The 225,433-nt window shown below is 63.2% G+C and carries 210 protein-coding genes and 2 pseudogenes; 99 read left to right on the forward strand and 113 right to left on the reverse strand.

Annotation, left to right across the window (positions count from 1 at the left end; all coding sequences use genetic code 11):
• Nucleotides 1-322: 322 nt before the first annotated feature.
• Nucleotides 323-1,543 carry a CaiB/BaiF CoA-transferase family protein gene (locus DFS21_RS03930; protein WP_110696742.1) on the reverse strand — a complete coding sequence of 407 codons (1,221 nt, stop codon included), beginning with the start codon at nt 1,541-1,543 and terminating at the stop codon, nt 323-325.
• A gap of 15 nt (nt 1,544-1,558) precedes the next feature.
• Nucleotides 1,559-2,740 carry an acyl-CoA dehydrogenase gene (locus DFS21_RS03935; protein WP_023630017.1) on the reverse strand — a complete coding sequence of 394 codons (1,182 nt, stop codon included), beginning with the start codon at nt 2,738-2,740 and terminating at the stop codon, nt 1,559-1,561.
• Nucleotides 2,741-2,903: 163 nt separating this feature from the next.
• Between DFS21_RS03935 and DFS21_RS03940 the strand changes: the two genes are divergently transcribed.
• From DFS21_RS03940 to DFS21_RS03960, 5 genes are all read left to right on the forward strand, one after another.
• The gene (locus tag DFS21_RS03940; RefSeq protein ID WP_110696744.1) at nt 2,904-3,803 is read left to right on the forward strand and encodes a LysR family transcriptional regulator; all 900 of its coding nucleotides are present in this window, start codon (nt 2,904-2,906) and stop codon (nt 3,801-3,803) included.
• A 437-nt stretch (nt 3,804-4,240) separates the two neighbouring features.
• Nucleotides 4,241-5,362 carry a Re/Si-specific NAD(P)(+) transhydrogenase subunit alpha gene (locus tag DFS21_RS03945; protein ID WP_038707135.1) on the forward strand — a complete coding sequence of 374 codons (1,122 nt, stop codon included), beginning with the start codon at nt 4,241-4,243 and terminating at the stop codon, nt 5,360-5,362.
• 11 nt (nt 5,363-5,373) lie between these two features.
• Nucleotides 5,374-5,688, forward strand: coding sequence for an NAD(P) transhydrogenase subunit alpha (locus tag DFS21_RS03950; RefSeq protein ID WP_110696745.1), 315 nt, complete (start codon nt 5,374-5,376; stop codon nt 5,686-5,688).
• A 2-nt stretch (nt 5,689-5,690) separates the two neighbouring features.
• Nucleotides 5,691-7,127 carry an NAD(P)(+) transhydrogenase (Re/Si-specific) subunit beta gene (locus DFS21_RS03955; protein ID WP_023631271.1) on the forward strand — a complete coding sequence of 479 codons (1,437 nt, stop codon included), beginning with the start codon at nt 5,691-5,693 and terminating at the stop codon, nt 7,125-7,127.
• A gap of 191 nt (nt 7,128-7,318) precedes the next feature.
• Nucleotides 7,319-8,812: an acetyl-CoA hydrolase/transferase family protein gene (locus tag DFS21_RS03960; protein WP_110696747.1), complete on the forward strand. Its 1,494-nt coding sequence runs from the start codon at nt 7,319-7,321 to the stop codon at nt 8,810-8,812.
• Nucleotides 8,813-8,914: 102 nt separating this feature from the next.
• Here DFS21_RS03960 and DFS21_RS03965 read toward each other — a convergent pair whose 3' ends face one another.
• Nucleotides 8,915-10,582: a bifunctional diguanylate cyclase/phosphodiesterase gene (locus tag DFS21_RS03965; protein ID WP_111531888.1), complete on the reverse strand. Its 1,668-nt coding sequence runs from the start codon at nt 10,580-10,582 to the stop codon at nt 8,915-8,917.
• Nucleotides 10,583-10,838: 256 nt separating this feature from the next.
• On the opposite strand from DFS21_RS03965, the gene rep reads away from it, so the two are divergent.
• Together rep and xpt are read left to right on the forward strand one after the other, a co-directional pair.
• The gene (gene rep / locus DFS21_RS03970; protein WP_102684790.1) at nt 10,839-12,848 is read left to right on the forward strand and encodes a DNA helicase Rep; all 2,010 of its coding nucleotides are present in this window, start codon (nt 10,839-10,841) and stop codon (nt 12,846-12,848) included.
• Between the two features lie 64 nt (nt 12,849-12,912).
• Nucleotides 12,913-13,485, forward strand: coding sequence for a xanthine phosphoribosyltransferase (gene xpt / locus DFS21_RS03975; RefSeq protein WP_028689919.1), 573 nt, complete (start codon nt 12,913-12,915; stop codon nt 13,483-13,485).
• Between the two features lie 39 nt (nt 13,486-13,524).
• Here xpt and DFS21_RS03980 read toward each other — a convergent pair whose 3' ends face one another.
• The 5 genes from DFS21_RS03980 to dadA all read right to left on the reverse strand — a co-directional run bounded on the left by DFS21_RS03980 (nt 13,525) and on the right by dadA (nt 19,279).
• Nucleotides 13,525-15,387 (reverse strand): acetyl-CoA hydrolase/transferase C-terminal domain-containing protein, encoded by a 1,863-nt coding sequence (locus DFS21_RS03980; protein WP_111531889.1) that lies wholly within the window; start codon nt 15,385-15,387, stop codon nt 13,525-13,527.
• Between the two features lie 136 nt (nt 15,388-15,523).
• Nucleotides 15,524-15,928, reverse strand: a complete 405-nt coding sequence (locus tag DFS21_RS03985; protein WP_110697524.1) for a cytochrome c5 family protein — start codon at nt 15,926-15,928, stop codon at nt 15,524-15,526.
• Nucleotides 15,929-16,082: 154 nt separating this feature from the next.
• Nucleotides 16,083-16,631: a cupin domain-containing protein gene (locus tag DFS21_RS03990; RefSeq protein ID WP_023629132.1), complete on the reverse strand. Its 549-nt coding sequence runs from the start codon at nt 16,629-16,631 to the stop codon at nt 16,083-16,085.
• A gap of 108 nt (nt 16,632-16,739) precedes the next feature.
• Nucleotides 16,740-17,813, reverse strand: a complete 1,074-nt coding sequence (gene alr / locus DFS21_RS03995) for an alanine racemase (RefSeq protein ID WP_110696753.1) — start codon at nt 17,811-17,813, stop codon at nt 16,740-16,742.
• Between the two features lie 164 nt (nt 17,814-17,977).
• Nucleotides 17,978-19,279 carry a D-amino acid dehydrogenase gene (gene dadA / locus DFS21_RS04000; protein WP_111531890.1) on the reverse strand — a complete coding sequence of 434 codons (1,302 nt, stop codon included), beginning with the start codon at nt 19,277-19,279 and terminating at the stop codon, nt 17,978-17,980.
• A 156-nt stretch (nt 19,280-19,435) separates the two neighbouring features.
• On the opposite strand from dadA, the gene dadR reads away from it, so the two are divergent.
• Nucleotides 19,436-19,924, forward strand: a complete 489-nt coding sequence (dadR, locus tag DFS21_RS04005; RefSeq protein ID WP_003258963.1) for a transcriptional regulator DadR — start codon at nt 19,436-19,438, stop codon at nt 19,922-19,924.
• A gap of 4 nt (nt 19,925-19,928) precedes the next feature.
• Here dadR and DFS21_RS04010 read toward each other — a convergent pair whose 3' ends face one another.
• Nucleotides 19,929-20,282: a YkgJ family cysteine cluster protein gene (locus tag DFS21_RS04010; RefSeq protein ID WP_110696757.1), complete on the reverse strand. Its 354-nt coding sequence runs from the start codon at nt 20,280-20,282 to the stop codon at nt 19,929-19,931.
• A 144-nt stretch (nt 20,283-20,426) separates the two neighbouring features.
• Here DFS21_RS04010 and DFS21_RS04015 point away from each other — a divergent pair, with 144 nt between their 5' ends.
• The gene (locus tag DFS21_RS04015) at nt 20,427-21,719 is read left to right on the forward strand and encodes an FAD-binding oxidoreductase (protein WP_110696759.1); all 1,293 of its coding nucleotides are present in this window, start codon (nt 20,427-20,429) and stop codon (nt 21,717-21,719) included.
• On the opposite strand, the gene DFS21_RS04020 is transcribed toward DFS21_RS04015, so the two are convergent.
• Entirely contained in the window at nt 21,716-21,946 is a 231-nt protein-coding gene (locus tag DFS21_RS04020) for a DUF1127 domain-containing protein (protein WP_046857575.1), read from the reverse strand. The two genes, DFS21_RS04015 and DFS21_RS04020, sit on opposite strands and share 4 nt — an antisense overlap.
• A gap of 176 nt (nt 21,947-22,122) precedes the next feature.
• Here DFS21_RS04020 and DFS21_RS04025 point away from each other — a divergent pair, with 176 nt between their 5' ends.
• The gene (locus DFS21_RS04025) at nt 22,123-23,553 is read left to right on the forward strand and encodes a PLP-dependent aminotransferase family protein (RefSeq protein ID WP_178081997.1); all 1,431 of its coding nucleotides are present in this window, start codon (nt 22,123-22,125) and stop codon (nt 23,551-23,553) included.
• Between the two features lie 60 nt (nt 23,554-23,613).
• Complete coding sequence (locus DFS21_RS04030) at nt 23,614-25,164, forward strand: phospholipase D family protein (RefSeq protein WP_111531891.1); 1,551 nt, start codon at nt 23,614-23,616, stop codon at nt 25,162-25,164.
• A 34-nt stretch (nt 25,165-25,198) separates the two neighbouring features.
• Here the strand turns inward: DFS21_RS04030 and DFS21_RS04035 are convergent, their stop codons facing one another.
• Together DFS21_RS04035 and DFS21_RS04040 are read right to left on the reverse strand one after the other, a co-directional pair.
• Complete coding sequence (locus DFS21_RS04035) at nt 25,199-26,338, reverse strand: MFS transporter (RefSeq protein ID WP_102684797.1); 1,140 nt, start codon at nt 26,336-26,338, stop codon at nt 25,199-25,201.
• A gap of 133 nt (nt 26,339-26,471) precedes the next feature.
• Entirely contained in the window at nt 26,472-27,965 is a 1,494-nt protein-coding gene (locus tag DFS21_RS04040; RefSeq protein ID WP_110696765.1) for an aldehyde dehydrogenase, read from the reverse strand.
• Nucleotides 27,966-28,160: 195 nt separating this feature from the next.
• Here DFS21_RS04040 and DFS21_RS04045 point away from each other — a divergent pair, with 195 nt between their 5' ends.
• A complete protein-coding gene (locus DFS21_RS04045; RefSeq protein ID WP_046857580.1) occupies nt 28,161-28,520 on the forward strand; it encodes a cupin domain-containing protein in 360 nt (119 codons plus the stop codon).
• Nucleotides 28,521-28,625: 105 nt separating this feature from the next.
• Here the strand turns inward: DFS21_RS04045 and rpmG are convergent, their stop codons facing one another.
• Both rpmG and rpmB read right to left on the reverse strand, forming a co-directional pair.
• Nucleotides 28,626-28,781, reverse strand: a complete 156-nt coding sequence (rpmG, locus tag DFS21_RS04050) for a 50S ribosomal protein L33 (RefSeq protein WP_003253507.1) — start codon at nt 28,779-28,781, stop codon at nt 28,626-28,628.
• A gap of 11 nt (nt 28,782-28,792) precedes the next feature.
• Complete coding sequence (gene rpmB / locus DFS21_RS04055) at nt 28,793-29,029, reverse strand: 50S ribosomal protein L28 (protein ID WP_023629974.1); 237 nt, start codon at nt 29,027-29,029, stop codon at nt 28,793-28,795.
• A 372-nt stretch (nt 29,030-29,401) separates the two neighbouring features.
• Between rpmB and DFS21_RS04060 the strand changes: the two genes are divergently transcribed.
• Nucleotides 29,402-30,991, forward strand: a complete 1,590-nt coding sequence (locus tag DFS21_RS04060) for an ABC transporter substrate-binding protein (protein ID WP_111531892.1) — start codon at nt 29,402-29,404, stop codon at nt 30,989-30,991.
• 57 nt (nt 30,992-31,048) lie between these two features.
• On the opposite strand, the gene radC is transcribed toward DFS21_RS04060, so the two are convergent.
• Nucleotides 31,049-31,729, reverse strand: a complete 681-nt coding sequence (gene radC / locus DFS21_RS04065) for a DNA repair protein RadC (protein WP_102684800.1) — start codon at nt 31,727-31,729, stop codon at nt 31,049-31,051.
• Nucleotides 31,730-31,856: 127 nt separating this feature from the next.
• On the opposite strand from radC, the gene coaBC reads away from it, so the two are divergent.
• The 8 genes and pseudogenes from coaBC to DFS21_RS04105 all read left to right on the forward strand — a co-directional run bounded on the left by coaBC (nt 31,857) and on the right by DFS21_RS04105 (nt 38,260).
• The gene (gene coaBC, locus DFS21_RS04070; protein WP_110696767.1) at nt 31,857-33,068 is read left to right on the forward strand and encodes a bifunctional phosphopantothenoylcysteine decarboxylase/phosphopantothenate--cysteine ligase CoaBC; all 1,212 of its coding nucleotides are present in this window, start codon (nt 31,857-31,859) and stop codon (nt 33,066-33,068) included.
• 5 nt (nt 33,069-33,073) lie between these two features.
• The gene (gene dut / locus DFS21_RS04075; protein ID WP_102684802.1) at nt 33,074-33,529 is read left to right on the forward strand and encodes a dUTP diphosphatase; all 456 of its coding nucleotides are present in this window, start codon (nt 33,074-33,076) and stop codon (nt 33,527-33,529) included.
• Nucleotides 33,530-33,664: 135 nt separating this feature from the next.
• Nucleotides 33,665-35,038 (forward strand): annotated as a pseudogene (locus DFS21_RS04080) (phosphomannomutase/phosphoglucomutase); the annotation flags it as partial.
• A gap of 30 nt (nt 35,039-35,068) precedes the next feature.
• Nucleotides 35,069-35,974, forward strand: a complete 906-nt coding sequence (argB, locus tag DFS21_RS04085; protein ID WP_023629901.1) for an acetylglutamate kinase — start codon at nt 35,069-35,071, stop codon at nt 35,972-35,974.
• A gap of 206 nt (nt 35,975-36,180) precedes the next feature.
• Nucleotides 36,181-36,861, forward strand: a complete 681-nt coding sequence (locus DFS21_RS04090; protein ID WP_102684804.1) for a CsgG/HfaB family protein — start codon at nt 36,181-36,183, stop codon at nt 36,859-36,861.
• A gap of 30 nt (nt 36,862-36,891) precedes the next feature.
• Nucleotides 36,892-37,260, forward strand: coding sequence for a DUF4810 domain-containing protein (locus tag DFS21_RS04095; RefSeq protein WP_102684805.1), 369 nt, complete (start codon nt 36,892-36,894; stop codon nt 37,258-37,260).
• Complete coding sequence (locus DFS21_RS04100) at nt 37,257-37,916, forward strand: DUF799 domain-containing protein (RefSeq protein ID WP_028689941.1); 660 nt, start codon at nt 37,257-37,259, stop codon at nt 37,914-37,916. Before DFS21_RS04095 ends, DFS21_RS04100 begins: the two co-directional genes overlap by 4 nt.
• A 137-nt stretch (nt 37,917-38,053) precedes the next feature.
• The gene (locus DFS21_RS04105; RefSeq protein WP_110696773.1) at nt 38,054-38,260 is read left to right on the forward strand and encodes a hypothetical protein; all 207 of its coding nucleotides are present in this window, start codon (nt 38,054-38,056) and stop codon (nt 38,258-38,260) included.
• A gap of 56 nt (nt 38,261-38,316) precedes the next feature.
• On the opposite strand, the gene pyrE is transcribed toward DFS21_RS04105, so the two are convergent.
• Nucleotides 38,317-38,958 (reverse strand): orotate phosphoribosyltransferase, encoded by a 642-nt coding sequence (gene pyrE / locus DFS21_RS04110; RefSeq protein ID WP_110696775.1) that lies wholly within the window; start codon nt 38,956-38,958, stop codon nt 38,317-38,319.
• Nucleotides 38,959-39,038: 80 nt separating this feature from the next.
• On the opposite strand from pyrE, the gene DFS21_RS04115 reads away from it, so the two are divergent.
• Nucleotides 39,039-39,818 carry an exodeoxyribonuclease III gene (locus DFS21_RS04115; protein ID WP_023629898.1) on the forward strand — a complete coding sequence of 260 codons (780 nt, stop codon included), beginning with the start codon at nt 39,039-39,041 and terminating at the stop codon, nt 39,816-39,818.
• Nucleotides 39,819-39,865: 47 nt separating this feature from the next.
• Here the strand turns inward: DFS21_RS04115 and DFS21_RS04120 are convergent, their stop codons facing one another.
• Together DFS21_RS04120 and rph are read right to left on the reverse strand one after the other, a co-directional pair.
• The gene (locus tag DFS21_RS04120) at nt 39,866-40,234 is read right to left on the reverse strand and encodes a DUF4870 domain-containing protein (RefSeq protein WP_111531893.1); all 369 of its coding nucleotides are present in this window, start codon (nt 40,232-40,234) and stop codon (nt 39,866-39,868) included.
• Nucleotides 40,235-40,258: 24 nt separating this feature from the next.
• Nucleotides 40,259-40,981: a ribonuclease PH gene (gene rph / locus DFS21_RS04125; protein ID WP_046857587.1), complete on the reverse strand. Its 723-nt coding sequence runs from the start codon at nt 40,979-40,981 to the stop codon at nt 40,259-40,261.
• A 224-nt stretch (nt 40,982-41,205) separates the two neighbouring features.
• On the opposite strand from rph, the gene DFS21_RS04130 reads away from it, so the two are divergent.
• Nucleotides 41,206-42,069 carry a YicC/YloC family endoribonuclease gene (locus DFS21_RS04130; RefSeq protein ID WP_110696777.1) on the forward strand — a complete coding sequence of 288 codons (864 nt, stop codon included), beginning with the start codon at nt 41,206-41,208 and terminating at the stop codon, nt 42,067-42,069.
• 13 nt (nt 42,070-42,082) lie between these two features.
• Nucleotides 42,083-42,703 carry a guanylate kinase gene (gmk, locus tag DFS21_RS04135; RefSeq protein WP_102684578.1) on the forward strand — a complete coding sequence of 207 codons (621 nt, stop codon included), beginning with the start codon at nt 42,083-42,085 and terminating at the stop codon, nt 42,701-42,703.
• Between the two features lie 132 nt (nt 42,704-42,835).
• Here gmk and DFS21_RS04140 read toward each other — a convergent pair whose 3' ends face one another.
• From DFS21_RS04140 to DFS21_RS04150, 3 genes are all read right to left on the reverse strand, one after another.
• A complete protein-coding gene (locus DFS21_RS04140; RefSeq protein WP_046857590.1) occupies nt 42,836-44,377 on the reverse strand; it encodes an APC family permease in 1,542 nt (513 codons plus the stop codon).
• 112 nt (nt 44,378-44,489) lie between these two features.
• Nucleotides 44,490-45,263 carry a gamma-glutamyl-gamma-aminobutyrate hydrolase family protein gene (locus DFS21_RS04145; protein ID WP_110696779.1) on the reverse strand — a complete coding sequence of 258 codons (774 nt, stop codon included), beginning with the start codon at nt 45,261-45,263 and terminating at the stop codon, nt 44,490-44,492.
• 4 nt (nt 45,264-45,267) lie between these two features.
• Complete coding sequence (locus tag DFS21_RS04150; RefSeq protein WP_102684581.1) at nt 45,268-46,650, reverse strand: glutamine synthetase family protein; 1,383 nt, start codon at nt 46,648-46,650, stop codon at nt 45,268-45,270.
• A 207-nt stretch (nt 46,651-46,857) separates the two neighbouring features.
• Here DFS21_RS04150 and DFS21_RS04155 point away from each other — a divergent pair, with 207 nt between their 5' ends.
• The 5 genes from DFS21_RS04155 (at nt 46,858) to DFS21_RS04175 (ending at nt 51,585) form a co-directional block, all read left to right on the forward strand.
• The gene (locus DFS21_RS04155; RefSeq protein WP_102684582.1) at nt 46,858-47,733 is read left to right on the forward strand and encodes a LysR family transcriptional regulator; all 876 of its coding nucleotides are present in this window, start codon (nt 46,858-46,860) and stop codon (nt 47,731-47,733) included.
• 235 nt (nt 47,734-47,968) lie between these two features.
• Complete coding sequence (rpoZ, locus tag DFS21_RS04160; protein ID WP_008091595.1) at nt 47,969-48,232, forward strand: DNA-directed RNA polymerase subunit omega; 264 nt, start codon at nt 47,969-47,971, stop codon at nt 48,230-48,232.
• 59 nt (nt 48,233-48,291) lie between these two features.
• The gene (spoT, locus tag DFS21_RS04165; protein ID WP_111531894.1) at nt 48,292-50,400 is read left to right on the forward strand and encodes a bifunctional GTP diphosphokinase/guanosine-3',5'-bis pyrophosphate 3'-pyrophosphohydrolase; all 2,109 of its coding nucleotides are present in this window, start codon (nt 48,292-48,294) and stop codon (nt 50,398-50,400) included.
• Between the two features lie 23 nt (nt 50,401-50,423).
• A complete protein-coding gene (locus DFS21_RS04170) occupies nt 50,424-50,804 on the forward strand; it encodes a RidA family protein (RefSeq protein ID WP_028689951.1) in 381 nt (126 codons plus the stop codon).
• A 55-nt stretch (nt 50,805-50,859) separates the two neighbouring features.
• Entirely contained in the window at nt 50,860-51,585 is a 726-nt protein-coding gene (locus DFS21_RS04175; RefSeq protein WP_111531895.1) for a hypothetical protein, read from the forward strand.
• A 46-nt stretch (nt 51,586-51,631) separates the two neighbouring features.
• On the opposite strand, the gene DFS21_RS04180 is transcribed toward DFS21_RS04175, so the two are convergent.
• Nucleotides 51,632-52,489, reverse strand: coding sequence for an SDR family oxidoreductase (locus tag DFS21_RS04180; protein WP_110696785.1), 858 nt, complete (start codon nt 52,487-52,489; stop codon nt 51,632-51,634).
• Nucleotides 52,490-52,680: 191 nt separating this feature from the next.
• On the opposite strand from DFS21_RS04180, the gene exbB reads away from it, so the two are divergent.
• The 6 genes from exbB to DFS21_RS04210 all read left to right on the forward strand — a co-directional run bounded on the left by exbB (nt 52,681) and on the right by DFS21_RS04210 (nt 59,422).
• A complete protein-coding gene (gene exbB, locus DFS21_RS04185; protein WP_110696787.1) occupies nt 52,681-53,667 on the forward strand; it encodes a tonB-system energizer ExbB in 987 nt (328 codons plus the stop codon).
• A gap of 3 nt (nt 53,668-53,670) precedes the next feature.
• Nucleotides 53,671-54,099 carry a TonB system transport protein ExbD gene (gene exbD, locus DFS21_RS04190; protein ID WP_023632733.1) on the forward strand — a complete coding sequence of 143 codons (429 nt, stop codon included), beginning with the start codon at nt 53,671-53,673 and terminating at the stop codon, nt 54,097-54,099.
• Nucleotides 54,096-54,830, forward strand: a complete 735-nt coding sequence (locus DFS21_RS04195; protein ID WP_046857596.1) for an energy transducer TonB — start codon at nt 54,096-54,098, stop codon at nt 54,828-54,830. Before exbD ends, DFS21_RS04195 begins: the two co-directional genes overlap by 4 nt.
• A 94-nt stretch (nt 54,831-54,924) precedes the next feature.
• Nucleotides 54,925-55,851 carry a hydrogen peroxide-inducible genes activator gene (locus tag DFS21_RS04200; RefSeq protein ID WP_102684588.1) on the forward strand — a complete coding sequence of 309 codons (927 nt, stop codon included), beginning with the start codon at nt 54,925-54,927 and terminating at the stop codon, nt 55,849-55,851.
• Between the two features lie 4 nt (nt 55,852-55,855).
• Nucleotides 55,856-57,934 carry an ATP-dependent DNA helicase RecG gene (recG, locus tag DFS21_RS04205; protein WP_110696790.1) on the forward strand — a complete coding sequence of 693 codons (2,079 nt, stop codon included), beginning with the start codon at nt 55,856-55,858 and terminating at the stop codon, nt 57,932-57,934.
• Between the two features lie 78 nt (nt 57,935-58,012).
• On the forward strand, nt 58,013-59,422 hold the full coding sequence (locus DFS21_RS04210; RefSeq protein WP_111531896.1) for an aminoacyl-tRNA deacylase and HDOD domain-containing protein: 1,410 nt from the start codon (nt 58,013-58,015) through the stop codon (nt 59,420-59,422).
• A gap of 88 nt (nt 59,423-59,510) precedes the next feature.
• Here DFS21_RS04210 and DFS21_RS04215 read toward each other — a convergent pair whose 3' ends face one another.
• The 4 genes from DFS21_RS04215 to DFS21_RS04230 all read right to left on the reverse strand — a co-directional run bounded on the left by DFS21_RS04215 (nt 59,511) and on the right by DFS21_RS04230 (nt 61,853).
• Nucleotides 59,511-59,885, reverse strand: coding sequence for a helicase (locus tag DFS21_RS04215; protein ID WP_110696794.1), 375 nt, complete (start codon nt 59,883-59,885; stop codon nt 59,511-59,513).
• Nucleotides 59,886-60,018: 133 nt separating this feature from the next.
• A complete protein-coding gene (locus DFS21_RS04220; protein WP_110696796.1) occupies nt 60,019-60,315 on the reverse strand; it encodes an HU family DNA-binding protein in 297 nt (98 codons plus the stop codon).
• A gap of 188 nt (nt 60,316-60,503) precedes the next feature.
• Nucleotides 60,504-61,652 carry an NAD(P)/FAD-dependent oxidoreductase gene (locus DFS21_RS04225; protein WP_110696799.1) on the reverse strand — a complete coding sequence of 383 codons (1,149 nt, stop codon included), beginning with the start codon at nt 61,650-61,652 and terminating at the stop codon, nt 60,504-60,506.
• Between the two features lie 33 nt (nt 61,653-61,685).
• Nucleotides 61,686-61,853, reverse strand: coding sequence for a rubredoxin (locus DFS21_RS04230; RefSeq protein WP_023532601.1), 168 nt, complete (start codon nt 61,851-61,853; stop codon nt 61,686-61,688).
• Nucleotides 61,854-62,046: 193 nt separating this feature from the next.
• Here DFS21_RS04230 and DFS21_RS04235 point away from each other — a divergent pair, with 193 nt between their 5' ends.
• A complete protein-coding gene (locus DFS21_RS04235; RefSeq protein WP_111532032.1) occupies nt 62,047-62,604 on the forward strand; it encodes a chorismate lyase in 558 nt (185 codons plus the stop codon).
• On the forward strand, nt 62,604-63,494 hold the full coding sequence (gene ubiA / locus DFS21_RS04240) for a 4-hydroxybenzoate octaprenyltransferase (protein WP_111531897.1): 891 nt from the start codon (nt 62,604-62,606) through the stop codon (nt 63,492-63,494). The genes DFS21_RS04235 and ubiA overlap by 1 nt, the downstream gene beginning before the upstream one ends.
• Before the next feature lie 53 nt (nt 63,495-63,547).
• Here the strand turns inward: ubiA and DFS21_RS04245 are convergent, their stop codons facing one another.
• A complete protein-coding gene (locus tag DFS21_RS04245) occupies nt 63,548-63,919 on the reverse strand; it encodes a hypothetical protein (protein WP_111531898.1) in 372 nt (123 codons plus the stop codon).
• A gap of 175 nt (nt 63,920-64,094) precedes the next feature.
• Between DFS21_RS04245 and phoB the strand changes: the two genes are divergently transcribed.
• The 3 genes from phoB (at nt 64,095) to DFS21_RS04260 (ending at nt 67,652) form a co-directional block, all read left to right on the forward strand.
• Nucleotides 64,095-64,784 (forward strand): phosphate regulon transcriptional regulator PhoB, encoded by a 690-nt coding sequence (gene phoB / locus DFS21_RS04250; RefSeq protein ID WP_003253341.1) that lies wholly within the window; start codon nt 64,095-64,097, stop codon nt 64,782-64,784.
• A gap of 72 nt (nt 64,785-64,856) precedes the next feature.
• Entirely contained in the window at nt 64,857-66,128 is a 1,272-nt protein-coding gene (phoR, locus tag DFS21_RS04255) for a phosphate regulon sensor histidine kinase PhoR (RefSeq protein WP_256591256.1), read from the forward strand.
• Between the two features lie 183 nt (nt 66,129-66,311).
• Nucleotides 66,312-67,652 carry a hemolysin family protein gene (locus DFS21_RS04260; protein ID WP_110696806.1) on the forward strand — a complete coding sequence of 447 codons (1,341 nt, stop codon included), beginning with the start codon at nt 66,312-66,314 and terminating at the stop codon, nt 67,650-67,652.
• A gap of 50 nt (nt 67,653-67,702) precedes the next feature.
• Here the strand turns inward: DFS21_RS04260 and DFS21_RS04265 are convergent, their stop codons facing one another.
• The 8 genes from DFS21_RS04265 to DFS21_RS04300 all read right to left on the reverse strand — a co-directional run bounded on the left by DFS21_RS04265 (nt 67,703) and on the right by DFS21_RS04300 (nt 78,154).
• Complete coding sequence (locus DFS21_RS04265) at nt 67,703-68,602, reverse strand: peptidoglycan DD-metalloendopeptidase family protein (RefSeq protein ID WP_110696809.1); 900 nt, start codon at nt 68,600-68,602, stop codon at nt 67,703-67,705.
• A gap of 151 nt (nt 68,603-68,753) precedes the next feature.
• Nucleotides 68,754-69,665, reverse strand: coding sequence for a response regulator (locus DFS21_RS04270; RefSeq protein ID WP_111531900.1), 912 nt, complete (start codon nt 69,663-69,665; stop codon nt 68,754-68,756).
• A 162-nt stretch (nt 69,666-69,827) separates the two neighbouring features.
• Nucleotides 69,828-70,598, reverse strand: a complete 771-nt coding sequence (gene phoU / locus DFS21_RS04275; protein WP_023630537.1) for a phosphate signaling complex protein PhoU — start codon at nt 70,596-70,598, stop codon at nt 69,828-69,830.
• A 73-nt stretch (nt 70,599-70,671) separates the two neighbouring features.
• The gene (gene pstB, locus DFS21_RS04280) at nt 70,672-71,505 is read right to left on the reverse strand and encodes a phosphate ABC transporter ATP-binding protein PstB (protein ID WP_031315066.1); all 834 of its coding nucleotides are present in this window, start codon (nt 71,503-71,505) and stop codon (nt 70,672-70,674) included.
• Nucleotides 71,506-71,577: 72 nt separating this feature from the next.
• On the reverse strand, nt 71,578-73,248 hold the full coding sequence (gene pstA / locus DFS21_RS04285; protein WP_038707069.1) for a phosphate ABC transporter permease PstA: 1,671 nt from the start codon (nt 73,246-73,248) through the stop codon (nt 71,578-71,580).
• 17 nt (nt 73,249-73,265) lie between these two features.
• Nucleotides 73,266-75,554, reverse strand: a complete 2,289-nt coding sequence (locus DFS21_RS04290; RefSeq protein ID WP_111531901.1) for an ABC transporter permease subunit — start codon at nt 75,552-75,554, stop codon at nt 73,266-73,268.
• Between the two features lie 143 nt (nt 75,555-75,697).
• A complete protein-coding gene (locus DFS21_RS04295; RefSeq protein WP_102684600.1) occupies nt 75,698-76,696 on the reverse strand; it encodes a phosphate ABC transporter substrate-binding protein PstS in 999 nt (332 codons plus the stop codon).
• Nucleotides 76,697-76,864: 168 nt separating this feature from the next.
• Nucleotides 76,865-78,154, reverse strand: a complete 1,290-nt coding sequence (locus tag DFS21_RS04300; RefSeq protein ID WP_102684601.1) for an MFS transporter — start codon at nt 78,152-78,154, stop codon at nt 76,865-76,867.
• Between the two features lie 362 nt (nt 78,155-78,516).
• On the opposite strand from DFS21_RS04300, the gene DFS21_RS04305 reads away from it, so the two are divergent.
• Nucleotides 78,517-78,915: an acyl-CoA thioesterase gene (locus DFS21_RS04305; protein ID WP_003253317.1), complete on the forward strand. Its 399-nt coding sequence runs from the start codon at nt 78,517-78,519 to the stop codon at nt 78,913-78,915.
• A 73-nt stretch (nt 78,916-78,988) separates the two neighbouring features.
• The gene (locus DFS21_RS04310; protein WP_111531902.1) at nt 78,989-79,885 is read left to right on the forward strand and encodes a D-hexose-6-phosphate mutarotase; all 897 of its coding nucleotides are present in this window, start codon (nt 78,989-78,991) and stop codon (nt 79,883-79,885) included.
• Between the two features lie 118 nt (nt 79,886-80,003).
• Here DFS21_RS04310 and DFS21_RS04315 read toward each other — a convergent pair whose 3' ends face one another.
• From DFS21_RS04315 to DFS21_RS04335, 5 genes are all read right to left on the reverse strand, one after another.
• The gene (locus tag DFS21_RS04315; RefSeq protein ID WP_173862461.1) at nt 80,004-80,537 is read right to left on the reverse strand and encodes a DUF3299 domain-containing protein; all 534 of its coding nucleotides are present in this window, start codon (nt 80,535-80,537) and stop codon (nt 80,004-80,006) included.
• Between the two features lie 49 nt (nt 80,538-80,586).
• Nucleotides 80,587-80,832: a GlsB/YeaQ/YmgE family stress response membrane protein gene (locus tag DFS21_RS04320; protein ID WP_023629866.1), complete on the reverse strand. Its 246-nt coding sequence runs from the start codon at nt 80,830-80,832 to the stop codon at nt 80,587-80,589.
• Between the two features lie 96 nt (nt 80,833-80,928).
• Nucleotides 80,929-82,011, reverse strand: coding sequence for a 5-(carboxyamino)imidazole ribonucleotide synthase (locus DFS21_RS04325; RefSeq protein WP_046857612.1), 1,083 nt, complete (start codon nt 82,009-82,011; stop codon nt 80,929-80,931).
• A gap of 11 nt (nt 82,012-82,022) precedes the next feature.
• Nucleotides 82,023-82,514, reverse strand: coding sequence for a 5-(carboxyamino)imidazole ribonucleotide mutase (gene purE, locus DFS21_RS04330; RefSeq protein ID WP_031314848.1), 492 nt, complete (start codon nt 82,512-82,514; stop codon nt 82,023-82,025).
• Nucleotides 82,515-82,686: 172 nt separating this feature from the next.
• Nucleotides 82,687-83,616 carry a LysR substrate-binding domain-containing protein gene (locus DFS21_RS04335; RefSeq protein ID WP_023629864.1) on the reverse strand — a complete coding sequence of 310 codons (930 nt, stop codon included), beginning with the start codon at nt 83,614-83,616 and terminating at the stop codon, nt 82,687-82,689.
• Nucleotides 83,617-83,797: 181 nt separating this feature from the next.
• On the opposite strand from DFS21_RS04335, the gene aspA reads away from it, so the two are divergent.
• The 4 genes from aspA to DFS21_RS04355 all read left to right on the forward strand — a co-directional run bounded on the left by aspA (nt 83,798) and on the right by DFS21_RS04355 (nt 88,688).
• Nucleotides 83,798-85,222 (forward strand): aspartate ammonia-lyase, encoded by a 1,425-nt coding sequence (gene aspA / locus DFS21_RS04340; RefSeq protein ID WP_031314847.1) that lies wholly within the window; start codon nt 83,798-83,800, stop codon nt 85,220-85,222.
• Nucleotides 85,223-85,389: 167 nt separating this feature from the next.
• On the forward strand, nt 85,390-86,382 hold the full coding sequence (locus DFS21_RS04345) for an AraC family transcriptional regulator (protein ID WP_110696814.1): 993 nt from the start codon (nt 85,390-85,392) through the stop codon (nt 86,380-86,382).
• Nucleotides 86,383-86,541: 159 nt separating this feature from the next.
• A complete protein-coding gene (locus DFS21_RS04350) occupies nt 86,542-87,582 on the forward strand; it encodes a histone deacetylase family protein (RefSeq protein ID WP_111531903.1) in 1,041 nt (346 codons plus the stop codon).
• Between the two features lie 2 nt (nt 87,583-87,584).
• Nucleotides 87,585-88,688 carry an extracellular solute-binding protein gene (locus DFS21_RS04355; protein ID WP_102684605.1) on the forward strand — a complete coding sequence of 368 codons (1,104 nt, stop codon included), beginning with the start codon at nt 87,585-87,587 and terminating at the stop codon, nt 88,686-88,688.
• 110 nt (nt 88,689-88,798) lie between these two features.
• Here the strand turns inward: DFS21_RS04355 and DFS21_RS04360 are convergent, their stop codons facing one another.
• Nucleotides 88,799-90,328 (reverse strand): PLP-dependent aminotransferase family protein, encoded by a 1,530-nt coding sequence (locus tag DFS21_RS04360; protein WP_111531904.1) that lies wholly within the window; start codon nt 90,326-90,328, stop codon nt 88,799-88,801.
• 90 nt (nt 90,329-90,418) lie between these two features.
• Here DFS21_RS04360 and DFS21_RS04365 point away from each other — a divergent pair, with 90 nt between their 5' ends.
• From DFS21_RS04365 to DFS21_RS04375, 3 genes are read left to right on the forward strand one after another with little or no spacing between them, the layout of a single operon-like run.
• Nucleotides 90,419-91,048, forward strand: coding sequence for an FMN-binding negative transcriptional regulator (locus DFS21_RS04365; protein WP_111531905.1), 630 nt, complete (start codon nt 90,419-90,421; stop codon nt 91,046-91,048).
• Between the two features lie 12 nt (nt 91,049-91,060).
• Nucleotides 91,061-91,507 carry a GNAT family N-acetyltransferase gene (locus DFS21_RS04370; RefSeq protein ID WP_110696823.1) on the forward strand — a complete coding sequence of 149 codons (447 nt, stop codon included), beginning with the start codon at nt 91,061-91,063 and terminating at the stop codon, nt 91,505-91,507.
• A 7-nt stretch (nt 91,508-91,514) separates the two neighbouring features.
• Entirely contained in the window at nt 91,515-92,186 is a 672-nt protein-coding gene (locus DFS21_RS04375) for a GNAT family N-acetyltransferase (protein ID WP_111531906.1), read from the forward strand.
• A 68-nt stretch (nt 92,187-92,254) separates the two neighbouring features.
• On the opposite strand, the gene oadA is transcribed toward DFS21_RS04375, so the two are convergent.
• Together oadA and DFS21_RS04385 are read right to left on the reverse strand one after the other, a co-directional pair.
• Complete coding sequence (gene oadA / locus DFS21_RS04380; protein ID WP_102685427.1) at nt 92,255-94,063, reverse strand: sodium-extruding oxaloacetate decarboxylase subunit alpha; 1,809 nt, start codon at nt 94,061-94,063, stop codon at nt 92,255-92,257.
• Between the two features lie 11 nt (nt 94,064-94,074).
• On the reverse strand, nt 94,075-95,490 hold the full coding sequence (locus DFS21_RS04385) for an acetyl-CoA carboxylase biotin carboxylase subunit (protein WP_023630199.1): 1,416 nt from the start codon (nt 95,488-95,490) through the stop codon (nt 94,075-94,077).
• Between the two features lie 189 nt (nt 95,491-95,679).
• Between DFS21_RS04385 and DFS21_RS04390 the strand changes: the two genes are divergently transcribed.
• Entirely contained in the window at nt 95,680-96,642 is a 963-nt protein-coding gene (locus DFS21_RS04390) for a LysR family transcriptional regulator (protein ID WP_046857620.1), read from the forward strand.
• Here the strand turns inward: DFS21_RS04390 and DFS21_RS04395 are convergent.
• Both DFS21_RS04395 and hexR read right to left on the reverse strand, forming a co-directional pair.
• Complete coding sequence (locus DFS21_RS04395; RefSeq protein ID WP_110696827.1) at nt 96,584-96,802, reverse strand: PA3496 family putative envelope integrity protein; 219 nt, start codon at nt 96,800-96,802, stop codon at nt 96,584-96,586. The genes DFS21_RS04390 and DFS21_RS04395 overlap by 59 nt on opposite strands.
• Before the next feature lie 188 nt (nt 96,803-96,990).
• Nucleotides 96,991-97,857 carry a transcriptional regulator HexR gene (hexR, locus tag DFS21_RS04400; RefSeq protein WP_023630201.1) on the reverse strand — a complete coding sequence of 289 codons (867 nt, stop codon included), beginning with the start codon at nt 97,855-97,857 and terminating at the stop codon, nt 96,991-96,993.
• A gap of 103 nt (nt 97,858-97,960) precedes the next feature.
• Between hexR and zwf the strand changes: the two genes are divergently transcribed.
• Nucleotides 97,961-99,403, forward strand: a complete 1,443-nt coding sequence (gene zwf / locus DFS21_RS04405) for a glucose-6-phosphate dehydrogenase (protein WP_111531907.1) — start codon at nt 97,961-97,963, stop codon at nt 99,401-99,403.
• Here zwf and DFS21_RS04410 read toward each other — a convergent pair.
• The gene (locus tag DFS21_RS04410) at nt 99,400-102,258 is read right to left on the reverse strand and encodes an EAL domain-containing protein (RefSeq protein WP_110697528.1); all 2,859 of its coding nucleotides are present in this window, start codon (nt 102,256-102,258) and stop codon (nt 99,400-99,402) included. The two genes, zwf and DFS21_RS04410, sit on opposite strands and share 4 nt — an antisense overlap.
• A gap of 253 nt (nt 102,259-102,511) precedes the next feature.
• Between DFS21_RS04410 and uvrD the strand changes: the two genes are divergently transcribed.
• From uvrD to DFS21_RS04425, 3 genes are all read left to right on the forward strand, one after another.
• Nucleotides 102,512-104,695, forward strand: a complete 2,184-nt coding sequence (gene uvrD, locus DFS21_RS04415) for a DNA helicase II (RefSeq protein WP_102683415.1) — start codon at nt 102,512-102,514, stop codon at nt 104,693-104,695.
• Nucleotides 104,696-104,856: 161 nt separating this feature from the next.
• The gene (locus tag DFS21_RS04420) at nt 104,857-105,705 is read left to right on the forward strand and encodes a Tim44 domain-containing protein (protein ID WP_102683414.1); all 849 of its coding nucleotides are present in this window, start codon (nt 104,857-104,859) and stop codon (nt 105,703-105,705) included.
• A 113-nt stretch (nt 105,706-105,818) separates the two neighbouring features.
• Nucleotides 105,819-106,226, forward strand: coding sequence for an SMI1/KNR4 family protein (locus DFS21_RS04425; RefSeq protein WP_023629684.1), 408 nt, complete (start codon nt 105,819-105,821; stop codon nt 106,224-106,226).
• A gap of 143 nt (nt 106,227-106,369) precedes the next feature.
• Here the strand turns inward: DFS21_RS04425 and DFS21_RS04430 are convergent, their stop codons facing one another.
• Complete coding sequence (locus DFS21_RS04430; protein ID WP_102683413.1) at nt 106,370-108,130, reverse strand: cation:proton antiporter; 1,761 nt, start codon at nt 108,128-108,130, stop codon at nt 106,370-106,372.
• A 325-nt stretch (nt 108,131-108,455) separates the two neighbouring features.
• Here DFS21_RS04430 and DFS21_RS04435 point away from each other — a divergent pair, with 325 nt between their 5' ends.
• Nucleotides 108,456-108,941: an acyl-CoA thioesterase gene (locus DFS21_RS04435; protein ID WP_102683412.1), complete on the forward strand. Its 486-nt coding sequence runs from the start codon at nt 108,456-108,458 to the stop codon at nt 108,939-108,941.
• On the opposite strand, the gene pdxY is transcribed toward DFS21_RS04435, so the two are convergent.
• The gene (pdxY, locus tag DFS21_RS04440) at nt 108,938-109,810 is read right to left on the reverse strand and encodes a pyridoxal kinase PdxY (protein ID WP_102683411.1); all 873 of its coding nucleotides are present in this window, start codon (nt 109,808-109,810) and stop codon (nt 108,938-108,940) included. The two genes, DFS21_RS04435 and pdxY, sit on opposite strands and share 4 nt — an antisense overlap.
• Nucleotides 109,811-109,930: 120 nt before the next feature.
• Between pdxY and DFS21_RS04445 the strand changes: the two genes are divergently transcribed.
• Complete coding sequence (locus DFS21_RS04445; protein WP_102683410.1) at nt 109,931-110,323, forward strand: DUF3301 domain-containing protein; 393 nt, start codon at nt 109,931-109,933, stop codon at nt 110,321-110,323.
• Here the strand turns inward: DFS21_RS04445 and DFS21_RS04450 are convergent, their stop codons facing one another.
• From DFS21_RS04450 to zigA, 3 genes are read right to left on the reverse strand one after another with little or no spacing between them, the layout of a single operon-like run.
• Nucleotides 110,324-111,298: a GTP-binding protein gene (locus tag DFS21_RS04450; RefSeq protein WP_111531908.1), complete on the reverse strand. Its 975-nt coding sequence runs from the start codon at nt 111,296-111,298 to the stop codon at nt 110,324-110,326.
• A gap of 52 nt (nt 111,299-111,350) precedes the next feature.
• Entirely contained in the window at nt 111,351-111,968 is a 618-nt protein-coding gene (locus tag DFS21_RS04455) for a DUF1826 domain-containing protein (RefSeq protein WP_111531909.1), read from the reverse strand.
• Nucleotides 111,965-113,173, reverse strand: coding sequence for a zinc metallochaperone GTPase ZigA (gene zigA / locus DFS21_RS04460; RefSeq protein ID WP_110696833.1), 1,209 nt, complete (start codon nt 113,171-113,173; stop codon nt 111,965-111,967). The genes DFS21_RS04455 and zigA overlap by 4 nt, the downstream gene beginning before the upstream one ends.
• A gap of 109 nt (nt 113,174-113,282) precedes the next feature.
• Between zigA and DFS21_RS04465 the strand changes: the two genes are divergently transcribed.
• Both DFS21_RS04465 and folE2 read left to right on the forward strand, forming a co-directional pair.
• Nucleotides 113,283-113,660: a glutamine synthetase gene (locus DFS21_RS04465; protein ID WP_110696835.1), complete on the forward strand. Its 378-nt coding sequence runs from the start codon at nt 113,283-113,285 to the stop codon at nt 113,658-113,660.
• 25 nt (nt 113,661-113,685) lie between these two features.
• Nucleotides 113,686-114,567, forward strand: coding sequence for a GTP cyclohydrolase FolE2 (gene folE2, locus DFS21_RS04470; RefSeq protein ID WP_110696838.1), 882 nt, complete (start codon nt 113,686-113,688; stop codon nt 114,565-114,567).
• Nucleotides 114,568-114,575: 8 nt separating this feature from the next.
• Here folE2 and DFS21_RS04475 read toward each other — a convergent pair whose 3' ends face one another.
• The gene (locus tag DFS21_RS04475) at nt 114,576-115,103 is read right to left on the reverse strand and encodes a DUF3617 domain-containing protein (protein ID WP_110696840.1); all 528 of its coding nucleotides are present in this window, start codon (nt 115,101-115,103) and stop codon (nt 114,576-114,578) included.
• A 129-nt stretch (nt 115,104-115,232) separates the two neighbouring features.
• Between DFS21_RS04475 and cls the strand changes: the two genes are divergently transcribed.
• Nucleotides 115,233-116,672, forward strand: a complete 1,440-nt coding sequence (gene cls, locus DFS21_RS04480) for a cardiolipin synthase (protein WP_110696842.1) — start codon at nt 115,233-115,235, stop codon at nt 116,670-116,672.
• A 39-nt stretch (nt 116,673-116,711) separates the two neighbouring features.
• Here cls and cfaB read toward each other — a convergent pair whose 3' ends face one another.
• Nucleotides 116,712-117,896: a C17 cyclopropane fatty acid synthase CfaB gene (cfaB, locus tag DFS21_RS04485; RefSeq protein WP_110696843.1), complete on the reverse strand. Its 1,185-nt coding sequence runs from the start codon at nt 117,894-117,896 to the stop codon at nt 116,712-116,714.
• 215 nt (nt 117,897-118,111) lie between these two features.
• On the opposite strand from cfaB, the gene lpdA reads away from it, so the two are divergent.
• Nucleotides 118,112-119,512 carry a dihydrolipoyl dehydrogenase gene (lpdA, locus tag DFS21_RS04490; protein WP_110696845.1) on the forward strand — a complete coding sequence of 467 codons (1,401 nt, stop codon included), beginning with the start codon at nt 118,112-118,114 and terminating at the stop codon, nt 119,510-119,512.
• A gap of 85 nt (nt 119,513-119,597) precedes the next feature.
• Here lpdA and hcnC read toward each other — a convergent pair whose 3' ends face one another.
• The 32 genes from hcnC to rpmH all read right to left on the reverse strand — a co-directional run bounded on the left by hcnC (nt 119,598) and on the right by rpmH (nt 157,047).
• Nucleotides 119,598-120,848, reverse strand: a complete 1,251-nt coding sequence (gene hcnC / locus DFS21_RS04495; protein WP_102683401.1) for a cyanide-forming glycine dehydrogenase subunit HcnC — start codon at nt 120,846-120,848, stop codon at nt 119,598-119,600.
• A 2-nt stretch (nt 120,849-120,850) separates the two neighbouring features.
• On the reverse strand, nt 120,851-122,245 hold the full coding sequence (hcnB, locus tag DFS21_RS04500; RefSeq protein WP_111531910.1) for a cyanide-forming glycine dehydrogenase subunit HcnB: 1,395 nt from the start codon (nt 122,243-122,245) through the stop codon (nt 120,851-120,853).
• Entirely contained in the window at nt 122,242-122,550 is a 309-nt protein-coding gene (gene hcnA / locus DFS21_RS04505) for a cyanide-forming glycine dehydrogenase subunit HcnA (protein ID WP_111531911.1), read from the reverse strand. Before hcnA ends, hcnB begins: the two co-directional genes overlap by 4 nt.
• Nucleotides 122,551-122,722: 172 nt before the next feature.
• Nucleotides 122,723-123,709, reverse strand: a complete 987-nt coding sequence (gntB, locus tag DFS21_RS04510) for a guanitoxin biosynthesis L-arginine gamma (S) hydroxylase (RefSeq protein ID WP_110696854.1) — start codon at nt 123,707-123,709, stop codon at nt 122,723-122,725.
• Nucleotides 123,710-123,840: 131 nt separating this feature from the next.
• Complete coding sequence (locus DFS21_RS04515) at nt 123,841-124,962, reverse strand: aminotransferase class V-fold PLP-dependent enzyme (RefSeq protein ID WP_158539544.1); 1,122 nt, start codon at nt 124,960-124,962, stop codon at nt 123,841-123,843.
• Nucleotides 124,949-126,130, reverse strand: coding sequence for an MFS transporter (locus DFS21_RS04520; RefSeq protein WP_256591233.1), 1,182 nt, complete (start codon nt 126,128-126,130; stop codon nt 124,949-124,951). Before DFS21_RS04520 ends, DFS21_RS04515 begins: the two co-directional genes overlap by 14 nt.
• Before the next feature lie 38 nt (nt 126,131-126,168).
• Complete coding sequence (locus DFS21_RS04525) at nt 126,169-127,473, reverse strand: ATP-grasp domain-containing protein (protein ID WP_111531914.1); 1,305 nt, start codon at nt 127,471-127,473, stop codon at nt 126,169-126,171.
• Nucleotides 127,470-128,531 (reverse strand): low specificity L-threonine aldolase, encoded by a 1,062-nt coding sequence (locus tag DFS21_RS04530; RefSeq protein WP_111531915.1) that lies wholly within the window; start codon nt 128,529-128,531, stop codon nt 127,470-127,472. The genes DFS21_RS04525 and DFS21_RS04530 overlap by 4 nt, the downstream gene beginning before the upstream one ends.
• Nucleotides 128,532-128,706: 175 nt before the next feature.
• Nucleotides 128,707-129,669, reverse strand: a complete 963-nt coding sequence (locus DFS21_RS04535) for a proline dehydrogenase family protein (protein WP_111531916.1) — start codon at nt 129,667-129,669, stop codon at nt 128,707-128,709.
• A gap of 757 nt (nt 129,670-130,426) precedes the next feature.
• Nucleotides 130,427-133,408 (reverse strand): autotransporter domain-containing protein, encoded by a 2,982-nt coding sequence (locus DFS21_RS04540; protein WP_256591257.1) that lies wholly within the window; start codon nt 133,406-133,408, stop codon nt 130,427-130,429.
• A gap of 167 nt (nt 133,409-133,575) precedes the next feature.
• Nucleotides 133,576-136,575 carry an autotransporter serine protease gene (locus tag DFS21_RS04545; protein ID WP_111531918.1) on the reverse strand — a complete coding sequence of 1,000 codons (3,000 nt, stop codon included), beginning with the start codon at nt 136,573-136,575 and terminating at the stop codon, nt 133,576-133,578.
• A 262-nt stretch (nt 136,576-136,837) separates the two neighbouring features.
• Entirely contained in the window at nt 136,838-138,673 is a 1,836-nt protein-coding gene (gene glmS, locus DFS21_RS04550) for a glutamine--fructose-6-phosphate transaminase (isomerizing) (RefSeq protein ID WP_110696872.1), read from the reverse strand.
• Nucleotides 138,674-138,685: 12 nt separating this feature from the next.
• Nucleotides 138,686-139,453: a DeoR/GlpR family DNA-binding transcription regulator gene (locus DFS21_RS04555; RefSeq protein ID WP_111531919.1), complete on the reverse strand. Its 768-nt coding sequence runs from the start codon at nt 139,451-139,453 to the stop codon at nt 138,686-138,688.
• Nucleotides 139,454-139,593: 140 nt separating this feature from the next.
• Complete coding sequence (gene glmU / locus DFS21_RS04560) at nt 139,594-140,961, reverse strand: bifunctional UDP-N-acetylglucosamine diphosphorylase/glucosamine-1-phosphate N-acetyltransferase GlmU (protein ID WP_110696875.1); 1,368 nt, start codon at nt 140,959-140,961, stop codon at nt 139,594-139,596.
• 121 nt (nt 140,962-141,082) lie between these two features.
• Entirely contained in the window at nt 141,083-141,502 is a 420-nt protein-coding gene (locus DFS21_RS04565) for a F0F1 ATP synthase subunit epsilon (protein WP_011536500.1), read from the reverse strand.
• A gap of 44 nt (nt 141,503-141,546) precedes the next feature.
• On the reverse strand, nt 141,547-142,923 hold the full coding sequence (gene atpD / locus DFS21_RS04570; RefSeq protein WP_023628563.1) for a F0F1 ATP synthase subunit beta: 1,377 nt from the start codon (nt 142,921-142,923) through the stop codon (nt 141,547-141,549).
• Between the two features lie 27 nt (nt 142,924-142,950).
• Entirely contained in the window at nt 142,951-143,811 is an 861-nt protein-coding gene (atpG, locus tag DFS21_RS04575; protein ID WP_102683389.1) for a F0F1 ATP synthase subunit gamma, read from the reverse strand.
• A 48-nt stretch (nt 143,812-143,859) separates the two neighbouring features.
• On the reverse strand, nt 143,860-145,404 hold the full coding sequence (atpA, locus tag DFS21_RS04580; protein ID WP_038707082.1) for a F0F1 ATP synthase subunit alpha: 1,545 nt from the start codon (nt 145,402-145,404) through the stop codon (nt 143,860-143,862).
• A 21-nt stretch (nt 145,405-145,425) separates the two neighbouring features.
• Nucleotides 145,426-145,962: a F0F1 ATP synthase subunit delta gene (locus DFS21_RS04585; protein ID WP_023628561.1), complete on the reverse strand. Its 537-nt coding sequence runs from the start codon at nt 145,960-145,962 to the stop codon at nt 145,426-145,428.
• Between the two features lie 12 nt (nt 145,963-145,974).
• Nucleotides 145,975-146,445 (reverse strand): F0F1 ATP synthase subunit B, encoded by a 471-nt coding sequence (locus tag DFS21_RS04590; protein WP_102683388.1) that lies wholly within the window; start codon nt 146,443-146,445, stop codon nt 145,975-145,977.
• Nucleotides 146,446-146,503: 58 nt separating this feature from the next.
• On the reverse strand, nt 146,504-146,761 hold the full coding sequence (atpE, locus tag DFS21_RS04595) for a F0F1 ATP synthase subunit C (RefSeq protein WP_003097235.1): 258 nt from the start codon (nt 146,759-146,761) through the stop codon (nt 146,504-146,506).
• Nucleotides 146,762-146,905: 144 nt separating this feature from the next.
• Nucleotides 146,906-147,775, reverse strand: a complete 870-nt coding sequence (gene atpB, locus DFS21_RS04600; protein WP_023628560.1) for a F0F1 ATP synthase subunit A — start codon at nt 147,773-147,775, stop codon at nt 146,906-146,908.
• A gap of 16 nt (nt 147,776-147,791) precedes the next feature.
• Entirely contained in the window at nt 147,792-148,199 is a 408-nt protein-coding gene (locus tag DFS21_RS04605) for a F0F1 ATP synthase subunit I (protein WP_011536507.1), read from the reverse strand.
• Between the two features lie 149 nt (nt 148,200-148,348).
• On the reverse strand, nt 148,349-149,221 hold the full coding sequence (locus tag DFS21_RS04610; protein WP_110696877.1) for a ParB/RepB/Spo0J family partition protein: 873 nt from the start codon (nt 149,219-149,221) through the stop codon (nt 148,349-148,351).
• 9 nt (nt 149,222-149,230) lie between these two features.
• A complete protein-coding gene (locus DFS21_RS04615; RefSeq protein ID WP_023628558.1) occupies nt 149,231-150,022 on the reverse strand; it encodes a ParA family protein in 792 nt (263 codons plus the stop codon).
• A gap of 18 nt (nt 150,023-150,040) precedes the next feature.
• Nucleotides 150,041-150,691, reverse strand: coding sequence for a 16S rRNA (guanine(527)-N(7))-methyltransferase RsmG (rsmG, locus tag DFS21_RS04620; protein WP_110696878.1), 651 nt, complete (start codon nt 150,689-150,691; stop codon nt 150,041-150,043).
• Entirely contained in the window at nt 150,688-152,580 is a 1,893-nt protein-coding gene (mnmG, locus tag DFS21_RS04625) for a tRNA uridine-5-carboxymethylaminomethyl(34) synthesis enzyme MnmG (RefSeq protein WP_102683386.1), read from the reverse strand. The genes rsmG and mnmG overlap by 4 nt, the downstream gene beginning before the upstream one ends.
• Nucleotides 152,581-153,117: 537 nt before the next feature.
• Complete coding sequence (mnmE, locus tag DFS21_RS04630) at nt 153,118-154,491, reverse strand: tRNA uridine-5-carboxymethylaminomethyl(34) synthesis GTPase MnmE (RefSeq protein ID WP_111531920.1); 1,374 nt, start codon at nt 154,489-154,491, stop codon at nt 153,118-153,120.
• A gap of 83 nt (nt 154,492-154,574) precedes the next feature.
• The gene (gene yidC, locus DFS21_RS04635) at nt 154,575-156,257 is read right to left on the reverse strand and encodes a membrane protein insertase YidC (protein WP_038707083.1); all 1,683 of its coding nucleotides are present in this window, start codon (nt 156,255-156,257) and stop codon (nt 154,575-154,577) included.
• Between the two features lie 2 nt (nt 156,258-156,259).
• The gene (yidD, locus tag DFS21_RS04640) at nt 156,260-156,505 is read right to left on the reverse strand and encodes a membrane protein insertion efficiency factor YidD (RefSeq protein ID WP_011536514.1); all 246 of its coding nucleotides are present in this window, start codon (nt 156,503-156,505) and stop codon (nt 156,260-156,262) included.
• Entirely contained in the window at nt 156,498-156,899 is a 402-nt protein-coding gene (gene rnpA / locus DFS21_RS04645) for a ribonuclease P protein component (RefSeq protein ID WP_102683383.1), read from the reverse strand. The genes yidD and rnpA overlap by 8 nt, the downstream gene beginning before the upstream one ends.
• A gap of 13 nt (nt 156,900-156,912) precedes the next feature.
• A complete protein-coding gene (rpmH, locus tag DFS21_RS04650) occupies nt 156,913-157,047 on the reverse strand; it encodes a 50S ribosomal protein L34 (protein ID WP_003253163.1) in 135 nt (44 codons plus the stop codon).
• Nucleotides 157,048-157,641: 594 nt separating this feature from the next.
• Here rpmH and dnaA point away from each other — a divergent pair.
• Genes dnaA through gyrB form a run of 4 tightly spaced genes read left to right on the forward strand, consistent with a single transcriptional unit; the run spans nt 157,642 to nt 163,856 of the window.
• The gene (gene dnaA / locus DFS21_RS04655; RefSeq protein WP_111531921.1) at nt 157,642-159,168 is read left to right on the forward strand and encodes a chromosomal replication initiator protein DnaA; all 1,527 of its coding nucleotides are present in this window, start codon (nt 157,642-157,644) and stop codon (nt 159,166-159,168) included.
• A gap of 40 nt (nt 159,169-159,208) precedes the next feature.
• The gene (gene dnaN / locus DFS21_RS04660) at nt 159,209-160,312 is read left to right on the forward strand and encodes a DNA polymerase III subunit beta (RefSeq protein ID WP_102683381.1); all 1,104 of its coding nucleotides are present in this window, start codon (nt 159,209-159,211) and stop codon (nt 160,310-160,312) included.
• Nucleotides 160,313-160,327: 15 nt separating this feature from the next.
• Nucleotides 160,328-161,431, forward strand: a complete 1,104-nt coding sequence (gene recF, locus DFS21_RS04665) for a DNA replication/repair protein RecF (RefSeq protein ID WP_094010826.1) — start codon at nt 160,328-160,330, stop codon at nt 161,429-161,431.
• A gap of 4 nt (nt 161,432-161,435) precedes the next feature.
• A complete protein-coding gene (gyrB, locus tag DFS21_RS04670) occupies nt 161,436-163,856 on the forward strand; it encodes a DNA topoisomerase (ATP-hydrolyzing) subunit B (RefSeq protein ID WP_110696882.1) in 2,421 nt (806 codons plus the stop codon).
• Nucleotides 163,857-163,929: 73 nt separating this feature from the next.
• On the opposite strand, the gene DFS21_RS04675 is transcribed toward gyrB, so the two are convergent.
• Nucleotides 163,930-165,231 (reverse strand): sigma-54-dependent Fis family transcriptional regulator, encoded by a 1,302-nt coding sequence (locus DFS21_RS04675; RefSeq protein WP_111531922.1) that lies wholly within the window; start codon nt 165,229-165,231, stop codon nt 163,930-163,932.
• A 244-nt stretch (nt 165,232-165,475) separates the two neighbouring features.
• Here DFS21_RS04675 and DFS21_RS04680 point away from each other — a divergent pair, with 244 nt between their 5' ends.
• The 3 genes from DFS21_RS04680 to DFS21_RS04690 are packed head-to-tail and all read left to right on the forward strand — an operon-like array spanning nt 165,476 to nt 168,494.
• Nucleotides 165,476-166,360, forward strand: a complete 885-nt coding sequence (locus DFS21_RS04680) for an MBL fold metallo-hydrolase (RefSeq protein ID WP_110696887.1) — start codon at nt 165,476-165,478, stop codon at nt 166,358-166,360.
• Nucleotides 166,361-166,401: 41 nt separating this feature from the next.
• Nucleotides 166,402-167,679: an FAD/NAD(P)-binding oxidoreductase gene (locus tag DFS21_RS04685; RefSeq protein WP_111531923.1), complete on the forward strand. Its 1,278-nt coding sequence runs from the start codon at nt 166,402-166,404 to the stop codon at nt 167,677-167,679.
• Nucleotides 167,676-168,494, forward strand: a complete 819-nt coding sequence (locus tag DFS21_RS04690; RefSeq protein ID WP_110696891.1) for a sulfite exporter TauE/SafE family protein — start codon at nt 167,676-167,678, stop codon at nt 168,492-168,494. The genes DFS21_RS04685 and DFS21_RS04690 overlap by 4 nt, the downstream gene beginning before the upstream one ends.
• Here the strand turns inward: DFS21_RS04690 and DFS21_RS04695 are convergent.
• Nucleotides 168,483-169,370 carry a LysR family transcriptional regulator gene (locus DFS21_RS04695; protein WP_110696893.1) on the reverse strand — a complete coding sequence of 296 codons (888 nt, stop codon included), beginning with the start codon at nt 169,368-169,370 and terminating at the stop codon, nt 168,483-168,485. The two genes, DFS21_RS04690 and DFS21_RS04695, sit on opposite strands and share 12 nt — an antisense overlap.
• A gap of 173 nt (nt 169,371-169,543) precedes the next feature.
• On the opposite strand from DFS21_RS04695, the gene DFS21_RS04700 reads away from it, so the two are divergent.
• Nucleotides 169,544-171,193, forward strand: coding sequence for a GMC family oxidoreductase (locus DFS21_RS04700; protein WP_110696895.1), 1,650 nt, complete (start codon nt 169,544-169,546; stop codon nt 171,191-171,193).
• Between the two features lie 96 nt (nt 171,194-171,289).
• A complete protein-coding gene (locus tag DFS21_RS04705; protein ID WP_110696897.1) occupies nt 171,290-172,909 on the forward strand; it encodes an MFS transporter in 1,620 nt (539 codons plus the stop codon).
• 225 nt (nt 172,910-173,134) lie between these two features.
• Here the strand turns inward: DFS21_RS04705 and DFS21_RS04710 are convergent, their stop codons facing one another.
• The 4 genes from DFS21_RS04710 to glyQ all read right to left on the reverse strand — a co-directional run bounded on the left by DFS21_RS04710 (nt 173,135) and on the right by glyQ (nt 177,501).
• Nucleotides 173,135-173,905 (reverse strand): 1-acyl-sn-glycerol-3-phosphate acyltransferase, encoded by a 771-nt coding sequence (locus tag DFS21_RS04710; RefSeq protein WP_102683373.1) that lies wholly within the window; start codon nt 173,903-173,905, stop codon nt 173,135-173,137.
• Nucleotides 173,906-173,970: 65 nt separating this feature from the next.
• On the reverse strand, nt 173,971-174,498 hold the full coding sequence (gmhB, locus tag DFS21_RS04715; protein WP_110696899.1) for a D-glycero-beta-D-manno-heptose 1,7-bisphosphate 7-phosphatase: 528 nt from the start codon (nt 174,496-174,498) through the stop codon (nt 173,971-173,973).
• 4 nt (nt 174,499-174,502) lie between these two features.
• Nucleotides 174,503-176,557, reverse strand: a complete 2,055-nt coding sequence (gene glyS / locus DFS21_RS04720) for a glycine--tRNA ligase subunit beta (protein WP_110696901.1) — start codon at nt 176,555-176,557, stop codon at nt 174,503-174,505.
• Complete coding sequence (gene glyQ, locus DFS21_RS04725) at nt 176,554-177,501, reverse strand: glycine--tRNA ligase subunit alpha (protein ID WP_023629852.1); 948 nt, start codon at nt 177,499-177,501, stop codon at nt 176,554-176,556. The genes glyS and glyQ overlap by 4 nt, the downstream gene beginning before the upstream one ends.
• 83 nt (nt 177,502-177,584) lie before the next feature.
• Here glyQ and DFS21_RS04730 point away from each other — a divergent pair, with 83 nt between their 5' ends.
• Entirely contained in the window at nt 177,585-178,136 is a 552-nt protein-coding gene (locus DFS21_RS04730; protein WP_038707091.1) for a DNA-3-methyladenine glycosylase I, read from the forward strand.
• 41 nt (nt 178,137-178,177) lie between these two features.
• Nucleotides 178,178-179,065, forward strand: a complete 888-nt coding sequence (locus tag DFS21_RS04735) for a lysophospholipid acyltransferase (RefSeq protein WP_023629851.1) — start codon at nt 178,178-178,180, stop codon at nt 179,063-179,065.
• 97 nt (nt 179,066-179,162) lie between these two features.
• On the opposite strand, the gene DFS21_RS04740 is transcribed toward DFS21_RS04735, so the two are convergent.
• The 5 genes from DFS21_RS04740 to def form a co-directional block, all read right to left on the reverse strand.
• Nucleotides 179,163-179,477 (reverse strand): tetratricopeptide repeat protein, encoded by a 315-nt coding sequence (locus DFS21_RS04740; RefSeq protein ID WP_110696903.1) that lies wholly within the window; start codon nt 179,475-179,477, stop codon nt 179,163-179,165.
• An 11-nt stretch (nt 179,478-179,488) separates the two neighbouring features.
• Complete coding sequence (trkA, locus tag DFS21_RS04745) at nt 179,489-180,862, reverse strand: Trk system potassium transporter TrkA (protein WP_110696905.1); 1,374 nt, start codon at nt 180,860-180,862, stop codon at nt 179,489-179,491.
• 24 nt (nt 180,863-180,886) lie between these two features.
• Entirely contained in the window at nt 180,887-182,194 is a 1,308-nt protein-coding gene (gene rsmB / locus DFS21_RS04750) for a 16S rRNA (cytosine(967)-C(5))-methyltransferase RsmB (RefSeq protein WP_111531924.1), read from the reverse strand.
• On the reverse strand, nt 182,191-183,123 hold the full coding sequence (gene fmt / locus DFS21_RS04755; RefSeq protein ID WP_102683368.1) for a methionyl-tRNA formyltransferase: 933 nt from the start codon (nt 183,121-183,123) through the stop codon (nt 182,191-182,193). The genes rsmB and fmt overlap by 4 nt, the downstream gene beginning before the upstream one ends.
• A gap of 62 nt (nt 183,124-183,185) precedes the next feature.
• Nucleotides 183,186-183,692: a peptide deformylase gene (gene def / locus DFS21_RS04760; protein WP_038707094.1), complete on the reverse strand. Its 507-nt coding sequence runs from the start codon at nt 183,690-183,692 to the stop codon at nt 183,186-183,188.
• Between the two features lie 210 nt (nt 183,693-183,902).
• On the opposite strand from def, the gene dprA reads away from it, so the two are divergent.
• The 3 genes from dprA (at nt 183,903) to DFS21_RS04775 (ending at nt 186,343) form a co-directional block, all read left to right on the forward strand.
• Nucleotides 183,903-185,000 (forward strand): DNA-processing protein DprA, encoded by a 1,098-nt coding sequence (gene dprA, locus DFS21_RS04765; RefSeq protein ID WP_110696909.1) that lies wholly within the window; start codon nt 183,903-183,905, stop codon nt 184,998-185,000.
• Nucleotides 185,001-185,038: 38 nt separating this feature from the next.
• Entirely contained in the window at nt 185,039-185,596 is a 558-nt protein-coding gene (locus DFS21_RS04770; protein WP_038707096.1) for an L-threonylcarbamoyladenylate synthase, read from the forward strand.
• Nucleotides 185,597-186,031: 435 nt separating this feature from the next.
• Complete coding sequence (locus tag DFS21_RS04775; protein WP_111531925.1) at nt 186,032-186,343, forward strand: hypothetical protein; 312 nt, start codon at nt 186,032-186,034, stop codon at nt 186,341-186,343.
• Between the two features lie 116 nt (nt 186,344-186,459).
• On the opposite strand, the gene DFS21_RS04780 is transcribed toward DFS21_RS04775, so the two are convergent.
• Nucleotides 186,460-187,437, reverse strand: coding sequence for an NADPH:quinone reductase (locus DFS21_RS04780; RefSeq protein WP_111531926.1), 978 nt, complete (start codon nt 187,435-187,437; stop codon nt 186,460-186,462).
• A 133-nt stretch (nt 187,438-187,570) separates the two neighbouring features.
• Between DFS21_RS04780 and hemF the strand changes: the two genes are divergently transcribed.
• Nucleotides 187,571-188,482 carry an oxygen-dependent coproporphyrinogen oxidase gene (gene hemF / locus DFS21_RS04785; protein ID WP_102682978.1) on the forward strand — a complete coding sequence of 304 codons (912 nt, stop codon included), beginning with the start codon at nt 187,571-187,573 and terminating at the stop codon, nt 188,480-188,482.
• Between the two features lie 25 nt (nt 188,483-188,507).
• Entirely contained in the window at nt 188,508-189,332 is an 825-nt protein-coding gene (gene aroE, locus DFS21_RS04790; protein ID WP_102682979.1) for a shikimate dehydrogenase, read from the forward strand.
• A 78-nt stretch (nt 189,333-189,410) separates the two neighbouring features.
• Here the strand turns inward: aroE and DFS21_RS04795 are convergent, their stop codons facing one another.
• The 3 genes and pseudogenes from DFS21_RS04795 to betC all read right to left on the reverse strand — a co-directional run bounded on the left by DFS21_RS04795 (nt 189,411) and on the right by betC (nt 193,578).
• Nucleotides 189,411-190,976, reverse strand: coding sequence for a SulP family inorganic anion transporter (locus DFS21_RS04795; protein WP_110696918.1), 1,566 nt, complete (start codon nt 190,974-190,976; stop codon nt 189,411-189,413).
• 146 nt (nt 190,977-191,122) lie between these two features.
• Nucleotides 191,123-192,046 (reverse strand): annotated as a pseudogene (gene choX / locus DFS21_RS04800) (choline ABC transporter substrate-binding protein).
• Nucleotides 192,047-192,060: 14 nt separating this feature from the next.
• Complete coding sequence (betC, locus tag DFS21_RS04805) at nt 192,061-193,578, reverse strand: choline-sulfatase (RefSeq protein ID WP_110696921.1); 1,518 nt, start codon at nt 193,576-193,578, stop codon at nt 192,061-192,063.
• Between the two features lie 109 nt (nt 193,579-193,687).
• Between betC and DFS21_RS04810 the strand changes: the two genes are divergently transcribed.
• Both DFS21_RS04810 and DFS21_RS04815 read left to right on the forward strand, forming a co-directional pair.
• On the forward strand, nt 193,688-194,584 hold the full coding sequence (locus DFS21_RS04810; protein ID WP_111531927.1) for a LysR family transcriptional regulator: 897 nt from the start codon (nt 193,688-193,690) through the stop codon (nt 194,582-194,584).
• A 51-nt stretch (nt 194,585-194,635) separates the two neighbouring features.
• Nucleotides 194,636-194,968: a DOPA 4,5-dioxygenase family protein gene (locus tag DFS21_RS04815; protein WP_110696925.1), complete on the forward strand. Its 333-nt coding sequence runs from the start codon at nt 194,636-194,638 to the stop codon at nt 194,966-194,968.
• 74 nt (nt 194,969-195,042) lie between these two features.
• Here DFS21_RS04815 and trpA read toward each other — a convergent pair whose 3' ends face one another.
• Complete coding sequence (trpA, locus tag DFS21_RS04820; protein ID WP_110696927.1) at nt 195,043-195,852, reverse strand: tryptophan synthase subunit alpha; 810 nt, start codon at nt 195,850-195,852, stop codon at nt 195,043-195,045.
• Nucleotides 195,849-197,066 carry a tryptophan synthase subunit beta gene (trpB, locus tag DFS21_RS04825; RefSeq protein ID WP_023631191.1) on the reverse strand — a complete coding sequence of 406 codons (1,218 nt, stop codon included), beginning with the start codon at nt 197,064-197,066 and terminating at the stop codon, nt 195,849-195,851. Before trpB ends, trpA begins: the two co-directional genes overlap by 4 nt.
• A 111-nt stretch (nt 197,067-197,177) precedes the next feature.
• Here trpB and DFS21_RS04830 point away from each other — a divergent pair, with 111 nt between their 5' ends.
• Nucleotides 197,178-198,074, forward strand: coding sequence for a LysR family transcriptional regulator (locus DFS21_RS04830; RefSeq protein ID WP_102682986.1), 897 nt, complete (start codon nt 197,178-197,180; stop codon nt 198,072-198,074).
• Here the strand turns inward: DFS21_RS04830 and DFS21_RS04835 are convergent.
• A complete protein-coding gene (locus DFS21_RS04835; RefSeq protein WP_023632598.1) occupies nt 198,071-198,394 on the reverse strand; it encodes a YqjD family protein in 324 nt (107 codons plus the stop codon). The two genes, DFS21_RS04830 and DFS21_RS04835, sit on opposite strands and share 4 nt — an antisense overlap.
• 150 nt (nt 198,395-198,544) lie before the next feature.
• On the opposite strand from DFS21_RS04835, the gene DFS21_RS04840 reads away from it, so the two are divergent.
• Both DFS21_RS04840 and DFS21_RS04845 read left to right on the forward strand, forming a co-directional pair.
• Nucleotides 198,545-198,760 carry a dodecin gene (locus tag DFS21_RS04840; RefSeq protein WP_023632599.1) on the forward strand — a complete coding sequence of 72 codons (216 nt, stop codon included), beginning with the start codon at nt 198,545-198,547 and terminating at the stop codon, nt 198,758-198,760.
• A 102-nt stretch (nt 198,761-198,862) separates the two neighbouring features.
• The gene (locus DFS21_RS04845; protein WP_110696929.1) at nt 198,863-199,084 is read left to right on the forward strand and encodes a DUF1161 domain-containing protein; all 222 of its coding nucleotides are present in this window, start codon (nt 198,863-198,865) and stop codon (nt 199,082-199,084) included.
• A gap of 68 nt (nt 199,085-199,152) precedes the next feature.
• Here the strand turns inward: DFS21_RS04845 and DFS21_RS04850 are convergent, their stop codons facing one another.
• The gene (locus DFS21_RS04850; protein ID WP_111531928.1) at nt 199,153-200,157 is read right to left on the reverse strand and encodes an LLM class flavin-dependent oxidoreductase; all 1,005 of its coding nucleotides are present in this window, start codon (nt 200,155-200,157) and stop codon (nt 199,153-199,155) included.
• 153 nt (nt 200,158-200,310) lie between these two features.
• On the opposite strand from DFS21_RS04850, the gene DFS21_RS04855 reads away from it, so the two are divergent.
• Together DFS21_RS04855 and DFS21_RS04860 are read left to right on the forward strand one after the other, a co-directional pair.
• Nucleotides 200,311-200,736 (forward strand): OsmC family protein, encoded by a 426-nt coding sequence (locus DFS21_RS04855; protein ID WP_028688713.1) that lies wholly within the window; start codon nt 200,311-200,313, stop codon nt 200,734-200,736.
• 75 nt (nt 200,737-200,811) lie between these two features.
• Entirely contained in the window at nt 200,812-201,045 is a 234-nt protein-coding gene (locus DFS21_RS04860; protein WP_111531929.1) for a DUF1161 domain-containing protein, read from the forward strand.
• 32 nt (nt 201,046-201,077) lie between these two features.
• On the opposite strand, the gene DFS21_RS04865 is transcribed toward DFS21_RS04860, so the two are convergent.
• Complete coding sequence (locus DFS21_RS04865; protein WP_023628733.1) at nt 201,078-201,491, reverse strand: hypothetical protein; 414 nt, start codon at nt 201,489-201,491, stop codon at nt 201,078-201,080.
• 55 nt (nt 201,492-201,546) lie between these two features.
• Complete coding sequence (locus DFS21_RS04870; protein WP_102682992.1) at nt 201,547-201,960, reverse strand: hypothetical protein; 414 nt, start codon at nt 201,958-201,960, stop codon at nt 201,547-201,549.
• Between the two features lie 67 nt (nt 201,961-202,027).
• Here DFS21_RS04870 and DFS21_RS04875 point away from each other — a divergent pair, with 67 nt between their 5' ends.
• The gene (locus DFS21_RS04875; RefSeq protein ID WP_371926765.1) at nt 202,028-203,191 is read left to right on the forward strand and encodes an aminopeptidase; all 1,164 of its coding nucleotides are present in this window, start codon (nt 202,028-202,030) and stop codon (nt 203,189-203,191) included.
• On the opposite strand, the gene DFS21_RS04880 is transcribed toward DFS21_RS04875, so the two are convergent.
• Both DFS21_RS04880 and DFS21_RS04885 read right to left on the reverse strand, forming a co-directional pair.
• A complete protein-coding gene (locus DFS21_RS04880; RefSeq protein WP_111532034.1) occupies nt 203,181-203,828 on the reverse strand; it encodes an HAD family hydrolase in 648 nt (215 codons plus the stop codon). The two genes, DFS21_RS04875 and DFS21_RS04880, sit on opposite strands and share 11 nt — an antisense overlap.
• A gap of 20 nt (nt 203,829-203,848) precedes the next feature.
• Nucleotides 203,849-204,397, reverse strand: coding sequence for a gamma carbonic anhydrase family protein (locus DFS21_RS04885; protein ID WP_110696935.1), 549 nt, complete (start codon nt 204,395-204,397; stop codon nt 203,849-203,851).
• Between the two features lie 66 nt (nt 204,398-204,463).
• On the opposite strand from DFS21_RS04885, the gene prlC reads away from it, so the two are divergent.
• The 5 genes from prlC to DFS21_RS04910 all read left to right on the forward strand — a co-directional run bounded on the left by prlC (nt 204,464) and on the right by DFS21_RS04910 (nt 210,769).
• Nucleotides 204,464-206,551: an oligopeptidase A gene (gene prlC, locus DFS21_RS04890; protein ID WP_082120337.1), complete on the forward strand. Its 2,088-nt coding sequence runs from the start codon at nt 204,464-204,466 to the stop codon at nt 206,549-206,551.
• Nucleotides 206,548-206,829 (forward strand): YheV family putative zinc ribbon protein, encoded by a 282-nt coding sequence (locus DFS21_RS04895; protein ID WP_102682995.1) that lies wholly within the window; start codon nt 206,548-206,550, stop codon nt 206,827-206,829. Before prlC ends, DFS21_RS04895 begins: the two co-directional genes overlap by 4 nt.
• 132 nt (nt 206,830-206,961) lie before the next feature.
• Complete coding sequence (locus tag DFS21_RS04900; RefSeq protein WP_371926766.1) at nt 206,962-208,017, forward strand: PA0069 family radical SAM protein; 1,056 nt, start codon at nt 206,962-206,964, stop codon at nt 208,015-208,017.
• 308 nt (nt 208,018-208,325) lie between these two features.
• Nucleotides 208,326-209,045, forward strand: coding sequence for a carbonic anhydrase (locus DFS21_RS04905; RefSeq protein WP_102682997.1), 720 nt, complete (start codon nt 208,326-208,328; stop codon nt 209,043-209,045).
• Between the two features lie 188 nt (nt 209,046-209,233).
• Nucleotides 209,234-210,769: a SulP family inorganic anion transporter gene (locus DFS21_RS04910; protein ID WP_371926767.1), complete on the forward strand. Its 1,536-nt coding sequence runs from the start codon at nt 209,234-209,236 to the stop codon at nt 210,767-210,769.
• A gap of 94 nt (nt 210,770-210,863) precedes the next feature.
• Here the strand turns inward: DFS21_RS04910 and DFS21_RS04915 are convergent, their stop codons facing one another.
• A complete protein-coding gene (locus DFS21_RS04915; RefSeq protein WP_111531931.1) occupies nt 210,864-211,505 on the reverse strand; it encodes a hypothetical protein in 642 nt (213 codons plus the stop codon).
• A gap of 381 nt (nt 211,506-211,886) precedes the next feature.
• Here DFS21_RS04915 and coxB point away from each other — a divergent pair, with 381 nt between their 5' ends.
• From coxB to DFS21_RS04935, 4 genes are read left to right on the forward strand one after another with little or no spacing between them, the layout of a single operon-like run.
• Nucleotides 211,887-213,014, forward strand: coding sequence for a cytochrome c oxidase subunit II (gene coxB, locus DFS21_RS04920; protein ID WP_111531932.1), 1,128 nt, complete (start codon nt 211,887-211,889; stop codon nt 213,012-213,014).
• A gap of 43 nt (nt 213,015-213,057) precedes the next feature.
• Nucleotides 213,058-214,647, forward strand: a complete 1,590-nt coding sequence (gene ctaD / locus DFS21_RS04925) for a cytochrome c oxidase subunit I (RefSeq protein WP_023628965.1) — start codon at nt 213,058-213,060, stop codon at nt 214,645-214,647.
• A 10-nt stretch (nt 214,648-214,657) separates the two neighbouring features.
• Nucleotides 214,658-215,215, forward strand: a complete 558-nt coding sequence (locus DFS21_RS04930) for a cytochrome c oxidase assembly protein (protein ID WP_102683000.1) — start codon at nt 214,658-214,660, stop codon at nt 215,213-215,215.
• A gap of 16 nt (nt 215,216-215,231) precedes the next feature.
• The gene (locus tag DFS21_RS04935; RefSeq protein ID WP_110696955.1) at nt 215,232-216,119 is read left to right on the forward strand and encodes a cytochrome c oxidase subunit 3; all 888 of its coding nucleotides are present in this window, start codon (nt 215,232-215,234) and stop codon (nt 216,117-216,119) included.
• Between the two features lie 54 nt (nt 216,120-216,173).
• Here DFS21_RS04935 and DFS21_RS04940 read toward each other — a convergent pair whose 3' ends face one another.
• Nucleotides 216,174-216,377 carry a twin transmembrane helix small protein gene (locus DFS21_RS04940; protein ID WP_023628968.1) on the reverse strand — a complete coding sequence of 68 codons (204 nt, stop codon included), beginning with the start codon at nt 216,375-216,377 and terminating at the stop codon, nt 216,174-216,176.
• A gap of 62 nt (nt 216,378-216,439) precedes the next feature.
• Here DFS21_RS04940 and DFS21_RS04945 point away from each other — a divergent pair, with 62 nt between their 5' ends.
• The 5 genes from DFS21_RS04945 to DFS21_RS04965 are packed head-to-tail and all read left to right on the forward strand — an operon-like array spanning nt 216,440 to nt 220,323.
• Nucleotides 216,440-217,183, forward strand: a complete 744-nt coding sequence (locus DFS21_RS04945) for an SURF1 family protein (RefSeq protein ID WP_111531933.1) — start codon at nt 216,440-216,442, stop codon at nt 217,181-217,183.
• Nucleotides 217,149-217,727: a hypothetical protein gene (locus DFS21_RS04950; protein WP_111531934.1), complete on the forward strand. Its 579-nt coding sequence runs from the start codon at nt 217,149-217,151 to the stop codon at nt 217,725-217,727. The genes DFS21_RS04945 and DFS21_RS04950 overlap by 35 nt, the downstream gene beginning before the upstream one ends.
• Before the next feature lie 9 nt (nt 217,728-217,736).
• Complete coding sequence (locus DFS21_RS04955) at nt 217,737-218,810, forward strand: heme A synthase (protein ID WP_111531935.1); 1,074 nt, start codon at nt 217,737-217,739, stop codon at nt 218,808-218,810.
• Nucleotides 218,795-219,694 (forward strand): heme o synthase, encoded by a 900-nt coding sequence (gene cyoE, locus DFS21_RS04960; RefSeq protein ID WP_111531936.1) that lies wholly within the window; start codon nt 218,795-218,797, stop codon nt 219,692-219,694. Before DFS21_RS04955 ends, cyoE begins: the two co-directional genes overlap by 16 nt.
• The gene (locus tag DFS21_RS04965; RefSeq protein ID WP_028688687.1) at nt 219,691-220,323 is read left to right on the forward strand and encodes an SCO family protein; all 633 of its coding nucleotides are present in this window, start codon (nt 219,691-219,693) and stop codon (nt 220,321-220,323) included. Before cyoE ends, DFS21_RS04965 begins: the two co-directional genes overlap by 4 nt.
• 117 nt (nt 220,324-220,440) lie before the next feature.
• Here DFS21_RS04965 and DFS21_RS04970 read toward each other — a convergent pair whose 3' ends face one another.
• From DFS21_RS04970 to DFS21_RS04980, 3 genes are all read right to left on the reverse strand, one after another.
• On the reverse strand, nt 220,441-221,211 hold the full coding sequence (locus DFS21_RS04970; protein ID WP_102683007.1) for a MetQ/NlpA family ABC transporter substrate-binding protein: 771 nt from the start codon (nt 221,209-221,211) through the stop codon (nt 220,441-220,443).
• Between the two features lie 64 nt (nt 221,212-221,275).
• The gene (locus tag DFS21_RS04975) at nt 221,276-221,947 is read right to left on the reverse strand and encodes a methionine ABC transporter permease (protein WP_023632566.1); all 672 of its coding nucleotides are present in this window, start codon (nt 221,945-221,947) and stop codon (nt 221,276-221,278) included.
• The gene (locus DFS21_RS04980; RefSeq protein ID WP_110696963.1) at nt 221,947-222,954 is read right to left on the reverse strand and encodes a methionine ABC transporter ATP-binding protein; all 1,008 of its coding nucleotides are present in this window, start codon (nt 222,952-222,954) and stop codon (nt 221,947-221,949) included. Before DFS21_RS04980 ends, DFS21_RS04975 begins: the two co-directional genes overlap by 1 nt.
• Before the next feature lie 222 nt (nt 222,955-223,176).
• On the opposite strand from DFS21_RS04980, the gene katE reads away from it, so the two are divergent.
• A complete protein-coding gene (katE, locus tag DFS21_RS04985) occupies nt 223,177-225,321 on the forward strand; it encodes a catalase HPII (protein ID WP_111531937.1) in 2,145 nt (714 codons plus the stop codon).
• The last annotated feature ends 112 nt before the right edge of the window (nt 225,322-225,433 follow it).

Below are 225,433 nucleotides of genomic sequence, written 5' to 3' on the forward strand. Positions count from 1 at the left end.
TGCGAGAAACCCGTTCAACTTCAAACACTTGACTCGCTGCGATCTCTCGTAGCGGGAGGCGAATCATACAGCGTTACAACCTGCTGTCAACTGCCTTTTTCACCGCTGCCGATCAGATGACCGAAGCACTTCCGGAACCTTTCCAAACAATCAACTCTTTGATATTCAAGGAGTTTTTCGTTCCGATGTCGCTGGAAGTGGGGCGCATTATAAGGGGATCTGAAAGCGCGTCAACCGTTAATTTCATAAAACCTTCAGATTGTTGAAAAGCAAAGCGGGGCGGCCTGCCGGCCGCCCCGCTTCTTTCTATCTATAGCGCGTGTTACAGCACACCTGCGCCCCGAAGCCCCTGCACCGCTTCCCCACTCAGCCCCAGCACATCCATCAGCACCGCCTCGGTGTGCTCCCCCAGCAATGGAGGCGCATGGCGATACTCCACCGGCGTCTCCGACAACCGGATCGGGCTGGCCACCTGCGGCACGCTGCCCGCCAGCGGATGTGGAACATTCACCGCAAGCCCACGCGCCAATACCTGTGGGTCCTGGAACATCTGCGCCAGGTCATTGATCGGCCCGCATGGCACACCCGCCTTCTCCAGCTCTGTGACCCATTCAGCCGTGGTCTTGAACACCGTAGCCTGACGAATCAACGGAATCAGCTCCGCACGGTTGGCTACCCGCTGCTTATTAGTAGAGAACCGCGGGTCATCCGCCCACTGCGCCTGCCCCGCCACTTCAGCAAACTTGCGGAACTGCCCGTCATTACCCACGGTAAGAATGAAATTGCCATCCGCCGTCGGGAAGTCCTGGTAGGGCACGATATTGGGGTGCGCATTGCCCAACCGCCGTGGCGGGTTGCCAGTGGTGAGGTAGTTCATCGCCTGATTGGCCAGGCAGGCCACCTGCACATCCAGCAACGCCATATCGATATGCTGACCTATCCCAGCCTGATCACGATGCGCCAAGGCCGCAAGAATCGCCACGGTGGAATACAGCCCGGTCAGGATGTCAGTGAGAGCCACCCCCACCTTCATCGGCCCCGCGCCCTCCTCTCCCTCCGGGCGCCCGGTCAGGCTCATCAGCCCGCCCAGCCCCTGGATCATGAAGTCATAGCCAGCACGCTTGGCATATGGCCCGGTCTGGCCGAAGCCGGTGATCGAGCAATAGATAAGCTTCGGGTTGATGGCCTTCAGACTTTGGTAATCCAACCCGTAGGCTGCCAGCCCGCCCACCTTGAAGTTCTCGATGACGATATCCGACTTCGCCGCCAGCTCGCGCACCAGGCGCTGGCCTTCGGGCTGGGTGAAGTCGATGGTCACCGAGCGCTTGTTACGGTTGGCCGATAAGTAGTAGGCCGCCTCGCTGGTATTCTCGCCCTGGGCATCGCGCAGGAAAGGCGGCCCCCAGGAGCGGGTGTCGTCACCCGCGCCGGGGCGCTCCACCTTGATTACATCCGCCCCAAGGTCGGCAAGGATCTGGCCGGACCAGGGGCCGGCCAATACCCGGGAAAGATCCAGCACCCGCAGATGGGAAAGCGCGCCCATGGCCTGGCTCCTCTATTAATAGAACGCCTGGATGCCGGTCTGCGCGCGCCCAAGGATCAGCGCGTGCACGTCGTGAGTACCTTCATAGGTGTTGACCACCTCGAGGTTGACCAGGTGGCGGGCGACGCCGAACTCGTCGGAGATGCCGTTGCCACCCAGCATGTCCCGCGCCAGGCGGGCGATGTCCAGGGCCTTGCCGCAGGAGTTGCGCTTCATGATCGAGGTTATTTCCACCGCTGCGGTGCCTTCGTCCTTCATACGACCCAAGCGTAGGCAGCCTTGCAGGGCCAGGGTGATCTCGGTCTGCATGTCGGCCAATTTTTTCTGGATCAGCTGATTGGCGGCCAGTGGGCGGCCAAACTGCTGACGATCCAGGGTGTATTGGCGAGCGGTGTGCCAGCAGGCCTCGGCGGCACCCAGCGCACCCCAGGAGATGCCGTAGCGGGCCGAGTTCAGGCAGGTGAACGGGCCTTTGAGGCCGCGCACATCGGGGAAGATGTTCTCTTCCGGCACAAACACGTTGTCCATGACGATCTCGCCGGTGATCGAAGCACGCAGGCCGACTTTGCCATGGATGGCCGGAGCACTGAGGCCGTCCCAGCCTTTCTCCAGCACGAAGCCACGGATATCGCCGGCATCGTCCTTGGCCCAGACCACGAACACATCGGCGATCGGGCTGTTGGTGATCCACATCTTGCTGCCGCTCAGACGATAACCACCGTCGACCTTGCGGGCGCGGGTGATCATCGAGCCCGGGTCGGAACCATGGTTGGGCTCGGTCAGGCCGAAGCAGCCGATCCATTCGCCACTGGCCAGCTTCGGCAGGTACTTCTGCTTCTGTGCCTCGGTACCGAACTCGTTGATCGGCACCATGACCAGCGACGACTGCACGCTCATCATCGAGCGGTAGCCGGAGTCGATACGCTCCACCTCGCGGGCGATCAGGCCGTAGCAGACGTAGTTCAGGCCGCTGCCGCCGTACTGCTCGGGAATGGTGGCGCCGAGCAGGCCGACTTCACCCATCTCACGGAAGATCGCCGGATCCGTCTGTTCATGACGGAACGCCTCCAGCACACGGGGCGCCAGCTTGTCCTGGGCGAACTGATAGGCGCTGTCACGGACCATGCGCTCTTCTTCAGTGAGCTGCTGATCCAGCAGCAGCGGGTCGATCCAGTTGAAGCTTGCCTTGCCAGCCATGTGCGGATTCCTCGAAAGATGGGAACGAATTGTTGTGCTGGATTGATCCTAGGCCTGTTTGGCGTGAGGGACAAACGAGGATTGCGCACCGTTTAGTGATATTTTCTCACTTCGTAATCATCAAAATGCCCTGCTCAACGCCTGACATGTGAGGTTCACGTACATGCGCCGCAAGATTCCCAGCACCACTGCCCTGGTCTGCTTCGAGGCGGCCGCACGTCACGAGAGCTTCACCAAGGCCGCTCAGGAACTGGCCCTGACCCAGGGTGCCGTCTGTCGGCAGATCGGCAGCCTGGAGGCCTTCCTCAATGTCGAGCTGTTCCGCCGCTCGCGCCGGGGCGTGAAACTGACCGAAGCCGGGCTCTCCTACAGTCGCCAGGTAACCGCACAGCTGGATGCGGTGGAGCGCGACACGCTTTCGGTGATGCGCCAGCAAGGCGCCAATGTGATCGAACTGGCAGTGGTGCCGACCTTCGGCACCCAGTGGCTGCTGCCGCGCCTGAAGGACTTCCAGCAGCGTCACCCGGAGGTCACGGTCAACCTGACCAACCGCACCCGCCCCTTCCTGTTCGCCGACACGCCCTTCGATGCCGCCATCTACTTCGGCGACGCCGACTGGTCGGGCACCCAATCCCACCGACTGATGGGCGAGAACCCCGTGCCGGTGTGCAGCCCTTCCCTGCTGGAAGGGCAAGCCAGGCTCGACGCCCAGCGCATTGCCGACTTGCCACTGCTGCAGCAGACCACCCGCCCTTATGCCTGGCGACAATGGTTCGACGGCTTGGGGATGAGCGTCGAACGCGACATGACCGGCCCGCGCTACGAGCTGTTTTCGATGCTCGCCCAGGCCGCCATGCATGACATGGGCATTGCGCTGATTCCACCGTTCCTGATCCAGCGCGAGCTGCAGGAGGGCCGACTGGTGGTCGCTAACAGGCATGCCCTCTCCAGCGACAAGGCCTACCATCTGATGATCCCCGAGCGGAAGGTCGAGTCCGCCTCGCTACGGGCGTTCCGCGACTGGCTGGTGGCGCAGGCGCAACGATACACCGCCACGGAATAGGGTGAAGCGGGCAAAGCTGACCCCGTAGTCAATTATTTTTAACACCTACAAATATATGGATTTGTCGCAAATTCGTAATCTGTTCCGTTCACCCTGAAAAACATAGCAACCCTAGTTACTGCGCGGGTTTGCAGCTGATTTTGCGACATTCAGCAAACTGAGAACGAAAATAGCGGAATTTTTTTCAAATTTTCTCCTAAGCTCCGCATAGCGCGTGCTTGACGGGTTGAGGGCAAATCGTTGCGACATACGGTCACAGGGTGACTTGTAGTTTTGACTTCGTTTCGCTCCATAACCGGTTGAAGGCCCTCGGGTTCGTCTGCAAAATGCCTCCCCGCCCCGGATCCGGCGGGGTCGTGCTCTACGACCACCCAGCCGCACCACCCGAAGTGCGCTGGTTCCTATAAAGACAAAAGGTCACCGCAGGAGACAAAGTCGTGCACATTGGTGTTCCTCTCGAGACGCAGACGGGTGAGACAAGGGTCGCCGCGACCCCGGAAACCATCAAGAAACTGGTTGGCCAGGGCCATCAGGTCACCGTGCAACGGGGGGCAGGGCTAAAGGCCAGCATTCCGGACAGTGCCTATGAGGCCGTTGGCGCCAACTTGGGCGAAGCCGCCGACGCCTTCGGCGCGCAGCTGGTGCTCAAGGTGGTCGCGCCCAGTGACCAGGAGTTGGCGCTGATCAACAGTGGCAGCCTGCTGGCAGGCATGCTCAACCCGTTCAACAACGAACTGATCGCCAAGATGGCCGAGCGCGGCATCACCGCCTTCGCCCTGGAAGCCGCACCGCGCACCTCACGCGCGCAGAGCCTCGACGTCCTGTCGTCGCAAGCCAACATCGCCGGCTACAAGGCCGTGTTGCTGGCCGCCCACCACTACCCGCGCTTCATGCCCATGCTGATGACCGCCGCCGGCACCGTGAAAGCCGCCCGCGTGCTGATCCTCGGTGCCGGTGTGGCCGGCCTGCAGGCCATCGCCACGGCCAAGCGCCTGGGCGCGGTGATCGAGGCGTCCGACGTGCGCCCGGCAGTGAAGGAGCAGATCGAGTCGCTCGGCGCCAAGTTCATCGACGTGCCCTACGAGACCGACGAGGAACGTGAGTGCGCCGAAGGTGTGGGCGGCTACGCCCGGCCAATGCCGGCCAGCTGGATGCAGCGCCAGGCCCAGGCCGTGCACGAGCGTGCCAAGCAGGCGGACATCGTCATCACCACCGCACTGATCCCCGGACGCAAGGCACCGACCCTGCTCAGCGCCGAGACCGTGGCGCAGATGAAACCCGGTTCGGTGGTCATCGACCTGGCCGCGGCCCAAGGCGGCAACTGCCCGCTGACCGTGGCCGACCAGGTGGTGATGGCGCACGGCGTGACCCTCGTCGGCCCGACCAACCTGCCGGCCCAGGTCGGTGCCGACGCCTCGGCGCTGTACGCGCGCAACCTGCTGGACTTCATGAAGCTGCTGTTCGACAAGGACGGCAACCTGGTCATCAACCTCGAAGACGACATCGTCGCCGCGTGCCTGATGTGCCGCGACGGCCAGGTCGTGCGCAAGAACGGCTGAGGAGCACGACAATGGAAGACATGCTGATTTCCCACGGCATCTACAACCTGATCATCTTCGTGCTGGCCATCTACGTGGGCTACCACGTGGTGTGGAACGTCACCCCGGCCCTGCACACGCCGCTGATGGCGGTCACCAACGCCATTTCCGCGATCGTCATCGTCGGTGCCATGCTGGCCGCCGCGCTGACCGTCACCCCGGTCGGCAAGGTCATGGGCACCCTGGCCGTGGCGCTGGCCGCGGTCAACGTGTTCGGTGGCTTCCTGGTCACCCGCCGCATGCTTGAGATGTTCAAGAAGAAAACCAAGAACGAGGCGCAGAAGTAAGCATGAGCATGAATCTGGTAACGCTCCTCTACCTCGTCGCCTCGGTGTGCTTTATCCAGGCGCTCAAGGGCCTGTCGCACCCGACCACTTCGCGGCGCGGCAACCTGTTCGGCATGATCGGCATGGGGATCGCCATCCTCACCACCGTTGGCCTCATCTATAAGCTTGGGGCTGAGCTTGCGACAGCGGGTATCGGCTACGTGATCGTCGGCCTGCTGGTCGGTGGTACCGCGGGTTCGATCATGGCCAAGCGCGTGGAGATGACCAAGATGCCCGAACTGGTCGCGTTCATGCACAGCATGATCGGCCTGGCCGCGGTATTCATTGCCATCGCCGCCGTGCTCGAACCACAGTCGCTGGGCATCGTCGCCGCCATCAGCGACCCGATCCCCACCGGCAACCGCCTCGAGCTATTCCTTGGCGCGGCCATCGGCGCCGTCACCTTCTCAGGTTCCGTGATCGCCTTCGGCAAGCTGTCGGGCAAGTACAAGTTCCGCTTGTTCCAGGGCGCACCGGTACAGTTCGCCGGCCAGCACAAGTTGAACCTGATCCTGGGCCTGGCGACCATCGCCCTGGGGCTGCTGTTCACCTTCACCGGCCACTACAGCGCCTTCACCCTGATGCTGGCCCTGGCCTTCGTCATGGGCGTGCTGATCATCATCCCGATCGGCGGCGCCGACATGCCGGTGGTAGTGTCGATGCTCAACAGCTATTCGGGCTGGGCAGCAGCCGGTATCGGCTTCTCGCTGAACAACTCGATGCTGATCATCGCCGGCTCCCTGGTCGGTTCCAGCGGCGCGATCCTGTCGTACATCATGTGCAAGGCGATGAACCGTTCGTTCTTCAATGTGATCCTCGGTGGCTTCGGTGCCGACGTCGATGCCGGTGCCGCGACGGGTTCGAAAGAGCAACGCCCGGTGAAATCCGGTTCGGCCGACGACGCCACGTTCCTGCTGAGCAACGCCGACAGCGTGATCATCGTCCCGGGCTATGGCCTGGCGGTGGCCCGTGCCCAGCACGCGCTCAAGGAGCTGACCGAGAAGCTGACCCACAACGGCGTGACCGTGAAGTACGCGATCCACCCGGTGGCGGGGCGCATGCCCGGGCACATGAACGTGCTCCTGGCCGAGGCCGAGGTCCCGTACGACCAGGTGTTCGAGATGGAAGACATCAACGCCGAGTTCGGCCAGGCCGACGTGGTGCTGGTGCTGGGCGCCAACGATGTGGTCAACCCGGCGGCGAAGAATGATCCGAAGTCGCCGATCGCCGGCATGCCGATCCTCGAGGCCTTCAAGGCCAAGACCATCATCGTCAACAAGCGCTCCATGGCCAGCGGCTATGCCGGCCTGGACAACGAATTGTTCTACCTGGACAAGACCATGATGGTGTTCGGTGACGCGAAGAAGGTCATCGAGGACATGGTCAAGGCTGTGGAGTAGGTCCAACGAGCATCGCGACCGCTTGTACAAGACAAACTCCGGGAAGCCATTTCCGGGGTTTGTCGCATCTGCCTGATCCAGATCAACGGCTCTATTTCCGGGCCGCTCATACGACCATGGTCGCGGGACGGCACCGGGCGAAATCTCTAGACTGCGCTTCCAGTAGCTTCAGTAGCCTGAGATAACAATCCATGTACCGTGATCGTATCCGCTTGTCCTCCCTGCACAGCAAGGTAATGAGTGCGGCTGACGCCGCTGGCCTGATCGAGGACGGCATGACCGTCGGCATGAGCGGCTTCACCCGCGCCGGCGAAGCCAAGGCCGTGCCCCACGCACTGGCCGAGCGCGCCAAGCAGTCGCCGCTGAAGATCAGCCTGATGACCGGCGCCAGCCTGGGCAACGACCTGGACAAGCAACTGACCGAAGCCGGCGTACTCGCCCGGCGGATGCCGTTCCAGGTCGACAGCACCCTGCGCAAGGCCATCAACGACGGCAAGGTGATGTTCATCGATCAGCACCTGTCGGAAACCGTCGAGCAGTTGCGCAACAAGCAACTGACCCTGCCGGACATCGCGGTCATCGAAGCGGTGGCGATCACCGAGCAAGGCCATATCGTGCCGACCACCTCGGTGGGCAACTCGGCCAGCTTCGCGATCTTCGCCAAGCAGGTCATCGTCGAGATCAACCTGTCGCACAACGCCAACCTTGAAGGCCTGCACGACATCTACATCCCGACCTACCGTCCGACCCGCACGCCGATCCCGCTGGTGAAGGTAGACGACCGCATCGGCAGCACCGCGATCCCGATCGACCCGGCGAAGATCGTCGGCATCGTCATCAGTGACCAGCCGGACTCGCCGTCCACCGTGCTGCCGCCCGATCATGAGACCCAAGGCATCGCCGACCACCTGATCGCCTTCCTCAAGGGCGAGGTGGATGCCGGCCGCATGAGCAACAACCTCGGGCCGCTGCAGGCCGGTATCGGCAGCATCGCCAACGCGGTGATGTGCGGCCTGATCGAGTCGCCGTTCGAAAACCTGACCATGTACTCCGAAGTACTGCAGGACTCGACCTTCGACCTGATCGACGCAGGCAAGCTGAGCTTTGCCTCGGGCAGCTCGATCACCCTGTCGAGCCGCCGCAATGCCGATGTGTTCGGCAATCTGGAGCGCTACAAGGACAAGCTGGTGCTGCGTCCGCAGGAGATTTCCAACCACCCTGAAGTGGTGCGTCGCTTAGGGATCATCGGCATCAACACGGCGCTCGAGTTCGACATCTACGGCAACGTCAACTCGACCCACGTCTGCGGCACCAGGATGATGAACGGCATCGGCGGCTCGGGCGACTTCGCCCGCAACGCCCACCTGGCGATCTTCGTCACCAAGTCGATTGCCAAGGGTGGTGCGATTTCCAGCGTGGTGCCAATGGTCAGCCACGTCGATCACACCGAGCATGACGTGGACATCCTGGTGACCGAAGTAGGCCTGGCCGACCTGCGCGGCCTGGCGCCGCGCGAGCGCGCCCGGGTGATCATCGACAACTGCGTGCACCCGGACTACCGCGCGGCACTCAACGACTACTTCGAGCGCGCTTGCCAGCGTGGCGGGCATACCCCGCATATCCTGCGCGAGGCGCTGAGCTGGCACGAGAACCTGGAAGAAACCGGGCGTATGCTGGCGGGTTGATCCAAAGGCAACAGGGCGCCGCTGACGCGGCGCATCGCCGGCAAGCCGGCTCCCACAAGAACGGCGCAACACCTGTGGGAGCCGGCTTGCCGGCGATTGGGCCTAAAGGGTCTGCACCAAACCCGGGGTGGGCACCTGCAACAGGTACTCGATCAACGCCTCCACCGGCAACGGCCGACTGACCAGGAAGCCCTGCACCTGGTCGCAACCGAACGCCCGCAGCAGCGCCAGCTGCTCCTCGCTCTCCACCCCTTCTGCCACCACCTCCAGATTGAGGTTGTGCGCCAGGTTGATCATCGCGTGGACCAGCTTGGCGTTCTCTTCGCGTTGCTCCATGCCGCCGACGAAGCTGCGATCGACCTTCAGCAAGGTGATCGGCAAGCTGTTCAGGTGCACGAACGATGAAAAGCCGGTGCCGAAGTCATCCAGCGAGAAGCGCACCCCCAGCCGCCCGAGGGCATCCATGGTCTGGCGGACCAACTCGTTGCGGCGCATGACCGCCGTTTCGGTCAGCTCGAACTCCAGCCAGCGCGCATCGACCCCGTGCTCGACGATCAGCCGGCTCAGGGTTGCCAGCAACTGACTGTCCTGGAACTGGCGAAAGCTCAGGTTCACCGCCATGTGCAGCGGCGCCAGGCCGCGTTCGCGCAGGGCCTGCATATCACTCAGGGCCCGCGAGATCACCCAGTAACCCAGTGGCACGATCAACCCGCTCTGCTCGGCCAGCGGCACGAACTCACTGGGCGCCAGCAGGCCGCGCTCGGGATGGTTCCAGCGCACCAGCGCCTCGAGCCCGACGATACGCCCGTCGACAAGGTTCAGCCGCGGCTGGTAGTGCAGTTCCAGCTCGTCGCGGCGCAGAGCGCGGCGCAACTCGCTTTCCAGGTCGGCGAGGCTGCGTGCGTTGCGATTGATACGCTCATTGAATACGTGGAAGGTACAGCCCTGGCTGCCCTTGGCCTGGCGCATGGCGATGTGGGCGTGCCACATCAGCGGGTCGGCGCCGGCCTGGGCGCGGGCATGGGCGATCCCCAGGCTGCAGCCGAGCAGCAGGCTCTCGCCGTCGATCCAGTAGGGCTCGGTCAGCGCCTCGGTGATGCGCTCGGCCATCCACTCGGCGCGGTTGGGGTCACGCCGGGTGTCGATCAACAACGCGAACTCGTCGCTGCCCAGGCGCGCCAGTTGGTCGCTCGCCTCCAACTGGTGCTTCAGGCGGGCGACCACCTGCAGGATCAGGCGATCGCCCCCCTGGTGGCCGAGGGCGTCGTTGACGTGGCGGAAATTGTCCAAGTCGAGGTGGCCGAGGGCCAGGCCACGGCCTTCGTTCTCGGCCAAGCGCGCGGTCAGCAGGGCCTGGAAGCCCTGGCGGTTGGCGATGCCGGTCAGTGGGTCTTGTTCGGCCAGGCGCTGCAGGGTGGCCACCAGCACGCCGCGCTCACGCACATGGCGCAGCGAACGACGCAACGTGTCGGTGGACAGTTGCGCCAGCACCAGCCAGTCGCTTGCGCCCAGCGGCGCGCTGGCCGGTTCCTGCTCAAGCAGCAGGATCGTCGGCAGCTCGCAACGCCCCGGCGCGGGCTGCAGCTCGGGCGTGGCCAGCACCACGGCCTGACGGTCGTTGGCGAACAGGCTATCCACCGCCGCCCAGTTCGGCGCGGTCAGCAGCACGACGCTGCCACCCATAGGTTGCAAGCACTCGCGCAGATGCACGGCCCACTCCGGCTCATCAGCCAACAGCAGCAAACGCAGGGGTTCGACAGGCGTGGACAAGCGGGCTCCTTAGATGTGGGCGGTGGAACGGCGAGCGCGGGCAATCCTACCCGATTAATTGGAAATGATTTTCACTTTTAGTCATTGCCCGTCCCTGGCCACCATCCCGACGCAATCTGACGTGCATCCTGCGCGAAAGTAGCAGATGCGGCAAATCCGATTCGCGCCCTGCATCACAACGTCAGACGGTCGCGCATTAACCACCCCATGCCTGCTAGAATGCGCGGCTATTTTCTGGTCACCCCCGGTTTCTAGCATGTCCCGACTCAATCCCCGGCAACAGGAAGCCCGCGACTACGTCGGCGGCCCTCTTTTGGTGCTCGCCGGTGCAGGCTCCGGCAAGACCAGCGTGATCACGCGCAAGATTGCCCACCTCATCCAGAACTGCGGCATCCGTGCCCAGTACATCGTCGCCATGACCTTCACCAACAAGGCCGCGCGCGAGATGAAGGAGCGAGTCGCCACCCTGCTGCGTCCGGGGGAAGGCCGGGGCCTGACCGTGTGTACCTTCCACAACCTGGGCCTGAACATCATCCGCAAGGAGCATGACCGCCTGGGCTACAAGCCGGGGTTCTCGATCTTCGACGAGTCCGACATCAAGGCGCTGCTGTCGGACATCATGCAGAAGGAATACTCCGGCGACGACGGCATCGACGAGATCAAGAACATGATCGGTGCCTGGAAGAATGACCTGATCCTGCCGCCCGAGGCCCTGGAAAAGGCGCGCAACCCGCGCGAGCAGACCGCGGCCATCGTCTACACCCACTACCAGCGCACGCTCAAGGCGTTCAACGCGGTGGACTTCGACGACCTGATCCTGCAGCCGGTCAAGCTGTTCCAGGAACACCCCGACGTGCTCGAACGCTGGCAGAACCGCGTGCGCTACCTCCTGGTGGACGAGTACCAGGACACCAACGCCAGCCAGTACCTGCTGGTGAAGATGCTGATCGGCATGCGCAACCAGTTCACCGTGGTCGGCGACGACGACCAGTCGATCTACGCCTGGCGTGGCGCGCGCCCGGAAAACCTGATGCTGCTCAAGGAGGACTACCCCTCCCTGAAGATCGTCATGCTCGAGCAGAACTACCGCTCCACCAGCCGCATCCTGCGCTGTGCCAACGTGCTGATCGCCAACAACCCGCATGCCTTCGAAAAGCAGCTGTGGAGCGAGATGGGCGTGGGCGACGAGATCCGCGTGATCCGCTGCAAGAACGAGGAAGCCGAAGCCGAACGCGTGGCCATGGAGATCCTCACCCTGCACCTGCGCACCAACCGCCCGTACAGCGACTTTGCCATCCTCTACCGCGGCAACTACCAGGCCAAACTCATCGAATTGAAGCTGCAGCACCACCAGGTGCCGTACCGACTGTCCGGCGGCAACAGCTTCTTCGGTCGCCAGGAGGTCAAGGACCTGATGGCCTACCTGCGCCTGCTGGTGAACCCCGACGACGACAATGCCTACCTGCGTGTCATCAACGTGCCGCGCCGCGAGATCGGCTCGACCACGCTGGAAAAGCTCGGCAACTATTCCACCGAGCGCGGCATCTCGATGTACGCCGCCAGCGAGGAGATGGGCCTGGGCGAGCACCTCGACGCCCGCTACACCGAGCGCCTGCAGCGCTTCAAGCACTGGCTCGACGGGGTACGCCACAAGGTCGCCCTGGACGACCCGATCGCCGCGCTGCACGAGATGATCCGCGACATCGACTACGAGAACTGGATCCGCCAGCAGACCGCCAGCGACAAAGCCGCCGAGTTCCGCATCAGCAACGTCTGGTTCCTGGTCGAAGCGCTGAAGAACACCCTCGAGAAGGACGAAGAGGGTGACATGACCATCGAGGACGCCATCGGCAAGCTGGTGCTGCGCGACATGCTCGAGCGCCAGCAGGAAGAGGAAGAAAACGCCGAGGGCGTGCAGATGATGACCCTGCACGCCTCCAAGGGCCTGGAATTCCCTTACGTGTTCATCATGGGCATGGAGGAGGAGATCCTCCCTCACCGCTCGAGCATCGAGGCCGACACCATCGAGGAGGAACGCCGCCTGGCCTACGTGGGCATCACCCGCGCGCGCCAGACCCTGGCCTTCACCTTCGCCGCCAAGCGCAAGCAGTACGGCGAAATCATCGACTGCACACCGAGCCGGTTCCTGGATGAACTGCCGCCGGACGACCTGGCCTGGGAAGGCCTGGACGATGCGCCCGTGGAAGTGAAAGCCGCGCGCGGCAACAACGCCCTGGCCGATATCCGGGCAATGCTCAAACGCTGATCAACCATTACTCTTAAACTTTGCCGCTATTTGCGGCCACCTTTGCTACATCGAGGAAAAAAAAGTGGAAGCACTGCATCAGAAGATTCGCGAAGAAGGCATCGTGCTTTCCGACCAGGTACTCAAAGTCGACGCGTTTCTCAACCACCAGATCGACCCGGCGCTGATGCAGCTGATCGGTGACGAGTTCGCCCGCCTGTTTGCCGACTCCGGCGTGACCAAGATCGTCACCATCGAAGCGTCGGGCATTGCCCCAGCGGTGATGACCGGCCTGAAGCTCGGCGTGCCGGTGATCTTCGCCCGCAAGCACCAGTCGCTGACCCTGACCGAGAACCTGCTGACTGCCTCGGTGTACTCCTTCACGAAGCAGACCGAGAACACCGTGGCCATCTCGCCGCGCCACCTCAACAGCAGCGACCGCGTGCTGGTAATCGACGACTTCCTGGCCAACGGCAAGGCGTCCCAAGCGCTGATCTCGATCATCAAGCAAGCCGGCGCCACCGTGGCCGGCCTGGGCATCGTCATCGAGAAGTCGTTCCAGGGCGGCCGCGCCGAGCTGGACAGCCAGGGCTACCGCGTCGAGTCGCTGGCCCGGGTGAAGTCGCTGGAAGGTGGCGTGGTCACCTTCATCGAGTAATGGATCCGTGGGGGCGGGCTTGCCCGCTCCCACGCAGTCTCACGGTTTGGTAGCCTGAAGTCCTGCCAGCAGCAGCCGCTGGTACAACTCCTCCTTCAGCCCCTGTGGTTCCCCCAGCCCCATGCGCGCCAACTGCGCTGCATAGGCCTCGGGCGCCGGCGCATCCAGAGCCGCCTTGCCCAGCTCCAGCGCCTCGCTCAGCTTGAACTTGCTCTTGAGCCAATTCAGCGCCCGCAACAAGTCACGCTCCTCGGCCGTGAAATCGCTGCCCAACGGATATTCCGGGAACAATCGCGCATGCCGCGCGCGGGTTGCCTCCAGACGCTCGGGAGTGTTGTCGGTATAGCGCGCATCCAGCACGAAATACTTCGCCAGCTTGCCCGCCGCCTTGGCTCGCTCCATCAGCTCGCGCTGAAAACGTGAGTCGCTGATCGCCAGCAACCGCGCGATCACCTCGCTGTCGGTCTGCCCGCGCAGGTCGGCGATGCCGTATTCGGTGATCACGATGTCTCGCAAGTGCCGGGGTATGGTGCAATGGCCGTAGGTCCAGTAAAGATTGGAGGTCACCTCGCCACCGACCTCGCGCCAGCTGCGCAACAAAAGGATCGAGCGACCGCCCTCCAGCGCATGGCCTTGGGCGACAAAGTTGTACTGCCCACCCACACCGCTGAGTACCCGGCCATCCTCGAGCTGGTCGGCGACACCGGCACCCAGCAAGGTCATGCCGAATACCGTATTGATGAAGCGCGCATCCCGGCGCTGGCAGCGCTTGCGCTCCTCCTGGCCGTAAAGCTCGTTGATGTAGCTGATGGCGGTCATGGCGAAGCATGCGCGCTGCTCCAGCGGCATCTCGCGCAGGCGCTGGTAAAACGCCCGTGGGCCGAGGAAGAACCCACCATGCACCAGCACGCCGTGCTCGTCGGCCGGGCGGCGCACCACCCCGGCTTCAGCCAGCGCAAGCAACCCGTTGACGAACATTTCGCTACAGCCATACAGCCCCTGGGCAAAGGTATCCCGCCCCCCTTCCCGCTCGATCAGTGCCTGCCATGGGCCGACATCCAGCTCATCGAGCAGCGCACGATAGCCTTCGTTATCGCCCTGGCGCGCCAGCAGCGCCGCCGCCACCGCATCCCCCATGGCGCCGATACCGATCTGCAGGGTGCCTCCGTCACGCACCAGAGTGCTGGCATGCAGGCCGATGCAATGGTCTTGGGTGTTCACCGGCATGTTTGGCGTGGAGAACAACCGGCGACTTTCGGGCTGGTCGATCAGCAGGTCGAACTGTTCCAGGCGCAGCTCCGCGTCCCCTGGCATGTAGGGCAGTTCGTCATGGATCTGACCAAGCACCAGGATGGTCTCGCCCTCAGCGCGGCGCCGGGCGATCATCGGCAGCAGGTCGAGGGTGATATCGGGGTTGCAGGCCAGGCTCAGGTGATCGGGCCGCTCGGGCGTGGCCGCCACCAGCTGCGCAATCAGGTTCAGTCCCTTGGCGTTGATATCCCGTGCGGCGTGGCTGTAGTTGCTGCTGACGTAGGCCTGCTGGGCCGTGTCGCTGTGCAGCAGGCTGCCGGGCTGCATGAAGAACTGCTCGACGCGGATGTTCGGCGGGAGCCGGTCGGCACGCAGGTCGGCCAGATAGGTGAGCTCTTCGTAGTCGGCGAACACACGCTCGACGAAGGGCTCGAGGAAACGACGCTGCAGACCGTCGCCCAGCGCGGGCCGGCCCAGGGACAGGGCGGTGTAGATCGTCAGCCGGCGCTCGGGAAGATCACGAACCCGCGCGTACAGCGCGTTGACGAAGGCGTTGGGTTTGCCCAGGCCGAGCGGCAGGCCCATGTGAATATGGCTGGGCAGTCGGGCCAGGGCCTGTTCGACAGCCTGGTCGATGGAGCAGCGATACATCTGGGCCTCCTGAGTCATCCGTGGGTTCAGGGGTTGGACACAAAGTCACAGCGGGTTGGTTGCCTGTCCCGCCCCCGCCCGGCCCAAAAACAAAAGCCCGCCATCAGAGGCGGGCTTTATACAAGTCAGGTCCGGCTCACAGCCCGGACATCTTCTTGATCGCGCCCTTCAGGTCTTCATCCGAACAATCGGCACAAGTGCCCTTCGGCGGCATGGCGTTGATCCCGGTGATGGCCTTGGCCAGGATGCCATCAAGGCCGCCCTGGTGGTCGGCACGCTCTTTCCACGCGGCGGTGTCACCGATCTTCGGCGCGTTCAGCAGGCCGGTGCCATGGCAGGCATTACAGTGTTTGGCGATGATCTCATCCGGCGTCTTGGCACCGCCGCCACCGGCACTGGCGGCCACTTCCATGCCCTTGCATTCCTGGCCCTGGACGCACACCTGGCCGACCGGCTCGAGACGCTTGGCGATGTCGTCGTTGGTTGCAGCGGTTGCGCTCATTGCCCAAAGGGCGAATACGGCTGCTGGTACGGCCAGCATCTTCTTGATTTGGTTCACGCGAACACCCTCATGGTGGCTAATCACGCCCGCGGCCACGGAATTGCGAGCGTTGAAAAGTATAGCGGGAACCTGGAAGGCGTGAAACGACCACACTCAGGGAAAGGGTATTGACCCATCAATGCACTGCGCTGGATCAAAAGTTCGACGGGGTGGCCGCGCTGATCAGCCGGGCCGGCTCCTCGAACGGGTTGCGGAAGCGGTGCGGGCGGGTGCTTTCGAAGTAGTAGCTGTCGCCGGCCTCGAGGATGAAGATCTCGGTGCCGACCACCAGTTCCAGGCGGCCTTCGAGAAGAATGCCGGTCTCTTCGCCATCATGGGTGAGCATTTCCGCCCCCGTGTCGGCGCCCGGCGGGTAGACCTCGGTCAGAAACGCGATGGCGCGATTGGGGTGCGACTTGCCGACCAATTTCATGGTCACCGCGCCATCGGAGATGTCGATCAGCTCGTGCGCCTTGTAGACGATCTGGGTTGGGCTTTCGGGCGCGAGTTCCACCGAGAAGAACTCGACCATGGACATGGGGATACCGCTGAGCACTTTGCGCAGGGAGCTGATCGACGGGCTCACGCTGTTCTTCTCGATCATCGAGATGGTGCTGTTGGTCACCCCCGCGCGCTTGGCGAGTTCGCGCTGGGACAGGCCCTTGAGCTTGCGGATGGCTTGCAGTCGTTCACCGACGTCCAAAGCTTGCGCCTCCAGAAACGGTCGAGGTTGGGGGAGTGTGAACGATATGATGGCAATGCCGTTCAGTATTTACAACACACAGCCCCGCAGCCTGTCCGCTTCAGCGCCTTATTCGCCGATATAGTCCAGCGGCACGCGCTTGAGATTGCAGAAGATCTGGTACGGAATGGTCCCGGCCTGCATGGCCACGTCGCTGGCCAGCACTTGCTTGCCCCACAACTCGACCGGGCTGCCGATAGTGGCCTCGGGCACGTCTGTGAGGTCGACGCAGAGCATGTCCATCGACACGCGGCCAATCAGCTGGGTGCGCTTGCCGGCCACCACCACTGGCGTGCCAGTAGGTGCCTGGCGCGGGTAGCCGTCGGCATAACCCATGGCGACCACGCCGACCCGCGTCGGCCGAGGGCTGACGAACTTGGCGCCATAGCCCACAGGCTCGCCGGCGGGCAGCTCGCGCACGCTGATGATGCGTGATTGCAGGGTCATCACTGGCTGCAGACGAGCAGCCTCGGCCTGCTCCACTTCGAACGGCGTGGCGCCGTAGAGCATGATGCCCGGACGCACCCAGTCGCTCTTGATGCTCGGCCAGCCCAGCACGGCCGGCGAGTTGCGCAGGCTGCACTCGGCGGCCAGCCCCTGGCGGGCGGCCTCGAACACGGCGACCTGCTGTGCGGTAGCGGCGGCGTCGAGCTCGTCGGCGCGGGCGAAGTGGCTCATCAGTACGATGCGTGAGACCTTGCCGCTGGCCAGCAGGCGCTGGTAGGCGTCGGCGTAGTCCTTGGGGTGCACGCCGACACGGTGCATGCCGGTGTCCATCTTCAACCAGACGGTCAGCGGCTTGTGCACCGAGGTCTTCTCGATCGCTTCCAACTGCCATGGCGAATGCACCACGCACCACAGATCATGTTCGGCGATCAGCGCCAGCTCGCTGGCCTCGAAGAAACCTTCGAGCAATAGTACCGGTGCCTTGATGCCCGCCGCGCGCAGCTCCAGGGCCTCCTCGATGCAGGCCACGGCAAAACCGTCGGCCTCGGTTTCGAGCGCCAGTGCGCAACGCACCGCGCCATGGCCATAGGCATCGGCCTTGACCACGGCCAGGGCCTTGGCGCCGGTCAGCTCACGGGCCAGGCGGTAGTTGTGTCGAAGGGCTTGGAGGTCGATCAGGGCACGGGCGGGACGCATGGCGGCAGCCTTCTGGCAGTTCTGGTTATCGATAAAGCCCCGGCGCGGCAGATGGGGGTAGGTACCCACCGCGCCGGGGTGAGGGAACAGGTCAATTGGTTTAGGGCCTCATCGTGGGGCAAGTCGCATCGGCGCACCACGATAAGGCCAACAGCATCGAATGCTTACTGGTGCGCAGGCGCCGGCTGTCCGTGCTTGGCAGTCTCGCGGCTATTGCCATAACGCGAGATGTCCAGGCCTTCGGCACTGATCTGCGGCTTCTTGCGCGCAATCAGGTCGGCCAGCAGGCGACCGGAACCGCAGGCCATGGTCCAGCCCAGGGTGCCGTGACCGGTGTTGAGGAACAGGTTACGGAACTTGGTCGCCCCGACGATCGGGGTGCCATCCGGAGTGGCCGGGCGCAGGCCGGTCCAGAAGCTCGCCTGGCTCAGGTCGCCGCCGCGAGGATAAAGGTCGTTGACGATCATCTCCAGCGTTTCGCGTCGACGCGGGTTCAGCGAAAGGTCAAAACCGGCGATCTCGGCCATGCCGCCGACACGGATGCGGTTGTCGAAACGGGTGATGGCGACCTTGTAGGTCTCGTCCAGGATGGTCGAAGTCGGCGCCATGTCACCATTGGTGATCGGCACGGTCAGCGAGTAGCCCTTGAGCGGGTAGACCGGTGCCTTGATGCCCAGCGGCTTGAGCAGCTGCGGCGAGTAGCTACCCAGGGCCAGCACGTAGCGGTCGGCGGTTTCCAGCTTGCCGTCGATCCAGACGCCGTTGATGCGGTCACCGGCGAAGTCCAGGCGCTGGATATCCTGGCCGAAGCGGAACTCGACACCCAGCTTGATGGCCATCTCGGCGAGCTTGGTGGTGAACATCTGGCAGTCGCCAGTCTGGTCGTTGGGCAGGCGCAGGGCGCCAGCGAGGATACCCTTCACGCTCTCCAGGGCCGGTTCGACCCGGGCAATGCCGTCACGGTCGAGCAGCTCGTACGGTACACCGGACTGCTCCAGCACTGCGATGTCCTTGGCCGCGGCGTCCAGCTGCGCCTGGGTGCGGAACAGCTGGGTGGTTCCCAAGCTGCGGCTTTCGTAGGCGATGCCGGTTTCGGCGCGCAGCTCGTCGAGGCAATCGCGGCTGTACTCGGACAGGCGCACCATGCGCTCCTTGTTCACCGCATAACGGCTGGCGGTGCAGTTGCGCAGCATCTGGGCCATCCACAGGTACTGGTCGACGTCGCCGGTCAGCTTGATGGCCAGGGGCGCGTGGCGTTCCAGCAGCCACTTGATGGCTTTCAGCGGCACGCCCGGTGCGGCCCAGGGCGAGGCATAGCCGGGCGAGATCTGGCCTGCGTTGGCGAAGCTGGTTTCCATGGCCACCGCCGGCTGGCGATCGACCACCGTCACCTCGAAACCTTGCCGGGCCAGATAGTAGGCACTGGAGGTACCGATCACACCGCTACCAAGTACCAGAACTCGCATTGTTGTATCCCTCGCACGCGGCTTGCCGCAGTCTTTTGTTGAAATGGCATGGATGCGCGCAGTATAAGAATCTCCGACCAGTGCTATTCACTATATAAGCAGCTATATTTGGCGAGAATTCTCGGCAAAATGGCCTTTCACGGAGGGGCATCCCCTATGAGAACCCAGCACCAGAGCAAGCGTGAACTGGACAAGATCGACCGCAACATCCTGCGGATCCTGCAGAATGACGGGCGTATCTCCTTCACCGAACTGGGCGAGAAGGTCGGGCTGTCCACCACCCCCTGCACCGAACGGGTGCGGCGCCTGGAACGCGAGGGGATCATCATGGGCTACAACGCCCGGCTCAACCCGCAGCACCTGAAGGGCAGCTTGCTGGTGTTCGTCGAGATCAGCCTGGACTACAAGTCCGGGGACACCTTCGAGGAGTTCCGCCGCGCCGTGCTCAAGCTGCCCCATGTACTGGAATGCCACCTGGTATCCGGGGATTTTGACTACCTGGTGAAGGCGCGAATCTCGGAGATGGCGTCGTATCGCAAGCTGCTCGGCGACATCCTGCTCAAGCTGCCCCATGTGCGCGAGTCGAAGAGCTACATCGTGATGGAAGAAGTGAAAGAGAGCCTGTGCCTGCCGATTCCGGACTGAAGCCTTACACCAGCACCTGGCGGGTACTGGCGATATAGGTGTGAACCAGCTGCTCGGCCGCCGGGTCGATCGGCTGCTCCGGGCCCCGCCCCCTGGGGCAGGCCAGCCGCGGCGTGGTGCCGAACAGGCGGCAGATCATCGGGCGCTCTTCATATACGGTGCAGCCGTTCGGGCCCAGGTGCACGCAGTCCAGGCGCTCCAGCGCGGCTTCCTGCTCGGCCTGGGTCTTGCGCGGCAGGCGGGCCATTTCCTCGGCCGAGGTGGTGACCGGGCCGCAGCAGTCATGGCAGCCGGGCTCGCACTCGAACGAGGGGATGAGCTCGCGCAGGAAATGGATCTTGTGGCGGTTGCAGGACATAAACGGCGCATCTGGGACATGAGTGCTGGATTATAAGGCAATCGCAGGAATCATCGTGGGAGCGGCGGTGCGCCGATGCGACTTGCCCGGCGATTGGCCGGTTGCCTATCCTCGCCTTTTCGCCTTGCACCCAGGAAACGACACATGGTCCACAGCGCGCAACACGCCGCCTCCTACTACGCCGCCAGCAGCGCGCCACACCCCGACTACCCGTTCCTGCAAGGCGAGCACAGCGCCGACGTATGCATTGTCGGCGGTGGCTACTCGGGCCTGAACACCGCCATCGAATTGGCCGAACGCGGCTTGTCGGTGATCCTCCTGGAAGCACGCAAGCTCGGCTGGGGCGCCAGCGGCCGCAACGGTGGCCAGCTCATCCGGGGCGTCGGCCACGGCCTGGAGCAGTTTCTCCCGGTGATCGGTGAAGAAGGCGTGCGCAGCATGAAGCTGCTGGGCCTGGAGGCCGTGGAGATCGTCCGCGAGCGTGTCGAGCGCCATGGCATCGACTGCGACCTGACCTGGGGCTACTGCGACCTGGCCAACAAGCCCGCCGAACTGGAAGGCTTCGCCGAGGACGCCGAGGAACTGCGCAGCCTGGGTTATCGTCACGAACTGCGCCTGGTGCAGCCCGGCGACATGCACTCGGTAGTAGGTTCCGAGCGCTATGTCGGCGGCCTGATCGACATGGGTTCCGGTCACCTGCACCCACTCAACCTGGCGCTGGGCGAAGCCGCCGTGGCCAGGCGCCTGGGTGTCGGCTTGTACGAGCAGTCGGAAGTGACCCGCATCGAGTACGGCCCGGAAGTGAAGGTGCATACCGCCCAAGGCCGGGTGCGCGCCAAGACGCTGGTGCTGTGCTGCAACGCCTACCACAACGACCTCAACCGCGAACTGGGCGGCAAGGTGCTGCCCGCCGGCAGCTACATCATCGCCACCGAACCCTTGGGTGAGGAACGCGCCCGCCAGTTGCTGCCGCAGAACATGGCGGTATGCGACCAGCGCGTGGCGCTGGATTACTATCGCCTCTCTGCCGACAACCGCCTGCTGTTCGGCGGCGCCTGCCACTATTCCGGGCGCGACCCGCAGGACATCGCCGCCTACATGCGCCCGAAAATGCTCAAGGTGTTCCCGCAACTGGCCAATGTGCGCATCGATTACCAATGGGGTGGCATGATCGGCATCGGTGCCAACCGCCTGCCGCAGATCGGCCGCTTGGCCAGCCAGCCCAACGTCTACTACGCCCAGGCTTATTCGGGCCACGGGCTCAACGCCACCCACCTCGCCGGACGCCTGCTCGGCGAGGCCATCAGTGGCCAGCAGAGCGGGCGCTTCGATCTATTCGCCAAGGTCCCGCATACCACCTTCCCCGGCGGCAAACTGCTGCGTTCGCCGCTGCTGGCACTGGGGATGCTCTGGTATCGACTCAAAGAGCTCGCCTAGTCACGCCAGAAGGGCTTGCTCGCCTCATGCCGAGCCTGCTCCCAGCTGATGCCGATATCGCGCAGTTGGTAATCCTCCAACTGCAACAGGGCCCTGCGGGTGCGCCAGCGATGCAGCATCAGGCTCCAACGACCCATGCCTTGGGGCGCGCTGAAGACCCGGGGACGCTGCTCCGACTCCAGTTCACTGGCCAACAGTTGCAAGCGCACATCGCTCATGCCACCCATCACCACGTCCTCCGTTCAGTACCTGACGTGGAGACAGCATGCGGGTACACCTCCTACCAATACAGAGCCAAAATCGACTTATTATTCCCATACAGAATTGGCGCAAATAGGGCTGCATGCAGTATTTTTCGCCTATCTGTACCGGTCCTTGGTCATCAGCTGAGCAGGAGTATGCAGTGACCCTCTATTTCAACCTCGCCGAACTGCTCGGTTCACGCATCGAGCAGGGCCTGTATCGCCCCGGCCAGCGCCTGCCGTCAGTGCGCGCCCTGAGCGTGGAGCATGGCGTCAGCCTGAGCACCGTGCAGCAGGCTTACCGCCTTCTGGAGGACAACGGCCTGGTCTCGCCGCGCCCCAAGTCCGGCTACTTCGTCGCCGAGGACCGCCAGCTACCAGCCCTGCCAGCCATCAGCCGCCCAGCCCAGCGTCCTGTGGATATCTCCCAGTGGGAACAAGTGCTGGAGCTGGTGCGCGCCACCCCGCGCCCGGAAGTGATCCAGCTCGGCCGCGGCATGCCCGACGTCGACAGTCCCACGCTCAAGCCACTGTTGCGCAGCCTGGCGCAGATCAGCCGGCGCATGGACATGCCCGGCCTGTACTATGACAACATCCACGGCAACGCCCTGCTGCGCGAGCAGATCGCCCGCCTGATGCTCGACTCCGGCTGCCGCCTGGGCCCGGCCGACCTGGTGGTGACCACCGGCTGCCACGAGGCGCTGTCGTGCAGTATTCGCGCGGTGTGCGAACCCGGTGACATCGTCGCGGTCGATTCACCCAGCTTCCACGGCGCCATGCAGACGCTCAAAGGCCTGGGCATGAAGGCCCTGGAAATCCCCACCGACCCCATCACCGGCATCAGCCTGGAAGCCCTCGAGCTGGCCCTCGAGCAATGGCCGATCAAGCTCATCCAGATCACCCCCAACTGCAACAACCCCATGGGCTACATCATGCCCGAGGCGCGCAAGAAGGCGCTGCTCACCCTGGCCCAGCGCTACGACGTGGCGATCCTCGAGGACGACGTGTATGGCGACCTGGCCTATACCTACCCGCGCCCGCGCACCATCAAGTCGTTCGACGACGATGGCCGCGTGCTGCTCTGCAGCTCGTTCTCCAAGACCCTGGCGCCAGGCCTGCGGGTTGGCTGGGTGGCTCCGGGTCGCTATCTGGAGCGGGTGCTGCACATGAAGTACATCAGCACCGGCAGCACCGCCTGCCAGCCGCAACTGGCGATCGCCGACTTCATCGCCGAAGGTCACTACCAGCCGCACCTACGGCGCATGCGCAGCCAGTACCAGCGCGGCCGCGACCAGATGTGCGACTGGGTGACCCGCTTCTTCCCGACAGGCACCCGGGCCAGCCGCCCGCAAGGTGGCTTCATGCTGTGGGTGGAACTGCCGGAGAGTTTCGATACGCTGCGCCTGAACCGCGCTTTACTGGAGCAAGGTGTGCAGATCGCGGTGGGCAGCATCTTCTCAGCCTCGGGCAAGTACCGTAACTGCCTGCGCATGAACTTCGCCGCCAGGCCCACGCCGCAGATCGAAGCCGCCGTGCGCAAGGTCGGTGAAACCGCCCTTCGTCTACTGGATGCCGAACACCCTGACAGGTAACTTTGCGCCGCCTGCCACGGTCCAACTTCATAAGCCCTTGCCGCACAGGACGATCCACCCTTGAGACTCCAGCATGCCCTGCCCCTGCTGCTGGTGCTGCTGCTCGGCCTGTCGGGCTGCGCCAGTGTCGGTACACCACGTGAAGTCAGCCAGGCGCTACCGGCGGCCGACTCGGCCTTCGGCCGCTCGGTGCAGCGCCAGGCCGCGCCCTACGAGGGACGCTCGGGCTTTCGCCTGCTGCCCAACAGCAACGAGGCATTCCGCGCCCGCGCGGAGCTGATCCGCAACGCCCAGGCAAGCATCGACCTGCAGTACTACATCGTCCACGATGGTCTCAGCACCCGCGCCCTGGTCCATGAACTGCTGCGCGCCGCCGACCGCGGCGTGCGAGTGCGCATCCTGCTCGACGACACCACCAGCGATGGCCTCGACAATCTCATGGGCACCCTCGCCGCCCACCCGAACATCCACATCCGCGTGTTCAACCCGCTGCACCTGGGGCGCAGTACCGGGGCTACCCGCGCCGTCGGCCGGCTGTTCAACCTGTCGCGCCAGCATCGGCGCATGCACAACAAGCTGTTCCTGGTGGACAACAGCATGGCCATCGTCGGCGGCCGCAACCTGGGCGACGAGTACTTCGACGCCGAACCCAACCTCAACTTCACCGATATCGACCTGCTGGGCGTGGGGCCTGTGGCCGAACAACTCGGACACAGCTTCGACCAGTACTGGAACAGCGCCTTGAGCCTTCCGATCGGCGACTTCCTCTGGCGCCAGCCCGACGCCGACGACCTGTTCAGCAGCCGTCAGCGCCTGGAGGTGTCCCTGGCCGAAGCACGGACCAAGCGCAAGGCCCTGTACGATCGCTTGATGGCCTATCAGTCGCAGCCGCGCCTGGATGTGTGGCGCAACGAGCTGATCTGGGCCCACAGCCAGGCTTTGTGGGACGCGCCGAGCAAAGTCCTGGCAGAGGGCGAACCGGACCCGCAACTGCTGATGACCCAGCAACTGGCACCCGACCTGAACCGCGTGCACAAGGAATTGATCCTGGTGTCCGCCTACTTCGTACCCGGCGAGCCTGGCCTGCTGTACCTGACCAGTCGCGCCGACGCCGGCACCTCGGTCAAGCTCCTGACCAACTCGCTGGAAGCCACCGACGTGCCAGCGGTCCATGGCGGCTATGCGCCTTATCGCCGGGCCTTGCTGGAGCATGGCGTGCAGCTGTACGAGTTGCGCCGCCAGCCCGGCGATCCACGACCACGGCTGGGTTTCCACGGCAGCTCCGATTCGAGCCTGCACAGCAAGGCGATGGTGTTCGACCGAAGCAAGACCTTCATCGGCTCGTTCAACTTCGACCCGCGTTCCGTGCTGTGGAACACCGAAGTGGGCGTGATGGTGGACAGCCCTGAGCTGGCCGAGTACACCCGCGAACTGGCGCTACAAGGCATGGCTCCAGCGCTGAGTTACCAGGTGAAGCTGGTGGACGGGAGGATGGTCTGGGCGACCGAGGACAACGGCCAGCGGCACCTGTTGGTGACCGAGCCCGGGGGACTATGGCGACGCTTCAATGCCTGGATCAGCAAGGCGGTCGGGTTGGAGAAGATGTTGTAGAACGCATCGCGGGCAAGCCCGCGATTGCAATCGGTCAGGCAGACGCCGGCTCGAAGGCATCCCGCCGCCGCGTCAGCAGCACCAACCCCGCCGCGCCCACTGCCATCAGCAACGGCAGCGCATGCCCGCTGATCCACTGGCTTCCCGCCCCGGCCAGCAAAGGTCCGAGCAGGCAACCGATACCCCACAGCTGCGCCACATGGGCATTGGCCCGTACCAGTTCGTCATCCCGGTAACGCTCGCCGATCAGCACCAGCGACAAGGTGAACAACCCACCCGCACTGGCACCGAACAGCACCCACAGCGGCCAGATCACCGGTGTGTGCAACAGCAGGGGAATCGCCAGGCTGGACACCATCAAGGTCAGTGCACAACCGCTGAACAACGTGCGCCGCGACATGCGGTCGGCCAAGGCGCCAATCGGCAATTGCAACACCGCATCCCCCACCACCACGGTGCTGACCATGAACAACGCCACCTCCGTGGTGAACCCTTGCTGCAGGCAGTACACCGGCAGCAACGTCAGGATCATCGCCTCGAATGCCGCGAACAGCGCGATGGCCCAGGCGATCACCGGCAGACGCCGACAGAAGCCGAACAGGTCGGCGAAGGTGACGCTGCACGCCTCGGTGGTCGGTGCACCGCCGCGCCCCAGCAGGATCAGCGGCGCGACCAGCAATAACCCGGTCGCGGCCCAGAAACCGAAATCGTCGTCCGAACCCAGAAAACCCAGCACCAGCGGCCCGGCCAACTGGCTCAGCGCATAGCTGCTGCCATACAGCGCCACCAACCGGCCACGCCACTGTTCGACCACCAACTGGTTGATCCAGCTCTCACCAAGGATGAACACCACCGTCAGCGACATACCGATCATCAAACGCAGCACCAGCCACAGGGCATAGCTGGGCAGCACCGCCACCAGGCCGATCGACAGCGCCCCACCCCACAGGCACAGGCGCATGGCCATGGGCACGCCGACCCAGCCGGCAAGGCGGCTGGCCAGGCTGGCACCGACCAATACTCCGAGGGCCGGCATCGCCGCCATCACACCGATGGCGAACCCACCGTAGCCCCAGCCCTCCAGGCGCAGGGAGACCAGCGGCATGCTCACGCCGAGCGCAAGCCCGACACTGAGCACCGACGCGAGGACGGCAAAGTAGGTTCCCCAACGCATCACAGCCTCCTTTCAGCGCAAATCGTGTATGACAGAGACGACAAAGCCGGGACGGCGTGAACCGGCCCGGCTGTCTGCGGCTCATCGCGGGGCAAGCCCGCTCCCACGAGTACCGCGATGAGACGTTACTGGATCACAGCTTGATCCAGGTCGCCTTCAGCTCGGTGTACTTCTCCAGCGCGTGCAGCGACTTGTCACGGCCGTTGCCCGACTGCTTGAAGCCACCGAACGGCGCGGTCATGTCGCCACCGTCGTACTGGTTGACCCAGACACTGCCGGCGCGTACGGCGCGAGCAGTCTTGTGCGCCTTGGAGATGTCCGAGGTCCAGATGCCCGCCGCCAGGCCGTATGGCGTGTCGTTGGCGATGGCCACGGCCTCTTCGGCGGTATCGAAGGTGATCACCGACAGTACCGGGCCGAAGATCTCTTCCTTGGCGATCTTCATGGCGTTGGTCACGCCGTCGAAGATGGTCGGCTCGACGTAGGTGCCGCCGCTCTCCTCGAGGGTACGCTTGCCACCGGCCAGCAGCTTGGCGCCATCCTGATGGCCGGCCTCGATGTAGGACAGCACGGTGTTCATCTGCTGGGTGTCGACCAGCGCGCCGACGGTGGTCGCCGGGTCCAGCGGGTTGCCCGGTTTCCAAGCCTTGAGGGCCTCGACCACCATGGGCAGGAACTTGTCCTTGATCGAGCGCTCGACCAACAGGCGGGAACCTGCGGTGCAGACTTCGCCCTGGTTGAAGGCAATGGCGCTGGCGGCAGCCTCGGCGGCGGCCTGCAGGTCAGGGGCGTCGGCGAAGACGATGTTCGGGCTCTTGCCACCGGCTTCCAGCCAGACACGCTTCATGTTCGACTCACCGGCATAGACCATCAGCTGCTTGGCGATCTTGGTCGAGCCGGTGAACACCAGGGTGTCGACGTCCATGTGCAGGGCCAGGGCCTTGCCCACGGTGTGGCCGTAGCCTGGCAGCACGTTCAGCACGCCAGCCGGAATACCGGCCTCGATGGCCAGCTGGGCGATGCGGATCGCGGTCAGCGGCGACTTTTCGGACGGTTTGAGCACGATGGAGTTACCGGTGGCCAAGGCAGGGCCCAGCTTCCAGCATGCCATCAGCAAAGGGAAGTTCCACGGTACGATGGCACCGACCACACCCACTGGCTCGCGGGTCACCAGGCCGAGCTGGTCGTGCGGAGTCGGCGCGACTTCGTCGTAGACTTTGTCGATGGCTTCGGCAGTCCAGTGGATGGCCTGCGCCGCGCCCGGAATGTCGATGGTGGAGGAGTCACCGATCGGCTTGCCCATGTCGAGGGTTTCGAGCAGGGCCAGTTCCTCGACGTTCTTGCGCAGCAAGTCGGCGAAGCGGATCAGCTTGGCCTTGCGCTTGGCCGGGGCCAGGCGCGACCAGGCGCCGGATTCGAACACGGCGCGGGCGTTGTCGACAGCGCGGTTGGCGTCGGCCAGGTCGCAGCTGGCGACCTTGGCCAGGAAGCGTCCGTCCACCGGGCTCAGGCAGTCGAAGGTTTCACCGGATGCGGCATCGGTGTATTCGCCGTTGATGAAGGCGCGACCTTCGATCTTCAGTTGCTGGGCACGCTGTTCCCAGTCCGCACGAGTCAGGGTGGTCATAGGAAACTCCTCTCTTGTTAAGGTGCAACGCCGCACTGAGGACTCACGGGCGCTGTCAGAAATTCTGGCCGGGTGACGACGCACACGGGCACCTGCCACCCTAAACCAGGGCGGGGAAACTATCAATATATTTGACACCAACGGCTCAAATGCCTACTGATGTTCATTTTATTAAACAACAACAGGGTAACCACCATGAGTATCACCAGCATCGTCGACTTTGCCCAGGTTCTGACCGAAGCCGAACGCTACCGCCCGGCGGCGGAGAAAATCCTCAAGGGCGAGCCTGACCAGGCTGTCTACAACCACTACGCCAGCCCGTGCGGGCAATTCGCCGCGGGCGTCTGGGAGGGCGAGGTGGGCCAGTGGACGGTGAACTACACCGAGCACGAGTACTGCGAGATCGTCCAGGGTGTGTCGGTGCTGCGCGACCAAGACGGTGGCGCCAAGACCTTGCGTGCCGGCGATCGCTTTGTGATCCCCGCAGGCTTCAAGGGCACCTGGGAAGTGCTGGAGCCGTGCCGCAAGATCTATGTGATGTTCGAGCAGAAATGAACCGATCGCGGGACCCGGCTTTGTGCAGGCCCCGCGATGACTTTGCTGGAGACATAAAAAAACCCGCCACCTTGCGGTTGCGGGTTTTTTCAGGTTGCCGATCAATTACTTGATCTTGGCTTCCTTGTACACCACGTGCTTGCGGACGACCGGATCGTACTTCTTGATCTCGATCTTGTCCGGAGTGGTGCGCTTGTTCTTGTCGGTGGTGTAGAAGTGGCCGGTACCGGCACTCGAAACCAGACGGATCAATTCACGCATGATGTTCTCCTTTAAACCTTGGCGCCAGCGCGACGGATGTCGACCAGAACGGCATCGATGCCGCGCTTGTCGATGATACGCATGCCTTTGGCGGAAACGCGCAGACGCACGAAGCGCTTCTCGGATTCAACCCAGAAACGGTGGTGCTGCAGGTTCGGCAGGAAACGACGACGGGTTTTGTTGTTTGCGTGGGAAATATTGTTCCCAGTTACCGGACCCTTACCGGTAACTTGACAGACTCTCGACATGCCTCAGCCCTCTAAAACCACATGCCCAACCCGGCATGGGTTGGCCGCTTAATCTCTCAGTCAATGGCGCCAAGGCGCCGTGTTCCCGGGGGTCTTATCGGCCGGGTGCGCTTACGCGACAGACCGAGCCCCTAGAAAAGAGCGCTGCTTTATACCAGAAAGACTCCGCCACAACAACAGAATATGAGAGTTCCGGTCGGGCCGAGCGCGCCTGGGCAGCATAACGACTGGGGCGGCAAGCTGTCGACCGCCCGTCGCCGAATTAATGCGAAAGGGTGTGGTCATTTGCCCATGCCCGCACTAGGGTAGGACATTTCCTCAATTTTCCAGACTGCACCGGCAGATGGGCCACCGACCAGCCAAGGAGTCACCATGCGTGCCGCCGCCCTTTCCCTCCTGTTCACCACCCTGTGCGCTGCGGGCTTTGCCCAGGCCGCAGCGCTGTCGGTGTGCACCGAAGCCAGCCCCGAAGGCTTCGACGTGGTGCAGTACAACTCGCTGACCACCACCAACGCCTCGGCCGACGTGCTGATGAACCGCCTGGTCGAGTTCGACGCCGCCGAGGGCAAGGTGGTGCCGAGCCTGGCGCAAAGCTGGACGGTGTCGCCTGACGGCCTGGTCTACGACTTCAAGCTGCGCCCGGACGTGAAGTTTCACACCACCGCTTACTTCAAGCCGACCCGCGAACTGGACGCCGACGACGTGCTGTTCAGCTTCCAACGCATGCTCTACCCGGCCCACGCCTGGCACAAGACCGCCCCGGGCGGCTACCCGCATGCCCAATCTCTGCAACTGGGCAGCCTGATCAAGGCCATCGACGCACCCGAGCCGCACACCGTGCGCTTCACCCTGACCCACGCCGACGCCACTTTCCTGGCCACCCTGAGCATGGGCTTTGCCTCGATCTACTCCGCCGAGTATGCCGACAAGCTGCTCAAGGCCGGCACCCCCGAGAAACTCAACAACCAGCCAGTGGGCACCGGCCCGTTCGTCTTCCAGCGTTTCCAGAAAGACGCCGTGGTGCGCTACCGCGCCAACCCTGACTATTTCGCCGGCAAGCCGTCGATCGACCCGCTGATCTACGCCATCACCCCGGACGCCAACGTCCGCCTGCAAAAGATCAGGCGCGGCGAATGCCAAGTGGCCCTGTCGCCCAAGCCGCTGGACATCGCCGAGGCCGGCAAGGACGGCAACCTCAAGGTCGCCACCACCCCGGCATTCATGACCGCCTTCGTCGCCATCAACAGCCAGCACCCGCCACTGGACAAGCCTGAAGTGCGCCAGGCCATCAACCTGGCCTTCGACAAACCGGCCTACCTCAAGGCCGTGTTCGAAGACACCGCCACCGCCGCCACCGGCCCCTATCCGCCCAATACCTGGAGCTATGCCAAGGACCTGCCCGGCTACACCATGGACCACAGGAAAGCCAAGGCACTGCTGGCCAAGGCCGGCCTGGCCGAGGGATTCGAGACCACCATCTGGACCCGCCCGTCGGGTAGCCTGCTCAACCCCAACCCCAGCCTGGGCGCACAGATGCTGCAGGCCGACCTTGCGAAAGTCGGCATCAAGGCCGAGATCCGCACCATCGAGTGGGGCGAGCTGATCCGCCGCGCCAAGGCCGGCGAGCACGACCTGCTGTTCATGGGCTGGGCGGGTGACAATGGCGACCCGGACAACTTCCTCAGCCCGCAGTTTGCCTGCGCCGCGGTGAAGTCCGGGACCAACTTCGCCCGGTTCTGCGACAGCCGCCTGGACCAGCTGATCAACGCCGGACGCACCACCAACGACCAGAGCGTGCGCAGCCGGCTGTACCAGCAGGCTCAGACGCTGATTCAGCAACAGGCGCTGTGGCTTCCGCTGGCTCACCCGACGGCGGCCGCGCTGCTGCGCCAGGACGTACAGGGTTACCAGGTGAGCCCGTTCGGGCGGCAGGATTTCAGCAAGGTCTCAGTCAACCGCTGACGCCCAATCGCGAGGCAAGCCCACAGTCATTGTGAACGCGAGCTTGCCCCGCGCTGCCTAACCGGCCAGCCATCCATGCTCGACCATCGACAACGGCTCGCCATCACCCACGATGACGTGGTCCAGCACCCGCACATCGATCAATGCCAGTGATCGTTTCAAAACAAGCGTCAGGTGCACATCATCCTGACTTGGCTCGCAATTGCCCGACGGATGGTTGTGACAGAGGATCAGGGCCGCAGCGTTGTGCAGCAAAGCCCGTCGCACCACTTCGCGCGGATAGATGCTCGCCCGGTCGATCGTGCCGCGGAACAGGATCTCGAACGCCAGCGGCCTGTGCTTGGTGTCCAGGAACAGACAACCGAACACCTCGCTGGCCTCATGCCGCAGCATCGCCTTCAGGTAACGCCGCACAGCCAGCGGGCTGTCCATGACCGACTCGCGTTCGATGGACGTCGCCAGGTTCCTGCGCCCGATTTCAAGCAAGGCCTGCAACTGGCTGTACCTCACTGGCCCCAGCCCCAGTTCGCCTAGAAACGCCTGTCGATCAGCCTCGAGCACCTGACGCAAGCCGCCGAATTTCAGCAAGAGCCCGCGCGCCAGCTCCAGCACGTTGCGCCCTTTCACGCCGGAGCCGAGAAATACTGCCAGCAGTTCTGCATCGGAAAGGCTGCCAGACCCGCGCTGCAACAACTTCTCCCTCGGCCGTTCTTCAGCCGGCCACTCCCTGATGTTCATTTCCCCTCCTCGCCTGCCACTACGGCCCCTTTGGGCGCTGTGTTAATCTAGTTCGCTTCGAAAATGCGACGATCTGCCGCAGGCAGCTGTCGTCGCCACCCGCTTTCACTGGAATAAGGCAAGGCCTATGCAGCGGTTGTATCGCAAGCGCATCGTTCTCGGCGTGGGTGGCGGCATCGCCGCCTACAAGAGCGCCGAGCTGATTCGCCGACTCCTGGAACACGGCGCGCAGGTGCGCGTGGTCATGACCCGTGGTGGCGCCGAGTTCATCACCCCGCTCACGCTGCAGGCGCTGTCCGGCCACCCGGTCCATCTGGACCTGCTCGACCCCGCGGCCGAAGCGGCCATGGGCCATATCGAGCTGGCCAAATGGGCCGACCTGGTGCTGATCGCCCCGGCCACTGCCGACCTGATGGCGCGCATGGCCCAGGGCATGGCCGACGACCTGCTGACCACCCTGGTACTGGCTACCGACGCCACCGTCGCCGTCGCCCCGGCGATGAACCAGGCCATGTGGCGCGACCCGGCGACCCAGGCCAACCTCGAGCTGCTGAAAAGCCGCAGCATCCAGGTATTCGGCCCGGCCTCCGGCAGCCAGGCCTGTGGCGACGTGGGCCTGGGCCGCATGCTCGAAGCCACCGACCTGGCCTGGTGCGCCGCCGAAAGCTTCAAGCGCCAGGCCCTGACCGGCAAGCACGTGCTGATCACCGCCGGCCCTACGCAAGAGAACATCGACCCGGTGCGTTACATCACCAACCATAGTTCAGGGAAGATGGGCTTCGCCCTGGCCGAGGCTGCCGCCGAAGCCGGGGCCCGGGTGACCCTCGTCACCGGACCTGTGCACCTGCAGACCCCCGACCGGGTCAGCCGTATCGACGTGGTGAGCGCGCGGGACATGCTCGCGGCCTGCGAAGCAGCCATGCCTTGCGACCTGTTCATCGCCTCGGCTGCGGTCGCGGACTACCGCCCTGAGGTCGTCGCCTCACAGAAGCTTAAGAAAGATCCCACTACCGGCGACGGCATGCTGCTGCAGATGGTGCGCAATCCCGATATCCTTGCGACCATTGCCGGCCGCGCCGATCGCCCGTTCAGCGTCGGTTTCGCCGCCGAGACCGAGCACCTGCTCGACTACGCCACGCGCAAGCTCAAGGACAAGAACCTCGACCTGATCGTCGCCAATGATGTGGCCAACCCCAGCATCGGCTTCAACAGCGAGGAAAACGCCCTGACCGTGATCGACCGGCAGCAGCATCAAACCCTCTTCGCGCAGACCAGCAAAGGCAAGATTGCCCGTCAGCTGGTCGCCTTCATCGCCGAACGGCTCAACCAGGTTCAATAAGTTACATGCACGCTCTTCAAGCCAAGATCCTCGACCCTCGCCTGGGCACCGAATTCCCCCTGCCGCAGTACGCCACTCCAGGCTCGGCAGGCCTCGACCTGCGCGCCCTGCTCAAAGAAGACACCGTCCTCGAGCCAGGCCAGACCCTGCTGATCCCCACCGGCCTGTCGGTGTACATCGGCGACCCGGGCCTGGCGGCCATGATCCTGCCGCGCTCGGGCCTGGGCCATAAGCATGGCATCGTACTGGGCAACCTGGTCGGCCTGATCGACTCCGACTACCAGGGCGAGCTGATGGTGTCCTGCTGGAACCGCGGCAGCACGCCGTTCACCATCACCGTCGGCGAGCGCATCGCGCAGCTGATCCTGGTGCCGGTGGTGCAGGCGCACTTCGATATCGTCGAGCAGTTCGACGAAACCCAGCGTGGCGCCGGCGGCTTCGGCCATTCGGGCACCCGCTGAGCCGACGACAGACCGTTCGGGCCATGGATGGCGAACTCTGCGGCGAAACCACCGTCCAAGCGTTCAGTTTGTGCCTGCCCAGAAGCCTTTGAATACTTGGAGTCCCCAGAGATGAACGACATGGCCCAGCTGGTCCCCGCACTGCCCGACAGTATCTTCCGCGCCTATGACATCCGTGGCGTGGTCGGCAAGACCCTGCATGCCGAGACCGCTTACTGGATCGGCCGCGCCATTGGCGCCCAGACCCTCGCCCAGGGCGAACCGCAGATCTCGGTCGGCCGCGACGGTCGCCTGTCCGGCCCGATGCTGGTCGAGCAATTGATCAAGGGCCTGGTCGAGGCCGGTTGCCAGGTCAGCGACGTCGGCCTGGTGCCGACCCCGGCGCTGTACTACGCCGCCAATGTGCTGGCCGGCAAGTCGGGCGTGATGCTCACCGGCAGCCACAACCCGTCGGACTACAACGGTTTCAAGATCGTCATCGCCGGCGACACCCTGGCCAATGAACAGATCCAGGCCCTGCTGACCCGCCTGAAGACCAATGACCTGACCCGTGGCGATGGCCGCGTGGAAAAGGTCGAGATCCTTGAGCGCTACTTCCAGCAGATCGTCGCCGATGTGAAACTGGCCAAGCGTCTGAAGGTGGTTGTCGACTGCGGCAACGGCGCGGCCGGCGTGGTCGCTCCGCAACTGATCGAAGCGTTGAACTGTGAGGTGATCCCACTGTTCTGCGAAGTCGACGGCAACTTCCCCAACCACCACCCGGATCCGGGCAAGCCCGAGAACTTGGAAGACCTGATCGCCAAGGTGAAAGAGACCGGCGCCGATATCGGCCTGGCCTTCGACGGCGACGGTGACCGCGTCGGTGTGGTGACCAACACCGGCAGCATCGTCTATCCCGACCGCCTGCTGATGCTGTTCGCCCAGGACGTGCTGTCGCGCAACCCGGGCGCCGAGATCATCTTCGACGTCAAATGCACGCGCCGCCTGACCCCGCTGATCGAGCAGCATGGTGGCCGCGCGCTGATGTGGAAGACCGGCCACTCGCTGATCAAGAAGAAGATGAAACAGACCGGCTCGCTGCTGGCCGGCGAGATGAGCGGGCACATCTTCATCAAGGAGCGCTGGTACGGTTTCGACGACGGCATCTACAGCGCCGCGCGCCTGCTGGAGATCCTTAGCAAGGCCGGGCAGGACGCCGAAAGCCTGTTCGCCGCGTTCCCCAATGATATTTCCACGCCGGAAATCAACATTGATGTGACCGACGAGGGTAAATTCAGCATCATTGATGCACTGCAACGCGACGCCGACTGGGGCGAAGCCAGCCTGACCACCATCGACGGTGTGCGGGTCGACTACCCCAATGGCTGGGGCCTGGTTCGCGCCTCCAACACCACGCCGGTGCTGGTGCTGCGCTTCGAGGCCGACAGCGCCGCAGAACTCGACCGAATCAAGGCTGTATTCCGCACGCAGCTGCTGCGGGTCCAACCAGGCCTGCAACTGCCGTTCTGACGACTATCCGTTCCTTACCTGGAGCCCTGCATGACCCTCGATCGCGATGCCGCTTCCCATGTAGCCGAGGTTTTGTCCGAAGCACTGCCTTACATCCGCCGCTTCGTCGGCAAGACCCTGGTGATCAAGTACGGCGGCAACGCGATGGAGAGCGAGGAGCTCAAGACCGGCTTCGCCCGTGACATCGTGCTGATGAAGGCCGTGGGCATCAACCCGGTGGTGGTGCACGGTGGCGGCCCGCAGATCGGCGACCTGCTCAAGCGCCTGTCGATAGACAGCCACTTCATCGATGGCATGCGCGTGACCGACGCGGCGACCATGGACGTGGTGGAAATGGTCCTGGGCGGCCAGGTGAACAAGGACATCGTCAACCTGATCAACCGCCACGGCGGCAGCGCCATCGGCCTGACCGGCAAGGATGCTGAGCTGATCCGCGCCAAGAAGCTCACCGTCACACGCCAGACGCCGGAGATGACCACCCCGGAAATCATCGACATCGGCCATGTCGGCGAGGTCGTCAGCGTCAACACCGACTTGCTGAACATGCTGGTCAAGGGTGACTTCATCCCGGTGATCGCGCCGATCGGCGTGGGCGCCAACGGCGAGTCGTACAACATCAATGCCGACCTCGTGGCCGGCAAGGTGGCCGAGGCGCTGAAGGCCGAGAAGCTGATGCTGCTGACCAACATCGCCGGCCTGATGGACAAGCAGGGCGAGGTCCTCACGGGGCTGAGCACCGAGCAGGTCAACGAACTGATCGCCGATGGCACCATCTACGGCGGCATGCTGCCGAAGATCAAGTGCGCACTGGATGCCGTCCAGGGTGGCGTGAACAGCTCGCACATCATCGACGGTCGCGTGCCGAATGCCGTGCTGCTGGAGATCTTCACCGACAGCGGCGTGGGCACGCTGATCAGCAACCGCAAACCACGCTGATCCAGCTGTAATCCTATCGCGGGGCAGGCCCGCTCCCGGCTGGGAGCAGGCCTGCCCCGTGATGCATCCATCCCCGCCCACTCAAAAAGATGGCTTATAGCCATTACCCTTGATGTTTGACTATCAAGAATCCCGGTAGACTGCCGAAACAACGTGACAGCATGCTTGCTCATTACGAATAGTTTCTATTTACCTGGAGAACACGCGTGAAATACGCATCACAAGGACTCGTGCTGGCAGCCGCCCTGGCTGTCGGGTCCATCGCCGGCTGTGCCACCGAAACCTCCACCGCTGTTGCCGTGCAACAGGTCGAAAGCGTCAGTCGTCCCTACAGCGGCGTGCGCACGCCGATCGCCGTGGGCAAGTTCGACAACCGCTCCAGCTACATGCGCGGCATCTTCTCCGACGGCGTCGACCGCCTCGGCGGCCAGGCCAAGACCATCCTGATCACCCACCTGCAGCAGACCAACCGTTTCAACGTGCTGGACCGCGACAACATGGGCGAGATCCAGCAGGAAGCGGCCATCAAGGGCCAGGCCCAGCGCCTGAAGGGCGCCGACTTCGTGGTGACCGGCGACGTCACCGAGTTCGGCCGCAAGGAAGTCGGCGATCACCAGCTGTTCGGCATCCTCGGCCGCGGCAAGACCCAGATCGCCTACGCCAAGGTCGCCCTGAACATCGTCAACATCAGCACATCCGAAGTGGTCTATTCGAGCCAAGGCGCCGGTGAATACGCCCTGTCCAACCGTGAAGTCATCGGCTTCGGCGGCACCGCCAGCTACGACTCGACCCTCAACGGCAAAGTGCTCGACCTGGCCATGCGCGAAGCTGTCAACAAGCTGGTGGGCGCAGTCGAAAGCGGCCAGTGGAAACCACAGGCGCAATAACAAGCACAACACGACAAGGAAGACCGTTCGATGAGCATCACCTACCCGGCCTGGCGCACTGTCGCCGGGCTGCTGCTGGGCAGCGTCCTGCTGGCCGGCTGCAATTCGCCCAAGACCTTGTACCAGTGGGAAAGCTACCAGCCCCAGGTATACGGCTACCTCAAGGGTGACGCCAAGGAAGAACAGGTCACCGCCCTGGAGCGCGACCTGGAGAAGATCAAGGCCAAGAACGGCGCAGTGCCGCCGGGCTACCACGCGCAGCTGGGCCTGCTGTACTCCAGCCTGGGCAAGGATGACCAGATGATCCAGCAGTTCCGTACCGAAAAAGCGCTGTTCCCTGAGTCGGCGGCCTACATGGACTTCCTGATGAGCAACGCCAGCAAGGGAGCCCAGCAATGATCAAGCGCCTGACCCAACTGATCGTCGGCGCCTGCGTGCTGGCCCTGTTCGCCGGCTGCGCCGAGCGCAAGAGCATCGACTATTCGGCCTACAAGCAGAGCCGACCGAAGTCGATCCTGATCCTGCCGCCGCTGAACGAGTCACCCGACGTCAAGGCCACCTACAGCATGCTGTCCCAGGTCACCTATCCGCTGGCCGAGGCCGGCTACTACGTGATGCCGGTAGCGCTGGTGGACGAGACGTTCCGCCAGAACGGCCTGACCACGCCGGCCGATATCCACCAGTTGCCCACAGCCAAGCTGAACGAGATCTTCGGCGCCGACGCCGGCCTGTACGTGACCGTCAGCGACTACGGCACCCGCTACATGGTGCTGAGCAGCGCGACCATCGTCACCGCCAGCGCCAAACTGGTCGACCTGAAGACCGGTGCCACCTTGTGGACCGGCAGTGCCACGGCCTCCAGCGAGGAAGGCAAGCAGAACCAGGGTGGCCTGATCGGCATGCTGGTAGCGGCGGCCATCAACCAGATCATCAGCAGCGTGCAGGATGATGCCGGCTACCCGATCGCCGGGATGACCAGCGCACGCCTGCTGACGCCCTACCCGAATGGCGGGATCCTCTACGGGCCACGTTCGCCGAAGTACGGCACAGACTGACACGACGCGCAGGCGGCCCAAGGGCCGCCTTTCTGTTCCAGTTCGGAAAAATCCTACCGCCAGCACGGACAGGCACTACAACACGCATCTCTGCCAGCCGACTAGCATTCCAACTCCATCCCATCGGAGATACAGCGATGCAGAAAGAACTGGTCAAATATGGCAGCGATGTTTCCGCAGGCAGCTACGAATGCGCCGACTGCGGACGCAAGTACTCCAACCAGGGCAAGACCTCGATGCCTCCCTGCCCTGACTTCACCCCCGGCACCCACCCCAAGCGTGGCTGGAAGATCCTCACCGGCGTCGGTGACGCCGTGCAGGACCCTTACCCGAATCGCCGCTGAACCGCAGGCACGAAAAAGGCGACCCGAAGGTCGCCTTTTTCGTGCCTGCGGGCCGGTCAGATACCGTACTGCGCGCGGTAAGCCTCGACCGCCGGCAGGTGCTGCTTGAGCTGCGGATCGTCGGCCAGGAACTCCAGCACCTGGGTCAGCGAGACGATGCTGACCACCGGGATACCGAAGTCGCGTTCGACTTCCTGGATCGCCGACAGCGCGCCATTGCCGCGCTCTTCGCGGTTCAGTGCGATCAGCACACCGGCGGCCTTGGCCTGCTGGGCGCTGATGATCTGCATGACCTCGCGGATCGCGGTGCCGGCGGTGATCACGTCGTCGATGATCAGCACGTCACCGGCCAGCGGGGCGCCGACCAGGCTGCCGCCCTCGCCGTGGTCCTTGGCCTCTTTGCGGTTGAAGCACCACGGCACGTCGAGCTGGTGCTGCTCGGCCAGGGCCACGGCAGTGGCCGCCGCCAGGGGAATGCCCTTGTAGGCCGGGCCGAACAGCACGTCGAAGGGGATCTTGCTGTCGACGATGGCCGCCGCGTAGCAACGCCCCAGCTGCGCCAGGGCGGACCCGGTATTGAACAGGCCGGCATTGAAGAAGTACGGGCTGGTACGCCCCGATTTCAGGGTGAACTCACCGAAGCGCAGAACGCCGCGATCGATGGCAAAACGGATGAAGTCGCGCTGATACGGCTGCATGAAAGGTCCCGGACACCACGGATTTAGCTAAATGTGTTGAGCTCGGGTATCATACACGCACGAGATTTTTGGGGCCATTTATGCGGATCATCAGTGTGAACGTAAATGGCATTCAGGCTGCGGCCGAGCGTGGATTGCTCAGCTGGTTGCAAGCCCAGAATGCCGACGTCATCTGCCTTCAGGATACCCGCGCCTCGGCCTTTGAACTCGACGACCCAGCTTTCCAGCTCGATGGCTATTTCCTTTACGCCTGCGACGCGGAGGTGCCCACCCAAGGTGGCGTGGCACTTTACTCGCGCATGCAGCCCAAGGCAGTCATCACCGGCCTGGGCTTCGAGACAGCCGACCGCTACGGGCGTTATCTGCAAGCAGATTTCGACAAAGTCAGTATTGCCAGCCTGTTGCTGCCTTCGGGCATGAACGGGGACGAAGACTTGAACCAGAAGTTCAAGTTGATGGACGACTTCGCCAAGTACCTGGACAAGCAACGCCGCAAGCGTCGCGAGTACATCTACTGCGGCTCGTTCTACGTGGCGCAGCAGAAGCTCGACATCAAGAACTGGCGTGACAGCCAGCAGTCGCCGGGCTTCCTGCCGCCCGAACGCGCCTGGATGGACGCCATCGTCGGCGACATGGGTTATGTCGATGCCCTGCGCGAAGTCAGCCGTGAAGGCGACCAGTACAGCTGGTGGCCGGACAACGAGCAGGCCGAGATGCTCAACCTGGGCTACCGATTCGACTACCAGATCCTCACCCCAGGCCTGCGCCGCTTCGTGCGCAACGCTCGCCTGCCGCGCCAGCCGCGCTTCTCCCAGCACGCGCCGCTGATCGTGGACTATGACTGGACGCTGACCATCTGAGGGTGGCACGCACAAAAAAGCCGACCATCAGGTCGGCTTTTTTGTGTCTATCTGATCGGCCGCCAGATGAAGGGATAGCGATACGGCTGCCCTTCATTGGCCTTGACCGCTGCCAGGATGATCAGGATCAGCACCGTCACCATCAGCACGGCGAACAGCAGGATGCCGATGAACACGAACATCAGCAGGAAGCAGACGAAGCCGGCGATGGTCACGCTGATCTGAAAGTTCAACGCCTCCTTGCCCTGGGCATCGATGAACGGATCCTGCTCGCGCTTGAGGTGCCACAGCACCAGCGGGCCCAGCAAATGCCCAAGGGGCAGCACCAGCCCCAGGAGCGCCGAGAGGTGGCAGAACATCGCCCATTGCCGGACATCGGCGCTGGGCGGGGTGATCGGTAGATCCGAATCGTTCATGTCCCGCACCTCCCTGGCGTCTGCTCAGTCGGCGAGCGCCGCCTTCTGCAGTTCGAAGATTTCGTCCATGCCCTTCTGCGCCAGCGCCAGCATGGCGTTGAAGTCGGCAGGCTGGAACGGCGCGCCCTCGGCGGTGCCCTGTACCTCGATGAAACCACCGGCACTGGTCATGACCACGTTCAGGTCGGTCTCGGCGGCGGAGTCCTCGAGGTAGTCGAGGTCGAGCACGGCCTCGCCCTGGTACATGCCCACCGACACTGCGGCGATCATGTGCTTGAGCGGGTTGCCACCCTTGAGACCGCCACGTTTCTTGATCACCGCCAGGGCGTCGCACAGGGCGACCATGGCGCCGGTGATCGAGGCAGTGCGAGTGCCGCCGTCGGCCTGGATCACGTCGCAGTCGACGTACAGGGTGATGTCGCCGAGCTTGCTCATGTCCAGCGCAGCGCGCAGGGAGCGGCCGATAAGGCGCTGGATCTCTAGGGTGCGGCCGCCTTGCTTGCCACGGCTGGCCTCGCGCTGGTTACGCTCGCCGGTGGAGCGCGGCAGCATGCCGTACTCGGCGGTCAACCAACCTTGGCCCTGGCCTTTGAGGAAGCGGGGAACACCGTTCTCGACGCTGACCGTGCAGATGACCTTGGTGTCACCGAACTCGACCAGAACCGATCCTTCGGCGTGCTTGGTGTAGTTGCGGGTAATGCGGATCGAGCGGAGCTGATCGGCGGCGCGACCACTTGGACGTTTCATCTGGAATACCTGTACGGGGACTTTGAATCTGCCGAGCATTATAGAGCCCGACACCCGACGAAGGCACGCCTGTCGTCGCGCTCGCGCAGCCTGTCGTGTTTTCCGACAGGTTTCGGGGCGACCGTTAGCATGGCTGGATTGGGCGCCCGCGCCGCACTGCGCTACAATCCTGCGCCTTGCAGCCGACAGGCTCCCCGTCCACCTGAATACGCGAGGTACTCCCCATGGTGCATAGCATGACCGCTTTTGCTCGTGTCGAGCGCGCTGGCAGCCAAGGCACCCTGGTCTGGGAGCTGCGCTCGGTCAACCACCGCTATCTCGAACCCCACCTGCGCCTGCCCGAGGCCCTGCGCGACCTCGAAGGCGCCGTACGCGAAGGCCTGCGCCAAGGCCTCTCGCGCGGCAAGGTCGAGTGCACCCTGCGCCTGAGCGAGGACAGCACCGGCAAGCCACTGCAGGTCGATCGCGAACGTGCCGCGCAACTGGTCGCCGCCGCCGAAACCGTGGCCAGCCTGATCAAGCAACCGGCACCGCTCAACCCGCTGGAAGTGCTGGCCTGGCCGGGCGTGCTGGTGGCCGACGCCACCGATCCGCAAGCGCTCAACGCCGAGGCCATAGCGCTGTTCGACGAAGCCCTGACCGAACTCAAGGCCGGCCGCCAACGCGAAGGCGCCGAACTGGCCCGCCTGATCAACGAACGTCTGGACAGCATGGCCGGCGAGGTCGCCACCCTGCGCGCCCTGGTGCCGCAGATGCTCGCCGGGCAGCGGCAGAAGGTCCTCGACCGCTTCAGCGACATGCAGGCCGAGCTCGACCCGCAGCGCCTGGAACAGGAGATGGTCCTGCTGGCGCAAAAAAGCGACGTCGCCGAAGAACTGGACCGCCTCAGCACCCACGTCACCGAAGTGCGCCGGGTGCTCAAGTCGGGCGGCGCCGCCGGTCGGCGCCTGGACTTCCTGATGCAGGAGCTCAACCGCGAAGCCAACACCCTTGGCTCCAAGGCGTTCGACCCACGCAGCACGCAGGCGGCAGTCAACCTGAAGGTGTTGATCGAACAGATGCGTGAACAAGTACAGAACATCGAGTAAGGCCACCCCTACCATGAACCACAGCAGCGGCACCCTCTACATCGTCTCGGCCCCGTCCGGCGCCGGCAAGACCAGCCTGGTCACGGCCCTGATCAAGGACGACGAGCGCGTCCGCGTCTCGGTCTCCCACACCACCCGCGCCATGCGCCCGGGCGAGGAACACGGGGTCAACTATCACTTCGTCGTCCACGAAGAGTTCAAGGCACTGATCGCCCAGGGCGATTTCCTCGAGCACGCCGAAGTGTTCGGCAACTTCTACGGCACTTCGCGCAGCGCCCTGCAGGAAACCCTCGACCAGGGCTACGACCTGATCCTGGAGATCGACTGGCAAGGTGCCCAGCAGGTGCGCAAGCTGATGCCCGAGGCGCGTTCGATCTTCATCCTGCCGCCAAGCCAGGAGGCCCTGCGCCAACGCCTGGACGGCCGTGGCCAGGACAGCGAGGAAATCATCGCCGGACGCATGAAGGAAGCGGTCAGCGAGATGGTGCACTACGACGAATATGAGTACGTCATCATCAATGATGACTTCGATGTGGCGCTGGATGACCTGAAAGCGGTGTTCCGCTCGAACCGGCTACTGCTCAAGAAACAACAACAGCGCCATGAGGCGCTGCTGAAACAACTGGTCGGCTGAAGACAGCCGGGGCCTCTGCGAGGCCCATTCGCCGGCAAGCCGGCTCCCACATGGATCACGCCACCTCGAGTCAAGCATCGTACCTGTGGGAGCTGGCTTGCCAGCGAATGGGGCGCAAAGCGCCCCCAGCTGTTATTCCTGCAACTGGATAGTGGCCTGCTGACGCAGGGTAGCCCCCAGGAAGTACGCCGGCGCACGCAGCCGCGACAGCAGCATCAGCACGATGCCCAGCGCCGAGATGATCGCCGCGATCACGAATACCAGCCCCAGCCCCCCAACATGCGAGCCACTGCCGAAGTCCGGCGAGGCGCTGTCGATCGCCGTGCGCAGGAAGATCACCGACAGGATCAGACCACCCACCAGCGGGCACACACCGCGCATGAAGAAGTGGCGCACGCTGTCGAACAGGCTGCGGCGGAAGTACCACACGCAGGCGAAGGCGGTCAGCGAATAGTAGAAGCAGATCATCATGCCCAGGGCGGTGATGGTGTCGGCCAGCACGTTCTCGCTGAGGGTACGCATGGTCACGTAGAACAGGCCTGCGGCAATACCGGCACAGATGGTCGCGTAGCGCGGCGTCTGCGAACGCGGGCAAACAGTGGCGAAGCGTTGCGGCACTGCGCCGTAGTAACCCATGGCAAGCAGGGTGCGCGCCGGCGAGACGAAGGTCGATTGCAGCGAGGCGGCGGTGCTGGCCAGCACCGCGATCGACATCAGGATCGCCAGCGGTCCCATCACCGGCCCGGCCAGGTGGGCGAACACGTTCTCCTGGATGCGCGGATTGTTCAGGCCCAGGCCGTGCTCACTGATCCCGGCAAACTGCAGGGTGGCGATGGCGGTGAGCAGGTACAGGCCGAGAATCAGCAGCACGGTCCAGGTTGCCGCCTTGCCCGGCACTTCATCGCTGCCGATCGACTCTTCGCTGACGGTCAGGCACACGTCCCAGCCCCAGAAAATGAAAATCGACAACGACAGGCCGGCGGCAAAGGCCGAGAACGACTCGACACCGAACGGGTTGAACCAGGCCAGGTCGAACGCCAGCGGCGGCGGCGCGGTGGTCTCGCCGAACGCTGCGAAGGCGAAGCCAATCAGCACCAGCAACTGCAAGGCCACCAAGCCGTACTGCACCGTCATGGTGGTGGCCATGCCGCGACAGCAGATCCACACCGCCAGGGCGATGAACACGCAACAGGTGGTGACGTTGATCAACAGGTTGTCCGCCAACGCGGCCAGCTCCTGGTTGCCGGTGATCTGGGCCAGGAACAGGTAGAAGAAGTCCACCGCCACGCCTGCCAGGTTGGACAGCACGATGGTGGTGGCGACCACCAGCCCCCAGCCGCCGATCCAGCCGATCATAGGGCCGAAGGCCCGGGCCGACCAGGTGAAGGACGTGCCGCTGTCGGGCTCCGCCGAGTTCAGCTCGCGGTAGCCCAGGGCGACCAGCAGCATCGGCAGAAAGCCGACGATGAACACCGCCGGCAGGTGGGCGCCAACTTCACGCACGGTCGGGCCGAGCGCGCCAGTCAGGGTGTAGACCGGCGCAATGGTGGAAATGCCCAGCACGACGCTGGCCAGCAGACCGAGGCGGCCCTTGGCCAGGCCCTTGCTGCGCTGGGTGTTGCCCGAGTCGGCCGCCACGTCGGGGGGGCGGCCGGCTTCTGTGTAATCGCTCATGAGTATTTGCCGTAACTATTGGAATTGTTTTCACAGGCCCGCCGTAGCGGGCCCGCTTCCACTCATTGAAAGCTCACTGCCGGGGTGGGTCATCCGAGACTACCGGGTGACGTCAGAGGATCTTCTGGCGCACACCCTCCCGCGCAGCATGGGCAATGCAGGCCTCGCGGAACGCCTCGAACAGGCGCAGCGAAACCGGGTTTTCGGCGAAACGCCATTCAGGGTGCCACTGCACGCCGAGTACAAAGCCCGGCGCATCAGGCATCGACACCGCTTCGATCAGGCCATCCGGGGCCCGTGCCTCGACGCGCAGGCCTGGGGCCAGGCGGTCGATGCCCTGGCTGTGCAGCGAGTTGACCTCGAACCGCGCAGCCAGGCCCAGGCGCTCGAGCACCCCACCCGGCTGTATGCCGACGGAGTGACGAGGGCCGTATTGCACCTCCAGGGGTGCGTCCTCAGGTTCGCGGTGGTCCAGGTAGCCGGGCAATTCCTGCACCCGTTGGTGCAGGCTGCCACCGAGGGCCACGTTCAGTTCCTGGAAGCCACGGCAGATGCAGAACACCGGCACACCCGCGGCAATGGCCGCCTGCAGCAGCGGCAAGGTCAGGCGGTCACGTGCAAGATCGTGCCGGGTGCCTTCCGCGCTGGGCGCGCCATTGTAATGATGCGGCTCGACATTTGAAGGCGAACCGGTAAAAAGAATGCCATCGAGCCTGGCCAGCAGCGTCTGCGTGTCGCTGCCGCCGTCACGGGCCGGCAGGATCAGCGGCAGCCCGGCAAAGCCCGCGGCCTCGACATACTTGTCGCCCACCGTGTGCGACGAGTTCTTCCCCACCTGCTGGCGGCAGGCGCTGACACCGATCAAGGGGACCGCAATTGCGCTCATGGGCTTACACCGTGTGCAGGTACCAGTTGTACTCGAGGTCGGAGATCGACACTTCGAACTCGGCCAGCTCGCTTTCCTTGCAGGCCACGAAGATGTCGATGTAGTCCGGGCTGATGTATTGGTTGAGGACTTCGCTGTCATCCAGCGCGCGCAGGGCATCACGCAGGTTGTTCGGCAGGCTCTGCTCCAGCTGCTCGTACGAGTTGCCCTCGATCGGCGCGTCCGGCTCGACCTTGTTGGTCAGGCCGTGGTGGATGCCGGCGAGGATCGCCGCGAGCATCAGGTACGGGTTGGCATCGGCGCCGGCCACGCGGTGCTCGATGCGCACGTTCTCGCTGCTGTCGGTCGGCACGCGGACAGCCACCGTGCGGTTGTCCAGGCCCCAGCTCGGCGCGTTGGGCACATAGAACTGTGCACCGAAGCGACGGTACGAGTTGATGTTCGGGCAGAGGAATGCCATCGATGCCGGCATGGTTTCCAGCACGCCACCAATGGCGTGGCGCAGGGCGTCGCTTTGCAGCGGGTCGGCATTGGCGAAGATGTTCTTGCCGGTTTTCTTGTCCAGCAACGAAATGTGTACGTGCAGGCCATTGCCCGCCTGGCCCGGATAGGGCTTGGCCATGAAGGTGGAGTCCATCTCATGGTCGTAGGCGACGTTCTTGATCAGGCGCTTGAGCAGGATCGCGTAGTCACAGGCCTTCAGCGGGTCGGCGACGTGGTGCAGGTTCACCTCGAACTGCGCCGGGGCGCTTTCCTTGACGATGGCGTCGGCCGGCAAGCCCTGCTCCTTGGCAGCTTCGAGCATGTCCTGCAGGCAGTCGGCGTATTCGTCGAGATCGTCGATCAGGTACACCTGGGTCGACTGCGGGCGCTTGCCTGAAATCGGCGAGCGCGGCGGCTGCGGGCGACCGTTGAGGTTGTCCTGGTCGATCAGGTAGAACTCCAGCTCGAACGCGGCGCAGATATCCAGGCCCAGGTCGTCGAACTTGCTCACCACCTGGCGCAGCACTTCCCGCGGGTCGGCGAAAAACGGCGCGCCGTCCAGCTCATGCATGGTCATCAGCAACTGGGCGGTCGGGCGTTTCTGCCAGGGTTCGTCGCACAGCGTGCCGGCAATCGGGAAACAGATGCGGTCGGCGTCACCGATGTCCAGGCCCAGCCCGGTGCTTTCGACGGTCGAGCCGTTGATATCCAGGGCAAACAGCGACGCCGGCAGGTTGATGCCCTTCTCGTACACCTTGTGCAGGCTGGCACGCTCGATGCGCTTGCCGCGCACCACGCCGTTCATGTCGGAGATCAGCAGGTCGACGTACTGGGTATCCGGATGGGCATCCAGGAATTCATTCATCTCGCGGGAAGAACTGGCGCACGGGGAGACCGACGTCATGGCTGTACATCCTTTGATTCGGAGCGGCGATGTGGGAACTGCGGATGACGCCTTGTAGGGCGACGATGGTGCTGCTGTTGTTCTTTTCACTGGCCCATCGTTGGGGGCTGGTTGCCGACCGGCTGCATTGATTCCCGGGGGCCGTTCCACTATAAAATGGCCAAAACGCAACAGACATTGGCATTTAGGCAAGCAGAGCGTGCACCGATGCAATATCAGATCAACCATGCGGACCTTTCCCTGGTCCTGGCACTGGAGCGCGGCCGCTCGCTGGCCAAGGCAGCCGAACTGCTCAAGGTCGACGTTTCGACGGTGTTCCGCTCGATCCGCCGGCTGGAGTCGGCGCTGGGCACCGCCTTGTTCGTCAAGAGCCGTAAAGGCTACCTGCCCACCGACACCGCCCAGGCCCTGGCCGAGCAGGCCGAGCGCGCCGAACAGGCACTGGATGCGGCGCGCATCGCCCTGACCAGCGGCGAACAGGTGGTCAGCGGCACCGTGCGCCTGACCTGCACCGAGGCCGTGCTGCACAGCCTGCTGCTGCCGGCGCTGGCCGAGTTCATGCCCAACTATCCGGCGTTGTCGCTGGAGATGGGCACCTCCAACACCTTCGCCAACCTCAGCCGTCGCGATGCCGACATCGCCCTGCGCCTGACAAACACGCCGCCGGAGCATCTTGTCGGGCGCTGCCTGGGCTCGACCTCCTACGTGGTCTGCGGCCAGCCGGCGCTGCGCGAGCGGCTGCAGGAGGCGCCCCTGAGTGTGCCCTGGATCGCCCCCGACGATTCCATGCAGGACCACGCCACCGTGGTCTGGCGCAACCAGCAGCATCCCGGCCTGATCCCGCGCTACCAGTGCAGCGGCATGTCGACCATCGCCCAACTGGTGACCACCGGCCTGGGCGTGGCGGCGCTGCCCGACTACATGGTCCACGACCTGCCCGGCGTCGAGGCGCTGAGCGGCCCGCTGCCCGGCTGCGACACCCAGTTGTGGCTGCTGACACGGCCCGATTGCCGTGCCCTGCGTTCGGTGCAGACGCTGTTCGAGGAGCTGACCCCGCGCCTGCGCGACGCAATGTTGCGTTAACGCGCCAAGGACGGTTGTTTTCGGGCAACAAGAACCGTTATCGTCCGAATCAGGACATGGGCTGCTTCGCGGGCAAGTCCGCTTCCACAGGGCCCGCAAAGCGATTCCAACAGCATCGGAGGAAGGCCACCCGATAAAACAGTCCTTCCCTATTGGCTGGTGATTTTTTAAACTATCGAGTCCGCCTGCCCATTCTGGGCTGCACGCCTAACCGCATTTGCTACTGAGGAAGACCATGGCCCGCGTAACTGTTGAAGACTGCCTGGAACACGTGGATAACCGCTTTGAGCTGGTCATGCTCTCGACCAAGCGCGCCCGCCAGCTGGCTACCGGCGGCAAAGAGCCACGCGTTGCGTGGGAAAACGACAAGCCTACCGTCGTCGCCCTGCGTGAAATCGCCGAAGGCATCGTCACGCCAGAGTTCATCGCCGCCGAAGAGATCGTCACCGAGGATCCGGTATTCGCCGCGTTCGAGGACGAGAACAACGAGGCCGTCTGATTGATGCCCAGTCGACACCGTGCGGCGCAAGGCCCTCTTCTACTGCAAGAGGTGAAACCATGCCGGGTATAGAAGCCCTCGCCGAACGGCTGTCGACCTATCTGGGCCCCGAACAGGTCAACTTGGTTCGTCGGGCCTACTTCTACGCCGAACAGGCCCACGATGGCCAGCGCCGTCGCAGCGGCGAGCCCTACGTGACCCATCCGCTGGCGGTCGCCAGCATCCTCGCCGACATGCACATGGACCATCAGAGCCTGATGGCGGCCATGCTGCACGACGTGATCGAAGACACCGGCATCGCCAAGGAAGCCTTGAGCCAGCAATTCGGCGAGACCGTCGCCGAACTGGTCGACGGGGTCAGCAAGCTGACCCAGATGAACTTCGAGACCAAGGCCGAGGCGCAGGCCGAGAACTTCCAGAAGATGGCCATGGCCATGGCCCGCGATATCCGCGTGATCCTGGTCAAGCTGGCCGACCGCCTGCACAACATGCGCACCCTGGAAGTGCTCTCCGGCGAGAAACGCCGGCGCATCGCCAAGGAAACCCTCGAAATCTACGCCCCCATCGCCAACCGGCTGGGGATGCACACCGTGCGCGTGGAATTCGAGGACCTCGGTTTCAAGGCCATGCACCCGATGCGCTCGTCGCTGATCCACCGGGCGGTGAAGGCCGCGCGCGGCAACCGCAAGGAAATCGTCGCCAAGATCGAGACCTCGCTGGCCAACTGCCTGGCCGCCGACGGTATCGAAGGCGAGGTCAGCGGCCGGCAGAAACACCTCTATGGCATCTACAAGAAGATGCGCGGCAAGCGCCGCGCCTTCACCGAGATCATGGACGTGTACGCCTTCCGCATCATCGTCGACAAGGTCGACACCTGCTACCGCGTGCTCGGCGCCGTGCACAACCTGTACAAGCCACTGCCGGGTCGCTTCAAGGACTACATCGCGATCCCCAAGGCCAACGGCTACCAGTCGTTGCACACCACGCTGTTCGGCATGCACGGCGTGCCCATCGAAATCCAGATCCGCACCCGCGAAATGGAAGAGATGGCCAACAATGGCATCGCCGCGCATTGGCTGTACAAGTCCAACGAGGAAGAGCAGCCAAAAGGCAGCCATGCCCGCGCCCGTCAATGGGTCAAAGGCATCCTCGAGCTGCAGCAGCGCGCCGGCAACTCGCTGGAATTCATCGAGAGCGTGAAGATCGACCTGTTCCCGGACGAGGTCTACGTCTTCACCCCGAAAGGCCGGATCATGGAGCTGCCCAAGGGCTCCACCGCCGTCGACTTCGCCTACGCGGTGCACACCGACGTCGGCAACAGCTGCATCGCCTGCCGCATCAACCGCCGCCTGGCACCGCTGTCCGAGCCGCTGCAGAGCGGCTCCACCGTCGAGATCGTCAGCGCACCGGGCGCTCGGCCGAACCCGGCCTGGCTCAACTTCGTGGTCACCGGCAAGGCGCGCACGCATATCCGCCACGCCCTCAAGCAGCAGCGCCGCTCCGAGTCCATCAGCCTTGGCGAGCGCCTGCTGAACAAGGTGCTGACCGGCTTCGACAGCAGCCTTGAGAATATACCGCAGGAGCGCATCCAGGCGATCCTCACCGAGTACCGCCTGGAGCTGGTCGAGGACCTGCTCGAAGACATCGGCCTGGGCAACCGCATGGCCTACGTGGTCGCCCGCCGCCTGCTGTCTGCCGAAGGCGAACAGCTGCCGGCCCCGGAAGGCCCGCTGGCGATCCGCGGCACCGAGGGCCTGGTGCTCAGCTACGCCAAGTGCTGCACGCCGATCCCGGGCGATCCGATCGTCGGCCACCTGTCGGCGGGCAAAGGCATGGTCGTGCACCTGGAAGACTGCCGCAACATCAGTGAAGTCCGGCATAACCCAGAGAAGTGCCTGCAGCTCTCCTGGGCCAAGGACATTACCGGCGAGTTCAACGTCGAGCTGCGCGTCGAGCTGGAGCACCAGCGCGGCCTGATCGCCCTGCTGGCCAGCAGCGTCAACGCCGCCGACGGCAACATCGAGAAAATCAGCATGGACGAACGCGACGGCCGTATCAGCGTGGTCCAACTGGTGGTCAGCGTGCACGACCGCGTGCACCTGGCCCGTGTGATCAAGAAGCTGCGCACCTTGACCGGCGTGGTCCGCATCACCCGGATGCGTGCGTAGTCCGCCAACCGCAAGGAGTCATCATGAGCAAGACCGTCATCACCAGCGACAAGGCCCCAGCCGCCATCGGCACTTACTCGCAAGCGATCAAGGCCGGCAACACCGTGTACATGTCGGGTCAGATCCCGCTCGACCCGAAAACCATGGAACTGGTCGAGGGCTTCGAAGCCCAGACCGTCCAGGTGTTCGAGAACCTGAAGTCGGTGGCCGAAGCCGCTGGCGGTTCGTTCAAGGACATCGTCAAGCTGAACATCTTCCTCACCGACCTGAGCCACTTCGCCAAGGTCAACGAGATCATGGGCCGCTACTTCGAGCAGCCCTACCCGGCCCGCGCCGCCATCGGCGTGGCCGCCCTGCCCAAGGGCGCCCAGGTCGAGATGGACGCCATCCTGGTTCTCGAGTAATACCCCGGTGACGGGCCAAGGCCCGTCACCCTCCTCCCGCCTCAAGGTTTTCACCATGCGCCACGCATTGCCTCTCACGCTGGCAGCCCTGCTCCTGGGCGGCTGCGCCAGCCACAAGCCTGAAGATTTCAACGGCACCTGGATCAACCAGGCCGCCATCGACGCCGCCAGCGAAGGCACCAGCCTGCGCCAGGCCCTGGACGCGAAGGGGCCGGTGTTCGAGTGGAAGATCGACGTCAAGAACCAGCAGGCCAGCTTCAGCAATGGCTTCGAGGCCGCCGACGGGCGTCTGAGCGCCAACGAGAAGGACTGGCAGGTCACCTTCGAAGGCGACCTGACCGAACAGCTCAAGCTCGATGGCGACGAACTCGTGGCGATCGACCCCTCCGGCCATGAGCAGACCTTCGTGCGCAGCAAGGCGTCAGAAGGCGCTGCACTGGGCGCCAGCTTCGAGAAGGCGCTGTACCAGCAATACCTGGGCGGCGACTGGAAGATCGTCGAGGGCCAGGGCAAGGGCGCGGTGGTGCGCTTCAGCGATACCGGCAACGTCACTGGCCTGCCCGGCCCGGACCGTTTTGCCCTGTGCCTGGCGGGTGACTGCGCGACCATGGGCGATGGCAACGACAGCCTGTGGCTGGAGCGCAACCAGCGTGGCGCCCCGTGGATCTTCAAGCGCGATGGCGACACCCTGGAGATCTTCCAGGCAGTCAACCGCGCCCAGCCGGATGAGATGCCGCAACTGACTGCCGGCGCCCGGCAGTGGGTACTGGAAAAGGATTAGCCATCAGCGCGGCGACCCGACTGGCCCCGCGATGGGGCCGGCTCTCTCAACCACGCCCTTGGAGAATGGCCGCATAGCCTTCTTTATAGCTCGGATACTGCGGCACCCATCCTAGCGACCGCGCCCGCGCATTGCTGCAACGCTTGCTGCCGGTACGCCGCACCCGCTGCTGGTCCGACCACTCGGTGACCCCCAGGTACTCGCGCAGCCAGCCCACCACGTCAGCCAGCGCTGCCGGGTCGTCATCGACACCGATATAGCAGTCGTCCAGCACCACGCCCCGGGCATCGGCCTGCAGCAGGTGCGCCAGCAAACCAGCGGCATCCTCGGCGTGAATCCGGTTGCCGTACAATGGCGGCTCCTCGGCCACTCGGTAGCCTTGGCGTACCTGACTCAGCAACCACTCACGTCCCGGCCCATAGATGCCGGTCAGGCGCACGATGCTGGCGGGGATGCCACTGCCCAGCGCCAGGCGCTCCGCCGCGAGCATCACCTTGCCCGAATACCCCTCGGGCGCGGTGGCTGCGGTCTCGTCGATCCATTCGCCATCCTGTTGTGCATAGACACTGCTGCTGGAAACGAACAGCAGGCGACGCGGCCGCTGACCCTTGCTCTCAAGCCAGCCAAGCACATGGCGCAAACCGTCGACATAGGCGGCCTGGTAGCCCGCTTCGTCATGCTGGCTGGCCGCCACGCAGTACACCAGGTAGTCCGGCGCGCGCGCGGGCCACGCTTCTGGCAGGCGCGGGTTCGCCAGATCGGCGGCAACGGGCCGCACCCCTTCGGGCAGGTCCCGCACCGACCGGCGCAGGCCATCGACCTGCCACCCATGGGCGAGCAACTGGCGGGCCAGACGGCCTCCCACATCGCCGCAGCCGACGATCAACGCACTCAGGTCCGACATCATGAAACTCCAAATCCAAAGGTTCACGCTAACCGGATTTAGCGATCAGCGGCTAGACAAAGGTTAAAAAAAGCGCTCTCCATTCTTTTGTTAACAAGAATTACTTGCAATAATGGCGGCCCTGTCTGTTCTCGGCCTGCTTCGAGGCCTTGAAGAACTCAACCCATTTCTCTTCATCAGGTCCGGCCAGCATGACACGTACTCAACCTTCCGCTTCGCCAACCCCGTCGCGCGCCTGGCGCGCCATTGCCGCGCTGATGTTCAGCCTGGTACTGGCCCCTGTGGCCATGGCCGATGAGCCCACCACCACCGCCGCTCCAGCCGCCGCCGCCGCCGCCCCGGCCGCGCCAGCCGCCGAAGGCCAGGCACCTGTAGCTGCGCCAAACGAAGCGCCGGTCGATGCCAATGCGCCAATCGATGGCCAGGCACCTACCGACGAGAACGTGCAGGCGATGGTCGAAGACACCTCGCTGGGCATGGCCCACGACCTGTCCCCATGGGGCATGTACAAGAACGCCGACGTGGTGGTGAAGGCCGTGATGATCGGCCTGGCCATCGCCTCGATCATCACCTGGACCATCTGGATCGCCAAAGGCTTCGAGCTGATGGGCGCCAAACGCCGCCTGCGTGGCGAGATCGCCGCCCTGAAACGCTCGGTGAGCCTGAAAGAAGCCAGCGAGGTGTCGAACAAGGAAGGCACCCTGGCCCACACCCTGGTGCATGACGCCCTCGAAGAAATGCGCCTGTCGGCCAACGCCCGCGAGAAGGAAGGCATCAAGGAACGCGTGAGCTTCCGTCTGGAGCGCCTGGTGGCCGCCAGCGGCCGCACCATGAGCAGCGGCACCGGCGTGCTGGCCACCATCGGCTCCACCGCCCCGTTCGTCGGTCTGTTCGGTACCGTGTGGGGCATCATGAACAGCTTCATCGGCATCGCCAAGACCCAGACCACCAACCTCGCCGTGGTCGCCCCAGGCATCGCCGAAGCCCTGCTGGCCACCGCCCTGGGCCTGGTTGCCGCGATCCCGGCCGTGGTCATCTACAACGTCTTCGCCCGCTCCATCGCCGGCTACAAGGCACAGGTGTCCGACGCCTCCGCCCAGGTCCTGCTGCTGGTCAGCCGTGATCTGGACCACCAGGGTGGCGAACGCGCCGCCCCGCACATGGTGAAAGTGGGGTAAACCATGGGCCTGCATCTCAACGAAGGTGGCGACGACCTCGCCGAGAACCACGAAATCAACGTCACGCCGTTCATCGACGTGATGCTGGTGCTGCTGATCATCTTCATGGTCGCGGCACCCTTGGCCACGGTCGACATCAAGGTCGACCTGCCCGCCTCGACCGCCAAGCCGGCGCCGAGGCCCGAGAAGCCGGTGTTCGTCAGCGTCAAGGCCGACAAGAAGCTCTACCTCGGCGACGACGAGGTGGCCCAGCGCGACCAGCTTGGCGCCATGCTCGATGCCAAGACCAAGGGCGACAAGGAAACCACCATCTTCTTCCAGGCTGACAAGGGCGTCGACTACGGTGACCTGATGGAAGTGATGAACACCATGCGCGCCGCCGGCTACCTCAAGGTCGGCCTGGTCGGACTCGAGACGGCAGCCAAGAAATGACGAAAACGCGCTCAAACATGGCGCGCTACGGTGGCAGCCTGGCGATCGTGCTGGGTGTGCACGCGGTCGCCGTGCTGCTGACGCTCAACTGGTCGGTGCCCCAGGCCCTCGAGTTGCCGCCGGCAGCGATGATGGTCGAGCTGGCCCCGCTGCCAGAGCCCGCGCCACCGCCACCGCCCAAGGCCGCCCCGAAACCGCCGACGCCGATCGAGGAGCCGCCGCTGCCCAAGCTGGCAGAGGCGCCGAAGCCGAAGATCGCCATCCCCAAGCCGCCCAAGCCCAAGGCCAAGCCACAGCCGCCCAAGCCTGAGAAAAAACTGGAGCCGCCGAAGGACGAACCGCCGGCCAAGGACGATGTGGCGGATACACCGCCCAGCAACACGCCACCGCAGAAGTCGGCGGCGCCGCAGCCAAGCATCGCGTCCAACAGCAATGCCCTGCCGAGCTGGCAGAGTGACTTGCTGCGCCACCTGGCCAAGTACAAGAAGTACCCCGAGGACGCTCGCCGCCGTGGGTTGCAGGGCATCAACCGCCTGCGCTTCGTGGTCGACGCCGAAGGCAAGGTAGTGTCGTACACGCTGGCCGGTGGTTCGGGTAGCGCGGCGCTGGACCGGGCCACGCTGGAGATGATCCGCCGTGCCGGCACGGTACCCAAGCCTCCGGCGGAGTTGCTGAACAATGGCACGATCGAAGTGGTTGCGCCGTTCGTCTACTCGCTGGACCGACGCTGACGTTTTTGTTTCTGTCACAAAACGGCAAGTCTGATAACGTGCGTCTATCGATTGCAGCCGCTATGCTGGGGCCGCAACTTCATGGACGCACGTTATGACCCTCACCGAACTTCGCTACATCGTCACCCTCGCGCAAGAGCAGCACTTCGGCCACGCAGCCGAGCGTTGCCACGTCAGCCAGCCGACCCTTTCGGTGGGCGTGAAGAAGCTCGAGGACGAACTCGGCGTGCTGATCTTCGAGCGCAGCAAGAGCGCGGTGCGCCTCACGCCGGTCGGCGAGAGCATCGTCGCCCAGGCGCAGAAGGTGCTGGAACAGGCCCAGGGCATCCGCGAACTGGCCCAGGCCGGCAAGAACCAGCTGACTGCCCCGCTCAAGGTCGGCGCCATCTACACCGTCGGCCCCTATCTCTTCCCGCACTTGATCCCGCAACTGCACCGCGTGGCGCCGCAGATGCCGCTGTACATCGAAGAGAACTTCACCCACGTGCTGCGCGAGAAGCTGCGCAATGGCGAACTGGACGCAGTGATCATCGCCCTGCCGTTCAACGAGGCCGACGTGCTGACCCTGCCGTTGTACGACGAACCGTTCTGTGCGCTGATGCCGGCCGACCACCCGTGGACCGCCAAGGACACCATCGACACCGCCATGCTCAACGACAAGAGCCTGCTGCTGCTGGGCGAGGGGCATTGTTTCCGCGACCAGGTGCTCGAAGCCTGTCCGACCCTGAACAAGGGCGGCGAGGCCTCCAAGCACACCACGGTCGAATCCAGCTCGCTGGAAACCATCCGCCACATGGTCGCTTCGGGCCTGGGCGTCTCGATCCTGCCGCTGTCGGCGGTGCACAGCCATCATTACGCGCCGGGCGTTATCGAAGTTCGCCCGCTGACCGCGCCCGCGCCGTTCCGCACCGTGGCCATCGCCTGGCGCGCCAGCTTCCCGCGGCCGAAGGCCATCGAGATCCTCGCCGACTCGATCCGTCTCTGCTCGGTGGCCAAGCCACCCGTGGAACAACCGGCCTGAGCCCATGACCGAGCTGTCGAACGTCCCGGTCACCACGCTCAAGGGTGTTGGTGAAGCCATGGCAGAGAAACTCGCCAAGGTCGGCCTGGAGAACCTGCAGGACATACTGTTCCACCTGCCGTTGCGCTACCAGGACCGCACCCGCGTGGTGCCCATCGGCCAGCTGCGTCCCGGCCAGGACGCGGTGATCGAGGGCGTGGTCAGCGGCGCCGACGTGACCATGGGCAAGCGGCGCAGTCTCGTGGTGCGCCTGGGCGATGGCAGCGGCACGCTGAGCCTGCGCTTCTACCATTTCAGCAATGCGCAGAAGGAAGGCCTCAAGCGTGGCACCCACCTGCGTTGCTATGGCGAAGCCCGCCCCGGCGCCTCGGGGCTGGAAATCTACCACCCGGAATACCGGGCGCTGAACGGCGACGAAGCACCGCCGCCGGTCGAACAGACGCTGACGCCGATCTACCCGACCACCGAAGGCCTCACCCAGCAGCGCCTGCGCCTGCTGTGCCAGCAGAGTCTGGGCCTGCTCGGCCCGCGCAGCCTGCCCGACTGGCTGCCCGACCAACTTGCCCGCGACTACCAGCTGGCGCCATTGAGCGATGCCATCCGCTACCTGCACAACCCGCCGGCCGATGCCGATCTGGACGAGCTTGCCGAGGGCCATCACTGGGCCCAGCACCGCCTGGCCTTCGAGGAACTGCTGACCCATCAGCTCTCCCAGCAGCGCCTGCGGGAAAGCCAGCGCAGCCTGCGTGCGCCGGTACTGCCCAAGGCCACCCGCCTGCCGGCCCAGTACTTGGCCAACCTCGGCTTCAACCCAACCGGTGCCCAGCAGCGCGTCGGCAACGAGATCGCCTACGACCTCAGCCAACCCGAACCGATGATGCGCCTGGTACAGGGTGACGTGGGCGCCGGCAAGACCGTGGTCGCTGCCCTGGCGGCGCTGCAGGCCCTGGAGGCCGGTTACCAGGTGGCGCTGATGGCCCCCACCGAGATCCTCGCCGAGCAGCATTTCATCACCTTCAAACGCTGGCTCGAGCCGCTGGGTATCGAAGTCGCCTGGCTGGCCGGCAAGCTCAAGGGCAAGGCCCGCGCCAGCGCCCTGGAGCAGATCGCCAATGGCGCGCCGATGGTGGTCGGTACCCATGCGCTGTTCCAGGACGAGGTACAGTTCAAGCACCTGGCCCTGGCGATCATCGACGAACAACACCGTTTCGGCGTGCAACAGCGCCTGGCCCTGCGCAAGAAAGGCGTCATGGGCCAACTGTGCCCGCACCAGTTGATCATGACCGCCACCCCGATCCCACGCACCCTGGCCATGAGCGCCTACGCCGACCTGGACACCTCGGTCCTCGACGAGCTCCCCCCCGGTCGTACACCGGTGAATACCGTACTGGTTGCCGACAGCCGTCGTTTCGAGGTGGTCGAGCGGGTCCGCGCCGCCTGTGCCGAAGGTCGCCAGGCCTACTGGGTATGCACCTTGATCGAGGAATCCGAGGAACTGACCTGCCAGGCCGCCGAAAGTACATTCGAGGAGCTGGGCAGCGCCCTGGGCGAGCTGCGCGTGGGCCTGATCCACGGGCGCATGAAGCCTGCGGAAAAGGCCGCGGTGATGGCCGAGTTCAAGGCCGGCGACCTGCAATTGCTGGTGGCCACCACGGTGATCGAGGTCGGCGTCGACGTACCCAATGCCAGCCTGATGATCATCGAGAACCCCGAGCGCCTGGGCCTGGCCCAGCTGCACCAGCTGCGCGGCCGGGTCGGCAGGGGCAGCGCGGCAAGCCATTGTGTGCTGCTCTACCACCCGCCACTTTCGCAGATCGGCCGCGAACGCCTGGGCATCATGCGGGAAACCAACGATGGTTTCGTCATAGCAGAGAAAGACCTGGAGTTGCGTGGCCCCGGCGAAATGCTCGGGACCCGCCAGACCGGCCTGCTACAGTTCAAGGTCGCCGACCTGATGCGCGATGCCGACCTGTTGCCGGCCGTGCGCGATGCCGCCCAGGCCCTGCTGGCACGCTGGCCCGACCACGTCAGCCCGCTACTCGACCGCTGGTTGCGCCACGGCCAACAATATGGCCAGGTGTGACGCCCGTCCCATTATGGATCCAGCTTGGCGGCCAGGCTGGTTATACTTCGCGTTTACAGAAATGATTGGATACAGGCCATGACTGAAGTTGCCCTGGATACCGCAACCCTACACGCACCGTCTGTTATCCGGCAGTTGCTCGAAAAGCTCGACGTCAGCTTCCGCGAGGTGCCCGAGCACCCGGGGCTGCCGGCCAACTCGCGCGTTCAGGCCGTGCTGCTCGATGACGAGATCGGTGCCTTGATGGTGCTGTTCCCGCAAAGCCAGTTGCTGGACCTCAAGCGCCTCGAGGAACTGACCGGACGCAAGCTCAAGGCCGTGCCGCTGGAGCGCTTGAAGCAGATGCTCGACAAGCATCACCTCAAGGCCCTGCCCGCCATTCCCGCGCTGACCAGCTCGCCGTGCCAGTACGAAAAGAGCCTGCTCGACAACGAAACCCTGCTGATCCAGTCCGGTGAAGCCGGGCTGCTCCTGGAAATCGGCCGGACGGCTTTCAAGAAGATGCTGATCAAGGCCAGCGCCAGCACCTTCGGCCAGCGGATCAGCGATATTCGCCTCAGTTTCGATCAGTTGGACGGCCCTCCCAAGGAAGTCATCCGCGCAGTCCAGGCCTTCACCGCCCGGCGCATCCAGCAACGCCTGGAGCAGACCATCGAGATTCCGCCGCTGGCCGACACCGCGCAGAAGATCATCAAGCTGCGCGTCGACCCCAATGCCAGCATCGACGACATCACCGGCGTGGTCGAAACCGACCCGGCCCTGGCTGCGCAAGTCGTCAGCTGGGCGGCATCGCCCTACTACGCGTCACCCGGCAAGATCCGCTCGGTGGAAGACGCCATCGTGCGGGTACTGGGCTTCGACCTGGTGATCAACCTGGCCTTGGGCCTGGCCCTGGGCAAGACCCTGAGCCTGCCCAAGGACCACCCGCAACAGGCCACGCCGTATTGGCAGCAGTCGATCTATACCGCTGCCGTGATCGAGGGTCTGACCCGTGCCATGCCGCGCGCCGAACGCCCGGAAGCAGGCCTGACCTACCTGGCCGGGCTGCTGCACAACTTCGGCTATCTGCTGCTGGCCCACGTCTTCCCACCGCATTTCTCGCTGATCTGCCGTCATCTGGAGGTCAACCCGCACCTGTGCCACAGCTATGTGGAGCAGCACTTGCTGGGGATCAGCCGTGAACAGATCGGTGCCTGGCTGATGAAGCTGTGGGACATGCCCGATGAACTGTCCACAGCCCTGCGCTTCCAGCACGATCCGGCGTACGACGGCGATTATGCGGCGTTCCCCAACCTGGTGTGCCTGGCGACGCGCCTGCTGCGCGCCCGGGGGATTGGCTCGGGGCCGAAGGACGAGATCCCGGATGCCCTGCTCGAGCGCCTGGGGCTGACCCGGGACAAGGCCGAAGAGGTGGTGAACAAGGTGCTGGAGGCCGAGGCATTGCTACGCGAGCTGGCGTCGCAGTTCCATGCGCCGCATTCGCATTAAGGCCGCCCCGTAGGAGCGGCTTCAGCCGCGATCACCCGCGAAGCGGGTGCCAGAAACCGCGGTGCCTGCATCGCGGCTAAAGCCGCTCCTACACTTTCTTCTTCGGTTTCAGGTACTTCATCAAGCCCTGGAACCAGATCACCAGCGCCGGATTGCCCTTGATCTGGATGTTCTTCTCCTGAATCCCCTGCATGAACGCCAGCTGCTTGTTACCGGCCTGCAGCGTGGCAAAGCCGTACGCGGCATCCTTGAAGGCAATGGCGAACGCCGGCTGCGGGTGCAGGCCGCCCTTGCTGCTGATGCGCAGGTCCTTGACGATGAAGTGCCGGGCAATCTTGCCGTCGAGCGTCTGCATCTGGAAGACCAGGTCCTTGTCCTGCAGCTGCTGCTGGAACGCCGGGTTGTTGCGGCTGGCCTTGGCCATCAGCAAGCCCATGGCCCAGAGAAGAAAACGAAACTTCATCAACGCGCCTCGAGTGAAAAATGACTGAGTCGCGCAGTTTATCCGTTTATCGCCCTGTTTATGCAAGTTCGCTGCATTTGCTTACCAGAAACACAACGGGCGCCTTAAGGCGCCCGTCTCGATGGCTTGTCGATCACTTTTTCTTGGCAGGCTTGGCCGGTGCGTTGACGCTTTCCTTCAAGTTCTTGCCCGGCTTGAAGGCGACGGTGTTGCTAGCCTTGATCTTGACCGGCTCGCCGGTCTGCGGGTTCTTGCCGGTGCGAGCGCCGCGGTGGCGTTTTTCGAAGGTGCCGAAGCCGACCAGGGTGACGGTGTCCTTGTCGAGTGCGCCGGTGATGCTGTCGAGAATCGCGTTCAGGACAATATTGGCCTTTTCCTTGGTCAGATCGGCCTTTTCGGCGATGACGGCGGCGAGTTCTGGTTTACGCATAGTGAAGCCTCTTTGACGGGATTTCTTGTTGTTATGCCGTGCTGCCGAAGGGAGCAGCGTTCAAGGCACCGCAGGCTCTAGGCTGCGGCAGACGCCAGTGAGGATGGCACGCCGACCGGGGCCGCGCCAGTATCTGGGCGGCCATTGTGGTGGCAAGAACAGGATAATTCCGACAGAACGCCCGCTATTTACGCCATCAAGGGTGGCAACTGGCGATTCAACGCCAGTTTCTCCATGACCGCGCCGCCGGTCAGGGCGTAGCCCAGCAGCTGGCCATCGGCGCCATGGCAGAGCACTTTCAGATCACCACCGCTACCTTCCACCACCCAGGTGCCCTCGTGGCCTGCCGGCACGGGAGATACCACCAACGGGCAGGCCGGCGTCTTCACGGTGACCGGCATCGGGCCATAGGCCACTGCAGTCGGGTTGCCGGCCAGGGTCTGGGCCAGGGCACGAGCACAAGTCATCAAGGGCATGACGTACAGGAGGTTGATGCCATCAACCTCGGCGCAGTCGCCCAGGGCGAAGATGTTGGCGTGAGAAGTGCGCAGCTGGCGATCCACCACCACCCCGCGGTTGACCTGCAGGCCCGCTGCCGCCGCCAGGTCGGTACGCGGCCGCAGGCCGATCGCAGACACCACCAGGTCGCAAGGGATGACGCTGCCGTCGGACAGGTGCGCCTCCACAGCCGCCCCCGAACGTTGCAGGCGGGTCAGCACCGGGCCGAGATGGAAACGCACCCCCAACCCTTCCAGGCCTGCCTGCACGGCAGCGGCCGCCGCCGGGTGCAGTAAGGTCGGCATTACCTGTTCGCACGGCGCCACGACCTCGCACTGCAGGCCGCCCAAGGTGAGGTCGTTGGCGAACTCGCAGCCGATCAGGCCGGCGCCGAGGATCAGCACCCGTTGCTTGCCTGCGGCAGCGACACGAAAACGTGCGTAGTCCTCAAGGTCGTTGATCGGGAAGACCAACTCACCCGCATCGCCTTCCACGGGCACCTGCACAGTCTGCGCGCCCCAGGCCAGTACCAGGTCGCGGTACTCCACCGCTTCCTCACCGATCCACAGGCGCTTGTGGCCGGGGTCGATACCGCTGATGCGGGTGTGGGTGCGGATCTCGGCCTTGAGCTGCTCGGCCATGGCGCCGGGTTCGGCCATGCACAGGCCGTCGGCGTCCTTCTGCTTGGCAAAGCCGGTGGACAGCATCGGCTTGGAATAGGAGCGGCCGTCGTCGGCGGTGATCAGCAGCAGCGGCGTGTCGCCGTCCAGCTTGCGAAACTCTCGCGCCAGGTTATAACCGGCAAGGCCGGTACCAATGATCACCACGGGGGACGTCATGTCGTGCGTTCCTTGTTCAAGCCAGGGTTGCGATCAGCCAATGGCGATCATTTCGAAGTCACTCTTGCCTACGCCGCAATCAGGGCACAGCCAGTCTTCCGGCACGTCTTCCCAGCGGGTGCCGGGGGCGATGCCGTCGTCCGGCCAGCCGTCGGCTTCGTCGTAGATCAGGCCACAGACAATACATTGCCACTTCTTCATCGGGTGCTGTTCCTCGGTCAGGCTTATTGGTGCGTTGCAGCTGGTGGCCGGGTCGCGGGGTACGCCCGCGCCTGCAAGTGACCACCGTGCAATCTCTGGTCGGCTTTTGTACTGGGCCTGCTGGCAGTATGCAAGCCAGGACGGCAATCATGCTAAGCTCGCCGCCTCTCTGGCCTGTATCAAGCATACCGACGTGCCGTACGAAACCCCGCAAGCAGCCGCTGTCGCGTGGCTGGCGTATCCGCAACTGGCGCCCCTGCCCGACCAGCCGACCCTGGACTGGCTGTTCGACGAAGGCTCCCTGACCCGTCGCCTGACCGGTCTTTCCCATGACCACTTCAGCGTCACCCCTTTGTGCGAGGGCTGGCAGCCACTGCGTGACGATGAATGCGCCGCGTTGGGCCTGCGGCCTGGCGCGCAGGGCTGGGTGCGCGAGGTCTACCTGCGCGGCCATGGCCAGCCGTGGGTATTCGCCCGCAGCGTCGCCAGCCGCACAGCGCTGGAGCGCGGGGGGCTCGACCTGGAGACCCTGGGCAGCCGCTCGCTGGGCGAGCTACTGTTCTGCGACCAGGCGTTCGTCCGCCACCCTATCGAAGTGTGCAGTTATCCACAGGACTGGCTGCCCGCCGCGGTCGCCAGCGCCGGGCTGTGGGGACGGCGCTCGCGCTTCGAACGCGACGGCCTCGACCTGCTGGTGGCCGAGGTGTTTCTGCCCGCCCTGTGGCACGCGGCCAAGGAGGAAAAACGCTGATGTACCTGCAACTGCTCAAGTCGCTCAACCACCTTCACCCGCGCGCCTGGGACTTTGTCCAGCTCAGCCGCATGGACCGCCCCATCGGCATCTATCTGCTGCTGTGGCCGACGCTGTCGGCGGTGTGGATCGCCGGCAACGGCTCGCCGACCCTGGCCAACGTGCTGATTTTCGGCCTCGGCGTGGTGCTGATGCGTGCCGCCGGCTGCTGCATCAACGACTTCGCCGACCGCAAGGTGGACGGCCACGTCAAACGCACCGCCGACCGGCCACTGGCCAGCGGCCGGGTGAAGCCCCGCGAAGCACTCATGCTGTGCGCTCTGCTGGTGGGGGTGAGCTTCCTGCTGGTGCTGTGCACCAACGCCACCACGGTGTGGCTGTCGTTCGGAGCGGTCGCCCTGGCCTTCTGCTACCCGTTCATGAAGCGCTACACCTACTACCCGCAGGTGGTGCTGGGCGCGGCGTATTCCTGGGGAATCCCGATGGCTTTCACCGCCGCGGGTGGCGAGCTGCCGGCCAGCGCCTGGCTGCTGTACATCGCCAACCTGCTGTGGACGGTGGGGTATGACACCTACTACGCCATGGTCGACCGTGACGACGACCTGAAGATCGGCGTGAAATCCACCGCCATCCTGTTCGGCGAGGCCGACCGGGTGATCATCCTGAGCCTGCAGTTGCTGTCGCTGGGCTGCCTGCTCCTGGCGGGCAACCGCTTCGAACTGGGCGGCTGGTTCCACCTGGGGCTGCTGGCGGCGGCGGTATGCTTCGCCTGGGAATTCTGGTCGACGCGCAAGCTGGACCGCGAGTCGTGCTTCAAGGCGTTCTTGCACAATCACTGGGCGGGGTTGTTGATCTTCATCGGTGTGGTGCTGGACTACGCGCTGCGCTGAAACTGTCCAGGCAATGGTGGGAGCGGCGGAGCGGCGCTCCCACGCCTGGTGCATCAAGGCTTGGCGACGTGCCAGACATCCTTCATGCCATCGCCGGTGGTCTCGCCGGCCTTCTTGTCCTTGACGAAGGTGTATAGCGGCTTGCCGTCATAGGCCCACTGCATCGAGCCATCGTCGCGGGTGACGTGGGTCCACTTGTCCTTCGGCGCCTCGTCGTCCTTCTTCACCATCAACGGCGGCCAGTTCTTGGCGCACTCGCCATTGCACATGGACTTGCCTCCAGCGTCCTTGTCAAAGGTGTACAGCGTCATGCCATCGTGGTCGACCCACATGCCATCCTTCTCCATGGCGTGATGAGCCGACGCCACCCCCGGCACTGTCAGCGCAGCGCAAAGGGCCATCCAGCTCAGCGTATGTCGTGTCATTGGAATCACCATTGTTTCAGGGGTGGATTGAATGTTCGCGGCCGCCCTCGCGGCCCCTTGTAGCCTAGTCCAGTCACGCAATGTCGCCAGAACCGCCCACGCCCTGTCACACAGCTGCAATAATTCCGTTATCTAATGCGGGCCAAGACATCGTTCCTGGGAGAGGTAATTGAGCATGGTTGGCAGAAACATTCTGATCGTCGACGACGAAGCGCCTATCCGCGAGATGATCGCCGTTGCATTGGAAATGGCCGGCTATGACTGCCTCGAGGCCGAGAACTCGCAACAGGCCCACGCCATCATCGTCGACCGCAAGCCGGACCTGATCCTGCTCGACTGGATGCTGCCGGGCACCTCCGGTATCGAACTGGCCCGCCGCCTCAAGCGCGACGAGCTGACCGGCGACATCCCGATCATCATGCTCACCGCCAAGGGTGAAGAGGACAACAAGATCCAGGGTCTGGAAGTCGGCGCCGACGACTACATCACCAAGCCGTTCTCACCCCGTGAACTGGTGGCGCGCCTCAAGGCCGTGCTGCGCCGCACCGGCCCAAGCGACAGCGAAGCGCCGATCGAAGTCGGCGGCCTGCTGCTCGACCCGATCAGCCACCGCGTGACCATCGACGGCAAACCGGCCGAGATGGGCCCCACCGAGTACCGCCTGCTGCAGTTCTTCATGACTCACCAGGAGCGCGCCTACACCCGCGGCCAGTTGCTCGACCAGGTCTGGGGCGGCAACGTCTATGTCGAGGAGCGCACCGTCGACGTGCACATCCGCCGCCTGCGCAAGGCACTGGGTGAAGCCTACGAAAATCTGGTACAAACCGTCCGCGGCACTGGCTATCGCTTCTCGACCAAAAGCTGATCGAAGCCCAAGCGCCCGCTGTACAAGGACTGTCAATTGAACCAGAACTGGCACGCGACCCTGATTCGCCACATGCTCCTGCTGATCACCGTCTGCCTGATCGGCGGGCTGGTCAGCGGTTACTATGGCTGGAGCCTAGCCATCGGCCTGGCCTTCTACCTGGGCTGGACACTGAAGCAGTTGCTGCGCTTGCACGACTGGTTGCGCAATCATCAACCCGATGAAGCGCCACCCGATGGCTACGGCCTGTGGGGCGAAGTGTTCGACAGCATCTATCACCTGCAGCGCCGCGACCAGCGCGTGCGTGGCCGCCTGCAGGCAGTGATCGACCGGGTCCAGGAGTCCACCGCCGCGCTGCGCGATGCGGTGATCATGCTCGACAGCGATGGCAACCTGGAATGGTGGAACCGCGCCGCCGAGACCCTGCTGGGCTTCAAGACCCCGCAGGACGGCGGCCAGCCGGTGACCAACCTGGTGCGCCACCCGCGCTTCAAGGAGTACTTCGAGTCGGAGAACTACGCCGAGCCGCTGGAGATCCCGTCGCCGATCAACGACCGCCTGCGTGTGCAACTGCACCTTACCCGCTACGGCAACAACGAGCACCTGATGCTGGTGCGCGACGTGACCCGCATCCACCAGCTGGAACAGATGCGCAAGGACTTCGTGGCCAACGTCTCCCACGAGCTGCGCACGCCGCTGACGGTGATCACCGGCTACCTGGAGACGCTGCTGGACAACGTCGAGGACGTGAACCCGCGCTGGAGCCGTGCCTTGCAGCAGATGAGCGCGCAAGGCTCACGCATGCAGACCCTGCTCAACGACCTGCTGCTGTTGGCCAAGCTCGAAGCCACCGACTATCCCTCGGACAACCAGCCGGTACTGGTCGACACCCTGCTCACCGCCATCAAGAACGACGCCCAGGCCCTGTCCGGCCCGCGCAACCAGCGGATCAGCCTGGAAGCAACGCCTGGCATACGCCTCAAAGGCAGCGAGTCGGAGCTGCGCAGCGCGTTCTCCAACCTGGTGTTCAACGCGGTCAAGTACACCCAGGATGAGGGCAATATCCGCATTCGCTGGTGGGCCGACGACCAGGGCGCGCACCTCAGCGTGCAGGACTCGGGGGTCGGTATCGAGGCCAAGCACCTGCCCCGCCTGACCGAACGCTTCTACCGCGTCGACTCCAGCCGCGCCTCCAACACCGGCGGCACCGGGCTGGGCCTGGCGATCGTCAAGCACGTGCTGATGCGCCATCGCGGACGCCTGGAAATCAGCAGCGTGCCGGGGCATGGCAGCACCTTCACCTGTCATTTTGCGCCAGCACAATTGGTCACGAATCGAGGATGACCCTTCGCGGGGCAAGCCCGCACCCACGCCAGCAAAGACAAGCGTGGGAGCGGGCTTGCCCCGCGATGCGGTCAGCGTCCCCTTTGCTTTTGCGGCGCCAGCCGCTACATTGGATCCCCCGTGCCAGCCATCGCTGGCACTTTTTTTCTCCCTTTCAAAGACGGACCCCGTAAAAACCCCATCATGGACCCTTCCCCTGGTATCAGCCTCACCTCGTTGTTCGCCGATTTCGGCATGATTCTCTTTGCCTTGTTCCTGGTGCTGCTCAACGGCTTCTTCGTGGCCGCCGAGTTCGCCATGGTCAAGCTGCGCTCCACCCGCGTCGAGTCCATTGCCGAGCTGCATGGCTGGCGGGGCAGCATCCTGCGCAAGGTGCACAACCAGCTCGACGCCTATCTTTCGGCGTGCCAGCTGGGTATCACCCTGGCCTCGCTGGGCCTGGGCTGGGTCGGCGAGCCGGCATTCGCCCACCTGCTCGAACCACTGCTGGCCTACTTCGGCGTCGACTCCCCCGAGCTGATCAAGGGCATCTCGTTCTTCGTCGCGTTCTTCGTCATCTCCTACCTGCACATCGTGGTCGGCGAGCTGGCGCCCAAGTCCTGGGCGATCCGCAAACCCGAGTTGCTGTCGCTGTGGACGGCGGTGCCGCTGTACCTGTTCTACTGGGCGATGTACCCGGCCATCTACCTGCTCAACGCCAGCGCCAACACCATCCTGCGCATCGCCGGGCAAGGTGAGCCCGGCCCGCACCACGAGCACCACTACAGCCGCGAGGAGCTCAAGCTGATCCTGCACTCCAGCCGCGGCCAGGACCCAAGCGACCAAGGCATGCGCGTGCTGGCCTCGGCCGTCGAGATGGGCGAGCTGGAGGTGGTCGACTGGGCCAACTCCCGCGAGGACATGGTCAGCATCGATGCCCATGCGCCGCTGAAGGAAATCCTCGCCCTGCTGCGCCGTCACAAGTTCAGCCGCTACCCGGTGTATGACGCCGAGCGCGAGGAATTCACCGGCCTGCTGCACATCAAGGACCTGCTGCTGGAGCTCGCAGAGCTCGACCACTTGCCGCAAACCATCGACCTTGCAGACCTCGCCCGCCCGCTGGAACGGGTGTCCCGGCACATGCCGCTGTCCCAGCTGCTGGAACAGTTCCGCAAGGGTGGCGCGCACTTCGTGCTGGTCGAGGAAGCCGACGGCAAGGTGATCGGCTACCTGACCATGGAAGACGTGCTGGAAGTGCTGGTGGGCGATATCCAGGACGAACACCGCAAGACCGAGCGCGGCATCCTCGCCTACCAGCCGGGCAAGTTGCTGGTGCGCGGTGATACGCCGCTGTTCAAGGTCGAGCGCTTGCTGGGTATCGACCTGGACCACATCGAAGCGGAAACCCTCGCCGGGCTGATCTACGAGACCCTCAAACGCGTCCCCGAGGAAGAGGAAGTGCTGGAGGTCGAAGGCCTGCGCATCATCATCAAGAAGATGAAAGGGCCGAAGATTGTGCTGGCCAAGGTGCTCAAGCTCGATTGACCTGAGAGCCCGCGCCTACATCTGTGGGTGCGGGCTTGCCTCGCGATGCGTCATGGATTCCCTGCGGTAAAGTCCGGCAGTCCACCGATTGGCCGGTCGAACTGATACGGGATCGACTCCAGCGCCAGCCCCACATTGCGCTGCACCACGAAATGCAGGTGCGGCCCGCTGCTGTTACCGGTGTTGCCCGATTTGGCCAGCGCCTGCCCCTGGGCCACACGCTGCCCCTCGCCCACCACCACCGAGCCGCGCATCAGGTGCAGGTAAACGCCCATGGTGCCGTCCGGGTGCAGGATCCTGACGAAATTGCCCGCCGGATTGTTGCCCCGCCCGCTCTGGTTGTTCTCGATCTTCACCACCACCCCGCCGCGTGCCGCGATGATCGGCGTGCCTTCGGGCATGGCGATATCCATGGCGTAGCGGCCCTTGGGCCCGAAGTGGCTGAAACGGCCGTTGGGGCCCTGGCTCAGGCGGAACGGCCCGCCCTTCCAGGGGAACGGATAACGGTAGCCCTGCGGGCGCTGGCCCGGGTCGCCCATGGCGTAGCGGAACTTGGTGTCGTACTTGAGGCGAGCCCCTTGGCGAGCCTGCACCACGCTGAGGATCAGGTTCGAGCGTGGTGGCACCAGGCGCCGGACGATACGCGGGGCGTTACCGCCCTGGGCATTGGCCAGGCGCTCCACACGCAGTTCAACTTCCATCGGCACGAACAGCTCGTTGCGCGCGACAAAACGCACGCCACCGGCGAAATCCTCGGTCTTCAGCCGCACCTGGCCGTCCAGGCGCTCGACCATGGGTTCGCGGAACACGAAAACCTTGGCGCCCACACTGGGACGGTCGGAATAGGAAACCACGCCATAGGTATCGGTGGTCTTGTAGATGGTCATGCCCAGGCTCGACGCCGAGGCCGTGAGCAAGGCACAGAACAGCAGCAGTCGGGAGGGCGGCATGATGGTGGCTTTTTGACAGTTACGTTCTGTCGAAGCCTAGCAGCCGGATTTGAGAGGGATATGACAGTTGGTCGGGATGCTGGAGGTGTAACGTGGGAGCGGGCAAGCCCGCTCCCAAAACATCCGCTCCGACGCGGTGCTCAAGCGGCCATCAGGCGCCAGGCGTGAAATGCTTCTGCGCCGTGCCGCGGGCGATCAGCCGCGACAGGTAGTCGAGTTTCTGCGCATCCTGGTCGACAAACTTGAAGGTCAGCTGCAGCCAGTCGCTCTCAGGCTTGGGCTCCAGCGCCGCAATGGCGTGCAGGTAGCCGTTCAGGCGCGCCGTTTCGGCATTCTCGCCTTGCTCCAGGTCCAGCACCGCGCCTTCGAGCACCTGTGGCAGGTTGGTACCGCGGCGCACCACCAGCAGGGCTTCCTTGAGGCTCAGGGCCTTGATCATGCACGGCTGGGTTCCGCTGGACAGGCGCAGTTGGCCCTGGCCACGACCAGCCTGGGCCGCTGCAGCGGCAGCCTTCGGCGTGGGGGCGTTGATCAGAGGCTTGGCCGCTGCTGCCACGGGCGCAGCGGCGGGCGCGGTTACCTTGGCCGCGTCCGGGCGACCGCCCGTCAGGGCACTGAGCGAGTCGTTGGCGAACGCAGAGTTGACCCGCGCCGGCGCGCTGGACATCAGGCTGTCGAGCTTGCCGATCTTGGTCAGCGACTTCTTCACCTTGGTCAGCAGCTGCTCGTTGGTGAAGGGCTTGCCGACGAAGTCGGAAACGCCGGCCTGGATGGCCTGGATCACGTTTTCCTTATCACCACGGCTGGTCACCATGATGAACTGCATGGTCTTCATCTCTTCCTGCTGACGGCACCAGGTCAGCAGTTCGAGGCCGGACATCTCCGGCATTTCCCAGTCGCACAGGACCAGGTCGAAACGTTCCTTGCTCAGCATGGCCATGGCCTTGCGACCGTTGACCGCGTCCTCGATCACCATGCCGGGGAAGGCATTGCGCAGGCACTTCCTTACCAGGTCACGGATGAACGGGGCATCATCCACGACCAGCACATTCACTTTACTCATCGATACTCCTCTTGATCCCGGCTAGCATACCGCCGACTGATGGCCATTTGCCAAACCACTGGTCACGCCGGGACTTCTCACACGGTTCGCGGGTGCCTGCTGGTGCTCGACCGCAAACGAAAACGCCCGGCGGTTGCCGGGCGTTCATGCTCGGGAGCAATCTTATTTATCGTCCGGTTCAGCCGGAACATTAGCGATTTCGCCCTCATCGAACGCTTCGCCCTGCACCTCGGCCTTCATGCGCTTGAGGCCCATGTGGCGCACGTCGGTACCACGTACCAGGTAGATCACCAACTCGGAGATGTTGCGTGCGTGGTCGCCGATGCGCTCCAGCGAACGCAGGGCCCAGATCACGCTCAACACGCGGGAGATCGAGCGCGGATCTTCCATCATGTAGGTGACCAGCTCGCGCAGCGCCGTCTTGTACTCGCGGTCGATGGTCTTGTCGTACTGGGCCACCGACAGCGCCAGGTCGGCATCGAAGCGGGCGAAGGCGTCCAGCGCGTCGCGGACCATGTTGCGCACCTGGTCGCCGATGTGGCGCACCTCGACGTAGCCACGCGGCGACTCGCCTTCCTCGCACAGCTGGATGGCACGGCGGGCGATCTTGGTGGACTCGTCACCAATGCGCTCCAGGTCGATCACCGACTTGGAGATGCTGATGATCAGGCGCAGGTCGGAGGCCGCCGGCTGGCGACGAGCGAGAATGCGCACGCACTCCTCGTCGATGTTGCGCTCCATCTGGTTGATCTGTTCGTCGACCTCGCGCACCTGCTGCGCCAGGCCCGAGTCGGCCTCGATCAGCGCGGTGACGGCATCGTTCACCTGTTTCTCCACCAGCCCGCCCATGGCCAGCAGGTGGCTGCGCACCTCCTCGAGCTCGGCGTTGAACTGCTGGGAGATGTGGTGGGTAAGGCTTTCTTTGTTGATCATCGTTTCGCTCCGCGAAGCAGCTGCAGGCTTCAAGTCGTTCGTGTCGTTCCCTGGCGTTCCTACCTTGCCGGTCTTAGCCGTAGCGACCGGTGATGTAGTCTTCGGTCTGCTTCTTCGCCGGGTTGGTGAACAGGGTGTCGGTATCACCGAATTCGACCAGTTTGCCCATGTACATGAAGGCGGTGTAGTCCGAAACACGGGCCGCCTGCTGCATGTTGTGGGTCACGATGACGATGGTGTACTTGGATTTCAGTTCGTAGATCAGCTCTTCGACCTTCAGCGTCGAGATCGGGTCCAGTGCCGAGCAGGGTTCATCGAGCAACAGCACTTCCGGCTCAACGGCAATGGTACGGGCGATCACCAGACGCTGCTGCTGGCCACCGGACAGGCCCAGCGCCGACTCGTGCAGGCGGTCCTTGACCTCATCCCACAGGGCCGCGCCCTTCAGCGCCCACTCGACGGCCTCGTCGAGCACGCGCTTCTTGTTGATGCCCTGGATACGCAGGCCGTAGACCACGTTCTCGTAGATGGTCTTGGGGAACGGGTTGGGCTTCTGGAACACCATGCCCACGCGGCGACGCAGCTCGGCCACGTCCTCGCCCTTGCGGTAGATGTTGTTGCCGTACAGGTTGATGGCGCCTTCGACACGGCAGCCGTCGACCAGGTCGTTCATGCGGTTGAAGGTGCGCAGCAGCGTGGACTTACCGCAGCCGGACGGGCCGATGAAGGCGGTCACGCGCTGCTTGGGGATGTTCATACTGACGTCGAACAGTGCTTGCTTGTCGCCGTAGAACAGGGACAGGCCGGGTACTTCGATGGCCACGGTCTCTTCAGCCAGGCGCAGGCTCTGCTTGTCGCGGCCCAGGGCCGACATGTCGATGCCGTGGGCGTGGGATTCATGCTGCATGGTCAACTCCATACGCTATCAATTCGTTTCAAAGGGCCGCCCGGCATCCGGGCAGCACGCTTGCAATCAGGATCAGTGGTCCAGGGCCTTGTACTTCTCGCGCAGGTGGTTACGGATCCACACCGCCGAGAGGTTGAGGGTGGCGATCACCAGCACCAGCAGCAGCGCGGTGGCGTACACCAGCGGCCGCGCGGCCTCGACGTTGGGGCTCTGGAAGCCGACGTCGTAGATGTGGAAGCCCAGGTGCATGATCTTCTGGTCCAGGTGCAGGTACGGGTAGTTGCCGTCCACCGGCAGCGATGGCGCCAGCTTCACCACACCCACCAGCATCAGCGGGGCCACTTCGCCGGCGGCGCGGGCCACGGCGAGGATCATGCCGGTCATCATGGCCGGGCTGGCCATCGGCAGGACGATCTTCCACAGCGTCTCGGCCTTGGTCGCGCCCAGGGCCAGCGAGCCTTCGCGAACAGTGCGCGGAATACGCGCCAGGCCTTCCTCGGTGGCCACGATCACCACCGGCACGGCCAGCAGCGCCAGGGTCAGCGAAGCCCACAGCAGGCCCGGCGTACCCAGCGTAGGTGCCGGCAGCGACTCGGGGAAGAACAGCCGGTCGATGGAGCCGCCCAGCACGTAGACGAAGAAGCCCAGGCCGAACACGCCATAGACGATCGCCGGTACGCCGGCGAGGTTGTTCACGGCGATGCGGATCAGCCGGGTCACCGGGCCCTGCCTGGCGTATTCACGCAGGTAGACGGCAGCCAGCACGCCGAACGGGGTGACGATCACCGCCATGATCAGGGTCATCATCACGGTGCCGAAGATGGCCGGGAAGATACCGCCTTCGGTGTTGGCCTCACGCGGGTCGTCGCTGAGGAACTCCCACACCTTGGCGAAGTAGGCACCCATCTTGGTAAAACCGGACATGGCGTTCGGCTGGATGGCGTGGACCACCTTGCTCAGGTTGATCTCCACTTCGCGGCCATTGCCGTCCCGGGCTACCAGGCTGTCGCGGGCGAACTCCTGGTGCAGGCCGTTGAGGCGCTCTTCGATGGCCTTGTAGCGGTTGTTCAGTTCGGCGCGCTCGGCGTCCATGTCGGCCTGTGCAGCGGCGTCGAGCTTGCCGTCCAGCTCCAGCTTGCGGCTGTGCAGGCGCAGGCGCTCCAGGCCGTGGTTGATGGCACCGATGTCCTTCTTCTCGAGCTTCACAAGCTGGTCGTTGAGCTGGCTGGCGCGCTTGAGGCGGGCCTGCAACTCGTTCCAGGCTTCCGGCCCCTGGGCGACCACGCGGCCTTCTTCCTTGACGCTGACCAGGTAGCCGTAGAAGTTGCCCCATTCGCGGCGCTCTAGGGCAATCAGGTCGGCAGGTTTCTGCTGATCGACCAGCCACTCGCCGACCACCCAGGTGAAGTCGCTGCCGTTGAGGTCGCGGTTGCCCACCTTGATCAGCTCGCGGGTCATGAACTCCGGGCCTTGGTCGGGCACCGGCAGGCCGGCACCCTTGAGGCGTTCCCGGGGCACTTCTTCCTTCTGCACCACTTCACCGATGACGATGTGGTCAGCCTGGCCCGGCACCTTGTAGGTGGCCTGGACCAGGTCGGCCGGCCAGAAGTGGCCCAGGCCGCGCACGGCGATCACGGCCAGCAGGCCGACGGTCATGATGACCGCCATGGCCACCGCGCCGCCACTGATCCAGACGCCGGGGGCGCCGCTCTTGAACCAGCCTTTGAGGGAATCCTTTTTCACGGATCTCTACCTTTCTATCAAAGCGACGAGTATTTCTTGCGCAGGCGCTGGCGAATCAGCTCGGCCAGGGTGTTCATCACAAAGGTGAACAACAGCAGCACGAGGGCGGCGAGGAACAGCACACGATAGTGGCTGCCGCCGACTTCCGATTCGGGCATTTCCACGGCCACGTTGGCGGCCAGGGTGCGCATGCCCTCGAACAGGTTCAGCTCCATCACCGGGGTATTGCCGGTGGCCATCAGCACGATCATGGTCTCACCCACCGCACGGCCCATGCCGATCATCAGCGCCGAGAAGATGCCCGGGCTGGCGGTGAGGATGACCACGCGGGTCAGGGTCTGCCATGGCGTCGCGCCCAGCGCCAGCGAGCCCAGGGTCAGGCTGCGCGGCACGCTGAACACGGCGTCCTCGGCGATGGAGTAGATGTTCGGGATGACCGCGAAGCCCATGGCGATACCCACTACCAGGGCGTTGCGCTGGTCGTAGGTGATGCCGAGGTCGTTGCTGATCCACAGGCGCATGTCGCCCTTGAAGAACCAGCTCTCGAGGAACGGACTCATGTACAGGGCAAACCAACCGATCACCAGGATCACCGGGATCAGGATCGCCGCTTCCCAGCCATCAGGGATGCGCAGGCGGATCGACTCCGGCAGGCGGCTCCAGCTGTAGCCGGCAAGCAGGATACCGATCGGCATGATCAGGAACAGGCTGAACACGCCCGGCAGGTGGCCTTCGAGGTACGGCGCGAGGAACAGGCCGGCGAAGAAGCCGAGGATCACCGTCGGCATCGCTTCCATCAACTCGATCACCGGCTTGACCTTGCGGCGCATGCCTGGGGCCATGAAGTAGGCGGTGTAGATGGCGGCGGCGATGGCCAGCGGGGCAGCCAGGATCATCGCGTAGAACGCGGCCTTGAGCGTACCGAAGGTCAGCGGCGACAGGCTCAGCTTGGGTTCGAAGTCGGTGTTCGAGGCGGTCGACTGCCAGACGTACTTGGGCTCGTCGTAGTTCTCGTACCAGACCTTGCCCCACAGCGCGCTGAAGGAGACTTCCGGGTGCGGGTTCTTCAGGCTCAGCGGCAGCAGCTTGTTGCCTTGCTCGATGATGATGCGGTTGGCGCGCGGCGACAGGGCGAGGATGCCCGCGCCTTCGGCGACCGGCTCGACCAGCAGGGTGCGGTGCGCGGTGCTGTGGAACACGCCGAGCTTGCCGTCGCTGTCCAGGGCGATGAAGCCCTTGCGGCGCTCCTCGGCGTCGATCTGCACCACCGGGGCCTTGCCCAGCTGGAAGCTGCGGATCAACTTGAAGCGCGACTCGCCATCGGGGTCGCGGGCCATGAACCACTGGCTCAGGCCACCCTTGGAGTCACCGAAGATCAGCGAGATGCCGCCAACCAGCTGGGCGGTCGCGGTGATTTCGGCGTTGCCGTCCTCGAGCAGCTTGTAGCGGCCGTTGAGGCTCTTGTCGCGCAGGCTGAACACGTCGGCGGTGGCGCGGCCGTTGACCACGTACAGCCACTGCTGGCGCGGGTCGATGAAGATGTTCTTCACCACCTCGGTCATCTGCGGCAGTTCGATACGGTTTTGCTCGACAGTGACCTCGTCAGTCATCATGTTCTCGGTGCGCGACAGTTCGATCACCTGCAGGTGCGCACCGGTGGAACCGGCCAGCAACAAGGTGTCGCCGTTGACGTTGACGCTCACATGCTCCAGCGCGCGGCCTTGTTCATCCAGGGTGAACAGGTCCTGACCATAGGGGAAGTCGATGCCCGCCTCGATGGTCTTCTTGTTGTCCGGATAGGTGATCTTGTAGGTGTGGTGGAACACCAGCGCCTGGCCGTTGGACAGGCCCACCACCACCAGCGGGCTGCCCGGCTGGTCGGTGCTGATCGAGCTGACCTGGGCGCCGGCCGGCAGCGGCAGGTCGACGCGCTTCAGCTCGTTGCCGGTCTTGGTGTCGAAGAACAGGGCCTGGCCCTTGTCGGATACACGCATACCCACGAGGTTCTGTTCCTCGAGGGCGATCAACAGCGGTTTACCGGCGTCCTGCTGCAGCCAGGTCGGCTCCAGCGCCTTCTTGCTGGAAAGCGTGGCGCCCTGGAACAGCGGCAGCACCACATAGGCCAGGTAGAAGAAGATCAGCGTAATCGCCGCCAGCACGGCAAGCCCGCCCACCAGGACGTACCAGCGGGTCAGGCGATCCTTGAGGGCGCGCAGGCGGCGCTTGCGTTGCAACTCGGGCGTATTGAAGTCAATGCGCACGGGAGGAGAATTTTGGGTCATTGTGGAGTTGGCCAGATCATTCATGCGCACACCCTAGCGGTCCCGTATGACAAAAACATGACAGTGCAGTGACGCAAAAAAGCCCGCCGCGCAGGAGCCCTGGCTTCGGACTAAGGAATTCGTGGAAGAGGCCGGTATTATTAGTCACCGGCCTCAACCTCAATTACTTACTTCTTTGCAACGTTACCCGCGTGGGACAGGCCCAGGTCGGCCAGGGTCTTGTCGACCACTTTGGCTGGAAGCGGGATGTAGCCGTCCTTCACGACAACTTGCTGGCCGGCCTGCGACAGCACCAGCTTGACGAACTCGGCTTCCAGCGGGGCCAGAGGCTTGTTCGGCGCCTTGTTGACATAGACGTAGAGGAAACGCGACAGCGGGTAGGTGCCGTTCAGGGCGTTGGCTTCGTTGTCTTCGACGAACGCGCCGCCTTCTTTCTTGGCCAAGGCAACGGTCTTGACGCTGGCGGTCTTGTAGCCGATGCCCGAGTAGCCGATGCCGTTCAGCGACGAGCTGATCGACTGCACTACCGAGGCCGAGCCAGGCTGTTCGTTGACGTTAGGCTTGAAGTCGCCTTTGCACAGGGCTTCTTCCTTGAAGTAGCCGTAGGTGCCCGATACCGAGTTGCGGCCGAACAGCTGGATTGGCTTGTTGGCCAGGTCGCCGGTCACACCGATGTCGCCCCAGGTCTTGACGTCAGCCTTGCCGCCGCACAGGCGAGTGGAGGAGAAGATAGCGTCAACCTGAGCCATGGTCAGGCCCTTGATCGGGTTGTCCTTGTGCACGAACACGGCCAGGGCGTCCACGGCAACCGGGATGGCGGTCGGCTTGTAGCCGTACTTCTGCTCGAAGGCCTGCAGCTCGACGTCCTTCATCTTGCGGCTCATCGGGCCCAGGTTGGCGGTGCCTTCGGTCAGGGCGGGTGGCGCGGTCGAGGAACCGGCGGCCTGGATCTGGATGTTTACGTTCGGATATTCCTTCTTGTAGGCCTCGGCCCACAGGGTCATCAGGTTCGCGAGGGTGTCGGAACCGACGCTGGAGAGGTTGCCCGAAACACCGGTGGTCTTGGTGTAGGTCGGGATTGCAGGATCGACAGCGGCGACCGCATTGGCGGCAGCGACGCCAGCGGCGGCAAAGGTCAGGGCCGCCATCAAACGCTTCAGTTTCATGCCTTGCTCCTAGCAGGAATATCGTGGGTTGTGAGATGGAACGGGCCCAAGTATCTGCAGGCCGCATGAACACTCTATGACTCGAATATGACAATTGGATGAAAGGCCATCACCGGTAACCGGGATGGCCTTTACAGGATGTTGCAGAGGGGGAAATTAGAGCGGGTTTCAGCGTTTGCGTGCGAGCAGATAGATGCCCACCAACAGACCAACGGCGCAAAGGCACGCCACGTAATAGGCGGGTGCCATCGGACTGAACTTCAGCAGTGCGGTCACCACCATCGGCGTGAGGCCACCGAAGATCGCGTAGGCCAGGTTGTAGGAGAACGACAGACCGCTGAACCGAACCACCGGCGGGAACGCCTTGACCATCACGTAAGGCACGGCGCCGACGATACCCACGCACAGGCCAGTCAGCGCATAGAGCGGGAACAGCAGGTCCGGGCGGGTCGGCAGACTGTGGTAGAAAGCCCAGGACGACGCCAGCAGCGCCAGGCTGCCGACGATGAACACGCGCCCGGCGCCGAAACGGTCGGCCAGGCTGCCAGCGCCGACGCAGCCCAGGCTGAGCAGCACGATGGCCAGGCTATTGGCCTTGAGCGAGTCGGTGGGGCTGACGTGGTAGAGGCTCTGCAGCAACGCCGGGGTCATGAGGATGATCACCACGATGCCGGCCGACAGCAGCCAGGTGAGCAGCATCGACAGGATGATCGCGCCGCGGTGATCACGCAGCACCGCGCGCAGCGGCAGCTCTTCGGCCAGGGCCTTGCGCGCCTGCATTTCGGCGAAAACGGGGGTCTCATGCAACCAACGGCGCAGGTAGACCGCGAAGAAGCCGAACACCCCACCGAGCAGGAACGGGATACGCCAGGCGTAGTCCGCCACTTCCTCGGGGGTGTAGAGCGTATTGATCAGCGTTGCCACCAGCGAGCCAAGCAGGATGCCCGAGGTCAGGCCGGCGGTCAGCGTGCCGCAGGCATAGCCGGTGTTGCGCGCCGGCACGTGCTCGGAGACGAACACCCAGGCTCCTGGCACCTCGCCACCGATGGCCGCGCCCTGAATCACCCGCATCAGCAGCAGCAGGATCGGTGCCCACAGGCCAATCTGCGCATAGGTGGGCAACAGCCCCATCACCAGGGTCGGCACGGCCATCATGAAAATGCTCAGGGTGAACATCTTCTTGCGTCCGAGCAGGTCGCCGAAGTGGGCCATGACGATACCGCCCAATGGCCGGGCCAGATAGCCGGCGGCGAAGATGCCGAAGGTCTGCATCAGGCGCAGCCATTCGGGCATGTCGGCGGGGAAGAACAACTTGCCCACCACCGTGGCGAAGAACACGAAGATGATGAAGTCGTAAAACTCCAGTGCACCGCCCAGCGCGGACAGCGAGAGGGTCTTGTAGTCACTGCGGGACAACGGCCGGGACGGCTGCTCGATACTGCTCTGCACGGAGGTCATCGCTGTTCTTTCTCTTGTAGGTCTGCGGACCGCTTGGCATGCGGCTTCTGGATTGAGTAGTCGGCGAAGATAGCAAATTGCCGAGCCGCGCTCATAGCGGTACAAAATCCATACAGATATTCATGAATGTGCGGTCGTCGCTGGCTGTGCAGGTATATATACTGCCCGCTCGTAGGAAAAGGTTGCTTATCCTGAGGGATGCTGTGCGAAAACGTCGGTCATTGTTGTCAGACTGTTTCGCAGAGTTTCCCTGAGGCCGCCCCCTGAAGCGAAATCAGCGTAGTATGCGTGTTGCTGAATCGTTTTTACGGCGTCCGTTATTGCGCCACCAACGAAGCGTCACGGGTCAGAGGCCCCACGGCATGATTGAGCTCGAACAAGAAGATCCTATCCCGCAAGGCGACCTGGCCTTGCAGATCACCGCGCTGCCGCGTGAGACCAATGGTTTCGGCGATATCTTCGGCGGCTGGCTGGTCGCCCAGATGGACCTGGCCGGCACCGCCATGGCCAGCCGCGTCGCCGGAGGCCGAGTGGCCACGGTAGCCATCGATCGCATGGCGTTCCTGGTCCCGGTGGCCGTGGGCGCGCAGCTGTCCTTCTATACCCAGACCCTGGAAATCGGCCGCAGCTCGATCCAGATGATGGTCGAAGTGTGGAGCGACGACCCGCTGTCCAGCGAATGGCGCAAGGTCACCGAGGCAGTGTTCGTGTTCGTCGCCATCGATGGCAGTGGTCGCACCCGCTCCGTACCTCGTCGCTGAGCCTGGCGAGCGGTAAACTCATTGCACGTCACCGGGTCCAACGGCCTGACAGACAATCAATGAGACGAACGCAATGGCTAACTTCACGGTCGAGACCGAGCTGCACGGCGAGCTCAACTGCTGGCGCATCACCAGCGATCATGCCGAACTACTGATTGCCCAACAGGGCGCCCAGGTCCTGAGCTATCAGCGCCTGGGCGAGCCACCGCTGCTGTGGCTGAGCGACCAGGCCACCTTCGGCCAGGGCAAGTCGGTGCGTGCCGGCGCACCCGTGTGCTGGCCGTGGTTCGGTATCTTCGAGCGCAATCCCGATTCGGTCAAAGCCATGTTCAAGGGCGAGCAGCCGCCCGCCCACGGCCTGGTGCGTGGCCGTGACTGGCAGTTGTTGCGCGCCGAGGAACACGGCGACCACCTGCAGTTCGAGTTCGAATTGCCCGAAGCCCAGGGTGAGCTGCCGGGTTGGCCTCATGACGTCCAACTCAAGCTCCTGGTAGAACTGGACGACCAGCTGAAGCTCACCCTCACCAGCTACAACCTCGGCAATACCGATGTCACCCTGAGCCAGGCGCTGCACAGCTACTTCGCCGTGAGCGATGTGCGCCAGGTGCAAGTGGAAGGCGTTGACGGGTTGGCCTACATCGAAACCCTGGCCAACTGGGAACAGCGCAAACAACAGGGCAGCCTGGGTTTCGCCGGCGAGACTGATCGCATCTACCTGAACGCGCCTGAGCGACTGGCGATTGTCGACCCACACTGGAGCCGACGCATCACCCTGCAGGCCGGCGGCTCACGCACCGCGGTGATCTGGAACCCCTGGACCGACCGCGCCCGCGACCTGCCGGACATGGCCGACGATGGCTGGCAGCGCATGCTGTGCATCGAGACGGCGAATGTGATGGATGACGTGGTGGTGCTCAAGCCAGGGGCGACTCATGCGATGAGCGTGGCGATCGGTAGCGAAGCGCTCTGACCCGATAGTTTCAGCCGCCTGTACTGGCCCTATCGCCGGCAAGCCGGCTCCCACAGGATTGCGCGGTCGCCTCTGGGAGCCGGCTTGCCGGCGATAGGGCCTCGACAGGAAAAATACCTTACAGATCCGCGTCTTCCACCACCCTCACCTTCCCCGCCTCCAACGCATACGCCGCATCCGCCAGGTCATTGCTGACTTTCTCCACCTTCAAGGTGCCGGTCACCCACAGCGGCGTGTAAATGTCGTCGATCTTCAACCCTTTCGGATACCGCACCAGCACCAGCTGGTTCGGTGGCGGCGGCGGTACATGGATGCACGCCCCTGGGTACGGCACCAGGAAAAACAGCGTGCTGTTGCCTTTGGCATCGCTCTCCAGCGGCACCGGATAACCACCCAGGCGGATCTGCCTGCCGTTCATGGCGGCCACGGTCTTGGTCGAGTACATCACCGCCGGCAGGCCTTTGCTCTGCTTCAACCCACCCTTGGCGGTGAAAGTGCCCAGGGCTTCCGGGGAGTTGTGGTCGATCTCGGGCATCTGCTCGAGCGCCTTCTGGTCCGACTTGGGCATCAGCTCCAGCCAGTCGGTCTCGGGCAGTTCGGCATGGGCCAGGGCGCTGGCCAGCAACAGGGGAATGAGGAATAACGCACGCATGAAGATGCTCGGCAACTCTGGATGAATTGCCGGGCATTCTAACGGGAATTCAGCGTTTCTTGATGAAGCCGTAGATCACCAGCAGGATGATCGCGCCGACCAGGGCTCCGAAGAAGCCCGCGGCCTGCCCGGCCTGGTAGATGCCCAGGGCTTGTCCGCCGTAGGTGGCGGCCAGGGAACCGGCGATGCCGAGGAGGATGGTCATGATCCAGCCCATGCTGTCGTCACCCGGTTTCAGGAAACGCGCCAGCAGGCCGACGATCAGGCCGATGAAGATGGTTCCAATGATGCCCATGGCAATCCCTCTGTGATGAACATGAAACATGCCAAAGCCTAGTCAGCGCTTTGGCATGCTGCCATCTCAGAGCGGCATTGCCCGGCAGAAGTTCGATCAGCCGGCGATCAACGCCTCTACTTCGGCAATCTTGGCCTTGAGGGTGGCCATGTCCTGGCAGCGCAGAGTGGCGTGGCCGACCTTGCGCCCGACCTTGAATGCCTTGCCGTAGTGGTGCAGGTGGCAGTCATCGATAGCGACCACCTTGTCCACCGCCGGCACTTCGCCGATGAAGTTGAGCATGGCGCTTTCGCCGACCTTCGCGGTCGAGCCCAGCGGCAGGCCGGCCACGGCGCGCAGGTGGTTCTCGAACTGGCTGCACTCGCTGCCTTCGATGGTCCAGTGCCCGGAGTTGTGCACACGCGGGGCGATTTCGTTGGCCTTCAGGCCACCGTCGACTTCGAAGAACTCGAAGGCCATTACACCGACGTAGTCGAGCTTCTGCAGCACGCGGCCAACGTAGTCTTCGGCCAAGGCCTGCAACGGGTGCGCCTCGCTGGCCACCGACAGGCGCAGGATGCCGCTGTCATGGGTGTTGTGCACCAGCGGGTAGAAGCGGGTTTCGCCGTCGCGGGCGCGCACGGCCACCAGCGACACTTCGCCGGTAAACGGCACGAAGCCTTCCAGCAGGCACGGCACGCTGCCCAGTTCGGCAAAAGTGTCGACCACGTCTTCGGGCTTGCGCAGGACCTTCTGGCCCTTGCCGTCGTAACCCAGGGTGCGGGTCTTGAGCACGGCCGGCAGGCCGATGCTGGCCACGGCGGCATCAAGGTCCGCTTGCGAGAGGATGTCGGCGAAGGCCGGGGTGGGAATACCCAGGTCGCGGAACATGCTCTTCTCGAACAGGCGGTCACGAGCGATGCGCAGGGCCTCGGCGCTCGGATAGACCGGGACGAACTGCGAGAGGAAGGCGACGGTCTCGGCCGGCACGCTTTCGAACTCAAAGGTCACCAGGTCGACTTCGTCGGCCAGCTGGCGCAGATGGTCCTGGTCACCGTAGTCGGCACGCAGGTGCTCGCCCAGCGGCGCGGCGCAGGCGTCCGGTGCCGGGTCGAGGAAGGCGAAGTTCATGCCCAGCGGAGTGCCCGCCAAGGCCAGCATGCGGCCCAGCTGGCCACCACCGATTACACCGATCTTCATGTGTTTCAGCCTCAAGCCTGACGCGGATCTGGATTGTCCAGCACGGTGTCGGTCTGCTCGGTGCGGAACTGCTTGAGCGCCGCGTGGAACTGCGGGTGCTTGGCCCCGAGGATGCTCGCCGACAGCAAGGCTGCATTGATCGCGCCGGCCTTGCCGATGGCCAGGGTGGCGACCGGAACGCCAGCAGGCATCTGCACGATCGACAGCAGCGAATCGACACCCGACAGCATCGACGACTGCACCGGCACACCGAGCACCGGCAGGTGGGTCTTGGCGGCGCACATGCCCGGCAGATGGGCGGCGCCACCGGCACCGGCGATGATCACTTCGATGCCGCGGCCTTCGGCCTCATCGGCGTACTGGAACAGCAGGTCCGGGGTGCGGTGGGCGGAAACCACCTTCACTTCGTAGGGAATGCCGAGTTTTTCCAGCATATCGGCGGTGTGGCTAAGGGTGGACCAATCGGACTTGGAGCCCATGATCACGCCAACCAGTGCACTCATCGTCGAGCCTCTTCGCTTGTGCGCCCGCAGGCGCGTCAAAAAACAACAAGCCACGCGGGACGACCGGCGTGGCTTGTTTGCTGATCATGACCGGAATCTATCCGGTCGAGGGGCCGCGCAGTATAGCGTAACGCGAGGCAATCACGGCACCCCCGGCGACCAACTGTCGGCCTTATTTTTCGGGGGTTTGGCTGACTTTCGGGTCAACTGAACCGCCCTCCAGCTTGCGCCACAGCAAGCGCACGTTGGCCTTGCGCACCAAGGCACAGCGATACAGGCGGATTTCCAGTGGCACATGCCACTGGCTGCCACCGCAGATCGCCAGCTCGCCACGCTCCAGTTCACCGCGCATCGACAGTTTCGGGACCCAGGCGATGCCCATGCCTTCGAGCGCCATGCTCTTGAGACTGTCGGCCATGGCCGTTTCATAGACAGTGGTATAGCGCAGGTTGCGCTGGCGCAGCAGCAAGTTGACCGACCGGCCGAGGAAAGCGCCGGCGCTGTAGGCCAGCAACGGCACGCTGGCCTCCCCCTCCAGGTCGAACAGCGGCTTGCCGTCCGGGCCCACGGCACACACCGGGAGCATTTCGGTATTGCCCATATGCAGCGACGGGAAGATCTCGGCGTCCATCTGCAACGCCGCGTCCGGGTCATAGAAGGCCAGCATCAGGTCGCAGCCGCCTTCGCGTAATGCATGCACCGCATCACCGACGTTGGTGGCGACCAGGCGCGTGGCGATGTTCAGGCCATCGTTGCGCAATTGCGCCACCCAGCGCGGGAAAAAGCCCGAGGCCAAGGAGTGCGCGGCCGAGACCTGGATCACCTCGCCCTGGCCGCCTTCCAGATGATGTAAATGGCGAAGAACTTCGCTCAACTGGTCGACAACAGTGCGCGCAGTGACGAGAAACAGCTGCCCCGCCTCGGTCAGCTCGATGGGCGTGCGGGAACGATTCACCAAGGTCAGCCCAAGCGCCGCTTCCAGGCTGCGTATGCGTCGGCTGAACGCCGGCTGGGTAACGAACCGGCGCTCGGCCGCTTGCGAGAAACTGCGGGTCGAGGCCAGGGCACTGAAGTCCTCCAGCCATTTGCTTTCGAGGTTCATCGACTACTCCGCACCGCGTGCACCAAAATGGAACACGCTCGATTGTCAATCGGCGTCACATCAAACCGTATGCCGTTTGCGCATAGGTTAGCGTGCAACAGCATTGGCCGCAAAATCTGGGCAGCCCTAGCATTGGCGCCATTCCGGCAGGTGCCGGGTCAAAATCGAGATGATATCCATCATGTCCTCCGCTGCATCGTTCCGCGTCGAAAAAGATCTGCTTGGTACCCTTGAAGTCCCTGCCGATGCCTACTACGGCATCCAGACTCTGCGCGCTGCCAACAACTTCCACCTCTCCGGTGTTCCGCTGTCGCACTACCCGAAACTGGTAGTCGGCCTGGCGATGGTCAAGCAGGCAGCTGCTGACGCCAACCGTGAGCTGGGGCACCTGAGCGATGCCAAGCACGCCGCGATCAGCGCAGCCTGCGCACGACTGATCAAAGGCGACTACCACGAGCAGTTCGTGGTGGACATGATTCAAGGCGGTGCTGGTACTTCCACCAACATGAACGCCAACGAAGTCATCGCCAACATCGCGCTGGAGGCCATGGGTCACCAGAAGGGTGAGTACCAGTACCTGCACCCGAACAACGATGTGAACATGGCGCAGTCGACCAACGACGCCTACCCGACCGCGATCCGTCTGGGTCTGCTGCTGGGCCACGACGCCCTGCTGGCCAGCCTCGACAGCCTGATCCAGGCCTTCGCTGCCAAAGGTAAAGAGTTCGACCACGTACTGAAGATGGGCCGTACCCAGCTGCAGGACGCCGTGCCGATGACCCTGGGCCAGGAATTCCGCGCCTTCGCCACTACCATGACCGAAGACCTGCAGCGCCTGCGCTCGCTGGCTCCGGAACTGCTGACCGAAATCAACCTGGGCGGCACCGCCATCGGTACCGGCATCAACGCCGACCCGGGCTACCAGATGCTGGCCGTCCAGCGCCTGGCGATCATCAGCGGCCAGCCGCTGGTGCCGGCTGCCGACCTGATCGAAGCCACCTCCGACATGGGCGCCTTCGTGCTGTTCTCCGGCATGCTCAAGCGCACCGCGGTCAAGCTGTCGAAGATCTGCAACGACCTGCGCCTGCTGTCCAGCGGCCCACGCACCGGCATCAACGAGATCAACCTGCCGGCGCGCCAGCCAGGCAGCTCGATCATGCCAGGCAAGGTCAACCCGGTTATCCCTGAGGCCGTCAACCAAGTCGCCTTCGCCATCATGGGCAACGACCTGGCCCTGACCGTCGCCGCCGAAGGTGGCCAGCTGCAGCTGAACGTGATGGAACCGCTGATCGCCTACAAGATCTTCGACTCGATCCGCCTGCTGCAACGCGCCATGGACATGCTGCGCGAGCACTGCATCGTCGGCATCACCGCCAACGAACAGCGCTGCCGTGAACTGGTCGAGCACTCGATCGGCCTGGTCACCGCCCTGAACCCGTACATCGGCTACGAAAACGCCACCCGTATCGCCCGCGTTGCCTTGGAAACCGGCCGCGGCGTGCTGGAACTGGTGCGCGAAGAGAAGCTGCTGGACGAAGAGATGCTCAACGACATCCTGCGTCCGGAAAACATGATCGCTCCCCGTCTGGTTCCGCTGAAGGCGTAACCCAGGCCGCTGCAAACAGTCTCACCAGGTCGAGGGACTAGACACCTCTCAACCTTTCAAGGGCCCGAGCGCATGCTACGGGCCCTTTTTTTATGCACGGAACAGGCACCTGCTGAACGGCACACAACTTGCTCGGTAATGCTCCCCAGCTCAACGGGATGCCGAGCATGCTGCACAGCCACCTCACCACCCTCAACGCCGTTTCGCTGATCCTCCAGGTGTTCCAGGAAGACGGCGTGGACGCGCAGCACATGCTCGCCGGCAGCGGCATAGGCCCCGCAGACCTGGGCCACGCCGATGCGCGCATCACCACCCAGCAGGAACTGCAGGTCTGCGCCAACGCCGTGTCCAGGCGCCAGGACATCGGCCTGGAACTCGGCCGGCGCATGCACGTGTCGTGCTACGGCATGCTCGGTTACGCCCTGCTCTCCAGTGCCACTTTGGGTGACGCCCTGCGCCTGGCGCTAACCTTTCCGGCACTGCTGGGAACAGTTTTCCAGCTGCGCCTGGTGGACGATGGCCAGCGCGTGTGGCTCAGCGCCAGCGACCATTACGACGCGCCTGGGCTGGCCGCCTTCAATGCCGAATTCTGCCTGCTGTCGCTGAAAGTGATCTGCGACGACCTGCTCGGCCGCCAGCTACCGTTGCTGGCGGCCCGTTTCGAACACCCGCGCCCGAGCTATCACGCGCTCTATGACCCTGCATTCCAGTGCCCGCTCGGCTTCGACGCCAGCGACAATGCCTTCGCCTTCGAACGACGCTGGCTGGACATGCCCCTGCCCCTGGCCGACCCGATCACCCACAAGGCCATGGGCGAACGCTGCCGGCGTCTCAACCTGGAGTTCACTGGCCGCCAGGCTTGGCTTGGACGCATCCGCCAGCTGCTGCTGCGGCAACTGGATGCCGCGCCTGGGCTGGAAGGTTTGGCACGGCAGATGAACTGCTCGTCGCGCACACTGCGCCGGCATTTGCAGGCGCTGGGCAGCAGTTATCAACAGCTCCTCGACGAGCTGCGCTTCGAGCGGGCCAAGCAGTTGCTGGCCGAGGACCAGATGCCGATCTACCGCATTGCCGAAACATTGGGGTTCAGCGAGACCGCGAGCTTCCGGCATGCCTTCCAGCGCTGGAGCGGCGTGGCGCCCAGCCATTTTCGCGGTTGACCGCACCTACGCCGATTCGTGGGAGCGGGCTTGCCCCGCGATAGAGTCGGCACAGGTGATGGCCACATCTATCCCCTTTTGGCCATTCATGCCGTTCTCCCTTCATCAGGCCACCCAGCACAATCGGCCCACGCCAGTAATGATCCGGAGAACAACAACGTGCTGACGATCTATTCCGATGACCACCGCCTGCACCATGGCCGCTGCGAGCTCATCGACGGCAAGCTGATGCCCTGTTTCGAAATGCCGTCGCGCGCCGACCACGTCCTGGAGCGCGTCAAGCAGCGCAACCTCGGGCCCGTGCAGGGCCCCGTCGACTTCGGCCGCGCACCGCTGCAGCGCATCCACAGTGCCGACTACCTGGATTTCTTCGAAGGTGCCTGGGACCGTTGGGCCGCGCTTGGCCAGGAAGGTGACCTGCTGCCGTTCACCTGGCCAGCGCGCACCCTGCGCCAGGTCAAACCCAGCGGCCTGCACGGCGAGCTCGGTTACTACAGCTTCGACGCCGGCGCTCCGATCACCGCCGGCACCTGGCAGGCCGCCTACAGCGCCGCCCAGGTCGCCCTGACCGCCCAGGCCGCGATCCAGCAAGGCGCCCATGCCGCCTTCGCCCTGTGCCGGCCGCCAGGGCACCACGCCGCAGGCGAAGTGATGGGGGGTTACTGCTACCTCAACAACGCAGCCATTGCCGCCCAGGCCTTCATCGACCAAGGCCGGCGCAAGGTAGCCATCCTCGACGTCGACTATCACCACGGCAACGGTACGCAGGACATTTTCTACACCCGCAACGACGTGTTCTTCGCCTCGATCCACGGCGACCCGCAGGACGAGTTCCCGTTCTTCCTCGGCTACGCCGACGAGACCGGCGAAGGTGCCGGCGAGGGCTGCAACATCAACTACCCGCTGCCTGCCGGCAGCGACTGGGCAGCCTGGAGCGCAGCCCTGGAAGACGCCTGCCAGCGTATCGCCGCCTTCAATGCCGATGTGCTGGTGATCTCCCTTGGCGTGGATACCTTCAAGGATGACCCCATTTCCCAGTTCAAGCTCGACAGTCCCGACTACCTGGCGATGGGCAAGCGCATCGCCCAGCTGGGCAAGCCGACCTTGTTCGTGATGGAGGGCGGCTACGCTGTGGAGGAAATCGGCATCAACGCGGTCAATGTGCTGGAAGGCTTCCAGCAGGCCCAGCCAGGAGCGTGAACATGACCCGACTCAAATGTCTGCTCGCCCCGCTCATCGCCACCGGCCTGTTCGCCGGCGCACTCCAGGCACACGCCGAACAGAGCACCCTGCGGGTGTACAACTGGTTCGACTACATCACCCCGCAAACCCTGGTCGACTTCCAGAAGGACAGCGGGGTCAAGCTGATCTACGACATCTTCGACACCAACGAAGCACTGGAAGCCAAGCTGCTAACCGGCAACTCCGGCTATGACGTGGTGGTGCCGTCCAACGTGTTCCTCGCCAAGCAGATCGAGGCTGGGGTTTTCCAGCCCCTTGACCGCGGCAAGCTGCCCAACTGGCAGCATCTGGACCCGGCACTGATGAAACTGATCGAAGCCAACGACCCCGGCAACAAGTTTGCCGTGCCTTACATGTACGGCACGGTGCTGATCGGCTTCAACCCAGACAAAGTCAAGGCCGTGCTCGGCGACGACGCACCGGTGGACAGCTGGGACCTGATCTTCAAGGAAGAGAACATCGCCAAGCTCAAGCAATGCGGCGTGGCCCTACTTGATTCGCCGTCGGAGATCCTGCCGCTGGCGCTGTCGTACCTGGGGCTGGACCCCAACAGCGGCAAGCCGGCCGACTATCAAAAAGCCCAGGATCTGCTGCTGAAGATCCGCCCGCATGTAACCTACTTCCACTCGTCCAAGTACATGGCCGACATCGCCAATGGTGATATCTGTGTGGCGGTGGGCTACTCGGGCAGCTTCTCCCAGGCCGCGAATCGGGCTCGCGAAGCGAAGAACGGCGTGGTGGTGGACATGCGCCTGCCCAAGGAAGGCGCACCGATCTGGTTCGACATGCTGGCGATCCCCAAGAACGCGGCCAACCCTGAAGATGCCCACACATTCATCAACTACCTGTTGCGACCAGAAGTGATCGCGCCGATCAGCGACTTCGTCGGCTACCCGAACCCGAACAAGGATGCGACCGACAAGGTCAGCCCGGCGATCCGCAACAATCCGAACCTGTACCCAACGGCGGAGGCAATGGCCAAGTTGTACACGCTCAAGCCGTTGCCACGGGATGCCGAGCGGGCGCGGACGCGGGCCTGGACCAAGATCAAGTCCGGCACCTGATGTTTTTGGGGCTGCTCTGCAGCCCATCGCCGGCAAGCCGGCTCCCACAAAGACATGTGCAATTCCTGTGGGAGCCGGCTTGCCGGCGATGGGTCGCAGAGCGGCCCCATTCAATCTCGCCAGGCCTTGCGCAGGCGCATCAAAGCCTGCGCAATCTCCCCTTCTGGCACTGCCGCGAATCCCAGTACCAGCCCTGCCCTCGTATCCGCAGGCTCCGCGCTGTCCTCCAGCCAGTAGCTGCTCAGCGGAGTGACCTCCACCCCCACCGCCTCCGCCCGCGCAACCAGCTCCTGCTCCCGCGCCAAGTTATCCACAGCTACCTTCACATGCAGCCCTGCTGCGACGTCCGGCATTGCCCCCAGCCCCGGTACCTCCACCGGCCAACCGGCCTTCAGCACATTCCTGCGGGCCAACGCCGCCCGGCGCATACGGCGGATATGTCGCTGGAAATGCCCTTGGGCCATGAACTGCGCCATGACACATTGCGTGCCGACTTCCGAGTGACGCACCGACAGCGCCTTGGCCTGGCTGAATGCCCGCACCAGGCGCCTGGGCAGCACCAGGTAACCCAGCCGCAAAGCCGGAAAGGCGATCTTGCCGAACGTTCCCACGTACAGCACCCGACCCTGACGATCCAGTGCCGCCAGCGGCGCCAAAGGCGCACCGCTGTAGCGGTACTCGCCATCGTAATCGTCCTCGACGACCCAACCGTCCTGGCGCTCGGCCCAGGCCAGCAACGCCAGGCGCCGGGCCAGGCTCATGGTCACACCGGTAGGGTACTGGTGAGCCGGGGTCACGTAAGCCAGCCGGCAATCCGGCAGCTCGGCCAGGCGCGCACAGTCCATGCCCTCTTCATCTACCGGCACGCCCCTGACCCTTGCCCCCGCCAGGGCGAAGGCGTGCCCGGCAGCGCGGTAGCCCGGGTTTTCCACAGCCACCCCGTCACCAGGCTGCAACAGCAACTGTGCACAAAGGCTGATCGCCTGCTGCGCACCACTGGTGATCACAATTTGTTCAGCACTGCAGCAAAGCCCTCGCGATCGACGCAGATAGGTGGCGATCAATTCACGCAACGGCAGCTCCCCTGCCGGGTCGCCATAACCGAGCTGCGCCGGATCGGGATTTCGCCAGAAACCCGCTTGCAGCTTGGCCCAGACCTCGAAAGGAAACAGGTCGAACGCTGGCAGACCAACCCTGAAAGCCCTCGGCGCGTCGCCTTTTGGCGGCGGCAAATGGTGCTTTTTCAGACGCAACAACGGCTCGCTGCACAGTGCAAAACTGGATAAATCCTCAGTATCAGGCGCTTCAAATGTGGATAAGTCTGTTGATAACCCCAGGGATAACCCTGTGGACAGTTGTGTGGATAGTTTTCCTAGGCGGCTTACATAAGTGCCATCGCCTACCCGGCTTTCGATAAAGCCCTCGGCATACAACTGGTCATAGGCACGCACCACGCTGTTGCGCGACAACACCAGCACCGCAGCAAGGTCACGGGTGGCCGGCAGCCGAGTGCCGCCTTCCAGGCGCCCATCCAGCACGCGCGCGCGCAAGGCCTGGTAGAGCTGCTGGCTGAGCCCGCGACGGCGATCCAGGACGATCCCTGCCGGATCGAAAGGCAACGCGTGGGTACGTTCGCTCATGGTATTGGACCTATCAAAACAGTCACGAATGGCTCTTACACAGAGCCAATAGCCTGCCTAGGATGAAGCCACAGCACAAGGAACACCGGCATGTACAACAGCAAACCGCATCAGGAACATGACCTTGCCCGCCTGCACCAGCACATGCAGCACACCCGCCTGGCAACGCTGATCAGCCACGGTGAGCACGGGCTGCTGGCCACCCATCTGCCCGTGCTGGTCGCCACCGGCGAGGGCGAATTCGGCACGGTCTACGGCCACCTCGCCCGGGCCAACCAGCAATGGCAGGATCTGGCACAAGGCGCTGAAGCCTTGCTGGTATTCCCCGGCGCCGACGCCTATGTCAGCCCCGGCTACTACCCGAGCAAGGCCGACAACCCCAAGGTGGTGCCCACCTGGAACTATATGGCGGTGCATGCCTGGGGCCCGGTGGAGGTGATCCACGAGCCGACACAATTGCTGGACATCGTCAGGCGCCTGACCGACCGCCATGAGCAAGGCCGCGCAGCACCGTGGAACGTCGCCGATGCTCCGGCTGACTACCTTGACGGCATGCTCCGCGCCATCGTCGGTATCCGCCTGCCGATCGCCCGCCTGCAGGGCGCACGCAAGCTCAGTCAGAACCGTTCGGCGCAAGATATCGCCGGGGTCCGCGAAGGCCTGGCCGCCAGCGCCGACCCTGTGGATAACCAACTCGCCGCGCACATGCGCGACCTCTGAAGGAAAAACCCCATGACAGCCATCACTCTGCGCCCGGTTCGCGCCGAAGACCATGCCGCCTGGCTGCCCTTGTGGCAGGCCTATCTGCGCTTCTACCAGACCGAACTGCCCGGCGCCGTCAACTCCAGCACCTGGCAACGCCTGCTCGATGCAGACGAGCCGACCCACTCGACGTTGGCCTGGGTCGACGGCAAGGCAGTGGGGATGGTCAACTTCATCTACCATCGTTCCAACTGGAGCATCGAGAACTCCTGCTACTTGCAGGACCTCTACGTGGACAGTGAAGTACGTGGCCTAGGCATCGGCCGGCAGCTCATCGAGCATGTCTACGCCACGGCCAAGGCCGCCGGCTGCATCAAGGTGCACTGGCTGACCCACGAGACCAACGCCACCGCCATCAGCTTGTACGAGCAGGTCGCCGAGCGCCCGGGCTTCATCCAATTCCGCAAAGCACTGTAGGCCGCACATGAACGACGCATTGAACTGGAAACCCGCCGGTACGCCCAAGGCCGAGCCCATCGAAGGCCGTTTCATCCGCCTGGAGAAGCTTGACCCGGCGCGCCATGGCAACGACCTTTGGGATGTACTGCAAGGTCCAGGTTCGGACCCGGTACTGTGGGACTACCTGCCCTACGGCCCATTCGCCGAACGCGCCAGCTTCGACCGCTGGCTGGAAGGCAACGCCGCCAGCCGCGACCCGCTGTTCTACAGTGTGATCGACCGCGCCAACGGTCAGGTTCAGGGCATCCTCAGCTACATGTCGATCGTCCCGGAACAGGGCCGCTTCGAGATCGGCCACATCGCCTTCGGCGCCGCCATGCAACGCACACCCAAGGGCACCGAGGCGGTTTACCTTTTGAGCAAGTTGGGCTTCGAGCTGGGCAATCGCCGGCTGGAATGGAAGTGCAACGACGCCAATGCCCGCTCCAAGCGCGCGGCCGAGCGCTTCGGTTTTGTGTTCGAGGGCGTGTTCCGCAACCACATGGTGGTCAAGGACCGTAATCGCGATACAACGTGGTATTCGATTACCGATACCGAATGGCCTACCGTGGCGGCGGGGTTCGAGCGTTGGTTGAGTGAGGAAAACCAGCAGCCTGAGGGACAAGTCCGCACGCTGGAAGCGTGCCGCGCGGGCTGATTTATCCAGGCAAAAAAAGGGGAGCATCCGCTCCCCAGAGGTTAACCGCTTGTAGATGAAGGCTTCTGTCAGCCTTCGATCTCGATCAGGATTTCGCCCGGGGTCACCCGGTCGCCCTTGGCCACGTGGATGGCCACGACCTTGCCGGCGATCGCCGCCTGCACTTCGGTCTCCATCTTCATTGCCTCGGTGATCAGCACCGCCTGGCCGGCCTTGACCACGTCGCCTTCCTTGACCAGCACATCGACGATGTTGCCCGGCATGCTGGTGCTGACGTGGCCCGGCGCGCTGGCCTGCTTGCGCTTGCTGCCGCCACCGCCGACGAATTCGTTGAGCGGCTCGAACACCACTTCTTCCGGCATGCCGTCGATGGACAGGTAGAAATGGCGCTTGCCTTCGGCCTTCACGCCGACACCGGTGATATCGACGCGGTAGGTTTCACCGTGGACATCGATGACGAACTCGGTCGGCACGCCTTCACCACCCACCGCCCCCACCGCGCCGGCTTCCGGAATCGGCAGCAGGGCTTCTGGCTTGAGGGTGCCGGCTTCACGCTCCTCGAGGAACTTGCGGCCGATGTCGGGGAACATGGCGAAGGTCAGCACGTCCTCCTCGGAGTGCGCGAGGCTGCCGATGTCGGCGCGCAGCTTGGCCATCTCCGGCTTGAGCAGGTCGGCTGGGCGCACGTCGATCACGTCCTCGCTGCCGATCGCCTGGCGGCGCAGTTGCTCGTTGACCACACCGGGGGCTTTGCCGTAGCCACCTTGCAGGTACAGCTTCACTTCATTGGTGATGGTCTTGTAGCGCTCGCCGGCCAGCACGTTGAAGAACGCCTGGGTGCCGACGATCTGCGAGGTCGGGGTCACCAGCGGCGGGAAGCCGAGGTCTTCGCGCACCCGCGGAATCTCCGCCAGCACCTCGTTCATGCGGTTGAGCGCGCCCTGCTCCTTGAGCTGGTTGGCCAGGTTGGAAATCATCCCGCCCGGTACCTGGTTGACCTGCACGCGGGTGTCCACGGCGGTGAACTCGCTTTCGAACTGGTGGTACTTCTTGCGCACGGCGTAGAAGTACAAGCCGATCTCCTGCAGCAGCTCGAGGTCGAGGCCGGTGTCGAACTCGCTGCCCTTGAGCGCGGCGACCATCGATTCGGTACCTGGGTGGCTGGTGCCCCAGGCGAAGCTGGAGATCGCGGTGTCGATGTGGTCGACGCCGTTCTCGACGGCCTTGAGCTGGCACATCGCGGCCAGGCCGGCGGTGTCGTGGGAGTGGATGAACACCGGCAATGACTGCTCGGCTTTAAGTGCCTTGACCAACTCGCCGGTGGCGAACGGGGTCAACAGGCCAGCCATGTCCTTGATCGCCACCGAGTCGCAACCCATGGCTTCCATCTGCTTGGCCTGCTGCACGAAGGCATCGACGGTATGCACCGGGCTGGTGGTGTAGGCGATGGTGCCCTGCGCGTGCTTGCCAGCGGCTTTCACCGCCTCGATGGCCACGCGCAAGTTACGCACGTCATTCATGGCGTCGAAGATGCGGAACACGTCGATGCCATTGACCGCAGCCTTGGCCACGAAGGCCTTGACCACGTCGTCGCTGTAATGGCGGTAGCCCAGCAGGTTCTGCCCACGCAGGAGCATCTGCAGGCGGGTGTTGGGCAGCGCGGCACGCAGCTTGCGCAGGCGCTCCCACGGGTCTTCCTTGAGGAAGCGCACGCAGGCGTCGAAGGTGGCGCCGCCCCAGACTTCCAACGACCAGTAGCCGACCTTGTCGAGCTTGTCGCAGATCGGCAGCATGTCTTCGGTGCGCATGCGGGTGGCCAGCAGGGACTGGTGGGCGTCACGCAGGATCGTGTCGGTAACAAAGATTTTCTTGGACATTATTCGGTTCCTCACAGGCCTGCGTGGGCGGCGATGGCGGCGGCGATGGCCAGGGCCAGCTCTTCGGGTTTGCGCTTGATCGAGTAGTTGGTCAGTTCAGGGTGGCTTTCGACGAAGCTGGTGTTGAACTGGCCGCTACGGAATTCGGGGTTGCGCAGGATTTCCTGGTAGTACGCGGCAGTGGTCTTGACCCCCTGCAGGCGCATGTCGTCCAGGGCCCGCAGGCCGCGATCCATGGCTTCTTCCCAGGTCAACGCCCAGACCACCAGTTTCAGGCACATGGAGTCGTAGAACGGGGGAATGGTGTAGCCGGTGTAGATCGCCGTGTCGGTACGCACACCCGGGCCGCCCGGGGCGTAATAGCGGGTGATCTTGCCGAAGCTGGGCAGGAAGTTGTTCTTCGGGTCCTCGGCGTTGATGCGAAACTGCAAGGCAAAGCCGCGGTGCTGGATATCTTCCTGCTTGATCGACAGCGGCAGGCCGGAGGCGATGCGGATCTGCTCGCGAACGATGTCGATGCCGGTGATTTCCTCGGTGATGGTGTGTTCGACCTGCACCCGGGTGTTCATCTCCATGAAGTACACCTCGCCATCAGCGAGCAGGAACTCCACGGTACCGGCGTTCTCGTAGTCCACCGCCTTGGCCGCGCGCACGGCCAGGTCGCCGATGTAGGCACGCTGCTCAGGGGTCAGCTGCGGGCTCGGGGCGATCTCGATGAGTTTCTGGTTGCGGCGCTGGATCGAGCAGTCGCGCTCGAACAGGTGCACCACGTTGCCGAAGCTGTCACCGAGAATCTGCGCCTCGATGTGCTTGGGATTGACGATGCACTTTTCCAGGAACACTTCCGCCGAGCCGAAGGCCTTGGTGGCCTCGGAAATTACCCGGGGGAAGTTCTGTTCCAGTTCCTCGCGGCTGTTGCAGCGGCGAATGCCGCGCCCGCCGCCACCGGAGGTGGCCTTGAGCATCACCGGGTAACCGATGCGGTCGCCTTCCTGCAGGGCTTCATGAATATCGGCGACGTTGCCTTCGGTGCCGGGGGTGACCGGCACGCCGGCCGCGATCATGGTGCGGCGCGCTTCGGTCTTGTCACCCATGCGGCGAATGACATCGGCGGCCGGGCCGATGAACTTGATCCCGCGTTCGGCGCAGATCTCCGCCAGTTCGGCGTTTTCCGACAGGAAACCGTAGCCGGGATGCAAGGCATCGCAGCCGGTCTCGACAGCAAGGTTCACCAGCTTGCGCGGGTTCAGGTAGCCGGCCAGGGGCTCGGCACCGATGCTGTAGGCCTCGTCGGCGCGCTTGACGTGCAAGGCATGGCGGTCGGCGTCGGAGTAGATCGCCACGGAGCGAATGCCCATCTCGGCGCAGGCACGCACGATCCGTACTGCAATCTCACCCCGGTTGGCGATCAGGATTTTTGTTATCACTGGAGTCTTCCCAAAGCCGTAGGAACAGACGATCCGGTTCTACCGGTCGGCGCGTGACCAGACGTCGCTGGCCAGTCGCATATTCACCCTAGCGCTGAAGGTCGATAAACAAAAATCAATATTTGTTAGAGGCAGCATAAGCAAAAGCTTATAGTTGGGTAACAAGGTTTTGCCGGAGCACCGCAAAAAATGCGCAAGTCATTGATGCGTATGACTTTACGTCAGTTGCAGATCTTCAACGAAGTGTGTGATTTGCGCTCCTACAGCCGGGCGGCCGAGGAGATGGCGCTGACGCAACCCGCCGTTAGTCTACAGATCCGCCAGCTCGAAGAGCTGGTTGGCCAGCCGCTGTTCGAGTATGTCGGCAAGAAGCTTTACCTGACCGAGGCCGCCGAAGCGCTGCAACGCGCCAGCCGGGATATCTTCGGGCGCCTGGAGAACCTCGACATGCAGCTGTCGGACATGCAGGGCTCACTGCAGGGGCAACTGAAACTGGCGATCGAATCCAGCGCCAAGTACTTCGTGCCACACCTGTTCGCCGCCTTCAAGCAGCGCCACCCGGAGGTCAATCTCACCCTGACGGTGGTCAACCGTGCCCAGGCGATCAGGCGCCTGTCGGACAACCGCGACGACCTGGTCATCATGTCCATGGTGCCCCAGGACATGGGCCTCGAGTTCCTGCCGTTCCTGAACAACCCGATCGTCGCCGTGGCACCGCCGCAACACCCGTTGTGCAAGCCGGACAGCCTGCGCCTGCAGGATCTCGAGCCGCACACCTTGCTGGTCCGTGAACAGGGTTCGGGCACCCGCAAGGCCTGCGAGGAGTTTTTCAAGGACAAGCGCGTGCATTTCACCCAGACCCTCGAGGTGGCCTCCACCGATGCCCAGCGCGAATGTGTGGTGGCCGGGCTGGGCATTGCCCTGCTGACCCGCCATGCGGTCAACATGGAACTGGCCACCGGCATGCTCAGGGAGTTACCTGTGGAAGAGCTGCCGTTGTACCGCAGCTGGTGCCTGGTGCAATCCCGGAGCAAGCGGCAATCGCCGGTGGCCCTGGCGTTCCAAGCATTCATTCGCAGCGAACGCGCAATGATCAGCGGGCTTGTTGAGCGTTTCTCGGGAAAGTTGCCGCCGATACCTGCCACACCGTGAGGTCCTGCAGGTCAGGGTAGTCGGCCAGTTCGCGCAGCAACTGGCGCTGGTCGCAATAGCATTCGATCGCGCGGCGGTACTCCATGCGGCGCTGATCCTTTTCCTGCTGCTTGCGAGCCTTGGCGTTGGGTTGGTACACACCGTCGTGATCACGTGCCATTGCCTGTCTCCCAGAAAGGATGCGGGGAGTTTCAGGGTGGGCCTTGGGGTTTACGGTTTAGTGGTGAAAGGGTGACAAAACCGTGAAGCTTGAGGATAAGGCAACGTGGGAGCGGGCTTGCCCCGCGATGAGGCTATCGCGGGGCAAGCCCGCTCCCACGCCAGTCGCATGTCCGAACAGCGTGCAGGTCAGTCGTCAGTCGCCTTGATCGACTTGGGCGACAGGCGCAGGCTGCGCAAGCTGCGTTTCACGCTCTTCAGGTGGTTGACCAGGCTCGGCCCGCGGGCCATGGCCACGCCCATGGCCAGCACGTCGATCACCACCAGGTGGGCGATGCGCGAGGTCAGCGGCGTGTAGATCTCGGTGTCCTCGTGCACGTCGATGGCCAGGTTGACCGTCGACAGCTCGGCCAGCGGTGTCTGGCTCGGGCACAGGGTGATCAGGTTGGCACCGCTCTCGCGCACCAGGTTGGCGGTGATCAGCAGGTCCTTCGAGCGCCCCGACTGGGAAATGCACACCGCCACATCGCCCGGCTTGAGCGTGACAGCCGACATTGCCTGCATGTGCGGATCGGAGTAGGCCGCCGCGCTGAGCAGCAGGCGAAAGAACTTGTGCTGCGCATCCGCCGCGACCGCGCCCGAGGCACCAAAACCGTAGAACTCCACTCGCTGGGCCTGGGCCATGGCCGTCACCGCCTGCTGCAAGGCTTGCGGATCGAGGTGCTCGCGCACTTCCATCAAGGTATGCAGGGTGGTGTCGAAGATCTTCAGGCTGTAGTCGGCGACCGAGTCGTCTTCATGGATGGCGAACTGACCGAAGCTGGCACCGGCAGCCAGGCTTTGCGCCAGCTTGAGCTTGAGATCCTGGAAGCCCGAGCAACCGATCGCCCGGCAGAAGCGCACGATGGTCGGTTCGCTGATCCCCACGCTGTGCGCCAGGTCGGCCATCGAGCTGTGCATGACGGCAGCCGGATCGAGCAGCACATGGTCGGCCACTTTGAGTTCCGATTTACGCAGCAGGTGCCGCGATTGGTCGATATGTTGCAACAGATTCACGGGCTGGACTCGGTTATGATCGGCGTGCCGGGATGTAGCTTTCTTGTAGTTATACTACATGCTTGCCAACCCGCCCAGCTAATCGAACGTGGAGAGTGGTGGTTTGACGATTCCTTGCGACATCCTGGTCTTCGGCGGCACGGGCGACCTGGCCCTGCACAAACTGCTCCCGGCGCTCTACCACCTGTATCGCGAAGCCCGCCTGCACACGGCCGTGCGGATTATCGCCCTGGCCCGACGCAACCTGCCGCGCACCGACTACGTCAAGCTCGCCGAGCGCCATTGCCGGGCGCAGGTCGCCCGCCAGGACTTCGACGAAGACGTCTGGCAGCGCTTTTCGGCGCGGCTCGACTACTTCCCCATGGACGCGGCGCAGAGCGCCGACTTCGGCCGCCTGGCCCGCTACCTGGGGGAGCCCGGCGGCCTGACGCGGATCTTCTACCTGGCCACCGCGCCCAAGCTGTTCGTGCCGATTGCCACTCACCTGCGCATCGCCGGCCTGGCCGACAGCGAAGCGCGCATCGTGCTGGAAAAGCCCATCGGCCACTCGCTGGAGTCGGCCACCGCGATCAACGAAGCGATCGGCTCGGTGTTCGACGAATCCCAGGTCTTTCGCATCGACCACTACCTGGGCAAGGAAACCGTGCAGAACCTCATGGCCCTGCGCTTTGCCAACGCCTTGCTCGAGCCGGTATGGCGCAACGGCCAGGTCGACCATGTGCAGATCAGCGTCTGTGAAACCCTCGGTGTGGAAAACCGTGGCGCCTACTACGACCGTGCCGGCGCCACCCGCGACATGCTGCAGAACCACCTGCTGCAACTGCTCTGCCTGGTGGCCATGGAGCCCCCCTCGGAGTTCGAGGCCGAGGCGGTACGCGACGAGAAGGTGAAGATCCTCCGCGCCCTCAAGCCCATCACCGGCCTGGACGTACAGGACAAGACCGTGCGCGGCCAGTATGGCGCCGGCAAGATCGGCGGCCAGGAAGTGCCGGCCTACTATTTCGAGAAGGACGTGGACAACGACAGCGACACCGAAACCTTCGTCGCGGTCCAGGCGCACATCGACAACTGGCGCTGGGCCGGCGTGCCGTTCTACCTGCGTACCGGCAAGCGCATGGTGCGGCGCTCGTCGCAGATCGTCATCCAGTTCAAACCCGTGCCGCACGAGCTGTTCAGCGGCGGCCAGGTCAACCAGCTGCTGATCCAGCTACAACCGGACGAGCACATCAGCCTGCGCATGATGACCAAGAGCCCAGGCAAGGGCATGCGCCTGGCGCCGGTCGAGCTGGACCTCAACCTGGCCCAGGCCTTCGCCCAGACCCGCCGCTGGGAGGCCTACGAACGGCTGTTGCTGGATGTACTCGAAGGCGATTCGACGCTGTTCATGCGCCGCGACGAGGTCGAAGCCGCCTGGGCCTGGATCGACCCGATCCTGCAGGGCTGGGAGGAGCATTTCCAGGCGCCGCGCCCTTACCCCGCCGGCAGCAATGGCCCGGAACAGGCCAACAGCCTGCTGGCGCGCCTGGGCCAGGCCTGGCACGCCTAGCCCAGGTCGGCGGTCGAACGCCCCAGCAGCGCCTTGAACGACGCGGCATCGACCGGCCGGCTGATCAGGTAGCCCTGCACCTCGTCACAGCCGTGCTCGCGCAGGAACTGCAGCTGCTCACGGGTTTCCACCCCTTCGGCCACCACCTTCAATTGCAGGCTCTGGGCCATGGCAATGATCGCCCGGGTGATGGCCGCGTCCTGCGTGCCTTCGAGCAGGCCGCGGATAAACGCCTGGTCGATCTTCACGTAATCGACCGGGAAACGCTTGAGGTAGCTCAGTGACGAATAACCGGTACCAAAATCGTCGATGGCCAGCTTCACCCCCAGCGCATGTAGCTGCTCGAAGGTGGCGATGATGTGCTCGACACTGTCCAGCAACTGGCTTTCGGTCAGTTCCAGCTCCAGCAGGTGCGGCGCCAGGCCGGATTCCTGCAGTACCTGACGCACCAGGCTGACCAGCTTGCCCTGGCGCAACTGGTACACCGACAGGTTGACCGAAACACGCACTTCCAGGCCCTGGCGCAGCCACTCGCAGGCTTGCCAGCAGGCCTGGCGCAGCACGAACTCGCCCATGGGCGCGATCAACCCAGTTTCCTCCGCCAGACCGATGAACTCGCTGGGTGGCACCATGCCCCATTGCGGGTGCTGCCAGCGTACCAGGGCCTCGGCGGCGTGCAGCTGGCCGGTGCGCAGGCACAGCTTGGGCTGGTAGTAGACCAGCAGTTGGCCTTCGTCGATGGCCTTGCGCAACTGGTTCTCCAGTTGCAGGCGCTCCAAGGTGCTGGCACGCAGGCTCTCGGTATAGAACTGGAAGCTGTCGCCGCCCAGATGCTTGGCATGCTGCTTGGCCATGTCGGCTTGGCTGACCAGGGCATTGAGATCCAGGCTGGCGTCGGACAGCAAGCTGATGCCCACCGAGGCGCTGATCACCACCTCGTGCCCGCCCACACGCTGGGGCACGCGCAGTTTGTCCAGCAGCCGGGTGGTGACACGCACCAGGCTGGATAAGTTGGTATAGCCGTCAAACAGCACCGCGAACTCGTCGCCAGACAGGCGCGCCACGGTGTCGGCCTCGGGCACCGCGTTGGCCAGGCGCTGGGCCATCTTCTTGAGCAACTGGTCGGCCAGTTCATGGCCCAGGCTCTCGTTGAGCAGCTTGAAGCGGTCCAGGTCGACGTGCAGCAGCGCCAGGCTGCGGCCATTCAGGCGCATGCGCTGCGCCGCCTCGTGCAGGCGCAGGCGGAACAACGCACGGTTGGCCAGGCCGGTGAGGTCGTCGTAGTGCGCCAGATAGCGCAGGCGCTCCTCGGATTCGCGGCGCGCCGACAGGTCGGTGAAGAAGCCGACGATATTGACGATGCGCCCCCGCACATCGCTCACGCTGTTGAGCTGCAACCATTGGGGGTAGAGTTCGCCGCTCTTGCGCGCCTCGACCAACTCGCCCTGCCAACGGCCCTGCTGGTCCAGCGCCTGATCAATGGCCTGGCTGTGGCGCCGGGCGTCACGGCTGCAGGGCAGCTCCAGGGCGTTGCGGCCTATCAGCTCGGCGCGGCCGTAGCCGGTGACATCGCAGAAGGCCTGGTTGACCGCCAGCAGCTGGAAGTCGGCATCGAGAATGGCGATGCCCTCGCTGGCTGCCTCGAAAACCGTCGCGGCCAGACGTTGCTGCTCCTCCTGCTCCTTCTGTACGGTGATATCACGACGGGTGCCCAGCATGCGCAGGACCTTGCCCTGGGCATCGGATTCCACCGCCCGCCCACGGTCCTCGATCCAGCACCAGTGGCCCTGGGCATGGCGCACCCGGTACTCGACCCGGTAGTCCTCGGTACGCCCCTTGAGGTGTTCGACCAGCGTGCGCCGCAGCAGCGGCAGGTCATCGGGGTGCAGCCGCGGCTTGAGGTCGGCGCGCACCGAACGGACCTGCTCGGCGTCGAGGCCGAACAGGGCATGCAGTTGCGTGTGATGGACCTCGTCAGTCTCCAGGTTCCAATCCCACAGCCCCAGCTCGCTGGCCTGCAGGGCCAGGGCCAGGCGCTGCTCGCTCTTGCTCAGGGCCTGGTTGGCCAGGTCCAGTTCATGGCTGCGCTCGGCCACGCGCTGTTCAAGGCCGGCATGGGCCTGGCGCAGGTCGTCCTCGGCCTGGCGGCGCTGGGCGATTTCGGCGCTGAGCTTGCGGTTCAGCCCCTCGCTGTGGCGCTGGGCGCACTGCAGATGTTCGATCAGGGCCTGGTTCTGGAAGCGACGCAGCAAGCCACGCTCAATCAGGCGATTGACCTGCCAGGCCACCACCATCAGCGCCACCAGCAGGATCAGCCCCAGCCACCCCCAGCCACGCTGGTGCCCGGCGTCATAGACGAAGAGAAACGCGATGGGCGGCAGCAGGCACGGCACCGCGAAGCTGAGGAACGCCGGCAGGCTGACCGCGTAGGCGACACTGGCCGACAACGCCGCCGCCCCGAGCAAGCCGAACACCCAGGCCTGCTGCACGAAGTTGTCCGCCGGCGCCAGGGCTATCACCGCACTGGCCAAGGTCAGGCCGCTGAACGCAGAACCGAGCAGGAACATCCGCCGCCAGACTGGTTTGGCCTGACGAACCGGTGTCGCCGATTCGAAGGCCGCCACCTGGATCACCCTCAGCACCACCAGTGCCAGCAGCCAGGCCATCCACACGCCAACCAGCAGATAGCGCCCAGGGCCCCACAGCAGCCAGGCGCTGAGCAGGCCGTTGAGCAGCATGAACAACGTGGGCAGCAGAGAGCCCTGGTAAAGCAGGCGAGTACGCTCGATCGACAGTTGGGTGGCGAATTGCCTGCGAACGCTCCGTGTCGTCTCCGGCGATGCTCCGATCGCCATGCAATCCTGGGTCATATGGCTGGATTCTTTTGAGTTCTTGTTATGGCTGACCACAAATGTGCAGGGAGAATACACAAGCGTCGCGTCAGACCAAACTGCTCTACGTCATGATTTGGAAAATGTCTTGTCCGTCCAGGTCTGACCGCTCAACCACGGGGCGCTGCCAGCAGCGCCGATGAACGGTAGATGGCCTGTGCGGTGATTTGCAGCGCGGGCGTTTGCCCCTGCCTGCGCGCGGCCATAGAATGCCCGCATGCATAATGACGACCTCTCCCTCCTGCTGAACTCCCTCAACGACGCCCAGCGCCAGGCCGTGGCGGCCTCCGTCGGGCGCCAACTGGTGCTGGCCGGCGCCGGCTCGGGCAAGACCCGCGTGCTGGTGCACCGTATCGCCTGGCTGATCCAGGTGGAACAGGCTTCGCCGCACTCGATCCTGTCGGTGACGTTCACCAACAAGGCCGCGGCGGAAATGCGCCAGCGTATCGAGCAACTGCTGGGCATCAATCCGGCCGGCATGTGGGTCGGCACGTTCCACGGCCTGGCCCACCGGCTGTTGCGGGCGCACTGGCAGGAGGCAGGGCTGGCGCAGAACTTCCAGATCCTCGACAGCGACGACCAGCAGCGCCTGGTCAAGCGGGTGATCCGCGAAATGGGCCTGGACGAGCAGAAATGGCCCGCGCGCCAGGTGCAGTGGTTCATCAACGGCCAGAAGGACGAGGGCCTGCGCCCGCGGCATATCCAGGCCAGCGGCGACCTGTTCCTGGCCACCATGCGCGACATCTATGTCGCCTATGAACAGGCTTGCGACCGCGCCGGGGTCATCGATTTCTCCGAACTGCTGCTGCGCGCCCTCGACCTGTGGCGCGACCAACCGGACCTGCTCAAGCATTACCAGCGCCGCTTCCGCCACCTGCTGGTGGACGAGTTCCAGGACACCAACGCCGTGCAGTACGCCTGGCTGCGCCTGCTGGCCTCCGGTGGCGACAGCCTGATGGCGGTGGGTGACGACGATCAGTCGATCTACGGCTGGCGTGGCGCCAAGATCGAGAACATCCACCAATACACCGCCGACTTCCCCGACGCCGAGTTGATCCGCCTGGAGCAGAACTACCGTTCCACCGGCGGCATCCTCAAGGCGGCCAACGCCCTGATCGCCAACAATAGCGGACGCCTGGGCAAGGAACTGTGGACCGACATGGGCGAGGGCGAACCCCTAACGCTCTACGCTGCGTACAACGAGCACGACGAAGCGCGCTACGTGGTAGAGACCATCGAAAGTCTCATCAAGCAGGGCAACGCTCGCGACGAGATCGCCATCCTCTACCGTTCCAACGCCCAGTCGCGGGTGCTGGAAGAGGCCCTGCTGCGCGAACGCATCCCCTACCGCATCTATGGCGGCCAGCGCTTCTTCGAACGCGCCGAGATCAAGAACGCCATGGCCTACCTGCGTCTGCTCGAGGGCCGCGGCAACGACGCGGCGCTGGAGCGGGTGATCAACGTGCCGCCACGCGGCATCGGCGAGAAGACCGTCGAGGCCATCCGCGAACACGCCCGCCACAGCCAGCTGTCGATGTGGGACGCCATGTGCCAGCTGCTGGCTGCCAAGGCCCTCAAGGGCCGCGCCGCCAGTGCGCTGGGTGCCTTCATCGAGCTGCTCGAGAACCTCGCCGCCAAGGTGCTGGACATGCCACTGCACCTGATGACCCAGACCGTCATCGAACAGTCCGGCCTGATCATCTACCACCAGGAAGAAAAGGGCGAGAAAGGCCAGGCCCGGGTGGAAAACCTTGAGGAACTGGTCAGCGCGGCGCGCAACTTCGAGACCAGCGACGACGACGCCGACCTGTCGCCACTGTCGGCGTTCCTCGGTCATGCCTCGCTGGAGGCCGGGGACACCCAGGCCGACGAGCACGAGGACAGCATCCAGCTGATGACCCTGCACAGCGCCAAAGGCCTGGAGTTCCCCTACGTGTTCCTGGTGGGCATGGAGGAAGGCCTGTTCCCGCACAAGATGAGCCTCGAAGAACCCGGCCGCCTCGAAGAAGAACGGCGCCTGGCCTATGTGGGCATCACCCGGGCCATGCGCCAGCTGTTCATGACCTACGCCGAAACCCGTCGCCTGTACGGCAGCGAAACCTACAACAAGGTGTCGCGTTTCGTCCGGGAGATTCCGGCCGGGCTGGTGCAGGAAGTGCGCCTGTCGAATACCGTCAGCCGCCCGTTCGGCGGCGCCAAGACGCCCGCGAGCAGCCTGTTCGCCAACGCCAGCATCCCGCAGACCGCCTTCAGCCTTGGCCAGCGGGTGCAGCATGCGGTGTTCGGCGAAGGCGTGATCCTCAACTTCGAGGGCTCCGGTGCCCAGGCGCGGGTGCAGGTGAACTTCTCCGAAGGCAGCAAATGGCTGATGCTTGGATACGCCAAGCTGGAAGCCATCTGAGCCCAATCGCGGGGCGTGCCCCGCGATGACCTTTCAGACAACGCCCGTCCGCATTCCCGACTATCAGGCAAAAGCTCGAAACATGTTGTCGCTGGCTATGTCTGCCGGTTCATGTGCACCATGACGCGCGTGCAATCCACACAAACGGGAATCCCCAACTTATGCAACGTTTTCTTAGCATCGCTCTGGCGCTCTGCGTCGGCCTGACGCTGAGCCTCGACGCCAACGCCAAGCGCTTCGGTGGCGGCAAGAGCTCGGGCTCCGCGCCTATCCACCAGACCCGCCAGGCAACCCCGACCACCCCTGCCGCCGCCCCAACCGCGCCAGGCCGCGCACCCGCTGCCGCCAGCGGCGCCTCGCGCTGGCTCGGTCCACTGGCCGGCCTCGCCGCCGGTGGCCTGCTGGCCTCCATGTTCATGGGCGACGGCTTCGATGGCATGCAGATCCTCGACTTCCTGATCATGGGCCTGATCGCCTTCCTGGTCTTCCGCTTCATCGCCGCGCGACGCCGCCAGCAGCAGCCGCAACACGCTGCCGCCGGCCATGCCCCGTACCAGCGTGAAGCCCAGCCGCAGGCCGCCCCGCAGTCGATCTTCGGCGGTGCCGCCGCACCGGTTGCCGCGCCTGCAATCAACGCCCCGGCCTGGTTCAACGAAGCCAGCTTCCTGGCCGCCGCCCGTTCGCACTTCCAGTCGTTGCAGCAGCACTGGGACGCCAACGAGATGGACAAGATCGCCGAGTTCGTCACCCCGCAGATGCTCGAGTTCCTCAAGCGTGAGCGCGCGGAACAAGGTGAAGGCTTCCAGTCCACCTACATCGACGACCTCGATGTGCAACTGGACGGCGTAGACGACCGCGCCGACCAGACCGACGCCACCCTTACCTTCCGTGGCGTGTCGAAGACTTCGCGCTTCGACCAGGGCGAAGCGTTCAGCGAAAGCTGGCACATGGTTCGCGCCCAGGGCGAAAACCAGCCTTGGCTGCTGGCCGGTATCCGCCAAAACGGTTAACCGTCGCACGTTGCAGAAAAAACCCCGGGCCTGTCCCGGGGTTTTTGCTTTTGCCAGACCGGCCTACTAGGGTATAACGCGCAGCGTTGTCATAAGGTCAGAGGATGTGAACCGTGGAAGAAGTGATCGAACAACTCCGTGAAGCCAACGAGCCGGTACCGGTGCCGCTGGAACTGCCGGACGAGGATCAGCTGGTCGAAATCGAGGAAGAGCTGTTCATCAATATCCCCTTCGTGTTCAAGGAATACCTGCTGACCGTCAGTGACGTGGTGTACGGCAGCCTCGAGCCGGTGACCGTGACCGACCCGCAATCCCACACCTACCTGCCGGAGGTGGCGGCCAATGCCTGGGACGCCGGCGTGCCCCGCGACCTCATCCCGATCTGCCAGGACGGAGACGATTTCTACTGCGTTGAAGAGGACGGCACCGTGGTGCTGTGGTCCGGTGAAGAGGAAATCGTCACCGAGGAAAGCTGGGAATCGGTCTGGCACTGGGCGCGGGATGTCTGGCTGGAAAGCTGAATGAGAAATACCCGCACAAAGTGATGGCTTATAGCTACCAATCACTCGTAGAATCGCCAGGCTCTCTGCGCCTGGCGACACTGCTACCGCTCCATCCCCTCGGACGACGGTGAAATCTTGCGCAGAAAGCGTTAACCGCTCCCTCAGTGCGAATGATCGCGGCTGTTCTCCAACGTCTCCAGCAACGCCACCTGCATTCGCGTATGCACACGTATCAGCCAGCGCCACAGCAGCGCCACCACCACCGCCGCCACTACCGCGATGATCAGCAGCAGTTCGCTGGTCGGCAGAATGCTCGCCGACAAGGCTGACAGCAGCAGGAAGATCACCAGCAGTGACAACAACGGTATCACCTCGGCAATTACCCGCCGTACACGCTGGGTATGCCGCCCCGCCATCTCGGGTTTGACCCCCATCTCCGCCAGCAGCATCGACAGCGCCTTGAGCTTGCGATAGGCGGCGATCAGGAACGGCAGCGACAGCAGCAACGCCGCGCCCCAGATCAGTGCCTTCTGCTGACCGGCATCCGAGACCCATTCGCTCAACCAGGCGCCGATACGCCCGGCAAAGTAGCCGCCACTGAAGAAGATCGCGATCACCAGCGCCAGGTTAACCCCCACCTGCAACAAGATGCGCCGGATCATCGCCGCCAGCATGGCCCCCTCGCCTTGGGGCTGGATACTGCGCAACCACTCGCCGTACAGTGAAAGCACCCGTGCCAGACGGCTTGGTACTACCTTGCCCAGCTTGATCGACAACGGGTCGGCAGCGCGAATCAGGTAGGGTGTGAGCAAGGTGGTGATGGCCGAGACGGCCACCGCGACCGGGTAGAGGAAGTCGCTGGTGACCTGCAGGGTCATGCCCAGGGCGGCGATGATGAAGGAGAATTCACCGATCTGCGAAAGCCCCATCCCCACACGCAGTGAAGTGCGCCCATCATTGCCGGCAATGAACGCCCCCATGCCGCAGGAGAGCATCTTGCCCAGCACCACCGCCAGGGTGATGACCACGATCGGCCAGGCGTACTCGAGCAGGATCGACGGGTCGATCATCAAGCCGATGGCCACGAAGAAGATGGCACTGAACAAGTCGCGCACCGGCTCGATCAGGCGCTCGATCTTCAGCAGCTCACGGGACTCGGCCATGATCGCGCCGATCAGGAAGGCACCCAGCACCATGCTGTACTCGAGCTTGACCACCAGCAGGCAGAAGCCGAAACACAGGCCCAGCACGGTAATCAGCAGCATCTCGTTGCTTTCGAACTTCGCCACGTAGGCCAACAACCGCGGCACCAGCAGGATGCCGATGACCAGCGCGACGATCATGAACAGCGACAACTTGCCCACGGTCGAGAACACCTCGCCAGAGCTCACCGTGCCACTGACGGCTATGCCCGACAGCAGCGCGATGATACCGATGCCGAGAATGTCCTCGACGATCAGCACGCCGAAGATCAGTTGGGCAAAGCGCTCGTTCTTCATTTTCAGGTCGTTGAGCGCCTTGACGATGATGGTGGTCGAGGAAATCGCCAGGATCGCCCCGAGGAACAGCGAATCCATGGTGTTCCAGCCAAACCAGCGACCTATCTCGAAACCGATCCAGATCATCAGGACGATTTCCAGGAAGGCGGCGATGAACGCCGTGGCGCCGACCTTGAACAGCTTGCGCAGGCTGAACTCCAGGCCCAGGCAGAACATCAGGAAGATCACCCCCAGTTCGGCCAGGGTCTTGATCGTGTCTTCGTCGTGGATCAGCCCGAACGGCGGCGTGTGTGGACCGATGATGAAGCCGGCGACGATGTAGCCCAGCACCACAGGCTGCTTGAAGCGATGAAAGAGAATGGTGACCACCCCGGCAACCAGCATGATCACCGCCAGATCCTGGATGAAGCTGATGGCATGCATGGCGTGTTACTCCTTGTTTTCGATGCTGGGGCGAACCGCTCCTCTACCGATAAGACCCTGGGCGCGGAGCGGGCACATACTGTTGTGATTGACGCAAAAGCCCACGTTGCATGGGCGTCGTCAGGTTAACATCGCGCCTTGCCACAAATTGCCAATGCAATATGCAGAAACAGATCGGCAGATTCGACACCGCCGATGGCAATATTGGCGTGACGATGGAGCGTCAGCCGACGTCCCGTACCAGGATGGGAAACCTCAAAGAGGGGAAACAGAAGTGTCTGCAGATACCCGCCCCGATACCGTGCAAATTCACCGTGAGCTCTCTATGGAACCTGGAAACGCCCAGCTGACCATGACCGTCCTGATGACACCGGACATGGCCAATTTCTCTGGCAACGTACACGGCGGCACCCTGCTCAAGTACCTCGACGAAGTCGCCTATGCCTGCGCCAGCCGCTATGCCGGCACCTATGTGGTGACCCTGTCGGTGGACCAGGTGATCTTCCGCGAGCCGGTGCACGTCGGCGAGCTGGTGACCTTCCTGGCCTCGGTCAACTACACCGGCAACACCTCGATGGAGGTGGGCATCAAGGTTGTCACCGAGAATATCCGCGAGCGCTCGGTGCGCCACTCCAACAGTTGCTTCTTCACCATGGTCGCGGTGGACGACGACCGTCGTCCGGTGAAGGTGCCACCGCGCCAGCCGCAGAGCAGCGAGGAGAAGCGCCGCTTCCTGCAAGGCCAGCAGCGCCGCCAGATCCGCCAGGAGCTGGAGCAGCGCTACCAGAACCTCAAGACCGACGCCATCTAGTACATCAAGCGCTGCGCCTCGAAGCGCACCCGTGGATGGGCGATGCGATCCTGGGCCCGCACCAGTTGCAGTTCGTAGCTGGCGCAGGCCTGGGTTTCCAGCAGCACCTCATGCACGGCGGCGGCGGTGAACTCGAAGGCGTGCAGCCAGTTGTCGCCAAGCAGCACCCGGGCCAGGAACAAACCTGACGTCAGGTCGCCCACCCCTACCGGCTGACGCGGGAACGCCAGCAACGGCCGACGCAGGTGCCAGCTGGCTTCACGGGTTACCAGGAGCATCTCGAAGGCATCGTCCGCGCGCTGTGGATAATTCAGGTGCTTGACCAGCACAACCTGCGGCCCACGCTCCAGCAACCCGCGCGCCATGCCCACGCAATCCTCCAGCGACTGCGCGCGACGGCCACAGAAACTGTCCAGCTCGAGCTGGTTGGGGCACAGGATATCGGCCTTGGCCACGGCCTGCTCGAGCAGGAACTCACTGACCTCGGCCGGCACGATGCAACCTTTCTCGGCATGGCCCATGACCGGATCGCACAGGTACAAGGCCCTGGGATTGACCGCCTTGATCCGCTCGACGCCAGCCAGGATCGCCCGCCCCTGCTCGGCACTGCCCAGGTAACCCGACAGCACCGCGTCGCAGTGGCCCAGTTCGCCAATATTGGAAATGCCTTCCACCAACGCAGGAATTTGCGCTGGCGCAAGCACTTCCCCCGCCCACTGGCCATACTGAGTGTGGTTGGAGAACTGCACCGTGTTGAGTGGCCAGACGTTGACCCCGACCCGCTGCATGGGAAACACCGCGGCGCTGTTGCCGGCGTGTCCAAAGACCACGTGGGACTGAATGGCGAGCAGGTGCGGTGTACGTTTCATGCAGGGCGCTTCCGAAACTGTGTGAAGAAATGTGCGGCCCGCAGTATGAACCCGATTGCCATCTGTACGACAGGCCAGAGACGCAGTTAAGCTGGATCGACCTGTCTGGAGCTTACGCAAATGCTGACCCTGGAAAACCTTTTCGTCCTGATGCTGGTGGCGACCGCAGGCGCCTGGCTGTGGCACAACCACGGGCTACGCGAGAAGGCCCTGGCGCGGGTCAAGCAGCATTGCGCCAAGCTCGACCTGGAACTGCTCGACGACGCCGTGGCACTCAAGCGCATCGCCTTCGTGCGCGACGCCAATGGCCGAAAGCGCCTGGCGCGTATCTACAACTTCGAGTTCACCGTTACCGGCGAACAACGCCACCCCGGCACCGTCACCCAGTTCGGTGCCCACACCATGCAGATCGAACTCGCCCCCTACCCGTTCGAGATAAATACCCCACCACGTACCGACAACGTCATCGAAATGCAGCAGTGGCGCCAGGAACATAACCGCTGGCGCAATTGATCACTCCGCCAGGTAACACTTGCCGATGGCCGCCTGGAGCATCTGCAAGGGTTGTGGCTGATCGAATATCAGCTCGATGCGCGAGTCCCTGCGCCATTCGCTGGGCCGCCATTCCAGCGCCCCACGTTCCAGGCCATTGAACGACTGCCACCCCGCCGCGCTGTGGATAACCCCCTTCGCCCGGCGCCAAGGCCATTGCTCAAGAACGCCACATAGCGCCATTTCATCCACGACCTGCCCCGGATGCCAGCGCCAACCTACGCTCCAGCCCTCCTCGGCCAACCGGGACTGACAGATCGGTTGCCGCGGATCCACCCACAAGGAGGGCCGTGGGATGGGGCTGTTATCCACAGGCAGGCTGGAAAGGTCGAGTGAACCCGCTGGCGCCGCGGACGATACAGGCAAACCGGCGAGCGCTAGCGCGCCATGATCCGTCCACAACGCCGGGACTTCAGGCAATGATGCAGTTATCAACAGGCGGGTGGCAGCATCCACGGCACTCGCCTTGTTGAACAGCAGCAACCCCGCCTTCGCCAATGCCATGCTCTGTGCCTCGGGCAAGTCAGCGCCCCGGGAAAGGGCGGCGGCATCCAGCACCATCAACAGTGGCTGGACCGACAGTACACCAGTCCAAGGCGCCCGCCCCAACTGCTCCAGCAATTGGAGGGGGTGACCGAGGCCGGACGGTTCGATGAACAGGCGATCCGGGCGCGCCTTGCGCAGCAGGCGGCCGAGCCCCACCTGGAACGGTGCGCCATTGACGCAGCACAGGCAGCCTCCCGCCACCTCTCCGATGGCGATGCCCGCCTCATCACGGCTGAGCAAGGCGGCATCCAGGCCGATCTGGCCAAATTCGTTGACCAGCACGGCCCAACGCTCACCAGCTGGTCGTTGCTCCAGCAAGTGACGGATCAGGCTGGTCTTGCCGGCACCTAGCGGGCCGGCGATCACATGGGTGGGGATGTTCTGCAACATGGCTCGGTATCGCAAGGGCTTGATGGCAGTCTATACCGGGGCGTCCGGCAATTCATGCCAACCAGTCCAGGCTCAACAGCAAGCGACGTTCCCCGGCGGGGGTCTGCGGGGACCGGTGGACCAAGCCCGCACCCTCGTTGCCCAGCCACTTCTCGCCCTTGAGCAGGGCTACCTCTCCCGCCACCAATCGCCGGACGTTATCCACAGGCGGCGGCGCCAGCTGCAACCGGGCACGGTCGATGGCACCCTCTGGCAGCCATTCGCTACCTGCGCCAGCGTAGGTACTGAGCAGGCGCAATGGCACATGGTCCACATGCATGCGCGGGCACATCGCCCCCTCAAGCACCCGCAGCCGCACCCCCAGGCGTCGAGCGCCCAGCAGGCAGGTATAGGCCGCCACCAGCCAGGCCACATCGGCGACGAAACCATCGTAGCCATGCAGATCGACGGTTTCTCTGAGCAGCCCGGGCAACGCTGGCGGCTGGCGTTCATCCACCTCGATCACGCGCTCATCGGCCAATGGCTGGCCCAGGCTCAGCACCAGGTTGGCGAAGTCTTCGACCTGGGCCGGCAGGCGGCGCTGCCAGACCGCGAGGTTGACCCCATCCTGGAGAATCTCCGTCATCACCTGGGGTGACTCACCGAAGACCTGGCGGATATCCACAGTCATGCCGCGGCGTCCTCATGCCACGCCCCAAACGGGTCGGGCAGGCGCAGCCAGCCCATCGGCCCCAACTCCATTTCCTGGTCATCGAGCAGGCAGGCTTCCAGCTCTGTGGATAACCGAGCAAAGTCGATGTTCTGCCCGATGAACACCAGTTCCTGGCGGCAGTCGCCCGCTTGCGCGGACCACTGCTTGAGGATCGCCGCAGTGTTCTCTTCATCCTGTGGCCATTGCTCGCGCGGCACGAAACGCCACCAACGACCAGCCAGGCCATGGCGCATCATGCCCCCGGCCTGCGACCAGCTACCGGCCTCCTGGAACTTGCTGGCCAGCCAGAAGAACCCTTTGGAGCGCAGCAAGCGGCCGTTGCTCCAGGGCTTGTGGATAAAGTCGAAGAAGCGCTGCGGATGGAATGGCCGGCGCGCCTGCCAGGTGGTCGCGGCAATACCGTACTCCTCGGTTTCCGGCACATGTTCGCCACGCAGCTCCTGCAGCCAGCCCGGCGCCTGCGCGGCCTGGTCGAAATCGAACAGGCCGGTATCGAGGATGCGCGCCAAAGGCACCTGGCCCATCACCATTGGCACGATCTGCGCCCGCGCATTGAGGCTGCGCAGGATGGCGGTCAATTCTTCGCGCTCATGCTGGCTGATCAGGTCGATCTTGCTCAGCAGCAACACGTCGGCGAATTCGACCTGCTCGATCAGCAAGTCACTGATCGAACGTTCGTCACCTTCGCCCAAGGTCTCGCCCCGACTGGCCAGGCTGTCGGCTGCCTGATAATCGCGAAGGAAGTTCAGCCCATCGACAACAGTGACCATGGTGTCGAGGCGCGCCATGTCGGAGAGACTGCGGCCCTGCTCATCGCGAAAGGTGAACGTCTCGGCGACCGGCAGCGGCTCGGAAATACCCGTGGACTCGATCAGCAGGTAATCGAAGCGACCCTCGCCCGCCAACCGGGCCACCTCCTCCAGCAGGTCTTCACGCAGTGTGCAGCAGATGCAGCCGTTGCTCATCTCAACCAGCTTTTCCTCAGCGCGGTTGAGGCTGACATTGCGTTGCACCTCACTGGCATCGATGTTGATTTCACTCATGTCGTTGACGATCACGGCCACGCGCAAGTTGTCACGGTTGCGCAGGACATGGTTGAGCAACGTGCTCTTGCCGGCACCCAGGAAGCCGGACAGCACGGTGACAGGAAGACGGTTGGGCATGACGAACCTCATCGGGCAGGCGCATTCGAAACGATGCATTGCATAATGTTATATTATAACAATACAATTTCGCCAAGCCGTATCGCCGAACGGTTGTCTGGAGAGCGTCATGAAACTACCTGGCGTCATCGCCCTGCTGCTGCTCGTCCATCCAGAGCAGCTCTTTGCCATGCCCACTACCGACCTTGCACGGTGCACCCGCAGCGCAACCTTGCTGGCCTGCCAGGACAGCAAGGGCAACTACTACAGCGTGCGAACCGAAGGCAGCACCTTTTACCTGCGTGGGTATGAAGTTGCGAGCAAGCGGCTGTGGGCACAGACCAACAGCCGCCATGGCGCATTGACGTTTTTCACCGGCCTGGCCAGCGACGGCGAGGCTTGGGTGGGTTACAGCCGGCGTATTGGATGGACCACGCAGAATCGTGTTTCCAGCTCCAGCGGCCAACGCTTCAACCTGCATTGCAGCCTCATCGGCGGTTGCCGGTGACTATCAACCGTTCAGGATTTCTTCCATGACCAGCCTCTCCCTTCCCGATGTCGCCGCCCAGAGCAACCAACAGGCACTGCCGCTGGACTGGGTGGGCATGAGTGGCATCGCCGTCGCGCTGCAACTCGACGGGCGCACCGTAACCGCTTTCGCCGATGCCGGAGTGAGCCTCGACGATGGAGGCTCACGCGGCATCCACATGTCCCGGCTGTACCTGGCATTGGAGGCGCTGGAGCAACAACCCCTGTCACCCCCGCTTCTACGCCAGATACTGCGGGCATTTCTGCTTAGCCACACCGGCCTGTCCAACAATGCTTATCTGCGCCTGACCTTTGATCATCTGCTCAAACGGTCGGCACTGATCAGCCCGTTGGCTGGCTGGAAGCGCTACCCGGTCACCGTGGATGCCAAGCTGGAATATGAAATGTTCCACGTGGAACTATCAGTGAATGTGCCCTACTCGTCGACGTGCCCATGCTCGGCAGCACTTGCAAGGCAACTGATCCAGGAGCAGTTCGACAGGGACTTTGCCCATCGGCCATTGGATAGGCGCGGCATTCGCCAATGGCTGGGCAGCAGTGACGGGATCGTCGCGACGCCCCATAGCCAAAGGAGCCTGGCCAGGCTTCAGGTACGCCTTGCAGGGGAAGCGCTGAACCTGACAGGGCTGATCGACGCGGCGGAAGCTGCGCTGGGCACTGCAGTGCAGACCGCCGTGAAGCGCGCAGACGAACAGGCATTTGCCCTGGCCAATGGTCAGAACCTGATGTTCTGCGAAGATGCTGCCCGGCGCCTGCACCTGGCATTGGCGCAGATAGAGGAGGTGGCGGGGTTCAGCGTGCGCGTGGAACACGCAGAGAGCCTGCATGCCCACGACGCGGTCGCGGTTACTCAACATCGGTGGTGAGCGCTACTTCAACTGCGTGGCTTCACTGTTCCACACTCGTTACCCAGCCAGACCGCCCGGGTATCCATGCTGCCCTGTTGCTGAACGCCGGACGCATTGAATGTGCCGTTGACCTTGGTAACAAACTCACGGTCGCTGAGGAAGGTGGCTTGGCCGTTGCCCTGGGCTTTCGGGCAGCTGAACTGGAACTTCCAGACATTGCCATTGCGCTCGGTGATCTTCTGCGTACAGCCCGATTGCGGGTCCTGCAGCGGAATGTCGTTGGTCTTGACCTGCTCGGGTGTCAGGCACGAACGCACACCCTTGCCGCCCACGGTGATGCCCTGCTTGGCCAGGGCACCTTCCATCATCGCCCGTTGCTCGGGCGGCAGGTTCTTCAACTGGCCGAGCATGAACTCCATGTCTGGCAACGGCTTGCCATCGACCTGCATGTTGCTGGTGGTCAACTCCCACAAGCCGGGTTGCAACATCTGCGCGTGAACCAGCGGGCTGCCCAACCCCAGTACCAGGGCGAGCAGTGGCAGACGAATCTTCATGGATGAAAGCTCCTCGAAATACCGGCTCTGGCCGGACTGAGCCTTTAGACGCCGAATTCGCCTGCGGGTTGCAGTGGCCCCCTCGAACGTGGTCTGTTAGCAGCAGTGCTCTCGGCAAGCAGGATGCGTATGGATTACCACAGCCCCTACTTTTTCGGTTACGTGCTCGGTCTGATTCACCTGCTCGGCCTGGCCGCCGCGCTCCATGCGGTGTTCACCGTACGCACCGCCCAAGGTGCGATTGCCTGGGCCATGTCGCTGCTGTTCATCCCCTACCTCACCCTCATCCCCTACCTGGTATTCGGCGCCCGCTCCTTCTATGCGTATATCCAGGCGCGGCGTCAGGCCAACCAGGAAATGCATGTGGCCATGGCCAACCTGAACTGGCGCCCATGGGTGGAGGAAGCACTGACCGCCCGGGAGTCGGGCGGCTATGCCGCCCTGCGCGCCATGCCCAGGCTCGGGCGCATGCCATGCCTGGCCAACAACGAAGTGAAACTGCTGATCGATGGCTCGGCCACGTTCGAGGCGATCTTTTCCGCCATCCGCATGGCGCGGGACACCGTGCTGGTGCAGTTCTTCATCATCCACGACGATGCCCTGGGCAAGGAGCTGCAGCAGCTATTGCTGCGCAAGGCCGCCGAAGGTGTACGGGTGTTCGTGCTCTACGACCGCGTCGGCAGTCACGCGCTGCCGGGCAGCTACAGCCAGGTGCTGCGTGACGGTGGCGTGCAGATCCAAGCGTTCGCCACACGGCGCGGCTGGTTCAACCGTTTCCAGGTCAACTTTCGCAACCATCGCAAGATCGTGGTGGTCGATGGCCTGCAAGGTTTTCTCGGCGGCCACAACGTGGGCGACGAATACCTCGGGGCACACCCCAAGCTCTCGCCGTGGCGCGATACCCACGTGCAGATAAGCGGCCCGGTGCTGGCCTGCCTGCAGGAGTCCTTCGCCGAGGACTGGTACTGGGCCACGCGCCAGCTCCCGCCGCTGATCCTGCCTGATGCCTACCCCGAGGATGGCGTGCTGTGCCAGGCACTGGCCAGCGGACCGGCCGACCCCCAGGAAACCTGCGCGCTGTTCTTCCTAGAGGCGATTCACTCGGCAAGCAGCCGGGTATGGATCACCAGCCCCTACTTCATTCCCGACGAAGCCATCTTCGCCGCCCTGCGCCTGGCGGTACTGAGGGGCGTCGACGTACGTATCCTGATTCCCTCACGTCCCGATCACCGGATCGTCTACGCCGCCTCCAGCCTGTTCGCCTTCGAAGCGGTTCGCGCCGGGGTGCGCATGTTCCGCTATCAACCGGGCTTCCTGCACCAGAAGGTGGTGCTGGTGGACGATGAGGTCAGTGCCATCGGTAGCGCCAACCTCGACAACCGGTCGTTCCGGCTGAATTTCGAGATCACCTTGCTCACGGTGGATCGCGCCTTTGCCGATCAGGTCGAGCACATGCTGGTGAATGATTTCGAGCAGGCCAGGGAGATCACCGCTGAAGACAGCCGCGACACCCATCGTCTGCAGCAGTTGGGGATGCGCATCGCACGCCTGATTTCACCGATCCTGTAGCGCGCAGCGGCGTGCCGGACAAGCACGCCGCTGTACAGGTCAGCGATACAGGTCCTCACGGGTCCATGGCAGGTCGTGGTGACCGTCGGCGTAAGGCTTCACTGCGAGAATCTGATGGAGGTTGATCCAGCCCTTTGTGAAGGCATAGGCACAACCGGCCAGGTACAGGCGCCAGATACGCAAGGTCTTCTCCGGCACCAGCGCGGCGGCGCGATGCAGCTGGTTCTCGAGGTTCTCGCTCCAGTGGTTGAGGGTCTTGGCGTAGTGCAGCCGCAGGCTCTCGATGTCGACCACCTCCAGGCCCGCTTCGCAAATCCGTGCAGTGATCATCGAGATGTGCGGCAGCTCGCCATGGGGGAACACGTAACGGTCGATGAAGTCGCCCGCGCCGCGACCGACGGGGCGGCCATCGACATGCTTGGCCGTGATGCCATGGTTCATCACCAGGCCACCTTCGCGCACCGCACCGAACAGCCGCTTGCAGTACAGCTCGAGATTGGCGTGGCCGACATGCTCGAACATGCCGACGCTGACCACCTTGTCGAAGCGGCCATCCTGGGGCAGGTCGCGGTAGTCGAGGATCTGCAGGTCGACCTTGTCAGCCAGGCCCTCCTCCTTCACCCGCTCGCGGCCCAGCTTCAGCTGCTCCTTGCTCAGGGTGATGCCGAACACCTTGGCGCCGTACTCGCGAGCGGCGAATCGCGCCAGCCCGCCCCAGCCACAACCGACATCCAGCAGGTAATCGCCAGCCTGCAGGCGCAGCTTGCGGCACAAGTGGTCGAACTTGTCCTGCTGAGCCGGGGCCAGGGCATTGTCCGGCTCCTTGAAATAGGCACAGGAATAGACCATGTCCGGATCGAGCCACAATTGGTAGAACTCGTTGGACAGGTCGTAGTGATAGGAAATCGCTTCGGCATCGGTGGCCTTGTCATGAGCAGTGCGTGCCGGCACGGCCTCATCTTCATCCTGAAGCAAGGCATCGCTGAGTTCGTCGCAAACCCGGATGACTTCGCCTATATCGCCTTCCAGCTCCAGCTTGCCCTCGACGAAGGCCGATCCCAGCTCATTGAGGTTGGGATGGGTGAGCTGGGTAATGAGCTGGGGTTCCTTGACCACGATGGTGACTTGCGGGCTCGGCCCCAGATCGAACTGGTTGCCGTCCCACAGCTTGACGCGCAAAGGTAAGTGCAAGCTCTGCAACGCAGGTGGAAGTTGCGCAAGCATTCATGACCCTCCCTTTCGTTGATACGGGACGCCACGCCTTAATGTGTCGGACGCCACCGCATCAGGGTAGTTCATTCGTACGAAGTTTCCGGTAATCACGACCATAGTCTAGAACTATCTGGCGCAGCCTATTCAGCAGATTGTATACAATCATGCCTGCTCAGATTAACCTTGTGCCCTCTTCGCTTCCTCACACTCTCGGAGTAACGAAACCCATGAAATCCTATGACGTGGTGATCATCGGCGGCGGCCCCGGCGGCTACAACGCAGCGATCCGCGCGGGCCAGCTGGGCCTGAGCGTGGCCTGTGTCGAGGGTCGCTCGACCTTGGGCGGCACCTGCCTGAACGTCGGTTGCATGCCTTCCAAGGCATTGCTGCACGCTTCCGAGTTGTATGAGGCAGCCAGTGGCGCTGAGTTCGCCCATCTGGGGATCGAGGTCAAGCCGACCCTCAACCTGGGCCAGATGATGAAGCAGAAAGATGAAAGCGTGACGGGCCTGACCAAGGGCATCGAATACCTGTTCCGCAAGAACAAGGTTGACTGGATCAAGGGCTGGGGCCGCCTGGACGGGGTTGGCAAGGTGATCGTCAAGGCCGAGGACGGCAGCGAAACCACCCTGCAGGCCAAGGACATCGTCATCGCCACCGGCTCGGAACCCACGCCGCTGCCTGGCGTGACCATCGACAACCAGCGCATCATCGACTCCACCGGCGCCCTGTCGCTGCCCCAGGTGCCCAAGCACCTGATCGTCATCGGCGCCGGGGTGATCGGCCTGGAGCTGGGTTCGGTATGGCGTCGCCTGGGCGCCGAAGTGACGGTGATCGAATACCTGGACCGCATCTGCCCTGGCACCGACGAAGAAACCGCCAAGACCCTGCAGAAAGCCTTGGCCAAGCAAGGCATGGCCTTCAAGCTGGGCAGCAAGGTGACCCAGGCCACTGCCGCGGCCGACGGCGTCACACTGACCCTGGAACCCGCTGCCGGTGGTACCGCCGAAACCCTGCAGGCCGACTACGTGCTGGTAGCTATCGGCCGCCGTCCTTTTACCCAAGGCCTGAACCTGGAAAGCGCCGGGCTGGAAACCGACAAGCGCGGCATGCTCGCCAACGACCATCACCGCAGCGCGGTGCCTGGCATCTGGGTGATCGGCGACGTCACCTCCGGACCGATGCTGGCACACAAGGCCGAGGACGAAGCGGTGTCGTGCATCGAGCGCATCGCTGGCAAGGCCCATGAGGTCAACTACAACCTCATCCCGGGCGTCATCTACACCCGCCCGGAACTGGCCAGCGTCGGCAAGACCGAAGAGCAGCTCAAAGCCGAAGGGCGGGCCTACAAGGTCGGCAAGTTCCCCTTCACCGCCAACAGCCGCGCCAAGATCAACCATGAGACCGAGGGCTTCGCCAAAGTCATCGCCGATGCCGAGACCGATGAGGTGCTGGGCGTGCACCTGGTCGGCCCAAGCGTGAGCGAGATGATCGGCGAGTTCTGCGTGGCTATGGAGTTCTCGGCCTCGGCCGAGGACATCGCCCTCACCTGCCACCCGCACCCGACCCGCTCCGAGGCCCTGCGCCAGGCGGCGATGAATGTGGAAGGGATGGCGATGCAGATCTGACCGGACCTTTCAGCACCGCCCGTGGGAGCGGGCTTGCCCCGCGATTGCGTCATGCCTGCCAACGCGATCGCGGGGCAAAGCCCACTTAGCCATGGGCCCGCTGTTTATCCCCAGCGCTGTGGAAGCGCGACGCCAGGAATGGCGTGATATCCAGCGGCAGCGCCTCATTGTGGACAACCTTGTCCAGCAGCACGCCAGTAATCGCCGAGGTCAGAATCCCGGTACGGAAATGTCCACAGGCGTTGAAATACCCTTGGACATTATCCACAGGCCCGAGAATCGGCAGCTCGTCCGGTGACCCAGGCCGCAGGCCGGCCCAAGTGCGCTTGAGGTTCACCTGCGCCAGCTGTGGCACGCAGCGGATCGCCCCCTGCACCAAGCCGTTGATCTCCGGGAAGGTATTGGTGACATCAAAGCCCTTCTCCTCGGTGGTACTGCCGATCAGGATCTCGCCGTTGTCCTTCTGTGCCATGTAGCAATCGCTGGTGGTGATGCAGCCATCGAGCAGCTTGGGCAGACGCTCGGTCAGCACGATCTGGCCTTTCACCGGCTTGACCGGAATGCTCTCCCCGGTGGCCCACTCGCTCAATTCCGCCGCCCAGGCGCCAGCGGCATTGATCAATGTGCCGCAATGGAACTCACCAGCCTCGGCGGTGCGCACGCCCTTGATCCGGGTGCCTTCATGCAGCACGCCGGTGATGTTCACGTTCGGGTACAGGTCGACGCCGTTCTGCCGCGCCGCCTCCATGAACGCATCACCCAGGCGGAACGGGCTGACCTGGTGATCGCAGAGAAACTCCAGCGCGCCATTGGCCTTGAGCGTTACCGCCGGCTCCGAAGCGCGCAGCGCGTCGCGGTCGAGCCAGCGCACCTGGTCGGCCAGGTGCGGGATCTGCTTGACGATGTGCTCGGCGTACAACTGGTCTTCTTCATCCTGGATGATGTACTTGAGCCCTGTGCGCTCGAACTTGAAGTCCATGCCGTGGCGTTCGATCAGTTCCTGGTGCAGCTGTGGATAAATCGCGTTGGACTGCAAGGCGAAGTCGAAGAAGCATTCCGGCAGGATATGCGGTGTGCTCGAATCGACCACCACCGCCGCGCCGTTGGCCTCGCGCTTGCTGCGCGAGGACATCATGCGAAAAAAGATCACCCCGCAGCCCAGCCCCACCGATTCACCGATGGCCCACAGGCCGCCGGCCGAGGCGCGGGTGGCATTGCCCGGGCGCTTGCAGTCGATAAGGGCGATCTTCAGGTTGCTGCGCTTGGACAGCTGGTAGGCGCAGGACGCGCCGATCACTCCACCACCGGCGATGATGATGTCGTAGTGCTTGTTCATGTTCAGGCCTCCGTGCCGAGTTGTTCGAATGCGGAAAACGGGATCGGGTCCACCGGGAAGCGCGGGCGCAGCCAACCCACGTCCTTGCGCCCGGTGGCGCTGCGCAGACGGTCGCTGCAGTAACCGACGCACATGCGCCCCTGGCAGTCGCCCATGCTCACCCGGGTGCGCATCTTCAGGCTGACCATGTCTTGCACACCCTGCTCCAGGGCCAGATCGATCTGCTCGCGAGTCACGTGTTCGCAACGGCAGATCACCGTATCGGCCTGGGGCAGTTCGACTTGCGCTGCGCCGCGGGCGGTGTAGCGCTCCACCCCGGAACGGAAGCGCTTGATCGCCGCCAGCTTGCCCAGGTAGCGCTCACGACGCTCGATCGCCTGCTCGGCATCGAGCTTGCCCATCTGCTGGAGCATCGAAACCGCGGCGATGCGTCCGGTCAGCATGGCCGCCTCGCCACCGCGGATCCCGGCCATGTCGCCCGCCAGGTGAATGTTCGGTTGGCTGCTTTGCTGCCACACGTTGCATTCTGCGCGCAGGTAGCCGTCCTCGCTGAAGCCATGGGCCAGGCCCAGTTGCTGGCTGAGCTGGGTACGTGGGATGAAGCCATAGCCCACAGCCAAGGTCCGTACCGACTCGCGCTGGACACGGGTCATGTCCGGCTGCCAGTCTTGGGTATAGGGGGCGACCTCGACTTCCTGCAGTTCGCCCTCCCCGGTGGCGCCCACCACGCCCCAGCCATAGTGCATGGGGATGCCGTTGAGCTTCATGTAGGCGAGCATGCTCAAGCCGTCGAGGAACAGCTGTGGCTTGTTCATCAGCGCCAGGCTTTCCTTGGCGATGCGGTTGAACGAGCAGGCCTCGTACACCCCCGCCACCTTGGCACCGGCAGCGTGCAGCTGGCACGCGACCAGCGGCAGCAAGGGCCCGGTACCGGCAATCAGGGTGCTGCCCAGCGGCTTGACCACACCGCTCTTGATCTGCAATTGCAAGCCACCGAGCAGGATCACGCCCGGCAAGGTCCAGCCGGGGAACGGCACGTTGCGCTCATGGCAACCGGCGGCCAGCAGCAGGTGGGAATAGTCGATCTCGTGCAGGCGCTCATCGCTATCGAGCACCATCAGCCGCTGGTCGTCACCGCCCACCACGCGATGGTTCAGGCGCAGGTCGATGCGCTCGGCGCAGGCGGCAAAATCTTCGTGCAGGCGGGTCAGGGCCTTGGTGTAGCGCGGGCCCAGGTAGCCCAGGTCGACGCCAGCGCGCAACGGGCCACGATAGACCACGCCACCGGGGCGCGAGGCCTCATCGAACAGCAGGCAATCCACGCCATGTTCGGCCAGCTCGATGGCCGCCCCCATGCCGGCCGAGCCGCCACCGACGATCACAGGACGAAGGCTCATGGGCGAACCTCCTCTTGCACTCGGTTGACTTCAGTCTCGATGCTCATCCCCGGCTTGACCACAGTCTGACAAGCCCGACGCTTGGGTCGGCCGTCGATCTGCACCAGACAGCAGTGGCAGACCCCCATGCCGCAATAGGCACCGCTGAGCTGGCCATGATCGTTGCGCGCCACCTGGCGCAGCCCGACGGCATTCAAGACGCTCAGTACGGTTTCACCTGGAGCGGCAAGCACCGGGGCACCGTTGAGATGAATCGTCAGGTCGGCGCCCGACATTGGCTGAATATCGAGTTTCCTTTCCAGCATCAGCGTTTACCTCGTCGTCCTTGTTTAGGCAGGATCGTGAAGGTAAGGCAGATTCCGTCCGGAAAAGATGACCTATGCCATGACAACCACACAGCCAGGCACACACTCGATGAAAGGCGAATCAAGCAAGTGGCCGATACGTTCCAGATTGGAACGTATCGGCCCTGCCGGGTCACTCGGCGGTCATTACCGCGCTGATCTTACCGCTTCTATAGGCATCGAAGATCTGGGCAAGGCTGGATCTGGCTTCGCCTTTGGCGGTGAAGATTCCGCCACAACCACGGTTCGCCTCTGCGTAGCTGGGATCGTCCATCAGTACCAGGTGCGCCTTCTTGAGGTTCCAGAAGGGCACGCCGGCAAAAAGGTGGTGCGTAAGGTGATAGTTGTCGCCATGCATGCCAATGAACACGCGCTCGATGAGGCTGGGGAAGCGATTGCGGGTCAGCTTCACTTCATCCTTGTATACCCCGAACATACCGAAGTGCTCGGATATCTCGGAAAGCCAGCCGATCACCTGAAACGCGGTGAAGTACGGCACCAGCCAGAACAGCAGGTAGCCCCAAGGCCCCACCGAGTACCAGAACAGCGCCAGGATCACCAGGTGCACGGCCAGCAGTTTGAGGCCCTGCATCGGCTTGGCCACGACATCGCCAGCGCGGTTTTTCACCAGGTAGACGAAGTAATGCGAGGTGTTGGTCAGCGTGATGCTCTTGAGCAGGTGACGCAGGAGAAAGTCGAGCCGATCACTTGCGGCATACAGACCGGAATCAATGTAGTACCTGTGGTCGGGATCGGCGTGCTGGTCCCCCAGGTGATGATGATGCAGTTGCACGTGGGAGCGGCGATACGCTTCGTAGTTCTGGAAGATCGGGTAGGCAAGCAAGTATTCGCCGATCAGCCGGCAGAGCACTTTGTGGCTCATCAAGGTCATGTGCGCCGCTTCGTGCAACAACGAAGCGAGCGCGCGCTGACGTGAGCCGATCATCAGCACGGTCAGCGGATAGAAATACGGGCTTTGCAGGCTCAGGTACACCGCGAGCGCGATGACGGCCACATCCAGAGCAAGGGCAAGCGCCCAGTGCCAGTTGTCCTTCTCGTATAAAGGACGCAAGCGCTCCTTGATTTCAGCGGACGGTTTGAATCGGTTCACATCGTTCATCGAAAGTCCCTGTTCGTTAAGTCGAGGCGATGGAAGGCCCCTTGCTCCTGGCGCCAGCCGATGCCGAGGCGCAGATAGGGCCCAGTTGCAGGTGACAGCCATCGAGGGCGGTGTCACTCACGCCACAGTCGTTACTGGTGAATGTTTCGCAGCAAGTGCACGAACTGTTCGGCCTGTGAAACGGTGCTGGCGGATCCCAGCGAAACACGCACAAAACGCGGGCCCCCACGGTCACTCATGAAGTACGGCGTGTGAGCGGCATAACCTGCCCAACAGTTGATGCCATTGAAGCGAAGCCTGCTGACCACCTCAGGTGCAGGAACCCCTGCATGGAAAAACGACACGATCCCTCGCTGACGCGCCCCAGGAGCGATCAGGCGCAGCTGCGCATTGCCCTCGAGCGCCTGCACAAGGAACCGGTAAGCCGCGCAATCATCGACATAGCCCCCCGCCAGCCGCTCCTGCACTGCGATATTCAGCCCTACCAGCGCGGCGCTGTTTCGTTCTGCATACTCAAAGCAGCGGGCATCCTGCTGATCCAGGCTGACGCCATTGGCAACACTGAAGGTCGCCCTGTGCAGATCGGTGAATCTCGGCCTCGCTACAGTGCGAAACGTCTCGGACAAGTAGGCAAACCCGGTACCTCGGGGGCCACAGAGAAACTTGCGCCCGGCAGCCGTTAGCACATCGCAGCCGATGGCCTGGACATCGATCGGCAACATCCCCAGCGACTGGCAGGCGTCGACGAAGAAGACGCAAGGGTGACCGCGCAGCAGCCGGCCTACTGCCTCCACATCATTGACGATGCCGCAGCAGGACGGCACGTGGACGATCGAGACAAGCTTGACGTCGTCGCGCAGATGCTCGGCCAGCCAGGCCAGATCGAGGTCTCCATTTTCCAGCAAGGGGATGACATCGATCACCACCCCATGGCGCTGGCGCACGTGCTCCAGGGCGATGAGATTGCCCGCATACTCGTAAGGCGTTATCAGGACACGATCACCGACATGCCAATCCAGTGCGTCGAGCGCCGTCACCCAAGCCTTCGTCGCGCTGTCGAACAGGGCGATGTCGCCCGGCTGCGCTCCGACAAGGCGCGCGATGTTGTGGTAGACCTCATGCTCCAGCACCTGCGCGCTGGCCAGTTCGGCCTCGTAGCCACCTTGATCGCGCTCGCGTTGCAAAAACCCCTGCATCGCCTCCACTGCCCGCGCCGACAGGAGCCCCGCGCCAGCGGTATTAAAGTGAATCATGCGCACCCTCCTTGGCCTTGCAACCCATGTAGTAGAAACCCGTCGCCAGTACCACGCACAGGCACAGCACATAAAACATGACCTGTGGCTGATACAGCGAAAGCGCCAGCCCGCAGAGCATCGGCCCCAGCGCCGCCCCCAGGTTCGACAGGTTCTGCGCGCCGTAGTAGATGCCGCGCAGATGCGCAGGAGCGATGTAGTCGATGAACAGGTATTCGGTGGGGATGATGATGATTTCGCCAACCGTGAACACGATCATCGCGATCACCCACACCGGCACTTGCTCGGCAACGCTGAAGCCGACCAATCCCACCAGGAAAAACAGCATTCCCAGGCACAGCATGCGAAACAGATTGCCCTGGTTTATCCGCGAGCCCACCAGGTACTGCAGGCCGATGACCACACAGGCATTTGTGGTCACCAGGTAATTGATGAGCTGATAGGTACGCTCAGGACTGCTGGTGACCAGCAGGTACTGGGACAGATAGGCGGAGAACTGGCCGAACACGATCACGCTGAGCAGGCCACCCAAGGTGAAGCACACCAGGCGATAGTCTTTGAAGAGATACCCCAACACCTTGAGGAACCCCTGCTCGGCAGGGACACTGGTACCAGGTGTGGATAACTTTTCGCCAAGCAACGCATACGCCAGCACGAACACCGCTCCTACCAACCCCGCGGCCGCAAACGGCACTCCGGGGCTTACCTTGGCCAACATAACCCCAAGGAACGGTCCGGCGGCGAAGCCGATGTTGGTGAGTGTGTACTTCACCGAAAAGACCGCGCCTCTTCGCTGTGCGACCACCAATGAGCCGATGCAGGCTTTGACGGCGATATCGATGACCGCATAGGCGAGGTTCACCACCACGATCGCCAGGAAGAACACGCCGAGCATGGCGGTATGAAAGGCAACGCCAAATGCCAGGGCGAACAGGCTCCCGGCAACCAGGAGGATCTGATAGCTGGAAAACCGGTCGACCAGGAATCCGCCATACAGGCTGAGGAGCGAGCTCGCCATCAGCGCCAGCCCCAGCGCCAGCCCGACATCAGCCACCCCCAGGCCGAAACGCTCCGCGCAATAGACCACCAGGTATGGCAGGGTCATTGCCCGCGCCAGGGTAAGGATGAAGGTGGCCGACAGCAGCAGCATCACCGGCGGGGTGTACAACCTGCCCTCGGCCAGCGTCAGCTCGGCAGCGCCCTGCTTCATGCCAGCATGCCCTGATAGATGGCCGGCTCGGCCTCACGCAACAGCTGGATGCTGTCCTGAATCGAGGAGCGGTCCTTGTCCAGGATGAAGACATGCCCTGGGGAGTTCTCCAGCGAGTTCGTCTCGCTGAGCTCACCTTCATGCTGGATCTTGATGCTGTGCAACCCAGGGATATGCTTCCACACCGAAATATCCGGGCGCTGCCTGATGGTCCCGCTGGCCCGGGCAATGAGGAAGACACAGCTGGAGTGGAAGTAAAGTTTCTTCCTGGGTTGGGCCCGATACTCCAGGAAGCCTTGTGGATTGATCAGCGACTCCACCCAGAGATTGAGCTGGTTGTGCCCCAGGGCCCGGGTATAGGCCGACAGGTCGATCCCTCCTGGCATGCGGGCGGCAGTCTCGAGCAAAACCGGCTCGTCGTTGACGATCATCAGCTCGCTGTGCCCGACCCCTTGCTTGATGCCCAAGGCATCCAGCACCGAGAAGACATACTCGGACAAGCGGCGGTACACGTCCTGGTTGTCGACCGGGCACATCAGCTGGTTGTAGTCATGCACGGGCGCGGCACCGATGCGGGTGCGGTACACGCGAATGATCTCACTGACGAAATGCTGGCCGTCCACGCTGACCGTGTTGACGCAGTATTCGATATCGACGTCCCTGCCCTTGTCCGACTTCAGTTCGGAGAAGAAATCGGAGTTGTCCAGATACTGCTGCACCAGAACCTGTTCGTTCTGCGCCAGGAAAATGTTGCGGCTGGACTTGATGGTCGCAAAGGCGTGGGCCACCTCGTCGGCATTGGTACAAATATGGATATTGTCGGAACCCGCACTGTTGATGGGCTTCAATACAACGGGGAAGAGATCCTGCTGTTCGATCCATGCCTGGATCTCGGCCAGCTCCGCCGAACGGAAATGCTTGATGGAGCGCACCCCCGCGCCCTTGAGGGCTTCGTGCATTTCATACTTGTTCCTCCAGCGAATCGCGTGCGCCGGATCGTTGTGGCGTGCGACATTGAAATGCGCCGCCAGGTGAGCCGCCAGCTCGACCCCAAACTCGCATCCCGCCAGGACGAACTGTACGCTGTACTGACTCAGCGCTTCATCGAGCGCTGCGTCGGACTGGTAATGCAGATCGGCGATGAAGTCCGTTTCCCGGAACCACGACTCGTAGAACGCATTGACGTTGTCTGTCGAACGCACATGAATGCACTCGTAGCCGCGTGAAATGAATGCCGGGGCAATCAGGCTACCGATGGAATAGGCATCCACCACCAGCACCACGTTCTTCTTGTAGATCATTTCACGGCCTCCTTGGCATGGGCGAGTTCACCTACCTGTGCTTTGATCAGCTCTGCAGCCTTGATGATCTGGGCACGGTCGATATTGATGTGGGGGACGAGGCGGATTTCCTTGTCGTTGTAGGGGAGCGCCCCCACGCCACGCTCCTTGAGCAGCTCGGCAAAGCGCATCGGCGTAACCCCAAGGCGCGAAATGTCGAGGGTGACCATGTTGGTCCCTTTGTAGCCCGAGCGCGCTTCGTCCACGTCGGTGAACTGGGCATGCAACAGTGCCGCGTGCTCGTGGTCCTCGGCCAGGCGCTCGATATTGTTGCGCATGGCGTACAGACCCGCCGCGGCCATCATTCCACTCTGGTGTTGGTCGCCGCCGAACCACTTGCGGTACTTCTTGGCCTGCTGGATAAGCTCGCGCGACCCCATCATGATCGAACCGACCGGAGCACCGAGGCCCTTGGAAAGGCACATGGACAAGAGGTCGGCATTGTCGGTGTACGACGTCACATCGATACCGGTAGCAATTGACGCATGCAGGATGCGCGCGCCATCCAGGTAGCGGTACGCGCCGATACGCTGGGCATAGGCAAACACCTGGTTCATCTGCTCGAGCGGAAAGATGCCGCCGCCTTTGCAACCCAGGGTGTTTTCCACCACAACGACACGAGGCGTCGCATAGTTCTGGCTCCAACGGCATTTGGAGGCATGGAGTCGCTCCAGGTCCGCTACATCGAACAAGCCATCGTCATGCTGGGTCAGGGAAAAGTTCACCCCGGAGAAGGCCGAAGTCGAAGCGGATTCATAGAAGTTAATGTGATAGGACGCATCCAGGAAGATCTCGTCGCCCGGCCGCGTCATGGCCTTGATCGCCAATTGATTGCTCAACGTGCCACCGGTGGTAAACAGCGCGGCTTCCTTCTGGAAGTAGTCCGCACAATACCTTTCCAGCGCGCTGACACTGGGGTCCTCCCCAAAGCAATCATCACCGACCTCGGCCTCGTAGATTGCCTTGCGCATACCCTCCGTGGGCTTTGTTACAGTATCGCTTCTGAGGTCAATGAACATGTCTACTCCCTGATATTGTCATGTGAAAGGCATGCCTTTTAGTTCACACGGAACACCGTGTGAAACTTTCACGTTTATTGTCAAAACATTGCCGTTCAAGCGCGAAGCAACGAAGGGGAAACCAACGTCAGCTGAAACTTAGGCAGGTCAACGGATATAGGAACCGCAGGGCGGTCTAGTAATCGGCGCCAAATACAACGCGAGAAGGGTCGCTGAAATCGGCCAGCGCCCCCAGGATCTCGATTGGCGACTCCGCCAAACGGTGCAAGAAGTGCAGGTACCAACTACCGCCGTACACCGCATAGATACGGCAAGGCACTCCGGCCTCCCTGGCCCGGCGCAACACTGCCGGTTGCACACCATGCAGCATCTCCAGTTCCAAGTTCGCGGCATGCCGTGGCTCAGCCAGAATCCGCGGAATCAGCGCCGGATCCTGGGTGGCGCAGCTGACGGATACGCCCGCGTCCAGCACTTTGCGCAACAAGTTCAGGTAGCGTTCATCCAGCGCGTCGCCGCGTGGCAGTGCCACTTCCAATGGTTCGTTGTACACGCCCTTGACCAACCTGACCTTGCGCCCGTAACCAAGGACCTTCGGCAAGTCGTCGAGGGTGCGGTGCAAGTAGGCTTGGAGGGTCACGCCAACGTTTGCGTGGGCAGGCGCCAATTCGCCGTATACCTCGAGGATGCTATCCACCGCCGAGGCGTGTTCCATGCTGATCATGACCGGCAGATCATGTTCCGCCGCAGCGGCAATGATGGTGGAGGCATTCTTGTAGGCCATCTCCTGGGAGACCGCCAGGCCAACGGCACTGAGGTCGAAGCTCAGTTGGGGCCTGAGCCCCGCTTCGGCGAATGGCTGGATCGAAGCAAGGTATTCATCGACGAAACGCTGTACCACCGCCGGGTCGGCATTCTCCTCGCCCACGTACTCGACGCTCAGCGCATAGCCCTTGCCGTTGAGCAGTTGCAATTTGGGCAGCAGGGCTTCCCGGTTCGCCGCAAGAAAATAGCGTTGCGCGGCAGGCTCGAACAACTTGAAGAACAAGGCGTCCTCACTGAACGCCTCCCTGCACGCTTTGTTCATGGCCAGTTTCTTCAGGGCGGCGGCAGCCAGGGTAGACGTTTCCTGGGAAACCATCAGTCTCTCTCCTTGAGCAGGGCAACGGCGTACGTCTCTTGTACGGCCACTCGACAATAGGCAACAACGGCTGAATCGATCAGCTGCAAAATCCTAAGCAGGCACTGTTTACATTGTCCAGCATCGAAGCCGGGGGCAGTCGCCAGGTAGACCGTACAAACAGATGTTTACCGTTTTGCTACGGCGCACTGACCGACTATCAAATAACGACATCAGCCTGTGGCCAACTGAATGTGCATAAGGGAGAGCGTTCTGGAAAAGGCCATCACATCGCCACCTACTAAAAATAAATAAAAACTCAACAGATCAGTTAGTTGAACAAAAACTTGCGTGCGGTAGCAGCGCTACTACTTCGTTCGGCAGGGGGCACCACAACGATAAATTTATCGAATGGAGGGTCGTTTTATAAGTGGTATTGATAACACCCAGTTGATGAGGGTGATGGATAACCATTCAAATGAGGGGTAGTTAACTGCTGGGTTTTGTCCAGAACGCCTTGTATTTTATCGCGAGTGGCGATAAGACATCAAAGCAAAAAAGACCACTTAGAAAAACTGAATCCAGTGTTATCAGGTTAATCGAGCTGTTTGGTCCAATTGTAAAGGCCATGACGCAGCGCTTTTTGCTTCAGGTCACAAGGATTCTATTCAATAAAAAGCCCCTGCACATTAACGTCGCAGGGGCTGAGCAGCGTTGAACAGAGCATTTAACCTGTCGCGTTTCGCGCTCTGCAGTCTCTCCCAGGGTAAACGGGGCGTCAGAACGCCCAATCCAGGGTCAGGCCGACCCCGTGGCTCTTGTCGCGACTACCCAGCAGTCCGTTGTAGTCCAGGTTGACCCGGGCCTGGCGACTCAGGGCAATCCCTACCCGTGCACCGACCACTGCCGCATCACGATCCAGTGACAGCGCCTGAACCTTGTAGGTATCGCCCTGGCCCGCGAACGCCAGGTGCTGGTCGGCCCCGGTAGAACTCAGGTTGTGCTGCCAGCCCAGAGTGGCGGCAAGCTCAACCGCCTGGCCGCTGGGCAACTGCAATTGCTTGCCGGCCCGCATGCCCAAGGTCGAGAGCCAGGCATCGCGGTTATCCTGCCCACCCTTCAGCGCGGCAGCGCCGCCATGCTCCCTGAAGCTGTCGCTGGCGATATGCACGTAGGCCAGATTGGCGAACGGCTCCAGCGCCACGCTCGGCAGTTCGACCTTCCAGGCCGCCTCGCCGAACACCTGGGTGCTCTGGGCATCACGCTTGCTCTTCTGGCGATCGCTGACCTCGTTGTACTGCAGTTCGCGCTTGGTCTCGATACGGTGCCAGCTGTGGCTGGCGCCCACGCTCAGGCGCAGCTGCTCCAGTTCCTTGCCGGCATAGGCACCCAGGTGGTAGCTGTCGACGCTGGCCGAGGAATGACGGCCATCGCCCATGCTCAGCGAGCTGTCGCTGTAGCCGGTGAAGACGCCGACACGGGTGTCCTCGCTCATCTGCCCGTCGATCCCCAGCAGCATGCCGCCAATCGAACTGCTATAGCGCGCATGTCCGGAATCACCGTCGGCCTTGCCCCAGGCGCCCAGGGCCTTGACCCACAGGCCGTTGTCCTGGCCTTCCACACCCTGTAGCCGGGTACGCTCGCCCACGGCGTCGCGCAACTGGCGGCTGTCGTTGAGCAACAGGTTACCCACCGCCGGGTGGATTTCCCCGGACAGTTGATCGAACGCCTGCTGGGCACTGCCGGCATCGCCCGACAACAGCAGGCTCTCGTAGACCGGGTTGCCCGCGCCGAGCCGATCGGCCGCCGCGGCCACCGAACGCTGGTTGGCGGTCAGGCCGACACTGGCGAACGACGTGGCATTACGCTCTACCGCCAGCCGCACCCCAGTGCCGGTATACGCCAAGCCCCCACCGAGGAACAACGCGTTGGACTGCACCTGGGCGAAACTGCCTTGCACGCCGCCTGCGGCATCGAGGATGTCGAACTGCCGCCCCACCAGGCTGGTGGCCTGCTGGGACTGCAGCGAAACGCCAGGGTTCTGCAGGTCCAGGGCCAGGTTCGCGCCACCCACAGCTATCTGGCCATCGCTGGCCAGGCGGTCGCTGCCGGTGCTGTCCACCTCCACCGCATAGGTCGAGCCCGGCTGGAAGGTCACGTCGGAAGCCACGCGCAAGGTGCCGATGGAGTTACCGGGCGCCACCACGCCGCCGCGGTTGACCACCAGCGCACCGATCCTGCCATTGCCGCCCAGCACGCCGCCGTCGTTGACCGTCACGGTCGACTGCAGCGAACCATTGACCGCCAGCCGTCCCTGGTTGACCAGCGTCGGCCCGGCGTAGGTGTTGTTACCGCTGAGCACCAGGGTGCCGATGCCCTGCTTGGTCAGGCCGCCATGCCCGGAGATGTCGTTGCTCCACAGGTCCAGCACGCAACTCAGGTCGGTGCAGCGCCTTTCAGTAGGCCTGCCGGCATCCACCAGGGCGCCGACACCCGGCAAGTCAGCGACGAACTGGGTTGGGCCGTAGCCGCCAGCGATACGCAACTCCTCGGGAATGTCCTGCTCGGTAACCAGCATGCCGGGGCCGCGGATCCCCTTGTCCAGGTTGATCATGCCCCAGCCATACAAGGAATCGATACCGGGCGCGCCCATGTCGGTTGCGGTGGTGCGCAGCACGCTGGCGATCTGCGCGCCGCTCATATAGGGGAAACGCTCCATCAGTACCGCCGCTGCGCCAGCAGCATGGGGCGCGGCCATGGAGGTACCGTTCTTGTTGGCGTAACCCTGGGTCAGGTCCTCCAGGCTGGTACCGCCAATCACCGCGCTGTAGATCCGGGTGCCGGGGGCCGATACGCAGAAGCTTGCGGTATAGCCGCAGCGCGAAGAGAACGTGCTGATCACGTATGGGTTGGCGCTGCTGGTGTCGGGGTTCTGCTGCAACGCCGCCACGGTCATCCAGTTGGGAGCGATCTCCGGTACGAAATAGCCCAACCCGGCAATCGCATCGGGATTGTTCAGGTTGTAGTCGTTGCCGGCGGCGAAGATGGTCAGCACCCCGCTACGGGCGGCGGCGATGGCGCCGTCATAGGCGCCGCCAGGCAAGGTGCCCAGAAGCGGCTGGATCTGCGCGAACTGCGCCCGGGCATCATCCACCGTGAAATGCGGGAAGTCCGGATTACGCCCGCCCTTGGCGAAGCGATCGGTGATGCCGATGCCCCAGCTGTTGTTGATGATCCGCGCGCCGCTGGCCACCAGGCTGTCCCAGCCGGCCTTGTACACCGCGCCATCGTTGCCCAGGACAATGCCATCCTCGGGGCCGGGGTCGCCGTTGTCGGCGCTGATGATCTGCGCATTGAAAGCCACGCCATGCATCTCCACGCCATCACGGTTGCCGGCGGCGATCCCGCCGACGTGGGTGCCATGGGAGCCGAGCTTGCCATCCGAACCTACCGACGGGCTGCCGTCGTAGCGGAAGGCATCACCGGCCTTTACCGGGATGTAGGGGTCGGTGTACTGGCGGATGCCGCTGGTGACCAGGGTCACGATCTTGTCCTTGCCGGCGAACTCGGGGTGCGGGGCATACACCGGCTGGTCGAAGATTCCCAGCTTCACCCCCTTGCCGCTGTAGCCGGCGGCATAGGCGCTGTCGGCATGGATCGCCCCCAGCCCCCAGTCGGCCTTGAATTCGCTGCTGCGCCAGCTGCTGGCGTCGCCCAGCCGGCCACTCTCCACATAGGGCGCGGCCTGGGCCGTGCCCATCAATGCCGCCCAGCCCACCAATACCCGCCCCAGTGGTGCCAGGGCCCAGCCCTGCCCAAGTGCGCTGTCATCCTGTCTGACTCGCTTCACTACGACCTTCCTTAGTTGTATGGATTGAATACCGCGTTGGTCGAACTCCGTATTGCAACAACTGGCGCCACGACGCCTCAGAAACGCCATTGCAGGTTGAGCCCCGCGCCATGCTGTTGTTCACGACTGGCCAGGCGCCCCTGGTAGTCCAGGCTCAGGTCCAGGTCGCGGGTCAGTCCCACCCGTGCCTGGAGCCCGACCAGCGCGGCATCGCGCAAGGCCGGCGACGTCTCCACCCGGAACGGCAGGTCACTGCCGGCAAAGGCCAGGTGCTCGCGGTCCTGGGTTCCACTCAGCCGGTGCTGCCAGCCCAGGCTCGCCGCCAGCTGCAGGTCCTGCTGCGGGCCCACTTGCCATTGCTGGCGCCCACGCAGGCCCAAGGTGCTTAACCAGGCATCACGCTGCTCGTCGCCCGCCTGCAACGCTGCGGCATCGCCTTTCTCATGGAAGCCATCACGGTCCAGGTGCTGGTAGGTCAGGTTGGCGAACGGCTCCAGTTGCACCGCCGGCAACGCCAGGCGATAGGCCGCCTCGGCAAACAGCTGCTGGCTGCGGGCATCGATCCGCGCGCGCTGGCGGCCGGACACCTCGGCATAGGCCAGGTCGCGACGAACTTCGGCGCGGTGCCAGCTGTAGCTACCGCCCAGGCTCAAGCGCAACTGGTCGACGTCGTGGCGGACATAGGCGCCCAAGTGGTAGCTGTCGACCGTGGCCCGGGAGTGGCTGCCGCCCATGCCCAGGGAGCTGTCGCTGTAGCCGGCGGCCAGCCCGGCGCGGGTCTGCTCGTCGAAGTCCCGGTCCAGGCCCAGCAGCATGCCGCCCAGGGAGCTGGTATAGGACTCGCTGCCCTGCACGCCCTCGATGCGCCCCCAACTGCCCAGGCCTTTGAGCCAGAGCTGGGTCGAGCCTGTCTCGCGCGCCGTCGTCCCAGGCGCATTGGCAGGCAGTGCGGCGCCTTGCACACGCTCGCCCAAGGCATCACGCAACACCGAGCCCTGGCTGAGCAGCATCGAGTCCAGCGCCGGGTAGATCTCTCCGGCGAGCTGGCGCAGGCCGTCCCGGGCCTGGTTCGCCGAGGTCGAGAGCAGCAGGCTTTCATACACCGGATGGCCCGGCCCCAGGCGCTCCACGGCGGCGCCGCTGGCGAGCTGGTTGGGCGTGGCCGCGACGCTGTCGAACGTTGCGGCGCTGCGCGTCACATCCAACTGCACGCCGTTGGCCGAATAGTCGAGCACGGTCCCAAGGAACAGGTAGCCGGGCTGGACCTGGGCGAAGCGCCCATCGACGCCGCCTGCTGCCTGCAGGATGTCGAACTGGCGCCCTACCAGGCTGGTGACCGGGCCACCGGCCAGCAGGTTCGGCCGAGCCTGGGGCACCAGGCTGAGATTGGCGCCAGCGACGCTGGCCTGGCCATCCACCACGAGTCGATCACTGGCCGTGGGCGATAGCTCCACCTGATAGGTCGAACCCGGCTGCAAGGCCAGGTTGCCGGCGACATTCAAGGTACCGATGGAGTTACCCGGGGCCACCACACCCCCAGCGTTGGCAATCAGGGCAGCGACCCGGCCATTGCCGCCCACTGTACCCCCAGCATTGACCGTCACCGCTGATTGCAGGCTGCCGTTAACCGCCAGCAACCCGCCATCGACGCGGGTCGGGCCGCGGTAGCTGCTGTCACCCGTGAGCACCAACCAGCCGGCCCCGGACTTGACCAGGCTGCCTTGGTAAACCCGCTGCGCAGCCGCTGCGTCACGGGCCATGCCCAGGGCATAGTCACTGCGGTCCTGCTGGCTGGCGCCCGCTGCCAGGCCATGCTCCCAGCCGCGATCCTTGAGGGTCTGCTGCCAGGCCTGACGTTCCGCGACGTCCTCGGCCTGACGCTGCACTAGCGCCTGGTCGGAGATGCCGTTGCTCCAGCTATCGCCCTGCCCACGCTCCAGGTTGACGTTGAACTCCCCCAACAACTGCCCTGGGCCGTGCAAGGCCCGCCCCAGATCCGGGACGCCCCAGCCCACCCGCTCGCTGGGCGCCTGGGTCGGCGAGCCATCGAGCTGGCGCGAAGTGGTCAGCAGCACTTGCAGGGCCTGCTGGTTGTTCAGATAGGGATAACGCTCCATGACCACAGCCAAAGCCCCGGTAGCATGGGGCGCGGCCATCGAAGTACCGTTGTAGGTGGCATAGCCGCCACCGGGCACGGTACTGCTGATTGCCGCCCCCGGAGTCGCCAGGCACCAGTACTTGGCGATGCCGCACTGGTTGTATTTCTGCTGGTTGTTCTTGTCCAGGCCCGATACCGCCAGCCAGTGGCCTTCCAGTTCCGGCTGGAAGTACGGCAGCGCCGAGCGCACGCTGGCATTGGCATAGCCGCTGTTGCCGGCGCTGAACACATTGATCACACCCCGACGCGCCACATCGCCAGCGGCATCGAGCCAGGTGGCCTGCTGGAAATGCTGGGCGTAGGCCGCGCGCAGGTCGCCGAGGGTCTGGTAGCTGACATCCTTGGGCTGGCTGCCCCAGCTGTTGTTGATGGCCCGAGCCCCGGCATCCACCAGGGCGTCGTAGACCGCCTTGAAATACCGCGGATCGGGATCGGTGCCGAACAGGAACTTGTCATTCTTGTTGGTGTTGCCCACGTATACCTGGGCATTGAAGGCCACGCCATGCATGCCCACGCCATCACGGGCCGCGCCCATGGTGCCGGTGACATGGGTACCATGGCTGTCGTTGGCGCCATTGAGCCCCCCGGACACACTGAACGGGGTACCGTCCAGGTACTGGCCGGTGGCGGTGACCGCGTGGAAACGCCCGGGGCTGGCTTCGGGATGGGTGGGATCGAATCCCGAGTCCAGGGCGCCGATGCTGACCCCGGCACCGGTGAACCCGGCGGCATAGGCCTGGCTCGCCTGCATGCGCTCCAGGCCCCAGTCCTGCAGGTATTCGACCGAGCGCCAGCTGGCAGGGTCGCCCAGGCGGCCAGTATCCTGATAGGCCGCCGCAGCCGACAGCGGCAGGCCGCTGGCAAATGCCAGGCACAGCGTGCCCGTCAGCGTCTTGAGCTGATCACATCTCACATCCATGTCGATGACTTCTCTTGTTCTTGTTGTCGGATCGCCCATCCTGGGTCGACCAGTGTGTTACTGCATCGCTAGGCCGCAAGGCACGGCTTCATCGAGCAGCAGAAGGATATGACGTTTCTCGATTACGCGATGCGCCAGCACTGCATATCTAATATGCGTTTTTACCTGCTCGAACAGGTTGCCGGGGAGACTTTGAGAGGAAGGAAGACAGCATAAAGGGAGGGCGCCTGTGCGGCGCCCTCCCTTTGCAACAGCAGTAGCGTTACTCCACCGTCACCGATTTGGCCAGGTTGCGCGGCTGGTCGACGTCGGTGCCCTTGAGCACGGCGACGTAGTAGGACAGCAGTTGCAGCGGGATGGTGTAGAGGATCGGCGCCAGCGCATCGTTGATGTGCGGCACGTTGATCACGTGGGTGCCTTCGCCATTGCTCATGCCAGCATTCTCGTCGGCGAACACCACCAGCTCGCCACCACGGGCGCGGACTTCCTGCAGGTTCGACTTGAGCTTTTCCAGCAGCTCGTTGTTAGGAGCCACGGTCACCACGGGCATATCGTTGTCCACCAACGCCAGAGGACCATGCTTGAGCTCACCAGCCGGATAGGCTTCGGCGTGGATATAGGAGATTTCCTTGAGCTTGAGCGCACCTTCCATGGCCACCGGGTACTGGGCACCGCGGCCAAGGAACAGGGTGTGGTGCTTGTCGGCGAACAGCTCGGCGATCTTCTCGACCACGCCATCCATCGCCAGCGCTTCGCTCAGGCGCGCCGGCAGGCGGCGCAGCTCGTCCACCAACTCGGCTTCGACACCGGCCTCGAGGGTACCGCGCACCTGGCCGAGGGCCAGGGTCAGCAGCATCAGCGAGACCAGCTGGGTGGTGAAGGCCTTGGTCGAGGCAACGCCGATCTCCGGCCCGGCCAGGGTCAGCAGGGTCAGGTCGGATTCACGCACCAGCGAGCTGATGCCCTTGTTGCAGATGGCCAGGCTACCGAGGAAACCCAGCTCCTTGGCATAGCGCAAGGCAGCCAAAGTGTCGGCGGTCTCGCCGGATTGCGAGATGGAGACAAACAGCGTGTCCGGCTGCACCACCACCTTGCGATAGCGGAACTCACTGGCAACTTCCACCTGGCAAGGGATGCCGGCCAGGCTTTCGAGCCAGTAACGGGCGACCATGCCGGCGTGGTAGCTGGTACCGCAGGCGACGATCTGCACATTGCGCACTTTGCCGAACAGCTCGGCGGCCTGTGGACCGAAGGCCTGCACCATCACATGGTCATTGCCCAGGCGACCTTCCAGCGTGCGCTGCACCACGCCGGGCTGCTCGTGAATCTCCTTGAGCATGAAATGGCGATAGTTGCCCTTCTCGGCGGCTTCCGCGCCTTCGTGGTACTGCACCGTCTCACGCTGGACCGGCTGACCGGCCAGGTCCCAGATTTGCACCTGATTGCGGCGAATCTCGGCGATATCGCCCTCTTCAAGGTACATGAAGCGGTCGGTGACCTGGCGCAGGGCCAGTTGATCCGAGGCCAGGAAGTTTTCACCGAGGCCAAGGCCGATCACCAGGGGGCTACCGCTGCGGGCAGCCACCAGACGGTCGGGCTGGCTGGCGCTGATCACAGCCAGGCCATAGGCGCCATGCAGGCGTTTTACCGCTGCCTTGAGCGCATCGGTGAGGTCGGGGATAGTCTTGAGCAGGTGGTGGATGAGGTGCACGATCACCTCGGTGTCGGTCTGCGAGACAAAGGTGTAGCCCAGGCCCTTGAGCTCTTCACGCAGTTCCTCGTGATTTTCGATGATGCCGTTGTGCACCACCGCCACTTCATGGCCAGAGAAGTGCGGGTGGGCATTGTGCTCGGTCGGCGCGCCATGTGTGGCCCAACGGGTATGGGCGATGCCCAGCTGGCCGGCCAGCGGGTCGGCGGCAACCGCGCCTTCCAGTTCGCTGACCTTGCCGATGCGGCGGCGACGCTCGAGCGCGCCTTGCTGGGTCAGGACGGCCAGGCCGGCGCTGTCGTAACCACGGTACTCAAGACGCTTGAGGCCTTCGATGAGGATGGCTGTGATATTGCGCTCAGCAACGGCACCGACGATTCCACACATAAGATGTTGCTCCTAGCTGATAGCGGCGCAGATAAGGGTGATGCCGCGGGCTTGAATCCGGTCGCGTGCCTCGGTGGGCAGGCGATCATCAGTAATCAGGGTGTTCACGCTGCCCCAGGGCAGCTCGAGGTTGGGGATCTTGCGACCGACCTTATCCGACTCGACCATGACGATGACCTCGCGGGCCACTTCGGCCATGACCCGGCTCAATCCCAGCAGTTCGTTGAAGGTGGTTGTGCCACGTTCCAGGTCGATGCCGTCGGCACCGATGAACAGCTGGTCGAAGTCGTATGAGCGTAGTACCTGCTCGGCCACCTGGCCCTGGAAGGACTCCGAGTGCGGGTCCCAGGTACCACCGGTCATCAGCAGCACAGGTTCATGCTCTTGTTCGCTGATAGCCCGGGCCACATTGAGCGAGTTGGTCATCACCACCAGGCCTGGCTGGCGCCCGAGCTGCGGGATCATCGCCGCCGTGGTACTGCCGCTGTCGATGATGATGCGCGCATGCTCACGGATGCGTTCCACCGCCGCACGGGCGATGGCCTGCTTGTAGAGGGACACTGGCTGGACCGTGTCGCCCAGCAGCTCCTGGGGCATCGTCACCGCGCCGCCATAGCGGCGCAGCAGCAGGCCGTTGGCCTCCAGGGCGTGCAGATCCTTGCGGATGGTCACTTCGGAGGTTTCGAAACGCTTGGCCAAGGCGTCGACACTGACCTCGCCCTGCTCGTTGAGCAAGGCCAGGATGTTGTGACGACGTTGGGGAGTATTTCGTTTCGACATTTCGGTTAAGTTTCGATTCGAAAGATAAGTGGTGCAATCAAAACCTAAGTCAAACGATTCGTCAAGTCGGCAGGAACCGGAAAATAAAAAGGCCGACTTATTCACATAAGTCGGCCTGTGCAAAACGCGCTGTGGATAACTCAGCTCTGCTTGATTTTCTCCGGCCGCTTCCAGCCTTCGATATTGCGCTGGCGTGCACGTGCCACGCCCAACTGTCCGGCTTCAACCGTCTGGGTGATGGTCGAGCCCGCTGCGGTAGTGGCCCCGGCCTGGATTTCCACAGGGGCCACCAGCGAATTGTTGGAGCCGATGAACACGTCCTCACCCATCACCGTGCGGAACTTGTTGGCACCGTCATAGTTGCAGGTGATGGTGCCAGCGCCGATGTTGGTGCGGGCGCCGATCTCGGCGTCGCCCAGGTAGGTCAGGTGGCCGGCCTTGGCGCCCTCGCCCAGGTGCGCATTCTTCAGCTCGACGAAGTTACCCACATGTGCCTTGGCCTCCAGCACGCTGCCTGGGCGCAAGCGGGCGAACGGGCCGGCATCGCTGCCCTCGCCCATCACCGCGCCTTCGATATGACTGTTGGCCTTGATGATCACGCCTTTGCGCAGTGTGCTGTCCTTGATCACGCAGTTCGGGCCGATCTGCACATCGTCCTCGATGACTACCTTGCCTTCGAGAATGACGTTGATGTCGATCAGTACATCCCGGCCGACGGTCACCTCACCGCGCACATCGAAGCGCGCCGGATCGCGCAGGGTGACGCCCTGGGCCATCAGGCGACGGCCTTCGCGCAGCTGGTAGTGACGCTCGAGTTCCGAAAGCTGGCGGCGGTCGTTGGCGCCTTGCACTTCCATCGGGTCGTGGGGCTGCTCGGTGGCGACCACCAAGCCATCGTCCACGGCCATGGCAATCACGTCGGTGAGGTAGTACTCGCCCTGGGCATTGTTGTTGGACAGGCGTCCCATCCAGTCGGCCAAGCGTGCGGCCGGCATGGCGAGGATACCGGTGTTGCCTTCCTTGATCGCCATCTGCGCTTCGCTGGCATCCTTGTGCTCGACGATCGCGGTTACTTTGCCTGCGGCGTCACGCACGATGCGGCCATAGCCGGTCGGGTCCTGCAAGGTCACCGTGAGCAGCCCGAGCTGTTGCTCGCTGACTGTGGCCAGCAGGCGCTGCAAGGTTTCCACCTCGATCAGCGGCACATCGCCGTAGAGCACCAGCACGGTGTCGGCAGTGATCGCCGGCAGCGCCTGGGCCACCGCATGGCCGGTGCCCAATTGCTTGTCCTGCAGGACGAAATTCAGATCGTCCGCTGCAAGGCGTCCGCGCACCAACTCCGCGCCATGGCCGATAACCACGTGAATACCCTTGGGCTGCAACTGGCGTGCGCTGTGGATAACGTGGCCGAGCATGGAGTTGCCGGCGACCGGGTGCAGTACCTTGGGCAGCGCGGAGCGCATGCGGGTGCCTTGGCCTGCGGCGAGAATGACGATATCGAGGGACATTGACTGGCTACCAATCCTGGGCGGTCAGGGACGTGACCAAAGGGGAAATTCAGAAAAGAAAAAGGGTAGCCGAGGCTACCCTTTAACTCAATCGCATTGGAAGTGACCGGCCAAGGCCAGGTTACTTGCCCTTGCGCAATTGCTGGACAGTACGCAGCTGAGCTGCAGCTTCGGCCAGACGTGCGGCAGCAGCACCGTAGTCGAAGTCCGAGCTTTTCGCGTTCAGCGCGTTCTCAGCAGCCTTGAGGGCTTCCTGAGCCTGAGCTTCGTCCAGGTCGGCAGCGCGCTGCACGGTGTCGGCAAGAACCTTGACCATGTTCGGCTGCACTTCGAGGAAGCCACCGGAGATGTAGAACACCTCACGATCGCCACCTTGCTTGGTCAGCGTGATCGGACCAGGCTTGAGATTGGTGATCAGCGGCGCGTGGCCTGGAGCGATACCCAGATCGCCCAGGTTGCCGTGCGCTACTACCATCTCGACCAGGCCGGAGAAGATCTCTCCTTCCGCGCTGACGATATCGCAATGGACTGTCATAGCCATCTGCTTGCCTCAACCTGATTAGCGCCCCTTGCGGGGCGCCGGGATTACAGTTTCTTGGCTTTCTCGATCGCTTCGTCGATGCTGCCGACCATGTAGAACGCTTGTTCTGGCAGGTGGTCGTAGTCACCTTTGAGGATGCCGCTGAAGCCAGCGATGGTGTCCTTGAGCGAAACGTACTTGCCTGGCGAGCCGGTGAAGACTTCGGCCACGAAGAACGGCTGCGACAGGAAGCGCTGGATCTTACGAGCGCGGGCAACCAGTTGCTTGTCGGCTTCGGACAGTTCGTCCATACCCAGGATCGCGATGATGTCCTTCAGCTCTTTGTAGCGCTGCAGAACATACTGAACGCCACGAGCGGTGTCGTAGTGCTCGGTGCCGATCACGTTCGGGTCCAGCTGGCGCGAAGTCGAGTCCAGTGGGTCGACCGCTGGGTAGATACCCAGGGAAGCGATGTCACGGGACAGAACGACGGTGGCGTCCAAGTGGGCGAAGGTGGTCGCTGGCGACGGGTCGGTCAGGTCGTCCGCAGGTACGTATACGGCCTGGACGGAGGTGATCGAACCTTCCTTGGTCGAAGTGATACGCTCTTGCAGAACGCCCATCTCTTCGGCGAGGGTCGGCTGGTAACCTACTGCCGAAGGCATACGGCCCAGCAGTGCGGATACTTCGGTACCGGCCAGGGTGTAACGATAGATGTTGTCGACGAACAGCAGAACGTCGTTACCTTCGTCACGGAACTTCTCAGCCATGGTCAGGCCGGTCAGCGCTACGCGCAGACGGTTTCCTGGTGGCTCGTTCATCTGACCGTAGACCAGCGCTACCTTGTCGAGAACGTTGGAGTCCTTCATCTCGTGGTAGAAGTCGTTACCCTCACGAGTACGCTCACCCACACCAGCGAACACGGAGTAACCGCTGTGTTCCATGGCGATGTTACGGATCAGTTCCATCATGTTCACGGTCTTGCCGACGCCGGCACCACCGAACAGACCAACCTTACCACCCTTGGCGAACGGGCAGACCAGGTCGATAACCTTGATGCCGGTTTCCAGCAGGTCGTTGCCGCCTGCCTGGTCAGCGAACGAAGGCGCTGGCTGGTGGATACCGCGACGCTCTTCTTCGCCGATCGGGCCGGCTTCGTCGATCGGGTTGCCCAGGACGTCCATGATACGGCCCAGGGTTGCCTTGCCGACAGGTACCGAGATGGCAGCCTTGGTGTCGACGACATCCAGACCGCGCTTCAGACCTTCGGTCGAGCCCATCGCAATGGTACGAACCACGCCGTCGCCCAGCTGCTGCTGAACTTCCAGGGTGGTTTCCGCGCCTTGTACTTTCAGCGCGTTGTAAACACTCGGCACGGCATCACGTGGGAATTCCACGTCGATGACGGCGCCGATGATTTGCACGATACGTCCGCTACTCATAGCTGGATCCTCTGAATTTTTGAACCGTTAAACCGCGGCAGCGCCGCCGACGATTTCCGAGATCTCCTGGGTGATCGCAGCCTGACGCGCCTTGTTGTAGATCAACTGAAGCTCTTTGATCAAATCACCGGCGTTGTCTGTGGCGTTCTTCATGGCGATCATCCGGGCCGCTTGTTCAGCAGCGTTGTTCTCGACCACCGCCTGGTACACCTGCGACTCCACGTAACGCACCATCAAGCCGTCCAGCAGCTCTTTTGCGTCGGGTTCGTACAGGTAGTCCCAGTGGTGCTTGAGTTCCTGATCCGGGGTTGCCACCAACGGTACCAACTGCTCGACCGTCGGTTTTTGGGTCATGGTGTTGATGAACTTGTTCGAAACCACCGAGAGGCGATCGATACGGCCGTCGAGGTAGGCGTCCAGCATCACTTTGACGGAGCCGATCAAATCGTTGATCGATGGCTCTTCGCCCAGGTGGCTGATCGCGGCTACGACGTTGCCGCCAAAGATGCGGAAGAAAGTCGCACCCTTGCTGCCGATCACGCACAGGTCGATTTCAACGCCCTGTTCGCGGTTTTCGCTCATGTCCTTGACCAGGGCCTTGAACAGGTTGGTGTTCAAGCCACCGCACAGACCACGGTCACTGCTCACCACGATATAACCAGCGCGCTTTACAGGGCGCTCGATCATGAACGGGTGGCGGTATTCCGGGTTGGCGTTGGCCAGATGACCGATCACCTGGCGGATACGCTCCGCGTAAGGACGGCTAGCAGCCATGCGCATTTGTGCCTTGCGCATCTTGCTGACCGCCACTTTCTCCATGGCGCTGGTAATTTTTTGCGTGCTTTTGATGCTCGCAATCTTACTGCGAATCTCTTTTGCGCCTGCCATGTATCACCTATCAGGTTAGCAAGCGGGGGCCGGAGCCCCCGCTGCGGCTTACCAGGTCTGGGTGGCCTTGAACTTCTCGATACCGGCTTTCATGCCAGCGTCGATTTCGTCGTTGAAGTCACCCTTCACGTTGATCTTGGCCATCAGTTCGGCGTGATCACGGTTGAAGTAGGCAATCAGAGCTTGCTCGAAGCTGCCAACCTTGGAGACTTCTACGTCGGTCAGGAAACCACGCTCAGCGGCGTACAGCGACAGGGCCATGTCGGCGATCGACATTGGCGCGTACTGCTTCTGCTTCATCAGCTCGGTAACGCGCTGACCATGCTCCAGCTGCTTGCGGGTAGCCTCGTCCAGGTCCGAAGCGAACTGGGCGAAGGCCGCCAGTTCACGGTACTGGGCCAGGGCGGTACGGATACCACCGGACAGCTTCTTGATGATCTTGGTCTGGGCGGCACCACCAACACGGGATACCGACACACCGGCGTTAACGGCAGGACGGATGCCTGCGTTGAACATGGCCGATTCCAGGAAGATCTGACCGTCGGTGATCGAGATCACGTTGGTCGGAACGAACGCGGAAACGTCGCCAGCCTGGGTTTCGATGATCGGCAGAGCGGTCAGCGAGCCAGTCTTGCCAGTTACGGCACCGTTGGTGAACTTCTCGACGTACTCTTCGGAAACGCGCGATGCACGCTCCAGCAGACGGGAGTGGAGATAGAACACGTCGCCTGGGTACGCTTCACGTCCTGGTGGACGGCGCAGCAGCAGGGAGATCTGACGGTAGGCAACGGCCTGCTTGGACAGGTCATCGTAAACGATCAGGGCGTCTTCACCGCGGTCACGGAAGAACTCGCCCATGGTGCAGCCGGCATAAGGCGCCAGGAACTGCAGTGCGGCGGATTCCGAAGCACTGGCAACGACCACGATGGTGTTGGCCAGGGCGCCGGCTTCTTCCAGCTTGCGAACGATGTTGGCAACGGTGGAACGCTTCTGGCCGACTGCAACATAAACGCAGAAAATACCGGAGTCTTTCTGGTTGATGATGGCGTCGATGGCCATGGCGGTCTTGCCGATCTGACGGTCACCGATGATCAGCTCACGCTGGCCACGGCCAACAGGGATCATGGCGTCGACGGACTTGTAGCCAGTCTGTACAGGCTGGTCTACCGACTTACGCCAGATCACGCCTGGAGCTACTTTCTCGACCGCGTCGGTCTGGGTGTTGCCCAGAGGACCTTTGCCGTCGATCGGGTTACCCAGTGCGTCGACGACGCGACCCAGCAGTTCCTTACCAACCGGAACTTCCAGGATGCGGCCGGTGCACTTGGCGCTCATGCCTTCGGCGAGGGTGTCATAGGCACCCAGGATCACTGCACCTACGGAGTCTTGCTCCAGGTTCAGGGCCATGCCAAATACGCTGCCAGGGAACTCGATCATTTCGCCGTACATGACGTCGGCCAGACCGTGGATCCGCACGATGCCGTCGGAAACCGAAACGACGGTACCTTCGTTACGGGCTTGGGAGCCGACATCGAGGTTGTCGATGCGGCCCTTGATGATTTCACTAATTTCGGAAGGATTGAGTTGCTGCATTGCTCTGCTGCCCCTTCAAACTCAAGATTTCAAGGCTTCGGCCAGTTTCGCGATTTTCCCGCGAACCGAACCGTCGATTACCAGGTCGCCAGCGCGGATGACGACGCCGCCGATCAGGCTGGCATCCTCCGACGCGTGCAGGCGCACTTCCTGGCCTAACCGTGCACTGAGAACCTTGGCGAGTTTGTCTTGCTGTTCTTGGTTCAACGCAAAAGCACTGGTGACTTCCACGTCCACGGATTTCTCTTGCTCGGCCTTGTACAGGTCGAACAGAGTCGAAATCTCCGGCAGAAGCAGGAGACGTTCGTTTTCCGCGGCAACATGAATGAAATTCTGTGCCTTGGCGTCAAACTTGTCACCGCACACTTCAATGAATGCGGCGGCCTTTTCTGCGCTAGTCAGTTGCGGGGCCTTGAGCAGGCGCTGCATGGTGTCGTCTTGCGACACCGCAGCAGCCAGGCCGAGCATGGCTGACCAATTGGCCAGTTGCTGATGGGCCTGGGCATGCTCGAAGGCAGCCTTAGCGTAAGGTCGGGCCAACGTGGTCAGTTCTGCCATGATCGCCCTCGCTTAAATTTCAGCGGCCAGTTTGTTAACCAGCTCCGCATGCGCGTTTTGATCGATTGTGGCGCCAAGGATCTTTTCAGCACCGCCAACAGCCAGGGCACCCACTTGGGCACGCAGGGCGTCTTTGACGCTGTTCAGTTCCTGTTCGATCTCGGCTTGAGCCTGAGCCTTCACACGGTCAGCTTCGACGCGGGCCTGTTCACGGGCTTCCTCGACAAGCTGAGCAGCGCGTTTCTTGCTTTGCTCAATGATTTCGGCTGCCTGTGCCTTCGCTTCACGCAGTTGCTGACCCACTTTCTCTTGGGCCAGCTCCAGGTCGCGAGCAGCGCGATTGGCAGCGTCCAGGCCGTCAGCAATCTTCTTCTGGCGCTCTTGCAGAGCAGTGATGACCGGAGGCCATACGTACTTCATGCAGAAGAGCACAAAAATCAGGAAAGCAACGGATTGGCCAATCAGGGTTGCATTAATGTTCACGCCAACACCTCGCTCGGTCTTTGTTCATCACAGCCTTTCACTCGTTGGAAACGAGTGATTAGCCGGCGATCTGACCAACGAAGGGGTTTGCGAAGGTGAAGAACAGAGCGATACCAACACCGATCATGGTGACGGCGTCGAGCAGACCGGCAACGATGAACATCTTGACCTGCAGCATTGGAACCATTTCTGGCTGGCGAGCAGCGCCTTCCAGGAACTTGCCGCCCAGCAGGCCGAAACCAATGGCGGTACCCAGAGCACCCAGGCCGATCAGCAGAGCAACAGCGATAGCGGTCAGACCAACTACAGTTTCCATCTTTCCTCCCGACTTTTACGTCGTATTGGTTAGGTTTTTAGTTTGAAGCGGTAAAACAAATCGTTTGATACAGCATGCCCTTGCGGACTTTTTAAGCCCTCCCCCCAGACGGGCGGGGAAGGCTATCAGACACGCCAGGCGGTCTTAATGGTTATCTTCGTGAGCCATCGACAGGTAGACGATGGTCAGCATCATGAAGATGAAAGCTTGCAGGGTGATGATCAGGATGTGGAACACAGCCCACGCCCACTGCAGCACCACACCCAGGCCGCTGAGCCAGAGGATGCCGGCGCCGAACATCACCGCGATCAGGATGAACACCAGCTCGCCGGCGTACATGTTGCCGAACAGACGCAGTGCCAACGAAATCGGCTTGGCGATCAGGGTGACGAACTCGAGCAGGAAGTTCACCGGGATCAGCAGGATCTGCACGAAGATGTTCTTGCTACCGAACGGGTGCAGGGTGAGCTCGCCGATGAAGCCGCCGATGCCCTTGACCTTGATGCTGTAGAAGATGATCAGCGCGAACACGCTCAGGGCCATGCCCAGGGTGGCGTTCGGGTCGGTGGTCGACACCGCGCGGAACGGAATGTGCGGATCACCGGAGATCAGGATGGCCAGCTGAGGAATCCAGTCGACCGGTACCAGGTCGATGGCGTTCATCAGGAATACCCAGACGAAGATGGTCAGCGCCAGCGGGGCGATCACCGGGCTGCGGCCGTGGAAGGAATCCTTCACGCTGCCGTGGACGAAGTCCACCAGCACTTCGACGAAGTTCTGCAGGGCGCCAGGCTGGCCGGAAGTGGCCTTTTTAGCCGCCATGCGGAAGATGAACAGGAAGATCAGACCCAGCGCAACGGACCAACCCAGGGTGTCCAGGTGGAACGCCCAGAAGCCCATTGCCTTGGCTTCTGCAGCCGAATGGGCCAAGCCCCAGCTGCCGTCTGGTAGTTGACCGTAGGTCAGGTTCTGCAAGTGGTGCTGGATATAGCCCGAAGCGGTTTCTGCTGCCATGGTTGCCTCAAACGCCCTAAGGTCTCGAAAGTCTTTTATTCATCAGCAGGGGCGCGAACCAGCTGACCAAAAGGGTCAGCACGAAGACGCCGAATACTGCCAACGGCGCCAATGGCTTCACTCCTGCGAAGGTCAGTGCAAACAGCACTGCCGTCAAAATCATCTTGCCTGCCTCGCCCGCGTAAAACGACTTGACGATGGCCTGCGCCGCCCGGGCTCCGCTGAAGCGAAAAGCCTTCCAGGCGAAATACACATTGGGCAGCCAGGCAATCAAACCTCCGCAAAGGCCTGAATATCCACTGACTACCCCTTTCCACTGCCACAACACCAGCGTTGCCAGCAGCAGTACGACAAATTGAGCCAGCAGTACCGGAAAAACCGCCCAGCGATGGAAAGGCAGGCGGTTTGGCGTGCGGATTTCCATCACAACTGCTCCTCGAATGTCGACCGCCTCGTCAACAATGACTTGGCATAATTTGTGCCGACAAAATGCGCGCAGAGTATAGGGGTGGATTAACCCCTATTCAACTCTTGGGTAGTGATTTCCGACTGCGCGCTACAACAGGAATTGTTTCAGCGGATGTGAGCAAGCACGCCTTGCAACTCGTCAAGGGAGTTATAGCGAATAACCAACTGGCCTTTGCCCTTGTTGCCATGGCGAATTTGTACCGCCGAGCCCAGGCGCTCTGCCAGACGCTGTTCAAGACGCGTGATATCCGGATCAGGTTTGCTCGCCTCGACCGGCTCAGGTTTGCCACTGAGCCACTGACGCACCAGTGCCTCGGTCTGGCGCACGGTGAGGCCGCGTGCGACAACATGACGCGCCCCTTCTTCCTGCCGATTTTCCTCGAGGCCGAGCAAGGCGCGGGCGTGGCCCATCTCCAGGTCGCCATGGGCGAGCATGGTCTTGATCGCCTCGGGCAACGAGATCAGACGCAACAGGTTGGCCACGGTGACCCGCGACTTGCCGACGGCATCGGCCACCTGCTGCTGCGTCAGTTCGAATTCCTGCTGCAAACGCTGCAGGGCGAGCGCCTCTTCCAGCGGGTTGAGGTCCTCGCGCTGGATGTTCTCGATCAGCGCCATGGCGATGGCGGCTTCGTCGGGTACCTCGCGGACCATGGCCGGCACGGTATCCAGGCCAGCCTGCTGGGTGGCGCGCCAGCGGCGCTCACCAGCGATGATCTCGTAGCGGTTGTCACCGATCGGGCGAACCACGATCGGCTGCATGACGCCATGGGTGCGGATCGAGTGCGCCAGTTCTTCCAGCGCCTCGGGATCCATGTCGCGACGCGGCTGGTACTTGCCGCGCTGGATCAGCTCGACCGGCAGGTGTTGCAGTTCCTTCTGGTCGATCTTGACAGCCTGCGCTTCGAGCGCGCTGACGGAAGGACCACTGAGCAGTGCATCCAACCCACGTCCGAGACCGCGTTTCTTGATGGCCATGCGGATTCCTTAAGTTGTTTGTGCAATGCGTGATGGACGGCGCTGACGACGGACCAGTTCCCCGGCCAACGCCAGATACGCCAGCGCGCCACGGGATTGCTTGTCGTAGGCCAGTGCCGGCATGCCGAAGCTCGGCGCCTCCGCCAGGCGGATGTTGCGCGGGATCACCGTGTCGTACAGCTGCTCGCCAAAGTGCTCCTTGAGCTGCGCCGAAACATCGTTGTTCAGGCTCAGACGCGGGTCGTACATGGTCCGCAGCAGGCCTTCGATCTTCAGCTCCGGGTTCAACCGGGCGGCGATGCGCTTGATGTTATCCACAAGGTCGCTCAACCCTTCCAGCGCGTAGTACTCGCACTGCATGGGGATGATCACGCCATCGGAGGCGACCAGCGCATTGAGCGTCAGCATCGACAGCGACGGCGGGCAGTCGATGAGGATGTAGTCGTAGTTCTCGCGGATCGGCGCCAACGCGTTGCGCAGACGGCTCTCCTTCATCTGCATTTCCAGCAGCACCACTTCGGCGGCGGTCAGGTCGCGGTTGGCCGGCAACAGCTGGTAACCACCGTGTTCGGAGTAGTGCATGGCCTGGGCCAGGTCGCATTCCCCGATCAGCAGGTCGTACACCGAATGCTCGAGCTCGTGCTTATCCACACCGCTGCCCATGGTGGCGTTGCCCTGTGGATCGAGGTCGATCAGCAGCACGCGACGCTTGGTCGCGGCCAGCGATGCGGCGAGATTGATGCAGGTGGTGGTCTTGCCCACACCACCCTTCTGGTTCGCGATTGCGAATACCTTAGCCATTGTTGCTCGTGTTCCCAGTCATGCCTTGCGGCGCAGTATCAGCAGATGGCGCTGGCCCTGGCAACCTGGAACGGTCAGGGCCTGCTCGCTTTCCACTGTGAAGTCTGCGGGCAATGCTACCAGTTCATCGGCAGGATGCAGCCCCTTCATTGCAAGCCATTGCGTGCGGCTGTCACCCAGGTGGCGGGTCCAGTTGGTGAAATTCTCCATGCTGCTGAAGGCCCGGGAGACGATCCCGCAGAACGGCTGCTCGGGGTGGACCTCTTCCACCCGGCTGTGGATAACCGTGAGGTTGTCCAGTTTCAGCTCCATCTTCACCTGGGTGAGGAAGCGCGTCTTCTTGCCGTTGCTGTCGAGCACCGTCACCTGCTTGTGCGGATGCAGGATGGCCAGCGGTATGCCCGGCATGCCGCCGCCGCTGCCGACATCCAGCCAACGCTGGGTGTCGTTGTGGATAAACGGCATGACGCTGAGGCTGTCGAGCAAGTGACGCGACACCATCTCGTCGGGGTCGCGCACGGCGGTCAGGTTGTAGGCCTTGTTCCATTTGATCAACAGGGCCAGGTAGCCCAGCAGCAGTTCGTGCTGCTGCGCGGTCAGCTCGACACCAAGCTGACGCGCACCTGTGGACAACTCTTCGGCATGTTGCGGGGTGACCGGGGAACTCAAGCGCTTTGCTCCAATTCGCGGCCTGCGCCGCGTTTTTTCAAGTGAATCAACAACAGGGAAATCGCCGCCGGGGTGACGCCGGGAATACGCGAAGCCTGGCCCAGGGTCTCTGGCCGGGTGTCGCCGAGCTTGCCCTGGATCTCCTTGGACAGCCCGGAGATGGTCGTGTAGTCGATATCCACAGGTAGACGCGTGTCCTCACTGGCGCGCAGGCGGGCAATCTCTTCCTGCTGACGGTCGATGTAGCCGGCGTACTTGGTCCTGATCTCGACCTGCTCGGCGACCTGTGGATCGATGTTCTCGCCGCCGGTTGCCTCGATCAGGCCAGCGTAGTCGATTTCAGGGCGGGCAAGCAGGTTGAGCAGGCTGTACTCATGCGCCAATGGCGTGCCGAACTTATCCACAATGGCCTGGCCTTGCGGCGTGTTCGGGCGCACCCAGGTACTTTTCAGGCGTTGTTCTTCTCGCTCGATGCCTTCGCGTTTGGCGCTGAAGGCCGCCCAGCGCTCATCGTCGATCAAGCCGAGTTCACGGCCCTTCTCGGTCAGGCGCAGGTCGGCGTTGTCTTCGCGCAGGATCAGCCGGTATTCAGCTCGCGAAGTGAACATGCGGTACGGCTCTTGGGTGCCGAGGGTGATCAGGTCGTCGACCAGCACGCCGATGTACGCCTCGTCGCGACGCGGGCACCAGCTTTCACGGCCCTGGGCGCGCAGCGCGGCGTTGGTCCCGGCCAACAGGCCTTGGGCACCGGCTTCTTCGTAGCCGGTGGTGCCGTTGATCTGGCCTGCGAAGAACAGGCCACCGATGACCTTGGTCTCGAGGCTGTACTTCAGGTCGCGTGGATCGAAGTAGTCGTACTCGATGGCATAGCCCGGGCGCACGATGTGGGCGTTCTCCATGCCGCGGATCGAGCGGACGATCTCGAGCTGCACGTCGAACGGCAACGACGTGGAAATACCGTTGGGGTACAGCTCATGGGTGGTCAGGCCTTCCGGCTCGATGAACACCTGGTGGCTTTCCTTGTCGGCGAAGCGATGGATCTTGTCCTCGATCGACGGGCAATAACGCGGGCCGATACCTTCGATTACCCCCGAGTACATCGGCGAACGGTCGAGGTTCGAGGCAATGATCTCGTGTGTACGGGCATTGGTGTGGGTAATCCAGCAGCTCACCTGGCGCGGATGCATGTCGGCGTTGCCCATGAACGACATTACCGGGATCGGTGTATCGCCCGGTTGCTCGGTCATCACCGAGAAGTCCACCGAACGGCCATCGATGCGCGGCGGGGTACCGGTTTTCAGCCGGCCGACACGCAGCGGCAATTCACGCATGCGGTTGGCCAGGGCATTGGCGGGCGGATCGCCCGCGCGGCCACCGGAATAGTTCTGCAAACCGATGTGGATAAGTCCACCGAGGAAAGTCCCGCTGGTCAGTACAACGGAGTCGGCGAAGAACCGCAGGCCCATTTGCGTGACCACGCCCTTGACCTGGTCCTGCTCGACGATCAGGTCATCGCACGACTGCTGGAATATCCACAGGTTGGGCTGGTTTTCCAGGATTTCACGTACCACGGCCTTGTAGATGGCGCGGTCCGCCTGTGCACGGGTGGCGCGTACCGCCGGGCCCTTGCGGTTGTTCAGAACGCGGAACTGGATGCCGCTCTTGTCGGTGGCCAGCGCCATCGCGCCGCCGAGCGCATCGATTTCCTTGACCAGGTGGCTCTTGCCAATGCCACCGATGGCCGGGTTGCAGCTCATGTGACCGAGGGTTTCCACGTTATGGGTCAGCAGCAGGGTTTTCACACCCATGCGTGCGGACGCAAGCGCAGCCTCGGTACCGGCATGGCCGCCGCCGATGACGATCACTTCAAAACGGGAAGGGAAATCCACCACGCACCTCGTGCCTGTTTTTGCGAATAGAGAAGGTAAGCGGACAAGTATAGGGACTTCCCGCCCTTCAAAGAAACCTTCTGAGCAAAATTTGACCAGGCTGTGGATGAGTGGCAGGTAAAAGAAAACAAAGAGGAAAAATTTAAAAAAGCTTTGTTTTTATGTTTATGTTTAGGCACCAACCTATCTGTGCATAAGTCTCTGTAGCCCATACATATCAATGTGTACAGAGAATCAAAACCCTGTGTCGAAGTGGCCCTGGGGGCTCTGGATACCGCTGTTTAACCTGTGGATGAATCATGCTGTTACCCACAGGCAGGTTTGTCCTCAGAAAAAAAGCCTGGTTATCAACGGAGCTGAGGTCGAGTTTTCCACAGAGCTTATCCAGGCGTGCGGGGCGCTGTTGATGAAATTTTTTCCGCGGCGTGTGTCGTCCTTGGTTGCTGGCCTGCTTGCAATGACCGGTACCAACACGAATCGCGGGCAAAAAAAAGCCGCTCCAAAGAGCGGCTTTGTTGCGAATCGAACCCTATGGGATCACTTGCCAATGCAGAAGCTGGAGAAAATCCGGCCCAGCAGGTCATCCGAGCTGAATGCTCCGGTAATTTCACCCAGCACTTGCTGTGCCTGGCGCAGATCCTCTGCAAGCAGCTCACCGGCACCGGCGAGGGTCAGCTGCGCACGGCCATGCCCGAGGTGGGCACTGGCCTGGCGTAGCGCCTCCAGGTGCCGGCGACGAGCGCTGAAGCTGCTTTCGGCGGTTTGTTCATAGCCCATGCAAGCCTTGAGATGCTCACGCAGCAGGTCCAGGCCCATGTCGTTGTCCCGGGCGCTGAGGGTGATGGTGACGTGCCCATCGTCGCTTTGCTCCAGGCCCACGACCTCACCACTGAGATCCGCCTTGTTGCGAATGAGGGTGACCTTGGCCACGTCGGGGCGCTGATCGAGAAACTCTGGCCACAAGGCAAACGGATCGCTGGCTTCCGGTGCCGTCGAATCGACCACCAGGAGCACACGGTCGGCCTCGGCGATGGCCTTGAGCGCTCGTTCCACACCGATCTTTTCCACATGGTCATCGGTGTCGCGCAAGCCTGCGGTGTCGACCACATGCAGCGGCATGCCGTCGATGTGGATATGTTCGCGGAGGATATCCCGGGTGGTGCCGGCGATATCGGTGACAATTGCCGCTTCACGCCCGGCCAACTGGTTGAGCAGGCTCGACTTGCCGGCGTTCGGCCGGCCTGCGATGACCACGGTCATGCCATCGCGAAGCAACGCGCCTTGCCCCGCTTCGCGCTGAACTGTGGATAACGTGTCACGCACCTCATCGAGCATGCGCAGCACATGGCCATCGGCAAGAAAGTCGATCTCTTCCTCTGGGAAGTCGATGGCGGCTTCGACATAGATGCGCAGGGCGATCAGAGCTTCGGTGAGGCCATGCACACGCTTGGAGAATGCCCCCTGCAGGGAACGCAAGGCATTGCGCGCAGCCTGCGTGGAGCTGGCTTCGATCAGGTCGGCGATTGCCTCGGCCTGGGCCAGGTCGAGCTTGTCGTTGAGGAACGCTCGCTCGCTGAATTCGCCTGGACGTGCCAGTCGGCAACCGAGCTGCAGGCAACGTTGCAGCAGCATGTCCATGACTACCGGGCCGCCGTGGCCCTGCAGCTCCAGCACATCTTCGCCGGTGAACGAGTTCGGCCCTGGGAAGAACAGTGCGATCCCTTCATCCAGCACCAGGCCATCGTCATCGCGGAACGGGCCGTAATGGGCATGCCGCGGGGTCAGCGTATTGCGCCCGGTGATGATTTGCCCGGCCTGGTGGGCCAGCGGGCCGGACAATCTGACGATGCCTACCCCGCCACGGCCCTGGGCGGTGGCGATGGCGGCAATGGTTTCACGCACTGTGTTCATGCTCGAACCTCTACAACGAATACGACAGATAGCAAAAACGCCCCAGGGGGGCGTTTTTGTTCACAGGCTAGCGTAGCAGCCCGTCAAGCGGCTGCGTTCTTGGTCGCAGCCTCGATACGACGAGTGATGTACCACTGCTGTCCGATCGACAGGCAGTTGTTCACAACCCAGTACAGCACCAGACCAGCCGGGAACCACAGGAAGAAGAAGGTGAAGATGATCGGCATCATTTTCATTACCTTCGCCTGCATAGGATCGGGCGGGGTCGGGTTCAGGCGCTGCTGGATGAACATGGTGGCACCCATGATGATCGGCAGGATGAAGAACGGATCCTTGATCGACAGGTCGGTGATCCACAGCATCCACGGGGCCTGGCGCATCTCGACACTTTCCAGCAGCACCCAGTACAGGGCCAGGAACACCGGCATTTGCACCAGGATCGGCAGACAGCCGCCCAGCGGATTGATCTTCTCTTTCTTGTACAGCTCCATCATCGCCTGGGACATCTTCTGGCGATCGTCACCGAAGCGTTCCTTGAGCTGGGCCAGTTTTGGCGCCACGGCACGCATGCGCGCCATCGAGCGGTAGCTGGCGGCCGACAGCGGGAAGAACAGGCCCTTGATCAACATGGTCAGGACGATGATCGACCAGCCCCAGTTGCCCAGCAGGCTGTGGATATGTTGCAGCAGCCAGAAGATCGGCTGGGCGATGAACCACAGGAAGCCATAGTCGACAGTCAGCTCCAGGCCTGGGGACAACTCCTTGAGCTTGGACTGGATCTTCGGGCCGGCATACAGCATGGCGCTGGTTTCGACCTTGCCGCCGGCAGGGACGTTAAGCGCCGGGCCGGTATAGCCGATGATGTAGTTGCCCTGGCTGTCCTTGCGGGTCTGGACGGCGTTGTTGTCCGAGTGGGTCGGGATCCAGGCCGTCACGAAGTAGTGCTGCAGCCAGGCGACCCAGCCGCCGGTCACATTTTCTTTCAAACTACCCTTGTCGATGTCTTTCATCGACACTTTCTTGTACGGCTCGGAAGCTGTCCACAGGGCCGCGCCCAGGTAGGTGGCGGTACCGGTGGCGGTGCTCGACGACGGGTCGGAGCTGGCGTCACGCTTGAGCTGGGCAAACATGTTGCCGGTCCAGGCCTGGCTGCTCTGGTTGTCGATCAGGTAGCTGACGGTCAGGTCATACTCACCGCGCTTGAAGCTGAAGCGCTTGATGTAGTTGACGCCGTTCTCGCTGAACTTCAGATCGACCGACAGTTGGTCCTGGCCGTCGGCCAACTGGAAGCTCTTCTGCTCTGCGGCGTATAGCGGGCGACCAGTGGAACGGGCGTCCGGACCGTTGGCGCCGGTCAGGCCACTCTGGGCCAGATACACACGTTCACCACCGTTGTCGAACAGCTGGAACGGAATATCCGGATGATCCTGGCGACGTGGATACTTCGGCAGGGTCAGTTGGACGATGTCACCACCGACCGGGTCGATAGCCAGGTCCAGGACGTCGGTCTTGATCCGGATCAGGTCCTTGCTGAGCGCCACAGGCGCCAGTTCGGCTGGGCTGGATTCAGCATTGGCGCTCGGCACATCGGCGCTTGCACCGGAGTTGCCAGCCGGCACGGTGTCCGGCAGGGCCGGGGCAGCATTGCTGGCAGCAGCATTCTGAGTCGGCAGGGCAGCCTGGCCGTAGTCCTGGTTCCACTTGAGGACCATGACATAGGACACGATTGCCAGGGCGACGATCAGGATCGTGCGTTTAATATCCATGATTACTCGGCTATCGAAGAAGTTCGGGAGGAAGGAGCTGGTGGAACGGGATCGAAACCGCCGTCGTTCCACGGATGACAACGCCCCAGGCGACGAACGGCCAGCCACCCACCACGCAAGAGGCCATGGTTTTCAATGGCTTCATAGGCGTAACAGGAACAGCTGGGATAGAAACGACAGTGACTGGCCATCAGTGGACTGATGGCGTAACGGTAAAACTGGATCGGAACGAGGGCCAGTTTACGCATCGTGACTGTCTACCCCTGCGGAATTGGCGACCGCTGGAGAGGGCCGACTGCGGACCAGTCGCTTCCAGAGCTTGCCAAAGTGTTGGTGCAATTCTGGGTTTTCCACTTCGCCCAACCCCTTGCGCGCGACGATCACGATGTCCAGGCCAGCCAACAGCTGCTGGTTCAGGCGAAACGAATCGCGCATCAGGCGTTTCAGGCGATTGCGTTGAACGGCGAGCTTGACGCTCTTCTTGCCGATCACCAGGCCTAGGCGCGGATGATCGAGGCCGTTCTCGCGGGCAAGGATAAGCAGGTTTTTCCCTGGAACCTTGCCGGTTGGGGAGTCGAAGACCGCTTTGAAATGCCGGGGTGTAAGCAGTCGCTTTTCCCGACTGAAGTCCTGACTCACCACCTGTGCCGAAAAATCAAATTGCCAGACGCTTACGGCCTTTGGCACGGCGACGCGACAGAACGGCACGGCCGTTCTTGGTAGCCATACGGGCACGGAAACCGTGGGTGCGGGCGCGCTTGATGGTGCTTGGTTGGAAAGTACGTTTCATGGCGTGTTACCTGGGTTGGTCGACAACGGGCCGGAAGGGCCCCCTTTTTAAGAGATCGGCGATTCTAGAGAAAGCAAGGCAATAGGTCAATTTCCAACCAGCCATTCCTTATGGAAGGTCGAATCAGGGTAGATCGAATCTCCCTCGAACGATGGCCGTTTGCCCGCGTGGACAAAACGCAGGCAAACAGAAAAAACAAAGAGGCATATAAAAAGCTTTTTTGAAGAACTTATAGATCTTAGCTGGGCAACCTTCTGTGGATAAGTGACTCAAGGTCACGTTTTACGAGCTGTACAGAGATCCACAACCTTGTCGGTAAAGGGTGCTCTGACTGTGCGGGCCATGAGGACAACCTGTGGAGTGAATGGCTGTTTATCCACAGAGGGTTTATCCACAGACCTCAACCCTGAGTTGTGCATAGCCCACAGGTGCGCTTATCCACAGGGCTTATCAACACTGCTTGCGTTATGTAAACGTCAGTTTTTGGCGGTTTTACCGTGATCGCGATCGCCACCACGTGTGGATAACTGGTCGCCTGCCCGGTACAATGGCGGTTTGTTTTGCCTCATCCGGCTTTCAACTCAGGGGATATCCGTGTCAGTGGAACTTTGGCAGCAGTGCGTGGAGCTTCTGCGCGATGAACTGCCTGCCCAGCAATTCAACACCTGGATCCGTCCGCTACAGGTCGAAGCCGAAGGCGACGAGTTGCGCGTCTATGCGCCCAACCGCTTCGTGCTTGATTGGGTCAACGAGAAGTACCTTGGCCGCCTGCTCGAACTGCTGGGTGAACAGGGCAGCGGCATTGCTCCCGCGCTTTCCTTGTTGATAGGCAGCCGTCGCAGTTCCGCAGCGCGTGCTGCCCCCAACGCACCTGTCAGCGCCGCCGTTGCCGCAACCCTTGCGCAGCAGACGCAGGTGCAGCCTTCGGTGGCTGCGGTTCAGCATGCGAACACGCCAGCGGTCGAGCCAACTCAGGCCGCCGAGGTCGAAGAGCCCTCGAGCCGCGACAGCTTCGACAGCATGAGCGACACCAGCACGGCCCCGAAGGCCAACGGGCGTACCGAGCAGCGCACGGTGCAGGTCGAAGGTGCCTTGAAGCACACCAGCTACCTGAACCGTACCTTCACCTTCGAGACCTTCGTCGAGGGTAAATCCAACCAGCTGGCCCGCGCCGCGGCCTGGCAGGTCGCCGACAACCCCAAGCATGGTTACAACCCGCTCTTCCTTTATGGGGGCGTGGGCCTGGGTAAGACCCACTTGATGCACGCTGTGGGTAACCACCTGCTGAAAAAGAATCCGAATGCCAAGGTGGTCTACCTGCATTCCGAGCGCTTCGTGGCCGACATGGTCAAGGCGCTGCAACTGAACGCAATCAATGAGTTCAAGCGTTTCTACCGCTCGGTCGATGCGCTGTTGATCGATGACATTCAGTTCTTCGCCCGCAAGGAGCGCTCGCAGGAAGAGTTTTTCCACACCTTCAACGCCCTGCTCGAAGGTGGCCAGCAGGTGATCCTCACCAGTGACCGCTACCCGAAGGAAATCGAAGGCCTGGAAGAGCGCCTGAAGTCGCGTTTCGGCTGGGGGCTGACGGTCGCCGTCGAGCCACCGGAGCTGGAAACCCGTGTGGCCATCCTTATGAAGAAGGCCGACCAAGCCAAGGTCGAGTTGCCGCACGATGCCGCCTTCTTCATCGCCCAGCGTATCCGCTCCAATGTGCGTGAACTGGAAGGCGCCCTGAAACGGGTGATTGCCCACTCGCACTTCATGGGCCGCGACATCACCATCGAGCTGATCCGCGAGTCGCTCAAGGACTTGTTGGCGCTGCAGGACAAGCTGGTCAGTGTGGATAACATCCAGCGCACGGTGGCCGAGTACTACAAGATCAAGATCTCCGATCTGTTGTCCAAGCGTCGCTCGCGCTCGGTGGCGCGGCCAAGGCAGGTAGCGATGGCGTTGTCGAAAGAGTTGACCAACCACAGTCTGCCGGAGATCGGCGACATGTTCGGCGGTCGTGACCACACCACCGTGTTGCACGCTTGCCGCAAGATCAATGAATTGAAGGAATCCGACGCGGACATCCGCGAGGACTACAAGAACCTGCTGCGTACGCTGACGACCTGATGACCGTCTGCGCAGCTATTTGAAGGCAAGGGACTAGACCATGCATTTCACCATTCAACGCGAAGCCCTGTTGAAACCCCTGCAACTGGTCGCAGGCGTCGTCGAGCGCCGCCAGACCTTGCCGGTTCTGTCCAACGTCCTGCTGGTCGTGCAAGGCCAGCAGCTGTCGTTGACCGGTACCGACCTGGAAGTCGAACTGGTTGGCCGCGTACAGCTGGAAGAACCGGCTGAACCGGGCGAGATCACCGTCCCGGCGCGCAAGCTGATGGACATCTGCAAGAGCCTGCCCAGTGATGTGCTGATCGACATCAAGGTCGACGAGCAGAAGTTGCTGGTCAAGGCCGGTCGCAGCCGTTTCACCCTTTCCACTTTGCCGGCCAATGACTTCCCGACCGTGGAAGAAGGCCCAGGCTCGCTGACCTGCCAGCTTGAGCAGAGCAAACTGCGCCGCCTGATCGAGCGCACCAGCTTCGCCATGGCCCAGCAGGACGTGCGCTACTACCTCAACGGCATGCTACTGGAAGTATCCCCCGGCACCTTGCGTGCCGTGGCCACCGATGGCCATCGCCTGGCGCTGTGCGCCATGCAGGCACCGATCGACCAAGCTGATCGTCATCAGGTCATCGTGCCGCGCAAAGGTATCCTGGAACTGGCGCGCCTGCTGACAGACCCGGAAGGCATGGTCAGCATCGTTCTGGGCCAGCATCACATTCGTGCCACCACCGGTGAATTCACTTTCACCTCCAAGCTGGTGGACGGCAAGTTCCCGGACTACGAGCGCGTTCTGCCTAAAGGTGGCGACAAGCTGGTGATCGGCGACCGTCAGGCACTGCGCGAAGCGTTCAGCCGCACCGCGATCCTGTCCAACGAGAAGTACCGCGGCATTCGCCTGCAACTGGCCGCTGGCCAACTGAAAATCCAGGCCAACAACCCGGAACAGGAAGAAGCGGAAGAAGAGATCAGCGTCGACTACAACGGCAGCTCGTTGGAGATCGGTTTCAACGTCAGCTACCTGCTGGACGTGCTGGGTGTGATGACCACAGAGCAAGTTCGCCTGATTCTGTCGGACTCCAACAGCAGCGCCCTGTTGCAGGAAGCCGGCAATGACGACTCGTCCTACGTTGTCATGCCGATGCGTCTGTAACCCGTAGCAGGCGACATGTCCCTTCGACGTCTCTCGGTCACCGCGGTGCGCAACCTGCACCCGGTGACCCTCTCACCCTCCCCTCGCATCAACATCCTTTACGGCGCCAACGGCAGCGGCAAGACCAGCGTGCTCGAAGCTGTGCATCTGCTCGGTCTTGCGCGCTCATTCCGCAGCACCCGGCTGAACCCGGTGATCCAGTACGACCAGCCGACCTGCACGGTGTTCGGCCAGGTTGAATTGGCCGAGGGCGGTATGAGCAACCTTGGTGTGTCGCGGGAGCGCCAGGGGGACTTCACCATTCGCATCGATGGACAGAACGCGCGCAGCGCCGCGCAACTGGCAGAGATGCTGCCGTTGCAGTTGATCAACCCAGACAGTTTCCGGCTGCTCGAAGGTGCGCCAAAAGTGCGCCGGCAGTTCCTCGATTGGGGCGTGTTCCACGTGGAACCCCGCTTCATGGCTACCTGGCAGCGCCTGCAGAAGGCCCTGCGGCAGCGGAACTCATGGCTGCGGCATGGTACACTGGACGCCGTTTCGCAAGCCGCCTGGGATCGAGAGTTATGTCTCGCCAGTGCGGAGATAGATGAATACCGTCGCAACTATATCAAGGCCTTGAAGCCTGTCTTCGAGCAGACCCTGAGCGAACTGGTCGAACTGGACGGGCTGACCCTGAGCTATTACCGAGGCTGGGACAAGGACCGGGAACTCAATGAAGTTCTCGCCGCCTCCCTGCTTCGCGATCAGCAGATGGGCCACACCCAGGCCGGGCCACAGCGTGCTGATCTGCGCCTTCGATTGGGCGCGAACAATGCGGCCGACATTCTTTCGCGTGGGCAGCAGAAGTTGGTGGTCTGCGCCCTGCGCATTGCACAGGGGCACCTGGTCAGCCAGGTTCGTCGCGGTCAGTGTATTTATCTGGTGGATGACTTGCCGTCCGAGCTGGACGAGCAGCACCGCCGCGCCCTGTGCCGCTTGCTTGAAGAATTGAACTGCCAGGTGTTCATCACCTGTGTAGACCACGAATTTCTGAGGGAAGGCTGGCAGACGGAAACGCCAGTTGCCTTGTTCCACGTGGAACAAGGCCGTATCACCCAGACCCACGACCATCGGGAGTGAAGGCATGAGCGAAAATCAAACGTACGACTCCTCCAGCATTAAAGTGCTGAAAGGGCTGGATGCCGTACGCAAACGTCCCGGCATGTACATTGGCGACACCGATGACGGCAGCGGCCTGCACCACATGGTGTTCGAGGTGGTCGACAACTCGATCGACGAAGCCCTGGCCGGGCATTGCGATGACATTACCGTCATCATTCATCCGGACGAATCCATCAGCGTTCGTGACAACGGCCGTGGTATTCCGGTCGATGTGCATAAAGAAGAAGGCGTTTCGGCAGCAGAGGTCATCATGACCGTGCTGCACGCCGGCGGTAAGTTCGATGACAACTCCTACAAGGTGTCCGGCGGTCTGCACGGTGTAGGTGTCTCGGTAGTGAATGCTTTGTCGGAGCAGCTGGTGCTCACCGTTCGTCGTAGCGGTAAGATCTGGGAACAGACCTACGTCCATGGCGTGCCCCAAGCGCCTATGGCGGTGGTGGGTGACAGCGAAACCACCGGTACCCACATTCACTTCAAACCTTCGGCTGAAACTTTCAAGAACATCCACTTCAGCTGGGACATCCTCGCCAAGCGTATCCGCGAGCTGTCGTTCCTGAACTCCGGCGTCGGTATCCTGTTGAAGGATGAGCGCAGCGGCAAGGAAGAGTTCTTCAAGTACGAGGGTGGCCTGCGTGCTTTCGTTGAGTACCTGAATACCAACAAGACGCCGGTCAACTCCCAGGTCTTCCACTTCAACGTCCAGCGTGAAGATGGCGTGGGTGTTGAAATTGCCCTGCAGTGGAACGACAGCTTCAACGAAAACCTGCTGTGCTTCACCAACAACATTCCCCAGCGCGATGGTGGTACCCACCTGGTCGGCTTCCGCTCCTCGCTTACCCGTAGCCTGAACAGCTATATCGAGCAGGAAGGCCTGGCGAAAAAGAACAAGGTTGCCACCACCGGTGACGACGCTCGCGAAGGCTTGACCGCGATCATTTCGGTCAAGGTGCCGGATCCGAAGTTCAGCTCGCAGACCAAGGACAAGCTGGTTTCCTCGGAGGTGAAGACCGCCGTGGAACAGGAGATGAACAAGTACTTCGCCGACTTCCTGTTGGAAAACCCCAACGAGGCCAAGGCCGTGGTCGGCAAAATGATCGATGCCGCACGTGCCCGTGAAGCGGCGCGTAAAGCACGCGAGATGACTCGTCGTAAAGGTGCCTTGGATATCGCTGGTCTGCCGGGCAAACTGGCCGACTGCCAGGAGAAAGACCCTGCCCTTTCCGAACTGTACCTGGTGGAGGGTGACTCCGCGGGTGGTTCGGCCAAGCAAGGCCGCAACCGTCGCACTCAGGCGATCCTGCCGCTGAAGGGTAAGATCCTCAACGTCGAGAAGGCACGCTTCGACAAGATGATCTCCTCGCAGGAGGTTGGCACGCTGATCACCGCACTGGGCTGTGGCATCGGGCGCGAAGAGTACAACATCGACAAGCTGCGCTATCACAACATCATCATCATGACCGATGCTGACGTCGACGGTTCGCACATCCGTACCCTGCTGCTGACCTTCTTCTTCCGCCAACTGCCGGAGCTGGTCGAGCGTGGCTACATCTACATCGCTCAGCCACCGCTGTACAAGGTGAAGAAAGGCAAGCAGGAGCAGTACATCAAGGACGATGAGGCCATGGAAGAATACATGACCCAATCGGCCCTGGAAGATGCCAGCCTGCACCTGGATGAAGCAGCGCCAGCGGTCTCTGGTGTTCAGCTACAGGCACTGGTCAACGAGTTCCGCGGTGTGATGAAAACGCTGAAGCGTCTGTCGCGCCTGTATCCGGAAGAGCTGACCGAGAACTTCATCTACCTGCCAAAAGTTACCGTCGAGCAATTGGCTGACAAGGCGCAGATGGATGATTGGCTCAAGGCGTTCCAGCAGCGCCTGGACAACAGCCAGCGTTCTGGTTTGGCCTACAAGGCTGACTTGCACGAGGACAAGGAACGTAATATCTGGCTGCCGGTGGTGGAAACCACCTCCCACGGCTTGGCCAGCTACGTCACTTTCAACCGTGATTTCTTCGGCAGCAATGACTACCGCAGCGTCGTCGCCCTCGGCGAAAAACTCGGTACGTTGTTGGGTGAAGGTGCATACGTTCAGCGCGGTGAGCGCCGCAAGGCGGTCACCGAGTTCAAGGAAGCCCTCGACTGGCTGATGAACGAGAGCACCAAGCGCCACACCATCCAGCGATACAAAGGGCTGGGTGAGATGAACCCGGACCAGCTGTGGGAAACCACCATGGACCCGACTGTGCGCCGCATGCTCAAGGTAACCATCGAGGACGCCATCGCCGCCGACCAACTGTTCAACACCTTGATGGGTGATGCAGTCGAGCCGCGTCGCGACTTCATCGAAAGTAACGCGCTGTCGGTGTCGAACCTGGACTTCTGATAAGCGGGCAGTAACAGAAAGCCAATCCCCAGGGATTGGCTTTTTTTTGCCTTCACGAATGTTCCACGTGGAACTACGAAATCCCCAAGGCCTTCAGTCGACGGTACAACGTACGCTCACTCATCCCAAGATGTTCAGCCAACTCACTTCGAGAACCGTTAAAGGTTTCCAAGGCATGGGCCAGATCCGCCATCTTGTTCCTTCCGCGTCTCGGGTTAACAGACTGCGTTGTAGTCGAATGGATCTCCTCCGGGAGATGCTCCGGGCGAATAAGTCCATCATCAGCAAACAATCGCGCCCGCTCTAGTATGTTTCTGAGCTCGCGAATGTTGCCTGGGAAGGTATGAAGAACGAGGCGCTCGAGTGCCTCGGGGCTAACCTTGGGCGCGTGTTTTCCGGCCATGCGTTGCAACAGGCTCTCACAGAGCAACGGCAAATCCTCGGCTCGCTCACGTAGTGACGGCAGGCGAATCGGGAATCCGCTGATGCGGTAATACAGGTCTTCCCGGAACGTCCCTTCGGCGGCCATCTCTTTCAATGGCTTGTGCGTAGCGGAGACCAGACGGAAGTCTGAATGGACCGTGCGAGTACTGCCGACCGGACGGAAGCTTCCGGACTCGATCAGACGTAGCAACTTCACCTGCATGGCCAGCGGCACCTCACCGATTTCGTCGAGGAACAAGGTTCCACCGTGAGCCGCTTCTGCCAGGCCGATCTTGCGCTGAGTCGCGCCGGTGAAGGCACCCTTCTCATAGCCGAACAGTTCACTTTCGAACAGCGACTCGGTCAGCCCGGTGCAGTCCACCACAACCAAAGGGCCATTGGCTCGGGGGCTGCCAAGGTGTAATGCCCGGGCGAACAGCTCCTTGCCTGTCCCGGATTCACCCTGGAGTAAGACCGGGATCTGCGCGGGGGCGGCACGTTGCAGACTGGAAACGGCGCTCTTGAAGGACGGAGCCCGGCCAACCAAACCTTGTTGTTGAGGTTGTGCCGATGCCAGGGTGACGCTGGTCAGCCGCTCGACGAACGCCACCACCCTGCCCTCGTCGTCGAGGATCGGACGCAGTTCGACATCCACATGTTCCGGCCCGCGTGGTGTGTGATGGATGTGCAGGACGCGCTCGGGCACCTTGCTGTCCAGCGATTTTCGCAGCGGGCAGTGCTCACCCGCCTGGTCACAGGGAACGGCGTAGTGATGGGAAACCCGATGACACTTATCGCCGATTGGCGCGTGTTCCTCGTTGCCGAACTGGCGACGGTAGGCGGCGTTGGCGGCGAGTATGTTGTAGTCGGTGTCCAGCACGATGCTGGGTAGCACATCGTGTTCAAGGTAGGACACCAGCGCGATGATCGCGGGATGGGAAGCGGCTAGCATGACAGCACCAGATGAAGGACCTGGCGAGCGTAGCAAGGACTGCCAATCACTGCCATCGGCTGACAGTCGACTGCCAGGAACTGTCACCTTTGGGTTGCTGGAATGACGGCTGCTGCGCGCCCTTCGCGGCACGAGACCGTTCCTGCAGGGGGAAGGCGTCTATCTGAAAGGCTGGCATGCATCTTGATAAAGCACCTTCAACTGCCTATGCCTTCAAGGAGGCTTGGGACAACTGGAGAGTGCAATGATCATCGGCAACAACCTTCACGTCGAAGAGTTCTTCGACAAGGCGACCTGGACCATCAGCTACCTGGTCATGGATGACGAGACGCGGCAATGCGCGCTGATCGACAGCGTGCTGGATTACGACCCCAAGTCCGGGCGTACCTGCACCGATTCGGCGGACAAGCTGATCGCACGCGTCGAGGAGCTGGATGCCAAGGTGCAATGGATCCTGGATACCCATGTGCACGCCGACCATCTGTCTGCGGCGGCCTACCTCAAGGCCCGGCTGGGCGGCAGCATCGCGATCGGTGCGCAGATCACTCAGGTACAGAAAGTCTTCGGCACCCTGTTCAACGCCGAGCCGGGCTTTGCTCGCGACGGCAGCCAGTTCGACGTTCTGTTCGAAGATGAAGAAGGATTCCGCATTGGCAATCTGCATGCCCGTGCCCTGCACACCCCTGGGCATACCCCAGCGTGCATGAGCTATATGATCGAGGATGCGGGTGAGACCGCCGTGTTCGTCGGCGACACCTTGTTCACTCCTGACTATGGCACCGCCCGTTGCGACTTCCCGGGCGCTAGCGCAAGAACCCTGTACAAGTCGATCCGTCGCCTGCTCGCCTTCCCGGACCAGACCCGGCTGTTCATGTGCCACGACTACCTGCCTGGTGGCCGTGAGCTGTGCTTCGTCACCACCGTGGCCGAGCAACGCGCCGACAACATCCATATTCATCAAGGGGTCAGCGAAGACAGTTTCGTACAGATGCGCGAAGCCCGTGACAAGACCCTCGACATGCCCGTGCTGATCTTGCCCTCGGTGCAGATCAACATGCGCAGTGGGCAATTCCCCGAACCTGAAGAAAACGGTGTGAGCTACCTGAAGATCCCGCTGAACAAGCTGTAAGCCACGCCGTACCCATAACGAGATTTCCAAGGAACACCGCCATGCCTGCCCTGTCCCCTGCCGATTCCTCCCGTGCCGACCACCACAAGGTGGTGATCGTTGGCGCTGGTGCCGCCGGTATCGCCACCGCCTCCAGCCTGATCGCCCGTGATCCGTCGCTGGATATTGCCCTGATCGACCCCGCCGATGTGCACTACTACCAGCCAGGCTGGACCATGGTCGGTGCCGGTGTGTTCAAGGCGTCGAGTACCGCCCACACCATGGCCGCCACCCTGCCCCGCGATGTGCGCTGGATCAAGGCGCGGGTGGACGGCTTCGACCCCCAGGGCCAACTGGTGCTGCTCGAGGGTGGTCGCGCTGTCAGCTATGAACAGCTGGTGGTCTGCCCGGGTTTGAAGCTCGATTGGAATGCCATCGAAGGCTTGAGTGAGACCCTTGGGCGCAACGGTGTCACCTCCAACTACCGCTATGACCTGGCACCCTATACCTGGCAACTGGTGCAGGACCTCAAGCAGGGGCGCGCCCTCTTCACCCAGCCGCCGATGCCGATCAAGTGCGCCGGGGCGCCGCAGAAGGCGCTGTACCTGTCGTGTGACCACTGGCTGCGCAGCGGCCACCTGGGCAACGTGAGGGCCAGCTTCTTCAATGCCGGCGCGGTGCTGTTCGGTGTGCCGGACTATGTGCCGGCGCTGATGAGCTACATCGACAAGTACGGCGTCGACCTGAACTATCAGCATCGCCTGACGGCGGTGGATGGCGCGAACAAGCGTGCCACGTTCGTGCGCACCCTCCCCGACGGCAGTACCGAGACCCGCGTCGAAGCCTTCGACATGCTGCATGTGGTTCCACCTCAGGTGGCGCCTGATTTCATCCGCCAGAGCCCACTGGCTGACGCGGCGGGTTGGGTGGATGTCGATCCGCATACCTTGCGCCATCGCCAGTTTGGCAATATCCATGCTCTGGGCGACGTGGCCAACACCACCAATGCCAAGACCGCCGCTGCCGCCCGCAAGCAAGCGCCGGTGGTGGCCAACAATGTGCTGGTGGCGCTTGGCCGGCTCGCGACCCTCGCGCAATACGATGGCTACGGCTCCTGCCCGCTGACAGTGGAGCGTGGCAAGATCGTCCTGGCCGAGTTCACCTACGGCGGCAAGCTGGCACCGAGCTTCCCGCGTTGGCTGCTCGATGGCCGCAGGCCAACCCGCCTGGCTTGGCTGCTCAAGGCGCAGATCCTGCCGCCGCTGTACTGGAAAGCCATGCTCAAGGGCCGCGAGTGGCTGGCCCGGCCGCAACCCTTGGTGGTCGAGGCGCAACAGTGATCGAGCAACAACTGCTGGGCGCCGGGCTTGGCGCGATCATTGGCGCGGTGTTGGCGTTGACCGGCGCCGGTGGCGGTATCCTCGCGGTACCGCTGCTGGTGTTTGGCCTGGGGCTGAGCATGGTCGAGGCGGCCCCGATCGGCCTGCTGGCCGTGGGGTTGGCGGCGGCAGTCGGTGCAGTGCTCGGCCTGCGCCAGGGGCTGGTGCGCTACCGGGCGGCCCTGTTCATCGCGCTGATCGGGATTGCCTGCGCGCCGTTGGGCCTGATGCTCGCTCACCGTGTGCCCAACCTACCTTTGGCCTTGGTTTTCGCCGGGGTGTTGGTGTACGCCTGTTTGCGAGTCTGGCGCAAGGCAGCACGGGAGCTGCGCGGCGAGTCACCTTGCGGCGAACGGGAGATCATGCCTTGCGTGCTCAACCCGTTGCAGGGGCGCTTGCGCTGGACTCTCCCCTGCGCCCGCGCGCTGGCGTTTACCGGAATGTTGTCGGGGTTGCTGTCTGGCCTGCTGGGCGTCGGTGGCGGCTTCGTGATCATTCCGGCCTTGAACCGCTACACCAACCTGAACATGAAAAGCATCGTCGCCACTTCGCTGGCGGTGATCGCCCTGGTTTCCACCGGCAGTGTGGTCAGCGCCAGCGTGGCGGGCGTGATGCATTGGTGGGTCGGCGCACCGTTCGCCGCAGGGGCGGTGCTGGGTTTGCTGCTGGCGCGGCCATTGGCGAGCAAGCTGGCCGGTCCGCGCCTGCAGCAGCTGTTCGCCATGGTGGGCTGCGGCGCCGCCGTGCTGCTCGCCGGCAAGGCACTACTCGGCTAGCAATTCTTCCTGCTGGGCGGCGCACAGCGCCAGCAGGTAATCCCACACCACCCGCAGGCGCACCGACTTGTGCAGCTCGCGGCGGGTACAGATCCAGTAGCTGCGCTGGATTGTCTCGCTGGGCAGTACGCGTACCAGCTTCGGATCGTGTCGGGCCATGTAGTTGGGCAGCACGGCGATACCCAGCCCGGCCTGGGCGGCGTGCTGCTGGGCGATCACGCTGGTGCTTCTGAACACCACGTTGGGCGCGCGGCAGAAGCTGTTGAGGAACAGCAGTTCCTGACTGAACAGCAGGTCGTCGACGTAGCCGATCCAGTTGTGCCGGGCCAGATCTTCGCGGGTGTTGAGCGACGGCGCCTGATTCAGGTAGTCCTGGCTGGCGTACAGGGCCAGACGGTAGTCGGTGAGCTTGCGGGTGATCAGCAGGTCGGCGTTGGGCCGTTCCAGGTGAATGCTGATCTCGGCTTCGCGGTTGAGGATACTCACGAACCGCGGCACCGCCACCAGTTCCACTTCAAGCCCCGGGTAGCGCTGGAACAACGCTTTCATGCGCGGGGTGAAGAACATGATGCCGATGCCTTCGGTCACCCCCAGGCGGATCTTGCCCAGTGGTGTGATGGCCTGGGTGATTTCCTCCTGCGCCAGCAAGGCGACGTTCTCCATGGCTTCGGCGTGCTTGAGCAGCGCCTGGCCGGACGGCGTGAGTTCGTAGCCCTGGGCGTGCTGGACGAACAGCGCGGTACCCAGGTGCTTTTCGATGTTCTCGATATGTCGGGCGACGGTGCTGTGGGTAGTGTTGAGGCGCTTGGCGGCGCTGAGCAGGCGGCCGCTGCGCTGCAACTCGAGGAAAAACCGCAGATCGTTCCAGTCGAACATGGGCGTCCTTGGATGTGCTGGCTGTTGAAGCCATGCGGGGCAAGCCCGCCCCCACAATCGGATAGTCGCTGTGCTAAAACGCACAACGGCTGCGCGAAATCTCGTGTTTCCTCCGCGAAATTAATCAATAAGATGGATCGGGACAAGAATAATAATCAGGCGCGAGGTTGCACATGCCATCAGCCGATCCTGTCTACGACTATGTGGTCGTGGGTGCCGGTCCCGCCGGTTGCCTGCTGGCCAATCGCTTGTCCGCCGATCCATCCTGCCGGGTGTTGCTGCTCGAGGCGGGCGGGCGTGACAACTATCCCTGGATTCATATCCCCGTCGGTTACCTTTACTGCATCGGCAATCCACGCACCGACTGGTGCATGAAGACCGAGGCCCAGCCTGGGCTGAACGGGCGTTCCCTGGGCTATCCGCGGGGCAAGGTGCTGGGTGGCTGTTCGTCCATCAACGGCATGATCTACATGCGCGGCCAGGCTGCCGACTACGACCTTTGGGCCGAGCAAGGCAACGAGGGCTGGGCATGGAAGGATGTGCTGCCTCTGTTCAAGGCCAGCGAGAGCCACCATGCCGGTGCTAGCGACAGCCATGGCGCCGACGGTGAATGGCGGGTCGAGCAGCAGCGCTACAGCTGGCCGATCCTCGATGCCTTTCGCGACGCGGCCGAACAAAGCGGCATCGCCAGGATCGACGACTTCAATACGGGCGACAACGCCGGCTGTGGATACTTTCAGGTCAACCAGCGCAATGGTGTGCGCTGGAACTCGGCCAAGGCGTTTCTCAGGCCCATCCTCAAGCGAGCAAACCTGACTGTGCTGACCGGCGTGCAGGTCGACCAGGTTGTGCTCGGTAACACACGCGCCCGGGCTGTAAGGGCACTGTGGCAAGGTGCATGGCATGAGTTCGCGGCACGCCGCGAGATTATTCTCTGCGCAGGTTCGGTCGGTTCACCCGGTATCCTGCAGCGCTCGGGGATCGGCCCACGCAAATTGCTCGAAGGATTGGGCATCGCGGTGCGCCACGACATGCCTGGCGTCGGTGGCAACCTGCAGGACCATCTGCAGCTGCGGTTGATCTACCAGATCCAGAACACGCGCACCCTCAACCAGATGGCCAACAGCCTGTGGGGCAAGCTGGGCATGGGCCTGCGCTATGCATACGACCGCAGTGGACCACTGGCCATGGCGCCGAGTCAGTTGGGCGCCTTCGCCCGTTCGAGCCCAGAGCAAGAGACCGCCAATCTTCAGTATCACGTCCAGCCCTTGTCGCTGGAGCGCTTCGGCGAGCCGCTGCACCGGTTCCCGGCCTTCACCGCGTCGGTATGCAACCTGCGCCCGGCCAGCCGGGGGCGGATCGATATCCGCTCGGCGGACATGAGCGCCGCGCCGCTGATCGACCCCAACTACCTCAGCGCCTCCGAGGACCTGCGTGTGGCTGCCGACGCCATCCGCCTTACCCGGCGCATCGTCCAGGCCCCTGCCCTGGCCGCCTTCGAACCCCGCGAGTACCTGCCAGGCCATGCCCTGCAGAGCGAAGAAGACCTGCACCAGGCCGCCGGCCAGATCGGTACCACCATCTTCCACCCGGTAGGTACCTGCCGCATGGGCAGTGGAGCGCTCGATGTTGTGGATAACCAGCTGCGCGTGCACGGCATTCCGGGCCTGCGTGTGGCGGATGCCTCGATCATGCCGCAGATAGTCTCCGGCAATACCTGTTCACCCACGTTGATGATTGCCGAAAAGGCGGCGCAACTGATCCTCAAGGGGGCCAACACTCAGACCAACCTCAGCGACAGCAACGCGATACCGACGCCCTGAACCGGGTGTGTGCAACAGCGGCAGCGCGGTCAGCGGCTGCCGGCAGTGGAACAACAAGAATAATCACTGTGGCCCCAAGGGCCGAGGACAGCAACGATGTCGGATTACATCCAGGAACAGGGCGCGGTGGCGAGCAGCCCGAGCCGCCGTGAGGAACGCAAGATCATTTTCGCGTCATCCCTCGGGACAGTGTTCGAGTGGTATGACTTCTTTCTCTATGGCGCCTTGGCGGCGGTGATCAGCAAGCAGTTCTTTGCAGGGGTCAACGACACTACCGCGTTCATCTTTGCCTTGATGGCCTTCGCCGCCGGTTTCCTGGTGCGCCCGTTCGGCGCCTTGGTGTTCGGCCGTCTGGGGGACATGATCGGGCGCAAGTACACCTTCCTGGTGACCATCGTACTGATGGGCCTCTCGACCTTCGCCGTCGGTCTGCTGCCCACCTATGCCAGCATTGGTATCGCCGCGCCGATCATCCTCGTCATACTGCGCATGCTCCAGGGCCTGGCGCTGGGCGGCGAATACGGCGGTGCGGCCACTTACGTGGCCGAACACGCTCCGCCCGGCAAGCGCGGTTTCCACACCGGCTTCATCCAGTCCACCGCCACACTCGGCCTGCTGTTGTCGCTGATCGTGGTCCTGGCCAGCCGCTACATCAGTGGTGATCAGTTCGAGACCTGGGGCTGGCGCCTGCCGTTCCTGCTGTCGATCGTGTTGCTGGCGATCTCCACCTGGATCCGCATGAGCATGCACGAGTCGCCAGCATTCGTGAAAATGAAAGCCCAGGGCAAGATCAGCAAGTCGCCGATCCGCGAATCGTTCACCTCCTGGCCGAACCTCAAGGTGGTCCTGACCGCGCTGTTCAGCATCAACGCTGGGCAAGCGGTGACCTTCTACACCGCACAGTTCTACGTGCTGTTCTTCATGACCCAGATGCTCAAGATGGACCCGGCACAGGCCAATACCCTGTTGATCATCAGCGTGGTGATCGGCGCGCCGTTCTTCGTGTTCTTCGGCTGGCTGTCGGACCGTATCGGGCGCAAGCCAATCCTCATGGTCGGGCTGTTGCTGGCCACCGTGTGCTACTTCCCGATGTTCAAGGCGCTGAGCCATTACGCCAACCCGCAGATCGACGCCGCCAGCCGGGAAGCGCCCATCGTTGTCAGCGCCAACCCGCAAGGTTGCACCTTCCAGTTCGACCCGGTGGGCAAGGCCCGTTTCGACAGCCCCTGCGACAAGGTAAAGACCTTCCTGGTCAAACAGGGCCTGCCCTACAGCTCGGTCGAGGCTGCCGGCAGCGAAGTGCAGGTGAGTATCGGCGACAAAACCATCAACGGCTTCGACGAGGCGGCCATGCGCAGCGCCATCGAAGCGGCTGGCTATCCGGCCAAGGCGGACCCGGCGCATGTGAATCAGGTGATGGTGGTGGTGTTGATCGTTGCCATGATCCTGATCGCCACCATGACCTACGGGCCACTGGCGGCGGTAATGGTCGAACTGTTCCCGACGCGAATCCGCTATACCTCGATGTCCCTGCCCTACCACATCGGCAACGGCTGGTTCGGTGGGTTCCTGCCAACGGTATCGTTCGCGTTGGTGGTGTATACCGGGGATATCTTCTATGGGCTTTGGTACCCGGTGCTGATTACTGGGGTGAGCCTGTTGGTGGGGATCTTCTGCCTGAAAGAGACCAAGGACGTGGATATCGATAAGGTCTGAGGTGGCCGGGGCTGCTTTGCAGCCCTTTCGCCGCCAAGCGGCCCCAGCCTGCGGCTTCACGGGCACAAAAAAACCGGCGTAAAAGCCGGTTTTTTTATAGCGCGAAAAAACTTATGCACGATTTTCGCAAAAACGTCATACATGGAAATAAACAGCTAATTCAATCACTTAGCTTATCTTGACGATCATCCATGCAAAACTTGCTAACAAGTTATCCACAGATCGTCAGGCTGGCTGCTGCTCCGGGTTTTCCGCCAGCGGCGGCAGCGAACCCATGGCACGCTGGGTCGCTTCGTTCCAGGCCTGGGCGCGGTCGTTCAGCTCAGCGATGGCACGTGGGCCAGTGCCCACTGCATACATCGGTTCACCGATCACCACCTCGATAGTTCCTGGGCGCTTGCCCCAGCCTTCACGCGGCCAGAACTTGCCGGCGTTGTGGGCAATCGGCAGTACCGGCAGTCCGGCGTTGACCGCCAGGGCGGTACCGCCGCGGGAAAACTTGCCGATCTGGCCATGGGGCACGCGGGTGCCTTCGGGGAAGATCAGTACCCAGGTGCCCTGCTTGAGCAGCTCGTCGCCCTGGCTGGCGACCTGGCGCAGCGCTTCCTTGGGATTCTTGCGATCAATGGCGATCGGCCGCAGCATGGCCATGGCCCAACCGAAGAACGGCACGTACAGCAGTTCGCGCTTGAGCACCTGGCTAAGCGGCGAGAAATACGCGGAGAGCAGGAAGGTTTCCCAGGTGCTCTGGTGGTTCGACAGGATCACGCAGGGTACTTTCGGCACGTTCTCGGCACCGGTGATCTTGTAGTCGATGCCCAGGACCGTGCGCACCAAAAACAACGCACAGCGACACCAGTACACGTTGATGAACTTGTAGCGCTTGGGGAACGGCAGGAAGGGCGCGACGAAGAAGCTCAGCGAGCACCACAGCAGCGAACTGGTGCCCAACAGCAGGTAAAAAAGAAAGATTCTGATCGCCTGCAGGATCGACATAGTGGCATGTACCGTTGCGGGGCGTGCCCGCCTAATGAAAAGTGCGCCGTTCCTGGCGCACTCATTTAAATAAGTTCTCTGGCGATGGCTGCCAGATCGTCGAAAATCAGTGTAGTTTGCGGGACGCCTTTTTCCAGGCTCCTCTCGCCCTTGCCGGTTTTAACCAGCACGGGTTGTGCATCGACGGCCAGGGCCGCGTCCAGGTCACCTTTGCTGTCACCGACGAACCATACGCCAGCCAGTGGCACCTGGTAGTGCTCGGCAATCGCCAGCAGCATGCCGGGCTTGGGCTTGCGGCAATCGCAGCCTGCGTCCGGGCCATGCGGGCAATGCACGATCAGGCCGACCTCGCCGCCCTGCTCGGCCACCAGGGCGCGCAGGCGCGCATGCATGGCCTCGAGGGTTTCCGGCGAATAGTAGCCGCGGGCAATGCCGGACTGGTTGGTGGCCACGGCCACCGTCCAGCCCGCCTTGCTCAACTGCGCGATAGCCTCGATCGAGCCGGGAATGGGGACCCACTCCTCCAGCGACTTGATATAGGCGTCGGAGTCGTGGTTGATCACTCCGTCTCGATCAAGAATCAGCAGTTTCAACGACTTACCCCAGCAGCGAGATATCGGCCACGCCCAGGAACAGGCCGCGCAGGCGGCTGAGCAGGGCATAACGGTTGGCGCGTACCTTGGCGTCCTCGGCGTTGACCATCACCGCCTCGAAGAAGGCGTCGACCGGGTCACGCAGGGCGGCCAGGCGGGCCAGGGCTTCGCTGTACTGGCGCGCGGCTGCCATCGGTTGCACGGCCTGGTCGGCCTGCTGGATGGCCGAGTACAGGGAGAACTCGTTGGCGTTGTCGAAGTACTTCGGCTCGACCTGGTCGGCGATGGCACCTTCGGCTTTACCCAGCAGGTTCGACACGCGCTTGTTCGCTGCCGCCAGGGCTTCGGCTTCCGGCAGTTTGCGGAAGGCCTGCACGGCCTGCACGCGCTGGTCGAAGTCCAGCGCCGAGCCCGGCTTCAGGGCACGCACCGACAGGTAGGTGGAGACGTCGATGCCTTCGTCCTCGTAGCGTGCGCGCAGACGGTCGAAGATGAACTCCAGTACCTGCTCGGACAGGCCGGCGGCCTTGACCTTGGCACCGAACTGCTTGACCGCGAACTCGACCGCGACATTCAGGTCCAGGTCGAGCTGCTTCTCGATCAGGATACGCAGCACGCCGAGGGCGGCACGGCGCAGGGCGTATGGGTCCTTGCTGCCGGTGGGCAGCATGCCGATACCGAAGATGCCGACCAGGGTGTCGAGCTTGTCGGCGATGGCCACGGCGGCACCGGTGAGGGTTTGCGGCAGCTCTGCGCCAGCGCCGCGCGGCATGTACTGCTCGTTCAGCGCGAGGGCGACGTCTTCCGGCTCGCCATCGTTGAGAGCGTAGTAGTAGCCGGCAATACCCTGCATTTCAGGGAATTCGCCGACCATTTCCGAGGCCAGGTCGCACTTCGACAGCAGGCCGGCACGACCAGCGTTGGCGGCGCTGCCACCGATGTACGGGGCAATGAAGGCGGCCAGCTTGGAGACGCGCTCGGCTTTTTCGAACACGGTACCCAGCTGAGCCTGGAACACCACGTTCTTCAGGCGCTCGTTGAAGCTTTCCAGGGGCTGCTTCTTGTCCTGCTTGAAGAAGAACTCGGCGTCGGTCAGGCGCGGGCGCACGACCTTCTCGTTGCCCTGCACGATCTGCTTGGGATCACGGCTCTCGACGTTGGCCACGGTGATGAAGCGCGGCAGCAGCTTGCCTTCGCTGTCCAGCAGGCAGAAGTACTTCTGGTTGTCCTGCATGGTGGTGATCAGCGCTTCCTGCGGCACCTCGAGGAAACGTTCCTCGAACGAGCACACCAGCGGCACCGGCCACTCGACCAGGGCGGTCACTTCGTCCAGCAGTGCTGGCGGCACGATGGCCGTGCCTTCCTGCTGCATGGCCAGCTCCGCGGTGCGCTTGCTGATCAGCTCGCGACGCTCGGCAAAGTCGGCCAGCACGTGGGCCTTGCGCAGGTCCTCGACGTAGTTGGCCGGGGTGGTGATGAGTACGTTTTCCGGGTGGTGGAAGCGGTGGCCACGGGATTCACGGCCGGCTTTCTGGGCCAGGATGGTGCAGTCGACGACCTGATCGCCCAGCAGCATCACCAGCCACTGGGTCGGGCGCACGAACTCTTCACGGCTGGCGCCCCAGTGCATGCGCTTGGGAATCGGCAGGTCGTTGAGCGAATCCTCGACGATGGTTGGCAGCAGGCTGACGGTGGCCTTGCCCGGAATGTGCTGGGAGAAGCGCAGCTTCGGGCCGCTCTGGTCGATGTCCGACAGCTCGACGCCGCACTTCTTGGCAAAGCCCAGGGCGGCCTGGGTCGGCTGGCCTTCGGCGTTGAATGCGGCCTGCACGGGCGGGCCGTCGATGTTGATGCTGCGGTCCGGCTGCTGCACATCCAGCTGGCGGATCAGCACGGCCAGGCGGCGCGGCGCGGCGTAGACCTGCTTGCCGGTGTAGTTCAGGCCGGCGGCCTGCAGGCCTTTCTCGATGCCGGCGAGGAAAGCGTCGCCCAGCGTGGCGAGGGCCTTGGGTGGCAGCTCTTCGGTGCCCAGTTCAACCAGGAAATCTTGAGCACTCATTGTGCAGCCTCCAGCTTAGCCAACACTTCGTCACGCAGTTCAGGGGTGGCCATCGGGAAGCCCAGGCGTGCGCGAGCTTGCAGATAGCTTTGCGCCACGTCCCGGGCCAGGGTACGTACGCGCAGGATGTAGCGCTGGCGCTCGGTCACCGAGATGGCGCGGCGGGCGTCCAGCAGGTTGAAGGTGTGCGAGGCCTTCAGGACCATTTCGTAGGTCGGCAGCGGCAGGTCCAGCTTGATCAGGCGGTTCGCTTCGCTTTCGTAGAAGTCGAACAGTTCGAACAGCTTCTCGACGTTGGCGTGCTCGAAGTTGTAGGTCGACTGCTCCACTTCGTTCTGGTGGAACACGTCGCCATAGGTGACCTTGCCGAACGGGCCGTCGGCCCACACCAGGTCGTAGACCGAGTCCACGCCCTGGATGTACATGGCCAGGCGCTCCAGGCCGTAGGTGATTTCACCAGTGACCGGGTAGCACTCGATACCGCCGACTTGCTGGAAGTAGGTGAACTGAGTCACCTCCATGCCATTCAGCCAGATTTCCCAGCCCAGGCCCCAGGCGCCGAGGGTTGGCGATTCCCAGTTGTCTTCGACGAAGCGAATGTCGTGAACCAGCGGGTCGATGCCGATGGCCTTCAGCGAGCCGAGGTACAGCTCCTGGAAGTTCGCCGGGTTTGGCTTGAGCACCACCTGGAACTGATAGTAGTGCTGCAGGCGGTTGGGGTTTTCGCCATACCGCCCGTCGGCAGGGCGACGGCTGGGCTGCACATAGGCGGCGTTCCAGGTCTCCGGGCCCACGGCGCGCAGGAAGGTAGCGGTGTGGAAAGTGCCGGCGCCTACTTCCATATCGTAGGGCTGAAGCACCACACAACCTTGAGCTGCCCAGTAGTTCTGCAGGGCGAGGATCAGGTCTTGGAAGGTACGCACGGCTGGCGTAGGCTGGCTCACGAAATTCACCTGTATCTGGGGATGCGGATGTAAAGAGCGGGAGTATACCCGATTCGCCTCGCCCTCTACGTTATTGGAGCCTTATGCCACGCTGCTTTTGGTGTTCCGACGATCCGTTGTACCAGGCCTATCACGACCACGAGTGGGGAACGCCGCAGCGCGACCCGGCGTTGCTCTTCGAGATGCTTTTGCTCGAAGGGTTCCAGGCGGGGTTGTCGTGGATCACGGTATTGAAGAAACGCGAGCGCTATCGCGAGGTGCTGGACGGCTTCGATCCGCTGAAACTGTCGCAGCTCAGCGATGAACGCATCGAGGAGCTTATGCTGGATGCCGGCATCATCCGCAACCGCCTCAAGCTCAAGGCCGTGCGCCGCAATGCCCAGGCCTGGCTGGCTGTGGATAACCCCGCCGAGTGGCTATGGTCGTTCGTCGGCGGCGCGCCGAAGATCAACCATTTCCAGGGCCGTGGCGACGTGCCGGCGGTCACCGACGAGGCCAAGGCGATGAGCAAGGCCTTGCAGAAGGCTGGCTTCACTTTCGTCGGGCCGACCATCTGCTACGCCTTCATGCAGGCCACCGGCATGGTCATGGACCACACCACCGACTGCGATCGCTACGCCGCGCTGGTGCGCTGACGGGGTACAATGCGCGCCTTGCTGAAATAAGGAATTCGCCTGTGGAAAAGTTCAAGGGCGCCCTGATGGTCGGGGTGCTGCGCCTGTTTGCCAAGCTGCCCTGGGGCGCCGTGCAGCGCGTCGGCGCCGGTATCGGCTGGCTGATGTGGAAAATCCCCAACGGCTCGCGCAATGTCGTGCGCATCAACCTGGCCAAATGCTTCCCAGAGATGGACCCGGCCGAGCGTGAGCAACTGGTCGGTCGCGCGCTCAAGGACATCGGCAAGTCGTTCGTCGAAAGCGCCTGCGCCTGGATCTGGCCGCCGCAGCGCTCGCTCGACCTGGTCAAGGAAGTGCACGGCCTGGAAGTGCTGGAGCAGGCCCTGGCCTCGGGCAAGGGCGTGGTCGGCATCACCAGCCACCTGGGCAACTGGGAAGTGCTCAACCACTTCTATTGCAACCAGTGCAAACCGATCATCTTCTACCGCCCGCCCAAGCTGAAGGCTGTGGACGACCTGCTGCGTGAACAGCGGGTGCAGATGGGCAACCGCGTGGCGCCTTCGACCAAGGAAGGCATCCTCAGCGTGATCAAGGAAGTGCGTCGGGGTGGTCAGGTGGGGATTCCCGCCGACCCGGAGCCGGCCGAGTCGGCAGGCGTGTTCGTGCCGTTCCTGGGGACCCAGGCGCTGACCAGCAAGTTCGTGCCGAACATGCTGGCGGGTGGCAAGGCGGTGGGGGTATTCCTGCACGCCCTGCGCCTGCCCGATGGTTCGGGCTTCAAGGTGTTCCTGGAGGCCGCGCCAGAGGCCATGTACAGCACCGATGTGAATGAGTCGGCGGCGGCCATGAGCAAGGTGGTCGAGCGTTATGTGCGCGAGTACCCGAGCCAGTACATGTGGAGCATGAAGCGCTTCAAGAAGCGCCCGGCGGGCGAGGCGCGCTGGTACTAAGGCCATCGTCACACGTGGGAGCGGGCTTGCCCCGCGATGGCGTCGTCAGCGTTGACGCCATCGCGGGGCAAGCCCGCTCCCACGAGACCTCTCTGATTCAGGTGCTGGACTTGTTCAGCTTCTTCAAGAACACCGCCATCTCTTTCTCGGCCTGCTTGTCGCCATGCGCCTGCGCCGCCTCGATCCCCTCCTCCCAGGCCTTGCGCGCCCCAGCCAGGTCACCCTGCAGCTGATAGGCCTTGCCCAGCAGCTTCCACGCCGCCGAGTACTTGGGGTCCTGCTTCACGCAACTGGCCAGGTGCACCGCCGCCTCGGCGCCGTTGCCTTCATCCAGCCAGGCCTTGCCCAGGCCGAAGCGCAGCAGCGGGTTATCCACACCCTTGGCCAGCATCTTCTCCAGCGATTCACGCATGCCCTTCCCTCCTAGAAGAAACTCAAGCCCACGTGGAACAGCTTCTCCACGTCCCGAATATGCTTTTTATCCACAACGAACAGGATCACATGGTCGCCAGACTCGATCACCGTGTCGTCGTGGGCGATCATCACCTCTTCCTCGCGGATGATTGCGCCGATGGTGGTGCCCGGCGGCAGGTTGATGTCCTCAATGGCCTTGCCGACCACCTTGCTCGACTTCGAATCGCCATGGGCCACGGCTTCGATGGCCTCGGCCGCGCCGCGGCGCAGCGAATGCACGCTGACGATATCGCCACGGCGCACGTGAGCCAGCAGGGTACCGATGGTGGCCAGCTGCGGGCTGATGGCGATGTCGATGTCACCGCCCTGCACCAGGTCGACATAGGCCGGGTTGTTGATGATGGTCATTACCTTGCGTGCACCCAGGCGCTTGGCCAGCAGCGACGCCATGATGTTGGCCTCGTCGTCGTTGGTCAGGGCCAGGAAGATGTCGGCGTCGGCGATGTTCTCTTCGAGCATCAGGTCCTTGTCCGAGGCGCTGCCTTGCAGCACCACGGTGCTCTCCAGGGTGTCGGAGAGCTGGCGACAGCGGGCCGGGTTCATCTCGATGATCTTCACCTGGTAGCGGCTCTCGATGGCCTCGGCCAGGCGTTCGCCGATCTGCCCGCCACCGGCGATGACCACGCGCTTGTTGCTCTCGTCGATGCGCCGCAACTCACCCATCACCGCGCGAATGTCCTTTTTCGCGGCGATGAAGAACACTTCGTCGTCGGCTTCGATCACCGTGTCGCCCTGTGGGGTGATCGGCCGGTCGCGGCGGAAGATCGCCGCCACGCGGGTGTCGACGTTGGGCATGTGGGCGCGGATCTGGCGCAGTTGCTGACCCACCAGCGGCCCGCCGTAGTAAGCCCGGACTGCCACTAGCTGGGCCTTGCCCTCGGCGAAGTCGATCACCTGCAGGGAGCCGGGGTGTTCGATCAGGCGCTTGATGTAGTTGGTCACCACCTGCTCGGGGCTGATCAGCACATCCACCGGAATATGGTCGTTGTCGAACAGTTCTTCGCGGGTCAGGTAGGCCGACTCCCGCACCCGGGCGATCTTGGTCGGGGTGTGGAACAACGAGTACGCCACCTGGCAGGCGACCATGTTGGTCTCGTCGCTGTTGGTCACCGCCACCAGCATGTCGGCATCGTCGGCGCCGGCCTGGCGCAACACCGTCGGCAGCGAGGCGCGGCCTTGCACGGTGCGGATGTCGAGTCGGTCGCCGAGGTCGCGCAGGCGCTCGCCATCGGTATCGACCACGGTGATGTCATTGGCTTCGCTGGCCAGGTGTTCCGCCAGCGTGCCGCCCACCTGCCCTGCGCCGAGGATGATGATCTTCATCCACTACTCCCTACATTCTTGTGCTTACCGCGAGGCGGCGATCTTGATCAGCTTGGCATAGTAGAAGCCGTCGTGGCCGCCTTCCTGGGCCAGCAGCTGACGCCCGTGGGGCTGGCGCAGACCGGCTTCGGTGGCCAGGTCCAGCTCGCGGGCACCGGGGGTGCGGGCGAGGAAGGCGTCGATCACTTCGGTGTTCTCGGTCGGCAGGCTCGAGCAGGTGGCGTACAGCAGCATGCCGCCCACTTCCAGGGTCGGCCACAGGGCATCGAGCAGTTCGCCTTGCAGCGCGGCCAGGGCCGGGATGTCGTCGGCCTGGCGGGTCAGCTTGATATCCGGGTGGCGGCGGATCACGCCAGTGGCCGAGCAGGGGGCGTCGAGCAGGATGCGCTGGAAGGGTTTGCCGTCCCACCAGCTGGCGGTGTCGCGGGCGTCGCAGGCGATCAACTCGGCGTCGAGCTTGAGTCGGTCGAGGTTCTCGCGCACGCGGGTCAGGCGCTTGGCCTCGAGGTCGATGGCGACCATGTGCGCCAAGCCCGGTTCGGCTTCAAGCAGGTGGCAGGTCTTGCCGCCAGGGGCGCAACACGCATCGAGCACACGCTGGCCGGGGGCCAGTTCCAGCAGGTCGGCGGACAACTGTGCGGCTTCGTCCTGCACGCTGACCCAACCCTCGGCGAAGCCCGGCAGGCCGCGCACGTCGCAGGCTTCGGCCAGCACGATGCCGTCACGGCTGTACCGGCAGGCGCTGGCGCTGATGCCGGCCTCGTCCAGCAGCGCGAGGTAAGCGTCGCGGCTGTGATGGCGGCGGTTGATGCGCAGGATCATCGGCGGGTGGGCGTTGTTGGCGGCGCAGATGGCTTCCCACTGCTCAGGCCAGAAGGACTTGAGCGACTTCTGCAGCCAGCGCGGGTGGGCAGTGCGCACCACCGGGTCGCGCTCCATGTCAGCCAACAGCGCCTCCCCTTCACGCTGGGCGCGGCGCAGCACGGCGTTGAGCAGGCCCTTTGCCCAAGGCTTCTTCAGCTTGTCGGCACACCCGACGGTTTCTCCGATGGCGGCGTGGGCCGGGATGCGGGTGTAGAACAGCTGGTACAGGCCGACCAGCAGCAGCGCCTGCACATCGGCGTCGGCGGCCTTGAAGGGTTTCTGCAACAGCTGCGCGGCCAGCAGGTCCAGGCGCGGCTGCCAGCGGGCGGTGCCGAAGGCCAGGTCCTGGGTCAGGCCACGGTCGCGTTCTTCGACCTTGTCCAGTTGCGCCGGCAGCGAGCTGTTCAGCGAAGCCTTGCCGCTGAGCACGGCGGCAAGGGCACGGGCGGCAGCCAGGCGTGGGTTCATTGGCCGAGCACCTTGCCACTGGCGAATTTCTCGCGGCGGCTGTTGAACAGGTCGGCGAAGTTGAGTGCCTTGCCACCCGGCAATTGCAGGCGGGTCAGGCTCAGGGCCTGGTCACCGCAGGCGACCACCAGGCCATCTTTGCTAGCTGACAGGATTTCGCCGGGGGCGCCCTGGGCTGTGGACAAGTTGGCGGCCAGTACCTTCACGCTTTCGCCATCCAGAGTGCTGTGGCACACCGGCCAGGGGTTGAAGGCACGGATCAGGCGCTCAAGCTCAACGGCCGGACGGTTCCAGTCGATGCGCGCCTCGTCCTTGTTCAGCTTGTGGGCGTAAGTGGCAAGGGCGTCGTCCTGTACTTCACCTTGCAGGCTGCCATCGGCCAGGCCGGCGATGGCCTGCACCACGGCGCCCGGGCCCATGGTGGCGAGGCGGTCGTGCAGGGTACCGCCGGTGTCCTCGGCACTGATCGGGGTGACCACCTTGAGCAGCATCGGGCCGGTATCCAGGCCCGCTTCCATGCGCATCACGGTCACGCCGCTCTCGGTATCACCGGCCTCCACGGCGCGCTGGATCGGCGCGGCGCCGCGCCAGCGCGGCAGCAGCGAGGCGTGGCTGTTGATGCAGCCCAGGCGTGGGATATCCAGCACAGCTTGCGGCAGGATCAGGCCGTAGGCGACCACCACCATCAGGTCCGGCTTCAGTGCGGCGAGTTCGGCCTGGGCGTCGGCGTTGCGCAGGGTCTGCGGCTGGTACACCGGGATATCGTGGGCCACGGCCAGCGCCTTGACCGCGCTCGGCATCAGCTTCTGGCCACGCCCGGCCGGGCGGTCGGGCTGGGTGTAGACGGCCACGATCTCGTACGGGCTGTCGAGCAAAGCCTTGAGGTGTTCGGCGGCAAACTCTGGAGTGCCTGCGAAGACGATGCGCATGGAGTTCTCGCTTCTTGAAAAAGAAAAAGGCTTGCCGGAGCAAGCCTTCTGGAAGGTGGGGATCAGGCTTGCTGGCGGTGCTGCTTTTCCAGCTTCTTCTTGATCCGGTCACGTTTGAGCTGCGACAGGTAGTCGACGAACAGCTTGCCGTTGAGGTGATCGAACTCGTGCTGCACGCACACTGCCAACAGGCCCTCGCATTCCAGCTCGTACGGCTTGCCGTCGCGGTCCTGGGCCTTGACCCGGACGCGCAGCGGGCGGTCGACGTTCTCGTAGAAGCCCGGCACCGACAGGCAGCCTTCCTGGTACTGGCCCATGTCGTGGGTCAGCTCTTCGACGCTGGGGTTGATGAAGACCCGCGGTTCGCTGCGGTCTTCGCTCAGGTCCATCACCACGACTTGCTGGTGCACGTTGACCTGGGTCGCCGCCAGGCCGATGCCCGGGGCTTCGTACATGGTTTCGAACATGTCGTCGATCAGCTGGCGCAAGGCGTCGTCAAACACCGTTACCGGTTTGGCAATGGTACGCAGGCGCGGATCGGGGAATTCGAGAATGTTCAAAATGGCCATGGCGGTCAGGCAGTCACTGTGCGGTCGGTTGAAAACTGAGCACACATAATAAAGGGAAAAGGTGGACAAGGCACCTGTGAAAGCTCGGCTAGGGTCTTTATGGGCTTTATAGCTGCCATTTAATGGACAGCTTTTCAAAGTATTACCCACAAAGTTATCCACAGGCGTGTGCCACGCCGATGGCCCCCTGTCGATCAAGGAGGATCACCCATGAACACTCTCCGTTCGTCGCCTTGCTCGCCTGCCGAACTGGAGGCGCGGCTGCGTCTGCATCGCCTCCCCGACATCGGCCTGCGCCGCTTTCTTACCCTGATCGAAGCCTTTGGCAATGCCTCATCGGCACTCAGTGCGCCGGCCAGTGCCTGGCGTGCGCTGGGGTTGCCAGCCGCCAGTATCGACGCCCGTCGCAGCCCTGAGGTGCGCGACGGCGCGTTGGCTGCGATGGCCTGGTTAGAGCGTCCGGGCCAGCATTTGCTGATGTGGGACGGGCCTGGCTACCCCGCATTGCTGAGTGAAATCGACGACCCGCCACCCCTGCTGTTCGTCGCCGGTGACCCCGCTTTGCTGGAGCACCCGCAGCTGGCGATTGTGGGTAGCAGGCGTGCTTCACCACCGGCGCTGGATACCGCGGCTGCGTTCTCGCGTTGCCTGGCGCAAGCCGGATTCACCATCACCAGCGGGCTGGCGCTGGGCGTTGACGGTGCCGCTCATCGGGCCGCGCTGAAAGCCGGGGGGCAGACCATTGGGGTGCTCGGCACGGGGTTGCAAAAACTTTATCCACAGCGCCACCGTGACCTTGCCCGGGCGATGCTCGACAGTGGCAGCGCGCTGGTTTCCGAGTACCCGCTGGATGCCGGGCCGCTGGCCGGTAACTTCCCCAGGCGCAACCGCATCATCAGCGGGCTGTCGCTCGGCGTGCTGGTGGTCGAGGCGAGTATCGCCAGCGGCTCATTGATCACCGCGCGCCTTGCCGCAGAGCAAGGGCGCGAGGTGTATGCCATTCCGGGTTCGATCCACCACCCCGGCGCCAAGGGCTGCCACCAGCTGATTCGCGACGGCGCGCTGTTGGTGGAAAGCGTGGAGCAGATCCTCGACAGCCTGCGCGGTTGGCAGAACTTGCCGGGCGCGCCTGTGGGCAAAGCCGACCATCCCCTGCTCGCCTTGCTCCACGCGGCACCCCACACCAGCGAGGGCCTGGCGCACAGCAGCGGACAGCCGTTGGCCCAGGTGCTGGCCAGCCTGACCGAGTTGGAGCTCGAGGGCCGGGTCAGCAATGAAGCCGGGCGTTGGTTTGCCCGTTCCGGCTAAGTACACTGCGCACACGGCGTTTATGCGGAGAGACGGAAATGGTGAGCAGTTGGCGTGTGCAACAAGCCGCGCGTGAGGTGAAGGCGGGTGCGGTGATCGCCTATCCGACGGAAGCGGTCTGGGGCCTGGGCTGCGACCCGTGGAACGAGGACGCGGTGTATCGCCTGCTGGCGCTCAAGTCGCGGCCTGTGGATAAAGGCCTGATCCTGGTCGCCGACAGCATCCACCAGTTCGACTTCCTGTTCGAAGACTTCCCCCAGGACTGGATCGACCGCATGGCCGCCACCTGGCCGGGGCCGAACACTTGGCTGGTGCCGCACCAGGACCTGCTGCCCGAGTGGGTGACCGGGCAGCATGACAGCGTGGCATTGCGGGTCAGCGATCACCCACAGGTGCGTGAGCTGTGCGCGTTGGTCGGGCCGTTGATTTCCACGTCCTGCAACCCGGCCGGGCGTCCGGCGGCCAAGAGCCGGTTGCGGGTGGAGCAGTATTTCCACAAGCAGCTGGACATGGTGCTGGGTGGGGCGTTGGGGGGGCGGAAGAATCCAAGCCTGATTCGGGACCTGGCGACCGGTGAGGTTGTGCGCCCGGGGTGAAGACTCAAGCCCTGTGAGTAACCTTTGTGGGAGCTGGCTTGCCAGCGATGAGGCCAGCAGGGGCAGCATCATTGCCTGAACTGGCCCTATCGCTGGAAAGCCAGCTCCCACAGGGGCGGTGCTAGCTTCAGCATTTTCTGATCTTGATCCCCAAGGCTGCCCATCTCGAATTCAGAGAATTATCCTACGCAGTCTGTCGACTGCCATTACCTTCTCAGTGGGAACGCCTGCCTCTAGGCTCCAGACCGTCGCCGAATAACTTGGCGATCGGGTGTGGTAACCCGAGCAGGGAGAGATCTTCGCAGTCTATGGTGGCTGCATGCGGGAGGCCTCGTGCCTGCCGGGTTTTGAGATCTCTCCCGGTTTACCACCCCGTATGCAGCTGCCACCCATCCGTGTGGTAACGGATGCGTACCGGCCTAGACGCGAGATCTCATGATGAAAAAGATCGTGCCCGATCCACCCCTCCCCAACACCTCCACCCACCCCTTCGGCCGCTGCGACGCCGGCCACCCGCCGCTTTTCACCGTAAACCCCAACATCGAAGCCCATGACGCCCTGGTGCACATAGCGCTCTATCTGCGCTGCGCCTACGACACCGGCATCAAGGCACTCGACCACCTGCGCGATGAGGGGCGAGGCATGTACTGGTCGAGCCTACATTCGCTGGAAATGGCGGAGGGGTTGGTGGAGGCGATGCTTGAGGGCATTGAGTCAGCGTCTGTAGCCGAAAGGCCCGCTGGCTGAACTGGCGCCATCGCCGGCAAGCCGGCTCCCACAGGTACAGCGTCATCCAGGAGGTTTGCGCGGTCCCTGTGGGAGCTGGCTTGCCAGCGAATGGGCCGCAGAGCGGCCCCAGGATTTCAAGGCAGCAGAACAGTCGAGCCCACCGTCCGCCGCGCCGACAACTCACTCTGCGCCTTGGCCGCCTCACTCAACGGATACCGCTGCTGGATATCCACCACCAACTTGCCACTGGCGATCATCGCGAACAGGTCATCGGCCATGGCCTGGGTGTTCTCGGCGTTGTTGGCATAGCTCGCCAGCGTCGGCCGAGTGACATACAGCGACCCCTTCTGCGACAAAATCCCCAGGTTCACCCCGGTCACCGCGCCGGACGCATTGCCGAAGCTGACCATCAACCCACGCGGCTTCAGGCAATCCAGTGAAGTCAGCCAGGTATCCGCCCCCACGCCGTCATACACCACCGCGCACTTTTGACCGTCGGTCAGCTCCAGCACGCGTTTAGCCACATCTTCGTGGCTGTAGTCGATGGTCGCCCAGGCCCCGAGTGCCTTGGCCCGCTCGGCTTTCTGGGGAGAGCTGACAGTACCAATCAGCTTCGCCCCCAGTGCCTTGGCCCACTGACAAGCCAGCGATCCGACGCCACCGGCAGCAGCATGGAACAGCACGAAATCCCCCGGCTGCACGGCATAGGTCTGCTTGAGCAGGTACTGCGTGGTCAGCCCCTTGAGCATCACCGCCGCCGCCTGCTCGAAGCTGATCGCATCCGGCAGCTTGACCAGGTTGGCCTCCGGCAGTGTATGCACCTCGCTGTAGGCCCCCAGCGGCCCACCGGCATAAGCCACGCGGTCGCCGACCCGGATCCGGCTTACGCCCTCGCCCACCGCCTCGACCACCCCTGCCGCTTCGGTACCCAGCCCGGAAGGTAGCGACGGCGGCGCATACAGCCCGCCACGGAAATAGGTGTCGATGAAGTTCAGCCCGATCGCATGGTTACGCACCCGCACGTGCTGCGGGCCGGGGGGGGCGGGGTCGAACTCCACCAGTTGCAGGACTTCCGGGCCGCCATGCTGGCTGAACTGGATACGCTTGGCCATCACACACTCCTGTCGTCGAGGGTCGCAAAGGCCTTCTATCGGACGCCTTTGCTTGATCGCCGTCAACTGCGGCGCGGGGTTTGCCGGTGGTATGCTACGCGGCGAATTTTCCCCGCTCCTTCCAGGTGACCCGATGACCAGCCGCACCGAGGCCGTGAAAGCCTACCTGCTCGACCTGCAAGACCGCATCTGCACTGCCCTCGAGAATGAAGACGGCGGCGCCCGCTTCGTCGAGGATGCCTGGGTGCGCGATGCCGGCGGCGGCGGTCGCACGCGGGTGATCGGCGATGGCAAGGTGATCGAGAAAGGCGGGGTGAACTTCTCCCACGTGTTCGGCAGCGGCCTGCCGCCGTCGGCCAGTGCCCACCGCCCGGAGCTGGCGGGCCGTGGTTTCGAGGCGTTGGGCGTGTCGCTGGTGATCCACCCGCACAACCCGCATGTGCCGACTTCCCACGCCAACGTGCGGTTCTTCATCGCCGAAAAAGAGGGTGAAGAGGCGGTATGGTGGTTCGGCGGTGGCTTCGACCTGACCCCCTATTACGGCAATGAAGAAGACTGCGTGCACTGGCACCGCGTGGCCGAGCAGGCCTGCGCGCCGTTCGGCGCCGACGTGTACCCGCGCTACAAGGCCTGGTGCGACCGCTACTTCCACCTCAAGCACCGTGGCGAGCCACGCGGCATCGGCGGCCTGTTCTTCGATGACCTGAACGAGTGGGACTTCGACACCTGCTTCGCCTTCATCCGCGCCATCGGTGACGCCTATGTCGAGGCCTACTTGCCGATCGTCCAGCGTCGCAAGGACACCCCGTACACCCCCGCCCAGCGCGAATTCCAGGAGTACCGCCGTGGCCGCTACGTCGAGTTCAACCTGGTCTACGACCGTGGCACCTTGTTCGGCCTGCAGTCCGGTGGCCGCACCGAATCGATCCTGATGTCGCTGCCACCGCAGGTGCGCTGGGGTTACGATTGGAAGGCCGAGCCCGGCAGCGAGGAAGCGCGGCTGACCGAGTATTTCCTGCAGGACCGTGACTGGCTCGCCCGCTAAGCCTGTGGATAACCGAGGATCCCCCATGGACCAGTACGTTGTTTTCGGTAACCCCATCGGCCACAGCAAATCGCCGTTGATCCACCGCCTGTTCGCCGACCAGACCGGCGAGGACCTGGAGTACGCCACCCTGCTGGCGCCGCTGGACGAATTCAGCGACTGCGCCCGTGGCTTCTTCAAGCAAGGCAGCGGCGCCAACGTTACCGTGCCGTTCAAGGAGGAGGCCTACCGCCTGTGCGACAGCCTCACCCCACGCGCCAAGCGTGCCGGCGCGGTGAACACCTTGAGCAAGCTGGCCGACGGCACCTTGCAAGGCGACAACACCGACGGTGCTGGGCTGGTGCGTGACCTCACTGTCAACGCCGGGGTCGAGCTGGCCGGCAAGCGTATCCTCATCCTTGGTGCCGGCGGCGCGGTGCGTGGCGTGCTGGAGCCGATCCTGGCGCACAACCCGCAATCGCTGGTGATTGCCAACCGCACGGTGGAAAAGGCCGAGCAACTGGCCCGTGAGTTCGATGAGCTGGGTCCGGTGGTGGCCAGCGGTTTTGCCTGGTTGCAGGAGCCCGTGGACGTGATCATCAACGCCACTTCGGCGAGCCTGTCCGGCGAGCTGCCGCCGATTGCCGACAGCCTGGTCGAGGCGGGGCGTACCGTTTGCTACGACATGATGTATGGCAAGGAGCCGACGCCGTTCTGCCAGTGGGCCAGCAAGCTGGGTGCGGCCAAGGTACTGGATGGGCTGGGGATGCTGGCGGAGCAGGCCGCCGAGGCGTTCTTCATCTGGCGTGGGGTTCGGCCTGAGACCGGGCCGGTGCTGGATGAGCTGCGCCGGCAGTTGGCCCGCGGCTGAGCTTGGTACCCAATCGCGGGGCAAGCCCGCTCCCACGCCAGGATACGGTGTTGACGTGGGAGCGGGCTTGCCCCGCGATTAATCCACGAACCTGATTGGACAACTTTGGATCCCTTCCAGCTTCTGCAACTCCTCCATCACCTGCGGCCTTGCCCGCTGCAACGTCAGGCTCCCGCCACTGCGCATCAACCGCCTCGCCTCGCGGTGCAACATATCCACACCCGAGTAATCGATGAAGTTCACCTGCCGCGCATCGATCACTACGTGTGGCCCCTGGCAGCGCTGAAGGCGCACCTGCAGGTAATGCGCCGCGCCAAAGAAGATCGACCCGCCCACCCGCAAGATGTCCGCCTCCCCTTCCCGGCTTTGCTGCACCCGTGGCCGTGAGGTGCGCTTGAGGTAAAAGAACAATGAGGCCAGCACCCCGGCATAAATCGCCGTCTGCAACTCCAGCAGCAACGTCGCCGCCGCCGTCAGCGCCATCACCAGGAACTCCGAGCGGCTGACCCGGAACAGCGCGCGAATGCCGCGATGGTCCACCAGCCCCCAGCAGATCAGCAGGATGCTCCCTGCCATCGCCGGGATCGGCAGGTGGGCGATCAGTCCGGCACCGGTCACGGCGAACAGCGCCACCCACAGCGCCGAGAACACCCCGGCCAGTGGCGACCGCGCACCTGCGTCGTAACTGAGGCCCGAGCGAGTGAAGGAACCTGCAGACAGATAACCGGAGAAAAATGCGCCGCCGATATTCGACAGGCCCTGTGCGCGGATTTCCTGGTCAGGGTCGATCAGTTGCTCCGAACGTGCCGACAACGAGCGAGCAATCGACAGGCTGGTGACCAGCCCCAGCATGCCCACCGCCACGGCGCTTGGCAGCAGGCGCAGCATCAGCTCCACATCCAGCAGAGGCAGCGGGCTAAAGGGCGGGAGCTGCCCGGTGAACGCAGCCACCCTGGGCACATGGCCGAAGACGCCGGGTAATAGCCAGGCCACCAGGCTGACCAGCAGCAGGCTTATCAACAGGCTTGGCCAGCGCGGGCGCCAAAGTTTCAACGCGATACCGAACACCAGTGTGGCCAGGCCCAGGGCCAGAGACGGCAGGTCCACTTCGCCGACATGGCCGGCCAGATCCTGCACGGTCTTCAACGCCGTGGCCTGGCTCGGCAGATCCATCCCCAGCAGGTTCGGTAACTGCCCAAGGGCGATGACGATGGCGGCGCCGAGGGTGAAGCCCAGCACCACCGAGTGGGAAACGAAATTGACCAGCGCACCGAAGCGCAACAGCCCCAGCAGCAACTGGAAGATGCCGCCGAGGAAGGTCAGCAGCAGTACCAGGGTCACATAGTCGGCGCTGCCGGCCACGGCCAGGGGGCTGATGCTGGCGTAGAGGACGATGGAGATGGCGGCCGTGGGCCCGCAGATCAGGTGCCAGGACGAGCCCCACAGGCAGGCGATCAGCACTGGGACGATGGCGGCGTACAGGCCGTACTCGGCGGGCAGGCCGGCGATCAGGGCGTAGGCGATGGACTGCGGCAGGGCGAGGATGGCGCCGCTCAGGCCCACCAGCAGGTCCTGGCGCAGGCTGCGGCCCGATTGACGGGGCAGCCAGGTGAGGAAGGGCAGCAGGTGAGTCAGGCGGGGCATGGGGCAAACTCGCTTAGGATCCGATCTTGTGTTGGCCTTGCTGGCCTCATCGCCGGCAAGCCGGCTCCCACAGTGATACCACAAGCCTCAAGACTGTCGCTGGGAGGTGGCTTGCCAGCGATGAGGCCGGAACTGGCTGCAAGGCTCTAGAGTCTGCCTGTTACGGCCTCTTGGGCGCTGCCACCGGCTTTGGTGGTCACTCCAGCCAACCACCCTTCCAGCACCTGCGGATGGGCCTTCACCCAACCCCTGGCCGCCTCATCGAAGCTCACCTTCTTATCCACAACCTCGGCCATGATGCTGTTCTCCATCTCCAGCGAGAACTTCAAGTTCCCCAGCAGCTTCGCCGCATTCGGGCAGGCTTGTGAATAACCTTTGCGGGTCAGGGTGTAGACATCGCCCTTGCTGCCGAACCATTTCTCCCCGCCCGTGAGGTAATGCATCTTCAGCTTCACGTTCATCGGATGCGGAGTCCAGCCAAGGAAGGTGATGTACTGCTGCTTCTTCACTGCCCGGTCCACTTGAGCGAGCATCGCCTGCTCGCTGGACTCGACCAGTTTCCACTGGCCAAGGTCGAACTCATTCTTGTCGATGATCTCTTTCAGCGACAAGTTCGCCGGCGCGCCGGAGCCGATGCCGTAGAGCTTCTTGTCGAACTGATCGGCATGCTTGTGCAGGTCGGCGAAGTCTTTCACGCCCGCGTTCCATACGTAATCGGGCACCGCCAGGGTGAACTCGGTGCCTTCCAGGTTCTTCGCCAGCTGCTGCACATCGCCATTGGCGATGAACTTGTCATGGAAGCCCTGCTGCGCCGGCATTCAGTTGCCGAGGAAAGCATCCACCCGGCCATCTTTCAGGCCGCCGTAGATGATCGGCACGGCCAGGCTGTCGATCTTCACCTGGTACCCCAGGCTTTCCAGGAGCAGCCGGGCCACGGCGTTGGTGCTGGCGATATCGCTCCAGCCGGGGTCGGCCATCTTCACGGTGCTGCATTGCGCGTCGCTGTCGGCGGCGTGGGCCGTGCCCAGGCTCAGGGCCAGGGTGAGCACGGCGGTGGAGAACTTCTGCATGGCGGCCTCTCTTCTCAATCCAGGGGTGCGGGCTGTGGATAACGTGCCTTGCGCTCGAGGTCGTCGAGATCGATATGGTTGCGCATGTACTGTTGGCTGGCGTCCACCAACGGTTGGTGGTCCCAGCTTTTCAGCTTGCCGATGGCCAGTGCCTCGGCCACCAGGCGGCGGCGCCGTTGGCTGGCCAGCACCTGCTGGCGCAGGGCCGGGATATCCCAGCGCTGCCTGGCTTCATCGGCAAATGCCTGCAGCAGCGCCTGGTGGTCCGGGCTGCCGGTGAGGTTCTCCCGCTCGTGCGGGTCGCGGCTCAGGTCGTAGAGTAGCCATGGGTCGTCTTCGCTGTACACGAACTTGTAGGGGCCACGGCGGATCATCATCAGCGGGCCGACCGTGCCTTCGGCCATGTACTCGCCTATTACCTCGTCATGCCCGCCCTGCCCTTGCAGGTGGCCGAGCAGCGAGCGGCCGTCCAGGTGCAGGTGGTTATCCACAGCGCCGCCGGCCAGTTCGACCAGGGTCGGCAACAGGTCGCAGGTGGAAACGCTGGCACTGACGCGAGCTGGCCCGAAGCGCTTGGGCGCGTGGATCAGCAGCGGCACCCGCGCCGACATCTCGAACCAGTGCATCTTGTACCAGAGCCCGCGCTCGCCAAGCATGTCGCCGTGATCGCCCGAGAACACGATCAGGGTGTCGTCGGCCAGGCCGCACTCCTCGAGGGTTTGCAGCAGCTTGCCGATGTTGTCGTCGATGTAGCTGCAGGCGCCGAAGTAGGCACGGCGGGCGTCGCGGATCTTGTCCACGGGCAGCGGCTTGTTCCACAGGTCGTAGACCTTGAGCAGGCGTTGCGAATGCGGGTCCTGCTCGCCCTGAGCGATCTCGTCCCGCGGCAGTGGGATATCCACAGCCTCGTACATGTCCCAGTAGTGCTTGGGAATGGTGTAGGGGTCGTGGGGGTGGGTCATGGAGACGGTCAGACAGAACGGCCGGCCGTCGTCCTCGCGCACATGGTCATAGAGGTACTGGCGCGCCTTGAACACCACCTCTTCGTCGAAATCCAGCTGGTTGGTGCGCACGCAGGGCCCGGCCTGCAACACCGAGGACATGTTGTGGTACCAGCTTGGGCGCACCTCCGGTTCATCCCAGTTCACCGCCCAGCCGTAGTCTGCCGGGTAGATATCGCTGGTCAGGCGTTCTTCGTAGCCGTGCAGTTGGTCCGGGCCGCAGAAGTGCATCTTGCCCGATAGCGCTGTGCGGTAGCCGAGGCGGCGCAGGTAGTGGGCGTAGGTGGGCACGTCGGCGGGGAAATCGGCAGCGTTGTCGTAGGCGCCGATACGGCTGGGCAACTGACCGCTGACCAGGGTGAAGCGCGACGGCGCACACAGGGGGCTGTTGCAGTAGGCACTGTCGAACACCACGGCCTGTTCGGCGAGGCGGGCCAGGTGGGGCATCTTTATCGGCGATGGGTTGTAGATCGGCAGCAAGGGCGCGGCCATCTGATCGGCCATGATGAACAGGATGTTGGGTCGCTTCATGGGTGCCTTCCATCGTCGAGAGTTATGGGTACCACTTGCAATCCAGCATGCGGCTGTGGATAACAGGGGTAAAGCCCATGCCGGGCAATGACTGGGATTAGCCAAGCTTATGTTTGAGCACCTTGCCGACCTGCCCCTCGACACCTTGCGCGTGTTCGAGGCCGCCGCCCGCCTGCGCAGTTTCACCACTGCCGCCGTGGAGCTGGGCACCACCCAGCCGGCGGTCAGCCAGCAGATGAAGCGCCTGGAGGCGCAGTTGGGCACAAGGTTGTTCGACCGGATCTACCGGGGCATCGAGCTGACCGAGGCGGGGTTGCTGTTGTTCGAGCAGGTGCACCAGGGCTTGCAGGCGATGGACGATGGCGTTGCACAAGCCAGTGGGCGCGGCCAGCGCGAGGTGCTGCAGGTGGCTACCGACTTCGCCTTTGCGGCGTTCTGGCTGATGCCGCGCTTGCAGCGTTTCCACGAGGCATATCCACAGGTGGACGTCAGCCTGGTGACCGGCGAGCGCAGCCAGGCGATGCTGCGCCCGGACATCGATGTGGCGGTGCTGTTCGGTGATGGGCGCTTCCATCAGGGGGAGAGCCGCTGGCTGTTCGATGAGGAAGTTTTCCCGGTGTGCAGCCCTCGGCTGATTCATGGCAAACCCTTGTCAGCCGTGGCTTTACAGCGATTGCCATTGCTGCACTTGAAGGGTGAGCAGGCCAGTCGCTGGTTCGATTGGGCTGGGGTTTTCCGTGGTCTTGGTGTGGACAGCCCTCCTCCGTCCGGTCAACTGCGGTTCGACAACTACACCCTGCTGATTCAGGCCGCAATTGCCGGCCAGGGCGTGGCGATCGGCTGGGCGCACCTGGTGGACGGGCTGGTCGAGCAGGGGCTGCTGTGCCGGCCGCTGGAAGGCAGCTTGCGCTCGAAGCGGGGGTATTACGTGGTACTGCCGCCACGCAAGCGGCGTGGGGCGTTGATCGAGCGGTTTGTGGATTGGCTGGAGCAGGAGCGCCTGTAATGAGATGGCGTAGACTCCAAGATATTCGCATTACTGCAATCAGGAGCCACCGTGCAAAGGATCAAGGGCTATCACGCCCACGTGTACTACGACGCATCGACCATGGAACAGGCCCGTGAACTATGCGAGGAGGCGACGCGGCTGTTCCCCGTGGCCATGGGCCGCATGCACCAGAAACCGGTCGGGCCGCACCCGGACTGGAGCTGCCAGCTGGCGTTCGGGCCGGAGGTGGTGGGGGTGGTACTGCCGTGGCTGGCGCTGTATCGCAAGGGGCTGGTGGTGTTCCTGCACCCGGAAACCGGGGATGAATTGGCGGATCACCGCGATCATGCGATCTGGATGGGGGCGATCAGGCCGCTGGACCTGTCGATTTTCGAAGGCTAGTTGCTTGGGCCGGCAAGCTCCCACGAGTCGTGTGGGAGCCGGCTTGCCGGCGATCGAGGGCGAAGCCCTCGCGCTTAGTTGCGTGCCGCGCGCACACCTTCAGCCAGCGCCGTGCACAGGCTCAGCACATCATTCACGGCCTGGTCGGCATTCTTGGCCTGGGCGATCTTGTCGACCAGCGCCGAGCCCACCACCACGCCATCGGCCAGGCGGGCGATAGCCGCAGCCTGCTCCGGTGTACGAATGCCGAAACCAACGCTGATCGGCAGGTCGGTATGCCGACGCAGGCGCGCAATGGCCTCGGTCACATGCTCGGTGGTCGCCGAGCCCGCACCGGTCACGCCGGCCACCGACACGTAGTAGACGAACCCGGAGCTGCGCTCCAGCACGCGCGGCAGGCGCGCGTCGTCGGTGGTTGGGGTGGTCAGGCGGATGAAGTCGATGCCGGCGGCCTGGGCCGGGGTAGCCAGCTCGGCGTCGTGCTCCGGCGGCAGGTCGACGATGATCAGGCCATCGACACCAGCTTCCTTGGCTTCGGCGACGAACTGCTCCACGCCGAAGCGATGGATCGGGTTGTAGTAACCCATCAGCACGATCGGGGTGGTTTGGTTCTCCACACGGAATTCACGCACCATTTTCAGGGTCTTGGCCAGGGTCTGGCCAGCTTCCAGGGCGCGCAGGGTGGCGAGCTGGATGGCCACGCCGTCGGCCATCGGGTCGGTGAACGGCATGCCCAGCTCGATCACGTCGGCACCGGCGGCCGGCAGGCCCTTGAGGATTTTCAGCGAGGCATCGTAGCCGGGGTCGCCAGCGGTAACGAAGGTGACCAATGCCGAGCGGCCTTCGGCCTTGAGATCGGCGAAGCGTTGTTCGAGACGGCTCATGCCTGTTTCTCCTGGGCGGCCATATGGTTCATCACGGTTTGCATGTCCTTGTCGCCGCGACCGGACAGGCAGATCACCATCAAGTGGTCCTTGGGCAGCGTCGGCGCGCGCTTGATCGCCTCGGCCAGGGCGTGGGAGCTTTCCAGCGCCGGGATGATGCCTTCCAGTCGGCAGCTGGTGTGGAAGGCGTCGAGGGCTTCGTCGTCGGTGATGCTGACGTACTCCACGCGCTTCACTTCGTGCAGGTAAGCATGCTCCGGTCCGATGCCGGGGTAGTCCAAGCCTGCAGAGATCGAGTGGGCGTCGGTGATCTGACCGTCGTCGTCCTGCAGCAGGTAAGTGCGGTTGCCATGCAGCACACCCGGCACGCCGCCGTTCAGGCTGGCCGCGTGCTTGTCGGTGTGCACGCCGTGGCCGCCGGCCTCGACGCCGATGATCTTGACGCTCGGCTCTTCGAGGAACTCGTGGAACAGGCCCATGGCGTTGGAGCCGCCGCCGACGCAGGCGATCAGGCTGTCGGGCAGGCGCCCTTCCTTCTCGTGCAGTTGGGCGCGGGTCTCTTTGCCGATGATCGACTGGAAGTCGCGGACCATCGCCGGGTACGGGTGGGGACCCGCCACGGTGCCGATCAGGTAGAAGGTGTCGTCGACGTTGGTGACCCAGTCGCGCAGGGCCTCGTTCATCGCGTCCTTGAGCGTGCCGGTGCCGGCGGTGACCGGGACGATCTCGGCGCCCAGCAGCTTCATGCGGAACACATTGGCCTGCTGGCGCTCGATGTCGGTGGCGCCCATGTAGATCACGCAGGGCAGGCCGAAGCGCGCGGCGACGGTGGCGGTGGCCACGCCGTGCATGCCGGCGCCGGTTTCGGCGATCAGGCGTTTCTTGCCCATGCGCTTGGCCAGCAGCACCTGGCCGATGCAGTTGTTCACCTTGTGCGCGCCGGTGTGGTTGAGTTCTTCACGCTTGAAGAAGATCTTGGCGCCGCCGCAGTGCTCGGTCAGGCGCTCGGCGAAGTACAGCGGGTTGGGCCGGCCGATGTAGTCGCGTTGGAAGTAGGCCAGCTCTTCGAGGAACTTGGGATCGGCCTTGGCGGCTTCGTATTCGCGGGCAAGGTCGAGCACCAGCGGCATCAGGGTTTCGGCCACGTAGCGGCCGCCGAACGAGCCGAACAGGCCGTTGGCGTCGGGGCCGGGGCGGTATTGGGTCTGGGTCATGGGGCGCTCCGTAGGCGAAGTAGAGATTCGATGGGCTTTACTCTAACCACGACGTGGCCGGCTGAAAACCGATAAGATTGCGCAAACCTGTCAGGAAAACTCACAAGTAAGATGGCTCAGGACCTTCCTCCCCTCAATGCGTTGCGGGCCTTCGAGGCGACAGCCCGGCTGAACAGCGTCAGCCAGGCAGCAGAAGCGCTTCATGTCACCCATGGCGCGGTCAGCCGGCAGATCAAGGTGCTTGAGGAGCATCTGGGGGTAGCCTTGTTCGTCAAGGACGGGCGTGGCGTCAAACTCACAGATGCCGGTGTGCGTCTGCGCGATGCCAGCTTCGAGGCCTTCGACCGGCTGCGCGGTGTCTGCGCCGAGCTTTCCCGCGCTGCCGACGAAGCGCCGTTCGTGCTCGGTTGTTCCGGCAGCTTGCTGGCGCGTTGGTTCATCCCGCGCCTGGGGCGCCTGAAAGCTGACCTGCCGGAGCTGCGCCTGCACCTGTCAGCGGGCGAAGGTGACCTTGATCCGCGACGCCCGGGGTTGGACGCACTGCTGGTTTACGCAGAGCCACCGTGGCCGGCGGACATGCAGGTGCATGTGCTTGCCGAAGAGCGCATCGGCCCGGTGATGAGCCCGCGCTTTGACGCTTTCGATCGTTTGAAAGCCTTGCCAGCCGTGGCTTTGCAGCATGTTGCCGTACTCCATACGACCTCGCGGCCGCAGGCTTGGCCTACCTGGGCGCGACAGCATGGGCTGGCGCCCGAGGCGCTGAGCTACGGGCAAGCCTTCGAGCATCTCTACTACTTGCTGGAAGCAGCGGTAGCCGGGCTGGGTGTGGCCATCGCCCCGCAACCGCTGGTGGCCGACGACTTGAAGGCTGGGCGGTTGGCCGCGCCATGGGGCTTTTCCCCCACCAATGCGGCACTGGCCTTGTGGGTACCCCGGCGCGCCGCGGACGGGCGCGCCGAGCAACTGGCGCAATGGCTGCGCCAGGAGCTGCAGCGACAGACGGGTTAGTTGCGGCGGCACATCAGGTAGGCGGCCAGCAGGCCCAAGGCGCCCACCGCGACACCTGCGGTGGTCCAGGGGTGTTCCTGGGCGTAGTCGCGGGTGGCTACACCGGTTTCGCGGGTGCGGGTCTTCACTTCCTCATAGGCATCGCTGAGCAGACTGCGTGAGTGCTTGAGGGCGCTTTCGGCGTTGCCGCGCAGCGTCTTCATGGTCTTCTGCGTTTCTTCCGACGCATCGTGCTTGAGGCCTTCCAGAGTCTTGAGGAGGCTTTCGATCTCGGCTTCCATGCTTTCCAGTGAGGTTTTGCGCAACGCATTACGTGCCATGTCGACTCTCCTTGCTGAGTGGGGATGTACAGGTTGCGACTGCGCAGCGGGGTGAAAGTGCGATCGAACTTTCCCCTGCGGCGATCGCTCGCAGGTAAACCGGGCCTGTGCTGCTAGGCTCAAGCCACTACCCACTCAAGGAGAGCGCTCATGTCGGATCATCACACCTACAAGAAGATCGAGCTGGTCGGGTCTTCGCCCACCAGCATCGAAGAAGCGATCAATAATGCCCTGGCCGAGGCCGGCAAGAGCATCAAGCACCTGGAATGGTTCGAAGTGATCGATACCCGCGGGCATATCCGTGACAACAAGGCCGCGCATTTCCAGGTGACGTTGAAGGTTGGGTTCCGCATCGCCAACAGCTGAAACCAAGCTGGGCTAGGCTTGCCCGGCGTGTTGGGGTATCAAGGTTGCAGGGCGCGTGCTTCGCGCCCTTTTTGTCTTTGATCTGTACAAGGAAAGCGATCGATGAAGAAATTGATTCTGGCCGTGGGGCTGATGGTGTTGGCTGGCGGCGCGATGGCAGCGGGCAAGCCGTGCGAGGAACTCAAGGCTGAGATTGCGGCGAAGCTGGATGCCAAAGGGGTGAAGGGCTATACGCTGGAAATCGTCAATAAGGGCGATCCGGCAGGCCAGGTGGTGGGGAGCTGCGAGGGTGGGACCAAGGAGATTGTCTACCGCCGCAGTTGACTGCCCTCATCGCGGGGCAAGCCCGCTCCCACCGGAATCGTGGGAGCGGGCTTGCCCCGCGATAGCGTTCACTCGACTTTCAAGGCTTGCGCCATCAATTCATAGGACCTGATCCGGTCAGCATGCTCATACAGGTCACTGGTGAAAATCAGCTCGTCCGCCCCTGTCTGCTCCAGCAATACCTCGACCTTCGCCCGCACCTTCTGCGGGCTGCCGATCATCGCCAGGCCCAGGAAGCTGCTCACCGCATCACGTTCATGGGGCAGCCAGAGGCCATTCATGCTCTCGACGGGCGGACGCTGCATCAGGCTCTGGCCACGGATCAGCGCGAGGATGCGCTGGTACACCGAGGTGGCCAGGTATTCGGCCTTTTCGTCGGTTTCAGCCACCACCATCGGAATGCCCAGCATCACGTAAGGCTTGTCCAGCGTCGTCGACGGTTTGAAATGGTCGCGATAGATGCGGATCGCCTCGTGCATGTAGCGCGGCGCGAAATGCGAAGCAAAGGCGTAGGGCATGCCGCGCATGCCGGCGAGCTGGGCACTGAACAGGCTGGAGCCGAGCAGCCACATGGGTACCTCGGTGTCGTGGCCGGGCACGGCGATGACTTTCTGGTCGTCGGTGCGCGGGCCCAGGTAGCGCGACAGTTCCTCGACATCGTCCGGAAAGTCGTCGGCGCTGCCGGAGCGCTCGCGACGCAAGGCGCGGGCGGTCATCGGGTCGGAACCTGGGGCGCGGCCCAGGCCCAGGTCGATGCGGCCTGGGTACAGGCTGGCGAGGGTGCCGAACTGTTCGGCGATCACCAGCGGTGCGTGGTTGGGCAGCATCACACCGCCAGAGCCGATGCGGATGGTCGAGGTACCACCGGCGAGGTAACCGATCAGCACGGCGGTGGCCGAGCTGGCGATACCGTCCATGTTGTGATGCTCGGCGACCCAGAAGCGGTTGTAGCCGAATCGCTCGACGTGTTGCGCCAGGTCGAGCGAATTGCGCAGCGATTGCGCCGGGCTGCCGTCGGCGCGCACGGGCACCAGGTCGAGGGTGGAAATCTTCAGGTCTCGCAGGTGCGTCATTGGAGCCTCCGCTACAGGTGGTTGGCCATGGGCCTTCTCGTCTCTGTATGGGCATATTCGCTGGATTCAATGCCTTCTTACAGATTGATCTGAACTTGGCGTGGGCCTGGTCCTCAGAACCTTAGACACCTCAACCCTGTGACAGGAGGCAGCATGAAGAAGACAGCATCGGCGGTCTGGCAAGGTGGCCTGAAGGACGGCAAGGGCCAGATATCCACTGAAAGCGGCGCGCTCAAGCAAGCGCCCTACGGCTTCAACACCCGCTTCGAAGGCACGCCCGGGACCAACCCGGAGGAGCTGATCGGCGCTGCCCATGCTGGCTGTTTCTCCATGGCGTTGTCGATGATGTTGGGCGAGGCGGGATTCACGCCTGAACGAATTGACACTCACGCTGAGGTGAGCCTGGACAAGCAGGCCGATGGCTTTGCCATCACCGCCGTTCACCTGACCCTCAAAGCCACCGTGCCTGGGGCCAGCGAGGCGCAGTTCCAGGAGATCGCCAACAAGGCCAAGGCCGGCTGCCCGGTATCCAAGGTGCTGAACGCGACCATCAGCCTTGATGCCACGCTGCTTTCCTAGGAGGCGCAACGGCGGCGGTTTCCTGTAGTCTAACCAGCGTTGGCAGCTCGTCTGCCCTGCCTCAGGAGCCGTTCCATGATCCGCGTAGCATTTGGTGTGCTGGCTTCCCTGCTGGCCACCGCCGCACTGGCCGCGCCCAAGCCGTGCGAGGAACTGAAGGCCGAGATCGAAGCGAAGATCCAGGCGCGCGGGGTGACGTCCTACACGCTGGAGATAGTGCCCAACAGCGAAGTCCATGACCGGAGCATGGTCGTGGGAAGTTGTGAGGGTGGAACCAAGAAGATCATTTATCAAAAGAATGATCGGTAACACAGGGGCCGCGTTGCGGCCCCGTGGTTCGCTCAAGGAATGCAGGTCACGTTGCTCGGCTCGTTCACGACCACCTTGCGGCTGGCGTCGTATAACAGCACCTGCGGCTGCATCGCCGGAGCCCGGGCCTCCAGGCGGTAACGCTCGCCCGCCTTGAAATCGTTGTAGCGCACAGTCAGGTAGCAGGTCCGCTCGGTCGGGTCGGTACTGAAGCCACCGGCGTAGATCTCGTAGTCGAAACGCACCACCAGTTCGTGCCGGCCCGGCGTCACCTGAAAGTAGCGGCCATCGTCCAGGCGCTTGCCGTCCAGGCGGTCGGCCATGAGGGTGCGACCGGGGGTGATGGTGTACATGTCGATCCAGGCCTTGCCGGGGTCGGCGGGGGGCAAGGGGCTGGCGCAAGCCCCCAAAGCACTGAGGGCCATCAGCATCATGGGCTGGCGCATGGTGAAACTCCCGCTCGCGATTCACAGGCTACAAGCATAGCGCCGTTCGCGGTGTTCAGGTGCGCTGGCAGCCTGCCGGTTCGCCCTGGCCGATCAGCTTCTGGCGCTGGTCGTAGAGTTTGATCCACGGCCGGAAGCCGATGCTGCCGGCTTGCATCTGGTAGCGCTGGCCGGCAGTGAAGTCCTTGAAGGTGAGATTGAGCTGGCAGTCGCGCCACAGCGGTTCCTCCACCGGGCCGATGTTGCTGGGCGTCACGGCGAACTGGTAGCGCACGGTCAGTTCGTGGTTGCCGGGCTGTACCTCGAAATAGCGGCTGTCGGCCCAGTCGCGCTCATCCACTTGCAGGGCGTGCAGCGAATCGTTGTCACCCGGTGCCAGGTCTACCCAGGCCTGATTCGGGTCCGGGTCGGGCAAGGTGGAACACCCGGACAACAGCACGAGCGTGCCGACGGTAAACAGTGTACGCATGGCAATGCTTCCCCTTGGCGAGATAGTCTTGGTCGCATTCGGCCGACGAGCGAGATAGACAGCCTCGATGTTTGGACTTTTTCTTTTCATGCGCTGCAGCCGTCGGGCTCTCGACCGCGTTTTCACCCGGTTTGTTCCCGTGACGCTGGCTGTCCTGCTGAGCGGTTGCTCAAGCGTGGGCTATTACGGTCAGCTGGCCGAAGGGCAATGGCAGCTGTTGCGGGCACGCCAGCCGCTGGATCAGGTGATTGCAGACCCGGCCACCAGCCCGGCCTTGCGTCAGCGCCTGCTGTTCGCCGAAAAAGCCCGGGGGTTCGCCAGCACGCAACTGAAGTTGCCGGACAACGGCAGTTATCGGGTGTATGCGGATCTCGGCCGGCCATACGTGGTGTGGAACGTGTTCGCCACCCCGGAGCTGTCATTGCAGCCGGTGACCCATTGTTTCCCCATCGCCGGTTGCGTGGCCTATCGTGGCTACTACCGCCAGGGTGCCGCCCGCGGAGCGGCGGCGCTGATGCGCCAGGAGGGGATGGATGTCTATGTCGGGGGCGTGGAGGCCTACTCCACCCTGGGCTGGTTCGACGACCCGATTCTTTCGACCATGACCGGCTGGGGCGAGGAGCGCCTGGCCACGGTGATTTTCCATGAGCTGGCGCATCAGCGCTTCTACGTTCCGGACGATACCGAGTTCAACGAATCGTTCGCGTCGTTTGTCGAGCAGGAAGGCACCCGGCAATGGCGCGCGGCGCGCGGGTTGGCGGCGGTCGAGGACGGCGGCGTGGCGCAGCGCGAGCAATTTACCCGCTTGGTGCTGGCCAGCCGCGAGCGACTGCAAGCGATCTATGCGGGACCCTTGGATGAGGCAGGCAAGCGTGCGGCCAAGCAGGCTGAGTTCGAGCGGTTGCGACGGGAATACCGGGAGGCGCGGGATCGGAATTGGGGCGGGGATCGGCGCTTCGATGCCTGGATACTCGCGCCGTTGAACAATGCAAAGTTGCTGCCGTTTGGATTATATGACCAATGGGTGCCGGCGTTTTCGCAGCTGTTCAAAGAGGTTGGTGGGGATTGGCTGCGGTTTTATGAGCGAGTAGAACAGTTGGGTCAGATGCCCATTGATAGGCGCAAGGCACAGTTGGAGCGTCTGATGCCATCGCGGGGCAAGCCCGCTCCCCCGCTGGCATCTGATCATGGCGTGGGAGCGGGCTTGCCCCGCGATGGGGTCAGCGTGTAAAGCCCTGGTGCAGCTCAGCCAGCGTCTCGAAATGGAACGCCGGCGCCTCAGCCACGAGTTCTTCCCGGCTGCCGAACCCATAGCCCACCGCGACGGCCTGCAAACCGTTGCTGCGCGCACCGATCAGGTCATGCTTGCGATCCCCGATCATCAAGGTCTGCGTCGGATCCAGCCCCTCCTCGTCCAGCAGGTGGCGAATCAGTTCCACCTTGTTGGTCCGCGTGCCATCGAGCTCACTGCCGTAGATCACCTTGAAGTGATGGTCGAAGGCGAAATGACGGGCGATTTCGCGGGCGAACTCCCAGGGTTTGGAGGTGGCGATGTACAGGGTGCGGCCCTGGTCATTGAGTGCTTGCAGCAACTCGGGGACGCCGTCGAACACCAGGTTTTCGTACAGCCCGGTTACCTTGAAGCGCTCACGGTAGAAGTTCACCGCGTCCCAGGCCTTGGCCTCGTCGAAGGCATAGAACTGCATGAACGCCTGCAGCAAGGGCGGGCCGATGAAGTGCTCGAGGCGGGTAAGGTCCGGCTCGTCGATGCCCAGCTTGGCCAGCGCGTACTGGATCGAGCGGGTGATGCCCAGGCGCGGGTCGGTCAGGGTGCCGTCGAGGTCGAAGAGGATGTTTTGCTGGTGCATGGTGTTCTCTGCAGACGAATTCATTCCGGGCGGTCGTAGCCTTCGGCCAGGTGCTGGTCCTTGAGCTTGACGTAGTTGCCGGCGCTGTAGGGGAAGAACGCGTGTTCCTGCTCGCTCAACAGGCGCACCTGCTTTACCGGGCTGCCCATGTACAGGTAGCCGCTGACCAGGCGCTTGCCGGGTGGCACCAGGCTGCCGGCGCCGATGATCACTTCGTCCTCGACGATGGCGCCGTCCATGATGGTGCTGCCCATGCCGACCAGGATGCGATTGCCCAGGGTACAGCCATGCAGCATGACTTTGTGACCGATGGTCACCTCGTCGCCTATGATCAGTGGGTAGCCATCGGGGTTGAAGGGCCCGGCGTGGGTGATGTGCAGCACGCTGCCGTCCTGCACGCTGGTGCGCGCGCCGATACGGATGCGGTGCATGTCGCCGCGCACCACGGTCAACGGCCAGATCGAGCTGTCCTCGCCGATCTCGACGTCGCCGACGACCACCGCCGAACGGTCGACGAAGGCCCGTGGTCCCACTTTCGGCGTGTGTTCCCGAAACGTGCGGATGGCCATGATAGTGTTCCTCTGCAATGCCGATAGGCAGGCTGCCTGCTGCGGTCGGCGTCGATTGTAATTAAGATGGTCCCGTGTTTCTCCTGCCAAGGTACCCGAACCGTGAGTGCGAACAACCCGCTGCTGCAGTCCCATGATCTGCCGCCCTTCTCGGCGATTCGCGCCGAGCATGTGCTGCCGGCGATCGAGCAGATCCTCGCCGACAACCGCAAGGCCATCGCCGAGATCCTCGAAAAGCAGGGCAAGAACCCGACCTGGGCCGGCCTGGTGCTGGCGATGGACGAACTCAACGATCGCCTGGGCGCCGCCTGGAGCCCGGTCAGCCACCTCAACGCGGTGTGCAACAGCCAGGAACTGCGCGAGGCCTACGAGTCGTGCCTGCCGGCCCTGAGCGCCTATTCCACCGAACTGGGCCAGAACCGTGCCCTGTTCGAAGCGTATGAAGCCCTGGCCGCCAGCCCTGAAGCCGCCAGCTTCGACGTGGCGCAGAAGACCATCATCGACCACGCCCTGCGCGATTTCCGCCTGTCGGGCATCGACTTGCCGGCCGACAAGCAGCAGCGCTACGCCGAGGTGCAGAGCAAGCTCAGCGAACTGGGCAGCCGCTTCTCCAACCAACTGCTCGACGCCACCCAGGCCTGGACCAAGCACGTCACCGACGAAGCCGCGCTGGCCGGCCTGACCGACTCGGCCAAGGCGCAGATGGCCGCCGCAGCGCAGGCCAAGGGCCTGGACGGCTGGCTGATTACCCTGGAGTTCCCCAGCTACTACGCAGTGATGACCTACGCCAGCGACCGCGCCCTGCGCGAAGAGCTGTATGCCGCTTACTGCACCCGTGCCTCCGACCAGGGCCCGAACGCTGGCCAGTTCGACAACGGCCCGGTGATGGAAGAGATCCTCGACCTGCGCCAGGAGCTGGCTGGGCTGCTGGGTTACAAGAATTTCGCCGAGCTGAGCCTGGCCACCAAGATGGCTGAGTCCAGCGACCAGGTGCTGAGTTTCCTGCGCGACCTGGCCAAGCGTTCCAAGCCATTCGCCGCCCAGGACCTGGAGCAGCTCAAGGCCTATGCCGCCGAGCAAGGCACCCCCGAGCTGGCCAGCTGGGACGCCGGGTACTTCGGCGAGAAGCTGCGCGAGCAGCGCTACAGCGTGTCCCAGGAAGCGCTGCGCGCCTACTTCCCGATCGACAAGGTGCTGTCCGGCCTGTTCGTTATCGTGCAGCGCCTGTACGGTATCGAGATCAATGAGCTCAAGGGCTTCGATAGCTGGCACCCGGACGTGCGCCTGTTCGAGATCAAGGAAAACGGCCAGCACGTCGGCCGCTTCTTCTTCGACCTCTATGCCCGCGCCAACAAGCGTGGCGGTGCCTGGATGGATGGCGCCCGCGACCATCGCCGCACCGCCAATGGTAGCCTGCAGAGCCCGGTGGCCAACCTGGTGTGCAACTTCACCCCGGCCACGCCCGGCAAGCCCGCGCTGCTTACCCACGACGAAGTCACCACCTTGTTCCACGAGTTCGGGCACGGCCTGCATCACCTGCTGACCCGTATCGAGCATGCCGGTGTGTCCGGCATCAACGGCGTGGCCTGGGACGCGGTGGAGCTGCCGAGCCAGTTCATGGAGAACTGGTGCTGGGAGCCCGAGGGCCTGGCGCTGATCTCCGGCCACTACGAGACCGGTGAGGCATTGCCCCAGGACCTGCTGGACAAGATGCTCGCGGCAAAGAACTTCCAGTCCGGCATGATGATGGTGCGCCAGCTGGAGTTCTCGCTGTTCGACTTCGAGCTGCACGCCACCCATGGCGACGGCCGCAGCGTGCTGCAAGTGCTCGAGGGTGTGCGTGACGAGGTCTCGGTGATGCGTCCGCCGGCCTACAACCGCTTCCCCAACAGCTTCGCGCACATCTTCGCCGGCGGTTATGCGGCGGGTTACTACAGCTACAAGTGGGCCGAAGTGCTGTCGGCCGACGCCTTCTCGCGCTTTGAGGAAGAAGGTGTGCTCAACGCCGAGACCGGCCGCGCCTTCCGCGAAGCCATCCTGGCCCGTGGCGGTTCCCGCGAGCCGATGGTGCTGTTCGTCGACTTCCGTGGCCGCGAGCCTTCCATCGATGCATTGTTGCGCCACAGCGGCCTCACCGAGGACGCGGCGGCATGAGTGAGGTAGCCGTGAGCAAGAGCAAGCGACGCTTCATCGCCGGGGCGGTTTGCCCGGCGTGCAGCGAGATGGACAAGCTGATGATGTGGAACGAGGACGGTGTGCCGCACCGTGAGTGCGTGGCCTGTGGGTTCACTGACACCCTGAACGAACAAGGCCTGTCGGTACCCAGCGAGCTCGGCACCCGGGTCAATCACCTGGCGCCGAAAGCGCCGCCGGCCAAGGTGCAGACCGTGCAGTTCTTCCCCAATCCGAAGCTGAAGAAGCCGCAGGATTGAAGGTAAAGCGCTGGGCAAGCGCGCTTCCACGCAAGCACAGCGTGGGAGCGGGCTTGCCCCGCGATAATCGGCTGTAGCCATCCTGCTGGTCTAGGATTACTGTATGAATGAACAGTAATTCGAGTTGTCATCATGAAACCAGCCCCCATTCGCGGCCGCGGCACTGCCGACAATCCGCACAACCGCTTCGCTCCGAACGTTTCAGTGGCCGAGGACGATGGCTGGTACCAGGAAGTCCCACTCACCCAGGGCACCGAGGTGCGGGTCGAGACGGCCAAGACCATCATCGCCCGCAATACCTCCCCTGACCTGCCCTTCGACCGCTCCATAAATCCGTATCGCGGCTGCGAGCACGGTTGCATCTACTGCTATGCGCGCCCCAGCCATGCCTACTGGGATCTCTCTCCCGGCCTGGACTTCGAAACCAAGCTGATCGCCAAGACCAACGCCGCCGAGGTGCTCGAGCAGCAACTGAGCAAGCCTGGCTACGTCTGTGCGCCGATCAACCTGGGGTCCAACACCGACCCTTATCAGCCCATCGAGCGCGAACAACAGCTGACCCGGCGCCTGCTCGAAGTTCTGCTGCGTTACCGCCACCCAGTGACCATCGTCACCAAGGGCTCACTGGTGCTGCGCGACCTGGAACTGCTGAGCGAGCTGGCCAGCCAGCGCCTGGCGCGGGTGATGATCAGCCTCACCACCCTGGACGATGAGCTCAAGCGCACCCTCGAACCACGTGCTGCCGCTCCAAAGGCGCGCTTGCGCGCTATTCGCGTGCTGCGTGAGGCTGGTGTGCCGGTGGGCGTGCTGTGTTCACCGATGATCCCGATGATCAATGACAGCGAACTGGAGCACCTGCTAGAGGCGGCGAAGGAGGCCGGCGCGCAGAGCGCGGCGTACATGATGCTGCGCTTGCCGCTGGAGGTGGCACCGTTGTTCGAGCAGTGGCTGCACGATCACTACCCGCAGCGGGCCACGCATGTGCTGAGCCTGATTCGTCAGAGCCGGGGTGGTGAACTGTACGACAGCCGATTCGGTGCGCGGATGCGCGGTGAAGGGGTGTTCGCTGACTTGCTGGCGCAGCGCTTTCGCAAGGCGGCCAGGCGGCTGGGGTTCGAAGGGCGGGAGGACCTGGCGCTTGATTGCAGTGCCTTCTGCCCTCCCGGTGCACAGATGGCACTGTTCTAGCCAGCGGCTCGTTCAATCGGGAAGGCGAGCCCTACCTATAAGTACAACTAAAGCAACCCAACAATTTCACTCATGAAGGTTGGCAACTGATGCTTTTTTGCTATTATCCAATGCTCCCCTCGCCTATCCAGAACGCCCGTTCTAGAGCCTGCGCAATTAAGTTTCAGTTAAGTTTCCTACGCTAGCGTGAGTCATGAGTCAGCAATGACTGTGATTATTTACCCGTGCGCGTCATCTAAATCCCCGCGTCACCCCAATCTTTCCCCGGTAACATGGAATTCACTTTCAAACCGTCAAGAGGATGAATCATGCCCGTCAAGGACCCCTCCAAGGCCGTCCCGGCTGCACCCGCCGAAAGCGCTGATGCCGCCATGAAGCATATCGTCGACGGCTTCCTGCGGTTTCACACCGAAGTCTTTCCCGAGCAGCAAGAGCTGTTCAAGAAACTGGCTACCGCGCAAAAGCCGCGGGCCATGTTCATCACCTGCGCAGACTCGCGCATCGTCCCCGAACTGATCACCCAGAGCTCGCCCGGCGACCTGTTCGTGACCCGTAACGTCGGCAACGTGGTGCCGCCCTACGGCCAGATGAACGGCGGTGTATCGAGTGCTATCGAGTACGCCGTGCTGGCGCTGGGCGTGCACCACATCATCATCTGCGGTCACTCCGACTGCGGCGCGATGCGAGCGGTACTCAACCCGCAGTCGCTGGCGAAGATGCCGACCGTTTCCGCCTGGCTGCGCCATGCCGAGGTAGCGCGGACCGTGATCGAGGACAACTGCTCCTGCGGCAGCGAGCACGAAAGCATGCAGCTGCTGACCAAGGAAAACGTCATCGCCCAGCTGCATCACCTGCGTACCCACCCCTCGGTCGCTTCGCGCCTGGCCGCCGGGCAGCTGCATATCCATGGCTGGATCTACGACATCGAAACCAGCCAGATCGAAGCTTACGATGCCGCCAGCGACCGCTTCCTGCCGCTGACCGCAGGCGAGTCGATCCCTTCTGCCACACCGAGAGGCCGCTACTAAGCGACCCCAACACGCTGAACAAGCCTTGATTGCCGGCTGCACCCGATGGGTGCGGCGCGGCCTTCGCCTGCCTTGAATCTTCCTGAATGCCGTGCCGGCAGACCCGCTGGCGGCCCACGCCTGCGCGTCGTTCAGGCTTCCCCGTGCTAGCGGCCAGCGGAATGGCCGTGAATCTAGAAAGGAGCTACATGGTGAACATGACACAGATAAAGGCGGCCCTGCCGCGTGAGTTGCTGGCCTCGGTGGTGGTCTTCCTGGTGGCCCTGCCCTTGTGCATGGGCATCGCCATCGCCTCGGGCATGCCGCCCGCGAAGGGGCTGATCACCGGGATCATCGGTGGCATCGTCGTGGGTTTTCTCGCCGGCTCACCGTTGCAGGTCAGCGGCCCGGCGGCGGGCCTGGCGGTGCTGGTGTTCGAGCTGGTGCGCCAGCATGGCGTGGCCATGCTCGGGCCTATCCTGCTGCTGGCCGGCCTGCTGCAACTGCTGGCCGGGCGCTTGCGTCTGGGCTGCTGGTTCCGGGTCACCGCGCCAGCAGTGGTATACGGCATGCTTGCCGGGATCGGCGTGCTGATCGTGCTGTCCCAAGTGCACGTGATGTTTGACATGGCGCCTCAGCCATCGGGTGTGGATAACCTGCTGGGCTTTCCGGCGACGCTGGCCTCGGCCCTGCCGCTGGAAAGCGCAGGCGCCGGTTGGCAGGCTGGTGCGCTGGGCTTGGGCACCATCGCCATCATGTGGGGTTGGGAGCGCTGGCGCCCGCAACGCCTGCGCTTCATTCCCGGTGCCTTGCTCGGTGTGGCGGCAATGACCGCTGTCAGCTTGTGGCTGGCACTGCCGGTCAACCGCGTGCAGGTACCTGCGGACCTGTCCGAGGCCATTGACTGGCTGCGCCCGGACGACCTGCTCAAGCTGGCCGACCCTACCCTGCTGGTGGCGGCCTTTGCCCTGGCCTTCATCGCCAGCGCCGAGACCTTGTTGTCCGCAGCGGCAGTCGATCGCATGCACAGTGGCCAGCGCTCGGATTTCGACCGTGAGCTGTCGGCGCAGGGTATCGGCAACATGCTCTGCGGCGTGCTTGGCGCGTTGCCGATGACCGGGGTGATCGTGCGCAGCTCGGCCAACGTCCAGGCTGGTGCGCAGACGCGGGCCTCGGCGATCTTCCATGGGCTCTGGTTGTTGGCCTTCGTGGTGGCGCTGAGCAGTGTGCTGCAGCAGATCCCGGTGGCCAGCCTGGCCGGGGTTCTGGTCTATACCGGCATCAAGCTGGTCGACTTCAAGGCGTTCCGCGGCCTGGGCCGCTATGGGCGGATGCCGATGTTCACCTATGCGGCGACTGCACTGGCGATCATCTTCACCGACCTGTTGACCGGCGTATTGCTGGGCTTTGCCCTGACCCTGCTGAAGCTGGCGCTGAAGGCGGCGCGGTTGAAGATCAATCTGGTGGCATTGGGTACGCCGGGGCACATGGAACTGCGCCTGAGCGGCGCGGCCACCTTCCTCAAGGTGCCGGCGCTGACCCAGGTACTGGATACCGTGCCGGAAGGGACCACGTTGCATGTGCCGCTGGGCAACCTGAGCTATATCGACCATTCCTGCCTGGAACTGCTGGAGGATTGGGGGCGCAGTGGCGCGGCCAAGGGCTCGCGGCTGGTACTGGAGCAGCGGCGTCTGAAGCGGCGGGTTGAGGGGCGGTTGCGGACTACGGCGGGAGTTGGCGCTTAGGGTAAGTCTGTAGCGGCCTATCGCTGGGCAAGCCCGCTCCTACGATCGAGTTCGTGGGAGCGGGCTTGCCGCGACTAGGTAGGATCAAGTCAACTCAGGCCGACTGGCTCAACTCCACGCCGAGCTGGCGCGACAGGCACGGCCAGCGTTTCCAGGCCTCTCCGGTTTCCGGGTTCGACAGCTTGTCGCGATAGCGCTCCACTGACTCCACGGCAAAGCTCTCGTCATCGAGCATCTCGTCCACCGAGTGATGTACCACCTCATCGAGCTGGTTGGCGAAGGTCTCGCCGATCAGCTGGTGGGCGATCAGGTTGGCGACCGTGGTATCCACCGGAATCAGCGGTTGCTGGAAATGGCGGATATACAGGTCGTTGACCTCCTCGACCAGGCGATGCGCCAGGTAGGCCTCGTCCAACAGGCAATCCAGCCCGACCTGCCCGTCCATCACGCTCGGCGGCTGCAGGAAATAGGCCTCGGCAATCTTCAGCACCGGCTTGATCTGCGACTCGATGCCGGCCTCGAGGGCCACGGTGTGCGCGGCTTCGAGCAGTTCTGGAACCTCGTTGATGTAGGCGCCGACGAAGCGGGCCAAAGTACCCTGGGCGTCCTGCTGGGGTAGGTGGATCGAAGGGTGCAGGTGTGGCAGTTGCTTCTCGAGACGGTTTTTCAGTTGGCCTGTGCGGCTCTCGTGTTGATGGGCGTTTTCGATCTGCTCGCGTACAGCAGCGATGTTCATGACAACTCCAGGGACAAGGCGTTACAAACGGAAGACACTAAGTTAGCTTGCTTACGAGAATCGCTAAGACGCATTTGTTATATCGCTTAGGCGCGTGTAGGAAATTGGCTATATCAATGTGCCATTATTGTGCTCCAGCCCAGTATTCATGCGCCATCCAGCGCAAACGTTTGGTTGCGTGAAGATCATTTCAGTCCCTGCGTTGCGCCCCATTGGTCGGTGTCTATACTCCGCTTGAAACGTGATTCGTTGATGAGGCCCGACTGCCTTAAGCAGGGGGCTCGGTCGTCGAAGCCAGGCAGTCTTGGCCACCGTTCCCCCCTTTGTCGTAGCAGGTCGTCCACGCCTCCGGGACTACAAGAACGATAAGGGGAACCCGCAATGATGCGACATCCACATGTCTGGATGGGCCTGTTGCTGTGGTCATTGTTTGGTCAGGCACAGGCAGCATGGACGGTGAACATGGCGCCCGGGGCGACGGAAGTCTCCCACGCGGTGTTTGACCTGCACATGACCATCTTCTGGATCTGCGTGATCATCGGCATCGTGGTGTTCGGCGCGATGTTCTGGTCGATGGTCATTCACCGCCGCTCAACCGGGCAGAAGGCCGCGCACTTCCACGAGCACACCTGGGTCGAGATCCTCTGGACCGTCGTGCCCTTCCTGATCCTCGTGGTCATGGCCATCCCGGCCACCAAGACCCTGATCGACATCTACGACGCCAGCGACTCGGACATCGACATCCAGGTCACCGGTTACCAGTGGAAATGGCACTACAAGTACCTGGGCCAGGACGTCGAGTTCTTCAGCAACCTGGCTACCCCCGCCGAGCAGATCCACAACAATTCACCGAAGGACGAGCACTACCTGCTCGAAGTCGACCAGCCGCTGGTACTGCCGGTGGGCGCCAAGGTGCGCTTCCTGGTGACCGCCGCCGACGTCATCCATTCCTGGTGGGTGCCGGCCTTCGCGGTCAAGCGTGACGCCATCCCCGGCTTCGTCAACGAGGCCTGGACTCGGGTCGAGAAGCCCGGGATCTACCGCGGCCAGTGCACCGAGCTGTGCGGCAAGGACCACGGCTTCATGCCGGTGGTGGTCGAGGTGAAATCCAAGGCCGACTACGACTCCTGGCTTGGCGAGCGCAAGGCCGAGGCGGCCAAGCTCAAGGAACTGACCAGCAAGGAATGGACCCTCGAAGAGCTGGTGGCACGTGGCGACAAGGTCTACCACACCACCTGCGTGGCCTGTCACCAGGCCGAGGGCCAGGGCCTGCCGCCGATGTTCCCGGCCCTCAAGGGCTCGAAGATTGCCACCGGGCCCAAGGAAGCGCACCTGGGCATCGTCTTCCACGGCAAGCCGGGCACCGCCATGGCGGCATTCGGCAAGCAGCTTTCGGAAGTCGATATCGCCGCGGTGGTCACCTACGAGCGCAACGCCTGGGGCAACAACAAGGGCGACATGGTCACGCCGAAGGACGTGTTGGCGCTCAAGCAGGCCGAAGCGCAATGAGCCGGGCTACCCGCGGCAGTCAGTGGATTGCAGGAGACAGGACATGAGTGCAGTGATCGACGACCACGCCCACGGTCATGAACACGCCCACGGCCCGGCCAAGGGCCTGATGCGCTGGGTGCTGACCACCAACCACAAGGACATCGGCACGATGTACCTGTGGTTCGCCTTCACCATGTTCCTGCTCGGCGGCTCGTTCGCCATGGTGATCCGCGCCGAGCTGTTTCAGCCCGGCCTGCAGATCGTGGAGCCTGCGTTCTTCAACCAGATGACCACCATGCACGGGCTGATCATGGTGTTCGGCGCGGTGATGCCGGCCTTCGTCGGCCTGGCCAACTGGATGATCCCGCTGATGATCGGCGCGCCAGACATGGCCCTGCCACGAATGAACAACTTCAGCTTCTGGCTGCTGCCGGCGGCGTTCCTGCTGCTGGTCTCGACCCTGTTCAGCCCCGGTGGCGGGCCGAACTTCGGCTGGACCTTCTATGCCCCGCTGTCGACCACCTACGCCCCGGCCAGCGTGACCTTCTTCATCTTCGCCATCCACCTGATGGGCATCAGCTCGATCATGGGCGCGATCAACGTGATCGCCACCATCCTCAACCTGCGCGCCCCCGGCATGACCCTGATGAAAATGCCGCTGTTCGTCTGGACCTGGCTGATCACCGCGTTCCTGCTGATCGCGGTGATGCCGGTGCTGGCCGGCGTGGTGACCATGATGCTGATGGATATCCATTTCGGCACCAGCTTCTTCAGCGCGGCCGGCGGCGGTGACCCGGTGTTGTTCCAGCATGTGTTCTGGTTCTTCGGGCACCCCGAGGTGTACATCATGATCCTGCCGGCCTTCGGCGCGGTCAGCTCGATCATCCCGGCGTTCTCGCGCAAGCCGCTGTTCGGCTATACCTCGATGGTCTACGCCACCGGGGCGATCGCCTTCCTGTCGTTCATCGTCTGGGCCCACCACATGTTCGTGGTCGGCATCCCGGTGGTGGGTGAACTGTTCTTCATGTACGCCACCATGCTGATCGCCGTGCCCACCGGGGTGAAGGTGTTCAACTGGGTCAGCACCATGTGGGAAGGCTCGCTGACCTTCGAGACGCCGATGCTGTTCGCCATCGCCTTCGTCATCCTGTTCACCATCGGCGGCTTCTCCGGGCTGATGCTGGCCATCGCGCCTGCGGACTTCCAGTACCACGACACCTACTTCGTGGTTGCCCACTTCCACTACGTGCTGGTGCCGGGGGCGATCTTCGGCATCTTTGCCTCGGCCTATTACTGGCTGCCGAAATGGACCGGGCACATGTATGACGAAACCTTGGGCAAGCTGCACTTCTGGCTGTCGTTCGTCGGCATGAACCTGGCCTTCTTCCCCATGCACTTCGTCGGCCTGGCCGGCATGCCCCGGCGCATCCCCGACTACAACCTGCAGTTCGCCGACTTCAACATGGTCTCGTCGATCGGCGCCTTCATGTTCGGTGCCACGCAGATCTTCTTCCTGTTCATCGTCATCAAGTGCATTCGCGGTGGCGCGCCGGCACCGGCCAAACCCTGGGACGGCGCCGAGGGGCTGGAGTGGTCGATCCCTTCACCTGCGCCTTACCACACCTTCCAGACGCCGCCGGAAGTGAAGTAGGAGCTTGCCCATGGACGGCTTGTCGCTCAAACGCCTGGTCAGCCGCCTGCTGATGCTGACCGTGGTGATGTTCGCCTTCGGCTTTGCCTTGGTGCCGATCTACGACGTGATGTGCAAGGCCTTCGGCATCAACGGCAAGACCGGCGGGCAGTACGCGGGCACCCAGGTGAGCGACCCGACCCGTTCGGTGCGGGTGCAGTTCATGTCGACCAATGCCGGTGACATGAGCTGGGAGTTCCACTCCACCGCCGACCAGATCGAGGTCAACCCGGGGGCGGTGAACCAGATGATCTTCGTGGCCCGCAACCCGACCAACCAGCCCATGAGCGCCCAGGCCATCCCCAGCATCACTCCCGCCGAGGCTGCGGCGTACTTCCACAAGACCGAGTGCTTCTGTTTCACCCAGCAGGTTCTGCAGCCGGGCGAGCGCATCGAGATGCCGGTGCGCTTCATCGTCGACCGCGACCTGCCGGAATCGGTGAAACACCTGACCCTGGCCTACACCCTGTTCGACATCACCGCTCGCCACCCCCCGGTCGCCCAAGCCGCGACCGAGGGCGCCCGTTGAGGGAAGGAGATACGTCATGGCAAGCCACGAGCATTACTACGTACCGGCGCAGAGCAAGTGGCCGATCATTGCCACGATCGGCATGTTCATCACCGTATTCGGGCTCGGCACCTGGTTCAACGACCTCAAGGCCGGCCACCCGGAGTCCCACGGGCCGCTGATTTTCTTCGTTGGCGCGCTGTTCCTGGCCTACATGCTGTTCGGCTGGTTCGGCGCAGTGGTCAAGGAAAGCCACGCCGGGCTCTACAGTGCGCAGATGGACCGCTCGTTCCGCTGGGGCATGAGCTGGTTCATCTTTTCCGAGGTGATGTTCTTCCTGGCCTTCTTCGGCGCGCTGTTCTATGTGCGGGTGCTGGCCGGGCCGTGGCTGGGGGGCGATGGGGCCAAGGGCGTGACGCACATGCTCTGGCCCAACTTCGAGTTCGTCTGGCCGCTACTGCATACGCCGGACCCGAAACTGTTCCCGCCACCGAAGGAAGTCATCGATCCGTGGCACCTGCCGCTGATCAATACCATCCTGCTGGTGAGCTCCAGTGTGACCGTGACCATCGCCCACCACGCCCTGCGCAAGGGGCACCGCGGCACGCTGAAGCTGTGGCTGGGGCTGACGATCCTGCTGGGGCTGGCGTTTCTCGCCCTGCAGGCCTACGAGTACCACGAGGCCTACAACAAACTCGGGCTGACCCTGGGCTCGGGCATCTACGGCGCGACGTTCTTCATGCTTACCGGGTTCCACGGCGCGCACGTGACCTTGGGCACGTTGATCCTGTTCGTGATGTTCTGCCGGGTGCTGCGCGGGCACTTCGACCCGGACAAGCACTTCGGTTTCGAGGCGGCGAGCTGGTACTGGCACTTCGTCGATGTGGTGTGGGTGGGGTTGTTCATCTTCGTGTATGTCCTGTAGTGCGGCTTCGCGGGTGATCGCGGCTGAAGCCGCTCCTACAGGGATGGTGTGAATTCAGAAAGGTGCGTGCGACACCAGTTGCCCACTGATCAGGCCCCAGGCCACCAGGGCGATGGTCAGGGTGGCGAGGGCGACGCGCACGGTAAGGGCCTTGAGCAGGCGGGTCGACTGGTCATCGTCCTTGACCAGGAACACCAGGCCACTGAACAGGCTGGCGATGGTGGCCAGCAGCATCAGGACAATCGCGGCCTTGAGCATGGCGACACTCCGGGGGATGAGGTGATGGATACAAGTATAGCGCTCGACCTCAAGAGGCCCTGGTGAAGCCGTTTCGGCCAGGCCTGGTACCGACCCTGGTGGTGCTTGCGCTGCTGCCGGGGTTGATCGCGCTCGGCTGCTGGCAACTGCGGCGCGCCGACGAAAAGCGTGACTTGCTGGCCACCTACACCGAACGCCAGATCGAGGCGTCGGTCAGCGCTGACCGGTTGCGCCAGCTGCCGGACCCGGCGTTCTACCCCGTGCACCTGTATGGCCGGTTCGATGCCGGTCACAGCCTGCTGCTGGACAACCAGATGCGTGACGGCAAGGCCGGCGTCGAGCTGTTGCAGCCCTTCCACGACCAGGCCAGCGGCCTGTGGTTGCTGGTCAATCGCGGCTGGCTGCCGTGGCCCGACCGTCGTGTGCCGGTGCGCTTCGACACGCCCAGCCAGGCGCTGGCGCTGGACGCCACGGTCTACGTGCCGCCGGGCAAGACGTTCCAGCTGCATCCGGACAACCCCGACGGCCAGTGGCCGCAACTGCTGACGGCGATCGAACCGGCCGGGCTCTGGCAGCAACTGGGTCGTGAGGGCTTTGCCCAGGAACTACGCCTGCAGCCAGGCCCTGCCGCCTACCGCCTGGACTGGCCGGTGGTCGCCATGGGGCCGGAAAAACACCAGGGCTACGCCGTGCAGTGGTTCGCCCTGGCCAGCGCGCTGGTCCTGCTCTACCTGTATTTCGGCTGGCATCACAACGACAAGGAGAACCGCCATGGCCGCCGCCACGAGTCCACTGGACGTGCCTGACCGTCGCAAGCCCCGCGGGCGCCTGCAACTGCTGTTGATCCTGTTCGTCGTGCTCGGGCCGATGATCCTTGCCACCAGCATGTACAAGCTCAAGTTCTGGGTCCCGGAGGGGCGCAGCTATCACGGTGTGATGATTGGTAATGGCGAGGGCCGGGCGGATATCGGCATCGATGCCCAGGACGAGCGTTGGCAGCTGTTGGTCAGCGCCCCGGGCGCCTGTGTCGAGGACTGCCGGCAACTGGTGTACCTGGCCCGACAGATCCAGGTCGGCCTGGGCCGCGATGCCAGCCGCGCCAGCCATGCCCTGGCGGCGGCCCAGCCGCTGGCCGCTGACTACCAGGCGTTGCTGGGCCGTGAATACCCGCAGTTGCAACGCTATCCGCTGGACGCCCAGCGCTATATCCAGAAGGTCGGCGACACTGCCCCGCAACTGTGGATCGTCGATCCTCACGGCAACCTGGTGCTGCGCTACGACGCCAAGGTCAAGGGCAAGCATGTGCTGGACGACCTGCGTCACCTGCTCAAGCTGTCCAACATCGGCTAGGAGGCTGCCATGGCCAGACCCGGATTCCGCCTTGCTGTGTGCGCCACGCTGCTGGCGCTGCTGGTCGTGTTGCTCGGCGCCTACACTCGCCTGACTCATGCCGGTCTTGGTTGCCCCGACTGGCCGGGGTGCTACGGCTTCATCAGCGTGCCCAAGACCGATGCCCAACTGGCCCATGCCGAGCTGCACTTCCCTGAGCACCCGGTGGAGGAAGCCAAGGGCTGGGCAGAGATGGTTCATCGCTATTTCGCCGGCAGCCTGGCACTGGTGATCGCACTGCTTGCCTTCCAGGCTGTACGCCGGCATGCCCATGACGGCCAGCCCTACCGCCTGCCAGTGTTGCTGCTGGGGGTGGTGCTGGCCCAGGCGGCGTTCGGCATGTGGACGGTGACACTGAAACTGTGGCCCCAGGTGGTGACCGCGCACCTGCTTGGCGGGTTCACCACGGTGAGCCTGCTTTTCCTGCTATCCCTGCGTCTATCCCGGGCCTTTGCGCCCTTGCCGAAACTGCCGTTGAGCCTGCGACGGATCGCGGCGCTGGCGCTTTTGGTGGTGATCGGCCAGATCGCCCTGGGGGGTTGGGTCAGCGCCAACTACGCGGCGGTGGCCTGTATCGACCTGCCTACCTGCCATGGTCAGTGGTGGCCGGCGGCGGACTTCAGCAACGGCTTCCACCTGACCCAGCACGTCGGCCCCAATTACCTGGGCGGGCAACTGGACAGCGATGCGCGCACGGCGATCCATGTCAGCCACCGGCTCGGCGCGATGATGGTGCTGGCGGTACTGCTGTTGCTCAGCTGGAAGTTGCAGCGCAATGGCCTGGGCGGCCTGGCGCGTCTGGTATTGCTGGCGCTGACGCTGCAGCTGGGCCTGGGCATCAGCAACGTATTGTTCCACCTGCCGCTGGGCGTGGCCGTTGCCCACAACGCTGGCGGTGCGCTGCTGCTGCTGACCATGGTGCTGGTGAACTACCGCATCCGCGTGGTCGACAAGGTCCGAGTAGGGCATGGCTGGCGCCTGACGCCGGTGACCGGGGCGCAACTCACTCATCACATGAGGAACGATTCGTGGCGACGGTTCTGAGCACGGAACGCCAGCGCGCCGGGTGGCGCGACTATCTGGAACTGACCAAGCCGAAGGTGGTGGTGCTGATGCTGATCACCTCGCTGGTGGGGATGCTTCTCGCCACCCGCGCGGGGGTGGCCTGGAGCGTCCTGCTGTTCGGCAACCTCGGGATCGCCTTGTGCGCGGGGGCGGCGGCGGCGGTCAACCACGTGGTCGATCGCCGCGTCGATGCGCTGATGGCCCGCACCCACAAGCGCCCGCTGGCCCAGGGCCGGGTCGCGCCCTTGCCGGCACTGCTGTTCGCCCTGCTGCTGGCCGTGGCAGGGATGGTTATGCTGCTGGCGTTCACCAACCCCCTCACCGCCTGGCTGACCCTGGCCTCGCTGCTGGGTTACGCGGTGCTCTACACCGGCTTTCTCAAGCGAGCCACGCCGCAGAACATCGTGATCGGCGGCCTGGCCGGGGCCGCACCGCCATTGCTGGGCTGGGTGGCGGTCAGCGGGCACCTGGGCGCCGAGCCGCTGCTGCTGGTGTTGATCATCTTCGCCTGGACACCGCCGCACTTCTGGGCCCTTGCGATTCATCGCAAGGAGGAGTACGCAAAAGCTGATATTCCCATGCTCCCCGTTACCCATGGCGAGCGTTACACGGCCTTGCATATCCTGCTCTACACCTTGATATTGCTGGCCGTGAGCCTGTTGCCCTATGCCATACACATGAGCGGCCCGCTGTACCTGGCCTGTGCCCTGGGGCTGGGCCTGCGCTTCCTGCACTGGGCCTGGGTGTTGTACCGTGGCACCCGGCCGCACGCGGCGATCAAGACGTTCAAGTACTCTATCGGCTACCTGTTCGCCCTGTTCATCGCGTTGCTCGTAGACCACTACCTGTTGCTGAACCTATGACCCGAACCCAGAAAACCGTCTTCATCCTCGTTGCCCTGGTCGCGCTGATCATGGGCCTGACCGTCAACAAGGTGCTCAACGACCGTGGTCAGTTGAACCCCACCGAACTGATCGATGCCGGCATCATCCTGCTGCCGCAGAGCCGTACCGTGCCGGACGTGACCATGACCGACCAGAACGGCCAGCCGCTGGTGCTGGACCAGCTCAAGGGCAAGTGGTCATTGCTGTTCTTCGGCTACACCTACTGCCCGGACATCTGCCCGACCACCCTGGCCCAGCTGCGCCAGGTGAAGAGCGAACTGCCCAAGGAGGCGCTGGAGCGTCTGCAGGTGGTGCTGGTGAGCGTCGACCCGAACCGCGACACGCCGAACCAGCTCAAGCAGTACCTGGGCTATTTCGACAAGGATTTCGTCGGGGTGGCGGGCTCGATCGAGGATACCCAGAAATTGGCCAACGCCTTGAGCATCCCGTTCATCCCGGCCGATACCAGCAAGCCCGGGTATACCGTGGATCACAGCGGCAACCTGGCGGTGGTCGGGCCTGATGGGCGTCAGCGCGGGTTCATTCGAGCGCCGTTCAACAACCAGAAGCTGGTGGCGCAGTTGCCGGGGCTGGTCAAGCGCGATTGAGATATTTGGGCCTGCTGCGCAGGCCTTTCGCCGGCAAGCCGGCTCCCACAATCGTGCAGTCTCTGTGGGAGCCGGCTTGCCGGCGATAGGGCCTCGAAGCGGCCCCGGGATGCAGGCTTAGAACGCAGGAACCACAGCGCCCTTGTACTTCTCGGTAATGAACTGCTTCACCTCAGGCGAGTGCAGGGCCTGTACCAGCTTCTTCACCGCGTCCGCGTCCTTGTTGTCCTCGCGGGTCACCAGGATGTTCACGTACGGAGAGTCCTTGCCTTCGATGGCCAGGGCGTCTTTTTCCGGGTTGAGCTTGGCTTCCAGCGCGTAGTTGGTGTTGATCAGGGCGGCATCGACCTGGGTCAGCACACGTGGGATGGTGGCGGCTTCCAGTTCCCGGAACTTCAGGTTTTTCGGGTTCTCGGCGATGTCCTTGATGGTCGACAGGATGTTCGTGTTGTCCTTGAGCTTGATCACCCCTGCCTTGTCCAGCAGCAGCAGGGCGCGGCCGCCGTTGGTGGCGTCGTTGGGAATGACCACGGCGGCGCCGGAAGGCAGTTCGTCGAGCTTCTTGACCTTGGTCGAATACACGCCCAGCGGCTCGATGTGCACGCCGGCGACGCTTACCAGGTGAGTACCCTTGGCCTTGTTGAACTCATCCAGGTACGGCTGGTGCTGGAAGAAGTTGGCGTCCAGGCGCTTTTCCGAAACCTGCACGTTCGGCTGGATGTAGTCGGTGAACTCCTTGACCTTCAGCTCCACGCCTTCCTTCGCCAGCTGTGGCTTGACGAAGTTGAGGATCTCGGCGTGCGGCACCGGGGTGGCGGCGACCGTCAGGGTCTCGGCGTGGGCCGAGAAGGCCGCGACCGCGGCGACAACAGCAAGCAGCTTCTTCATTGATCACTCCTTGTGAGGGCCGCGACGGCCCCCGAACGGGTCGGCCGGGCCGACCCCATTGGGGTTACTTACGGGAAAAATGCACGACCAGTTTGTCGCCGATCATTTGCAGTACCTGGACCAGGATGACCAGCAGCACCACGGTGACGATCATCACGTCGGTCTGGAAGCGTTGGTAGCCGAAGCGGATCGACAGGTCACCCAGGCCACCGGCCCCGACCACGCCGGCCATGGCGGTGTAGGACACCAAGGTGATGGCGGTCACGGTGATGGCGGCGATGATGCCCGGCATCGCTTCAGGCAGCACGGCCTTGAAGATGATCTGGCGGGTGGTGGCGCCCATCGACTGGGTAGCCTCGATGATGCCGCGGTCCACCTCGCGCAGGGCGGTTTCCACCAGCCGCGCGAAGAATGGCGTGGTCCCCACCACCAGCGGCGGGATGGCACCGGCAACGCCCAGCGAGGTGCCGGTGATCAGCACCGTGATCGGGATCATCACGATCAGCAGGATGATGAACGGCACCGAGCGCACGATGTTGACGATGGTCGCCAGCACTGCGTAGACCTTCTTGTGCTCGAACATCTGCCGTGGGCTGAACAGGAACAGCACGACGCCCAGTGGCAGGCCCAGCAGGATGATGAAGGCCAGTGAGATGAACAGCATGACCATGGTGTCGTTGGTCGCCTGCCAGATCTCGACCCAGTCGACGTTGGCGAAATAGCTGAGGATGTCCATCAACGCAGTACCTCCATATGTACGTCAGCTGCAGTGAAGCGGGCGAATGCCGCCTCCATGTCTCCACCGATCAGGGCAAGGGTCAGCTGGCCATAGGGGATGTCCTTGATGCGGTCGATGCGCCCGGCAAGGATGCTGTAGTCCACGCCGGTTTCGCGGGCCACGGTGCCCAGCAGCGGCGCGTAGGTGGCGCAGCCCTGGAAGGTCAGGCGCACGATGCGCCCCGGCACATGGGCGAAATCGTCGCGTTGCTCGTTCTCGTCGACCTGCTCGTCTTCCTGGACGAAACGCTTGGTGGTGGCGTGCTGCGGGTGCAGGAACACGTCGGCCACCGGGCCCTGCTCGACGATCTGCCCGGCATCCATCACCGCCACGCGGTCGCAGACCCGGCGGATCACGTCCATCTCATGGGTGATCAGCACGATGGTCAGCTTCAGCTCGCGGTTGATCTCGGCCAGCAGTTGCAGCACCGAGGCGGTGGTCTGCGGGTCGAGGGCGCTGGTGGCTTCGTCGCACAGCAGGATCTTGGGGTTGGTGGACAGGGCGCGGGCGATGCCGACGCGCTGCTTCTGCCCACCCGACAGTTGCGCCGGGTACTTCTTCGCGTGCTCGGAAAGGCCGACACGGGCCAGCAGCTCGGTGACGCGCTTGTCGATCTCGCCACGCGACAGCTCGCCCGCCAGCACCAGCGGCAGGGCGACATTGTCGGCGACGGTCTTGGAGGCCAGCAGGTTGAAGTGCTGGAAGATCATGCCGACCTGCTGGCGGAAGCGCCGCAGCTGGTTCGAGTCGAAGGCGGTGACGTCCTCACCGTCGACCACGATCTTGCCGCCGGACGGCTCCTCGAGACGGTTGATCAGGCGCAGCATGGTGCTCTTGCCGGCACCGGAGTGGCCGATCAGGCCGAACACCTGGCCATCTTCGATGGTCAGGCTGGTCGGGTTCAGGGCCGGGATATCCCTACCGGCGACGCGGTAGGTCTTGTGGACATTTTGAAACTCGATCACTGAGCGAACCTTGTGGGGCGCATGGAATTTGGGTCAGCGGTTAGCCGGGGCGCGCATTTTAGCCTTTTCCCCTGCGTGTTCTTAGCATTTATTTCGTCACGCTCCAATCCAATCGGCATAACGCGACGGTCGGCAATCCGATTGAACGCATCCGACGGCGGCCCAGTCACTAATTGAACAAGCCCGAACGGGCAGCCTGAAGACTGATGAGGAGAGCCTAAGATGCCCAGCAAGACGCCGCAGGCGCCACAGCCCAGCCCTGTCGCCGGCACCGACACCCCGGACAAGGCCAACACCAACGCCAAACTGCAGAGCCTGGAGGCGTTTCGCAGCGACGCCAGCGGCCAGGCGCTGCGCACCAATCAGGGGGTGAAGGTCGCCGACAACCAGAACAGCCTCAAGGCCGGTGCCCGTGGGCCTTCGCTGCTCGAAGACTTCATCATGCGCGAGAAGATCACCCACTTCGACCATGAGCGCATCCCCGAGCGCATCGTCCATGCCCGCGGGACCGGCGCCCATGGCTACTTCCAGAGCTACGGCTGCCATGCCGAGCTGACCAAGGCCGGTTTCCTGCAAGATCCCGAGAAAATCACCCCGGTGTTCGTACGCTTTTCCACCGTGCAGGGTCCGCGTGGCTCGGGCGACACGGTGCGCGACGTGCGCGGCTTTGCGGTGAAGTTCTACACCGATGAAGGCAACTTCGACCTGGTCGGCAACAACATGCCGGTGTTCTTCATCCAGGACGCGATCAAGTTTCCCGACTTCGTCCACGCGGTCAAACCCGAACCGCACAACGAGATGCCCACCGGTGGCTCGGCCCACGATACCTTCTGGGACTTCGTATCGCTGGTGCCGGAATCCGCGCACATGGTCATGTGGGCGATGTCCGACCGGGCCATTCCGCGCAGCCTGCGCATGATGGAAGGCTTTGGCGTGCACACCTTCCGGTTGATCAATGCCCAAGGCGTGGCCAGCTTCGTCAAGTTCCACTGGAAGCCGCGCCAGGGCGTGCACTCGGTGCTGTGGGACGAAGCCCAGAAGCTTGCCGGCAAGGACACCGACTATCACCGCCGCGACCTGTGGGAAGCGATCGAGACCGGGCATTATCCGGAATGGGAGCTGGGCGTGCAGATCGTGCCGGAGGCCGACGAGCACAAGTTCGACTTCGACTTGCTCGACCCGACCAAGATCATCCCCGAGGAGCTGGTGCCGGTGACGCCGCTGGGCAAGATGGTGCTCGACCGCAACCCGGACAACTTTTTCGCCGAAGTGGAGCAGATCGCCTTCTGCCCCGGGCATATAGTGCCGGGCATCGATTTCAGCAACGACCCTTTGCTGCAGGGCCGGCTGTTCTCCTACACCGACACCCAGATAAGCCGCCTGGGCGGACCGAACTTCCACGAGATCCCGATCAACCGCCCCGTCGCACCCAATCACAGCAGCCAGCGCGATGCCATGCACCGCATGACCATCGACAAGGGCCGGGCGTCCTACGAGCCCAACTCGATCGATGGCGGCTGGCCGAAGGAAACGCCGCCCGCCGTGCAGGATGGCGGTTTCGAGAGTTACCAGGAACGTATCGATGCGAACAAGATCCGCCAGCGCAGCGAGTCGTTCGGCGACCATTTCTCCCAGGCGCGGCTGTTCTTCCAGAGCATGAGCCCCACCGAGCAGCAGCACATCATCAAGGCCTACAGCTTTGAACTGGGCAAGGTTGAGCGCGAGGCAATCCGGGCGCGGGAGGTGAACGAGATCCTGGCCAATATCGATCTCAAGTTGGCGGCAGCGGTGGCGGCCAACCTCGGGCTGCCGGCGCCGAAGGCCGGCACGGTCAAGGTCAAGGGCAGCAAGCCGGCGCAGTCAAAGGCCTTGAGCCAGATGAACCACCCCGGGGACATTGGCATAAGTGGGCGCAAGATCGCCATCCTGGTGGCTGATGGCGTGGATGACGCGAGTGTCGACAAGGTGGTCAAGGCGCTGGAGGCGCAAAGTGCGCGTCCCATGCTGCTGGGGCCGACTTCGGCACCCGTGAAGACTGCCGCTGGCAAGCAGCTGCCGGTGGATGCGTCGATGGAAGGCATGCCGTCGGTGATGTTCGACGGCGTGTGGGTGCCGGCGGGCAAGGCTTCGCTGGAGGCGTTGGAAAACAGCGGCGTGGCCAAGCACTTCCTGCTCGAGGCCTACAAGCATCTCAAGCCCATGGGGGTAGCCAGTGAGGGCAAGCTGTTGCTGAACAAGCTGGGACTCAAGGAAGATGCGGGGCTGTTGCTGGGCGATGACCAGAAGGCGCTCGAGGCCTTCTTCAAGGCCGTCGAGGGGCACCGGGTGTGGGCGCGGGAGGCGGCTGCCGAAGCTGTTCCTGCATAATCGGGGGCTGCTTTGCAGCCCATCGCCGCGGTTCGTCGCCATGACAAGCCGGCTCCCACAGATTGTAGGCGGTCCCTGTGGGAGCCGGCTTGCCGGCGATGAGACCCTGACA

The sequence above is a fragment of the Pseudomonas sp. 2848 genome (assembly GCF_003253945.1).
Lineage (GTDB): Bacteria > Pseudomonadota > Gammaproteobacteria > Pseudomonadales > Pseudomonadaceae > Aquipseudomonas.

What these genes read in the sequence shown, in the direction of transcription:
- DFS21_RS03930 (WP_110696742.1), bottom strand. Translation starts at nt 1,543, where the DNA reads ATGGGCGCGCTTTCCCATCTGCGGGTGCTGGATCTTTCCCGGGTATTG.
- DFS21_RS03935 (WP_023630017.1), bottom strand. Translation starts at nt 2,740, where the DNA reads ATGGCTGGCAAGGCAAGCTTCAACTGGATCGACCCGCTGCTGCTGGAT.
- DFS21_RS03940 (WP_110696744.1), top strand. Translation starts at nt 2,904, where the DNA reads ATGCGCCGCAAGATTCCCAGCACCACTGCCCTGGTCTGCTTCGAGGCG.
- DFS21_RS03950 (WP_110696745.1), top strand. Translation starts at nt 5,374, where the DNA reads ATGGAAGACATGCTGATTTCCCACGGCATCTACAACCTGATCATCTTC.
- DFS21_RS03955 (WP_023631271.1), top strand. Translation starts at nt 5,691, where the DNA reads ATGAGCATGAATCTGGTAACGCTCCTCTACCTCGTCGCCTCGGTGTGC.
- DFS21_RS03960 (WP_110696747.1), top strand. Translation starts at nt 7,319, where the DNA reads ATGTACCGTGATCGTATCCGCTTGTCCTCCCTGCACAGCAAGGTAATG.
- rep (WP_102684790.1), top strand. Translation starts at nt 10,839, where the DNA reads ATGTCCCGACTCAATCCCCGGCAACAGGAAGCCCGCGACTACGTCGGC.
- DFS21_RS03980 (WP_111531889.1), bottom strand. Translation starts at nt 15,387, where the DNA reads ATGTATCGCTGCTCCATCGACCAGGCTGTCGAACAGGCCCTGGCCCGA.
- DFS21_RS03985 (WP_110697524.1), bottom strand. Translation starts at nt 15,928, where the DNA reads ATGCTGGCCGTACCAGCAGCCGTATTCGCCCTTTGGGCAATGAGCGCA.
- alr (WP_110696753.1), bottom strand. Translation starts at nt 17,813, where the DNA reads ATGCGTCCCGCCCGTGCCCTGATCGACCTCCAAGCCCTTCGACACAAC.
- dadA (WP_111531890.1), bottom strand. Translation starts at nt 19,279, where the DNA reads ATGCGAGTTCTGGTACTTGGTAGCGGTGTGATCGGTACCTCCAGTGCC.
- dadR (WP_003258963.1), top strand. Translation starts at nt 19,436, where the DNA reads ATGAGAACCCAGCACCAGAGCAAGCGTGAACTGGACAAGATCGACCGC.
- DFS21_RS04010 (WP_110696757.1), bottom strand. Translation starts at nt 20,282, where the DNA reads ATGTCCTGCAACCGCCACAAGATCCATTTCCTGCGCGAGCTCATCCCC.
- DFS21_RS04015 (WP_110696759.1), top strand. Translation starts at nt 20,427, where the DNA reads ATGGTCCACAGCGCGCAACACGCCGCCTCCTACTACGCCGCCAGCAGC.
- DFS21_RS04020 (WP_046857575.1), bottom strand. Translation starts at nt 21,946, where the DNA reads ATGGGTGGCATGAGCGATGTGCGCTTGCAACTGTTGGCCAGTGAACTG.
- DFS21_RS04035 (WP_102684797.1), bottom strand. Translation starts at nt 26,338, where the DNA reads ATGCGTTGGGGAACCTACTTTGCCGTCCTCGCGTCGGTGCTCAGTGTC.
- DFS21_RS04040 (WP_110696765.1), bottom strand. Translation starts at nt 27,965, where the DNA reads ATGACCACCCTGACTCGTGCGGACTGGGAACAGCGTGCCCAGCAACTG.
- DFS21_RS04045 (WP_046857580.1), top strand. Translation starts at nt 28,161, where the DNA reads ATGAGTATCACCAGCATCGTCGACTTTGCCCAGGTTCTGACCGAAGCC.
- rpmG (WP_003253507.1), bottom strand. Translation starts at nt 28,781, where the DNA reads ATGCGTGAATTGATCCGTCTGGTTTCGAGTGCCGGTACCGGCCACTTC.
- rpmB (WP_023629974.1), bottom strand. Translation starts at nt 29,029, where the DNA reads ATGTCGAGAGTCTGTCAAGTTACCGGTAAGGGTCCGGTAACTGGGAAC.
- DFS21_RS04060 (WP_111531892.1), top strand. Translation starts at nt 29,402, where the DNA reads ATGCGTGCCGCCGCCCTTTCCCTCCTGTTCACCACCCTGTGCGCTGCG.
- radC (WP_102684800.1), bottom strand. Translation starts at nt 31,729, where the DNA reads ATGAACATCAGGGAGTGGCCGGCTGAAGAACGGCCGAGGGAGAAGTTG.
- coaBC (WP_110696767.1), top strand. Translation starts at nt 31,857, where the DNA reads ATGCAGCGGTTGTATCGCAAGCGCATCGTTCTCGGCGTGGGTGGCGGC.
- dut (WP_102684802.1), top strand. Translation starts at nt 33,074, where the DNA reads ATGCACGCTCTTCAAGCCAAGATCCTCGACCCTCGCCTGGGCACCGAA.
- argB (WP_023629901.1), top strand. Translation starts at nt 35,069, where the DNA reads ATGACCCTCGATCGCGATGCCGCTTCCCATGTAGCCGAGGTTTTGTCC.
- DFS21_RS04095 (WP_102684805.1), top strand. Translation starts at nt 36,892, where the DNA reads ATGAGCATCACCTACCCGGCCTGGCGCACTGTCGCCGGGCTGCTGCTG.
- DFS21_RS04100 (WP_028689941.1), top strand. Translation starts at nt 37,257, where the DNA reads ATGATCAAGCGCCTGACCCAACTGATCGTCGGCGCCTGCGTGCTGGCC.
- DFS21_RS04105 (WP_110696773.1), top strand. Translation starts at nt 38,054, where the DNA reads ATGCAGAAAGAACTGGTCAAATATGGCAGCGATGTTTCCGCAGGCAGC.
- pyrE (WP_110696775.1), bottom strand. Translation starts at nt 38,958, where the DNA reads ATGCAGCCGTATCAGCGCGACTTCATCCGTTTTGCCATCGATCGCGGC.
- DFS21_RS04115 (WP_023629898.1), top strand. Translation starts at nt 39,039, where the DNA reads ATGCGGATCATCAGTGTGAACGTAAATGGCATTCAGGCTGCGGCCGAG.
- DFS21_RS04120 (WP_111531893.1), bottom strand. Translation starts at nt 40,234, where the DNA reads ATGAACGATTCGGATCTACCGATCACCCCGCCCAGCGCCGATGTCCGG.
- rph (WP_046857587.1), bottom strand. Translation starts at nt 40,981, where the DNA reads ATGAAACGTCCAAGTGGTCGCGCCGCCGATCAGCTCCGCTCGATCCGC.
- DFS21_RS04130 (WP_110696777.1), top strand. Translation starts at nt 41,206, where the DNA reads ATGGTGCATAGCATGACCGCTTTTGCTCGTGTCGAGCGCGCTGGCAGC.
- gmk (WP_102684578.1), top strand. Translation starts at nt 42,083, where the DNA reads ATGAACCACAGCAGCGGCACCCTCTACATCGTCTCGGCCCCGTCCGGC.
- DFS21_RS04140 (WP_046857590.1), bottom strand. Translation starts at nt 44,377, where the DNA reads ATGAGCGATTACACAGAAGCCGGCCGCCCCCCCGACGTGGCGGCCGAC.
- DFS21_RS04145 (WP_110696779.1), bottom strand. Translation starts at nt 45,263, where the DNA reads ATGAGCGCAATTGCGGTCCCCTTGATCGGTGTCAGCGCCTGCCGCCAG.
- DFS21_RS04150 (WP_102684581.1), bottom strand. Translation starts at nt 46,650, where the DNA reads ATGACGTCGGTCTCCCCGTGCGCCAGTTCTTCCCGCGAGATGAATGAA.
- DFS21_RS04155 (WP_102684582.1), top strand. Translation starts at nt 46,858, where the DNA reads ATGCAATATCAGATCAACCATGCGGACCTTTCCCTGGTCCTGGCACTG.
- rpoZ (WP_008091595.1), top strand. Translation starts at nt 47,969, where the DNA reads ATGGCCCGCGTAACTGTTGAAGACTGCCTGGAACACGTGGATAACCGC.
- spoT (WP_111531894.1), top strand. Translation starts at nt 48,292, where the DNA reads ATGCCGGGTATAGAAGCCCTCGCCGAACGGCTGTCGACCTATCTGGGC.
- DFS21_RS04170 (WP_028689951.1), top strand. Translation starts at nt 50,424, where the DNA reads ATGAGCAAGACCGTCATCACCAGCGACAAGGCCCCAGCCGCCATCGGC.
- DFS21_RS04175 (WP_111531895.1), top strand. Translation starts at nt 50,860, where the DNA reads ATGCGCCACGCATTGCCTCTCACGCTGGCAGCCCTGCTCCTGGGCGGC.
- DFS21_RS04180 (WP_110696785.1), bottom strand. Translation starts at nt 52,489, where the DNA reads ATGTCGGACCTGAGTGCGTTGATCGTCGGCTGCGGCGATGTGGGAGGC.
- exbB (WP_110696787.1), top strand. Translation starts at nt 52,681, where the DNA reads ATGACACGTACTCAACCTTCCGCTTCGCCAACCCCGTCGCGCGCCTGG.
- exbD (WP_023632733.1), top strand. Translation starts at nt 53,671, where the DNA reads ATGGGCCTGCATCTCAACGAAGGTGGCGACGACCTCGCCGAGAACCAC.
- DFS21_RS04195 (WP_046857596.1), top strand. Translation starts at nt 54,096, where the DNA reads ATGACGAAAACGCGCTCAAACATGGCGCGCTACGGTGGCAGCCTGGCG.
- DFS21_RS04200 (WP_102684588.1), top strand. Translation starts at nt 54,925, where the DNA reads ATGACCCTCACCGAACTTCGCTACATCGTCACCCTCGCGCAAGAGCAG.
- recG (WP_110696790.1), top strand. Translation starts at nt 55,856, where the DNA reads ATGACCGAGCTGTCGAACGTCCCGGTCACCACGCTCAAGGGTGTTGGT.
- DFS21_RS04210 (WP_111531896.1), top strand. Translation starts at nt 58,013, where the DNA reads ATGACTGAAGTTGCCCTGGATACCGCAACCCTACACGCACCGTCTGTT.
- DFS21_RS04215 (WP_110696794.1), bottom strand. Translation starts at nt 59,885, where the DNA reads ATGAAGTTTCGTTTTCTTCTCTGGGCCATGGGCTTGCTGATGGCCAAG.
- DFS21_RS04220 (WP_110696796.1), bottom strand. Translation starts at nt 60,315, where the DNA reads ATGCGTAAACCAGAACTCGCCGCCGTCATCGCCGAAAAGGCCGATCTG.
- DFS21_RS04225 (WP_110696799.1), bottom strand. Translation starts at nt 61,652, where the DNA reads ATGACGTCCCCCGTGGTGATCATTGGTACCGGCCTTGCCGGTTATAAC.
- DFS21_RS04230 (WP_023532601.1), bottom strand. Translation starts at nt 61,853, where the DNA reads ATGAAGAAGTGGCAATGTATTGTCTGTGGCCTGATCTACGACGAAGCC.
- ubiA (WP_111531897.1), top strand. Translation starts at nt 62,604, where the DNA reads ATGTACCTGCAACTGCTCAAGTCGCTCAACCACCTTCACCCGCGCGCC.
- DFS21_RS04245 (WP_111531898.1), bottom strand. Translation starts at nt 63,919, where the DNA reads ATGACACGACATACGCTGAGCTGGATGGCCCTTTGCGCTGCGCTGACA.
- phoB (WP_003253341.1), top strand. Translation starts at nt 64,095, where the DNA reads ATGGTTGGCAGAAACATTCTGATCGTCGACGACGAAGCGCCTATCCGC.
- phoR (WP_256591256.1), top strand. Translation starts at nt 64,857, where the DNA reads ATGCTCCTGCTGATCACCGTCTGCCTGATCGGCGGGCTGGTCAGCGGT.
- DFS21_RS04260 (WP_110696806.1), top strand. Translation starts at nt 66,312, where the DNA reads ATGGACCCTTCCCCTGGTATCAGCCTCACCTCGTTGTTCGCCGATTTC.
- DFS21_RS04265 (WP_110696809.1), bottom strand. Translation starts at nt 68,602, where the DNA reads ATGCCGCCCTCCCGACTGCTGCTGTTCTGTGCCTTGCTCACGGCCTCG.
- DFS21_RS04270 (WP_111531900.1), bottom strand. Translation starts at nt 69,665, where the DNA reads ATGAGTAAAGTGAATGTGCTGGTCGTGGATGATGCCCCGTTCATCCGT.
- phoU (WP_023630537.1), bottom strand. Translation starts at nt 70,598, where the DNA reads ATGATCAACAAAGAAAGCCTTACCCACCACATCTCCCAGCAGTTCAAC.
- pstB (WP_031315066.1), bottom strand. Translation starts at nt 71,505, where the DNA reads ATGCAGCATGAATCCCACGCCCACGGCATCGACATGTCGGCCCTGGGC.
- DFS21_RS04290 (WP_111531901.1), bottom strand. Translation starts at nt 75,554, where the DNA reads ATGAATGATCTGGCCAACTCCACAATGACCCAAAATTCTCCTCCCGTG.
- DFS21_RS04295 (WP_102684600.1), bottom strand. Translation starts at nt 76,696, where the DNA reads ATGAAACTGAAGCGTTTGATGGCGGCCCTGACCTTTGCCGCCGCTGGC.
- DFS21_RS04300 (WP_102684601.1), bottom strand. Translation starts at nt 78,154, where the DNA reads ATGACCTCCGTGCAGAGCAGTATCGAGCAGCCGTCCCGGCCGTTGTCC.
- DFS21_RS04305 (WP_003253317.1), top strand. Translation starts at nt 78,517, where the DNA reads ATGATTGAGCTCGAACAAGAAGATCCTATCCCGCAAGGCGACCTGGCC.
- DFS21_RS04310 (WP_111531902.1), top strand. Translation starts at nt 78,989, where the DNA reads ATGGCTAACTTCACGGTCGAGACCGAGCTGCACGGCGAGCTCAACTGC.
- DFS21_RS04315 (WP_173862461.1), bottom strand. Translation starts at nt 80,537, where the DNA reads ATGCGTGCGTTATTCCTCATTCCCCTGTTGCTGGCCAGCGCCCTGGCC.
- DFS21_RS04320 (WP_023629866.1), bottom strand. Translation starts at nt 80,832, where the DNA reads ATGGGCATCATTGGAACCATCTTCATCGGCCTGATCGTCGGCCTGCTG.
- DFS21_RS04325 (WP_046857612.1), bottom strand. Translation starts at nt 82,011, where the DNA reads ATGAAGATCGGTGTAATCGGTGGTGGCCAGCTGGGCCGCATGCTGGCC.
- purE (WP_031314848.1), bottom strand. Translation starts at nt 82,514, where the DNA reads ATGAGTGCACTGGTTGGCGTGATCATGGGCTCCAAGTCCGATTGGTCC.
- DFS21_RS04335 (WP_023629864.1), bottom strand. Translation starts at nt 83,616, where the DNA reads ATGAACCTCGAAAGCAAATGGCTGGAGGACTTCAGTGCCCTGGCCTCG.
- aspA (WP_031314847.1), top strand. Translation starts at nt 83,798, where the DNA reads ATGTCCTCCGCTGCATCGTTCCGCGTCGAAAAAGATCTGCTTGGTACC.
- DFS21_RS04345 (WP_110696814.1), top strand. Translation starts at nt 85,390, where the DNA reads ATGCTGCACAGCCACCTCACCACCCTCAACGCCGTTTCGCTGATCCTC.
- DFS21_RS04355 (WP_102684605.1), top strand. Translation starts at nt 87,585, where the DNA reads ATGACCCGACTCAAATGTCTGCTCGCCCCGCTCATCGCCACCGGCCTG.
- DFS21_RS04360 (WP_111531904.1), bottom strand. Translation starts at nt 90,328, where the DNA reads ATGAGCGAACGTACCCACGCGTTGCCTTTCGATCCGGCAGGGATCGTC.
- DFS21_RS04365 (WP_111531905.1), top strand. Translation starts at nt 90,419, where the DNA reads ATGTACAACAGCAAACCGCATCAGGAACATGACCTTGCCCGCCTGCAC.
- DFS21_RS04370 (WP_110696823.1), top strand. Translation starts at nt 91,061, where the DNA reads ATGACAGCCATCACTCTGCGCCCGGTTCGCGCCGAAGACCATGCCGCC.
- DFS21_RS04375 (WP_111531906.1), top strand. Translation starts at nt 91,515, where the DNA reads ATGAACGACGCATTGAACTGGAAACCCGCCGGTACGCCCAAGGCCGAG.
- oadA (WP_102685427.1), bottom strand. Translation starts at nt 94,063, where the DNA reads ATGTCCAAGAAAATCTTTGTTACCGACACGATCCTGCGTGACGCCCAC.
- DFS21_RS04390 (WP_046857620.1), top strand. Translation starts at nt 95,680, where the DNA reads ATGCGCAAGTCATTGATGCGTATGACTTTACGTCAGTTGCAGATCTTC.
- DFS21_RS04395 (WP_110696827.1), bottom strand. Translation starts at nt 96,802, where the DNA reads ATGGCACGTGATCACGACGGTGTGTACCAACCCAACGCCAAGGCTCGC.
- DFS21_RS04410 (WP_110697528.1), bottom strand. Translation starts at nt 102,258, where the DNA reads ATGGCGATCGGAGCATCGCCGGAGACGACACGGAGCGTTCGCAGGCAA.
- uvrD (WP_102683415.1), top strand. Translation starts at nt 102,512, where the DNA reads ATGCATAATGACGACCTCTCCCTCCTGCTGAACTCCCTCAACGACGCC.
- DFS21_RS04420 (WP_102683414.1), top strand. Translation starts at nt 104,857, where the DNA reads ATGCAACGTTTTCTTAGCATCGCTCTGGCGCTCTGCGTCGGCCTGACG.
- DFS21_RS04430 (WP_102683413.1), bottom strand. Translation starts at nt 108,130, where the DNA reads ATGCATGCCATCAGCTTCATCCAGGATCTGGCGGTGATCATGCTGGTT.
- DFS21_RS04435 (WP_102683412.1), top strand. Translation starts at nt 108,456, where the DNA reads ATGGAACCTGGAAACGCCCAGCTGACCATGACCGTCCTGATGACACCG.
- pdxY (WP_102683411.1), bottom strand. Translation starts at nt 109,810, where the DNA reads ATGAAACGTACACCGCACCTGCTCGCCATTCAGTCCCACGTGGTCTTT.
- DFS21_RS04445 (WP_102683410.1), top strand. Translation starts at nt 109,931, where the DNA reads ATGCTGACCCTGGAAAACCTTTTCGTCCTGATGCTGGTGGCGACCGCA.
- DFS21_RS04450 (WP_111531908.1), bottom strand. Translation starts at nt 111,298, where the DNA reads ATGTTGCAGAACATCCCCACCCATGTGATCGCCGGCCCGCTAGGTGCC.
- DFS21_RS04455 (WP_111531909.1), bottom strand. Translation starts at nt 111,968, where the DNA reads ATGACTGTGGATATCCGCCAGGTCTTCGGTGAGTCACCCCAGGTGATG.
- zigA (WP_110696833.1), bottom strand. Translation starts at nt 113,173, where the DNA reads ATGCCCAACCGTCTTCCTGTCACCGTGCTGTCCGGCTTCCTGGGTGCC.
- DFS21_RS04465 (WP_110696835.1), top strand. Translation starts at nt 113,283, where the DNA reads ATGAAACTACCTGGCGTCATCGCCCTGCTGCTGCTCGTCCATCCAGAG.
- folE2 (WP_110696838.1), top strand. Translation starts at nt 113,686, where the DNA reads ATGACCAGCCTCTCCCTTCCCGATGTCGCCGCCCAGAGCAACCAACAG.
- DFS21_RS04475 (WP_110696840.1), bottom strand. Translation starts at nt 115,103, where the DNA reads ATGAAGATTCGTCTGCCACTGCTCGCCCTGGTACTGGGGTTGGGCAGC.
- cls (WP_110696842.1), top strand. Translation starts at nt 115,233, where the DNA reads ATGGATTACCACAGCCCCTACTTTTTCGGTTACGTGCTCGGTCTGATT.
- cfaB (WP_110696843.1), bottom strand. Translation starts at nt 117,896, where the DNA reads ATGCTTGCGCAACTTCCACCTGCGTTGCAGAGCTTGCACTTACCTTTG.
- lpdA (WP_110696845.1), top strand. Translation starts at nt 118,112, where the DNA reads ATGAAATCCTATGACGTGGTGATCATCGGCGGCGGCCCCGGCGGCTAC.
- hcnC (WP_102683401.1), bottom strand. Translation starts at nt 120,848, where the DNA reads ATGAACAAGCACTACGACATCATCATCGCCGGTGGTGGAGTGATCGGC.
- hcnB (WP_111531910.1), bottom strand. Translation starts at nt 122,245, where the DNA reads ATGAGCCTTCGTCCTGTGATCGTCGGTGGCGGCTCGGCCGGCATGGGG.
- hcnA (WP_111531911.1), bottom strand. Translation starts at nt 122,550, where the DNA reads ATGCTGGAAAGGAAACTCGATATTCAGCCAATGTCGGGCGCCGACCTG.
- gntB (WP_110696854.1), bottom strand. Translation starts at nt 123,709, where the DNA reads ATGAACGATGTGAACCGATTCAAACCGTCCGCTGAAATCAAGGAGCGC.
- DFS21_RS04515 (WP_158539544.1), bottom strand. Translation starts at nt 124,962, where the DNA reads ATGATTCACTTTAATACCGCTGGCGCGGGGCTCCTGTCGGCGCGGGCA.
- DFS21_RS04525 (WP_111531914.1), bottom strand. Translation starts at nt 127,473, where the DNA reads ATGATCTACAAGAAGAACGTGGTGCTGGTGGTGGATGCCTATTCCATC.
- DFS21_RS04530 (WP_111531915.1), bottom strand. Translation starts at nt 128,531, where the DNA reads ATGTTCATTGACCTCAGAAGCGATACTGTAACAAAGCCCACGGAGGGT.
- DFS21_RS04535 (WP_111531916.1), bottom strand. Translation starts at nt 129,669, where the DNA reads ATGGTTTCCCAGGAAACGTCTACCCTGGCTGCCGCCGCCCTGAAGAAA.
- DFS21_RS04540 (WP_256591257.1), bottom strand. Translation starts at nt 133,408, where the DNA reads ATGGGCACGGCCCAGGCCGCGCCCTATGTGGAGAGTGGCCGGCTGGGC.
- DFS21_RS04545 (WP_111531918.1), bottom strand. Translation starts at nt 136,575, where the DNA reads ATGGATGTGAGATGTGATCAGCTCAAGACGCTGACGGGCACGCTGTGC.
- glmS (WP_110696872.1), bottom strand. Translation starts at nt 138,673, where the DNA reads ATGTGTGGAATCGTCGGTGCCGTTGCTGAGCGCAATATCACAGCCATC.
- DFS21_RS04555 (WP_111531919.1), bottom strand. Translation starts at nt 139,453, where the DNA reads ATGTCGAAACGAAATACTCCCCAACGTCGTCACAACATCCTGGCCTTG.
- glmU (WP_110696875.1), bottom strand. Translation starts at nt 140,961, where the DNA reads ATGTCCCTCGATATCGTCATTCTCGCCGCAGGCCAAGGCACCCGCATG.
- DFS21_RS04565 (WP_011536500.1), bottom strand. Translation starts at nt 141,502, where the DNA reads ATGGCTATGACAGTCCATTGCGATATCGTCAGCGCGGAAGGAGAGATC.
- atpD (WP_023628563.1), bottom strand. Translation starts at nt 142,923, where the DNA reads ATGAGTAGCGGACGTATCGTGCAAATCATCGGCGCCGTCATCGACGTG.
- atpG (WP_102683389.1), bottom strand. Translation starts at nt 143,811, where the DNA reads ATGGCAGGCGCAAAAGAGATTCGCAGTAAGATTGCGAGCATCAAAAGC.
- atpA (WP_038707082.1), bottom strand. Translation starts at nt 145,404, where the DNA reads ATGCAGCAACTCAATCCTTCCGAAATTAGTGAAATCATCAAGGGCCGC.
- DFS21_RS04585 (WP_023628561.1), bottom strand. Translation starts at nt 145,962, where the DNA reads ATGGCAGAACTGACCACGTTGGCCCGACCTTACGCTAAGGCTGCCTTC.
- atpE (WP_003097235.1), bottom strand. Translation starts at nt 146,761, where the DNA reads ATGGAAACTGTAGTTGGTCTGACCGCTATCGCTGTTGCTCTGCTGATC.
- atpB (WP_023628560.1), bottom strand. Translation starts at nt 147,775, where the DNA reads ATGGCAGCAGAAACCGCTTCGGGCTATATCCAGCACCACTTGCAGAAC.
- DFS21_RS04605 (WP_011536507.1), bottom strand. Translation starts at nt 148,199, where the DNA reads ATGGAAATCCGCACGCCAAACCGCCTGCCTTTCCATCGCTGGGCGGTT.
- DFS21_RS04610 (WP_110696877.1), bottom strand. Translation starts at nt 149,221, where the DNA reads ATGGCCATCAAGAAACGCGGTCTCGGACGTGGGTTGGATGCACTGCTC.
- DFS21_RS04615 (WP_023628558.1), bottom strand. Translation starts at nt 150,022, where the DNA reads ATGGCTAAGGTATTCGCAATCGCGAACCAGAAGGGTGGTGTGGGCAAG.
- mnmE (WP_111531920.1), bottom strand. Translation starts at nt 154,491, where the DNA reads ATGAACACAGTGCGTGAAACCATTGCCGCCATCGCCACCGCCCAGGGC.
- yidC (WP_038707083.1), bottom strand. Translation starts at nt 156,257, where the DNA reads ATGGATATTAAACGCACGATCCTGATCGTCGCCCTGGCAATCGTGTCC.
- yidD (WP_011536514.1), bottom strand. Translation starts at nt 156,505, where the DNA reads ATGCGTAAACTGGCCCTCGTTCCGATCCAGTTTTACCGTTACGCCATC.
- rpmH (WP_003253163.1), bottom strand. Translation starts at nt 157,047, where the DNA reads ATGAAACGTACTTTCCAACCAAGCACCATCAAGCGCGCCCGCACCCAC.
- dnaN (WP_102683381.1), top strand. Translation starts at nt 159,209, where the DNA reads ATGCATTTCACCATTCAACGCGAAGCCCTGTTGAAACCCCTGCAACTG.
- recF (WP_094010826.1), top strand. Translation starts at nt 160,328, where the DNA reads ATGTCCCTTCGACGTCTCTCGGTCACCGCGGTGCGCAACCTGCACCCG.
- gyrB (WP_110696882.1), top strand. Translation starts at nt 161,436, where the DNA reads ATGAGCGAAAATCAAACGTACGACTCCTCCAGCATTAAAGTGCTGAAA.
- DFS21_RS04675 (WP_111531922.1), bottom strand. Translation starts at nt 165,231, where the DNA reads ATGCTAGCCGCTTCCCATCCCGCGATCATCGCGCTGGTGTCCTACCTT.
- DFS21_RS04680 (WP_110696887.1), top strand. Translation starts at nt 165,476, where the DNA reads ATGATCATCGGCAACAACCTTCACGTCGAAGAGTTCTTCGACAAGGCG.
- DFS21_RS04685 (WP_111531923.1), top strand. Translation starts at nt 166,402, where the DNA reads ATGCCTGCCCTGTCCCCTGCCGATTCCTCCCGTGCCGACCACCACAAG.
- DFS21_RS04695 (WP_110696893.1), bottom strand. Translation starts at nt 169,370, where the DNA reads ATGTTCGACTGGAACGATCTGCGGTTTTTCCTCGAGTTGCAGCGCAGC.
- DFS21_RS04700 (WP_110696895.1), top strand. Translation starts at nt 169,544, where the DNA reads ATGCCATCAGCCGATCCTGTCTACGACTATGTGGTCGTGGGTGCCGGT.
- DFS21_RS04705 (WP_110696897.1), top strand. Translation starts at nt 171,290, where the DNA reads ATGTCGGATTACATCCAGGAACAGGGCGCGGTGGCGAGCAGCCCGAGC.
- DFS21_RS04710 (WP_102683373.1), bottom strand. Translation starts at nt 173,905, where the DNA reads ATGTCGATCCTGCAGGCGATCAGAATCTTTCTTTTTTACCTGCTGTTG.
- glyS (WP_110696901.1), bottom strand. Translation starts at nt 176,557, where the DNA reads ATGAGTGCTCAAGATTTCCTGGTTGAACTGGGCACCGAAGAGCTGCCA.
- DFS21_RS04730 (WP_038707091.1), top strand. Translation starts at nt 177,585, where the DNA reads ATGCCACGCTGCTTTTGGTGTTCCGACGATCCGTTGTACCAGGCCTAT.
- DFS21_RS04740 (WP_110696903.1), bottom strand. Translation starts at nt 179,477, where the DNA reads ATGCGTGAATCGCTGGAGAAGATGCTGGCCAAGGGTGTGGATAACCCG.
- trkA (WP_110696905.1), bottom strand. Translation starts at nt 180,862, where the DNA reads ATGAAGATCATCATCCTCGGCGCAGGGCAGGTGGGCGGCACGCTGGCG.
- rsmB (WP_111531924.1), bottom strand. Translation starts at nt 182,194, where the DNA reads ATGAACCCACGCCTGGCTGCCGCCCGTGCCCTTGCCGCCGTGCTCAGC.
- fmt (WP_102683368.1), bottom strand. Translation starts at nt 183,123, where the DNA reads ATGCGCATCGTCTTCGCAGGCACTCCAGAGTTTGCCGCCGAACACCTC.
- def (WP_038707094.1), bottom strand. Translation starts at nt 183,692, where the DNA reads ATGGCCATTTTGAACATTCTCGAATTCCCCGATCCGCGCCTGCGTACC.
- dprA (WP_110696909.1), top strand. Translation starts at nt 183,903, where the DNA reads ATGAACACTCTCCGTTCGTCGCCTTGCTCGCCTGCCGAACTGGAGGCG.
- DFS21_RS04770 (WP_038707096.1), top strand. Translation starts at nt 185,039, where the DNA reads ATGGTGAGCAGTTGGCGTGTGCAACAAGCCGCGCGTGAGGTGAAGGCG.
- DFS21_RS04775 (WP_111531925.1), top strand. Translation starts at nt 186,032, where the DNA reads ATGATGAAAAAGATCGTGCCCGATCCACCCCTCCCCAACACCTCCACC.
- DFS21_RS04780 (WP_111531926.1), bottom strand. Translation starts at nt 187,437, where the DNA reads ATGGCCAAGCGTATCCAGTTCAGCCAGCATGGCGGCCCGGAAGTCCTG.
- hemF (WP_102682978.1), top strand. Translation starts at nt 187,571, where the DNA reads ATGACCAGCCGCACCGAGGCCGTGAAAGCCTACCTGCTCGACCTGCAA.
- aroE (WP_102682979.1), top strand. Translation starts at nt 188,508, where the DNA reads ATGGACCAGTACGTTGTTTTCGGTAACCCCATCGGCCACAGCAAATCG.
- DFS21_RS04795 (WP_110696918.1), bottom strand. Translation starts at nt 190,976, where the DNA reads ATGCCCCGCCTGACTCACCTGCTGCCCTTCCTCACCTGGCTGCCCCGT.
- betC (WP_110696921.1), bottom strand. Translation starts at nt 193,578, where the DNA reads ATGAAGCGACCCAACATCCTGTTCATCATGGCCGATCAGATGGCCGCG.
- DFS21_RS04810 (WP_111531927.1), top strand. Translation starts at nt 193,688, where the DNA reads ATGTTTGAGCACCTTGCCGACCTGCCCCTCGACACCTTGCGCGTGTTC.
- trpA (WP_110696927.1), bottom strand. Translation starts at nt 195,852, where the DNA reads ATGAGCCGTCTCGAACAACGCTTCGCCGATCTCAAGGCCGAAGGCCGC.
- trpB (WP_023631191.1), bottom strand. Translation starts at nt 197,066, where the DNA reads ATGACCCAGACCCAATACCGCCCCGGCCCCGACGCCAACGGCCTGTTC.
- DFS21_RS04830 (WP_102682986.1), top strand. Translation starts at nt 197,178, where the DNA reads ATGGCTCAGGACCTTCCTCCCCTCAATGCGTTGCGGGCCTTCGAGGCG.
- DFS21_RS04835 (WP_023632598.1), bottom strand. Translation starts at nt 198,394, where the DNA reads ATGGCACGTAATGCGTTGCGCAAAACCTCACTGGAAAGCATGGAAGCC.
- DFS21_RS04840 (WP_023632599.1), top strand. Translation starts at nt 198,545, where the DNA reads ATGTCGGATCATCACACCTACAAGAAGATCGAGCTGGTCGGGTCTTCG.
- DFS21_RS04845 (WP_110696929.1), top strand. Translation starts at nt 198,863, where the DNA reads ATGAAGAAATTGATTCTGGCCGTGGGGCTGATGGTGTTGGCTGGCGGC.
- DFS21_RS04850 (WP_111531928.1), bottom strand. Translation starts at nt 200,157, where the DNA reads ATGACGCACCTGCGAGACCTGAAGATTTCCACCCTCGACCTGGTGCCC.
- DFS21_RS04855 (WP_028688713.1), top strand. Translation starts at nt 200,311, where the DNA reads ATGAAGAAGACAGCATCGGCGGTCTGGCAAGGTGGCCTGAAGGACGGC.
- DFS21_RS04860 (WP_111531929.1), top strand. Translation starts at nt 200,812, where the DNA reads ATGATCCGCGTAGCATTTGGTGTGCTGGCTTCCCTGCTGGCCACCGCC.
- DFS21_RS04865 (WP_023628733.1), bottom strand. Translation starts at nt 201,491, where the DNA reads ATGCGCCAGCCCATGATGCTGATGGCCCTCAGTGCTTTGGGGGCTTGC.
- DFS21_RS04870 (WP_102682992.1), bottom strand. Translation starts at nt 201,960, where the DNA reads ATGCGTACACTGTTTACCGTCGGCACGCTCGTGCTGTTGTCCGGGTGT.
- DFS21_RS04875 (WP_371926765.1), top strand. Translation starts at nt 202,028, where the DNA reads ATGTTTGGACTTTTTCTTTTCATGCGCTGCAGCCGTCGGGCTCTCGAC.
- DFS21_RS04880 (WP_111532034.1), bottom strand. Translation starts at nt 203,828, where the DNA reads ATGCACCAGCAAAACATCCTCTTCGACCTCGACGGCACCCTGACCGAC.
- DFS21_RS04885 (WP_110696935.1), bottom strand. Translation starts at nt 204,397, where the DNA reads ATGGCCATCCGCACGTTTCGGGAACACACGCCGAAAGTGGGACCACGG.
- prlC (WP_082120337.1), top strand. Translation starts at nt 204,464, where the DNA reads ATGGTCCCGTGTTTCTCCTGCCAAGGTACCCGAACCGTGAGTGCGAAC.
- DFS21_RS04895 (WP_102682995.1), top strand. Translation starts at nt 206,548, where the DNA reads ATGAGTGAGGTAGCCGTGAGCAAGAGCAAGCGACGCTTCATCGCCGGG.
- DFS21_RS04900 (WP_371926766.1), top strand. Translation starts at nt 206,962, where the DNA reads ATGAAACCAGCCCCCATTCGCGGCCGCGGCACTGCCGACAATCCGCAC.
- DFS21_RS04905 (WP_102682997.1), top strand. Translation starts at nt 208,326, where the DNA reads ATGCCCGTCAAGGACCCCTCCAAGGCCGTCCCGGCTGCACCCGCCGAA.
- DFS21_RS04910 (WP_371926767.1), top strand. Translation starts at nt 209,234, where the DNA reads ATGGTGAACATGACACAGATAAAGGCGGCCCTGCCGCGTGAGTTGCTG.
- DFS21_RS04915 (WP_111531931.1), bottom strand. Translation starts at nt 211,505, where the DNA reads ATGAACATCGCTGCTGTACGCGAGCAGATCGAAAACGCCCATCAACAC.
- coxB (WP_111531932.1), top strand. Translation starts at nt 211,887, where the DNA reads ATGATGCGACATCCACATGTCTGGATGGGCCTGTTGCTGTGGTCATTG.
- ctaD (WP_023628965.1), top strand. Translation starts at nt 213,058, where the DNA reads ATGAGTGCAGTGATCGACGACCACGCCCACGGTCATGAACACGCCCAC.
- DFS21_RS04930 (WP_102683000.1), top strand. Translation starts at nt 214,658, where the DNA reads ATGGACGGCTTGTCGCTCAAACGCCTGGTCAGCCGCCTGCTGATGCTG.
- DFS21_RS04935 (WP_110696955.1), top strand. Translation starts at nt 215,232, where the DNA reads ATGGCAAGCCACGAGCATTACTACGTACCGGCGCAGAGCAAGTGGCCG.
- DFS21_RS04940 (WP_023628968.1), bottom strand. Translation starts at nt 216,377, where the DNA reads ATGCTCAAGGCCGCGATTGTCCTGATGCTGCTGGCCACCATCGCCAGC.
- DFS21_RS04950 (WP_111531934.1), top strand. Translation starts at nt 217,149, where the DNA reads ATGGCCGCCGCCACGAGTCCACTGGACGTGCCTGACCGTCGCAAGCCC.
- DFS21_RS04955 (WP_111531935.1), top strand. Translation starts at nt 217,737, where the DNA reads ATGGCCAGACCCGGATTCCGCCTTGCTGTGTGCGCCACGCTGCTGGCG.
- DFS21_RS04965 (WP_028688687.1), top strand. Translation starts at nt 219,691, where the DNA reads ATGACCCGAACCCAGAAAACCGTCTTCATCCTCGTTGCCCTGGTCGCG.
- DFS21_RS04970 (WP_102683007.1), bottom strand. Translation starts at nt 221,211, where the DNA reads ATGAAGAAGCTGCTTGCTGTTGTCGCCGCGGTCGCGGCCTTCTCGGCC.
- DFS21_RS04975 (WP_023632566.1), bottom strand. Translation starts at nt 221,947, where the DNA reads ATGGACATCCTCAGCTATTTCGCCAACGTCGACTGGGTCGAGATCTGG.
- katE (WP_111531937.1), top strand. Translation starts at nt 223,177, where the DNA reads ATGCCCAGCAAGACGCCGCAGGCGCCACAGCCCAGCCCTGTCGCCGGC.